This is a genomic window from Streptococcus troglodytae (assembly GCF_002355215.1).
GTDB classification, from domain to species: Bacteria; Bacillota; Bacilli; order Lactobacillales; family Streptococcaceae; genus Streptococcus; species Streptococcus troglodytae.
Genome location: NZ_AP014612.1, coordinates 1211097 through 1441782, shown reverse-complemented (window position 1 = coordinate 1441782; position 230686 = coordinate 1211097). Strand labels below are relative to the sequence as shown.

Below are 230686 nucleotides of genomic sequence, written 5' to 3'. Positions count from 1 at the left end.
AAACCTGCAGCTGATGCTATCACTTTTGACACAACGGGCATCGATATTGCAGGTGTCGTTAACTTTATTGAAAAAAAAGCACAAAATATTATTGACAGGTCTTAAAAATTTTGTTATTCTATTTTAAGTGAGAAAAGCAGAAGTGAGAACTTCTCGCCTTGCGACTTAAAGTTGTCTGGCCCAACATGTTAAAGTTCCTGTGGGATATTATGTGTATACGGGCTTGATTTATCAAGTCCGTTTTGTTTTCTCGAAAAAATAATGAAGGGGTGAAGACTATCGCTAAAAAAGATTTGTTCATTAACAATGAAATTCGTGTCCGCGAAGTTCGTCTTATTGGTCTTGATGGTGAACAATTAGGAATTAAACCATTAGCTCAAGCACAGGCTATTGCAGATGATGCTAATGTCGACTTAGTTTTAATTCAGCCGCAGGCTACACCGCCTGTTGCTCGTATTATGGACTATGGTAAGTTCAAATTTGAGTATCAAAAGAAACAAAAGAACAACGTAAGAAGCAAAGCGTTGTTACCATTAAAGAAGTCCGTTTAAGTCCAGTTATTGATAAGGGTGACTTTGAGACAAAGCTTCGTAATGGGCGTAAGTTCCTTGAAAAAGGAAATAAGGTTAAAGTTTCTATTCGTTTTAAGGGACGTATGATTACTCATAAGGAAATTGGAGCAAAAGTTTTAGCTGATTTTGCTGAGGCAACGCAAGATATTGCTATTATTGAGCAAAGAGCTAAGATGGATGGCCGTCAAATGTTCATGCAGCTTGCACCAATTCCAGATAAAAATAAATTAACCAGTAAATAAAAGTAGGAGAAATATTAAAATGCCAAAACAAAAAACACACCGCGCATCAGCTAAACGTTTTAAACGTACAGGTTCAGGTGGATTGAAACGCTTCCGTGCATACACCTCTCACCGCTTCCACGGTAAAACTAAGAAACAACGTCGTCATCTTCGTAAAGCATCAATGGTGCATTCAGGAGATTTCAAACGTATTAAGTCAATGCTTACTCGCTTAAAATAAGAGTAATTTAAAAGAATAGAAAGAATTATCGGAGGATTATATAAATGGCTCGTGTTAAAGGTGGCGTTGTTTCACGTAAACGTCGTAAACGTGTTTTAAAATTAGCTAAAGGATACTATGGCGCAAAACATATCTTGTTCCGTACTGCAAAAGAACAAGTAATGAATTCATACTATTATGCTTATCGTGACCGTCGTCAAAGAAAGCGTGATTTCCGTAAATTATGGATTACACGTATCAATGCAGCAGCGCGCATGAATGGATTGTCATATTCACAATTAATGCATGGTTTGAAGTTGGCTGAAATCGAAGTTAATCGCAAAATGCTTGCAGATTTAGCGGTTAACGATGCAGCGGCTTTTACAGCTCTTGCAGATGCGGCTAAAGAAAAACTTGGCAAATAATTTTTTTGCTGTTGACTGTCAAGTTTATGGTGTCCTCTACTTGATAGCTACTTTTGAAGGGAAAAGTTATACGAAAGTAAAACTTTTTGCAATAAAAAAACATCTGAAAACTAGTTTTCAGATGTTTTTTTATGATTGAGATTTTATGCTGCTCATAAATAGACAAAGAAAACGGCTTGCATTGGCCGCTTGATACTTAAGCTTTTGTTTATTTTACAATTCTTTTTTATAAGAGGTGTCATTCCACTTAAGGAGTTTAAACCGTTCAAAGTCTTTTGTTTCTAAAATGGTCACACTAGCATTATCAAGACCACCGTCACGTCGTAGTTGAGCAGGTTCACAGCCTAATAATGTTTGAATAGAGGCGGTCAAAGTTGCACCATGTCCGACTATTAAGATATTTTGAGCCTTTTTCTTTTGTAATGATTTGATAAAATCAGAAACACGATGTGTCACACGATAGACGGATTCAGCATCAAACATTGAATTGTTAAATTGTGCTAAATTATGACGGAAAGCTTTCATTTGTTTGGGATAAATAGAAGTGACAAGGCTGATTTTTTGACCTTCCAGACTACCTAAATTCCATTCTCGTAAGGTTTTGGTATATTTAATTTTCACAGGGTGCTTATTTTCCTGATTAATAATTTGACTGGTTAATTTAGCCCTTTTTAGATCACTGGAATAAATGTGATCAAATTGGATATCTTTGAGGTAGTGGCCCAATGCTTTGAGCTCTAGGATAGAAGTGTCTAAAAGTGGTGAATCACCGTTTGCCCCTTGGAAACGTCCTTCTAGATTCCACTCCGTTTTACCATGTCTTACAAAATACAATTTCATGTTTAGTTTATACCTCTTTTATAATTGTTATACCAAAAGGAAAAAGACTGATGCCAGCCATCTTGATAGACTGTAATGCAAAGGGAATTCCTATAATAGTAATACAAAGGAGGAAAGCAGACGCTAAGTGTATCACCGCCAATTCCCAACCAATGACTAAAATCCAGATGATATTTAAAATAAGGCTGGAAACATTACTGGAAGGGGAAATCGATTTTCCAAAAGGAAAGAGTCCAAAACCTGCAATCTTAAAACATTGAAGCCCAAAAGGAATGAGAATAACAGTCAGACAAAGAATAATTCCCGCTAGAGACCAACCGATAAAAGATAATAACCCAGCACATAAAAACCAAACAATATTTCCTAATAAACGCATGTTATCACTCCTTTAAATCAGCAAATTGAGCTTCAACAAAGTCAGCTAAAACTTGGCTGTTGATACGAATGGAACGTCCTATCTCACCTGCTGATACAATGATTTGTCCCTTTTCTAAAGCTATAGAATCAATAAAAATTGGGAAATGATGCTTTTGTCTAATACCAACAGGATTATTAGCACCATGAACATAGCCTGTTATTTTTTGGAGTTCTTTTTGGGGAATCATGGTAACTTTTTTATTTGCAGATACTTTGGCTAATTTCTTTTCAGAAAGATGCTCTGTTATGGGAATAATTCCAATAAGTGGTCCAGTTTTATCGCCAATTAGTGCCAGTGTTTTAAAAATATCCTCCTTTTGGATATCTTCTGGCAAATCGCCTTCCAAGGCATTGAGTGCTAAGCTATCGTGCCTAATCTTGGCCTTATCTAAAATTTGATCAACCAAGGTTTTCTTTAATTTCTTTTTCTTGCTCATTTGTATTTTTCCTCAAGTTTACTCATCCAAGCTCCAAGAGCAATACCTGCTATAAGGAACAGAGCAGCCATTAAAAAGGTTGTAAAACCCCTGCCAGCATAAGAGATACTTTCGGCATTTCTAGGATTTGGAATAATGATTAAGAGGGTACTCGAAAGAACAAGTCCCAGGATAAAGTGATAAACGCGTGAATGGTAGTGATTGAGAGCATAATCCATGGCCTTTGAAAAAAGTAGCATGGTAGCAGCACCACCCATAGCAATTGGCAGAAAAACTCCTACTAAATCAAGGTTCTTAAAGCCTGTTAACATAGGGGCATAAAGTCCCATAATTAAAAGGAGATTAGATGGGCTAAGTCCTGGAACCAACACACCTAAAGCAATCAAAGCACCAGCAAGAATAAAGCTAACAAAGTTAGCAGGAATTGTACCAACTAAATCATTTAAAAAGAAAAGCAGGAGACCGGAGATCATAAAGGTTCCCAGCAACCAAATCCAATCCTTACTATCACGTCTGGATTTTTGCGTTGATTCAGAAAATAAGGTTGGTAAGGTTCCGACGATTGTTCCTGTAAAAGCCCACAGAACAGGAACTTGGTAATGTTTCAGCAGATATTCCAAGGGAGCTGAAAAAAGAGCGATACCTAAAATACCACCAATTCCAACAGGAATAAAAAAGAGAACATTTTTAACAAAATCTTTTGACAAATGTGCTAAAAATGAAATAATGCGTTCATACAATCCTAAGATAGATGCTAAAACACCGCCTGATACACCGGGTAAAATAAATCCAAGAGCAATGATAACACCTTTGATCAATCTTGTTAACCAAGAAATCATGTTTTCCTCCAAAATAAATAATAAATCACTTTATTATATCATTTTAAAGTTGATTATAGTAGGCCTGAATTAAGTCTAAAAAATTTTTAATAGAATAAGAGCTAGCAAAAAAATCTGCTGCAGCCTGTGCCCAATAATCATCAGGATCTTGATGATTAGTTCCACCAAGATAAGAAGAAACCATTTGATGTGTCCAGACTGTTCCTGATGTATCTTTTTGCCCTAAAGTGACAGGCAATTTATATTTTTTAAGCATAAAAGCTGTATAGTAGGCTGCATTAGCTGTTTGTCTAGCAAAATCATCCTTATTGTGCTCATGTGTCATTTCAAATTGTAAATAATAAGGATTTCCCTTGGGACCAGCCCCCTGAGCCATATAACTGTCATCAGCAATTTGTAAAATATTATTTTTATCAAGGAAGCTATGAACAAATACCCCAGATGATTTATAATTTTTTTCCATATAGGTTACTTCACTTTGGATAGAAGAACTGTCATTTCCAGTATCATGAATAATAATACCCTTTGGTTTACCACTTGTTCCCAAATAAGATTTTTGGGCAAACTGATGATAGATATTTTTGGTTATTTCGGTATGAGGGTAGTTTAAACTGGCAATATACTGATTGATTGCATTTGTATGTTGAATCTGAAGATGTTTAGCATCAAGGTAGTAAGTGTGTCCCCTTAATTTTACCTTGGCTAAAGTCATTGTTTTTCCTCTTAGATGTGTTAAACGATAGCCTGTCACTTGCACTGTAGTAGTTTGTTTCAATTTATCTGTATTAAAATCAAATAAATGGCAATAGAGTGTTACTGGTGATGTTGGTATAATTGTAGCTGTTTGTGTTATTTCATAAGAATTGGAAACATGAAAACGATGTTGGTAAAGAAAGCCGCTGAATCCAAGTAGGAGAAGCAAAGAAACGATTATCATATGATAGTTAATTTGCTTTTTCTTTTTATAAGGGCGTCTTTGATGACTAGTCAGTTGCTTTTTATATTTTTCTTTTTAACCATATCTATATAATAGCATGATTAACTTAAAAAAACTGAATTATAAATTCTCGTTTAAGAAAGGGATACCAACATTTCTTGTTTTTCAAACGCATTCGTTTATATGTTCTTCTTTTCAGCTGGCAAAAAGAGTTGTGGCTGGCTTGGAACTAAAAACATAAGGATAAGAATAACAACTAAGAAAGTAAGCAAGCCAGCACTGCCATTAACAGTGAAAGAGTACCAAAAAGGGGACATTCCTTTGGGTGCATAACTTCCCCAAAAAAGGAAACCTGCAATATAATGACAGATATATCTGGTGAAGATAGCTATGAATGCACCTAGTGTGGCAAAGATCAAGGCTTTCGGCTTATTTCCGTTTTTCAAGGCCGCTTGAAAGGGTTGTTTAGTTATACCTGCCAGCCCCATACAGAAGAAAGCTAAGATGTATTCAAGAAACACTTGTGAAAGCGCTAGATAATAAACTTTTGCTAAAAGAAAATGCAGTAATCCCCAAAGGAAGCCTGCTAACACTCCAAATTTACTTCCTCTTCTTAAGGCGAATAAGACGAGAGGAATAGCTCCAAAAGAGGGTGTAAACCAACTTGCAAAGTCAGGTATCATTGAAAGAGCCATAGCTAAGGCGGCAATTAGAGCGGTTTCAACTAGGATAACAGCATTTTTAGACATAAAAAAGACCTCCTTGTACAATCCAAGGAGTCCATGTGTGTTCATTTAGTTCATTCATGAAACGAATCACATTCCCACGCTAGTATTAACTAGATCAGGTCCATAGGATTTTGCAAATGCAATCTCAGCTAAGGTTAGCACTCCTTGTGATAGTTTACTTATATTATAAAATGAAAGTGGCAATTGTGTCAAGGTTATTGGTTGCTTGATCCAAATAATTTTTCATAAGTGGATTTTGTATCTTTATTGACAGCGATCTGATTAAGATCAAGTGTATTCTTGAAGCCTTCAATATGGCCTTGAGAGGTGTATTGATGCAGATCATAATTCAGTTTGGTTTTAGGAACTGCTTCAAAGTAGCCCGAGTCAGTACCATAAGTTGGAATCCAGATAGCATCAAATCCTTTTGCTGAAATACTGTGCTCTTCCATAAAATAAGTCCCAATATAAATGCCAACTTTTTCAGCACCAAGGCGTTTTAATTCATCTCGAAAAGCTTTAACTCCCTTGTCCATATTAGGCATTGTCTTTTCTTCAACATCGAGCCAATAGAAAGTTGGATTATAGGGAGATGCATTTTTGTAAAAAGTCTTTGCTTCAGCTTTCATTTTCTTGACGCTGGAGCCACGGACATATGCATAGACAGCTACGGGTACGCCGCGTTTTTGGAACTCTTCAATATGAGTCTTAAACGATTTATCAATTCCGGAACTGTGAGCTGCATTATTTTTTTGGCGATGCCTGAGCCGCCTTGGACGCGGACAATGGCTCCTGAAATGTTTTTTGATAGGGTATCATAGTCAATTTCGCTAGGCAGCTGCCAACCCGAGATATCAACAATCGGATTAAGAGTAAAGGTGTCTCCATCTGAATTTGTTTTAGCTTTCTCTGAATTTTGTTCCGTGGCAGGAATGGCTGCTTGGGCAGCTCTTAATTCTTTTTGTCGGGCATTTTCAACTTGAATATTCCCTAAGATGATAATCAAGGCGAACAAACTAAAGAAAGCTAGAACAAAGACAGGCTTAATTCTTCTTCTCATCTCATTTATTGTAGCGTAAAGTTTTGAAAAAAGCAAAACATGTCTATCTGAGATGTTGAAATGTAGTTTTAAATTGCTATAGTCTTAGTATTGTTACTGTAAGTATGGTAAGGCGAGCTAATAATGTTATATGAAAGATAAACAAAAAGGTAATAGTGGGTCAGGTGATGGTCATCATTTACAGTTACATGAACTTAAAAACATTCAATCATTTAGCCTATTTTATCATCTTGACAGTTTTTGAGCTTTTCGGTAGACTGAAATTATGGAGAAGAAAACCTTAAAGCAAATTAGCCGTATTGCTATTTTATCAGCTTTAGCCATTGTTTTGCGACTTGCCTTTTCAGCTTTGCCCAATATTCAGCCTATCACTGCTATCTTTCTAGTATGTGCCGTTTTTTATGGTTTTTGGGAAAGTTTTTTAATCATGGCTGTAACCATGTTGATTACAAGTTTTTTGCTGGGGTTCGGTCCTTGGGTCTTGGGGCAACTTATCAGCTTTGGTCTAGTTATTTGCCTTTGGAAATTTTGCCTTTATCCTATGACAAAACTTTTTCGATTTGGTAATGTTAATGAGCTTGGTCTGCAGTCTGTTTTGGCAGGGTTAATGGGAATTGTATATGGTATCTTGATTGATACTTATTCTGCTCTCTTATTTTCTACTCCAATTTTAGCCTATATCATAGCAGGAATGACTTTTAATTTAGCTCATGCTATCTCGACTTTGTTCTTTTACCCAATTATATTATCAATCTTTAGGAGGTTATCGTCTCATGCGAAAAATAATTAATGTTATCGTCTTATCACTATCCGTTTTTTTCCTGGTAGCTTGCAGCAATAGCAGTACCGGTAAAAAACAAGTCAATCATCTGAAGAGACTAAGGTCCGATTAATTGTTAAAACGGATTCTAATAAAACCGATGAAAAAGTCGCTTTCAAAAAAGGTGCTACTGTTATGGATGTCTTAAAAAACAACTATAAAGTTAAAGAAAGCGGTGGTTTTATCACTGCTATTGACGGTGTCGCTCAGGATAAAAAAGCAGGCAGGTATTGGATGTTTGATGTTAATGATAAGCTGGCATCAAAAGCTGCTGATAAGGTTAAGGTCAAAAATGGGGATAAAATCGAATTTTATTTGAAAGTTTATAAAGGTAAGAACTAGGCTGCCTAGTTCTTTATTTTTTGTGTTAAATAAGATGCTTACAGTTGAATAAAGATTTACTTTTTTTCTAAAAGTGATATGATATAAAGTATCAAAAAAGAAGGGGAATTTGTTTCGTGACAATCAATAAACTAGAAAGTAGAAATGATAAAGAAGCAATTGCTGAGGAGATTACTATTCTTACCAAACTACTGGACGATGCTACCAAAACAATGGTTGGCAGTGCTAGCTTTGATAAGATTACTCTCTTTAAAAAATTATCAATTGAAGAGAAGCATCAAGAGTTAGAACGTGAAATTGAGCAGTTAACAAATGAAGAAATGGTCGTTGTTTCTCGTTATTTCTCCATTTTACCACTTCTTATCAATATTTCTGAAGATGTTAATTTAGCTTATGAAATCAACTATCAAAACAATAATGATATTGATTATTTAGGGAAATTATCATCCACTATTGAACTTGTTTCTAGTCAAAAAAATGCTCAAGAAATTCTGGAAAATGTTAATGTCGTCCCTGTTCTAACAGCGCATCCAACTCAAGTGCAACGAAAAACGATGCTGGATTTAACTAATCATATTCATGAACTTTTGCGTAAGTATCGTGATGTTAAAGCTGGTTCTATTAACAAGCAAAAATGGTATGACGATATGCGCCGTTATGTTGAGCTCATTATGCAAACAGATATTATTCGTGAAAAGAAATTAAAAGTCACTAATGAAATTACCAATGTCATGGAATACTATAATTCCTCTCTGATTAAGGGCGTTACTAAATTAATTACAGAATACAAGCACTTGGCTCAGCAAAAAGGATTTGATTTAGGAAATGCTAAACCAATTACGATGGGGATGTGGATTGGTGGTGACCGTGATGGGAATCCTTTCGTCACTGCTGAAACTCTGAAAATATCAGCTCTGGTGCAAAATGAAGTGATTTTAAATTATTATATTGACAAAGTTTCAGATCTTTATCGAACATTTTCTCTTTCAACCAGCCTTTCTACTATTAGTAATGCAGTCAAAGAGATGGCAGATCGATCAACAGATGTTTCGATTTACCGAGAAAAAGAACCCTATCGTAAGGCTTTTCATTATATTCAATCAAGATTGCAAGAAACTCTTATTTATTTAAAAAATAGCCGTTTGGAAGAGTTGGAGTCTGAAGGTAGTGCTCAAATCCTTCCTTATCAATCAGCGCAAGAGTTTAGAAATGATTTGCAACTCATCAAAGATTCTCTTTTAGAAAATAACGGTTCTGCTTTTGTTACGGGTGATTTAACAGAATTATTGCAAGCAGTTGATGTTTTTGGCTTCTTTTTAGCTTCTATTGATATGCGACAGGATTCTAGTGTTCACGAAACCTGTGTAGCAGAACTGTTAGCTTCAGCCAATATTGTTGCTAACTATAGCGACTTATCTGAAGAAGAAAAGATTGCTATTCTTCTCAAAGAATTGACTGAAGATCCTCGGATACTGTCTGCAACGCATGTTGAAAAATCGGAAGTATTGCAAAAAGAATTAGCTATTTTCAGAACAGCTAGAAAATTGAAGGATGCTCTGGGAGAAGATGTGATTAAACAACATATCATTTCACATACAGAAAGCATTTCTGATATGTTTGAATTAGCCATCATGCTCAAAGAAGTCGGCTTGGTTGATACAGATAAGGCGCGTGTGCAAATTGTTCCTTTATTTGAGACCATTGAAGACTTGGATAATTCTCGCGAAATCATGAGACAGTATCTCAATTATGATATTGTTAAAAAATGGATTGCAGCCAATCATAATTATCAGGAAATTATGTTGGGTTACTCAGATTCTAACAAGGATGGCGGTTATTTATCGTCTGGCTGGGCGCTCTACAAGGCCCAAAATGAATTGACAGAAATTGGTTCTGATAATGGTGTCAAAATCACCTTTTTCCATGGACGCGGCGGTACTGTTGGACGTGGCGGCGGGCCATCTTATGAAGCTATTACATCACAGCCATTTGGTTCCATCAAGGATCGGATTCGTTTAACGGAACAAGGTGAGGTTATTGGTAATAAATATGGCAATAAGGATGTTGCTTATTACAACCTAGAAATGCTGGTTTCAGCAACTCTTGATCGCATGGTGACAAGAAGGATTGTCAATTCAGATAACTTAGTCAATTATCGTTTAATCATGGATGAAATTGTTGCTGACAGCAATCTCATTTATCGTGATTTAGTTTTCGGAAACGAACATTTCTATGATTATTTCTTCGCAGCTAGTCCAATTCGCGAAGTTTCAAGCTTGAATATTGGCTCCCGTCCGGCAGCTCGTAAGACGATTACAGAGATCAGCGGTTTACGCGCCATTCCTTGGGTATTCTCATGGTCTCAAAATCGCATCATGCTTCCAGGATGGTACGGTGTCGGTTCAGCCTTTAAACATTTTATAGATAAGGATGAAAAGAATTTGGCTAAATTGCAGGAAATGTATCAATCATGGCCTTTCTTCCATTCGTTGTTATCAAATGTTGATATGGTTTTATCCAAATCAAATATGAATATTGCCTTTGAATATGCTAAATTATGTCAGGATGAAGAAACAAAAGAAGTCTTTGCAACTATTTTGGATGAATGGCAATTAACCAAAAATATTATTCTAGCAATTGAAAGTCACAAACAGCTTTTAGAAGATAATAGTTATTTGAAAGCTAGTCTTGATTATCGTTTACCTTACTTCAATGTTTTAAATTATATTCAAATTGAGTTAATTAAACGTCAGCGCCGTGGTGAATTAGGTGAGAATTTAGAAAACCTGATTCACATTACTATTAATGGTGTCGCAACTGGCTTACGAAATTCAGGTTAAACAGAAAAAAGCTCTATAATATCTGTAATGGATGAAATCTGCTTCGGAGATTATAGAGCTTTTTGATTGTACGAAAAATATTAATTTTATATGGGAATGACAGATTTTCTTAATTTTCAGATTTTTCACTTTAAGAGAATAAAAAGTTCATCAGATATATTAATCAGAGAGTGTTAAAAGCAAAGTTTAATAAGGTTTGTTAGAGCTTTCATCAGACTAAAAGTCTGATAGTGTTTTAGTAAAAGCGAACGATTGAGCATTAAACGATAGTCATCGTTTCAGCAGCTTAGAGACTTCAAAATCTAAATCAGTCAGGTATAAAGCGACTTACTCCAGTGATAGTTTAGAAATTCTGTCATATTAGGCAATAAGCAGAAGATACTGTTTATTGCCTAATATGATTCATCAGTTATTTTCTTTGTTTTAACTTTAAAAGATGATATAATGCTAATGTTAAACTTGTAAGATATTTGAGGAAATGTAATGAAAATTGATAAGCGGCATTTGCTAAATTATTCGATATTATTGCCCTATTTAATTTTATCAGTGTTAGGTTTGATTGTTGTTTATTCAACAACTAGTGCTAGCTTAATACAAAATGGTTTAAATCCTTTTCGTTCTGTCATAAATCAGGCTGCCTTTTGGGTTATTAGTTTATTGGCTATCCTTTTTATTTACCGCTTAAAATTAAATTTTTTGAAGAATAGTGGTGTTTTAACTATTATGATGATGATAGAAGTGGTGCTGCTTTTAATTGCGCGTTTTTGGACACAGGAAGTTAATGGTGCTCATGGTTGGATAGTTATTGGTCCCATCAGCTTTCAGCCAGCTGAGTATTTAAAAGTTATTATGGTTTGGTTTTTGGCCTTTACCTTTGCTAGGCGGCAGCAATCTATTGAAATTTATGATTATCAAGCTTTGACCAAACGTAAATGGTGGCCGAAGCAGTTGAGTGATCTAAAGGATTGGCGTTTTTATTCTTTAGTTTTGATTCTTTTAGTTGCAGCACAGCCCGATTTGGGAAATGCGACCATTATTGTTTTAACAGCTATTGTTATGTATTCAGTCAGTGGTGTTGGCTATCGTTGGTTTTCTGCTCTATTAACTGGAATTATTACGTTATCGGCAGTTTTCTTAGGTCTCATCAATATAGTTGGTGTTAAAACGATGAGTAAAGTTCCAGTTTTTGGCTATGTTGCTAAACGCTTTAGTGCTTTTTTCAACCCGTTTAAGGATGTGACAGACTCTGGACACCAGTTGGCTAATTCCTATTATGCTATGAGTAATGGTGGTTGGCTGGGACGTGGTTTGGGCAATTCTATTGAGAAGCGAGGCTATCTTCCGGAGGCACAAACGGATTTTGTCTTTTCAATTGTTATTGAAGAATTAGGACTGATTGGAGCAGGACTCATTTTAGCCTTGATTTTCTTTTTGATTTTGCGTATTCTGCTAGTGGGTGTTAAAGCTAAAAATCCTTTTAACTCCATGATTGCTTTGGGTATTGGTTCTATGATGCTGATGCAGGTATTTGTCAATATTGGTGGAATATCTGGTCTTATTCCTTCAACAGGTGTTACTTTTCCCTTTCTATCACAGGGGGAAACAGTCTTCTTGTTTTGTCAGTAGCTATTGGTTTTGTATTAAATATTGATGCTAATGAAAAACGAGAAGATATCTATCAAGAAGTGGAAGAAGCCGAGCGTGATGATACAGATGTTTTTATCGCCCCTCAATCGCAACAGGAGACTTATGGAGAATAAATCAATTGGATACTTTTTCCGATTTTTTAGTTATAATAAAAAAGCTTCTAATAAATGAAAGGCACTTCTTTAATGGAAATAATTGTTAAATAAGACAAGATAAAAAGTTATAAAATACTTGCATTTTTAACGTAATTTGTTAAAATAGTAAGGTAAAGTTAGACTGTATGCCTACTGTCTATCTATAAAATATATTTTATTGGAGGCTTTTCCTAAATGGCAAAAGAAAAATACGATCGTAGTAAACCACACGTTAACATTGGTACTATCGGACACGTTGACCATGGTAAAACTACCTTAACTGCAGCTATCACAACTGTACTTGCACGTCGTCTTCCAAGTGCAGTAAACCAACCAAAAGATTATTCATCTATTGATGCTGCTCCTGAAGAACGCGAACGCGGTATTACTATCAATACTGCGCACGTTGAGTATGAAACTGAAAAACGTCACTATGCTCACATTGACGCTCCAGGACACGCGGACTATGTTAAAAACATGATCACTGGTGCTGCTCAAATGGATGGTGCTATCCTTGTAGTAGCTTCAACTGATGGACCAATGCCACAAACTCGCGAACACATTCTTCTTTCACGTCAAGTTGGTGTTAAATACCTCATTGTCTTCATGAATAAAGTTGATTTGGTTGACGATGAAGAATTGCTTGAATTGGTTGAAATGGAAATCCGTGATCTTCTTTCAGAATATGATTTCCCAGGTGATGATATTCCAGTTATTCAAGGTTCAGCTCTTAAAGCTCTTGAAGGCGATACTGCTCAAGAAGATATCATCATGGAATTAATGCATACTGTTGATGACTACATTCCAGATCCAGAACGTGATACTGACAAGCCGCTCCTTCTTCCAGTCGAAGATGTTTTCTCAATCACTGGTCGTGGTACTGTTGCTTCAGGACGTATTGATCGTGGTACTGTTAAAGTTAACGATGAAGTTGAAATCGTTGGTATCCGTGATGACATTCAAAAAGCTGTTGTTACTGGTGTTGAAATGTTCCGTAAACAATTGGATGAAGGTATTGCAGGGGATAATGTTGGTGTTCTCCTTCGTGGTATCCAACGTGATGAAATCGAACGTGGTCAAGTTCTTGCTAAACCAGGTTCAATTCACCCACATACTAAATTCAAAGGTGAAGTTTATATCCTTACTAAAGAAGAAGGTGGACGTCATACACCATTCTTCAATAACTATCGTCCACAATTCTACTTCCGTACAACTGACGTAACTGGTTCAATTGAGTTGCCAGCAGGTACTGAAATGGTTATGCCTGGTGATAACGTGACTATTGACGTTGAATTGATCCATCCAATCGCTGTTGAACAAGGTACTACTTTCTCTATCCGTGAAGGTGGACGTACTGTTGGTTCAGGTATCGTTTCAGAAATCGAAGCTTAAGAAATTAAGTTCCCATCTAACAATTATTCGTCAGACAATAATTGTAAAAGAGTCTCGAAAGAGGCTTTTTTTCTATTTTTAATTATAGTATGATTGATAGGAAGAGATGAGGCTGTATTTTCAAACTCTTGATATGAGTGATTAGTATAGGTGTTTCCTAAGGTTTTATTTAACGAAAAGAGTAAAAAGCGCTGTAAATTTTATTAAAAGGGTTGTAGAGATTTTCTCATTATTATAATAGAATTCATAGATAAGTTGTGATATAATAGACAGGTAAAAAATTATAGAAGAGGTATGTGAAATGTCACGTAAACCATTTATCGCTGGTAACTGGAAAATGAATAAAAATCCGCAAGAAGCCCAAGCTTTTGTGGAAGCAGTTGCTTCAAAATTACCTTCAACTGATCTTGTTGAAGCTGGAATTGCTGTTCCTGCTGTTGATTTGACAACTGTTCTTGCAGCCGCTAAAGGTTCTGATTTAAAAATTGCAGCTCAAAATACTTATTTTGAAAATTCAGGAGCTTATACTGGTGAAACAAGTCCGCAAGTTCTTGCTGAAATTGGTACAGATTATGTTGTTATTGGTCACTCGGAACGACGTGACTATTTCCATGAAACAGATGAAGATATCAATAAAAAAGCAAAAGCGATCTTTGCAAATGGCCTTTTGCCAATTATTTGTTGTGGTGAATCGCTTGAAACATACGAATCTGGTAAAGCGGTAGACTTTGTTGGTGCACAGGTTTCAGCAGCGCTTGCTGGCTTGTCAGAAGAACAGGTTGCTTCACTTGTGATTGCCTATGAACCAATCTGGGCAATCGGTACTGGTAAATCAGCTACTCAAGATGATGCTCAAAAAATGTGTAAAGCTGTTCGTGATGTTGTAGCAGCAGATTTCGGTCAAGCAGTTGCTGATAAGGTTCGTGTTCAATATGGTGGCTCTGTTAAACCTGAAAACGTGGCAGCTTATATGGCTTGTCCTGATGTTGATGGCGCTCTTGTTGGTGGTGCTTCACTCGATCCAGAAAGCTTCTTAGCTCTTCTTGACTTTGTCAAATAAGCTGAACAGCTAATTAGAATTGATGATTTTCTGTTTGTATTTTAACTTTTAAACCTGCAAGAAATTCATTTCATATTTAAAAACACTGTTGATAAAAATCAGCAGTGTTTTTTGGTATAACTGTCCATCATATCAAAAAAGGCACCTGATTAAAGGTGCTTCTTTAAGACTGAAGATAAAACTTAGACTGTTTAATGAAAACAGGTTAGCGTCTTAGAATTTTTTTAATCGTATTTAAAAGTCTGTATTTTAAGGGATTTGGATAATAATGGAAGGTTCCCATTTTTCGAACAATATAGCCATTAAAGTTTTGTTTGAAACGAAGAACACCATCTGAACCATCAAAATGTCCTGTAACACCAAGAAGATTATAAAAAGGGATTCCTCTTTTAAGAGCTTCAAGCATCACATGTTCTTGTAAGAGAGCAGGAGCGTAGAATTTATTAAACTCTGGGTAGGAACCAGAAAAAGATAGACTGCTTCTTGAGGTGTATAGATAAATAAACTGCCTGCTAAAATAACATCTTTTTTTCCATATTTGGTGATAAATTCCTGAGCTTCATTTTGACGCGTTGTGAAAGTATCGAATTGGCTAGAAAATTCGCGTAATTGATTCTGTTTTTTTTCAGAATGCGGATTTTTTTCTAAATCAGCTTGCAGTTTAGCAATCTTATCGCCTAATTTACCTTGATCTTTTTGCAAATGTTCAAGATAGTCTTCAAAATTGAGACTAGCAATCATGAATTCAGCTTTGTCTCCAAAACTATCATAAAAATCTTGATAGTAGTCTAGACTTTTATCGCTATATTCTCGGCGATCAGAAGTAGCTGAAGTAATTTCCTTAAAGAGGTTAAGCTCATCACGATTAAGCCGACGAAGTTTAGTGCCAAAAGTTTTGGCTTTTTTTACCAAGGGACGTCCTTTTTTGCTAAAGGATTTTAGCAGTGTTTGTTCGCTAATATCCGATAAATCTTTAACATAGTGCCAATCAGGCTCACCATTAGGATAATCCCTTTGCAAGCCATCAAAACGATAACCGAGATTAGTTAATTGCGAGATAAGTTCTTTTTTTCAGCACTGGTTGCTTGGCCATCACTATCAAAGGTTTGATAGGTGTCATAAGGTTTGATTACTAATTCTAAAGCACCTTTTTCTTTGACATAGTCTTTTAGTTCTCTGTAAAAATCTGTTAGATGCTCATCTCGTGTGACAACTGGTCCACAATTAATTTCAAAGTAGAGACCACCTGTCATTGGCATGTTGTATAAAATAGCAGAAATTTCAATTTCTCCTTTTTCTAACCAAGCAATGTAATCAAGAGCAAATCCTCTTTTGGAAAGAAGCTTTGCCATTTCTAAGGTCTGCATGAAAGACTTTTGATTTGCTTTTTGAGCATGCTTAGCAAAGTCATTTTTAGAGATGTTCTGTAAGGCCATTATGAGTGCTTACTCCTTCGTTTTTTACGTATCGTATAGGCAACATTGGCTAATTTATAAAGCGGACTGACTGGTAAATTAAATTCACCAATAAATTCTTCAATTTCTGGTTTAAATTTTGATTTGAAATTGTAGAGCCCACCAGAGAGATCATTTTCAATACCTCCCATATTTTGCCAGCGATTGCCTCTTTCAAAGGCATGGTTAGCCGTTGCAAACCAAGTATAGATAGCAGCTTGATAACGGCGAAATTCGTCATCCATACCAGCATAGACATTTTCGGATGTTTTACCGAATTCAAGAGATAATGTTCCTGAAAGAGGAACGGTATCTTTACCTTGGGATAAATGCTCTTGCAGAAAGGTAATCTCGTCACTGAGACGTTCGATTTCCTTTTTAGTATTATCAATTTTACTTGGTTTAACATTATCACCAAATTTGGCAAGGTTATTTTGTGCTTTTTCCTTTGACTTTCTAGTTCGGTAAGTCTTTCTTTCAAATTGAGACTAGCTAAAGTAATGAAAGAGTGTTTGGGATAATTGTCTAAGAGTTTGCGGTAGTAATCAATGCCTCTGAGGTGAATGCTTTTGCGATCTTCTGTTTTTTTCATTAAATCGGAGAAGTCTGCCAAAAGTTCATAACCACCAAAGCGAAGGGTAACCCCTTTATTTTTAGCGGTACGAATGGATTGACGTATTTTCTTAGATAAATTAGCTTCAGAGAAATCCTCTGCATAGATATTGGCTTGGAAACGCGGCTGAATAGTTTCTCCCATGTCACTTGTTTGTCCCAGCCATTCACAGCCTAAATGCTTCAAAGTATCAATAATAGTTTGTGCTTGCGGGTTATTGATGGCTTCCTCATCAATTTGATGGTGGTTTAGCAAAATAAAAGGATCAAACTTAATAAATAGGGCTCTTTTTCTTTTGGCAAACTTTTTTAAGGAGGTCAATACAAAGTTCACCAAATCTTTATCTTGATAGTTCATGACGGGACCTCTTGGAATGTAAAACATTGTCATACCAAGAGGTAAAGGTCTGATTAAAATAGAGGCAGAGGCAACAAGTTTGCTGTCTTGATAAAAACCTATTCGCTCATTTCCCCACTCATCTTTAACTTTTGCCCAAGAACTGCTTTGTAGTAGATTGGTTTGACTGCTGTTTTTGATAAAGTTGTCATGTTCTTCTTTTGAAATTCCGATTTTATATGTGTACATTAGTTTAATACCCACTTTTTAATTGCATAGGCGACCCCACTGTTGTCGTTTGATTTTGTGATATACTTAGCCATTTTTTTGAGTTCAGGAATACCATTTTCCATCACAACAGGGCTTCCAACAGCTTCTAGCATAGCACGATCATTTTCCTCATCACCAATAGCCATTGTCTCATCTCTACTAAGTCCTAACTTTTCTGCTAAATGAATGATAGCAGTGCCCTTGCTGACTTTTTTATTCATGATTTCTAAATAAAAGGGTCTTGATTTAACAACTGTGTAGTGTTCATAAAGGCTGGCTGGCAGTTGAGCAATAGCAGTATCTAACACTTCAGGTTCGTCAATCATCATTATTTTCACAATCTCTTTACCAACCATTTCTTCAGGAGTACGATAATAGACTGGCATGTTAACCAGACTTGCTTCATGGACAGTGTATTTACCGATATCACGATTGGCAGTGTAAATACCTTCTTTAGAGATAGCATGCATGTGCACGCCTAATTTGCGACTGAGCAATTCAATATCTAAATAATCATCATAAGTTAACGTTTCTTTAATCAGATCTTCACCAGTTGCGGTATCTTGTACTAAAGCACCGTTAAAAGTAATCACGTAATCTCCTTGATCCTTGAGGTTTAATTTTTCCAGTAAATCGGTTACACCAGCAATGGGGCGTCCTGTTGCAATAACGACCTTGATACCGGCTTTTTTAGCATCTTGGATAGCAGTGTAAACTTCAGGTGTTACTTCACGCTTACTATTAAGTAATGTGCCGTCAATATCGACAGCAACTAATTTAATTGACATACTAGTTCCTAATTTCTAATTACAAATTTCTACAGACTATCTTACTAAAAATTAGCTTATTTGTCATGTTGTGTGGGGATTAATTGATAAAGCAAGCGGAGAAGGAAAGATGGAAAGCAAAATGTTATCAGAAAATTTCCTTCCTATCTTAATTTTATTTCTAAACGATTAGTCCATAAATGATTTTTCTCATATTGTTGCTTGCAATAGTTTTAAAGAAATAAGAGAGATTAGCTTAAGCCTCACTCTCTTGGATTGTAAAAATGCTTATTTTTGATGTAGTGAGAAAACTTTTCTTTAGCTTCGGCAAAAAGATCGTCTTTGATAAGCATCTCCTTGGGAAAGTAGAAGCGACGATCGCCATGTGTAGTGCCAGATAAGGTATGAACGAGAGGTGATAGTGTAGACAGCTCGGCAATGGAGCCATCTTCTTGCAACATTTCAATTTGGGTGCGGGGATTTTGAACATCTGGCTTGTAGACATCATAAGGAAGATCAAAATTAAGGTGAAGAGCAGTATAATAAGTTGGATCAAAACCAAGGTCTTTAACAATTTTTCTTAGTTTTTCTAAATTTGAGAGGTCTTTTTCATCAAAAGTGATTGATTTGAAGACTTTGCGATTGATAAAACGGCTAGCGAGGTCAGATAAGATTTTGTCTGCACTTTGCATCCAAGTTTGAAAATAGGTATTCATGACACCGTCATCCAGATTAAGATAGTCTTCTAGGGTAACCCTATTTTCAAAAAAAGGGATTAAATGGGGCGATGTAACAGTGAAAAATTCTTTTTCTTTGGGATAAAGGTATTTTGCACGTTTAAGTAGATTTTGCAAGAGAACTTCCATAGCACGGCTAGCTGGATGAAAATAAACCTGCATGTACATTTGATAGCGACTGATAATATAATCTTCGACAGCATGCATGCCATCTCTTGAAAAAGCAATACCATTTTCAATTGGACGAATGACGCGTAAGACGCGTGTTAAATCAAATTCGCCATAGCTGGCACCAGTAAAATAAGAATCTCGCAGGAGATAATCCATACGGTCAACATCAATTTGACTAGAAATGAGCTGTTCAACTTGTTTGTTAGCATAGGTATGATTAATAACACTAGCGACCTTGTCAGGAAAATCTGGTGAGACACGCCTTAAAATCGTATTAATCTCTGTTTCAGGACTTAAAATAATCTGCTGAGTAATGGTTTCGTGATTCGTCTCAAACAGCCTCTCAAAAGTATGCGAATAGGCTCCATGTCCGATATCATGCAAAAGAGCTGCGGACATGGTTAAGAGAGATTCGTTACTATCCCAAATGTCTGAGTATTTTTTATCAAAAATATTGGTGACACGTCTGGCAAGATAATAAACACCAAGGCAGTGTGAAAAACGGCTGTGTTCAGCACCATGAAAGGTAAAACTAGATGAACCTAACTGTTTAATGCGACGCAGTCGCTGAAATTCTTTGCTATTGATAAGATCATAAATGAGCTCATCTTCAACAGGTATATAATTGTGAACAGGATCTCGGAATACTTTTTCTTTCATAGCTTTATTATAACAAAATTTCCATGAGATACCGTTTTTTAGGAAGTTTGTAAATAGAAAAAATTTCTTTTATATTTACGGATTTCTAAATTTACATTATAATGAACTAATGGCAAATCATTTAATATTAAATATTATTCAGTTACTTTTGCTCAGTCTGATCACTTGGATAATGGGAACTGTTTTATTACATGCACGACGGCATCAAATTAATTTAAAAGAGAAATTTTTAACAGGGTTTTGGATTGGTTATGTGACAGATCTCTTGGATACTTTAGGAATTGGGACTTTTGCGACAACGACAACGCTTTTTAAAGCGACAAAATTAGTTGAAGATGATCGTAAAATACCTGCCACCATGTCAACTGCCCATGTTATTCCTGTTTTGGTTGAGGCACTTTGTTTTGTGACTATTGTCAAAGTAGATATTGCTACTCTGATTTGTATGGCAGCAGCTTCCTTTACAGGAGCCTTTGTTGGAACGCGGATAACTAAAAATTGGAATACTCAGCAGGTTCAACGTGTTTTGGGAATTTTGCTTATTATTGCTTCTTTAGTGATGGTTTACCGCATGCTGACTAATCCTGGAGCAGGTATTTCCTCGCAGATTCGCGGTCTAAAAGGTATTTGGCTTTTAGTGGGTGTTATTTTTGATTTTATAATTGGCATGTTAATGACTATGGGTTTAGGTAATTATGCGCCAGAATTAATTTTCTTTTCATTGATGGGCATCAATCCTTCCATTGCTCTGCCAGTTATGATGCTGGATGCAGCTATGATTTTAACAGCTAGTTCAATAGCATTTATTAAATCTGATCGTGTTCATTGGCCGGGAACCTTTGGTATCATTATTGGCGGTGTCTTTGGCGTTTTAACAGCAGCTTTCTTCCTCAGTCACTTAGACATTAACAATCTCAAGATTTTAGTTGTCTTTATTGCTCTATTTACAGGCGCGACACTGCTGCGCTCTTCTATCATAAAACGATAGTGTCAGCTAATGATTGGTACAACAGTCAGAATTTAGATATAAATTGTAGGAGAAACATGCAGATTCATTTGAGAAATGACATTGATTTAGATGGTCAAAAAGAAGTAATCGAACAAACCCATCCGGTTGATGTGATCGAGAAAAATGGCTTTTTTTACTTTATTTTTGTCAACGAAGAAAAAGAAAGAGTTGTGATTAAGTGTAATGATCAAGAATTAATTATGACACGCTTTTCAAGTCCAAAATCCGTCTTGCGTTTTCATAGAAAAGTACAAGCCTTGGTGACTATTCCAACGCCTATGGGCGTTCAACATTTTATGACAGAAACCAGTACATTTATTTTTGATAAAACAAATCACTCTATCAAGCTTGACTATGTTCTTAAACAGCCAGATTCAGAATCACAGGATATTTTCGCAAAATATCAATTAGAAGTCACTTGGTTTTAAAGACAGCAAAGGATTTCCATAGACAGTATTTTTTGAGAAAGAGTTCAGCAGCTGGTTATAAAAAAAAACACTTTTATGGGTGACCTTGCTATGGCTCTTAGCTATTGTTTTTCTGTCGAATCATTCTATAACAATACCGTTTGTAATCCAATTTCTGGGAAAATCTTAAAAAGCCAAGCATCGCTTTTTGAAAGGGTAACAGGCTTCTTCAAAATGAGGTATTTTATATTGAAAAGGCCTTTATTTATGGTATAATGAAGATTATCAAGGGAGTAGCTAGCGGTTTTGCCGTGATGTTGTCGTCAATCCGAAACTGTTTTCCGGCAACATATTAAATAGCGAGACTTGTTTAATTATTAAACAGGTCTTTTTCTTTTAAAGACCGAGAAGGAGAATTTATTTTGTTCAAAAAACAAAAAAGGGACAGTTTTTACGTCCAAGATGAAAAAACTGTCTTATCTGGCCTAGAATCTTCTAAGAAGGGATTGACCAGCACTCAAGCTAGACAGCGCTTAGCTGATTATGGCTACAATGAATTGGAAGAAGATGAAAAACGTACTATTTTTGCAAAATTCATTGATCAATTTAAGGATTTGATGATTATCATTTTGCTTGTTGCTGCAGCGCTTTCGGTTATCACTGAAGGAATGGGGGGGCTAACGGATGCCATCATTATTCTAGTTGTTGTTGTTTTAAATGCAGCTTTCGGTGTCTATCAGGAAGGACAGGCAGAAGCAGCCATTGAGGCTTTAAAATCTATGTCTAGTCCACATGCACGTGTTCGGCGTGATGGTCATGTTACTGAAATTGATTCCAAAGAATTAGTACCGGGTGATGTTGTTCTTCTTGAAGCTGGTGATGTGGTTCCGGCAGATATGCGTCTTTTGGAAGCAGCTTCGTTGAAAATTGAAGAGGCAGCCTTAACAGGTGAGTCTGTGCCAGTTGAAAAAAGTGTAACGGTTGCAATTGCATCAGATGCTGGTATTGGTGATCGTTTGAATATGGCCTATCAAAATTCAAATGTTACGTATGGCCGTGGTATGGGTGTTGTGACTAATACTGGTATGTACACAGAAGTCGGCCATATTGCTGGTATGTTGGCTAATGCAGATGAAACAGATACACCATTAAAACAGAGTTTGGATAATCTATCCAAGGTATTGACATATATTATCATTATTATTGCGATTATTACTTGCCTAGTTGGTATCTTTGTTCGTCATGAAGAGCCACTTGAAGGCTTGATGGTTGCTGTTGCTTTGGCTGTCGCTGCCATTCCTGAAGGACTTCCAGCTATTGTAACAGTCGTCCTTTCACTTGGTACGAAAACACTTGCCAAACGTCAGTCCATTGTTCGTAAATTACCAGCTGTGGAAACACTTGGGTCTACTGAAATCATTGCTTCAGATAAAACCGGTACGCTGACCATGAACCAAATGACTGTTGAGAAAGTCTATTATAGTGGTCGCTTAGTTGATGCTAATGATGACATTGACGTTAATAATATGGCTCTTCGTGTTATGAACTTTGCTAATGACAGTAAGGTTGATGCCAATGGTAAATTAATTGGTGATCCTACTGAAACAGCTCTTGTTCAATATGGTTTTGATCATAATTTCGATATTCGCGAAGTACTTAAAGCTGAACCACGTGTCGCTGAATTGCCATTTGATTCTGATCGTAAGCTCATGTCAACGATTCATAAACTTGATGGTGAGAAATATTTGATTGCTGTCAAGGGAGCACCGGATCAATTGCTCAAACGGATGACGCAAATTGAGATAGATGGCACTGTCCGTCCTATCACTGAGGACGATAAAAAAGTCATTCTTGATATGAACAAGTCGCTTGCCAAACAGGCGCTTCGTGTTCTCATGATGGCTTACAAATACGAGTCTGAAATTCCAAAATTAGAAACGGCAGTCGTTGAAAATGATTTAGTCTTTGCTGGTCTTGTGGGGATGATTGACCCAGAGCGTCCAGAAGCGGCCGAAGCTGTTCGTGTGGCTAAAGAAGCCGGTATTCGTCCAATCATGATTACGGGTGACCATCAAGATACGGCTGAAGCCATTGCCAAACGTTTGGGAATTATTGATGATGATGGGATTGATCATGTCTTCACTGGTGCTGAACTCAATGAACTTTCTGATGAAGAATTCCAAAAAGTTTTCAAACAATATTCGGTTTATGCGCGCGTGTCACCGGAGCATAAGGTTCGGATTGTCAAGGCTTGGCAAAATGATGGCAAGATTGTTGCTATGACAGGTGATGGGGTTAATGATGCGCCATCTCTTAAAACGGCTGATATTGGTATTGGTATGGGAATCACAGGTACTGAAGTATCTAAAGGTGCTTCTGATATGGTACTTGCCGATGATAACTTTGCAACTATTATTGTTGCGGTTGAAGAAGGACGTAAGGTTTTCTCCAATATCCAAAAATCAATTCAGTATCTGCTATCTGCCAACATGGCTGAAGTTTTCACGATCTTCTTTGCAACTCTCTTTGGTTGGGACGTGCTTCAACCCGTTCATTTGCTCTGGATTAATTTGGTAACAGACACTCTGCCAGCTATCGCTCTTGGTGTTGAACCTGCTGAGCCTGGTGTCATGACTCATAAACCTCGTGGACGCAAATCAAGCTTCTTCTCGGGTGGTGTTATGGGAGCTATCATTTATCAAGGTATTCTGCAAACCCTTCTTGTACTTGGTGTTTACGGCTGGGCAGTTTTCTTTCCTGAACATGCGACACGTACAGAAATTCATGCAGATGCACTTACCATGGCCTTTGCAACACTTGGTTTGATTCAATTGGTACATGCTTATAATGTCAAATCGGTTTACCAGTCCATTTTTAAGGTTGGCTTCTTTAAAAATAAAACATTTAACTGGGCTTTACCAACCGCTTTGATTATTATGCTTACTACCATTGTCATTCCTGGATTCAATAAATTTTTTCATGTATCTCACCTGTCAGTAACTCAGTGGAGTGTTGTTGTGGGAGGCAGTTTGGCTATGTTTGTTATTGTTGAAATTGTAAAAGCCATTCAACGGGTACTTGGTCAAGATCAAAAAGCAATTTAATAGAAAAAATGACTGGCCATTTTAATGCCAGTCAATTTTTTATGGTTTTGTTTTATGCTAAGCTTTTCATCTTATGGTAAAATATAATAAATTTTATGCTTAGAAAAGAGAGATATGACTCAGATTTTTGCTCATAGAGGAAGTAAGGTTGATTGTCCGGAAAACACACTTGCTGCTTTTAAAAAGGCGATTCAGGTGGGGTGTGATGGCATTGAGATAGATGTTCACCGAACAAAAGACAATCACCTTGTTGTTATTCATGATGAAGCAGTTGATCGAACCAGCAATGGCTATGGATTGGTCAGAAAACTGACATTAAAGCAAATAAGAATGCTTGATGCTGGTTCTTGGTTTCATCCAGCTTATTTTTGTGAGAAAATTCCAACCTTAGAAGAAGTCTTAGATTTTTTGGAGGAGCATGGTTTTCAGGGAACTCTCAATCTTGAAATCAAAACGAATAGATATCCTTATCCTAAAATTGAAAAGCAAATTGCACAAACTATGCAGGCTAAAAAACGTTCTTTTTCGCATATCTATTCTAGTTTTAATCTTTTTAGTTTATATGTCATGAGGAAACATGATCCTAAGGCTGAGTTAGCTTATTTAATGAAATGTCATCCTTTTCATTTTTGGTTGGCACAACAGTTAAAATTTGTTAAGACTGTCCATTCACACAGTTCTTTTTATGAAAATCAAGTGACTAAAAGAAAAATAAAAAACATTTCGGCTTTGGACGGTTAATAATGCTGATGACATGAAAAGATTCTTTTTGTCTGGGATAGAAGGAATTATAACAGATAAACCAGAAGAAGCTATTAAACTCAGAAAATCTTTACAAATTAAAAAGGAGTGAGGGAAGTACCTATAATCGTTATCTGATCATGGGTATCTTCCTCATTTTTTAACAGTCAAAAATCGTCATGGAATGGGAAAATTCCTTGGCTAGATGGTCCCTTTTATAAGTCTGATAATCAGATAAATGTTTAACAGCATTATAACGTTTACTGAGATTCCAGCTGCCTGAAGGATTGTATTGGGGATGCTGATTAACAAAATCAATGGTCAAATCCCATTCACGGATATAGCCTAGAGGCCTTGAGTGGTAAACAACACCGTCTAGTTTGACATCACCAAAACTTCTATGAGCATGGCCAAAGGTAACATCTTTAATTTGGTGCTGAACAAAAAGCGGATGAAATTTTTGGCTTCCTAAGAAAGCATTAAAAGGTGCAAATCGTGGATGAGTCATCAGGAACTCTTGATGGGGAACAAAATGCATAGCTACAATAAGTCTTTGGCTTGGTAAAGAATATAGAATTTGATTTAGTTTTATAAGTGACTCCTGTGTAATTGTCAGATCATCTTTGAGGCGTTGCAGGCGTCGATCAAACCAAAAGGTCTTTTTAAGACTGTCAATTTTTGTCCGTTTTTGATTGGAAAAAGAGTAGTCATACCAAGCATGGAAAGCTAATAGAAAGGCCGATCCAATTTGGTGAACTTGAAAATCAGAAGCTTGAATGGCTTCTTCATCTAGATCTAACATATCATGGTTTCCTAAATTATAGGTTACCTTGACGTCTTTTTCAAGTTCTTCAATAAAAGGAAGTGTAACATCGTAAAAATGATTAGAAATATCTCCTGCCAGATGAAGATGGTCAATCCTTTGTTGGTGCAGAACCTGTTTGAGCGTTTCAATTTCTAAAGTCCCAAAGTGATTAAGATCAATATGCAAATCACTCATAATTGCAAGTTTAGTCATAGCTTCATTGTAGCAGAAGTAAGTGAAAATTGCTTTAAAGAAGTTTTTGGCTATTGCCATATAAGAGACGATAGCAATATGGGGGTCTGGTCTCGCTTTGATGATACGTGTTATCATTTTACTTAAAATATAAGTGTAACAGAGCGAGACCATCAGGTTTTCTAGCAAATTAATAAAAAATAGATTTTTTCGTTGACCTTCACATCATGTTAAGCTGTATAATGACAGTACGAGGAGGAAAAGAAATGAGGATTGGAGAGGTTTCTAAATTGACGAATGTCAGTATGAGATCATTGCGCTATTATGAGGAAAAAGGATTAATCCATCCAGAAAGATTAGAGAACGGTTACCGTGATTATGATAAATTAACGCTAGAGCGAATTAAGACATTAAAATTATATTTTGATTTGGGATTAACAACAGCAGAAATGCAGCAGGTCATGGGTTGTGATCCCTTTGTTTTTCCATATAAGAACCTTATGTGTAAAGATGTTATTATGATTTATGAGGATAAGCTTAAAGAAGTTAGCCATCAAATTCAGATTTTACAACAGATTGAATCCCGCTTAAAAGAGCGATTGATGAAAATTTATCATTTAAAGGAGGATGGCATAAATGAAAGGTATTGAAATAGTGAATTATGGCGGACCGGAGGTTGCTAAGGTTCGAACATTTAGCAGTCCCGTTAGACGAGCAGGAGAAGTGATGATTCAAGTAGTTGCCTCTTCAATTAATCCAGTAGACATAAAGTATATGACGCCGGAAACGATTCAGAAAATTCCTTCTTTCCCAGCAATTCTAGGTTGGGATATTGCTGGGATTATAATAGAAGCTGATAAGAATTCAAATTTTTTTGCTGGTGAGCGTGTGGTGGCTTTTCATCCACAAGGGAGCTGGCAGCAATTAGTTGCTGCCTCTGAGAATCAGGTTGTAAAATTGCCTGATAATATTGATTTTATCAGTGGAGGCAGTATTCCTTTAGCCGCTTCAACGGCTTTGCAAGCTTTAAGAAGATTACGACTAGAGCCTAGCGAGCGTTTACTTGTTACCGGAGCAGCTGGCAGTGTCGGCTATTACGCACTTCAATTTGCTCTGAAAATGGGAGTTAAAGCATCTGGCTTAGTAAGAAATAAAAATCAAAAAATGAGCATAAATTTATTAGACACAGAAATTTATACAAATGATGATCCTATTCCTGAATTTGATGCTGTCTTTGATACGGCAGGTGTACTCAATCGTATTGATGTCATCCACAAGGGTGGAAGACTCGTGACTGTCAGCGATGAACAGATTGATCCACAAGTACTAAAACATACCTCTTTTGCTGAACATAATTACGTTAGAGTAAACAAGGAAGACTTGGAAGAAATTGTCCATCTTGTTTCGGAAGCAAAGATAGAAACCAGAGTTGCAAAGATATATTCTTTTAATAATGTTCAGGAAGCTCTAGCACAGGCTATGAAGTCTGGGAATAATGGAAAAATCATGCTCATTTTCTAGAAGAAGCTCTTATAGGCTTCTTTTTTGCTAGGTTTTTTAACAAAAACCTAGCAATTTGTCAACAAAACGTGCTTGAAAGTCGGATAAGAACGCTCTATAATAAGTTCAAGAAAAGAGGTAGGAAAAGTATGATGAGTGAAACAATTGCTTTGCTAAGGAAAAAGTCAGGCTATTCTCAAGAAAGATTAGCTGAAAAGGTAGGTGTGTCTCGTCAGACCCTCAGTAAGTGGGAATTGGGGGAGAGTTTACCGGATATTGTCTCGTCAAACCGTTTGGCAGAAATTTTTGATATTAGCTTAGATGAGCTGGTTAATAGTGACGTTTTTCCTTTTGCTGGTAAAGCTAAAAAAGGCAAGTATATCTTTGGAACGGTGACTGTTGGTGAAAGAGGCCAAATCGTTATCCCTGCACGAGCTAGGAAAATTTTTAATATCCAAAGAGGTGATACTCTGATGGTCTTAGGTGATGTTAATCAAGGCCTGGCTTTAATGCATAGCGATTTCTTTGTTCAAGCTTTTGAAGAAATGGGGTTAATGAAATGAAAAATTAACTGGTTTTGGGCTTGGTTTTGCAGTGTTCATACTCTTCCTGAATCTGATAGGTTGTTATGATTTTGTCATGGTGATGACGCGCAATCAGACTTATTTTGCAGAACATTATACTCCAGCTGTTAAAGCTTATTTTACCAACTATCCGATTTTCTTTGTGATCGTGTGGTTCGGTCATTTGTCAGGTGGCGTCTTGAGTCCAATTTTCTATCTTTTTAGAAGAAAATCAGCGTTTATTTTAGCTGGTCTTGCCTTTTGGGGAGATGTTATGCTGGTTCTATTGACTAGCCTTTTTAGGAATCGCATTCAAGTTTTTGGCTGGCAGTTCGCTTTTGACCTAGCTATTATGGGATTGCTTGGCCTTTATTATCTGTATTTGCGTAAAGGAAGAAAAGAGATTTAGGTACCAGTTAAAACGAGGTTAGTACAAGAAGTGCTAACCTCGTTTGATAAATAATGATATCAGTTTGACGCAGTAATTGGGGATGAGATGACACTATCGATTTCTAGGCAATCCGATTTTGTTCTCATTCCCGTTTTTAATTAATTACTTGTGTTTTTGGTATTATTTACAAAGGCTGTTGTTGTTTTAAAATAATTATCGAAGTCACTGCGGTCAATGTAACTGCTGCTGAGTTTGTTACTTGAGCTGGTTGTTACCTTTTGACTGTAAGTTCCTGTGACTGTTAGGCTATATTTGCTTTTACCTTTAACAAGTTTTTGTCCGCTTGAAGAGATGATGCTGACGGTTTTTCCGTCTTTATCAACAATTTTAGCACCTTTTTCAGCATTGAGATTGGTTACTGTCGAATGACCAGTTAGCACCCATTTGGAATTTTTAGAAATATTCATGGTAATAGGAGACGTGCTTGGAGATGTATTGGTACTGTTGGTTGATACAGTGGTTTTTCCAGTGTAAGTGGTTTTATCAAGTAAATACATATTTAAGGTCGAAATGCTATCTACATCAACATCTCCTTTAAGTATCTGCTTATGGCCAGTAAAGTTAACTGTTGCCCCATTACTACCGGGGGTTCCCCAATTATTGGCATCATTGCCTGCTACAGTCAAAAGTTTAGCCTTGTTTGCATCAAAATTCAAGGTGGATTGATTAAGGATAATGTTTGCAGAGGTATTCGTCAGGTAGAACATAGAACCTGAAGCAATGGAAGAAGTTAATTTAGACTTGCTGAGCTCGAAGTGAGCACTTTGCCCCGTTGTTGCTTCGGCATCACCAGATTGTGACTGATAGATGATAACGCCATTGGCAATCGGGTCACTGGCAGTTTTGTTTGTCATGGTACTAGTTAAATTAGAATTATGAATAAGAATGGTATTAAGACCTTCCATACCAGCAATTTGACTGTTACTAGATGTTCCTGTAACGTGATTAACTTGAATATTGCCTGTTGAATAAAGAAGAGGTGAGCCAGAGCCACTAGTATTTAAACTGGAATTAGTGGTGGAAATATTGCCGCCACCACGGTCAGTTGCAATAGCAGCGCTGTGAGCGCCTTTTGTAGAAATGGTCATCTTATTAGCAATAATATTGCCATTGTAAGTGGCATCAAGTCCCCGTGAATTATCAGCTGTAGTTGCAATGCTTGTTTTATTGGCGTAGATAGTTGCCTTATCAGTTGCAAAGATACCATTGCTGCCAGAACTGCTAGCTTTTAGTTTGGAATTCGAAACATAAGCTTTTGACCCTTTATTGACTGCTAGTAAAATAGAATTAATACCGTAAAAATTATCATTATCTCCATCATTATCATCACCGGACTTTGTTAAATTCGCTTTACGCAGTGTTAAACTACCACCGTTTTGAACAAGAGCTGTATTTTGGGCGGAAGTAGTGGATTTGGTTTTGGCACTGGAAGTGACCTTGCTGCCATTAGAAACGAGAACACCACTGTTGGTTCCGCTGTAATCATAAGTTGTGGTATTAGCACCACCTCCTGCAGGAGCTTGTCCATCTGGCATAGCAGGTGCTCCAGTATTATCATCAGCTAGAATATTTATACTAGGCAAGGTTGAGGCAGTTAGAATCATTCCTATAGCCAGCAAAGCCAAACTTTTACGATAAATTTGTGAATAGCGCATAATATTTCCTCTTCTATCATTATTTTTTCAGATTGTAACCAGAAGAACTTAATTTTAACTTAAGAAAAAGTTTGTCCTTGGACTAAAATCAGATTTTACAATCGTTTTGTAAGAAAGTTATATGAAAATTTTGACCTTAAAAAAGACAGTCATTGGTTGCCATTCACTGCATCAGTAATGCCCTGTTATTTTAAAGTGAATATGCTCCACTGACAAGGAAATGAAAACAGTGATTCTATTTAAGAATCTCGTTTTTTCTGTTGTCTCATTTCTTTTTGTTATAATAAGGTTTTGAAAGGAGAAAGTCTATGTGGCGCATTTTAGGAAACTCTTCATTTTCCCAAACGGGTCTGCGCAAACGTTATCAAGAAGCAAAGCAGCTGCTGTTATGGGAAAGTGTAGGATGGACTAGGGAAGATGTAAAGCAACTAGCTAAAAAGGGTTTGCAGCCATCGGACTTTCGCATTGGTTCACAGGCTTTTAATCTCTTATGGCAGGCTGCTTATGGTAATAAAGAGCCGCAAAAATTGCTATCGATTGTTCTAGATATGGCTGCTATGCCAGAAGAATTATCTGGTGATTTGCAAGAAAATCAAGAGTTAGTTCATCGTTTTTCTGACGATTTAGCACCAGACAATACTTTTTGGCATGAGTTTTCACTTCTGGTTCAAGAGATTTTTCCAAAAGACACACTCAGTGCTAAGACTAATTTTGCCAAACGTATCCATCAATTTCGCTATGTCATTTCCAGTCAGCAGGCGCAGTGGATCCGTGACCATTTGAGACATGACAAAATGACTGATGCTCAGGCTTTGGCGCGATTTTTAAGAAAGAAAAAGAGAAAAGTTTGGTATCATCCAACCTATGATTACACACTTTATGATTCTGCCCGTCTGCATAATAAGGTTGCTTTTAAGGATGGACAGACGATTTATCCAGATGACTCTTATCGCCTTAATTTTAAGGTGTTATTAAATTTTCATACGGAATTTATTCTTGATAATGAAGGTCATTTCTTGAATGAAATTGATGCTGAACACATCACACAAAATGGGATTATTAATGGTGCTAGTTTTAATTATGCTAACAATTGCAATCAATGTCATTGGGAATTAGATGTTAATCCGACCAAATCACATGATCCTCTCTTTAGAGATGCGATTATTGCTACTAAGGACTTGCATTTTACGGCTCCTAAATATATCTTAAAAAAAATCGAAGCAGCATCAGAAGAGGATTGGCAAAAAAGTTATTTTAATAAAAAAGGCCTCTATGCTAGTGGACGCAAGAGCAATTTTAAAGCAGTTAAGCATTTGATCCGACAATTTAAAAAAGAACTTTTTAAACTGAAGTGGACAAAAAATTGAAAGTAAGCTATTTTAGTCAATAATCCCCCAAAACTTAATAATTTTGATAAAATAGGAAGTAAGATGGTTACTAAAAGAAATTTCATGACAGAAAAAATACGTTTGATTGCAACAGATATGGACGGTACTTTTTTAGATGCTTCCGGTCAGTTTGATCATCAGCGCTTAGATGATTTGTTGAAAAAATTTGAAGCAAAAAATCTTATTTTCACTATTGCCAGTGGTCGTTCGCTGTTGACTTTAGAAAAATTATTTAAGGATTTTACAGATCGTATTGCAATTATAGCTGAAAATGGGAGTTTGATTCAATATAAAAATCAAGTGTTGTTTGAACAGTTAATGACTCCTTCTCAGTATCTTGATTTAACAGCTAAAATTTTGGAAAATCCATATAACCAAGGTGTTGAATTGCTCTTATCTGGTAAAAAAGCTGCCTATATTTTGGCGGAGAGTCCGCAGAGTTATATTGATTTCATGAAGGGGTATTATGAAAATATTCAGTTAGTTGAGAATTTTGAACAGTTGGATGATGATATTTTTAAAATCACAACTCAATTTCCAGCGGAATATGTCCGTAAGGGAGCTGCTTGGTTAAACGAAAGACTCCCGCATATTCAAGCTGTAACAACAGGATTCGAGTCTATTGATATTATTTTACGAGGAGCCAATAAGGGCTTTGGTCTTAGCCATCTCTGCCAAGTTCTAAAGTTAAAATCTGAACATGTTTTAGCTTTTGGTGATAATTTAAACGACTTTGAAATGATGGATTTTGCAGACGTTGCTATTGCACCTGAAAATGCGCGTGCTGAAATTAAAGAGCTTGCAGATGAAGTCATCCCTCATCATCAGGAACAATCAGTAATAACTTATATGGAAGGTATGATAAAGGAATGACTGAGATTAAATTATTGGCTTTGGATTTAGATGGCACTCTCTTTAATACCAAAAAAGAGGTTAGTTTAGAAAATAAAGAAGCTCTGAAGGCAGCTCGTGAAAAAGGCATTAAAGTAGTTATTACAACAGGCCGCCCTCTTAAAGCTATCGAACATTTACTTGGGGAGCTTGATTTGCTATCAAAAGATAATTACCTGATTACTTTTAACGGCGGACTCGTTCAAAAGACGACAGGTGAAATTTTAGAAAAGAGTGCTCTAAGCAGAAAACAGGTTGAAACGATTCAGACAGAAATGGAACACCTAGCCCTGCCAGTGGATATTCTCAGTGATGGTATCGTCTATAGTATTAGTAATCAAGATAACCATTCGCTCTATCCTATTGCTAATCCTATGCTGACATTTCGTGAAATTGATGGATTGCCGCAACTGCCTTTGGATACCATTTATAATAAGGTCGTTATTGTTTGCGATGCTGATTTTTTAGATCAGCAGATTGAAAAAATCCCTGCTTATTTTTACGAAAAATTTGAAGTCTTCAAATCGCGTGATATCATTTTAGAAATCATGCCTAAAGGGGTTCATAAGGCTGTAGGGCTTGATCTTCTCACCAAACATTTAGCTATTGACCAAAGTGAAGTTATGGCTATGGGAGATGAAGAAAATGACTTAAGTATGTTAGAGTGGGCCGGTTTGGGTGTTGCAATGGCAAATGGTGTACCTATTGTCAAGGAAACAGCTGATGCGGTAACAAAAAAGACTAATGATGAGTCTGGTGTTGCCGAAGCTATTAAAAAATATATATTGAACGAGGATTGAAATGGGTTTATTTAATCGCTTATTTGGTAAGAAAAGACAAGAAGAAAAGTCAACAACGGATTCTATTGAAGAAACCGCTGAACAAGAAGTCGCACAAGAAAAGCCAGCACTGCCGACAGAAACTGCTGAAACAGCAGAGAATCAGCAGTCTGTTTATGAAAATGATGTGACAGAAAGTCAAGCAGAACAAGTATCAGATGCACGAATAATTGAAGACGGACAGAATTCTAAAGAACCAGCAGCTAGTGGGCATTCCGTCCAAGAACATAACCAACAGCCTGTCCAACAAGGAGTGTTTCATTCTGAAAATTCTGTAGCCGCTGTACAAAATAATACTGAGACCATGCCTGCGCAGCAAAAAGAAGACGAAAAGACAAATCAATCAGCAGATTTGATGATAGATTATTATGCACGTAAGGCTGAATTGGCTCAAAAAGTGGAAAGTCAAAAACAAGCAGAGACTGCTAAGCAAGAAAGTCAAATAACCGTTCCAACTCAAGAGGAAGCTGATACAGCTGTCAATCAGTCTGAAGAAGAAACTTCTGAGCAACCGGCAGGATCTGCTGAAACTGAGGAAGAAAAGTACAATCGCAGTCTGAAAAAAACTCGCACTGGCTTTGGTGCGAGACTCAATGCTTTCTTGGCTAATTTTCGTAATGTTGATGAAGAATTCTTTGAAGACTTGGAAGAGATGCTCATTCTTTCTGATGTTGGCGTTCAAGTGGCTTCAACCTTGACAGAAGATTTGCGCTATGAAGCTAAATTAGAAAAGGCCAAGAAACCTGAATCTCTTCGCCGTGTCATTATTGAAAAACTGGTCGATATTTATGACAAAGATGGTCAGTTTAATGAAAAAATTAATTTTCAGAATGGTCTTACTGTTATGCTTTTTGTAGGAGTTAATGGTGTTGGTAAAACGACTTCCATTGGGAAATTGGCCTATAAATATAAACATCAAGGCAAGAAAGTTATGCTGGTTGCAGCCGATACTTTTCGTGCGGGAGCCGTTGCTCAGTTAGCTGAATGGGGTCGCCGTGTTGATGTTCCAGTTGTTACAGGCCCAAAAAAGGCTGATCCAGCTAGTGTTGTTTATGATGGTGTTGAAAAGGCAGTTGCAGCAGATGTTGATATTCTTATGATTGATACAGCAGGTCGCCTGCAAAATAAGGATAACCTCATGGCGGAATTGGAAAAGATTGGCCGTATTGTGAAACGTGTTATTCCAGATGCTCCTCATGAAACGTTGCTTACTCTTGATGCTTCAACGGGACAAAATGCCCTTGTTCAGGCTAAAGAGTTTTCAAAAATCACCCCTTTGACTGGTCTGATTTTAACAAAAATTGATGGAACTGCCAAAGGTGGTGTGGTGCTTGCTATTCGCCAAGAGCTTGCGATTCCTGTTAAATTTATTGGATTTGGTGAAAAAATTGATGATATTGGTGAATTTCATTCTGAAGATTTCATGAGAGGACTTTTAGAAGGATTGCTATGATCACAATATAAAAAACGCTCTGATATCAACTTGTATGCCACAAGTATAATATCAAGGCGTTTTTTTAATGGTTAATACTTTTTCAAAGAAGCAAAGAGCATTTTGAAACAAAAGAAAATAAGGATAACCAAGATAAATAAAGTTGAAAAGATAAATTTCACACCGCTGGCCATATTTGGGGCTAATTGGAGGGCAACTGATGATAGAGCTGTTCCTAAGGCACCGGCAAATTGCTGCATCATTTGGAAAACAGCAGTAGCATCTGCTGTCTTATTTTTGGGTAATTGTGAAATAGCAACTGCCATAGTGTTGTTAAAAGCCATATTACGTCCGAAAGTGAAAATGATGTAGACAAGGATCATTAATATAATGGTTAAAGAGTTTATCCATAAAGCGAAGATACCAAGGCTAGCTGCAAAAAGAATATTTCCCCAATAAAGAGATAATTTAGGGCCTTTTAAGTCATAAAGTTTTCCAAAAAATGGTGCTAAGATTCCGCCTAAAAGTGTTCCTGGCAGTAACACAAAACCGGCAATTGTAGTTGAGATGTGCTCTGCTTGAACAAGAAAATTAGGAATAACAAAGTTAGAGGCTAAATTTGAAAATTGATAGATGAAAAAAGGGATTAAGCCTAAAAGAACAGGAGCTTGTTTTAAGATTCGAATATCTAAAAAAGGTATCTGTGATTTAAGGCTTCTAAACACAAAGAAAATAAGGGCAAAGCCAAAAATGATTAAAGCCCACCAATTAAGGGAACCCGATTCAAGTCCGGAAATAAGGATTAAAAAGAAGGACAAAGCTATCGCTAATAAAAGAAAGCTGAGGATATCAAAAGGACGTTTATTAGTTTTAGGTGAATTTTCCAAAGAAAAATAACTGATAATTAAAGCAATTACAGGAACTGGCAGTGTTAGTAAAAAAATCCATTGCCAAGAAAAATGGGCAATCATGAAACCGCCATAAGTAGGTCCAAAAGCAGGAGCTAAACTCATGATAAGTCCGCCAATTCCCATATAGGTTCCAATCTTGTTGATAGGAATGCGCTCAATAATAAGGTTAAACATCAAAGGCATAGCAATTCCCGTACCAGCTCCCTGCAGAGCTCTGCCAATAATCATCAGGCCAAAATGAGCAGAGATGATACATGTTGCTGTCCCTAGAAGAAAAAGCAAGACTGCTATTGTGAATTGTAAACGCTCTTTAACATTTTGTTGCAATGTGGCGCTCAGTGTCATAGAAATAGCGACTGCCAAGAGATAAACGGTTGTAATCCATTGCAGACTACTTAAAGGCAAATGGAAAATAGTCATTAATTTGGTGAAAGTCACATTCATACTTGTTTCTGATAGAATACCAGAAAAACCGACCAAAGCAGTTGCTATGATAGAAAGCTGAGTTTTACGAGAGACTTTATCTGTCTGTTGTGTACTGATCATGTTTTCTCCTCTTCTTACTTCTCATTATTGTAACACAAAAAAGAAGTACAACAAAGCTGATTTTTTAGGAATGAACCTTGTTAGACTTCTTTTAATTGAGAGATTATTCTTAAAATACACGATAAACATAAGGATTTTTAGGTTGCATTGTCTGTGAACTCTGAGAAATATGAAGAACAGGCAGAGTTTGTTTCAGGTTTTGATTGTATTCAATAGCAAGTTTCCCACTGACCTTAACCCAAGTGTTGTTTTGATAATGCGTTTGTCCATCTGTCGTTAACAAACCATAGACACCTGAATCAGCAATACAGTGAATGATGCCAAAGCGAAAGAGAAATTGACTGTCCTTATCTTTGGGATCATTGTAAATAAAGCCGACATATTCAATTTGACGGTTTTTGAATTCATCAGGAAAGAGGTAGATAATCTCCATCACTTCCATGTAATTTTGCGTTGTAATTTGCAGTTTTCCAGATCCTTTATATTTTTTTAAAGTGGCTCGCATCTCTTTTTGATAAGCTGATTTTGTGAAATAAAGACTAGTATCAGGTTTTAAGTATTGAACGCGAGTTCCATCTGAGCTAGTTCCTGAAGTAGTTGATCCTGCAGCCAATGGGAAATGATAGCCTTTGGCAGAGACGGTTGTTGAATCAAGTGGCACTGTTGGAACTAAAAGTCCAACAAAAATGGGGATAGCTAGAATAATAGGACTAAAAAATTTAGCAGCTTTACCCGATAAGTGAGAGTGCATTTTTAACCTTTTCATCCAAATGGTTAACTGCACAAGGGCCAGAATAAAGGATAAGGCCATGGAAATGTAAGCTAAGTAAGAATAGTGACTATTAATATAGCGATCTAATTTCCCAGATAATTGCAAGTACATGCCCAATTCAAAGTAACCTGCTAAAATGAGAAATCGAATCATTGCATCACCCCCACAATCAAGCAATAAATGATAATGATAAGACTTGATGTGCCAACAAATTGCAGAATAAACTTCGTTTTAAAAGCATTTTTCATCATCATTAAATTTTTGATGTCAACCATAGGGCCAATAAGAAGAAATGCAACAACAGGAGCCACACCAAAGGTCGCCAACAAAGAAGTTCCAATAAAAGCATCAGCTTCACTGCACAGTGAAAGGATAAAAGCTAGGAGCATCATGATTAAGATAGCCGTCAGTGGATTATGACCAATAGAGATCAAAATACGTGTTGGTACATAAATTTGCATGCTAGCAGCCACAAAACTCCCAAAGATAAGGTAACGTCCTGTGTCAAAAAGTTCGTCTACTGCATGAGCTAATGCGTAAAAAATCTTTTGATATGCTTTTTTATGAGAATAATCGTGGAAATGACAAGGTTTGGCGCTTTCCTTGATGATATGTTCATCCACTATAAAGCCAAGTAAAATTCCTAGAGAAATAGCCACAATAATAGCTCCAAACAGCCTCAAAAAAACAAAGCGCCAAGAATTGCCAAAGGCTGAAAATGTTGCAAAAAGAACGATAGGATTGATAATAGGAGCTGTTGCTAAAAAAGGAATGGCAGTGTAGCTAGGTACCTTTTTTTCCAAAAAACGATTGACAATAGGGACAATCCCACATTCACAAGAAGGAAAGATAAAACCAACAAAAGTTCCAAAAAGAATACGGCCTATTTTATTTTTAGGAAGATATTTTTGAACAATATCAGGTGTCAGATAAACTTCAATAAAACCCGACAAAATAGCACCTAGCAGAATAAATGGCAGAGCTTCGATGATAATAGAAAGGAAGATTGCCAAGCATTGCAGAACACTGCTTGGTAAATGATTAAAAATCGCCATAAAATCTATTTCTTGACTTTCTTGTCAGCTTTCTTCTTTTTATCATCTGGGAATTCAACTTTTTCTAAGCCTTCAGGGAGTTTAGCAAAATTTTCCATCATTTTTTCCAATTCATCATTTTTCTTAAATGTAATTGCCACAAGAATACCTCATTTCTAAATAATAGATAAAATCAGATTGAAAAAAAGTCTTTTTTGAAACTTTTTAACCTTAAACAATCCTCAGACTGTTTGAGTCACCGATAGGTGAAATTATCAGTGGATGATTTTTACCCGATCTTAAAACAAAAGAGCGAGAGAAATCAATTTCTACGAAATCCCGACTTACTCTCATTCTCACTTTTATCATGGCGGGAAGCTTCGTTTAGAGCTCACTTCGCTCGCAAATAAAGGAAATAACCTTGAAATTTGCAGAGCTAATAAAATAGTTTTATATTGAAAAATAGAGTTGTCTACATTCTCAATAATATCATTATACTACCAAATAAGAAAATATGACAGTTTTAAACACAAAGAATCAATCCACATCTTTTCTTTTTTCGATAGTTACCTTAGCTGGTATCGCCGTTGAAACTTGGTTACGGTTACTTGTAAATTTCTTCTTTTGTCATCTATAGAGTAACCAAGAAAAACCAGAGTCAACTTAACACTTATTAATCTTCTAAGCTAGAATCTTAAGTCCCCTAAAGCGTGAGAATATTATCACGGTGGTGCCTATCGTTTGAACGCACTTTATTCGCAGTTCTCAGCAGCAAAAACTTTAAAACAGCCAAGGTAATAGTAAAAAAGTAAAATTGAGATGAGTAGGCTTTTACAACAGCAGTCTTTAATTAGTATAGAGCACAGAAATTTTAAGCACATATGTTGTAATTATTGCTAATTAGGAGATAGAAATTAAAAAGAGGAGAAAAAATGACCATTGAATTAGGAATGTCAATATTTGGTGAAATAACAAATCTTGAAAAAACATTGTCTCTCATGCTGATCGAACAGGCAAGATATCAGAAGAAATGGATTGAGTCATTTGAAAAAGCCAATGGCCGTAAATCTAAGTCAGAAGAACCTAAGGAAGCTTTAGAAGGCTTGTTTTTTTTTGTATAATATTTTCTTGTTTCCGCTTTATTATATCAAGTTCAAGATCGCTAAGGTTATTAAACAGTTTTTAAAGAGACAGAAAAAATTAAAATGAAACCTTTCTTTGCAATAGTGCAAGATCAAAAGAGTAAGAATGCACTTAATGGAATTTCTCACTTTTCCTTTGCTTTTATTAAAAAATTCTCATTTTTTACTGTTTGCGGCTAAATAACCACTGTTTAGGAAATGAATATTTTTTGAAAGGACTTTGAGTTATAATAAAGATTTACAAAGTATAATTAATCAGCTGCTTACATAAATTCGGTAATTATTTTTACTGATTCGTAAATTAATTTTTTAGTAATTATGTTATAATATTTTTTATGGAAATTATTGAAAAAATTGCTGAAGATTTGCACTTAAAAGAAAGTCAAATACAAAAAGTTTTGGATTTAACTGCTCAGGGAAATACGATTCCTTTCATTGCTCGTTACCGTAAAGAAATGACTGGCAATCTTGATGAAGTGGAAATTAAGTCTATTATTGATCTGGATAAAAATTTAACAGCATTAGCCGAACGTAAGGCGGCTGTTTTAGCGAAAATTGAAGGACAAGGCAAACTAACAGCTGAATTGCAAGAAGCGATTGAAGCGGCTTCAAAGTTAGCTGATGTTGAAGAACTTTATCTTCCATATAAAGAAAAGCGGCGAACAAAAGCCACCATTGCTCGTGAAAATGGACTTTTTCCATTGGCGCGCCTCATTTTACAAAATGTTTCGGATTTGGAAAAACAAGCAGAAACTTTTGTAAATGAAACCTTTCCTACAGCTGAAAAAGCTCTTACTGGAGCCATAGATATTTTGATTGAAGCCTTATCAGATGACACAAAGTTGCGCTCATGGACCTATAATGAAATTTGGACAAATAGTTTTATTTTGTCGAAAGTCAAAGATCAGGAACTTGATGAAAAAAAGGTTTTTCAAATTTATTATGATTTTTCCGAAAAAGTTGCAAAAATTCAAGGTTATCGTGTTTTAGCTCTTAATCGTGGTGAAAAACTAGGTGTTTTGAAGGTTTATTTTGAACACAATCTTGACAAGATGGCACGTTTTTTCGAAGCACGTTTTAAGGAAAAAAGCAGCAGGATTGAACAGGTGGTTCAAACAGCTTTAAAAAAGAAAATTTTACCCGCTATGGAACGGCGTATTCGAGCGGAACTCACTGAGGAAGCGGAAGATGGTGCTATTCAGTTGTTTTCTGATAATCTCAGAAATCTGCTTATGATTCCGCCTTTAAAAGGTAAAATGGTACTTGGCTTTGACCCTGCTTTTCGTACAGGAGCCAAGCTGGCTGTTGTTGATCAGACAGGTAAGCTGATTATGACTCAGGTTATTTATCCGGTGCCTCCAGCTAGTCAGTCCAAGATTAATCAGGCTAAAAGCGAACTTGTTGATCTTATTAAAAGATATGCCATTGAAATAATTGCTATTGGCAATGGTACTGCCAGTCGTGAGAGTGAAGCTTTTGTTGCAGAGATTTTAAAAGATTTCCCACAAGTTTCTTATGTGCTTGTCAATGAAAGCGGAGCCTCTGTCTATTCTGCATCGGAATTAGCTCGTCATGAATTTCCTGACTTAAGTGTAGAAAAACGTTCTGCTATTTCTATCGCTAGGCGTTTGCAAGATCCTTTGGCAGAATTGGTTAAAATTGATCCTAAATCCATTGGTGTCGGTCAGTACCAACATGATGTGGGTCAGAAAAAATTAGCTGAAAATCTTGATTTTGTCGTTGAAACAGTTGTTAATCAGGTTGGTGTTAATGTTAATACAGCTAGCCCTGCCCTTCTTTCTCATGTTTCAGGACTGAATAAAACGATCTCAGAAAATATTGTCAAGTACCGTGAAGAAAAAGGCCAAATTCAGTCGCGTCAAGAAATTAAAGAGGTACCTCGTTTAGGGGATAAGGCTTTTGAGCAGGCGGCTGGCTTCTTAAGAATCCCGAATGCAAAGAATATTTTAGATAATACAGGTGTTCACCCAGAGTCTTACGCAGCTGTTGAAAAACTCTTTGACCTTTTGGAAATAACGGAATTGGATGAGTCAGCTCGAGCAAAATTACGATCAGTAGCAATTGAAAAAATAGCTACTGAAGTTAACCTTGGACAGGAAACCCTAAAGGATATCATTGCTGATTTGCTAAAACCAGGTCGTGATTTACGAGATGATTTTGCAGCACCCCAATTACGTCAGGATGTTCTTGAATTGTCTGATCTTAAAATTGGACAGCAATTAGAAGGAACCATTCGTAATGTTGTTGATTTTGGTGCTTTTGTGGATATTGGTCTTCATGAAGATGGCTTGATACATATCTCACAAATGAGCAAAAATTTTGTCAAGCATCCCAGCCAAATTGTAGCCGTTGGGGATGTTGTTACTGTCTGGGTTTCAAAAATTGATATAGAACGGGAGAAAGTTAATCTTTCTTTGGTGGCCTTAAATGAATTTAACTGATTATGTAAAAGAGGTTTCTCGTCAAGATTTCGGTATAGAGTTCCAACATACTGCTTCTTGGAATTCACGTCTACAAACAACAGGTGGACGCTTTTTCCCCGAAGATGGACATTTGGATTTTAATCCCAAATTCTGTAAAAAGGGTGATGCAGCAACTTTTCGAAAAATTGTTCGTCATGAACTTTGTCATTACCATCTCTATTATGCAGGTAAAGGTTATCGACATGGTGACAAAGATTTTAAAGATTTGTTGCTGCAAGTCAATGGAGTGCGTTATGCGCCAAGTATACAAAGCAATACTTTTTATCATTATTACCAATGTGAATCGTGTGGTCAAGTTTATCAAAGAAAAAGGCGAATGAATACGGAAAAATATGCTTGTGGCAACTGCCATGGAAAATTAAGACATCAAAATCAGTCGTAAGGCTGATTTTATTTTTCTCTAAATAGTTTATACTAATAGTATATGAGATTTGTGATTCATTTTTTAAAAAAAGGAGAGTTGTTTGTATGTCTAAAGCCACTTTTTATAAGCAAAAAAAAAGTAGTATGATCTGTGGAGTTGTGGCAGGACTGTCGGATAAGTATGGTTGGGAATTGCCTTTAGCTAGAATATTAGCAGCTCTTTTTATGTATATTTTCCCGGGAGCTATTGTTCTCTATATTATTTTAGCAGTCTGCTTGCCTTATAAAGAAGATTTAGAAAAGGATGGTCAGCAAAAACACTATTATCATAGCTCTCAAGGTTCGCGTCGGCGTAAGGATGCTGAAGTTATTGATGAAGAAGGTGAAAGCAGGTGGTTTTGATAAAACTATATCTCTTTAATTGGAGTCTAAAGATAAACGATTACATTTAAGAGGGAACTTCTTAAGAACAGGAAAGAAGTTTTCTACAGCTTTTGCATAATGATTTAAATGACAAGTTGATAACACTTGTCTTTTTATTTTGTTAAGTATAACCCCCCCTTTTTATAAGGATTTATGTTATAATATTGTGCTAAGGAGGGTAGTATGTCAGTTACAGTACAGATGTTGGTTGATAAGGTAAAATTGGATGTCATTTATGGAACGAAAGAACTTTTACAAAAAGAAATTACAACAGCCGATATCTCGCGTCCAGGGCTTGAAATGACAGGCTATTTTGATTATTATGCCCCTGAACGTATTCAATTGCTGGGAATGAAAGAATGGTCTTATTTAACACAAATGACCTCTCATAACCGTTACTCAGTTTTAAAAGAAATGTTTAAAACTGAGACGCCAGCCATTATCGTTGCTAGAGATCTTGCTATTCCTGAAGAAATGCTGCAGGCGGCTAAAGAAGAAAGCATTGCGGTTTTGCAAAGTCATGTGCCAACTAGTAGGCTTTCAGGAGAAATGTCTTGGTATCTAGATTCTTGTTTGGCTGAAAGGACAAGTGTTCATGGTGTTTTGATGGATATCTATGGCATGGGTGTTCTGATCCAAGGAGATTCTGGTATTGGTAAAAGCGAAACGGGGCTAGAGTTGGTTAAGCGTGGGCATCGACTCGTTGCAGATGATCGTGTAGATGTCTTTGCTAAGGACGAAGAGACCCTATGGGGTGAGCCAGCTGAAATTTTACGACATCTGTTGGAAATTCGTGGTGTTGGCATTATTAATGTTATGAGCTTGTATGGAGCCAGTGCTGTTAAGGATTCTTCACAGGTTCAATTGTCTATTTTCCTTGAAAATTTTGAGAAAGATAAGATGTTTGATCGCTTGGGTAATGGCAATGAAGATATTGAATTATCTGGCGTTAAAATTCCGCGTATTCGCATTCCGGTCAAAACTGGGCGAAATGTTTCTGTCGTAATTGAAGCAGCAGCGATGAATTATCGTGCTAAGCAAATGGGTTATGATGCAACCGAAACCTTTGAAGAACGTTTAACCAATTTAATTGATCAAAATGAGGCGAGCCATGATTGATCCGATTGCGATAAAGTTAGGCCCTCTATCCATTCGCTGGTATTCGATTTGTATTGTAACTGGCTTAATTCTTGCGGTTTACCTAACTATACGTGAGGCACCTAAAAAGAACATTAAGTCAGATGATGTTTTAGATTTCATTTTAATTGCTTTTCCTTTAGCCATTGTCGGTGCACGACTTTATTATGTTATTTTTGACTGGAATTATTATCTTAAAAATCCTAGTGAAATACCTGTCATTTGGCATGGGGGGATCGCTATCTATGGAGGATTGCTCACAGGAGCACTCGTTTTATTCATCTTTTCCTATTATCGGATGATTAAGCCGATTAACTTTTTAGATATTGCTGCTCCAGGTGTGATGTTGGCTCAATCTATCGGCCGATGGGGAAACTTTGTTAATCAAGAAGCTTATGGTAAAATCGTTACTCAGTTAAATTATCTGCCTGATTTTATCAGAAAACAGATGTATATTGATGGTCACTACCGTACACCAACCTTTCTTTATGAGTCTTTTTGGAATTTACTTGGTTTTATTATTATTATGATTTTACGCCGTAAACCCAATTTTTTAAAAGAAGGAGAAGTGGCTTTCTTTTATCTTATCTGGTATGGTAGTGGTCGCTTTGTTATTGAGGGAATGCGGACAGACAGTCTCATGTTTGCAAGCATGCGGGTATCTCAGTGGCTTTCCGTTTTACTAGTGATTGTTGGAGTTGTTTTAATTGTTATGAGACGTCGTAATCATGCTATCCCCTATTACCAATGCTAGGTAAGAATATTTGAGTTAGGAGAAAAATATGTGGGAAATTGCTTTATTAATTGTTGCTATTGCCTTTGCTGTTCTAGTTATTTATTTGATTCTTTTATTAAGGAAAATTTCAGATACTGTTGATGAATCGCGTCAAACTCTTAAAATTTTAACCAGTGATGTTAACGTAACGCTTTACCAAACGAATGAACTCTTGGCTAAGGCTAATGTCTTGGTTGAAGATGTTAACGGCAAGGTAGAAACTATTGATCCTCTTTTTACAGCTATCGCTGATTTATCAGTAAGTGTGTCTGATCTTAATCAGCAGGCTCGTTATTTTGGAAAGAAAACTCGTAAGTCTACTGCTAATGCAGGAAAGGCAGGAGCTGCTTATACTTTTGGAAAAGTAGCGTCTAAATTATTTCGTAAGAAAGGAAAACAATAATGAGTAAATTTTTGAAAACAGCTATTATCGGAGCGGTATCAGGAGCTGCTGCAGCTTACTTTCTCTCAACAGATAAGGGAAAACAGTTTAAGAAGAAGGTCCACCAAACTTTTACGGATTACAAAGAGAACCCTAAAGAATATCATCAATACGCTGCCGATAAGGTGAATGAATATAAAGATGCAGCCGTTCATTCCTTTAAAGATTATAAGGACAAATTTGAAACAAGTGAGTTAACAAAAGATGATGTTATTTCTAGTGTTAAAGAAAAGGCCTCTCAAGCAGGAGAGTTTGCTAATAGCAAATTGTCTCAAGTGAAAAATCATTTAGCACAAACGGTTGAAAAAGCAGAGACAAGCGCTAATGATGCTGTTATTCCTCTTGGAGAAATGAAAGCTCAAGTAGATGATATCGTTATTGATTATCCAGCAGAAGAAGAAACTAAAAAAGATTAATAATTAAGAACAAGATTGCTGCACAGAAGTTAAGAGACTAATAGTTGCAGCTATCTTGTTTTTTTGGCAAGAAAAAAACTCCCTTAGGAGTTAATGGTCAATATTTAAGTCGTTTTAATCCTTTTTGAGCTAAAGCTGTGATTCCCCAGCTAATCAGCATAGCTAAGGGGAAAGCAAAAATGGGAGAAAACTTAGCGACTAATAGAATGAAACACACTAGAATAGTCGTTATGCAGAAAAAAGCTAATTTAGCAAAAAAGATGAGTTCATCTAGCTTTGTTCTATTATCATCAAAATCTTGAAATTCTTGATACTTAGGCGTTGATTCTTCTTGAAAATTAAGATCTTCAAAGTCTTCTGTCTGCCTATTCAGATTTGCTGACATAAGTTCCTCCTCTAAATATTCCTTAATATCTTATCACAAATTGAAAAGTTTGTCATTAGTTTTTGAAACTTTTTCTTTGATATTCTAATTTTGTAATATATTTTAGTTAAAAAATATCATTATACAGCAAAATATTCTTAGAAAATTGTCTTATTAAACGAATTTCACTCAGTTAATAGAAATAGATATGGTTTTTAAAATGAACATTTGTCAATGATGTGAGACCAAAAAAGATAAAACCTGACTAGCTTTTTGCTATCCTATCAGGAGCTAGCTCCTGATAGGACTTTTCGCATGTCGATAGGAGATTTCCAGCCCAGAGTCTGCATGGGTAGTCTGTTTGAAGTGTAGAGGTAGCGTTTCATCTGTTTGATGAGGTCGTCATAAGAATAAAATTGTAAGTGCTGGTAGAATCGTCTATTGTCGTTTCTGTGGCTTCGTTCAACCTTACCGTTATGTCTGGGAGTTCTAGGTCGGATGAGTTTGTGTTCAATGCTTAGTTCACGACAGAGAATATCCAGAGGGTGAATGTGTTTGTTTTCCTTGAAATGCGTAAACTCGAAGCCATTGTCCGTTTGTATGATTTTCGGCTTGTAGCCAAAGTGTCGGATGGCCATTTTGACAAATTGGATGGTGGAATGAGAAGATTGTTCCTTGAAAGGGAAGATGAAGCGTTCTCGACTGGCCTCGTCAATGATGGTGTATTGGTAGAATTTATCAGGCATTGCCCCAGTATAGCAGTCTTTTGGCACGTATTTGACAGCCATCTGCCACTTGATACCGAGTTTTGTTGGTGTATCGTAAGGCTTTGGAATATAGGGTTTGGTCTTTGCTTTAGCAGGTTTGAAGAAGTCTAGTTTTCTCAAGACCCGAAAGAGTGAGCAGGGATGCCTGTCATAGCCCTTATTTAATTTGAGCTTGTAGAAGATTTCGATGAGAGTGGCATGGGGGGTTTCTTCGGATACAGTTTTTAATCCAGGCTATTTCTTGTTCTGTATGAGCCTTGGGATGGGGTGTCAGAGGTTTGTGAGACTTGTCTTGAAGGGAGGCTTTGGTTCCGTCAAATCGCTTGTTCCACCTCATAAGGGAAGCTTTGGAGACCTTATAGCGTCGGCAGATGAAGGCAACAGAAGCGCCACCACGATAGGTTTTGACAGCATGGTAGCGAGTATCAAGGGTGTGTGGCAAATAACGAAGGGGTTGTGGTATACTAGTCATGAGAAGATTCCTTTTTGATGAGTGGGTGGTACTCTTATCATATCAAGGTTTCTTCTTTTTTGGGAGCTAGGTCTCACATCTATTGTAAGGCTACAATAGAAATAGATATGGTTTTTAAAAAAAGTAGCTTTTTATCTTAAATTTGATACAATAATAGGTATGGAAAAAATTGTTATCACTGCGACTGCAGAATCTATTGAACAAGTTAAAGAATTACTGGCAAGTGGTGTTGACCGTATTTATGTTGGTGAGAAAGATTATGCGCTTCGTTTACCGCATGCGTTTAGCTATGATGACTTAAGAGAAATTGCTAGCTTGGTTCATGGAGCTGGTAAAGAATTAACGGTTGCTGCTAATGCACTAATGCATCAAGAAATGATGGACAATATTAAACCATTTTTAGAATTAATGAAGGAAATTCAGGTAGATTACTTAGTGGTTGGTGATGCAGGTGTTTTTTATGTCAATAAGCGTGATGGTTATCATTTTAAACTCATTTATGATACCTCTGTTTTTGTCACTTCTAGTCGTCAAGTTAATTTTTGGGGTCAACACGGTGCGCTAGAAGCTGTTTTGGCACGTGAAATTCCTTCGGAAGAGCTGTTTGAAATGTCCAAAAATCTGGAAATTCCTGCTGAAGTCTTAGTTTACGGTGCCTCTGTCATTCATCATTCCAAGCGACCTTTAATACAGAATTATTATAATTTTACTCACATTGATGATGAGAAGACAAGAGAACGCGGTCTGTTCTTATCAGAACCAAATGATCCTAAATCACACTATTCTATATACGAAGATAAACACGGCACTCATATTTTTATCAATAATGATATTGATTTGATGTCCAAATTGCCTGAATTGATTAACCATCATTACAATCATTGGAAATTAGATGGTATCTATTGTCCAGGACATAATTTTGTTGAGATTGTTCAACTGTTTGTCAAGGCAAAAGATATGATCGAAGCTGGGACTTTTACGCAAGATCAGGCTTTTCTTTTCGATGAACAAGTCAGAAAATTTCATCCAGCTGGTCGTGGTTTAGATACAGGATTTTACGAACTTGATCCGCAAACAGTTAAGTAATTTGTCACTGTTTAGTTTTTGATTGTTGTGATAGCGTTTTTTTACAGGGCACAGCAATTTATTATAAGTTTTATAATCCTAAATTGGCAATCCCGACGGTAATTATCTACGTTTATAGGAGTTGCTGTACGGGAACTTCTTATAAGGTGTTTCTAGGACTTGACTTTGGAAATCTTCTTACAATCTTGAAAATTGGAGAATAAAATAATGACAAAACAATTAAAACGCCCAGAAGTGCTGTCGCCTGCTGGGACTTTAGAAAAATTAAAAGTTGCTGTTAACTATGGAGCAGATGCTGTTTTTGTTGGCGGACAAGCTTATGGTTTGCGCAGTCGTGCAGGTAACTTTTCAATGGAAGAAATGGCTGAAGGAATTAATTATGCTCATGATCATGGGGTCAAGGTTTATGTGGCTGCTAACATGGTAACTCATGAGGGCAATGAAATCGGAGCCGGCGCATGGTTTCGTGAATTACGCGACTTAGGTCTAGATGCAGTTATTGTATCGGATCCAGCCCTTATTGCGATTTGTGCGACAGATGCACCCGGTTTGGAAATTCATTTGTCAACACAAGCTTCATCTACTAACTATGAAACCTTTGAATTTTGGAAAGAACTGGGCTTGACACGTGTTGTTTTAGCGCGTGAAGTCACAATGGCAGAATTGGCTGAGATTCGTAAGCGTACGAGTGTTGAAATTGAAGCCTTTGTTCATGGGGCAATGTGTATTTCTTACTCAGGACGCTGTGTGCTTTCCAATCATATGAGTCATCGTGATGCTAATCGTGGCGGTTGTTCACAGTCTTGTCGTTGGAAATACAACCTTTACGATATGCCTTTTGGTCAAGAAAGACGGTCATTAAAAGGTGAAGTACCAGAGGAATTTTCAATGTCAGCTGTTGATATGTGCATGATTGAAAATATTCCAGACATGATTGAAAATGGTGTTGATAGCCTTAAAATTGAAGGACGTATGAAGTCCATTCACTATGTTTCAACGGTCACAAATTGTTACAAGGTGGCTGTCAATGCCTATCTGGAAAGCCCTCAAGCATTTGAAGCTATCAAACAAGATTTGATTGACGAATTGTGGAAAGTCGCTCAGCGTGAATTGGCTACAGGTTTCTATTACCAAATACCTACTGAAAAGGAACAGCTTTTTGGAGCTCGTCGTAAAATTCCCCAATATAAATTTGTCGGTGAAGTGGTTGATTTTGATGAGTCAAGCATGACAGCAACTATTCGTCAGCGTAATGTTATTAATGAGGGGGATCGGGTTGAATTCTACGGACCTGGCTTCCGTCATTTTGAAACTTTCATTAAAGATTTACATGATGCGGATGGTCAAAAAATTGAACGTGCTCCAAAACCGATGGAATTATTAACAATTACGGTACCGAAGAAAGTTAAAGCAGGTGATATGATTCGTGCCTGCAAGGAAGGCTTGGTCAATCTTTACAAAGAAGATGGCAGCAGCCTTACTGTTAGAGCTTAAGAGTATGGGAAACCATGCTCTTTTGTTTTATGCTTCAAATTTTATTTTTAGTTTAATTATTGGATTTTTTGAGAGACTTTTCATATAATGAAAATAATAATGAAAACAATGTAGAAGGAGGACAAGTGTATGTCTTTAGTCGGGAAGGAAATGGTTGAATTTTCATCCCAAGCTTATCATCAAGGAGAATTTGTTACGGTTAACAATGAGGATGTTAAGGGGAAATGGGCAGTCTTTTGTTTCTATCCAGCAGATTTTTCTTTTGTGTGTCCTACTGAGTTAGGTGATCTTCAAGAACAATATGCAACTTTGCAATCTTTAGGTGTGGAAGTTTACTCTGTTTCAACAGATACTCATTTTGTTCACAAGGCTTGGCATGATGATTCAGATGTTGTTGGAACAATTACTTATACTATGATTGGGGATCCCTCTCATGTTCTCTCACAAGGATTTGAGGTTTTAGGTGAAGATGGTTTAGCACAACGTGGAACCTTTATTGTAGATCCAGATGGTATCATTCAAATGATGGAAGTCAATGCAGATGGTATTGGTCGCGATGCTAGTACCTTGATTGATAAAGTTCGTGCAGCTCAATATATTCGCCAACATCCGGGCGAAGTTTGCCCTGCCAAATGGAAAGAGGGGGCTGAAACTTTAAAACCAAGTTTGGATCTTGTCGGTAAAATTTAAGGAGAAACTATGGCATTAGACGCAGAAATCAAAGAGCAGTTAGGACAGTATCTTCAATTACTTGAGTCTGAGATTGTTTTACAAGCTCAATTAAAAGATGATGCTAATTCTCAAAAAGTTAAGGCATTCCTCCAAGAAATCGTTGCAATGTCCCCTATGATTTCTTTGGAAGAAAAGGAACTTTCGCGAACACCTAGTTTTCGCATAGCTAAAAAGGGGCAAGAATCTGGTGTTGAATTTGCTGGCTTACCCCTTGGTCACGAATTTACTTCGTTTATCTTAGCTCTGTTACAAGTTTCAGGGCGTCCGCCTAAGGTAGAGGCTGATATTGTCAAACGCATTCAAGCTATTGATGAACCTATGCAGTTTGAAACCTATGTTAGTTTGACTTGTCATAATTGTCCAGATGTTGTTCAGGCATTCAATATCATGTCAGTTGTCAATCCCAACATTTCACATACAATGGTGGAAGGTGGCATGTTTAAAAATGAAGTTGAGTCTAAAGGCATTATGTCTGTGCCAACTGTCTATAAGGATGGAAAAGCATTTACCTCAGGGCGTGCTAGCATAGAGCAATTACTAGATTTGATAACAGGTCCTCTCAAAGAAGAAGCTTTTGATGATAAGGATATTTTTGATGTTCTTGTCATTGGTGGCGGTCCTGCTGGTAATAGCGCAGCTATTTATGCTGCAAGAAAAGGAGTTAAAACAGGACTTTTAGCTGAAACCATGGGTGGTCAAGTTATGGAAACCGTGGGTATTGAAAATATGATCGGTACCCCATATGTTGAAGGACCCCAATTAATGGCTCAGGTGGAAGAGCATACCAAGTCTTATTCTGTTGATATCATGAAGGCACAACGTGCTAAGTCTATTCAAAAAACAGACTTGGTTGAAGTTGAACTTGATAGTGGAGCTCATTTGAAAGCAAAGACAGCTGTTTTGGCCTTGGGTGCCAAGTGGCGTAAGATCAATGTACCAGGAGAAGAAGAATTCTTTAATAAAGGTGTCACTTACTGTCCACACTGTGATGGTCCTCTTTTTACTGACAAAAAAGTCGCTGTCATTGGCGGCGGGAACTCAGGCTTAGAAGCAGCTATTGATTTGGCTGGGTTAGCTAGTCATGTCTATGTTTTAGAATTTTTACCTGAGTTAAAAGCTGATAAGATTTTACAAGATCGTGTGGAAGCTCTTGATAATATCACCATTCTAACTAATGTTGCAACTAAAGAAATTATTGGCCATGATCACGTAGAAGGTCTTCGTTACAGTGATCGTACGACTAATGAAGAGCACTTGCTTGATTTAGAAGGTGTTTTTGTTCAAATTGGATTGGTACCTAGCACTGACTGGTTAAAGGATAGTGGACTGGCACTCAATGAAAAAGGTGAAATCATTGTTGCTAAAGATGGCGCAACTAATATTCCTGCTATTTTTGCAGCTGGTGATTGCACAGACAGTGCCTACAAACAAATTATCATTTCCATGGGTTCTGGAGCCACTGCGGCTTTAGGTGCCTTTGATTATTTGATTAGAAATTAAAACAAAGGATTTATCATCCTTTGTTTTGTTTTACTTTTCTAATCTTTGTGAATCACGAACGGTCTTAGGGACAAGGGTTAAACGCTTAATATCTGAGATACTAATAATAGCTGACATATTTTTTTGAAAATTCTTTAAAATGAGTTTATTAGCCTCTTTATCATATTTGACAATATCACCTGTAAAACTTTTGTCCAAATAGATGACATGGACAGCTTCGTTCTCTTTCTGTGCTTGTAAAATAGTATGTAATAATTGGTTCGTTTTTAAAACAATATCAGGAGATTTTTTACTTGGTTCAACAAATTCCCTAATATGCTCAAAAATAGTTCGTAGAAATTTTTTCATAGCATTTTCTCTAAAAAATTGTTAGAATGATTATACCTTATTTTAGATTAAATTGAAATAGCTAATTAAAAATTGTAGGCAAAACGATCAATTCTAAAATTTTTTTACGAATAGATAAATAGGAGGGATTTATATGGCAGAATTTACATTTGAAATTGAAGAAAAACTTTTGGTCTTATCCGAAAACGATAAGGGTTGGACTAAGGAGCTCAATCGCGTTAGTTTTAATGGCGCTCCAGCAAAATATGATATTCGCTCTTGGAGCCCCGATCATACCAAAATGGGTAAGGGTATTACACTGACGAATGAAGAATTTGATGTCTTAGTCAATGAATTTAAAAATAGTTGCAAACATTCATGATTGCTATTGTTATACAATCGTAAGCATACAAAAACAGGCTCTAAATATCTGTAGTGGGAAATTAAGTTCACTGCAAGGTTGATAGAGCTTTTTTCATCCATTCAATTAAAAACTATAATATCCTTCATAGATGAACTTACTGCAATTAACGCTGATTCATCAAAGCTGACTATTAAAAAATGGTATTGATGATTAATTGCAAGTTGAGGATTGTTAATACAGTAGCAACTCCATAAGCTAGATAAGTATTCCACTTGGCATTAACAAATTCTCCCATGATTTTCTTTTGTGATGTAAAATAAACCAGTGGAAAGATAGAAAATGGCAAAGCAACTGACAGGAAAACTTGTGAATAGACAATCAGCTGATCCAAAATCTTTTCCTGACTGCCATAAAGAATAGCTGCTATCAAAACAGGTAATAAGGCCAAGAGACGTGTTACTAAGCGAATGAGCCATTGAGGCATTTTGAGATGTAAGAACCCTTCCATAACAATTTGTCCAGTTAATGTACCAGTAATGGTTGAATTTTGTCCACTAGCTAAAAGAGCGATGGCAAAAAGAGTTGAAAGAAAAGAACTGGCAACTGCTCCAGCAATGTGATTATTGGCTAAAGCATTATACATTTGTGAAAAGGCACTGATTTCACTGGCATGTCCATAAAAAAGCGATGCCCCAAGAATTAAAAGAAGAGAATTAACAATAAAGGCGAGGCTTAATTGAAGATTGGAATCCCAAGTCATGAATTTAACGGCCTGAGCAATGGAAGATTTTTGCTTATAATCAACTTGACGTGTCTGAGAGATAGATGAGTGCAGGTATAAATTGTGAGGCATTACAGTTGCACCAATGATACCAAGTGCTAAGGTCAACCTACTGTTAGTAGCTGCTTGTGCTGAATCAAAGATAGCAAACTGAGGAATATAACCCTTAATAATACCCGAAAAACTTGGGTGAGAAATAACAACTAAGTAAACAAAATAACTAGAATGGTTAAAATAAGAGTTGAGACGATGGCCTCAATTTTTCTAAATCCCAGTTTCATAATAGATAGAAGTAAAAAAACATCTAAAATGGTAATAAAGATCGAAAAAAGCAAAGGCCAACCAAACAGGAGGTGTAAGGCAATCCCTGAGCCAATAACTTCGGCTAAATCTGTTGCCATAAGGGCTAGTTCAATAACAATAAACAAAAGATAACGCAATCCCTTAGGGAGATGGGCGGCGGTTGCCTGTGCTAAATCTTGTCGTGAGACAATACCCAGTTTGCCAGCCATTTGCTGCAGCTGCATGGCAATAAGTGAAGACAGCAAAACAACTGATAACAGCAAGTATTTATAACTTGCACCACCAACAACGCTAGTAATCCAATTTCCCGGATCCATATAACCAACAGCAACTAGTGCTCCGGGTCCTAAAAAAGCTCTCAAAGTTGTTAAAAAAGAGGCATTTTTAGGAACACGGACGCTCTGATTGACCTCGCTGAGTGATTGCTTTTTTGGATGAGCTTTCATTTTGAAAATCTCTTTTCTAATCTAATTTGGATTAATTGCATTATAGCATAAAAAGCAGCATATGTTAAGTATGCTTAAAAATTTAAAAGGTATACCTATCAATGCTGGATATAAAGCGCTTTGGAGTTAATAAAGAGTTTGTAAGGTTACTGACAGTATAAACACAAGAAAGAATTATGGAAAATTAATCAGAGATATCTAAACAATCAGATTGCTAAAAGAAAAATACTTGAATTTACAGTTAATTCCCCAAGTTCTTGATTTGAGTAGGTATGATAGAAGGAGCATACATATTAGCAGAAAATGATTATCATCTCATTGAATCAAATGGAAATTTTAAAATGCTGAAATGACTGTTAGAAGTACGTGAAGAAATCAAAGCAAGTAAAGACTATTAAGTATTGATAACAATGCTTGAACCTATTTTTGTCAAGATGGTGAAGTGCTCCATCAAAAATAAGTAAGAAGAAAGTGAAACTGTTGGACTAAAGCTCTTCATTCTCTTTTTGATTTAAACTTACTTTATTAGTAATGATGTTGGTTAGGTATTCTTTAAATCATTTGGAACGACTGTCTCTGAGACCGATAAGTAGAAAAACAAGTCCCAGCGCTGAAAAAATTAATTTTGAAGAAAAGAGACCATAGACAATAAAAATAGCAGCTGATAGGTAAGAAATATAATATCGTTTCATGTTGATTATGCTTTCATTAGCAGTTGATTTTTCTGAACTGTAATTATTGTTATTATAGCATAATGGACTGAAAAATATATTATCAAGATTACTGTACTCAAAAAAATAGATTCCGATTGAAGATAAAGCCCTCTTTTTTATCATGACGGAAAGACTCGTTTGGATCTTGCTCTTCGCTCATCAATAAACGAATGAGTCTTAAAGTTTGCAGAACTTAAAAAACTTTACTGAAAAAGAGATTTATCTATATTCCAATATTGAATTTTTAATAAATTAATAAGTTATCTATATCCTAAATACGCTAATTTTTGTTAACTTAATTTTTAACAATTTTAACATTGCTATTGTTTTTAGATTACAATGCTGGAACTTCCATAGTATTTCATTTTATAAAGTGTTAAACTTGATTAAAATAATGATAATATAGAAGGAGCTTCTTATGATATTTGAAAAGCAAAAACACTTTAGTTTACGTAAACTAAAGTTTGGTTTAGTTTCAGTTGCGATCATAGCTTTCTTATTTGCTGTAACAAAGACTGTAGAAGCTGACGTGATGGTGACAACTGAACAAAGGCAAACAAGTGAGATTAACTCCAGTTCCCAAGAAGTGGAGAATCAGACTTCAAATCAGGTGGAAGTAAAAACGGATAGTGTAAACAGGGATCCTCAAGAAAAGACAGAAAGTGTTGCAACTGATGCCCCTTCAATGAATTCAGCTAATAATACAAGTCAGTCTGACAAACAAAATACTGTTAATGAAATATCTTCAGATAGTCAGCAAACGAAAGCAGATGAACAAACTGATTTACCGCAAAATAGCTTTAAACAACAATCCACTCATGTTAAAATGACTACTGAAGCAGAAAAAAAACCGTCACATTCGACTAATACCTTTGTTAATGATGGTAATGGTAATTGGTATTATCTTGGTGCTGATGGTAAAAATGTTACAGGCCGTCAAACGATTGATGGCAAGGTTATGTACTTTGCTCAAGATGGTAAGCAAGTTAAGGGTGCTTTTGCTCAAGACTCGGATGGAAATAAACATTATTATGACAGAGATAGTGGTGAGATGTGGACTAATCGTTTTGTCAATGATCAAGGCAATTGGTATTATCTTGATAGTGATGGTGTCCCTGTCACCGGTAGTGTTACTGTCAATGGTCAGTCTCTGTATTTTAATTCGGATGGTAGTCAGGTTAAAGGGAATTTTGTTGAAGAAGATGGATCCTCGCATTATTATGATAAAAATTCTGGAGATTTACTGAGAAAGACAAGCCGGACCATTAATGGTGTTAACTACCAATTTGATAATGATGGAAATGCAAAGGCGATTGACAAAATTGAGGTTGTTAAGACCAGTCTTGTAGTTGATAGTTATGAATTTGGTCCTTCTGTTTCAAAGATTATTCTTGAGTTCAATCATAAGGTAACTCCTGCTGTTGTTCATGCTGGTGCAATGGTAACAACTGCTGGAGTTCAAAGAAAAATTCTTAATTCTTATGTCTCTAATGCTTCAGGACATGTGGTTTACTTTGATAGTAGCCATTATGTGACACTTGAATTAGATATTCCTTATGATCCAAATGATAGCAGCAAAAACGCATCACCCTTTATTTTTGACTCAGCAGCCTTTCGTAATAACTGGGTCAACAGTTATACTGTCAAAGTAGATAATTTGCAGGTGCAAGCAGATGGTTCTAATAGCAGTCAAATCATCAGTTCAGAGCAAGATGCTATCAATAATCGTTTCTTGCCTACAACGGATCGTTTTTCAGAACGTGGTAGTTATGGTAATTTTAATTATGCCGCCTACCAACCAGAAACAGCTATTGGCGGTGAGAAGAATCCATTGATTGTCTGGTTGCATGGTATAGGAGAAGTAGGCACTGATATTAATATTCCGCTTCTAGCCAGCAATGTGGCTCGTTTAACGGAAGATCCTATTCAAAGTCATTTCACTTCTACAGGTAGTGGTAGTCAAAAGGGAGCCTATGTGCTAGTTCCTCAAAGTTCAACTCCTTGGTCTCAAAATCAAACAGCTAGCTTAATGGCGCTCATTAAAGCCTATGTAGCAAGCCATCCAGATATTGATAGCCGACGCATTTATTTGGCAGGCGTTTCTAATGGTGGCGGTATGACTCTGGATATGGGAGTTGCCTATCCCAACTATTTTGCAGCCTTAGTTCCTATTGCTGCTTCCTATAGTAATCAATTAGCAGATAATCAGATTACCGCTGCTGCTTTGAAAGCTCTGAAAGGTCAACCAATGTGGTTGATTCATACACGGGCTGATAAAACAATATCTACAGATAGTAGTGTTCTACCATTCTATAAAGAGTTACTTCAAGCTGGCGCACAAAATAAATGGTTTTCCTATTATGAAACTAATGTTGGCAAACATCACTCTGGCGTCACTTATAACGGTCACTGGTCTTGGGTTTATTTCTTGAATGATCAAGTAACTGGCGTTCAAAATACTGATAACGCCAAGAATTGGTCTGGACTTTCTGGCATGGTTGCGACCAATCCAACCTATGGCGGTGATGCCAAAGCTACTGTCAATGGCAGAACTTATAGTAATGTCTTTGATTGGCTAAATGGTCAGCGAAGAAGGTAACGATAAACGAAAAGTACTAGAAGAAGTAAATCTAGTGCTTTTTTATGGAGTTAAAACGAGATATTTTTCAAATTATGATTGAAACAATAAGTAGAAAACTTCCAGATGAATTTAAACTTAATTATACATATCAAAAGCTCCTGCTGGAATTATCCAATAGGAGCTGATAACGATCTATAAGTTTGCTATTTTCTCTATGCTATCTCTTATTTCATCGTTGGGAAGAGTAAGACATCGCGAATGGTTGTTGTGTTTGTTAAGAGCATGACTAAGCGGTCAATACCAATGCCAAGTCCGCCTGTTGGTGGCATGCCGTACTCAAGGGCTTCAACATAGTCATAGTCAATGCCTGTAGCTTCGTCATCTCCCAATTCTTTGGCAGCTGCTTGAGCTTTAAAGCGTTCCAATTGATCAATTGGGTCGTTTAATTCAGTGAAGGCATTTCCGTATTCCTTAGTCATAATGAAAAGTTCAAAACGGTCTGTAAAACGAGGATCGTCTGCATTTTTCTTAGCTAGTGGTGAAACTTCAACAGGATGGCCATAAACAAAGATTGGTTGAATGAGTGTTTCTTCGACGAATTCTTCAAAGAAGGCATTGATAATGTGTCCAACAGAAGTATAGTGTTTTTCAAGTGGAACATTTTTTTCTTGAGCAAGGGCCTGTGCTTCCGCCAAGGTCATTTCTTTCCAAAAATCAACACCAGTCACTTCCTTGATTAAATCAACAATGTGAGCACGTTTGAAGGGTTCATTAATCTTAATTTCGGTACCTTGATAAGTAATAGGGCCATCACCCTTAACGGCTTTAGCAGCATGTTGCACAATACCTTCTGTTAAATCCATGATGTCTTCAAAGTCAGCATAGGCTTGGTAGACTTCAATTGAAGTGAATTCAGGATTATGAGTGGCATCCATTCCTTCATTACGGAAAATACGTCCCATTTCGTAAACTCTTTCCATACCACCAACAATCAGTCGTTTTAAATGCAGTTCCGTTGCAATACGAAGAACCATATCCATATCTTGAGCGTTATGATGGGTTGTGAATGGTTTAGCAGCAGCACCACCAGCTTCATTATGAAGGACAGGTGTTTCTACTTCTAAGAAACCAAGACCATCCAGATAGCGACGGATTTCTGAGATGATCTTTGAACGAGTGATAAAGCGTTCTAGACTCTCGCGGTTGGAAATTAAATCGAGATAACGCTTGCGGTAGATGGTTTCAACATCCGTTAAACCATGGAATTTTTCAGGCAGCGGACGCAGTGCCTTGGAAAGATGCGTTATATGCATAGCTTTGATGGAAAGCTCGCCCATATCTGTACGCATGATTTCACCTTCTACACCTAAAAAGTCTCCAATATCAGCCTTTTTAAAAATTTGATAATTATCATCGCCAACAGTATCTTTACGGACATAAATTTGAATTTGACCTTCGCGGTCTTGCAGATGGGCAAAGCCAACCTTGCCTTTACCTCGCTTGGTCATCAGACGCCCAGCAATGGTAGCTGTTTCATTGATGTCATGTAATTCTTCTTTTGATTTGTCAGCATATTTTTCTTTTAATTGACCAGAAGTAGCCGTACGTTCAAAACGCTTGCCAAATGGATCTATCCCTTGTTCAGCCAAGGCTGCCATTTTTTCGCGGCGGACAATTTGTTGGTCATTCAATTCTTCTGTATGTTGATGTGACATGTCTTCCTCCAATAAGTTTTCCTATCTATTTTATCATAAAATAAAAACATGTGATATAGGAAAATCTGCTAAAATGCTTTATTGCAGATAAAAACTAGGATTAGTTATCTTCGTCTTCAAAAGAACACTATCTATTCTAATTAAAAGTTATTGTTACAAAAGGTTTTTGCATCACATATTTTACTGTTATTTTGTCGTGTTAAAAGTCTTTTAATGGAGCATGAGAGCATGTAATTATAGTGAACTTGGGCTAAACCATGAACGATGATGAATAATTATTAAAAATTAGGATACCTGTTAGTGGTTGACAAACATTTTATTTAAACAAAGAGCATTAAAATGTATAAAGAATAAGAAAATCAGTTGACAATAAGGGCATAGAAATTGTACAATTAAGTAAATAATTTGTAATATTTACGAAATCTTACATTAATTATTTCCAATTTTTAATTTTAGTAAAATATTAATACTAAGATGAAAAGTAACTAATGGTAATTTAGGAGGATTATTGATGAAGAAAAACACCTTTGGACAAATGTTGTCATGTTGGGTGCTCTTGTGGTACCGATAATAGTGCAAACAAGGGCAGTAGCCAATAACTTTTATGCTGATCAAACTAACGCTCAACGTGCTGATATCACCAATTGGGTAGCTAGTACCCCAGAGCAAATCAACCACAACATCTTATCTCAAAACATTAATGTCAATCATTTAAATGGTGAACGTTATATTATACAGTGGGGTGATACTCTTTGGGGAATTTCACAAGCAACAGGTATCTCTATTCAAAAACTGGCCTATGATAATAATATTACCAATGTGGATTTGATCTATGCAGGAGATATTTTAATCCTTAACCGTGATGGTAAAGTTCCTACAAGTTATACTTATAAAGGTACAGGTTATTATTGTGCTCATACTTCAATTAATATTAATCATTTTTATGGAGATGATAATAGCGTTGTGATTATCAATAATACTTCTTATTATGCTGATAATCATATCGAACATAATTATCCTGTTGACAATAATGAAAATAGTGATTCTCAGAAAGATTCAACAATTTCTAAAGATGATTCATCATTTGCTAAGAAAAAGACTGAAGACAGTAGCAAAGCTTCTTCGAATAAAAAATCAGCAAACGCTAAAGAAAAACATTAGACGAAGATACCTACCAAGACGCTGTTCAAAAAGAGATTAATAAACTTATTCATAAAAAAGTTGAAGAAGGTGAGATTACTTTTCTCTCACATGATCCAGCAGATGCTGAAGCAATCACCACTAAAACAGAAGATTTAGAAGAAAAAGTCTTGTATGACCAACAACAGGTGCAGTTAGACAATGTCACCTATACTGAAAGATCCGCTAAAGAAGTTGCTAAAAAAATTTACAATCAATTAATAAAAGATGACTATCTAACAGAATTAACAGATGCTCAAGCCGTTCAATTAGATGTTGAAAAAGAAAATAACACAAGCCTCCTCTTTAACTTAAAAGTTTATAACAAATCTGAAACATCAACGACAGAGAGTTCATCAAAAGACAAAGACGGAGTAGCTACAGATAGTTCAGACAGCGATAATGATAAGAACAGTGATTCAACAATATCTAGTGAACAATCAATTGATTCAAATGATAATCAATCATCAAATGCAACGACCCAATCAATTGATGCTGCTTCTGATTATTAAAAATAGTGGGGGAAATGATGACAAAACGTAAATTAATAAAGATTATTATTGCAGTCTGTCTTGTCTTAGCTATTGCTGGAGGTAGTTTTTACTACTATGCCAGCCATCATGTTGCTAAAATGATTCCAGGTCATGCTTATCAATATTCTAGTGTTTTTGAGGGCAAAGAAAATAACCGTGTAATGTATGTCGCCTTTTCTAGAACTAGTGATAAAGTCATTGTGACACAGGATAAGACACTTGCCTTGAAGGCTGTTCAAGGTGAGAAACAGTTTGATAAGATCTATAAGTCTCAAAGTAAAAATGCGTCTTGGAAGTATAAAGCAAATGACAATAAAATGACCTTAGGTAAAGTAGAAGGCAAAAAGCTTTCTCAATGGCAATACAATAGCATATTGGCCTATGGAAAGCGATTCATTTCTTATAGTTTTACTTATCAGATTTCTGAAGCTGGTCAAGGACAAGTCAAACAAAAAATGTACTTTAAACAAATTGATTAGAAATAATAAAGGACTTGAAAACTAAGTCCTTTTTGAGTATCTTCAGGTATTAATTAAGATGATTGATTGTGACCGCAGCCAAAAAATGTTAATAATGTTTTTAATAAAAGGGAAATTTGATAATATGGTAAGGAAATTAGAAAAACTTTGAAAATTCTCTAAAAAATAGTATAATTTCCTAGAATTAAGATTTAGAAAGACAAACTTATGATTACTGCGATTGTTTTTGATGTTGATGATACGATCTATGATCAACAGGCACCATACAGAATTGCCGTGGAAAAATGTTTCCCCGATTTTGATATGGCAAATATAAATCAGGCTTATATCCGTTTCCGCCACTATTCTGATACAGGTTTTCCACGTGTTATGGCTAATGAATGGACAACTGAGTATTTTCGTTTCTGGCGCTGCCAAAAAACCTTGTTGGATTTTGATTATCGGCAGATTGGCAAAGAGGAAGGTCAGTATTTTCAAGAAGTCTATGAAAAAGAACTTGATCAGATTAGTATGTTGGATGAGATGCGCTTGACTTTGGATTTTCTTAAAGAAAAGAATATTCCCATGGGAGTCATTACAAATGGGCCGACTGAGCATCAATTAAAAAAAGTTAAGAAGTTAGGCCTTTATGATTATGTTGATCCCAAGCGTGTCTTGGTTAGTCAAGCAACAGGTTTTCAAAAACCTCAAAAGGAAATCTTTAATTTAGCTGCTGAGCAGTTTGAAATGAATCCAGATACCACTTTGTATGTGGGAGATTCTTATGATAATGATATCATGGGAGCCCATGATAGTGGCTGGCATTCTATGTGGTTTAATCACCGTGGCCGTCGTTTAAAGGCTGGAACGAAACCTGTTTTTGATTTGCAGATTGATTCTTTTGAACAGCTTTACGGTGCAGTCAAAGTTTTGTTTGATTTGCCTAGTCATAAATTTATTTTTGACGCCAATGATTATACTAATCCTATTTTGCAGCTGGGGATTAACAATGGTCTAATGATGGCGGCAGAACGTTTGCTTGAAAGTAATATTAGTATTGATAAGGTCGTTATTTTGCTTCGGCTAGATAAAAATCAAGAAAGAATACTGCGTTTAAAATATGCAAACTAATAAAGAACATTATTAATTGCAGGAGGTGGACAAGTCCAGCCCTTAGTGATAGAAGAAGATTTTACTGATTTGGGGTTGAAGGCTGAAGGTTATATAAATAGCTATTTGTGTTATGAGACAATAATAAGGCAATCGTGTGTGGCTTAGCAGAAAGCACATACGATTGCCTTTTTCGTTTCTCATAAAATCAGTGATAGAGTAAAAAATGTTTAAACACTATACCTTCAGTATTTTCTCAACCTATATTTATTGTAAACTGGAAAGTTAGATTAGGAATTTCCAGTTGCTTTTATTGGATAAACTTGTTATTTTGATGATGTAGTTGTTGAGGATTCCTTTGATGATTCTTCTGGATGTAGTTCTTTATAACTTGGTGCCTTGTATAGATCTTGAGTTGATTTGTTACCATTTCTACTATAAAGACTAGTTGAATTCTCGCCTAGTTTCTTTTCAATCTTCTTTAACTTCTTCAAGGAATCTTTTTTATATGAAATAGAACCGATATCAATTGGTTTTAGACCACTGTCCTTGTCAAAACGCAGTAGATCACCTGTTTGAATGTTATCGCTTGTATTTAGTTGTTTATCTGCTGCATCACGAAGTTCTTTCAGTTTAGCAGTTGTCGCTTCGTCTGGATTTGTAATTTCAACACCTGTTTTAGTGTCGTAAATACGGCCGCTGTAACTCGTATAATTAGGTGTAATATAATTACCCTCGGAACGGAAAGCAACAAGCTGCTTGTTGTTAGGAGATAGTAAATCTTGTCCTAGTTCAATATAATTTTTATTGTCAATACCTAAAAGGTGAAGCAGTGTTGGCAAAGCATCAACTTCTCCGCCATAGGTGTTACTGATAAATCCTTTATCTGTTCCGGGAACGTGAATCATATAAGGAACACGCTGTAACATAGCATTGTTGTATTCAGTCCAAGTTTGTGAATCCTTGCCTAAAAGCGGTGCAAGATCAGTATTTCTTGAATTAGCAATACCATAGTGGTCACCATACATGACAACAATGGAATTTTTGTATAAACCAGAGGCTTTTAAGTAATCAAAGAAATCTTTGATAGCAGCATCGAGATAGTTAGCTGTAGCAAAGTAGCCATTAATTGTTTTATCTTCTGTTTTAGCAAGAGGAAAGCCAGTATCATCACCATCTAAACTTTGATAAGGGTAGTGGTTCGAAACGGTAATAAATTTTGTGTAGAAAGGCTGTTGCATGTGTTCCAAGTATTTAATGGAATCTGCAAACATAACTTTATCATTAAGCCCATATTGGAAAGAGTTGTCCTTGGTCATTTTGGACATATAGGATTGATCAAAGAAATATTGATAGCCTAATTGTTTATAGGCGTTGTTACGGTTCCAGAAAGTACCGATATTACCGTGAAAGACAGCACTGCTGTAATTGTTGGTATCCTTTAGGATATGCGGTGCAGCCTGCTGTGTATTGTCACCTCCGTATTGAACGAAGAAGGAGCCTTGGTTTAAACCAAAGAGTGACGTTTCCATTAATGTTTCGGCATCAGAAGTTTTTCCGGCTTTAACCTGATGGAAAAAGTTTGAAAAAGCAAATGTTTCCTTAGAATGGTAAAGTGAATTCAAGAAAGGTGTTACTTCATATTGTTTGCCATCAACATTGAGCTTATAGTCAATCAGAAATTGCTGAAAACTTTCTAAATGAAGCACAATGACATTTTTACCCTTTGCAAGTCCGTAGTATTTAGCGTTGGGAGCGGCATAATGTTCTTTTACGTATTTTTTAACAGTATTGAATTCAGAAGCAGTTGCTTCTGAGCGTACTTTTTGTGTTTGGTAAGTTTGATTAGCACTATAGGCACTGAATGCTGGCAGCCCTAAAGCACGGACAACATAAATATTTGAAAAACCACGTGTTAGTAATTCAGGCCGATCAATTTCAGCCATGAAAAGATTGACAGAAAAAAGGAGACCTGAGAGAGCAGAAATAGCAACGCTAGCTCTTTTGTTGAAAGGCCTTTGGTCAAAAGAAAGTTTTCTAAAAGAAAAAAGAGTGATTAAGATGACATAATCCAGAATATAGACAGCGTCCCAAGGTCTCAATAAATTAAGAGCAGAGGCTCCTAAACCAGCAGAAGTCTTGCTGCTTGCCAATGCTGCACTAACTGTTAGAAAGTCTGAAAATTCTCGAAAGTAAATAGAATTAGCAATGAGAAGAATATTGAGTAGGGTATAAATAACAATCGCAGTGAGATAAAAGATGCGTGTGTTTTTGATATAAAGTGCCAGTCCTAACAGCAGCAAACTAATAGGAATGGGGTTTATTAGTGTCAGAAAAAATTGATATGATTTATCTAAATCTAAACTAAAATCAACATTATAAGCCCAAATTGTTTTTAGCCAATAAATGAATACAAGCGTTAAAATAAACCCTAAACGGGTATTAACAGCGCTTAAGAGAAATTTAGCGATTTTTTTCATTATATGATTTCCTTACCATTTTCAAGATAAAATCTTATTTTTTAATTATAACATAATTTTATTTTTGACAGATGACAGAAATGTTTTTTTAAGGAAGAAATTTTCTGAATTTTTTGTTATAATGTTTGATATGAATAAACTTATGGTGGGTTCTTTTGCGGAGAAAAAACTTAAACGAGGGGTGCAATTATTAAGTAGCAGAGATTATCCAAATTTACATTTGGACAATCAAGTTGTTCAGCTATATTCTGACGCAGATATTTTTTTAGGAACAGCCTATTTATCAAAGCAAAATAAAGGCGTTGGTTGGTTAATCTCATCTAAAAAAGTATCACTTAATGTGACTTATTTTATTAAATTATTTCAACAATCTAAAGATAAGCGGAAAAATTTTGCTCATTCTAAGCTAACAACAGCCTACCGTCTTTTTAATCAAGATGGTGATTTCTTTGGTGGTGTGACAATTGATTGTTATGGTGATTTTGTGCTTTTTTCTTGGTACAATTCTTTTGTTTATCAGATTAAAGATGAGATAGTAGCTGCTTTTTGCCAAGTGTATCCGAATTTTTTAGGTGCCTATGAGAAGATTCGATTCAAAGGGATTGATAATGTTTCTGCTCATCTTTATGGTCAAGAAGCACCAGAACAATTTCTTATTTTGGAAAATGGGATATCTTATAATGTCTTCTTAAACGATGGCCTCATGACAGGTATTTTTTTGGATCAGCGCCAAGTAAGAAATGGCTTGCTTAATGGACTAGTTGCGGGAAAAACTGTTTTAAATCTCTTTTCATACACGGCGGCTTTTTCGGTTGCTGCGGCTATGGGTGGTGCAATGGCAACAACTTCAGTGGATTTAGCTAAACGATCAAGAGCTCTATCTTTGGCTCATTTTGAAGCAAATCATTTGAGTATGGTAAATCATCAATTAGTGGTTATGGATGTTTTTGCCTATTTTAAATATGCTAGGCGTCATCACCTAAGCTATGATATTATTATTATTGATCCTCCGAGTTTTGCCAGAAATAAAAAAGAGGTTTTTTCTGTTTCCAAAGATTATCATAAGTTAATTAGTCAGGGATTGGAGATTTTATCTGAAAACGGTCTTATCATTGCTTCAACGAATGCAGCTAATATGACAGTTTCTCAGTTTAAAAAACAAATCGAAAAGGGTTTTGGAAAACAAAAACATACTTATCTTGATTTACAGCAATTGCCAAGTGATTTTGCAGTAAATGTTCAAGACGAAAGCAGCAATTATTTAAAAGTATTTACAATAAAGGTTTAGGTGTATATGAAAATAGTAGTTCCTGTTATGCCTCAAAATATTGAAGAGGCTAACCAACTTGATTTAACAAGGATTGATAGTACAGATATTATTGAATGGCGGGCAGATTATTTAGTTAAAGATGATATTTTAACGGTAGCACCGGCTATTTTTGAAAAGTTCTCAGGTCATGAAGTAATTTTTACTTTGCGTACAGAAAAAGAAGGAGGAAATATTTCTCTTTCTAATGAAGACTATCTTGCTATCATCCGTGATATTGCAGCTCTTTATCAACCTGATTATATTGACTTTGAATATTTTTCCTACCGTGATGTTTTGGAGGAAATGTATGATTTTTCAAATCTTATTTTGTCTTATCATAATTTTGAAGAAACACCAGAAAATCTAATGGAAGTCTTTTCAGAATTAACAGCTTTAGCTCCGCGTATTGTCAAGATTGCTGTCATGCCTAAAAATGAACAGGATGTTCTTGATTTGATGAACTATACGAGAGGCTTTAAAACGTTAAATCCCGATCAGGAATATGTGACCATGTCTATGTCGAAACTAGGGCGAATATCACGTTTATCAGCTGATTTAATAGGCAGCTCATGGACTTTTGCCAGCTTGGAGCAAGAAAGTGCTCCGGGACAGATTTCTTTGGCAGATATGCGTAAAATTAAGGAGGTTTTAGATGCAAATTGATGGTTATACACGTTTATCAGCTGTTGTCGCGACACCCATTAAACATTCTATCTCACCTTTTATTCACAACTACGCTTTTGAAAAAACTGGTGTCAATGGTGTTTATGTCGCTTGGGATATTCCAGAGTCAGAATTGCAAGTGACTTTAGAAAATATCATGCGTTATGATATGTTTGGCATTAACATTTCCATGCCTTATAAGCAGGCAGTTATTCCTTATCTTGATGAAGTAACGAAAGCAGCAGATTTAATTGGGGCTGTTAATACGATTGTTAATCGTGATGGTAAACTGGTTGGCTACAATACGGATGGCTTTGGTTTCTTTAAGAGTTTGGGAACCTTTGCAGATTTCGATATTGCAGATAAGGTCATGACTATACTTGGTGGCGGGGGAGCTGCAACTGCCATTATTGCGCAGGCAGCCATCAATGGTGCAAAGAAAATTAATATTTTTAATCAAACAGCCTTTCTTGAAGAAACAAAAGAAAAAGCTAAACAAATATCAGGTAAAACAGGCGCTGCTATTGAAGTGTTTCCTGTTGAGGACTTAAACATGATTCAAAAAAAAGTATCAGTATCTGATTTATTTGTTAATGCGACCAATGTTGGTATGGATGGCAAATCAATGATTATTAATGATAGTTTTGAATTTCCACCAAACCTTATGGTTGCAGATGTCATTTATCAACCTTTTGAAACACCATTTTTACGCTTAGTACGCAGTCGTGGGTTAAAGGCTGTGAATGGTTTGGGCATGCTTCTCTTTCAGGCAGCTGCAGCTTTTGAACTTTGGACTGGCAAAGAAATGCCGAGTCAGGAAATCTGGCAGGCTTTAGAAAAAAAGTACAAAACTAAATAATAGGTGATTTTATGAAATTAAATGTTAATCTTCCCCAGAAACCTTACGATATTATCATTGAGAAGGGCAGTCTCTCAAAGGTGGGACAATGGGTTAAGGAACTTTGGCAGCCGCAAAAAATTGCTTTAATAACAGATAACCGTGTAGGTAGTCTTTATGCTGAAAAGGTTAAACTTAGTCTTGAAGATGCCGGTTTTGAAATTGTTGTTTTTGACTTTTTGGAAGGTGAAGCCAGTAAAAATTTGACGATTGTCAATAAGGCCTATGAGTTTTTGCTCAAACAAGGTATGACAAGAAGTGATGGTATCATTGCTCTTGGCGGCGGTGTCGTTGGAGATTTGGCTGGATTTGTCGCTTCGACTTATATGCGTGGCATCCATTTTCTACAAATTCCAACTAGTCTGACAGCTCAGGTAGATTCGTCTATAGGTGGTAAAACAGGAGTTAATACGCCTCTTGCGAAAAATATGGTGGGCACTTTTACTCAGCCAGATGGTGTCTTAATTGATCCAGATACACTCAATACACTTGGTAAGCGTGAACTTATTGAAGGTATGGGAGAAGTGATTAAATATGGTTTGATTGCTGATGTTGAATTATGGGAAATTCTAAAAGATTTAGATGGTTCAACAGACTCTATTTTAGAAAATGCTGAAAAGATTATTTATCATTCTTGCAATGTGAAACGTCAGATTGTTGTTGAGGATGAATTGGATAATGGTGTTCGTCTTTACCTCAATTTTGGTCATACTATTGGTCATGCTATTGAAGCGACTGCAGGTTATGGCAAAGTTATGCATGGCGAAGCCGTGGCTATTGGGATGGTTCAGATTTCGCGTATTGCTGAGGCAAAAGGACTCATGCCGCAAGGAATAACAGAAAAAATCGAGGCCATGTGTTTGAAATTTGGCTTACCTATTGACTATAGTCCGTGGAATGTTGAGCCTATGTACCAAATATTAAAGCATGATAAAAAAGCGCGTGGTCAAATGATAAAAATGGTTGTTGTTCCCCAACTAGGACAGGCTGCTATCAATCAAATCAGTCTAGAAGAAATGAAAGAGTATTTGGAGAAGTGAGATGAGATATTTTACAGCTGGGGAATCGCATGGTCCTCGTCTGACAGCTATTATTGAAGGAGTGCCAGCAGGTCTTCCTCTAACAGCCGACTATATTAATGCTGAATTAAAGCGGCGGCAAGGAGGTTATGGTCGTGGCGGTCGTATGAAGATTGAATCTGATCAGGTGGAAATCACTTCAGGTGTTCGCCATGGTTTGACTATGGGAAGTCCGATTACACTCAATGTTACTAATCGTGATTTTAAAAATTGGACTGAAATCATGAGTGCCGCCGATATTGAAGATAAGAAAAAATCAATTCGAAAATTAACCAAACCTCGTCCGGGACATGCAGATTTGGTTGGCGGTATGAAATATCGTTTTTCTGATTTGCGCAACAGTTTGGAGCGCTCAAGTGCGCGTGAAACGACTATGCGTGTGGCAGTGGGATCAGTAGCTAAACGTCTTTTAGAAGAACTTGAGATAGCTATTGCTAGCCACGTTGTTGTTTTAGGCGGCATTGAAGTTGATGTTCCTGAAAATCTGACAGTAGCTGAGATTAAAGAACGGGCAAGTCGATCTGAAGTTTCTGTTGTTAACCAAGAACGTGAGCAAGAAATCAAGGATTATATTGATCAGATTAAAAAAGAAGGCAACACTATCGGCGGTATTATTGAAACTGTTGTTGGTGGTGTTCCGGTTGGTTTAGGCTCTTATGTTCAATGGGATCGCAAATTAGATGCCCAAATAGCTCAAGGAGTCGTTTCTATTAATGCTTTCAAGGGTGTTGAGTTTGGCTTGGGCTTTAAGGATGGTTATCTCAAAGGCAGCGATGTCATGGATGAGATTACTTGGTCTAAAGAAGATGGCTATAGGCGTAAATCCAACAATCTTGGTGGTTTTGAAGGTGGTATGACTAATGGACAGCCTATTGTTGTTCGTGGGGTTATGAAGCCTATTCCGACACTTTATAAGCCTTTGATGAGTGTTGATATTGAAACACACGAACCATATAAGGCCAGTGTTGAACGTTCGGACCCAACAGCTGTTCCTGCCGCTGCAGTCGTTATGGAAGGAGTCGTTGCGACAGTTTTAGCAACAGAAATTTTGAATAAGTTTTCTTCAGATAATATGGAAGAGCTAAAAGAAGCCGTGAAAAGCCATCAAAAATTTATCAAAGAATTTTAAAGACTTAGGAGTCCCATACGATAGTAGAAAAGGTCTCTTAAGCTTAGGCTCATAGTGGAGAAGGTATGGAAGAAAAAACAATTTATATTGCAGGACTAGGACTAATTGGTGCTTCGCTTGCTCTGGGAATAAAACGTGCTCATCCTCATTATAAGGTCGTTGGTTACAATCGTTCTGATAGGTCACGTGATATTGCACTTGAGCGCGGAATTGTTGATGAGGCGACAGCTGATTTTAAAGTATTTGCTCCTTTGGCAGATGTCATTATCTTGGCAGTACCGATTAAAAAAACAATTGATTTTATCAAAATTTTGGCAGATTTGGATTTAAAAGAAGATGTCATTATTACAGATGCCGGCTCTACTAAATATGAAATTGTTAGAGCTGCAGAATATTATTTTAAAGATAAGCCTGTGCAATTTGTAGGCAGCCATCCTATGGCTGGCAGTCATAAATCAGGAGCTATTGCGGCAAATGTCAATCTTTTTGAGAATGCTTATTATATCTTTTCACCATCATGTCTAACTAAACCTAATACTATTCCTGCCTTGCAGGACCTTTTGTCAGGCTTACATGCGAGGTATGTGGAAATTGATGCGGCAGAACATGACCGCGTTACGAGTCAAATTAGTCATTTTCCGCATATTATCGCCTCGAGTCTTATGAAGCAGGCCAGTGATTTTTCAGAAAGTCATGAAATGACCAAGCATTTTGCTGCGGGTGGTTTTCGTGATATGACCCGAATTGCTGAAAGTGAACCCGGTATGTGGACTAGTATTCTTTTGACCAATCAAGAGGCCGTTTTAGATCGTATTGAAAATTTTAAGCAGCGTCTAGATGAGATTTCTAATTTGATTAAGGCTAGAGATGAAAATGCTATTTGGGCGTTTTTTAATCAAGGCCGGCAAATCCGTAAAAATATGGAAATTCACAAACGTGCCGGTGTTGATAGCTTTTATGATATTTATGTTGATGTTCCTGATGAAGAAAACGTTATTTTGGAAATCCTCGAATTGCTGAGGGGAACCTCTCTGGTCAATGTTCATATCAATGAAGAGAACCGAGAAGATATTAATGGTATCTTACAGATTTCTTTCAAAAATGAGCGTGATTTAAAACGTGCTCAGGAGTTGATTAGTAAAAATACCAATTATCGTGTTTATTTAAATTAAAGGAGAAAATATGACAGTAAATGTATATGATTTAGCAAATGAATTGGAGCGCGGTATCCGCGCCTTACCAGAATATCAAGCCCTTGTCCAAGCAAAAGCTAAGATTGACGAAGACGAAGAGGCTAAGAAGTTGTGGGCTGAGTTCACAGAATTTCAAATGAAAATCCAGGGTTTCATGCAGTCAGGACAAACACCGACTCCTGAAATTCAAGAAGAAATGCAAAGTTTCGGTCAAAAAGTAGAAGCTAATCCACTATTAAAAGAATATGCTGAAGCTCAACAGGCTCTTGGAGTTTATGTCAATGATATCGAACGCATTATTTTTTCACCTTTACAAGATATTGCCAAATGATTGTGAGAACAGCAGAAGCTTTATAGCGTATAGGAAAATTCAGAGCTTAGAAAAACGTCCGTTTCGTTTTCTAAGCTCTTTTTGTAAGCAATGTTAAAGAATTTTCTAAAATTTCCTGCCATTTATGGTAAAATAGAGAAAATAAACAATGGAGAGAAAAATGAAATTACGAACAAATGCTTCAGGTCTGAGCGGAACATTGAAAATTCCCGGTGATAAGTCTATTAGTCATCGCTCGATTATGTTTGGCAGTCTGGCAAAGGGGATAACGAAGGTCTATGGTATTTTACGCGGTGAGGATGTTTTATCAACAATGCAGGTCTTTCGTGATTTAGGTGTTACAATTAAAGATAAGGATGATCTAATTGAAATACACGGCCGTGGCTTTGATGGTCTCAAAGCTCCTAAAAAAGCTCTTGATATGGGCAATTCAGGAACATCCATTCGTTTAATGTCAGGAGTTTTAGCTGGACAGGATTTTACAGTTGAAATGTTTGGGGATGACAGCCTGTCTAAACGTCCTATGGATAGGGTCACAATTCCTCTTCGCCAGATGGGAGTCCAAATTTCGGGACGGACAGAGCGCGATTTGCCTCCTTTGACAATGAAAGGTTCAAAAAGATTAAAACCAATCCGCTATCAACTTCCTGTTGCTTCGGCACAAGTTAAATCGGCTCTTATTTTTGCAGCTCTTCAGGCTGATGGTGAGAGCGTCATTATTGAAAAAGAGAAAACGCGGAATCATACAGAAGATATGATTAAACAATTTGGCGGTCATCTTGATGTGGATGGTAAAGAAATCCACATTTCAGGCGGACAGGAATTGACAGCACAGAATGTTATTGTTCCTGGTGATATTTCAAGTGCGGCTTTCTGGCTGGCTGCAGGACTTATTGTTCCAAATAGCAAGCTTATTCTAAAAAATGTCGGTATTAACGAAACGCGCACAGGTCTTTTAGAAGTCATTGAAGCTATGGGTGGTAAAGTTGAACTGAGCGATAGGGATGACTTAGCCAAAGCAGCGACGCTCACTGTTGAAAGTTCTAATCTTAAAGGAACAGAAATTGGCGGTGACATTATTCCACGGCTGATTGATGAATTGCCTATTATTGCTCTTTTAGCAACACAGGCAAATGGCCGAACTGTTATTTATGATGCCCAAGAGCTCAAGGTTAAAGAGACAGATCGTATTCAAGTAGTAGCAGATGCTTTAAATGCTATGGGGGCTAAGATAACCCCAACAGATGATGGCATGATTATTGAAGGTAAAACCAGTCTTCATGGTGCTAAGGTCAATACTTTTGGTGATCATCGAATTGGTATGATGACGGCTATTGCGGCACTTTTGGTTAAAGAGGGGGAGGTTGAATTAGAGCGTGCTGAAGCGATCAATACCAGCTACCCTACTTTTTTTAGTGATTTAGAAAGGATAACGAATGGCTAAAATTTTGATCGGTTTTATGGGGGCAGGAAAATCAACTATTTCGCGTTTATTAGACCCAGATTTTCAAGACATGGATGATATTATAACTGAGAAAATTGGAATGCCTATTGCAGCATTTTTTGAAAAAGAAGGTGAGGATGCCTTTCGGGAAATTGAGTCTGAAACTTTAGCCAATCTTGCTGATTCAGATAGCACTGTATCAACTGGAGGCGGTGTTGTTGAGAGTGCTCGCAATCGTGATATTCTGGCAAAAAATGGTGAAACAATTTATTTAAAAGCAGATTTTGAAACTCTCTGTAAGCGAATTGAAGCAGACAGTAATAACGTTCGACCGCTTTTTGTTAATAACAGCCGTCAGGAATTTAAAAAGGTTTTCGATCGCAGACAGGCTCTCTATGAGGAAGCTGCTAATATTATTATTGATGTTGCTGGTAAAACACCCCAAGAGATTATTGAGGAAATAAAATGAAAATTGCTTATTTAGGGCCTAGCGGATCTTTTACCCATAATGTCGCTTTGCACGCATTTCCTGCGGCAGATTTGCTTCCTTTTGAAAATATTACTGAAGTTATTAAGGCTTATGAGTCCAAACAGGTTTGTTTTGCCATTGTTCCGGTAGAAAATTCTATTGAAGGCAGTGTTCATGAGACCTTTGACTACCTTTTTCATCAAGCAAAAATAGAAGCAGTTGCTGAAATTATTCTTCCTATTAAGCAACAGCTAATGTCAACTTCTGCTGATAAAGTAATTGAGACAATTTTTTCGCATCCTCAAGCTATTGCTCAAGGCAAACAGTATATTCGTTCTCATTATCCAGATGTCAAAATTGAAATGACTGCTAGCACTGCCTATGCCGCTCGTTTTGTGGCCGAACATCCTGAAGAGAATTACGCAGCCATTGCACCGTATGCTGCTGCAGATGAATATCATTTATCCATTATCGCCAAAGATATTCAAGAAATTGATGAAAATTATACCCGATTTTGGGTTTTAGGAGATGAAACTCCCACTATTCATCTAAAAGCAGAGGATCAAAAAATTTCTTTAGCTTTAACACTTCCTGATAATCTACCCGGAGCGCTTTATAAAGCTCTTTCTACTTTTGCTTGGCGAGGGATTGATTTAACAAAAATTGAAAGCCGTCCCTTAAAAACTATTCTTGGAGAATACTTCTTTATTATTGATTTTGAGAATCATAATGAAAAATTAGTTTCTTTTGCACTAGAAGAGTTGACAAGTATTGGAATTCATTATAAAATTTTGGGTAAGTATGCCGTTTACAGGCTGTAAAAGAAGAGATAAGTATCAGAAGAAATAAGTTAGAGAATTAAAACATGAGCAGAAACAACAAGGGGAAAGTAAGCCGTCACGAGCAGTTACGCTATGAGTACCTCTTAAGAAATATAGCCTACCTCAGTCCTCGAGAGCAGGCTGAATTCGACTATCTTAAAAAGAAGGTTGAAATTCAAGAGACGCCTTCTTACTATTACGATGAACATGAGGATAATTATTATCAAGATTATGAGCAGTCTTATAATAATAACTATGAAGATGATTATCAGGATGCTGACCAGTGGGATGATTATTATGCAAATAGTCATTACACTGATCAAGGATTGCCTGTTTATCCTGAGCAACAATCCACACGCTCTCAAAGGAAAAACCATCAAGGAAAAAGAAGAGATTCCGTTTCGGCAACTAAACCTAAAAAGCGTCGCCGCTGGACTGTTAAGCGTACTTTGAAGGCTGTTTGCTTATTATTGCTCGTTATTTTTGCTGGTATGATTGTTATGTTTATCAAAGGCATGAATGATATTTCTGCGGGCAAAAATAAAAATTATAAACCAGCTGTTGTTGAAAAATTTAACGGAAAGAATACCAAAGATGGAACCAATATTCTAGTATTAGGAAGCGATCAGCGTATTACACAAGGGTCATCAGAAGCGCGGACGGATACCATTATGGTTTTAAATGTCGGTAATAAAGATAAGAAGATTAAAATGGTTAGTTTTATGCGTGATACACTGGTCAATATTAAAGGAGTCAGCGCAGATAATTACTCATATGACAATAAATTAAATTCAGCATTTAATATTGGTGAACAAGATAACAATCAAGGAGCTGAGCTTATGCGGCAGACCTTGAAACGTAATTTTGATATAGATATCAAATATTATGTCATGGTTGATTTCCAAACTTTTGCTGAGGCCATTGATACGCTTTTTCCTAATGGCGTTGAGATTAATGCAAAGTTTGCAACGGTCGGTGGTGAAGCCGTTGATTCAGTAGAGGTACCAGATGATCTTAATATGAAAGATGGTGTTGTTCCTAATCAAACGATTTCTGTTGGTAAGCAAAAGATGGACGGACGGACTTTGTTGAATTATGCCCGTTTTCGTAAGGATGATGAAGGCGACTTTGGACGAACGAAACGTCAGCAGCAGGTTATGTCGGCGATCATGTCTCAAATTAAAGATCCAACCAAACTCTTTACAGGTTCTGCTGCCTTAGGTAAGATCTATGCTTTGACATCAACCAATATTTCTTATGGTTTTCTCTTGAGTCATGGTTTATCCGTTTTGACCAATGGCAAGAAAGTCGAACAGGTCACTGTTCCTGATAATGGGGATTGGATTGATGACTATGATATTTATGGTGGTCAGGCTCTGTCTATTGACTTTGACAAGTATAAAAAGAAATTAGCTCATTTAGGCGTTCGTTAATATGATATAATAAAGGAGTTGAGTATTTCTCAGCTCCTTATTTTTGTGAAAATGTCAGTACTAAGGTAAATAGGTCTTATCTACTTAGGAATTAGGAAAATGAGAAAGCTAAAGAATGAGGTGCCATTATTTCCAAAATTCATGTGCACTTTTTATATAGGAGAACAATGTTAAAAAAGAATGATATTGTAGAAGTTGAGATTAGTGATCTCAGTCATGATGGTGCAGGTATTGCCAAGGTTGATGGCTTGGTCTTTTTTGTGGAGAATGCTCTGCCGACTGAGAAAATCCGCATGCGCGTACTCAAGGTCAAAAAGAACATTGCTTTCGGGAAAGTTGAAAGCTATTTAGCTAAGTCAGCCTACCGCAATGATGATCTAACTGTAGACTACCTACGGACAGGAATTGCTGACTTGGGACATTTGACTTACAGGCACCAGCTTAAGTTCAAGCGTAAGCAGGTCATCAATAGTCTCTCTAAAATCGCAGGCATTTCAGACATTGATGTTGCCGATACACTCGGTATGGACAATCCAACTGCCTATCGCAATAAGGCTCAGGTTCCTGTTCGCCGTGTCAATGGTCAGTTAGAAACGGGTTTCTTCCGCAAGAATTCTCATGATCTCATGCCTATTGAAGATTTCTACATTCAAGATAAAGAGATTGATCGGCTGATTAACTTCACACGTGATTTGCTGCGCCGCTTTGATCTTAAACCTTATGACGAAAAGGAACAGACTGGTCTTATTCGTAATCTTGTCGTTCGCCGCGGACATTATACAGGTCAAATAATGCTGGTTTTGGTGACGACACGGTCAAAAATCTTTCGTATTGAGCAAATGATTGAAAAGATTGTCTCTGAATTTCCAGCAGTCAAATCCATTATCCAAAACATCAATGATAGAAATACCAATGCTATCTTTGGTCCAGAATTTCGAACGCTTTATGGAGTAGACACCATTGAAGATACCATGCTAGGCAACCGCTATGCCATTTCCGCTCAATCTTTCTACCAAGTCAATACCGTTATGGCTGAGAAACTTTATCAGACAGCTATTGATTTTTCAGATCTGACACCAGATGATACCGTCATTGACGCTTACTCAGGAATTGGAACTATTGGCCTGTCCTTTGCTAAAAAAGTCAAGGTTGTTTACGGAGTAGAAGTCATTGAAGCTGCGGTGTGTGACACTGAGAAAAATGCTGCGCTCAATAGTATCACAAACGTCCACTATGTGGCAGACTCAGCAGAGAAGGCCATGGCCAGCTGGAGTAAGCGAGGCATCAAACCAGACGTTATTCTGGTTGACCCACCACGAAAAGGATTGACAGAAAGTTTCATCAAAGCAAGCACTGCCATGCAGCCCCGCAAAATCACCTACATTTCCTGCGACCCCGCCACCATGGCGCGTGACATTAAGCTATATGAAGAACTAGGTTACAAACTTGTCAAAGTCCAGCCAGTTGATCTATTTCCTCAAACACACCATGTGGAGTGCGTGAGTTTATTAGAGAAGAATGCAGCAAAATAGTCCGTCTCGCTTTCCTATTTCTAAGCGAGACGCTCCAAAGGTTCACTGAACCTTTGGAGTTCCGCAAACGCATCATGTGGAGTGTGTAGCTCTGCTCGTGAAAGCTTAGAAACCTTTGACAAATCGCAATAATGAAAAGCCTTGGTATCAAGGCTTTTGCAGTGTAAAAGTGAGTATTAAAACCGTATAACTATACGCCATACGGTTTTAATATGTTCTCCAAAGTGATTATTTTTGATAACTTGATAATTGAAATTTAGAAAAGTTGTGATTTCCTTATCCAGATTGTTAGTCAATTGGTGCTATCTCACATTCCGTTTTCGTTCTGCAAGGTGATTAGAGCTAATTTTAGGAAGTTACTGTTTAATTTTTATTGTTAATGTCACTCTCAAGTTATGTTGTTAGTATAGGATGCTGCAATATTGCTGAGCTTTGACTTTCGCTACATTATATAATAATCCCAACTTCTGCATAATATTTTATGCTATAATATAAGTAGGAACGATTAGTCTGTTGTTTTGGCAGCTGTCTTTTGAAGTGAGAAATAAAATGTAATAAGGTATGATTGTCTGTAAAATAAGATTATCTGGTTTGCTTTAAATTATTATTGAATGTTAGAGGAGGATATGAAATGGATTTACTTGTTTCAAAATTGATGGTGAGCGTTACGAATCTTGTCCTTCTTATTACTATTCCGTTTATTACTTGGATGGTTATTGGCAGGAAAACGGCTTCTTTCTTAAATTGGGTTGGGCTAAAAAAGATTCAACGTAAACTAAATCGCAGTGATTTGTTCATCATCTTAGGTGTTTTAGCCGTGATTTTATTAGGGGGGCTTTTTTGTATCAATTTACTGAAAAATATCAATGGTCTAATGCCTGAGGGAGCTTCAATGGGAACTTTTGAATTTTCAGGACGAGGTGTGAGTGCTCTTCCTGCTATATTGGTACAATCCCTCTTTAATACGTCTCTTCTCGAAGAAGTGTTCTTTAGGGGTTTCCTGTTAAAGCGTTTTTCAAACCGCTTGGGATTTGCATTAAGAAATACAACGCAAGCACTGCTCTTTGGACTCATGCATAGCATCTTTCTTTTCTTGGCTGGTAAAGTAATATTGGCAATTATAATCACTCTTTTTACAGGTCTTTTTGGATGGCTTTCAGGATATATTACTGAAAAAAAGTTTGCTGGTTCAATATTGCCAAGCTGGTGCATTCATGGAGTAGGAAATGTTATTTCTAACTCGTTAATAGCATTTTCTTTGCTTTAAGATAAGAATGATGCCTAATAGTATTAATCCTAAGTTATAATAAACAGTTAAGGCGCAAATCTATAGCAGAGATGCGCTTTTATTTTAATTTCATCTTGACTTTTGAAAAGAATAGATATAATCAGGTACAGGCTTTTAAATATTGTCATGAAAAAGCAGGGACCCTCCTAGATGCAAGTCCTGCAAATGGTCATTGACAATAGAATATTGTCAAACGATTGGACCTGACAGGAAAGATCCATATAGGAAAGAGACTTATCTTTTCCAGATATTAATTCTATTCCCAAATTAGCAGAAATATTTGAAGTGTCAGTAGATGATTTAATGCAAGTTAAGACAAATACAAAAGAAACTATTGGTAAGAATAAAATAACTGAAATTATTGATATTGCGCTGAAAGGAATTGGAACAGCTATGGGGATTGCAGTAGTGGTTTTATCTGTTTTGGGAAGATTAGATATAAAGTCTGCATTGATGATGCTTGGTATTGGATTAGCAAGTGTATCTGTTGTTTTGTTAAAAGGCAAAAAGGAAGAAAAATAAGTATTTTGGTTGGCTGGAGTCGTAATTTTAATTTTTAAAGTGAAAAATCATAAATAATTGCTAAAGGCGATAGAAAACAAGCAGATCATGTTAGCTAAGGAATTGAGATAGTTTGACAAGAGTAAATCTGATAAAGAGTGTCTGCCCATATTTTTAGCTATTATGTCAGCAAGCAAGAAGAATGCTTCCTCATTTTGGTTTGCTGATGCAGCTAGTCCTTTGTCGGAAAGTGGTATAATAGTAACAGATTTAAATAAGAGGGAGGAAAAGGGATGAGTGATAACCATTTACACGAAATTCGCGTGTTTGAAAATTTTGATATGGTTTCGTTTGAAAAGGGTCATGTGATTGTGACTACGGAGGTAGTAGATAAATCCTTGAATTATTATGGTTTTGCACACGGAGGGTATATCTTTACCTTATGTGACCAAATTAGCGGCTTGGTGTCAATTTCTACTGGTTTTGATGCGGTAACGCTTCAGTCCAGTATTAATTATCTAAAATCTGGCAAGCTAGGTGATACTTTACTAATTGATGGACGCTGTGTTCATGACGGTCGAACAACGAAAGTGGTTGATGTGACAGTAACCAATCAATTGAAACAAGAAGTGGCAAAGGCAACTTTTACTATGTTTGTGACAGGTAAACGTAAGGATGATTAAGTCTTTTATGTGAGAAGATAATATGGCTGTATCATTTTTACTTTATTCCTATAAAAAGCAAAAAATTGAAGCGGAGGTAGGTAATGTCTTTATTTAGTTGGTTTAAAAAACACAGGCTCCTCAAAATTTCGAACCTGGCTTATCTTTGACGAGTCAAAGGGGTGACCTCTTAAACCCTAGTTCAAAAGAAGTTGAGGAAGCTATTGTCTCACTCAGTAATGATCTAGAAGGTTTTGTCACCTTGTCTTGGACCAGTGTCAGTGGAGATTTTTCCTTTATTCAGGCACTTTGTTTTGATGGTTCTTACCTTATTGAATATCGAACGGCTGATTTAAAAAAGGGCTATGTCTATAGAAAGCCCAATGTCCCAATAGAAGAAACGTTACAGTTCTTTCGATCATTTTTGGAAAATCAGACACTGACTCTTGATGCTGACTGGCTACAAGTCAAAGCATACTAACAGAACACTTGTTATTTATGAAAGGAAGCTAACATGACAGCATATCACCATTTGGTTCAATATTATGAGACTGATCGTATGGGGATTACCCATCATTCTAATTATATTCGTTGGATGGAAGAAGCCCGCGTTCATTTCTTGGCAGAAATTGGCTGGCCTTACGATAAATTAGAGGAAGCAGGTATTATTTCACCAGTAACTGCAGTTCATTGTGCTTACTTAGCAACTTCAACCTTTGCTGATACAATTAGCATTAGCGTAGAAGTAGAAAAGATCAAGGCTGCCCGCCTTACTCTTAGCTATCAAATGATTAATCAAAAAGGGGAAACTGTCTGTCAAGCACAATCAGAGCACAGCTTTTTGAACTCAGAAAACCGCTTTGTTAATCTGAAAAAGACTTTTCCAGATTTCTATGATAAATTAGTAGTACTGAGTCAGTAAAAGCTGAAATAGCTAGAACCAACTGATATCGTCCATTAAGCATTCTCAGTGTTTTTAAAACTAAGTTAGATAAAAGAAAGGAAATAATAATGATAGGAATCACAGGCGTAACAGGGAAATTAGGCAGTAAAGTTGCCCAATTAATTTCAGAACAAGGCATCTCAGCAAGGCATCTGGCTAGAAACCCTCAAAGGGCAGTTTTCTATGATAATGCTGAACTTGTGAAAGCTACTTTTGAGAATTCTCTAGAGGCTGTTGAAGCTTTAAAAGGTATTGATGTTTTACTGATGGTATCCGCATCAGAAAGCCCCAATCGTTTGCAGCAGCATTTTGATTTTCTTGATGCAGCTCATGAGGCGGGTGTTAAGCATATTGTTTACACATCTTTTTATAATGCCACTACTGAAGCTACTTTTACTTTAGCGCGTGATCATGCTAAGACAGAAAAATATATCAAGGAAAGAGATTTTACTTACACCTTCTTGCGTGATAATTTTTATCTGGATTTCTTCTTAGATTTGTGTCTGCACAATGGTGAGATCCGCGGTCCAGCTGGCAATGGTAAAGTTTCTGCTGTAGCTCGTCAGGACGTCTCTGAAGTGGCGGCAGCTATTTTAGCCAAACCTGACAAATGGAAAAACCAGATGTTGAACATGACTGGTCCGAAAGATTTGTCAATGGCTGATATTGTTCATTTTGTCAGTGAGCAAAAGGGTGAAATCATTCCTTATATTGATGAGAGCATTGAGGAAGCTTATGCATCTCGTAAGGCTTGGCCAGCACAAGACTGGGAATATGATGCCTGGGTTAGTACCTATACAGCTATTAAAGAAGGAGCACAAACTGGGGTTTCTTCTGATATTGAGCGTGTTCTTGGACGTCCAGCAACTTCTTTGGAACAATTAATTAAAACAATGGGAATGGGACAAAAATCGTAATTTCGAAGAAATCAATTTTTCTTACTGTCACCGCCTTTATTCTAAATTGCCAAGGAATTTTTTAATGTCAATGGTAACGCGTGTGTGTTCACCCTTACCGATAAGTTTACCCCCTTCATAAACTTCTATTTGGAAATGGGTGTGGGATCCATCTTTTTCAACAGCTAAAATTTTGACTTCTACTGTTTGACCAATTTTAGTAGCAGCTAAATGCTGGACAGTAATTTGAGCACCGACAGTTGTTTTGGACACATCTAAATATTCTTCACAGTATAGAAAAGCTGCATTTTCTATAAAAGCAATCATACTGGGAGTTGATAAAACATTAAGACTGCCCGAACCCCAATTCATGGCTGAGTGTTGGGGGGTGGTGACATAAGATTTGCTGTAAATTGACATGGCTGCCTCCTTTTATTTTGTAGAGAAAAAACATTAATGTCTTGCTTACTTATTAGCTTAACTTTAACATATTTAATTTGAAATCACAATAATTTTGGAAGCGTTTCCTATAAATTTTATATTCCTATTAAAGATTACTGTTGAAGCTTTGGAATCACATGTTTTATTGTCCTTTAGTATATACAGATAGAGCTAGAACAGATAGTTGAATCGTGATAGCAGCGTCGTGACTTATATTTGTTATTTGCTTATTAGACTAATTCATGATAATATAAGTAAGATAAAATAAGCTATAAATATAAAAAAGAGGTAAGAAAATTGGCTTTTGGCGATAATGGTCCCCGTAAGAAAACACCGTTTGAAAAATTGACTTTGATTGTTGTTATCATCATGGTTTTAGTCACTGTTGGCGCGCTTGTTCTTAGTGCACTCAGTGCTGTTATTTAAAAAGGAACGCTTACGGGCGTTTTTTTAAGCGAATTTGAATAGGAAATAAAATATGAGTATGTTTTTAGATACTGCCAAAGTTTCAGTTAAGGCTGGTCGCGGCGGCGATGGAATGGTTGCCTTTCGACGTGAGAAATATGTTGCTAATGGCGGTCCTTGGGGTGGTGATGGCGGTCGCGGCGGCGATGTCATTTTTGTTGTTAATGAAGGTCTGCGCACCTTGATGGATTTTCGTTATAACCGTCATTTTAAAGCCAAAGCTGGCAAGAAAGGCATGACAAAGGGTATGAATGGCCGCGGTGCAGAAAATCTTTACGTATCGGTACCGCAGGGAACCACTGTTCGCGATGCTCAAACAGGTAAGGTTATCGCTGACTTGGTCAAAAATGGACAAGAGTTTATCGTGGCTCATGGTGGTCGTGGTGGTCGCGGTAATATTCGTTTTGCGACGCCTCGTAACCCTGCTCCAGAGATTTCCGAAAACGGAGAACCTGGTGAAGAGAGTGAATTGGCTTTAGAATTAAAAATTTTGGCTGATGTTGGTTTGGTTGGTTTTCCTTCAGTTGGGAAATCAACTCTTCTCAGTGTTATCACAGCTGCTAAACCTAAAATCGGAGCCTATCACTTCACAACCATTGTTCCCAATTTAGGCATGGTGCGTACCAAGTCAGGAGATTCTTTTGCCGTAGCTGATTTACCGGGATTGATAGAAGGTGCCAGTCAAGGTGTCGGTTTAGGGACACAATTTCTGCGACACATTGAGAGGACACGTGTTATCCTGCATGTCATTGATATGTCGGCTAGTGAAGGCCGCGATCCTTACGAAGATTATTTGGCTATCAATAAGGAATTGGAGACCTATAATCTGCGTTTACTGGAACGTCCGCAAATCATTGTTGCTAATAAGATGGACATGCCCCAAGCAGCAGAGAATCTTGAACAATTTAAGGAAAAATTGGCTGTCAACTATAATGAGTTTGATGACAAGCCTCAAATTTTTCCTATTTCAGGTATTGCTCATCAGGGATTAGACGCGCTTTTAGATGCTACGGCTCAGCTTCTGGATCAGACAGACGACTTTTTGCTTTACGATGAATCGGATATGCAAGAAGAAGCTTATTATGGTTTTGAGGAAGAAGAAAAAGCCTTTGACATTTCGCGCGCGGATGATGCTGCTTGGGTACTGTCTGGTGAGAAACTTGAAAAACTCTTTGTCATGACAAATATGGAACGTGATGAAGCTATTATGAAATTTTCACGCCAGCTGCGTGGCATGGGAGTTGATCAAGCCCTTCGTGAGCGTGGTGCCAAAGATGGTGATATTGTCCGCATTGGTAAATTTGAGTTTGAGTTTGTAGATTAACGTTGGAAGCATATCTAAGTACTAAAGTACTTGATATGCAAACGGCAGCCACTATGATGATCTGCCTGCCAATCTTACTAATTATGTCAAGTCAGTAATATCGACTGACTTGACTGCATGTCGTAACACTTTTAAGGTAATTACAAAGTTTAAATGAGTAAATAGCAAGTTCTATGAAAATTGCCTAGCGCACTTACTAGTTCGAAAAGTGATTATGATCGAATCACTTTTCTTACGTCGTGATATGAAGTGCAACAAGAATAGCGTGTCAGTTACTAAAATAGGAGGTTTACTATGGGAGATAAACCCATATCTTTTAAAGATAAAGATGGTAATTTTGTTTCGGCAGCCGATGTTTGGAATGCTGAAAAATTGGAGAAACTTTTCAATAAACTTAACCCCAACCGAAAATTGCGTTTAGAGCGCGAGAAATTGGCTAAGGAGAAAGAAAAGGTTGAACCATCTGAAACGACTTAGTCAAGAGAAGCTGGGACAGACCATGATTGCACAGTAATCATGGTCTGTCCCATTCTCTTTTTAGTCTAGTTTCACTAATTCTGTTTGATTTAATTTGTAGTGTTTATTAACGACTTCATCTATAAATTGTCTATCGTGCGATACGCTGATAATACAACCCGGAAAATCCTTGAAAAGCTGTCGAATAAGAGGTTGACTAGTTGGTGAAAAGTGACGAGTTGGCTCGTCCAGCAGCAGGACGTTGTTGCCTTTCAAAACAATTTTGGCTAAAAAGAGTTTAGCCTTCTGACCGCCCGATAAGCTTGCAACAGAGTGCGTGATTTCATCTCGTGTGAATTGGAGACTAGCTAGAAGATTACGGCAAGATTTTTCGCCCGCACTTTCTTTGAGAAATTGCAGAGCAGACAGCTTACCATCCAGCAGCTCTTCGTAGTTTTGTGGCATATAACCAATAGCTAAATTGGCTTTAGTAATCAGTTCGGCAAGAATTTCTTTCAGAAATCTGGTCTTACCAACACCGTTTTTTCCAGTGATAACCAGTTTATCTTGACCGCGAATGTCAAAATCAATTACTTGTCCTGTCGGCAAAGGACGATTTTCCCAATGCAGTAGAACTTTGTTGGCAGGCAAAGAATTAACTTTCGTGAAAAAGAGGTTAATAGCATCCATATCCTGCGGAATTTCCGTGAAGTTTTTGACCTCCTTGGCGTAGCGTTTTTCCTGAGACAGAACATTTTTCATTTTCTTGGCCAGTAGCCGACCTGCAACATCATTTTTGGTATTGCGAAGTTGATGTCCCACACTCTGGTGAATGCGGTGGTGGCGTGCCATTTTTTTGGCATGTTCCTCACGTTCTTTTTGCGCGATTTGACGCTGCTTATCAAAGCTATTCTTTCGCCAGTTTTTGTAGTCCTTATAGTTTCCTTGAAAATAGCTGGCGCGAGGCTTTTGACGTTTTTTGAGCAATTCCAAATGAAGGATAGCAGTAGCACATTTCCTAAGTAGCGCTTCATCATGAGAAATGAAAATAATGCTTTTGTCTGTCTGACTGATAAAATGCTCCAACCAAGTCATTGTGTCCAAATCCAAATCACTAGAAGGCTCATCAAAAAGAAGCAAGTCAGGATCGTAGGCAAGCATTTTCAGCAGCTGCAGTTTTAATTTCTCTCCGCCAGAAAGACTAGAAATGCTCTGGACATTGTCGTCAAATCGCTGACTGTCAAACTGAAAACGCTCTGCCATTTGATAAAAAAGATTAAAATCAAAATGATCAAAATCTATATCATGGTAAATATAGTCTTTAATGGTTAGGCTCAAATCTTTCTCTTCCATGTTTTGTGGCAAGTAACCGATTCGGTTAAAACTATTCTGAATAGTACCCGTCATATCAGCGTAGTTGCCAATCAGCTCAGGGCTGAGTATAGTCTTGAGGAGAGTAGACTTACCAGTCCCTTCCTCCCCGATAATAGCTAATTTCTCACCAGAATTGACGACTAAGGACAAATCTTTAACGAGTATTTGTAGATCTTTTTGGTGCGTAATGGTAAGATTTTGAATCTGTAACATAGAATCTGCCTTTCTTTTTCAAACAATAAAAACCGCTACTTTATCTAGTAGGGCTTCTTTTATGTCATCAAAAATAGCAGTAGTCTATACTTTTTGAAAATTAAGATAATAGGTCATTGACATCACTTTTAGTACTGCTCTGCGGTTTGTCGCCTAATCTCATTTTGATTTTCGTTAAGTATTAGTTGCAGTTTTTCAGATTTTGGTGCACACAAAAAATTCTTCTAGATAAAGCATATCCAAATATGAAGAATTTTAGTTTTTCAATGCACCTTACCTCCAAATGATTTGTTTTTAGTGTACCAATATTTAAAAGAAAGTGCAAGAAAAGAGTGAGTTTTCTGATTGATATTAGTAAAATTCTATAAAATTTCACATAATATATAGGAACACGGATTTTAGTTTATAAAAACAGTTACGACAGTTAAAAAGCAAGACATTATCGATCGGTCTTGCTTTTTAACTTAGTGAGGGAGTTAGTCAGTTCACAATAGTGGCTGACATCGACAGTTAGAGATATAAAGAATAGATTTAATAAAGTTCCGACGTAAAATCCCTCAGTTAGTATCGAACTGAGGGATTTTACTAGTAAGGTGTTTAGCAAAGTCTTATAGGACTTTGCGTAGTTTAGCTAGTGACTTTAGTCACAGATAAACTTAACACGTTAGACATTCAACACTTTATCCAGGAAATCTTTGAGACGTGGGTGCTGTGGGTTGTCAAAGATTTCTTCGGGTGAACCATCCTCAAGAAATTGACCGCCATCAGTGAAAATCACACGGTTGGCCACTTTGCGGGCAAAGCCCATTTCGTGTGTTACGATAAGCATAGTCATACCTTGTTCAGCTAGGTCCTTCATAACATTGAGAACATCGCCAACCATTTCAGGGTCAAGGGCAGAAGTTGGCTCATCGAAAAGCATGATATCTGGATTCATGGCTAAGCTGCGTGCAATGGCAACACGTTGTTTTTGGCCACCAGAAAGGCTGTCAGGATAGGCTTGTGCCTTATCAGAAAGACCAACTTTTTCTAGAAGTTCCATGCCATGTTTTTGTGCTTCTTCCTTGGATTCTCTGCCAAGTTCAATAGGAGCAAAAGTGATATTATCAAGAACAGTCATATGTGGAAAAAGATTAAAGTGTTGGAAGACCATACCGATATTCTCTCGTGCCTTGTCAACATTGGTCGATGGATCTGACAATTCATAACCATCTACAATGACCTTGCCGCTAGTGACTGTTTCAAGGAGATTCAAGGTCCGAAGGAAAGTTGACTTTCCTGATCCTGAAGGACCGATGATGCACACCACATCTCCCTCGTTAAATTGGACGTCAATCCCTTTGAGGACTTCATTTTTACCAAAGGATTTATGTAAATCCTGAACATCAATTTTTAAGTCAGTCATTATTTAATCCTCTTTTCTAAACGTTTTGCTAAGCGAGTTAAAAGTGTGATAATCACAAGATACATGATGGCTAAGATAGCGTACATACGGAAAGATTGGTAATTACGTGCAATAATGATCTTTCCTGCTTGGAAGAGCTCAATCAGTCCAATCGCTGAAATAATGGTTGTATCTTTCAATGAAATGACAAATTGGTTGATAAAGTTAGGCAGCATTAATTTAAAGGCTTGCGGCAAGATAATTCGTTTCATGGTTGTCTTATATGAAATCCCCAAACTGCGACTAGCTTCCATTTGTCCGTTAGGAACAGCTTCAATACCTCCGCGAACGATTTCGGCAATATAAGCACCGCCATTTAAAGTAAGGGCAATCGTACCAGCGACAAAGTCATTGATTGGACTTTGGTGACCAGTAATAGATTCAATGAGGTTAGGAATACCCCAGAAAATGAAGGCTGCAACAATCATCAATGGGATACCGCGAACCACATCAACAAAGATAGAAGCGATGACTCGGAGTGTCTTATAAGGGCTAACACTCATCATACCAAAGAGAATGCCAACAATCATGGCCAGAGCGAAAGATAAAATAGCTAAGCTTAGAGTTGTTCCTAATCCTGATAATAATTGCTTGTAGTTATTTGAAAGCAGTCCAAAGATGGTAGACTCATCAACACTTGATTCTGTTTTGGAATCTTTTTTGTCATTAGAGAGATATTTGTTGATTATCTTATCGTACTGACCGGATTTCTTAAGAGCTGCTAAACCATTATTGAACATTTGAATCAATTCAGGACTGCTGCCTTTTTTAACCGCAAAGCCATATTCACCAGATTTTTCCCCAGGAATTGGTGTTTCAAATTTGCGGCCTTGCTGAATAGCATATTTTAGAACTGCTTCATCATCCATGAGTGCATAGATAGAACCAGAATTTAAACTGTCATACATGGTTGATGCTTCATCAAACGACTTCAATGTGTAACCATATTTTGCTTTATTTTTTTCGAGGAAAGTATAAGAAGCAGTACCGTTTTTAGCGCCGACTTTTTTGCCTTTCAAATCTTTGTAGGATACGACATTACTTCCTTTACGGACAGCTAGTAAGGTATTTGACGTGTAGTAAGGATCGGAAAAATCAAAAATTTTTTTGCGGTCATCGGTAATAGACATCCCTGCCATAACGGCGTCAGCTTGGCTGGATTGGACAGTATTGAGAGCAGCGTCGAAACCTGGATTTTCAGTTTTGATTTTGAACCCTTGTTGTTTAGCGATGGCCTTAATCAATTCAACATCAATACCAACGTATTTGCCAGCATCATTTTGGAATTCAAAGGGTGCAAAAGAAGAGTCCATAACAACCTTATAGCTGCTTTTAGCAGGTTTGGCCTTAGCTTTAGCATCACCGGTCTCTTTGGTTTTGCTTTGCTCATCAGTTTTAGATTTAGCAGAGATCCATTTAGTCATGATTTCATCATAGCTGCCATCGGCCTTCATCTTTTTCAATGCTTTGTTGAAATCTTTGATGAGATATTCGTATTTGCTGCCTTTTTTAACTGCAAAAGCAAAGCTGCCGATAGACTCGCCATCCATTTCAATACGAAGATTTTGTCCTTGATTAATAGCGTATTGAGCGACAGCTTTATCATCCATAACGGCATCTACAGAGGCAGATTCTAAGCTGTTGTACATGGAATCGCCAGTGTCAAAGGATTTTATTTTATAACCATATTTATCTTGATGTTTTTCAAGAAAACTTTGAGCAGCAGTACCGTTCTTAACCCCAACCGTTTTTCCTTTTAATTGACTATATTTGGTAATCTTGCCTTGTTTACGAGTAGCGATAACGATTTTTGTATCATAGTAAGTGTGGGAAAAGGCAAAGACTTTTTTACGTTCCTTAGTGACAGTTGTCCCTGCCATAAGAGCATCTGCCTGTCCTGATTGAACGGCATTGACAGCTGCATCAAAACCCGGGAAAGTCATTTTGTAGTTCCAACCACTCATTTCAGCGACTTTTTTAATAATATCCACATCAATTCCTTTATAGACCTGATCACTGTCTTTAAATTCAAATGGAGCATAGGTTGAATCTGATACAATTTTAACCGTGTCAGCGGATACCTTGACACCAAACATAAAGATTACTGATAATATTCCCAGCATTAGAGCTTTAAATTTGTTCTTCATGTTAATCCCTTCTACAAACTTCTATTAAATATGATATAAAATTATAGCAGAATTCTATTATTTAAGCAAGAACAATATAGAATGTTATGTAAGGAAATATGACATGTATCATTAACTGTAAAGCGATTGCAGAAAGAAAAAGATTTGGTATAATTGTACTATTTTAATAAAACAATAAGGAGCGACAAATGCTTAAGAAAAGAATGTTAGAAAGTTACACTCACCGTTATGAACATTTCCCAGCTTGGCTGACCATCCTAATTGCCTGTGTCATGGTTATTCTATTTTTTCTTTTGGGGCAACTAGGAGGCGGATTTTTAGTTGGTTTGCTGAGTGTGCCTTTCATTGTTGTAAAACCGGAGATGGCTAATAGTTTTTTAATTCTATTTTTTTCAATTAGCTTTGTTTATTTTGTGGCGCTGATAAATTTTGCTTGGGTCAAATGGTATGAGAAGCGGTCAATTGCCAGTTTAGGATTTTTTAAGAAGCAATGGTTTCTTGAAATCCTCAAGGGATGGGGAGTTGGAATGGGAATTTTTCCTTTGCTTTTTGTTGACTTATCTGTTTGGTGGTGTGGAGTTGCAGGTTATTGATTTTTCTGTAACAGCTGTTCTTTATATCTTATCAATTATCCCATTTTGGTTTATTCAGGGAGGGACAGAAGAATTGCTGACACGTGGTTGGCTCTTGCCGATTATCAATAAACGCAGTAACTTGTCTGTAGCTATTGGAATTTCCAGCAGTCTGTTTGGACTCATGCATTTGGCTAATAGCCATGTCACAGTCTTTTCAATTATGAGCATTATTTTATCTGGAATTTTTATGGCACTTTACATGCTGAAAACAGATAATCTTTGGGGAGTAGCAGGTCTTCACGGAGCTTGGAATTTTACGCAAGGCAATATCTTTGGCGTTGCGGTTAGTGGGATGGATACAGGTAGATCACTGTTTCGTTTTGTGAATAAGGTTGATGCAGCAAAATGGATCTCAGGCGGCCAGTTTGGAACAGAAGGCAGTCTATTAACCAGTCTTGTTCTTCTTGTAGGAATTATCGTGCTTGTTCTTTTGCTCAAGAAAGACCTGACTGTCAAAAGACCTTAAACTGTCATGTGTCTAGCAATAGTGGAACTGTGAAAAATAATGGTTTGTTTTATTATCAGTCTTCATCATTGGTAGTATAACTAGTTGACTTGTATAGCAGAGCTGCACAGAACTCTCTTTCATAGTTCTGTGCAGCTCTCTTTTTTTCTTTTAGCTTTTTCTTGTGATAAAATAGAGAGTAGAAAACGAGGTAAATACATCATGATAGATAGGAAAGATAATAATCAGTTTCATCTGGTTTCAAAATATGAGCCGTCTGGTGATCAGCCTGAGGCCATTGAGGCTTTGGTTGACAATATTGAAGGTGGTGAGAAAGCGCAAATTCTCAAAGGGGCAACTGGGACGGGGAAAACCTACACCATGAGTCAAGTTATTCAAAAAGTCAATAAACCAACTTTAGTCATCGCTCATAATAAAACTCTAGCTGGTCAGCTTTATGGTGAATTTAAGGAATTTTTCCCAGATAATGCAGTTGAGTATTTTGTTTCTTACTATGATTATTATCAGCCTGAAGCCTATGTGCCATCAAGTGATACCTATATTGAAAAGGATAGTTCAGTTAATGATGAGATTGATAAGCTCCGACATTCGGCCACATCTGCCCTTTTGGAACGCAATGATGTCATTGTCGTAGCATCCGTCTCCTGTATTTATGGTTTAGGGTCGCCCAAGGAATATGCAGATAGCGTGGTTAGTCTGCGGCCCAGTCAGGAGATTTCTCGTGACCAACTCTTAAATGATTTGGTAGATATTCAGTTTGAGCGCAACGATATTGATTTCCAGCGGGGACGTTTTCGGGTGCGCGGTGATGTGGTGGAAATTTTTCCAGCATCACGTGATGAACATGCTTTTCGCGTGGAATTTTTCGGTGATGAGATTGATCGTATCAGAGAAATTGAGAGTTTGACTGGTCGTGTGCTGGGGGAAGTGGATCACTTGGCTATTTTTCCAGCGACTCACTTTATGACTAACGATGAGCACATGGAAGTGGCTATTGCCAAGATTCAAAAGGAAATGGAAGAGCAAGTCAAGCTTTTTGAAACAGAAGGAAAATTGATTGAAGCACAGCGCATTCGCCAAAGAACAGAGTATGATGTGGAAATGCTGCGGGAGATGGGCTATACTAGCGGCGTTGAAAACTATTCACGTCATATGGATGGTCGCAGTGAAGGCGAGCCGCCTTATACACTTCTTGACTTTTTTCCAGAGGATTTCCTCATCATGATCGATGAAAGTCACATGACTATGGGGCAGATTAAAGGTATGTATAATGGTGACCGATCGCGCAAGGAGATGTTGGTCAACTATGGTTTTCGTCTGCCAAGTGCACTGGATAATCGACCGCTGCGCCGAGAAGAATTTGAAAGCCATGTCCATCAGATTGTCTATGTTTCAGCAACACCGGGTGACTATGAGATGGAGCAGACGGACACGGTTATTGAGCAAATTATCCGTCCGACTGGTCTCTTGGACCCAGAAGTAGAAGTTCGGCCAACCATGGGACAAATGGATGACTTGCTGGGTGAAATCAATACGCGTGCTGATAAGGGCGAGCGGACCTTTATTACAACCTTAACCAAGAAAATGGCGGAAGATTTGACTGACTACCTCAAGGAAATGGGTGTCAAGGTCAAGTACATGCATTCTGACATCAAGACTCTGGAACGTACTGAAATTATCCGCGACCTGCGTTTAGGTGTCTTTGATGTTCTTATCGGAATCAATTTGCTGCGCGAAGGGATTGATGTGCCAGAGGTTAGTCTGGTTGCCATTCTCGATGCGGATAAGGAAGGTTTCCTTCGTAATGAGCGCGGTCTTATCCAAACCATTGGACGGGCTGCACGCAACAGTCAAGGACATGTTATTATGTATGCTGATACTGTGACACAGTCCATGCGTCGCGCTATTGATGAGACCCACCGCCGCCGCCAAATCCAAATGGCTTACAATGAAGAGCATGGTATCATTCCACAAACCATCAAAAAAGATATCCGCGATCTTATTGCGATTACAAAAGCAAATGACTCTGAAGTGGCTGAGGAGGCTGTGGATTATAATGCAATGACCAAATCTGAACGCCAAGAAGCCATCAAGAAACTGCAAAAACAAATGCAAGAAGCAGCTGAACTGCTTGATTTTGAACTGGCTGCCCAAATCCGCGATATGGTCTTAGAATTGAAAGCGATGGATTAAAAACAGCACTTTGTATCAACATCAAGCAAAGGAGTCAGATGCTGTGTTTTCTAAAACAGCGCCAAAAAGATTTGTTAAAATAATAGGTGTTAGTCTTGTCTGGTTGGTGTTTTTGGAGTTGACTGTTAATGTGGGCTGGTTTCACGATTTGTTTAACAGATATTTTGGTGAGAAAGGCATGATTATCGCAGGCAGTCAACTGAATATTGTGGGATTAGCAGTACTCGCTTATACACATCAGGATTGGACTAGGAAAATGTTTCAAGTTAGGCAAAAACAGATACTTTGGCTCTAGGTCATTTTAATTCTAGCTACTGTCAGCCTGTCTTGGCATTAGCATTGGACAGATTTACCAGTAACCTATTATTTGCTGTTTACAATAGTGTCAGTCATCTGACAGGATTACCTTACTTTCGGTCTTTTGCAGCGCTATTTACAGCAAGAGTTATCTTTTAAGTGGCGAATCGTTTTTTATCGCTCTTGTTTATATCGGGACATTTTCTTTATATTTCACATTTTGGAAACAGTCCTTTAATGGTCATCTTGCCCCTTTTTTATGGCTTTACTTTTTACTTGTCTCCAGAAAAAACCAAACCCTGCATTGGCTACTTTTTTCACTTAATGTTTTACTTTGTGACAGCTTAGAGAAACATTTGAACCTCAAAAAATGTTTTTGTAAATAGGTGAAAAAACACTGTAAAATGGGGCGACATTCAAAAATGCCACGCAAAGTAGCAGTAATTTTGGCAAATGTTATCAGTAGTTTCTTGTTTGCCATGTTTTTTTTGATTAGACTTAGCTTGTTCATTAATGACAAATAATTTTTAGGAGGCAAATGATTATGACATTTGAAACACGTTTACGTGATTATCGGAAACAATTAGGTTTATCGCAAGAGAAATTGGCGGAGGAGCTCCATATTTCCAGACAGGCCATTACCAAATGGGAGTCAGGTGCAGGAACACCAGATATTGTCAATTTAATGGCTCTTTCTGACTTTTTTCAGGTTTCAATAGACCAACTGCTCTTTGGCAAAGAAGCTAATCAACAATCAAAAGACTTTATTTATGAAAGTAGCACTGAATATGATATTGATGGGGAAAAAGATTTTGACATTCAGTTAGGCGGTGCCAATCAAGTTAGTCTGCAAGCTGTAGAGAGTGAAAAAGTTAAAGTTAAACTTCTCAGTAATACCTTAAATCAATTGGAAGAACACTTTAAAATTAAAATTGACGATGTTAAAAATAAAATTGATATTGATTTAAAGAAGTCAGGAGATATGACAGAAGCCATTGCTAAGGAGAATCTAAGGATTGCAGTTTTTCTGCCTGAAAAGTATCTTGGAAAAATTGAACTTGCAGTTAATTGCAGCGAATTAATACTCACTAATATCTGTTGTCATCGTTTTGAGTTGAGTGGAAAAGTTTCAACGATTACTGTTGATGGCGGTGTCGGAGAAATGGAATTTGATAGCAATTTAGATATGTTTATTGACATTCTATCTCATCAAGGTGAGATTGCCCTTAATCAGCTTTCAGCGACATCTAAGATTCAAGTGCCTAAAGATTATCTTTTCCAAGCTGTTAAAAAAGGCCTTGTCACAAAAATATCCTATGAAGAAAATGGGAAAGCGAGTGATGATTTTTCTCTCCAAGATTGTGAAAATGTCCTTGAATTAAATGGTTTTAAGAGCGAATTGGTTATTTCAAGAAATTTAAGTAATTAAGTGTTAACTATGTTATAATGGATTCCATCAATTAAAAGAATCATAAAGGAGAACCCCGTGTCCCGTACCTCTCAAGTCATCTTAACTAATATGTGTTTAATTGAAGATGGCAATGGAAATATTGTCATGCAAATTCGTGATCCTAAGCGTTATTCTTGGTCTGGTGCGGCTCTGCCTGGCGGGCACATTGAAGAACATGAAGGTTTAGTGGAATCTGTTATTCGCGAAGTCAAAGAAGAGACAGGCTTAACTATCCGTCATCCACAGTTGGTTGGGATGAAGCATTGGTATACTAAGGAAGATGTTCGTTATCTGGTTTTTCTTTATCGGACATCTGATTTTGAAGGTGAACTGCGTTCTTCTAAAGAAGGGAAAGTACGTTGGGTAGCAAGAAAAGAGTTGGCAGAGCTCAATTTGGCTTATGATATGCTTAATCTGCTGCGCGTGTTTGAAGAAAAAACTTATCTGAACTCTTTTATCGTGAACGCCTAGCAGATGATTTTGTAAAAGAGTTTTGGTAAGAAGCGCTATTTTAAGATATAATGGATTTTTATAAAAAAATACTTGACAAATGAATAAATATAAATTAAAATAGTTTTAGCTTACAAATAAGAATTGAGGGATATCATGAAAAACTAAAAAAATTTTGTTGGGAATCATTGCTGCTTTAACATTAGTCGCCCTTGCTGCCTGTAGTTCGTCATCTAAGGATGATTCCCTACAAAAATTAAGGATAAGGGCAAAATTGTTGTCGCCATGAATCCTGAGTTTGCACCATTTGAGTTTAAAACTTTGGTCAATGGTAAAGATACGATTGTTGGTGCCGATGTTGAAATCGCCAAGGCTATTGCCAAAGAATTGGGGGTCAAAGTTGAGTTTTCTGCTATGTCTTTCAATAATGTGTTGTCCAGTGTTCAATCTGGCAAAGCAGATCTTGGTATTTCAGGAATTTCTGCCACCAAAGAACGTCAAAAAGTTTATGACTTTTCAGATACTTATTATGAATCTGTCAATGTTGTTATTGTTAAAAAATCAGAATTAGCTAAATATAAGAAAACTAATTCCTTCAAAGGTTTATCAGTAGCCACTCAAAAAGGAACAATTCAAGAAACCGTTGCTAAGGAGCAATTAACAGGTGCTAAAATCGTTTCTCTTGTTCAAAATGGTGAAATGATTAATGAATTGAAATCAGGTCAAGTCAATGGTGTTGTTTTAGAAAAGCCAATTGCAGAAGGTTATGTTGCTAAAAATGATGATTTAGCTATTGCTCAAATTAAGTTAAAATCAAGTTCATCAGATGCTTATGCTGTAGCTATGCCTAAGGGAAGTAGTACACTTAAGAAGAAAGTAGATAAAGTTATCAAAAACTTAAAAAGCAAATAAGATTGATAAGTTCGTCAAAGATGCCTATAATTTATCTGTATCAGGTGGAAAATAAAATTTAGGTAAAACTTTTCACAATTTATAGTTGGAGTATGAAATAGTCAATCATCAGAAATAAGATGCTAAAGAGTTGGATGCTGGGATAGACAGGCAAGTTGCACAGCAATCATGCCTGTCTATCCCGCTTTTATTTATATCTGAAAGTCTGAAAGTCTCCTTAGAGATTGACAAGTTCCTGCTTATTAAGTATTATCAATATGAGAAAGAACGAAGGAGTCAAAATGAAGTTACCACGTTTTGGAGTGGAGGAGTGGCTTAATGTCCATGAAAAAGATGCCGCCTACGACATTGCTGGTGTGTCTGTTGCTGCCTTAACTTTGGAAGAATTATTTCAATTAACCCAGCAAGATTTAACTGCCTTTTTTCAAGAATTAGGGCAGAAGAAATTGGACTATGGCTGGATAGAAGGCTCACCTCAATTTAAAGCTGAGGTTTGTAAACTTTATAAGACTATTCAAGCGGAACAGGTTTTACAAACCAATGGTGCCACCGGAGCAAATATGTTGGCTCTCTATGCTTTGATTGAACCAGAAGATCATGTTATTTCAATGTATCCAACCTATCAACAGCTCTATGATATTCCTAAATCATTAGGCGCTCAGGTTGATTTGTGGCAGATTAAGGAAGAAAATAAGTGGCTGCCAGATTTAGATGAGTTACGGCAGCTCATTCGTCCCAATACTAAGATGATCTGTATCAATAATGCCAACAATCCAACAGGTGCTATTATGGATGAGTCCTATCTGAAAGAATTAGTTGCTATTGCCGAATCTTGCAATGCTTATATCTTGTCAGATGAGGTTTATAAATCTTTTGCATCTGATAGAGATATTCCTGCTATTGTTGATTTATATGATAAAGGCATTTCTGTAGATAGCTTGTCAAAAGCTTACTCTCTGCCGGGAATCCGCATTGGCTGGGTAGCCTCTAACAAAAAAATAACAGCTATTTTGAGAGATTACCGTGATTATACCATGATTTGTGCTGGTGTTTTTGCTGATATGTTGGCAAGTTTTGCTTTAAAACACCGTCAGGAAATTATTCAGAGAAATCAAAAGATTGTGGCCGATAATCTACAAATTCTGCAAGATTGGCTGGCTAAAGAACCGCATGCTCAGGCTATTTTACCGGATCATGTTTCGACTTCGCTTATTAAGCTTAATGTTCCGATGCCTATTGAAACCTTTTGCCTAAAGCTTTTATCAGATTATGGTGTGCTTTTGGTTCCTGGTAATCGTTTTGATATCGAGGGGCATGTTCGTCTGGGTTATTGTGGTGATAAAGAGATTTTAAAGGCTGGTTTAACAAGGTTATCTCAATGCTTGCGGCAATTTGACGAATAGGCAAAGATCACTTAAAATAGATTTAGGTTAATAGAAAAGAGGAAAGAATGACATTTAAAAAATTAGTTTTAGGTTTATTGAGTTTTACGGCTGTATTTACTTTAGTAGCTTGCAGTTCTTCCAATTCAAAAAATTTACAGGATGATATTAAAGAAAAGAAAAAGTTAGTTGTTGCTGTTAGTCCGGACTATGCACCTTTTGAGTTCAAGGCTCTTGTGAATGGTAAGGATACTGTTGTTGGTGCTGATATTGAGCTGGCAAAAGCAATTGCTAAAGAATTGGGAGTGAAATTGGAATTGTCTTCCATGAGTTTTGATAATGTCTTGTCCAGTTTAAAAACAGGAAAAGCAGACATAGCTATCTCTGGTTTATCTTATACCAAGGAACGTGCTCAAGCTTATGACTTTTCAGAAGCTTATTATAAAACGGAAAACGCTATTCTTATTAAAAAGTCTGATTTGAACAAATATACAACAATTTCTTCTTTCAATAAGACTAAAGTAGCTGTTCAAAAAGGAACGATTGAAGAAGGATTAGCCAAAAATCAATTAAAGCAATCAAACATTACCTCTTTGACTTCGATGGGTGAAGCTGTTAATGAGCTCAAATCTGGTCAGGTTGATGCTGTTGATCTTGAAAAACCAGTAGCAGAAGGCTATGTGTCTCAAAATAGTGATTTGGTTCTTGCCAAAGTTGCCTTAAAAACAGGCGAAGGAGATGCCAAAGCAGTTGCCTTGCCCAAAGACAGCGGTCAATTAGCTAAGACAGTGAATAAGGTTATTAAGAAACTCAAAAAAGAAGATAAATACAAGCAGTTTATCAGCGATGCTGTTAAATTAACTGGTCAGCAAGTGGATTGATTAATAAATCGAAAAGCAAGTTTAGATGCCTTGCTTTTTCTCTGCAGTTAAAAGATTAGCGCTATTAATACCATTTTCTATATGGGAAATCGTTTATTTATGAGAAATAGCAGAGCAATAACTTTTAATTGTTGCCTTATTTTTTGAAAATAGTTTTAAAATGGTTTGAAAACGTCTTGACATTTATCATCGTATTTTTGTATAATGTTTAAGAACGTGTAAATGTTACAATGAAATTGAGGGGAGTGAGATACATGTCAAAGACAGTAGTGCGCAAAAATGAATCACTTGACGATGCTCTTCGTCGTTTCAAACGTTCTGTAACTAAAGCTGGTACACTTCAAGAATCACGTAAACGTGAATTCTACGAAAAACCTTCTGTAAAGCGTAAACGCAAATCAGAAGCAGCTCGCAAACGTAAAAAATTCTAAAGTGATTAAATTAAAAACAGGTCTGACCTGTTTTTTGTTGCAAAATTCGAATAAACGATTTTCTGCATCAGTTTAATCTCATTAAGAATTCATAAAAAAACAAACCTCGACAAGAAGTTTGTTTTTGTTCTGCCAGCCTATTGAAGCAAGCTATGTTAGTTTTGTTTTTCAAGAAGTGCCTTAATATCAGCAAGCAATTCGACTTCAGTTGGGTTAGTTTCAGTTGCAGCTTCTTCCTCTTGTTTCTTGCCAAGCGATACTGCTTTGTTTGCAGCTTTAACAACGAAGAAAAGTGTTGTACCAACGATAAGAAAGTTGATAACTGCACTTAAGAAACTGCCATATGCAACACCGTTCCATGAAAGCTGAGCAATATTTTTAACATTGGCAGCTTTTAAAACTGGGTTGAGGAATAGGGGAGTAATAACATCCGAAACTAAGGAAGTGATAATGGCGTTAAAAGCAGCCCCCATAACAACAGCTACTGCAAGATCTAGGACGTTACCCTTAAATAAAAAATCTTTCAATTCTTTGATCATTTTAGATTTCCTTTCTTTTCATCAGATTCTTATTATACAGGAAGACACTAGGTTTTACAATACTTATGCTTCACTTTTTTCAAAATTGTGGTAAAATTGAAATGCTGCTAAAATGAAAGTATGCTACAATATTATCATTAATTTACTGAAAGGAAGAAAATGAAGAATAGAAAACGTCAGCGAAAAGGGCTGGTTCGAAAAAATGAAATCATTATCTTGACTCTTTTTGTCGCATCAGCCGTTTTACTCTTAGCATTTACCAATTCTTTTGGAGTACTTGCTAAGAGTCTTCATCTTGAAAAAATCAATAAATCGATAACTATTTCCTTTCCTTTTGGTAAGAAGATGGAACAAACAGCACGTTACTATTCAGGTGAAAAGGTTCAGATCAGTTCCTCAGCTAAAAAAGACAGTCTTGGAAAGGGGCTGTCTCATTACCAAAATTGGATTGGGACAGTTAAAAAAATAACATCACAAAGGGACAGTCGTCAAAAGCGTTATTATAGTTATGAAGTTACATTTGATAATGGTAAAGCTTTGAAATATGTTCAAGAAAAAGACCTAGTTAAAACGAAAAGATCAAAGTATAGTAAAGGTCAAATTGTCAAATTAAAATCCTCTGCGACAGCTGATTTGGATGGTAGCAGTTTAACGGATTATCGTGCTTCAGCTGGTAAAATCGACCATATTTCTTATAATCATAGCAATACCACAGGTGGCTATAAGTATGACATCACCTTTGATGAGGGCGGCAAGGTGACGAATATTCAAGAAAAAGATTTGGATAGGGTTTATGAAGTTCAGCTAAAATCAGAAAATACTGCAGCTCAAAATAATGAGATTCTTAAACAAGCTTTTGCATATGCTAAACAACATTCTGGTACTATCTTAAGTTTGCCAAACGGTGAATTTAAGATTGGCAGTCAGACACCAGACAAGGACTATATCACTTTAACATCTGATACTGAAATTCGTGGAGATAATACGACACTTTTGGTTGAAGGAACGGCTTATTGGTTTGCTTTTGCAACTGGGACATCAGCTAGTGATGGTGTAAAGAATTTCACCATGCGCAATATCAATATAAAAGCCAGTGATTTAGAAAAAGGAAATCAGTTTATGATTATGGCTGATCATGGTGATAATTGGAAAATTTGTAACAATAGTTTTACCATGGTGCATAAAAAAGGAAGCCACATTTTTGACTTAGGTTCCTTGCAAAATTCAACTTTTGAAGGAAATCAATTTACTGGCTATGCCCCTGAATTAACTAATGTCAGTAAGATTGATGATAATGCAGATCTTCATGATTTTTATGCAGAAGTTATTCAGCTGGATGCCGCTGAGTCTAGCGGTGTTTGGGATGGTGGGTTGATAAAGACTATTGATCCAAATTATGAAAATTATAATAAAGAGAAGCAGTTGTGCAATAACATCACGATTGCTAATAACTCTTTTGTTCCTTATATAGACAGTCATGGCAAGATAATAGCATACAGCGGAACTATCGGACAGCATTCTTCTGATGTTGGCCTTGTCAAAATTTATGATAATGTTTTTAGTAACTCTTTGGTCAGCCGTTTCAATCAAAATGGCAAAAGCGAGGCGTGGATTTTTAAAGCCATTCACCTAAAATCAAATTATAACAATGCTGTCTATGCCAATTCTATTAGTTAAGTAATGAAAAGTTGTTATAAAGCACTTTCAGGTTAAAGTCTAAACTTAACCCTGAAAGTGCTTTTTGCCTATCATTTATTTTACAAGAAACTTCTAAAATGTTATAATAAAAGGCAATGCTAAAAAGCACTTTTGAGGTGGAGGTGATGACTTCTGGTTGTTGATAAAGAAAAGATCAAAGAAATCAAAGACAGTATTAACATCGTTGATGTTATTGGTGAAGTTGTCAGTCTTTCACGCTCCGGTCGTAATTATTTAGGACTTTGTCCTTTTCACAAAGAAAAGACACCTTCTTTTAATGTTATTGAAGATCGTCAATTTTTTCATTGCTTTGGTTGTGGCCGCTCAGGAGATGTTTTTAAATTTATTGAGGATTATCGCAATATTAGCTTTCTGGAAAGCGTTCAGGTTTTAGCTGAGCGTTCAGGTATTAATGTTACTATTCAAGATAAGAGTCAAGAAGTTAAAAAGAAACATCCACATCAAAAACTTTTTAATATCAATGAAGATGCGAACAAGTTCTATCAAGCTGTTTTGAAGACGACGAAAGTTGGAGAAACTGCACGACAGTACCTTTATCAGAGAGGTTTGACAGATGAACTTATCACCTATTTCAAAATAGGTTTGGCTCCAAATGAGTATGATTATCTGTATCAAGCCATGCTCAAAAAATATGATGAAGATACAATTATTAATTCAGGTTTGTTTAATCTGTCAGATAACAATTCCATTTATGATGCTTTTCGTAATCGGATCATGTTTCCTTTGACTGATGAATTTGGACACATTATAGGTTTTTCAGGACGGATTTGGACAGAAGAAGATATTTCTAAAAAATTAGCAAAGTATAAGAATACGCGTTCAACAGTCATTTTTAATAAATCTTACGAACTTTATCATTTGGATAAGGCTAAGGCTGCAGCTAAAAAAGAATATGAGCTCTATCTCATGGAAGGCTTTATGGATGTTATTGCGGCCTATCGTGCGGGTATTCCTAATGCCGTTGCTTCTATGGGAACAGCGCTAACACCAGAACATGTTAAGCATTTAAGAAAATTTACTAAAAAAGTTATTTTGACCTATGATGGTGATAAAGCTGGACAAAATGCTATTGCTAAATCATTGGACTTGCTGTCTAATATGGCGGTGGAAATTGTTAGAATTCCCGGACAAATGGATCCAGATGAATTTATCAAGGAAAATTCAGAAGAGGAATTAAAAAAGCTGTTAAAACAAGCAAGGATTAGCAGTGCTGAGTTTTGGATTGAACATCTAAAACCTGAAAATATTGATAACTTGCAAGCGGAAATTGACTATGTCGAAAAGATAGCTAAGGTTATTGCTGCTTCGCCGTCTATAACAGCTCAGAATACCTATATTAATAAAGTAGCTGAGTTTCTACCAGATTTTGATTATTTACAGCTTGAACAAGCAGTTAATAATGAACGGCTGCAAATGCGTTCACAAATCAGCGAACAAGAGTCAGCCAAGCAGCAGGTTTTAGTAGATTTGCCGGTAACTAAACAGCTAACCGCTTTGACTAAAGCCGAGAGTCAATTATTCCACCGCTTACTTCACCACGATTACCTCTTGAATGAATTTCGTAATCGTGCTCATTTTAAATTTACAACGCCAGAATTACAAGAGCTTTATCAAATTCTCAAAACTAATGGTGAGATTAATGCTTATGATTTGTCTCAGCTTTCCAATCAGCTTCAGGAAACTTATTATCGTGTTTTAGAAGAAAATCTTCCTGAAGAAATTTCTGAAGGTGAAATTAGGCAGATTGAAGATCAAATTGATAAATGTTTGCAGCGACAAGAAATGCGCAAACAAAGCAAAGCCATTCGAGAGAGTAGTAATCATGGTGATGTAGATACTGCAGTTGAGGGGTTAGCAGCCCTGATCGCTCAAAAAAGAAATATGGAATAGAGGAAAAATGGTAAATAATAAGAAAAAAACATCAAGTACTTTTAATGTTCAAGTTGCAGATTTTATTCGCAACCATAAAAAAGAGGGAGTTGCTGTTGATGATGAAGTTACTGAAAAATTAGTTATCCCTTTTGAACTTGAAGCAGAGCAGATTGATGATTTGTTGGAACGTTTGACAGATGGTGGTATCTCAATTACTGACAGAGAAGGCAATCCTTCTACCAAATATGCTGTTGAAGAAATTAAACCAGAAGAATTAACCGATGAAGAATTATTGGGCAGTAACTCTGCCAAGGTTAATGATCCTGTCCGCATGTATTTAAAAGAAATTGGCGTTGTTCCTCTTTTGACTAATGAAGAAGAAAAAGAACTAGCTATTGCTGTTGAAAATGGCGATCTTGAAGCAAAGCAACGCTTGGCAGAAGCTAATTTGCGTTTGGTTGTTTCCATTGCAAAACGATACGTAGGACGCGGCATGCAGTTTCTTGATCTCATTCAAGAAGGTAATATGGGTTTGATGAAGGCAGTTGATAAATTTGATTATTCCAAAGGTTTCAAGTTTTCAACCTATGCAACTTGGTGGATTCGTCAAGCGATCACACGTGCCATTGCAGACCAAGCACGTACGATTCGTATTCCAGTGCATATGGTGGAAACGATCAATAAGCTGGTGCGTGAGCAGCGCAATCTTCTTCAAGAACTAGGTCAAGATCCAACACCGGAGCAAATTGCTGAGCGAATGGATATGACACCAGATAAAGTGCGTGAAATTTTAAAAATTGCTCAAGAACCAGTGTCTCTTGAAACACCAATTGGTGAAGAAGATGACAGCCATCTAGGTGATTTTATTGAAGATGAAGTGATCGAAAATCCCGTTGACTATACAACTCGTGTTGTCTTGCGTGAGCAGTTAGATGAAGTTTTGGATACTCTTACTGATCGTGAAGAAAATGTCCTTCGTCTGCGTTTTGGGCTTGATGATGGAAAAATGCGGACGCTTGAAGATGTCGGTAAAGTCTTTGATGTTACTCGTGAACGTATTCGTCAAATTGAGGCTAAAGCACTTCGCAAGCTGCGTCACCCTAGTCGCAGCAAGCAATTACGTGACTTTGTTGAAGATTAAGAGAGGTGGGCTATGGCAGATAAAAACTATACTCCCGAAGAAATTGCTAAGATTAAAGATAGAATCCTTGAAGCTTTGGAAATGGTTATTGATCCAGAATTGGGTATTGATATCGTTAATCTAGGTCTTATCTATGATATTCGTTTTGAAGATTCGGGCCGTACTGAAATTGATATGACATTAACAACGATGGGCTGCCCATTAGCAGATTTACTTACTGATCAAATCCACGATGCTCTCAAAGATGTTCCAGAGGTTTTGGATATTGATGTAAAACTTGTTTGGTCACCAGCTTGGACAGTGGATAAAATGAGTCGTTATGCCCGTATTGCTCTGGGTATCAGGTAATAGAAGAAAGAGGGAGGATCACATTTCCTTTTGTTGCTATTAGTATGAAAAAAAGATTATCAATTATTGTGCCTTGTTACAATGAAGAAAAACAATTATTCCTTTTTTAAAAGCGATACAAGCTATTGAGAAAAGTATGAGGGATGATTTAGTATTTGATTATTGCTTCATTAATGATGGATCCGAGGACAACACCTTGAAGCTTTTACGTCAGTTGAGTATTAAGTTTACTAATGTGCATTACATTTCTTTTTCACGTAATTTTGGGAAGGAAGCTGCACTTTTAGCTGGTTTGGAAGCATCAACGGGCGATTTGGTTACAGTGATGGATGTGGATTTGCAAGATCCACCAGAGCTTTTAGAAACCATGTATACTAAAATTAAAGAAGGTTATGATATGGTAGGGACTCGTCGGGCTAATCGTAAGGGAGAACCTGTTATTCGCTCTTTTTTCTCTAAAAGTTTTTATTGGCTTATCAATAAAATTTCTGATACAGAAATGGTTGATGGCGCTCGTGATTTCCGTTTGATGACTCGGCAGGTCGTCAACAGCATCTTAGAACTCGGAGAAGTGAATCGTTTTTCCAAAGGGCTTTTTTCTTGGGTAGGATATGATGTGATTTATATTTCTTATGAAAATCGTGAGCGTGTGGCAGGTCAAACGTCTTGGTCATTTTTAAAATTACTGCGCTATTCTATTGATGGATTCATCAACTTTTCAGAAGTCCCATTGAAATTGGCTACATGGGCAGGGAGTATTGCTTCTGTCTTTTCTATTTTTGTATCGCTTTTATTATTGTTCGCCGTTTAATTTTGGTGATGCCGTACAGGGATGGGCTTCAACTATTTCTATTATCCTCTTTATCGGCGGATTGCAGCTGCTCGCTTTGGGAATTATCGGCAATTATATCGCTAAGATTTTCTTAGAAACTAAAAAGCGCCCCATTTATATTGTTAAAGAAAAAGGGTGATATTCCACTCTTTTTTTGTTAGAATAAAGAAGATTACAATTAAAGGAGAAATCAAGATGATTCTTATAACTGGTGCCAATGGTCAACTCGGAACAGAGCTCCGCTATTTACTTGATGAACGTAATGAAGATTATGTGGCTGTTGATGTTGCAGAGATGGATATTACAAAAGCTGAAAAAGTGGACGAAGTCTTTTTACAGGTTAAACCGAGTCTTGTCTACCATTGCGCAGCCTATACAGCAGTTGATGCTGCAGAAGATGAAGGTAAAGAGCTGGATTATGCTATCAATGTGACAGGAACTGAAAACATTGCCAAGGCCTGTGAGAAATATAATGCAACTTTGGTTTACATTTCAACTGATTATGTGTTTGATGGTGAAAAGCCAGTTGGTCAAGAATGGGAAGTGGATGATAAGCCAGATCCCAAAACTGAGTATGGTCGGACAAAGCGTTTAGGTGAAGAAGCAGTTGAAAAATACGTTAAGAACTTTTACATCATTCGTACAGCTTGGGTATTTGGTAATTATGGTAAAAATTTTGTTTTTACCATGCAACATCTTGCTAAAAGTCATAACAGTTTAACGGTTGTTAATGATCAGCATGGTCGTCCGACTTGGACACGAACTTTAGCTGAATTTATGACTTATCTGGCTGAAAATCAAAAAGAATATGGTTATTATCATTTATCAAATGATGCAACCGAGGATACGACTTGGTATGATTTTGCACTTGAAATTTTAAAGGATACCGATGTTGTCGTGAAACCTGTTGACTCTAGTCAGTTCCCTGCTAAAGCCAAACGGCCGTTAAATTCAACTATGAGTTTAACAAAGGCTAAGGCGACAGGTTTTGTTATTCCGACTTGGCAAGAAGCTTTACAAGAATTTTATAAGCAAGATGTCAAAAAATAGCATTTTAGCAAAGAAAGGCAGGTTTAAACCTGTTTTTTTGAACATTTGTCAATGATGTGAGACCAAAAAAGATAAAACCTAACTAGCTTTTTGCTAGCCTATCAGGAGCTAGCTCCTGATAGGCTTTTTCGCATGTCGATAGGAGATTTCCAGCCCAGAGTCTGCATGGGTAGTCTGTTTGAAGTGTAGAGGTAGCGTTTCATCTGTTTGATGAGGTCGTCATAAGAATAAAATTGTAAGTGCTGGTAGAATCGTCTATTGTCGTTTCTGTGGCTTCGTTCAACCTTACCGTTGTGTCTGGGAGTTCTAGGTCGGATGAGTTTGTGTTCAATGCTTAGTTCACGACAGAGAATATCCAGAGGGTGAACGTGTTTGTTTTCCTTGAAATGGGTAAACTCGAAGCCATTGTCCGTTTGTATGATTTTCGGCTTGTAGCCAAAGTGTCGGATGGCCATTTTGACAAATTGGATGGTGGAATGAGAAGATTGTTCCTTGAAAGGGAAGATGAAGCGTTCTCGACTGGCCTCGTCAATGATGGTGTATTGGTAGAATTTATCAGGCATTGCCCCAGTATAGCAGTCTTTTGGCACATATTTGACAGCCATCTGCCACTTGATACCGAGTTTGGTTGGTGTATCGTAAGGCTTTGGAATATAGGGTTTGGTTTTGTTTTAGCAGGTTTGAAGAAGTCTAGTTTTCTCAAGACCCGAAAGAGTGAGCAGGGATGCCTGTCATAGCCCTTATTTAATTTGAGCTTGTAGAAGATTTCGATGAGAGTGGCATGGGGGTTTCTTCGGATACAGTTTTTAATCCAGGCTATTTCTTGTTCTGTATGAGCCTTGGGATGGGGTGTCAGAGGTTTGTGAGACTTGTCTTGAAGGGAGGCTTTGGTTCCGTCAAATCGCTTGTTCCACCTCATAAGGGAAGCTTTGGAGACCTTATAGCGTCGGCAGATGAAGGCAACAGAAGCGCCACCACGATAGGTTTTGACAGCATGGTAGCGAGTATCAAGGGTGTGTGGCAAATAACGAAGGGGTTGTGGTATACTAGTCATGAGAAGATTCCTTTTTGATGAGTGGGTGGTACTCTTATCATATCAAGGTTTCTTCTTTTTTGGGAGCTAGGTCTCACATCTATTGTAAGGCTACAAAGGGCAGGTTTAAACCTGTTTTTCTTTTCGCAAAATTCTTTAAAATATGCTATAATACAATGTATTGTATTATAAAATGGGGGAATAGAGTTTGCGTCATGTATTCATCATAGGAAGTCGTGGCTTACCAGCAAAATATGGTGGTTTTGAGACTTTCGTGGAAGAATTGGTTAAACATAAACAGTCGCAGCAGTTAACTTATCATGTGGCCTGTCTTAGTGAGACTGATCAGCATAAGCATTTTACCTATTTAGGTGTTGATTGTTTTACTATTAAGGCTCCTAAGCTGGGGCCTGCCAGAGTCATTGCTTATGATATGATGGCTATTCGCTATGCTTTAAAGTTGATCAAGGATCAAAAAATCAAACACCCTATTTTTTATATTTTAGGAAATACAATCGGTGCTTTTATGGGGCCTTTTGCTCGTAAGATTAAGCGCATAGGCGGACGATTTTACATTAATCCAGATGGTTTGGAATGGCAGCGTTCTAAATGGTCACATCCAGTACAAGCCTATCTTAAATATGCTGAAAAATGTATGACCAAAAAAGCTGATTTAGTTATTTCTGATAATACTGGAATTGAATGCTACATCAAACAAATGTATCCTTGGGCAAAGACGACTTTTATTGCCTATGGAACGGATTTATCACCGTCAGGGCTCTCAAAAAACGATTCCAAGGTTAAAGACTTTTATAAAAAATGGGCTATTAAAGATAAAGGATATTACCTTATTGTAGGGCGCTTTGTTCCTGAGAATAACTATGAAACAGCTATTCGTGAGTTCATGACGTCGTCAAGTGAGCGTGATTTGGTTATTATTTGCAATTATGAAGGTAATGTCTATTTTGAAGATTTACGACAAAAAACTGGATTTGATAAGGATAAGCGTATTAAATTTGTTGGAACAGTTTATGATCGTCCTCTTTTAACTTATATTCGTGAACAAGCTTTTGCTTATATTCACGGTCACGAGGTTGGAGGGACTAATCCCGGTTTGCTTGAGGCTTTAGCCCATACGGACTTGAATCTTGTCTTGATTACTGAATTCAATTATACAGTAGCATCGGACGCTGCACGGTATTGGACTCAGGATAATGGAAGTCTTGCTCAGTTGATCAATCAATTTGATAAGCAGGAAAATTTTGCAGAGTATGGACAAAGAGCTAAGGAAATTATTGTAAATTACTATACTTGGGAGAAAATTGTAGAAGAGTACGAGGACTTGTTCTTACATGAAAGTTAATATTTTAATGTCCACCTACAATGGTCAGGAATTCATCGCCCAACAAATTCAAAGCATTCAAAAACAAACCTTTGAAAATTGGAATTTGCTTATTCGCGACGATGGTTCTAGTGATGAAACTCCTAAAATTATTGCAGACTTTGCTAAGTCTGATGCGCGGATTCGTTTTATCAATGCTGATAAACGAGAAAATTTGGGCGTCATCAAAAATTTCTATACCTTACTAAAATATGAAAGGGCCGATTACTATTTTTTTAGCGATCAAGATGATGTTTGGCTGCCGCAAAAGCTGGAATTAACTCTGGCAAGTGCTGAAAAAGAAAACCATCAAATCCCTTTGATGGTTTATACAGATTTGAAAGTAGTAGATAGAGATTTGCAGGTTTTGCATGATAGCATGATCAAAACACAGTCTCATCATGCTAATACGCGTTTACTTGAGGAATTAACAGAAAATACAGTCACTGGTGGGACTATGATGGTTAATCATTGTCTAGCTAAACAGTGGAAGCAGTGTTATGATGATTTGATTATGCATGATTGGTATTTAGCGCTCCTTGCTGCCAGTCTAGGCAAATTGATTTATCTAAATGAGACCACAGAATTATACCGCCAGCATGAAAGCAATGTTTTGGGAGCTAGAACTTGGTCTAAACGTTTGAAAAATTGGCTGCGTCCCCATCGTTTGGTGAAAAAATACTGGTGGTTAATATCATCTAGTCAGCAGCAAGCCAGTCATTTATTGGAATTGGATTTACCGGCAGCTAATAAAGCTGTTATTCAAGCTTATGTGACTTTGTTGGACCAGTCATTTTTAAATCGGATTAAATGGCTCAAACAATATGGCTTTGCTAAGAATCGTGTCTTTCATACTTTTGTTTTTAAGACATTGATTATTACTAAATTTGGTTATAGGAGAAAATAATGGACTTCTTTAGTCGTAAAAATCGTATTCTATTAAAAGAACTTATCAAGACTGATTTTAAACTTCGTTATCAAGGAAGTGCTATTGGCTACCTTTGGTCAATTTTGAAGCCTTTGATGCTGTTTGCTATCATGTACATTGTCTTTGTGCGTTTCTTACCTTTAGGGGGCGATGTGCCTCACTGGCCAGTTGCCCTCCTGTTAGGAAACGTCATTTGGACATTTTTCCAAGAAACAACCATGATGGGTATGGTTTCTGTTGTAACGCGTGGCGATTTACTGCGTAAGCTTAATTTTTCGAAGCAGACGATTGTTTTTTCAGCAGTCTCTGGAGCTGCTATTAATTTTGGTATTAATGTAATTGTTGTTTTGATCTTTGCCCTTTTAAATGGTGTAACTTTTACTTTTAGATGGAATTTACTTTTGTTGATTCCGCTTTTCCTTGAGCTCTTGCTCTTCTCAACAGGGATTGCCTTTATTTTATCAACGCTTTATGTGAGATATCGTGACATTGGTCCTGTTTGGGAAGTTATTTTGCAAGGGGGGTTCTATGGAACACCGATTATTTATTCTTTGACTTATATTGCTACTCGCAGTGTTGTAGGTGCTAAGCTTCTTTTATTGAGTCCAATTGCTCAAATTATTCAGGATATGCGGCACATTTTGATTGATCCAGCTAATGTTACTATTTGGCAGATGATTAATCATAAATCTATTGCTGCCATTCCATATCTTGTGCCTATTTTCGTGTTTATTATCGGTTTTCTTGTTTTCAATTATAATGCTAAGAAATTTGCGGAGATTATCTAATGACAAAAAATAATATTGCAGTCAAAGTTGACCATGTCAGTAAGTATTTTAAGTTACCTGTTGAAAGTACTCAAAGTTTAAGAACTGCCTTAGTTAATCGTTTTAAAGGGATTAAAGGTTATAAGAAACAGCATGTTCTGCGAGATATTGATTTCGAAGTTGAAAAAGGAGACTTTTTTGGTATTGTAGGCCGAAATGGTTCTGGTAAATCAACACTTTTAAAAATCATTTCTCAAATTTATGTTCCTGAACAAGGGAAAGTTACTGTAGATGGGAAATTAGTTTCTTTTATTGAACTCGGTGTCGGTTTTAATCCAGAGCTGACTGGCCGTGAAAATGTTTATATGAATGGGGCTATGCTTGGTTTCACAACTGAAGAAGTAGATGCTATGTATCAGGATATTGTTGATTTCGCAGAACTTCAAGATTTCATGAATCAAAAGCTGAAAAACTATTCTAGTGGAATGCAGGTGCGTCTTGCCTTCTCTGTTGCCATAAAAGCGCAAGGGGATGTCCTCATTCTTGATGAAGTTTTGGCGGTTGGTGATGAGGCCTTTCAGCGTAAATGTAATGATTACTTTTTGGAAAGAAAGAATAGTGGCAAGACTACTATCTTGGTAACGCACGATATGGCCGCAGTCAAGAAATATTGTAATAAAGCTGTTTTAATAGATGATGGTTTGATAAAAGCAATTGGTGAGCCAGACGATGTTGCCAATCAATATAGTTTTGATAATGCAGTACCGATTGATAATGCTGACAGTGAAGCTGTAGAGGAAGAAAAAGAAGAAGTCATTAAAGTTGAGAATCTTGAAGTGAAGCTACTTTCTAAATCTCAAATGACTCCAAAAGAAGATATTGCCTTTGAAATTTCTTATGATGTTTTAGATGATACAGAGACTCATATTGTCTTCTCATTAACCGATATTGATAGAAATATCTGGATTTACAATGATAATGCTTGGGATATCCCAACAAAAGGCAGTGGTCATAAAAGTTATCGCTACACTTGTTTAATCCCAAATGTTAATGATATTAAGCTGAAACTTCAGGTTACTATTTTAGGGAAGTCCAAAGAAATGCTCGCATTTGCAAATACGGCAAATGCACCGATTATTGTCATTAATCGTGATGATATTTCTTTGGATGACTTATCTGCTGTGGATTCTGCTTCTGGAATTATCCAAAGAAATGGGAAATGGGATATTTTATCTGAATAGACTTGCTAAGAAAGGAATAAGATATGTCTTTTAAAAATTCTGCGACAGTTTCTATTGTTTGTACTGTTTATAATAAGGGGAAATGGCTGGCTCAAACGATTGACAGTCTCCTTGTACAAAAAGATACTGATTTTGAAGTTATTATTATTGATGATGCTTCGACAGACAATTCTAGGGAAATTATAGAGAATTTCGCAGAAGATCATCAGGATAAAATTATTCCTCTTTATAATGAAAAAAATTTAGGGGTTACTGAAACATGGAAAAAGGCGTGTTTAGCTGCTAGAGGTCAGTACATTGCTCGCTGCGATGGAGATGATTATTGGCTTGATGATCATAAGTTGATTAAACAAGTCAATCTTTTAGAAAAAGAGCAAACGTCAAAATGGTGTGGAACAGATATCAATTTTGTAGACAGTGATGGGTTCACAACTTCAACGGATGTTTTTTCTAACCATGTCATTGAAATTGCTGATTCCTATGAAAAAATGATTGCTACACGTGGTTTTACAGCACCTTCAACTTGGCTTGTTGAACGTAATCTTATGCTGATGGTCAATGATATGTTGGACGAAGATATTGATACAGCTGATGATACATTTAATATCCAACTAGACTTATTTAAGCATACTAACTTTACTTTCTTGCCTGAAACGACAGTGGCATACCGCGTCAATGAAGGCTCAGACTCACGTCCGCAAAGCTTTGAAGCTCTGCAAAGTCGTTTTGACCGCCTTTTAAAAACCCAATTTTATTATTTAGATAAATACCCCAATACAAATTACAAAGAAATTCTACGCATCCTATTGGAACGTGATAATAGTTTTGAAAAAAACTTATCTCAACAAGATGTTATCCATTCAAAAGTGGATTCACAACAGGTCACGATTTATTTTACCAGCGAGGGACAAGAATTTTCTCAAGAAAATACCCTTACTTTTCCTTTACATTACCAAGATGATATTCAGTTTGAGGTGCCGGATAGTACGGTGACCTTAAGAATTGATTTATCAGAATTACCAAGTTTCTATCGTAGAGTTGCCTTAACTGCTAATGAATTTGGAACGGAAATTTTACCGAACTTGTCAAATGGAGATTTAATTGGAACTTACGTCATGTTCAAAGATAAGGATCCCCAACTTATTTATGATATTTCCTCTATTAAAGATAAATCTTTTAACCTGTTTTATGTCATGTTTAATGTGGATGATATTGAGTCAGAAGATTACATTGCTAAAATTTTATCGCAAGACATTATAGGCTATAGAAAAGAATTATATACTTTAAAACCTTACAAGGCTGATTACCAACAAGCCCTACAGGAGCGTGACCACTATAAAACCGAGTTGGAGGAGATGGTTGTCCGTTATAATGCGGTCACCCATTCGCGCCGGTGGACAATTCCTACAAAAATTATTAACTTATTCAGGAGAAAGAAATGAAAAGACTGCTTTTGTATGTGCATTTTAATAAATATAATCGTGTGAGTTCCCATGTTTACTACCAACTAACACAAATGCGCCCCTTATTTTCAAGAGTAGTTTTCATCACAAATAGCCACCTATCTCAGGAGGATCAAGACAAGCTGCGTAATCAAAATTTGATGGATGATTTTGTACAGAGAGAAAATATCGGTTTTGATTTTGCGGCTTGGCGTGATGGGATGAATCACATTGGCTTTGACAATCTTGATTCTTATGATATTGTCACTGTTATGAACGATACTTGCTTTGGACCTTTGTGGGATGTTAAGGAGTATTACCTGTCTTATGAAAAGCAAGATGAGGTTGATTTTTGGGGATTGACCAATAATCGTGCAACTAAGCAGTTTAAGGAACATATTCAAAGTTACTTTATTACTTTTAAAAAAGCTGTTATTCAATCAAATGCCTTTCATGATTTTTGGGAGAATGTCCAAAATCATACAGATGTCCAGCGTGTCATTGATGATTATGAAACTCAGGTGACGACGGCACTTCTGGATGCAGGTTTTAAGTATAGTGTTATATTTGACACAACCAAAGAAGATGCTTCGCATATGCTGCATGCAGATTTCTCTTACTACAATCCAACAGCTATTTTGAATCATAGGGTGCCCTTTATCAAGGTTAAAGCGATTGACAATAATCAATCGATCACTCCATATTTGCTAAATGCCATTCAAAATAAATCAGTTTATCCAATTGACCTAATTGTTTCGCACATGTCAGAAATCAATTATCCTGACTTTCGTTATTTGTTGGGACATAAATACATTAAGGAAGAAGAAGCAGTTGATTTAAAGAATCAAAAGGTTGCGGTTCATCTCCATGTGTTTTATGTGGATCTGCTGGAAGAGTTCTTAACAGCATTTAAGCAATTTCATTTTTCTTATGATTTATTTATAACGACAGACAGTGATGATAAGAAAGCTGAAATTGAAGAAATCCTAGCAGCCAACAGTCAAGAAGCTCAAGTTTTCGTGACAGGCAATATTGGGCGTGATGTTCTTCCTATGTTAAAATTAAAGAATTATCTAGCTGCCTATGATGTTATTGGTCATTTTCACACTAAAAAGTCAAAAGAAGCGGATTTTTGGGCTGGCCAGTCTTGGCGGGAAGAATTAATTGACATGTTGGTTAAACCAGCAGACAATATTTTAGCGCAATTGCAGCAAAACCCGAAAATTGGCTTGGTTATTGCTGATATACCGACTTTCTTTCGCTATAATAAAATTGTTGATGCTTGGAATGAACATTTGATTGCACCTGAGATGAATACATTATGGCAAAAAATGGGAATGACCAAAGCGATTGATTTCAATGCTTTTCACACTTTTGTCATGAGTTATGGTACTTTTGTTTGGTTTAAATATGATGCCTTAAAACCGCTCTTTGATCTAAATCTGACAGATGATGATGTGCCTGAGGAACCTTTGCCGCAAAATTCTATTTTACATGCTATTGAGCGTTTACTGATCTATATTGCTTGGAATGAGCATTACGATTTTAGAATTTCTAAAAATCCAGTGGATTTAACACCCTTCATAGATAATAAACTATTGAATGAACGAGGAAATTCAGCACCGAATACCTTTGTTGATTTTAACCATATGGGAGGAATAAGAGGAGCTTTTAAATATATTTTCATTGGCCCAGCTAGAGCTGTCAAATATATCCTTAAACGTTCCTTGCAAAAAATAAAGTCATGAAACAATTGAAAAAATTATGGGATATGCTTGGAAAGCAAAAATTACTTATTTTCATTTTTATTTTTGCACTTAATATCACATTAAGAAATTATGATCTTTTAATAGGACGTAGAGCAAATTCATCTTTGTCTTTCAAAGTCATTTCGAAAAATTTTGATATTATGATAGGGCATTGGGAAGCATTGCCTAGCCATTTTAAAATTATCGGGGGAGTTTGTCTTGTTATTTATGTCCTCTCAATTTTAGGTCTGTCACTCTATGTATCTAAAAATTTAAAAAAATCATTTTTTATCAAACTGTTGTTAGGATACGGTATTTATATAGTGGTGTCTTATTTTTTGGCTGTTACCAGAGAGTTAAATAATGAAACATTTGAAATTTGGAATTTGACAAAAAATCATTTCTTTCAGCCTTATTTTTTACCGACTTTCGTTTTAATTATTGTTTGCACACTTGCTTTGAATTATCTTATAAGAGTAAAAATGAAGAGATCGCATTTGTCTCGGAAAATGACTCTACTTTTAGAGAACTTTTCTGAAACTGAATTTCTTCTAACTGGATTAATTGTTTCTTTTATTCTTAGTGATACGCTTTATGTTAAACTTTTACAGGAATCATTAAGGGCTTATTACCACAAACCTCTTGCCTATGAAAGCCTTTTATTTCTTTATACTCTGCTAACATTGATCTTGTTCAGTGTGATTGTAGAAGCTTGTTTTAACGCTTATCGTTCTATCAAATTGAATCGTCCCAATCTCTCTCTAGCCTTTGTTTCCAGTCTTTTATTTGCCACTATCTTTAACTATACTTTTCAATATGGCTTAAAAAATGATGCTGATTTATTAGGTAAGTATATTGTTCCGGGAGCGACTGCTTACCAGATATTGGTATTGACAGCAGCTGGTTTTTTCTTATACTTGATCATTAATCGCTATCTACTTGTAACTTTTCTAATTGTTATTTTAGGATCAATTGTTACTGTCGTTAATGTCCTTAAGGTAGGTATGCGTAATGAACCTCTGCTAGTGACAGATTTTGCATGGGTTACTAATATAAGATTGTTAGCACGTTCTGTTAATGCTAATATTATTTTTAGTACTCTATTAATTTTAGCTGCTTTGATTCTGTTATATTTGTTCCTTAGAAAACGTTTGCTGCAAGGAAAGATTACGGAAAATCATCGGTTAAAAGCAGGGCTTATCTCTTCTATTTGCCTTCTTGGGTTTAGTATTTTTATCATATTTAGAAATGAGAAAGGCAGCAAAATTGTAAATGGGATTCCTGTAGTATCTCAGGTTAATAATTGGGTTGATATAGGCTATCAAGGCTTTTATTCGAATGCTAGTTATAAATCTCTGATGTATGTTTGGACAAAGCAGGTAACCAAGTCTATTATGGATAAACCGTCAGATTACAGTAAAGAGCGTATTCTTAAATTAGCTAAGAAATATAATAATGTAGCTCATAAAATCAATAAGGTTCGAACAGAAAATATTTCAAATCAAACAGTTATCTATATTTTAAGTGAAAGTTTTTCGGATCCTGATCGTGTTCAAGGAGTTAGCCTTAGCCGTGATGTTATTCCTAATATTAAACAGATTAAAGAAAAAACAACTAGCGGATTGATGCATTCAGATGGTTATGGCGGCGGTACTGCCAATATGGAATTTCAATCATTAACTGGTTTGCCATACTATAATTTTAATTCTTCGGTTTCAACTCTCTATACCGAGGTTGTTCCTGATATGTCTGTTTTTCCTTCCATCAGCAATCAGTTTAAATCAAAAAATCGAGTTGTTATTCACCCATCTTCGGCTTCAAATTATTCTAGAAAATATGTTTATGATAAATTAAAATTTCCGACTTTTGTTGCTTCCAGTGGAACCAGTGACAAAATTACTCATTCTGAAAAAGTAGGACTTAATGTTAGTGATAAAACAACTTATCAGAATATTTTAGATAAGATTAATCCTTCTCAAAGTCAATTTTTCTCTGTAATGACAATGCAAAATCATGTGCCTTGGGCATCGGATGAGCCAAGTGATGTGGTTGCTACTGGTAAGGGTTATACAAAAGATGAAAATGGTTCTTTATCTAGTTATGCACGATTGCTGACCTATACAGATAAAGAAACGAAAGATTTTTTAGATCAGCTTTCGCAGTTGAAACACAAAGTAACAGTTGTTTTTTATGGGGATCATTTACCTGGTTTGTATCCTGAAAGTGCTTTTAAAAAAGATCCGGACAGCCAATATCAAACAGATTACTTTATTTGGAGTAATTATAAAACCAAGACTTTGAATCATTCTTATGTTAATTCTAGTGATTTTACAGCTGAACTTCTAGAACATACCAATTCAAAAGTTTCGCCTTATTATGCTCTATTAACAGAAGTTTTAAATAATACTACTGTTGGTCATGGAAAACTTACTAAAGAACAAAAAGAAATTGCTAACGATTTGAAACTTATACAATATGATATAACTGTAGGAAAGGGATATATCAGAGACTATAAAGGATTCTTTAACATTCGATAAATATTTCTTTATGAAAAATACTTATGAGAAATTTCAATGCTAATAATAGAAGGAGAGTATTTATGGAAAAAGTAATAAGTTTTATTAAGAATCATTACCGCCTATTGTTATTTTATTTTATTGTCAGTATTATTTTTACATTAGAGCTGATAGTATATATTAATGATGCAGGAGATCAAACGGCCTTTGCGCATGAATTAAGTAAACATGGTTTCTTTGAGTATGCCATTTATCGCTATCAAACTTGGTCAAGTAGGTTGCTTATTGAATCAGTAACGATGTTTATGTCAGGACATCATTATATCATTTTTGATCTTTCTTTATTAAGTTTAACCTTTCTCTTCTTATATGCTTTGAAGCAGATTATTCTTCCTGAAAAGGGCTATCTATATATAAATTATAGTCTTCCAATAATTTTTATCATTATTTTTCCCGGAGTGCTTTTTACGAGTGCTGGTTTAATTCCTACAGTAACGAATTACTTATTCCCTATGTTTGCCCTAGTAATTGGATGGTATTTATTAAATCAGAGAAATAACTTCTCTGTATTGTTAGCGTTTATTGCTATTAGTTTTGCTTTTATGCAAGAACAGTTCACTGTTTTAGGATTTCTTATTATAGGTTTTCTTCTTATATCAGAATTTGTTAGAAATCAAAAAATTAATATGAAATATTTAGGAGCATTTGGTGTTTCTTTATTAGGTTTCATATCAGCATTCTTTTCTCCAGGTTCTGACAGTCGTCTCTCGCAAGAGATTGCTACTTGGTATCCCAATTTTAATAAATTATCTCTAATAACGAAAATTCTAAAAGGTTATTTGGAAACAAACAGAATTCTTTTTGTAACAGCAGAATTAAATATTTTCTTTATGCTATTGCTTATAATTATTATTCTATCTCTTCTAAAAAAACAATTTTTCTCAACAGTTGCTATAAGCTTTATAGTGTATACACTCATTATAAATAAGCTAGGTATCAGTAATTTATTTACAGCAATACAAAAAATTATTGATACTCAAAATGCAAGGAAAAACCATCTTTATTTTAGTATTAAAGAAAACTTATATCCATTGATTATTTATACGGCTTTACTATTAATAATAGCTGTTGTTATCTTTTACTTATTTGAAGAAAAAATAAAGGGTTTGCTGGCCGTGATTATCTTGATCGCAGGATATGCTTCAAGGATGTTAGTCTCTTTGTCGCCAACTATTTATGCTTCTCAACTCAGAACTTATATTCCATTACTTTTTGCCGTCTTCATTGTAATTTTACTTCTTTGGAAAGAGGGGTATCCCTTACTTAAAGAAAAGGTGAAATGGCAAGAAGGAAAGTTTAATTCCAATTATTAATTTTCAAGGGGGAAAAATGAAAAAACTTTCAATAGTGATTCCTTGTTATAACGAGGGAGAAACCATTCACCCATTTTTAAAAGAAACACAAAAAGTGGAAAGACAAATGTCTGATGAGTTGCTTTTTGACTATTATTTTATTAATGATGGTTCAAGTGATAAGACTTTAACAGTTTTACGTGAAGCTGCAGCTCGGTTTAAAAATGTACATTATCTCTCTTTTTCCCGAAATTTTGGAAAAGAAGCTGCTCTTTTAGCAGGGTTGGAAGCAGCAGATGGTGATATTATTACTGTTATGGACGCTGATTTGCAGGATCCGCCAGAGCTGTTATTAGAAATGTATTCTAAATTAAAAGAAGGTTATGATGTGGTAGGTACTAGACGTGCTGACCGGAAGGGGGAGCCTTTCATTCGCTCTTTATTTGCGAAGACATTCTATTGGCTCATTAATAAAATTTCGAGTACAGAAATGGTAGATGGGGCGCGTGACTTTCGTTTAATGACACGTCAAGTAGTTGATAGTATTTTAAAATTAGGCGAAGTCAACCGATTTTCAAAGGGCCTTTTCTCTTGGGTAGGATTTGATGTCACTTATGTAGCTTATGAGAATCGAGAACGTGTTGCAGGAAAAACGTCATGGAGTTTTTGGACTCTTTTACGTTATTCTATGGATGGTTTCATTAACTTTTCTGAAGCACCGCTTAACTTGGCAACATGGACAGGGGCTATTTCGTTTTTACTTTCCATCATTAGTATTCTATTTATTATCATTCGAAAATTAACTGTTGGAGGCAGTGTTACGGGCTGGGCCAGTATGGTGTCTATTATACTTTTAATAGGTGGTTTACAACTTTTGTCACTTGGTATTATTGGAAAATACATTGCTAAAATCTTTTTGGAAACCAAGAAAAGACCAGTTTATATTGTTAAGGAGAAAGGATAGAGGCTATAGACATTTATTTAGAATCAATAACTTTATAAAACCAGAACTTAGCATTTACTAATGAGTCATGTTTAATTGTTGTTGATTCTAAATTTTGTTGCTTGATAATATTAACAGTGAGAATTTATACTATGACAGAGAAAATTGCAATATTACTTCCAGCTTACAATGAAGAGATTACTATTCAAAAAGTTATCACTGATTTTAAGCGAGTCTTACCGGAAGCTGATATTTATGTTTATGATAATAATTCTAAAGACAGAACAAATGAATTAGCTCGCCAAGCTGGTGCGATTGTTCGTTTTGAATCTCGCCAAGGAAAGGGAAATGTCGTTCGTTCAATGTTTCGTGAAATTAATGCAGATTACTATATCATGGTTGATGCAGATGATACATACCCAGCAGACGAGGTGCAAAAGCTTTTAGACCCTTTACGTTCTGGTGAAGCTGATATGACCATTGGAGATCGTCTATCTAATGGGACTTATGCTGAAGAAAATAAGCGTGGGTTTCATGGCTTCGGCAATAATTTAGTACGACTTTTAGTTAATCACCTTTACCAAGGAAATTATCAGGATATTATGACGGGATATCGTGGCTTTAATCGTCTCTTTGTTAAGAATTTTCCTGTTTTATCATCAGGATTTGAGATTGAGACTGAATTGTCAATCCATTCGCTTGACAAACGTTTTAAACTAGTCGAAGTGCCTATTACATATCATGATCGTCCCGAGGGTAGTGAGTCTAAACTGAATACCTTCTCAGATGGTTTTAAAGTACTTTGTATGATTTTTAATCTCTTTAAAGATTATAAGCCACTCATATTCTTTAGTCTTGTGACTTTATTTTTCTTTATTTTAGGTCTTATCGTAGGTGTTCCTGTTGTGACGGAATTTGCAGAGACAGGCTTTATTGCTAAAATGCCATCAGCTATTTTAGCAACAGGTTTTATGATTTTAGCAGCCTTGTCTTTTGCATTAGGTTTTATTTTAGATACTATTGTTCGTCAGAATCGTATGCAATATGAACTGAAAATTTATGACTATTATGAGCGTAATGGTCGTAAATAGTCTTTAGGGCTGGGTATTATTTGTGGCGATTATAAAATTGTTCAAATTTTTATCTAACTCAGTTTATTAGCCGCTATTTTAAATTTTTAGAATTTTATATAGATAAGAAAGAGGGAGATTGGTCTAATTGAAAAAGAATGTGACGATTAAAAAAAGTACTCTATTTTATATTATATTATGTTTTATTGGAATTTGTCGAATAGCCTTATTGAGAAGTGCTTCATGGGAGTTGGATGTTAATACGGGTTATGACGATCTACTGCAGCTTAAAAATGCTATTTCAATTGCTTCAGGAAACTGGTTGGGTAAAACTTATTCTTATATTGCAATGACTAAAAATGTAGGCTACCCTCTTTTTCTTGCTCTAACTCAACTGTTAAATATCCCTTATAGCGTACTTTATGGCTTGTTAATCAGTCTGTCTAGTTTTAGTTTTATAAAGGCCATTCAGCCTGTAGTAAAAAGTAAAAAATTACTGTTGCTTATCTTTTTTGTTATTATTTTTACGCCTATCAATCATGGTGCTTTTTATCGCATTTATCGTAATGCACTGGTTCCATGGGTTCTGTTACTCATTATATCTAGTTATATTGCTATCTTTATAAGACGTCGCGGTAAATTATCTTTGTTTTTACCGTGGACTATTTTAGCTTTCTTTTCTATCATGTATTTTTGGACATTGCGGGAAGATTCTATTTGGATTTTACCTTTTATATTAGTTGCTGCTATAACAATTATTATAACAATTGTTATTCTTTATAAAAGGGATCTACATGAAATTTTATTAAGGAGTGTCCTTGTATTATTACCTTTAGTTGGTATAGTTGTTAGTAATGTTTGGGTCTCAGCTATTAACTATAGCTATTATGGCATATGGGGCGTTAATGATCGCTCTGATACAGCTGCAGCAAAAGCTATGAGCCTCATTTATCAAATTGAAGATAATCAAACAACTGACAGTAATGTTTGGGCGTCACGAAAGGCTTTCGAATTAGCTATTAAAGCAAGTCCGAGTTTACGAACAATAGGAGATACAGTTTTATCTTCGTATGGTCTATGGGCTGGTAAAAATACTGATATTAAAGGAGACATTGCTCAATGGGCTTTTCGATTTGGAGTAGAAGAAGAGGGTTATTATCATGGTAATGGCAAAAAGACCAATGCTCTTTATAAAGCTATAGCAAATGAACTGAGGGAAGCTTTTCGAAAAGGAAAGTTAAAAAAACGCGATGGTATCTATCTCTCCACACAAACGGGTGCCTTCCATTGGAAAGATATTAGTCAATCTATAACCATGTCACTGGATCTGATGAATAAAATGTTTCATTTCTATAATACAAATTTATCATTAGGTTATATAGATTATCCTAATTTAACAGAGACTGAGCTTATTTCTTACGAAGACATGCTAAATATTTCCTTGCCTAGAACTAATGATCAATTAAGTGCAGTAGGGATCACAAAGATCTATAGTGATTATGATGTCAATTTAACTAGTCTTTCAAATCACTATCAGCAATTAAATGCTAGTATTTTTAGAAGAAGAAATTATTATATTAATTTCCAAGAAAAGCTTATCAAATGTTATCAGGCTGTATCCTATTTTATGTTTCCCTTATCTTTTCTTGCTTATTTAATCTTAATTGTTGATGGTTTTAGACATCAATTCACAGCTAATAATCTTAGTAAATTAATTATACTGTCTTCTCTATTACTAACAGGAATTTTAAATCTTTTCATCGTTAGTCTGTTTTCAAGATGGATTGATCCAAATACGGATTCTTTCATTTATGGTTTCTATGCTCCGTCAGCTTATCTGTTATTTAACCTCTTTATGTGTATGGGAGGAGTAGTACTTTTTGAAAAATTATGTTCGTCAAGAATGCTAAAAAACTTTTTGTCAACTATAGGCAATTATATGGGTAGGCACAGAGATTAACTATTATTTTACAACAATAGAGTTTGTTCAATGATTGCATCTTAGCATCACTGGCAAGCTCTATTTTATATTGAGATCAATTTGTAAAAGTCTTACTTAAGTCAAACTAAAAAACATATATAATAGATAGTTCCTTTTTCAAAATTTCACATCCTATTTTCGAATAATAAGATGTAAAAAAGAATAAAGGAGATTTCGATTGAGAATGAGAAAACTTAAAGTGGCACTTTTTGCAAGTAGTATTTTAGGAATGCTAGCTGTTAGTTCTTATACGGCAGCAGAGACAGAGGATGCTCAGGTGACGATTAGCCATTATGATGAACAGGCTGGGACTTTTGATGTTAACGCTGTACAGGCAGCTAATGGAAAAACTATTCAATCGATAGATATTGCGATTTGGTCTGAAGAAAATGGACAGGATGATTTGAAGTGGTATCATGCCAGTAATGATGGCAGCAATCAATTGACAGTTCATTTTAATGCTGAGAATCATGGCAGTAAGGTAGGTTCTTATATTACGCATGCTTATGTTACCTATACAGATGGTAATCGAGTCGGGGTTGATTTGGGAAAACGAAAATTATCCTTATCTGCACCGCAATTATCCTTAAAACAAGGCGGCCTTCAACTATTTTCTAAGCTGAAACCTAGTGCAGCGGATCAACTTTTTTCAGCGGTTTGGTCGGCTGAGAATGGTCAAGATGATCTTCATTGGTACACAGCAGATGCTGACGGGAATACTTTGGCTGGCTATGCTAATCATAAAGGTTATGGAACTTACCATGTTCATACTTACCTTAAGCAAAATGGTAAGATGATACCAATTAGTGCTCAAGATGTTGATGTTCCTAAACCGAAAGTCAAGACCCAGATTAATAAAATAAATGATACTAGTTATGATGTTGTTGTTAATAATGTTCCCCCTTATATCAGTTCAGTAGCCATTCCTGTGTGGAGTGAACAAAATGGCCAAGATGATTTGAAATGGTATCAGGCAACAAAAGTGGCTGATGGTATATTTAAAACAACTGTTTATTTAAAGGCACATCGTTTTGAATTAGGCAGCTATCAAGTTCATATTTATGGCGATAGTCAATTAAGCAAGAAACTGGATGGTTTAGGAAGCGCTCATTTTAATGTTCCGTCCATTATTAACTATGAAGATCCTCAGGTAACTATTGATCATTATAATATTAACAAAGGAACGTTTGATGTCACTGTAGCTGAAACAGTTAATTCAAAAGCGATACAGTCAATCAGTGCTGCTGTTTGGTCTGATGCTAATCAGGCTAATCTTTATTGGTATGAAGCTAAACAGCTAGCAAATGGAAGGGCTACAATTACTGCTGATGTTCAAAAGCATGGCAATCAAACAGGAAGCTATAATGTCCATGTTTATGTTCATTATAATGATGGCACGACTAGCGGACATGTTTTGGCTAATCAGCAGCTCAATCAGATTGTTCATTATCAGCCTTCTGTAGTAAGGATAACAGCCTATATGAATGAAAAAAATACTTATCCAGTTGGTCAGTGTACTTGGGGAGTGAAAGAATTGGCTCCTTGGATACCTAATTGGCTTGGCAATGGCGGGCAGTGGGCAAGTACTGCAGCTGTTAAAGGATTCAAAATAGGAACTGTTCCTAAAGTTGGTGCTATTGCTTGTTGGAGTGATGATGGTTATGGCCATGTCGCTTACGTCACCCACGTTGAGAGTAATAACCGTATTCAGGTGAAAGAAGCTAATTATAAGAATCAACAATATATTTCCAATTTTCGCGGATGGTTTGATCCCACGGCTTCCTACTGGGGAAGATTAACTTATATTTATCCTGACTAAGAGAACAAATCTAAGATGTGCGTTTGTGCATAGTAATTGTTGTCAGTTATATCTTGCTTTTTAAGATTCGATTTTCTATAATGAAAGTCGTAAGAGTAATCTTAGAGGAGGTATCAAAATGGAAGCGTACACTTTAATAAACGGCGTTCATATTCCTAAAATTGGTTTTGGAACTTGGAAATTGGCTGATGGGGATGAAGCTTATAAAAGCATTAGTTATGCTCTTGAGGTTGGCTATAGACATATTGATACAGCGCAGTATTATGGCAATGAAATGAGTGTCGGTCGTGCCATTGCTGATAGTCCTATAAAGAGAAAAGAGCTTTTTATAACAACTAAAATTTGGAATGATAAGCATAGCTACGATGAGGCAAAACAATCTGTTGAAGAATCTCTCGCTAAGTTAAAACTTAATTATCTGGATTTGTTGCTTATTCATTGGCCTAATCCTATAGCCTTGCGTGAAAATGATGCATGGAAGACAAGAAACGCTGACGTTTGGCGGGCAATGGAAGATTTATATCAGGCAGGGAAAGTCCGTGCTATCGGTGTCTCTAATTTTATGATTCATCATTTGGAGCCCTTGCTTGAAGTGGCTACTGTCAAGCCAATGGTCAATCAGGTTCTGTTGGCTCCCGGTTGTTCACAGGAGAATCTGGTTGCTTTCTGCAGACAAAATGAGATGCTCTTGGAAGCTTACAGTCCTCTAGGTACAGGAAGTATTTTCGATAATCAAACGGCTCAAGATTTAGCAAATAAGTATAATAAAACAGTAGCGCAAATTGCTTTACGTTGGTCATTGCAAAAGGGATTCTTACCTCTGCCTAAATCAGCAACACCTAAGAATATCCTATCGAATCTTGCTATTTTTGATTTTGATTTGACTGAAGACGATATCTTAAAGCTTGATAAAATTGAAAATGTCAAATCACAGGGCAATCCTGATGAAACTGCCTTTTAAGAAAACAGAACAGGCTTACCTTCTTGCTGAGCAATAGGTTAGCTTGCTCTGTTTTTCTTTCAGATTAAAAAATTGTCAGTCCAGATGTTTTGTGATAAAGTAAATTTATGTTTAATACAAGGAGTCTTTATTTTTATGACTAAACAATATGATTATATCGTTATTGGTGGTGGTTCAGGCGGGATTGCCTCTGCTAACCGTGCGGCTATGCATGGTGCTAAGGTGATTCTATTTGAAGGCAAGGAAGTCGGTGGAACCTGTGTTAATGTTGGCTGTGTCCCTAAGAAAGTCATGTGGTATGGATCTCAGGTAGCAGAAACTATTAACAATTATGCAGCTGACTATGGTTTTGATGTCACAACTCAGACCTTTCATTTCGATGTCTTGAAGCAAAATCGTCAGGCTTATATTGATCGTATCCATGATTCTTATGAACGTGGTTTTGATAGCAATGGTGTTGAACGTGTTTATGGCTATGCTACTTTTGTAGATGCTCATACAGTAGAAGTGGCTGGGGAACATTATACTGCACCGCATATTTTGATTGCGACGGGTGGTCATGCCTTACTGCCGGATATTCCTGGTAGTGAGTATGGTATTACTTCAGATGGCTTCTTTGAATTAGATGCCGTTCCTAAACGAACAGCAGTTGTTGGTGCTGGTTATATTGCTGTGGAAATTTCAGGTGTTCTGCATGCTCTTGGCAGTGAGACCCATCTTTTTGTCCGTCGGGATCGTCCCCTTCGCAAATTTGATAAGGAAATTGTTGGCACACTTGTGGACGAAATGAAAAAAGATGGCCCTCAGCTTCATACTTTTTCAGTCCCTAAAGAAGTGATTAAAAATACTGATGATAGTTTAACACTTATTTTAGAAAATGGTGAAGAGTATACTGTTGATACCTTGATTTGGGCAATTGGCCGTGCTGCCAATACAAAAGGCTTTAATCTGGAAGTGACTGGTGTCGCTCTAGATAGTAAAGGTTTTATTGCGACTGATGCATTTGAAAATACTAATGTTGAAGGTCTTTATGCTCTTGGAGATGTCAATGGGAAATTGGAATTAACACCAGTTGCTGTAAAGGCTGGTCGTCAACTGTCTGAACGTCTCTTTAACCATAAGCCTGAGGCTAAGATGGATTATAAGGATGTTGCTACCGTTATTTTCAGCCATCCAGTTATTGGTTCAATCGGTCTATCTGAAGAGGCAGCTTTAGATCAGTATGGTGAAGAAAATGTCACCATTTATCGTTCAACTTTTACTTCAATGTATACGGCAGTAACCAGTCACCGTCAAGTCTGCAAAATGAAGTTGGTAACAGTAGGTGAGGATGAAAAGATTGTTGGTCTACATGGTATTGGTTATGGTGTTGATGAGATGATTCAAGGTTTTGCGGTTGCTATCAAAATGGGAGCAACTAAGGCTGATTTTGACAATACCGTTGCCATTCACCCAACAGGCTCAGAAGAGTTTGTCACTATGCGCTGATATATATAAGACAAGGTTCATTGGAGTCTTGTCTTTTCGATAAGGTGATTACGAACTTGGGAAATGAAGTAGAAAGATCCTGTTACAACATAAAGATGATCTGAATGGGCTATTGCCTGAGTTATCCAATTTTTCCAATTGTCAACTCTTGGATAGCTAAGTGGGTAATTTTCTAAAGGCAGGGCTTCAAAAAAATCAAAGCTCGTAACACTAAGATCAAATTCGGCTAATTGTGCCAACATTTTTTCGATTGGTTTACGTTTGAGCCCGGCAAAGAGAATATGAATGGTTTTATCTCTAAAGTTGTCTTTTAGCATTTGGATGAGCTTTGTAATAGCATCTACATTGTGGGCGCCATCAAGTAGCAAATTAGCTTGTAATAATTCACAGCGTCCGGGCCAGATGGTGGATTGAAGACCAGTCCTTATTGTTTTGGAGTTAATATTTGGGAATACCTTAGCTAGAATTAAACTCGTCATAATGGCAAGACTGGCATTAGCTTTTTGATGTCGGCCTAGCATTTTTAGTTGAATAGCTGATATCAAAAAGTTTTGATAAGTAAAGTCAAAAGCTTTGCCATTTTCTTTAAAAGAAAAGTCTTTATTGCATTCAAAAGTTGGGCAGCCTAATAATTGGGGTTGTTTATAAAACACTTGTTTAACTGCAGAAGTCATTTGACCAAAAATAAAGGGGACCTTTTCATCTAAGACTCCTACCTTTTGCTGGGCGATTTGTGCTAAACTATTGCCCAGTTTTTCTTGGTGATCAAAACTTATTGAAGGACAGACAACCGCCAGTGCCTTGAAAACGTTTGTTGAGTCCTTAAGTCCGCCGATTCCTGCTTCAATGATGGCAATGTCTACAGGATTGATTTGGGCAAAATAGGTAAACATAAGAAGTGTGACGAGTTCAAATTCAGTAACCTTTTCATATTGGGTTTCAATGGTTACCGATTCAACAATGGGTTTGACAAGCGAAACGACCTTATTTAAGTCCTGAACAGAAATTTCCTGACCGTCAATGGCAATACGTTCGTTAAAGCGAGTAATATAAGGAGAAGTAAAAGTTCCTGTCTTGTAACCTGATGCTGTCAGAATATGTTGTAAATAGCTACATGTAGATCCTTTACCATTGGTGCCAACAATGTGAATAGCAGGAAATTTAGTTTGTGGCTTGTCCAATTTTTCCAGCATCCAATGCATACGTCTTAAATCAGCTTGTCGTCCTCTAGCTTTGAAAGAATGAATCCAATTGAGCATTTCTGTTTTATTCATTGTTTGTCCCTTGATACAATAGTGTCATCATTATAGCATATCTGAAAGTATTCAGAAAAGAAAATTTAAAAAGATAGTGAGGCAAAGTCAGTCAATCGGAATGAATTGGCGATTCGAGGTTGTCATTTTGTTTTCTGCCAAGTGGATTAAGTAAGTTCCAACAGTTTCCCAAATTATTACCTCGATAACTTACAGAGCAAGAGATACCTAAACAGTCCAATGGATTGTTTAGGTAGGTGTTGAGTTTGAAAAATAAGGGGTGATAATTCCATCAACCACTGCGCTAAGCTAACACTATACAATAAAAAGGTTAGGACACTTTTGTCTCAACCTTTTTAAAATTATTGACCAGCATTAGCATTGTTTTGATTTTGCTGATTATTTGCCTGTGATTGGCTATTGTCTTGATTTTGATTAGCCGAATTGCTGTTACTGTCATTTGCTGTTGTTGCAGTTTGATTTTGATTTGATTCTGCAGAATTGTTATTGTTATTGCTGTCATTTTCGGCTTGAGAATTACCAGCATTGTTGTTACTATTTGAGTCATCCACTTCTTTTTCTTTGATAATAGTGGTTTTAGATGTAGAATCCTTTTTATCATTGTGTGAACTATTGCGATAGTTATTAATAGTAATCAAAGCGGTAATAATCCCTAAGATACCAGCGATAATAGCAACAGTTTTTTGCAATGCTGAAAAGCCTGTTTTGATATGTTCAGTCGGACGTTTTCGACTTGTCCCCTTTGTTTTTTAGTGGGTTGTTGACGACGAGAATAATTATTTGCCATGTTTCCTCCTTTGATAATATTATACGCTTTTTCCCTAAAAAAGCCATAAAAATAATGCCATTCTCCAAAGAAGTTTTATGAAATATGGTATAATGTTGCTATTGTATTAAAAAGGTGATAAAGATGATTTATTTTGATAATTCAGCGACAACACTTCCTTATCCAGAAGTAATCAAGACCTATGAAGAGGTGGCAACTAAAATTTTTGGCAATCCTTCCAGCTTGCATCAGTTAGGCAGTCAGTCAAGCAGGATTTTGCAGGCATCTCGGCAGCAGATTGCAGAGCTTTTAGGAAAAAGGACAGATGAAGTCTTCTTTACTTCAGGCGGTACAGAAGGAGATAACTGGGTCATTAAAGGTCTGGCCTTTGAAAAGCAGCGCTACGGTAAACATATTATTGTATCTGACATTGAACATCCAGCAGTGAAAGAATCTGCTAAATGGTTGCAAACTCAGGGCTTTGAGGTTGATTTTGCCCCTGTTGATAAAAAGGGATTTGTCAAAGTTGATGTCTTAGAAGAATTATTGCGGCCTGATACTATTTTAGTTTCTATCATGGCCGTTAATAATGAGATTGGTTCTGTTCAACCGATTAAAGCAATTTCAAAGCTTTTAGCTGATAAGGCTAGTATTTCTTTTCATGTAGATGCTGTGCAGGCAATTGGCAAGATAGCAACGGACGCTTACTTGACTGATCGTGTGGATTTTGCGACTTTTTCTGGTCATAAATTTCATTCTGTTCGTGGCGTTGGCTTTATTTATAAGAAAATTGGGAAGAAGATCTCTCCTCTTTTGAACGGTGGCGGTCAAGAATTGGGCTTTCGAAGCACCACTGAAAATGTTGCGGGGATTGCGGCAACGGCCAAAGCCTTGAGAATCGTTCTTGATAAAGCCAAAATAGGACAGAAGAAGCTTTCAGCTATGAAAAAAGTTCTTTTTGACAGCTTGTCGCATTATGATGATGCCATTCTTTTTTCAGAATTGGCGCATTTTGCTCCTAATATTCTGACTTTTGGTATCAAGGGAGTGCGTGGTGAGGTATTGGTTCACGCCTTTGAAGAACATGATATTTACATTTCAACGACATCATCTTGTTCCTCCAAGGCTGGTAAACCTGCAGGAACCCTCATTTCAATGGGGATTCCCAGCAGGCTTGCACAGACAGCTGTCCGTATTAGTCTTGATGAGGATAATGACATGAGTCAGGTGGAGCAATTTTTAACCATTTTCAAACAAATTTATGAAAAAACAAAAAAAGTAAGGTAAGAAAGGAAGGTCATAAAATCTGAGAAATTTAGAAAAAAGATGAAGACTTTATCAGTTAGATAAATGCCTTCAATTTTCTCTGTTCTAGTTATTAATGGCTCTTATATTTTAATTATGCAGTATTCAGAAATTATGGTGCGTTATGGCGAATTGTCAACGAAAGGTAAAAATCGCATGCGCTTTATCAACCAATTGAAGCGCAATATGAAACATGTTTTGTCCATTTATCCCCAAGTCAGTATTCGTGCGGATCGCGATCGTGCCCATATCTATCTTAATGGAGCAAACTATGTTCTTGTAGCAGAATCCCTCAAACAAATTTTTGGGATTCAAGCCTTCTCTCCTTCCTATAAGATTGAAAAAAACGTCCCTGCTTTAGAAAAGGCTGTTCAAGCAATTATGATGGAACTTTATCATGAAGGTCTGACTTTTAAAATTTCAAGCAAAAGAAGTGATCATCAGTTTGAATTAGACAGTCGTGAACTTAATCAGGTTTTAGGCAGTGCAGTTTTTGCTGTTCTGCCTGATATCAAAGCGCAGATGAAGCATCCAGATGTCAATTTGAAAGTAGAGATTCGTGAGGAAGCAGCTTATCTTTCTTATGAAAATATTAAAGGAGCGGGTGGTTTGCCGGTTGGGACAGCTGGTAAAGGTATGCTGATGCTGTCAGGAGGAATTGATTCACCAGTGGCGGGCTATCTTGCTCTAAAAAGAGGCGTTAATATTGAAGCGGTCCATTTTGCCAGTCCGCCTTATACTAGTCCCGGTGCTCTGAAAAAAGCACAGGATTTGACACGTAAATTGACTAAATTTGGCGGCAGTATTCAATTTATTGAAGTGCCTTTTACAGAAATTCAGGAAGAAATTAAGGCAAAAGCTCCTGAAGCCTACCTGATGACCTTAACTCGGCGTTTCATGATGCGAATTACCGATCGAATTCGAGAAAAGCGCAGTGGTTTAGTCATTATCAATGGTGAGAGTCTGGGACAGGTTGCCAGTCAGACATTAGAGTCCATGCAAGCTATCAATGCTGTTACGACAACACCTGTTATTAGACCTGTGATCACCATGGATAAATTGGAAATTATTGATATTGCTGAGAAAATTGATACTTTTGCTATTTCGATTCAACCCTTTGAAGATTGTTGCACTATTTTTGCACCGGATCGGCCTAAAACCAATCCTAAAATCAAAAATGCCGAGCAATATGAGGCACGTATGGATGTCGAAAACCTGGTAGAACGTGCTGTGGCAGGCATTATGATTACAGAAATTACACCGGAAGCAGAGAACGACGAAGTGGATGAGCTGATTGAGGGGTTGTTGTAAGCAATAGAGAAAGTGATTTTCATGTCTGCTATTTTGCTTCTTTTTTTGGCTCATTTTAGTCAAAATGCTTTGTCGCGTACAGCTTATTTTGTACAGTTGAGAGAAAAGAAAAAATTGCTTATATGATATTTACCAGCTGAGTAATCTGGCCTTGTTCTTTGCTTTCTTTATTTCTGAAATATTTCGAAAAAATTTCTTCATGCGATTGGCGTGGCAGGAAATGAAAAAAACTTGTCAAAGTATAGGAAAAATGCTATACTGTAAAAGTTGACTATATGCACATCCTGTGCAACCGCACGAAAATCGCTTTTAAGCAGCTTTCGCAGCTCACGATTTAGGCGAGTCTTCACGGAGGAATTTCCTCAAGCAAAATCTTATAGGAGGTGCATCATGAGCACATACGCAATCATCAAAACTGGTGGAAAACAAGTTAAAGTTGAAGTCGATCAAGCAATCTATGTTGAAAAACTTGATGTTGAAGCTGGAGCAGAAGTAACATTTGATCAAGTTGTTCTTGTCGGTGGTGACAAAACTGTTGTTGGTACTCCAATTGTTAAAGGAGCTACTGTTGTTGGAACTGTTGAAAAACAAGGCAAACAAAAGAAAGTTGTTACTTACAAGTACAAACCTAAAAAAGGCAGTCACCGTAAACAAGGTCACCGTCAGCCTTATACCAAAGTTGTTATCAAAGCTATTAACGCTTAAGATAAACTGATATGATTCAAGCAACATTTATTCGCCGCAAAGGCATATTGGAAAGCGTTGAGCTGACTGGTCATGCTGGATCTGGTGAGTATGGCTTTGATATCGTATGCGCAGCTGTTTCAACTTTATCAATAAATTTGGTTAATGCTTTGGAAGTTTTAGCAGACTGTACAGTTAGTTTACAAATGAATGAGTTTGATGGCGGTTATATGAAGATTGATTTATCGTATATAACCAATAAATCAGATGAGAAAGTTCAATTGTTATTTGAAGCTTTTCTTCTAGGAATAACTAATCTTGCTGAAAATTCTCCGGAATTTGTAACAGCTAAGATAATGACCCAATAATTTAAGAGAGGACACAACATTATGTTAAAAATGAATCTTGCTAATTTGCAACTTTTCGCCCACAAAAAAGGTGGCGGTTCTACATCTAACGGACGTGATTCAGAAAGCAAACGTCTTGGTGCTAAGGCAGCTGATGGACAAACTGTTACAGGTGGTTCAATCCTTTACCGTCAACGCGGAACACATATCTACCCAGGTGCTAACGTAGGTCGCGGTGGAGATGATACCCTTTTTGCTAAAGTTGAAGGTGTTGTTCGTTTCGAACGTAAAGGTCGCGATAAAAAACAAGTATCTGTTTATCCAATCGCAAAATAAAAGTTAATACTTTTTGAGTATAAGAAAGCTTTTGAAGTTTTTCTTACAAGGAATAGAATAAGAAAAGTCTGTATTTTATAGGCTTCAGTCTAAAGGGAGTTGAAAAAATCATTTTCACTCCTTTTCTTTTTAGTTGTGGAAATCTTCTTGTAATTCCATTTTTGAATCTGGAGGTGAAGATTATCTGATCATCTTGTTTCATTTAATAGGTTTTCCTTTTAAGGTAGATAGATAATGTTCGTCAATTATCAATCAATCGTAAACGATTATTTTTAACCGTATGCTATAATGGTTAATAATCAATAGAAAAGAGGTTCTTTATGCCAGTTAACCAGTACCAGCAAGAAGTTGGAAAAACCTTGGAACATTTTGCAGTTGGCCAAATGCCTGATGTGAAGCTTTTAGAGGGTCGCTATTGCAGTGTGGAACATATTGATACCAGAAAACATCTAAATGACATTATTGATTTCTATTGGAAGAATGCAGTTCCGTCTGATTGGACCTACATGTTTGATCAGCCTTTTGAAACTGCTGAAGCTGTTCAAGAACGTCTCCAAGATTATGAAAAATCTAAAAATCCTTATTTTTTTGCCATTCGTGACAAAGAAACAGATAAAGTCTTAGGTACTTTTTCGCTTATGCGCATTGATCCTAAAAATCGTGTGCTTGAGATGGGGCGTGTCATTTATGCACCTGCCTTGCAGAAAACATCTGCTGCAACAGAAGCACAATACTTGGTTATGAATTATGTTTTTGAGGATCTGGGTTATCGCCGTTATGAATGGAAGTGCGATCATCTAAATCAGTCTTCTGGCAATGCTGCTAAGCGACTTGGCTTTACTTATGAAGGAACTTTCCGTAATCATGTCGTTTATAAGGGACGAACACGTAATACGGACTGGTTTTCTGTTATCGACCAAGACTGGCCTACACTGAAAAAGCGGTTTGAAAACTGGCTATCACCGAAGAATTTTGATGATAATGGTCAGCAAATAAAAGCATTGAAGGATTGTTAAATGGAATTTTGTCAGCATTGTGGGACACAATTAGTAGAAAAAATGTTAGAACACGAAGGGCAAGTACCTTACTGTAAAAATTGTCAGTCTTTTCGTTTTCCTCAGCATGATCTTGCAGTATCAATGATTGTCTATGATGAGCAAATGCAAAAGATTCTTCTGATTCAGCAGTACCATATGAGACAGTATATCTTAGTAGCAGGTTATGTTAATAAAGGCGAAAAATTAGAAGAGGCTGTCAAACGCGAGGTGTTAGAAGAGACTGGTTTGACAGTTGAGATAATAGCTTTTAATGCCAGCTCTTTTTATGAAAAAAATCAAGTTTTAATGGTGAACTTTGTCTGCCGTGCCAAGAAAGCCAGCGATTTAAAACTGAACCATGAAGTGGAAGCAGCTAACTGGTTTCATCCTGACCAAGCCAAGGAAGCTATTCTATCTCCTAGTCTAGCAAAGAATTTTCTTCTAAATTGGTTGGATAAAAAAGTTCATTAAACAAGTCAATAGTGCATTTTAACTATTCTAATTGGCTTCCTTTTAGGAAACTTTATCGGTCAAAGATTATTGACTAAGCACCAGCAGGAATGGGCAAGGAATTCTCTCCCCCCTTGTTTTGGCTTGCAAGAAATAATCAAGAATAAAAAGGAAGACTTTTTCTTCAATCTGAATCACGCGCAATGTGTGATTTTTTTGTATAATAGAAAGAGCAATTTAAAAAGAAAGTAATCATATGAATATTCAACAATTACGTTATGTGGTGGCTATTGCCAACAGCGGTACCTTTCGCGAAGCCGCTGCTAAGCTTTTTGTCAGTCAGCCCAGTTTGTCAGTCGCTGTCAAGGATCTGGAGCAAGAACTCGGTTTTCAAATTTTTACTCGAACAACAACAGGTGCAGTTTTAACTAGTCAAGGATTGGTTTTTTACGAAAAATCATTAGAAGTGGTTAAAAGTTTTGATTCTTTTGAGAAGCGTTATGCCCAGTCTGATAGTGAAAAAAATCAATTTTCCGTTGCCAGTCAGCACTATGATTTCTTACCGCCTTTGCTGACTGCCTTTTCCAAACAGTATCCCAAATATAAAGATTTTCGGATTTTTGAAACGACAACTGCTCAGATTTTGGATGAAGTTGCCCAAGGACACAGTGAAATCGGCATTATCTATATGAATCAGCAAAACCGTAAGGGTATTTTGCAAAAAATGGATAAGTTGGGGCTTGAATTTGTAGAGATGATTTCTTTTCAAACACATATTTATCTGCGTCAGGATCATCCTCTGGCAGAAAAAGAACGATTGACTATGGATGATTTAACTGGACTGGAAACGGTACGCTTTACTCAAGAAAAAGATGAGTACCTTTATTATTCAGAGAATTTGGTAGATACCAGCGAAAGTTCCCTCATTTACAATGTGACTGACCGAGCAACTCTAAATGGCATTTTAGAGCGCACAGATGCCTATGCGACTGGGTCTGGTTTTTTGGATAGTTGCAGTGTTAATGGTATTACGGTCATTCCTTTGGATGATAAATTGGACAATCGCATGGTTTATGTCAGACGCAATAGTACAAACTTATCAACATGTGCTCTCAAATTTATCAATGTCATGTTCAATTATTTTGAAACTTATAAACCTTAGGAGATTTTATGCGAAAAATAGTATTAGCTGTAACAGCACTGTTTTTGGTTGCCTTAGATCAACTAAGTAAGTTTCTTGTTGTCAAATATATTCACTTAGGAGCAATCGTTGACTTTATTCCTAATCTTGTCAGCCTAACTTATTTGCGAAATACAGGAGCAGCTTTCTCTATTTTAGAGAATCAGCAGTGGCTGTTTACGGTGACAACTCTTCTTGTTTTAGGGGCAGCTCTGTATTATTTAATTAAACGGATTCAGTCCGATAATTTTTGGTTATTGGTAAGTTTACTGTTAATTATTTCTGGTGGTTTAGGAAATTTCATTGACCGTCTGCGTTTAGGCTATGTGGTTGATATGATTCATCTTGACTTTGTTGATTTTGCCATCTTTAATGTAGCAGATTCTTATTTAAGTATTGGTGTGGCACTCTTAATCATTGCCTTATGGAAAGAAGAAAAAAATGGAAATTGAAATAAAAGAAGCAGGAGTGCGTTTAGATAAGGCCTTGGCTGATTTGACAGATTTGTCCCGTTCTCAGGCGAGTGAGCAAATTAAAGCTGGTCTTGTTTTAGTGAATGGCAAAAAGCAAAAAGCAAAATATGCTGTTAAAGAGGGAGATATCATTCATTATGAACGTTCTCAAGAAGAAGTCTTAGACTGTGAGGCTCAGAATATTCCCCTTGAAATTGTCTATGAAGATGAGGATGTTGCTGTTGTAAATAAACCACAAGGAATGGTTGTTCATCCCTCGGTAGGACATCCTTCAGGAACTTTGGTCAATGCTCTGCTTTTTCATATAAAAGATCTCTCATCCATAAATGGTGTCATCAGACCAGGTATTGTCCATCGGATTGATAAAGATACTTCAGGCCTACTGATGATTGCTAAAAATGATCAAGCACATCAGGCTTTGGCGAAGGAACTGAAAGAAAAAAAGTCACTGCGTCAGTATATAGCCCTTGTACATGGCAACTTGCCAAATGACCGTGGTGTTATTGAGGCACCGATTGGCCGTAGTGAGAAGGACCGTAAGAAACAGACAGTGACTGCCAAAGGAAAACCTGCGGTGACACATTTTAAAGTTTTAGAACGTTTTGGCCAGTATAGTTTGGTGGAGCTCACGTTAGAAACAGGCAGGACGCATCAAATTCGGGTTCATATGGCCTATATTGGTCACCCAGTTGCTGGAGATCCTCTCTATGCTCCCAAGAAAACATTGAAGGGCCAAGGCCAGTTTTTACATGCTAAAACCTTAGGATTTACGCATCCTAAAACCGGTGAATTGATGCAATTTACTACTGAAATACCAGCTATTTTTCAGGAGACATTAGACCATTTGCATCATTTATAAGTGTTAGATTAATAGGCTGTTTGGCTTTTGATATTTAGCAATTTATGAAATGATCCGCAGATTCTTATAACTGTGCTGGTAATTTTTTCTAAGCTTTTTTGATTTTACAATTTATTTCAGTATATTTTCTTAGTTTTTGCTACAATAAATTTATGAAGAATTCAAATCTTTTGAAGACAGAAAGAAAATTGAAATATGTCCGCATGTTTTTGCGCATTATTACTTGGCTGGTAATCTTAGCGACTATTCTTTTAACTGTCTACCTTTATCAAAAAGGTTACTTGACAGATGTCAAAAAATTGCGGGCTGTTATGCATCGTTATGGTAATTGGAGTCCTCTGATTTTTGTGTTATTGCAGATTATTCAAGTAGCTATTCCAATTTTACCGGGCGGTGTTTCAACTTTGGCAGGTGTTGTTATTTTTGGACCTTTTTTGGGCTTTATCTGGAATTATATTGGTATTTGTATCGGTTCTGTTTTGGGATTTCATATTGCCAGACGGTTTGGCCGTCCAGCTTTGGAGACATTTTTTAGCCCCAAGGCACTGGCTAGTTATGAACATTGGACAAATTCTGACAGTAAATTTGCTAAATATTTTGCTTGGGCTATCTTTTTGCCAATTGCCCCGGATGACTTGCTTTGTTATTTAGCAGGAACAACCAGTATGACCTATAGACAATTTACTTTAATTATTTTGCTTGGCAAACCAGCTTCAATTCTTGCCTATAGTTTGGGCTTGACGACTGTCCTGTCTAAATTATTTGGTATTGGATAATTATTTACTTTAGAGTATGTTTTTAAATCTAGAAAAAATGCACATAGCTAGAAAACAGTTACATGCATTCAGACTGAAGACAAACTTATTTTTCAACATAAAAAATTTTTAAGCTCTGCAGATTTCGTGATTATTTCTTTTTATTGGTGAGCAAAGCGATCATCAAACGAGATTTTCCGCTGTGATAAAAGTTCCTGAAACTTTAATGTTTCAGGAACTCGGAAGATTGGAGACCTTGGGATCAAATCTTAATTGAACACGGGCTGCGGACGGCAGCAAAAAGATAAACATACCCTAGACGCAAGCGTCGTCGGCTAGTTTCCTATTTTGCTCTTGTCCGCTTAACGCCCTTTGTATCTTGGTTTAACTGAACACGGGCTGCGGATTGTGGCAAAAAGATGAGTCCTCCTAGAATCTTAATGATTCCGCGTCGTACTCCCTATTTTGCCTTTATCCGCTTAACGCCCTTTGTATCTTGATTTAACTGAACACGGGCCGCGGATTGTGGCAAAAAGATGAGTCCTCCTAGAATCTTAATAATTCCGCGTCGTACTCCCTATTTTGCCTTTATCCGCTTAACGCCCTTTGTATCTTGGTTTAGGTTGGGACATAAGGAAACGAAAGTTTCCTCATCGCTACCGTCCGTATCACCTAAGGAAAGTCTCAAAAGAAGACTTTTTCTACATTCTCACATGCATTTTCTTCATGCGTACGGCGTGGAAAAAATGGTCGGCTCTTGAAAAATATAGGCAGTATGTTATAATAATAAAAATGAATATTCCTTTAACACTGTCCCGTGAGGCAGGCAAGGAGTAACAAAGAAAAAAGTGCCGAGAAACTGTACTTATATTTTGTGAAATCTCCTTGTATGAGGGGATTTTTTCTTATTCTTTACATTTACAGAAAGGCATTCTATGAAAACGAAAGAAATTGTTGACGGTGTCACCATGAAGCGTGCCATCACACGTATGACTTATGAGATTATTGAGAGAAATAAGAATCTTGATAATATTGTTCTGGCTGGTATTAAGACACGTGGTGTCTTCATTGCTCGTCGTATTCAGGAACGTTTCAAGCAAATTGAAGGTTTAGATATTCCACTTGGAGAACTTGATACCAAATCTTTCCGAGATGATGTCAAGGTCGAAGAAAATACAACTGAGATGCCTGTAGATATTACCAACCGTGATGTGATTTTGGTAGATGATGTTCTTTATACTGGTCGTACCATTCGTGCTGCTATTGATAATGTTGTCAGCCTTGGTCGTCCAGCTCGTGTCAGTTTAGCAGTTTTGGTTGATAGAGGTCACCGTGAATTGCCTATTCGTGCGGATTATGTTGGCAAAAATATTCCAACCAGCAGTTCAGAAGAAATTGTTGTTAATATGGTAGAAATTGATGATAAGGACAATGTTTTATTACTTGCTAAAGAGGATAGTCTATGAGTCAAGAATTGAAGCTTGATGTTCAAGAACGGCCTCGTTTTGGTATGTTGTTGGGCTTATCTTTTCAACACCTTTTTGCCATGTTTGGTTCGACTGTTTTAGTTCCAATCTTAGTTGGCATTGACCCAGCTGTTGCTCTCTTGTCATGTGGTCTAGGAACACTTGTTCATTTGAGTGTAACCAAGTATAAAATTCCTGCTTATATGGGATCTAGTTTTGCCTATATTGGTGCTATGCAAACGTTAATGAAGACAGATGGTATTGCAGCAGTAGCTCAAGGAGCCATTACTGGTGGTTTGGTTTACTTCATTGTTGCTTTGGTGATTAAATGGATTGGCAATTCTTGGATTAATAGAATATTGCCGCCAGTGGTAGTCGGCCCCATTGTTATGGTGATTGGTCTTAGTCTGGCAAGCAGTGCCGTTAGTGATGTCATGACCAAAGATGGTCATTATCATCTGACTTATGTGTTTATCGGTTTGATAACGCTGTTTGCTGTCGTCTTATTTAATGTTTATGGCAAGGGGATGTTTGGTTTAATGCCGATTCTCTTTGGTCTGATTTTTGGTTATTTATTTGCCCTTCTTATTGGGCTTTTAACAGGTCAAGAAATTGTTCATTTTACAGGTGTCTTTAAAGCTTCTTGGATACAAATTCCTACTATTCATCTTCCTATTTTGAATGATGGTTTTAAGCTTTATCCATCAGCTATTTTAACCATGGCACCGATTGCTTTTGTAACTATGACAGAACACTTTGGTCATATCATGGTACTCAATAGTTTAACCGGGCGTGACTTTTTCAAGGAACCAGGACTTGATAAAACTTTGACTGGTGATGGGTTAGCTCAGGTTGTAGCTGGTATTTTGGGAGCACCTCCTGTAACGTCTTATGGTGAAAATATTGGTGTCATGGCCCTTAATAAAATTTTCTCTGTTTATGTTATTGCTGGTGCAGCTCTGCTTGCTGTCTTGATGAGTTTTATTGGTAAAATATCGGCTTTGTTACAGTCCATTCCGACTCCAGTTATTGGCGGTATATCAATTGCTCTCTTTGGTGTGATTGCTTCTAGCGGTCTGAAAATTCTCATTGAGGACAAGACAGACTTTGATAATAAGAAAAATCTGCTGATTGCTAGTATCATCTTAGTTTCTGGTATTGGTGGTTTGACATTACAGATTCAGGGTTTACAGATTACAGGTGTCGCTTTTTCAACCTTACTTGGTATAATTCTTTATCAAATTCTCCCAGAAAAGGACTGATAATATGGTAGTTACAGATGGTGTCGTATCACTAAAGCATTTGGTTAGTATGGAAATCTTGTCCAATGAAGAAGTGCTTGGTTTAATTAAAAGAGGGCTAGCCTTCAAAGAAAAGAAAGTGACTTTTTCATTGGATAGGCAATATTTTGCAGCAAACTTATTCTTTGAATCATCAACACGGACACATAAATCTTTTGAGGTTGCAGAGAAAAAATTAGGACTGGATGTCATTGAATTTGATGCCAAAACCAGTTCAGTCAATAAAGGAGAAACACTTTATGATACGATTCTAACGATGAGTGCCTTAGGGGTTGATATTTGTGTTGTGCGACATTCACAGGATGATTATTATAAAGAATTAATTGATAGTCGTACCATTCAAACATCAATTGTTAATGGTGGTGATGGTTCTGGTCAGCATCCTAGTCAGTGTTTGCTGGATTTAATGACTATTTACGATGAATTTGCTTCCTTTGAGAATCTTCAGATTGCTATTGCGGGAGATATTACCCATTCTCGGGTAGCCAAATCCAATATGCAGATTCTGAAGCGCTTGGGAGCCCAAATTTATTTTGCAGGTCCCAAAGAATGGTATGCTTCAGAATTTGATGTTTATGGTAAATATGTTGCTATTGATGATATTATTGATCAGATAGATGTTATGATGCTTTTACGGGTGCAACATGAACGACACGATGGGAAAGAAAGTTTTTCTAAGGAAGCTTATCATCAGCATTATGGTTTAACTGAAGAACGCTACAAGCAATTAAAAAGCTCTGCTATTATCATGCATCCAGCTCCTGTCAATCGTGATGTGGAGATTGCTGATAGTTTGGTTGAAGCTCCTAAATCACGGATTGTTGCTCAAATGCAAAACGGTGTTTTTGTTAGAATGGCCATTCTTGAGGCAATCTTAAGAGGCAAAACCTAATTTCATAATCATTGTTTAATGACAAAACTAGTAGCTTCATTCAAAAAAGGATTTTCCTTAAAGAGCAATTGGTTACAAACCTTGTTTAGCGAGTGAAAATGCTTTATATCTTACTGAAAGGTAAAATTATGGGAAAAAGACTTTTAATATTAGAAGATGGAACAATTTTTGAGGGACAGGCTTTTGGAGCAGACCTTGATGTAACCGGTGAGATTGTCTTTAATACTGGTATGACAGGTTATCAGGAATCTATCACTGATCAGTCTTACAATGGTCAGATTTTGACATTTACCTATCCACTCGTTGGCAACTATGGAATTAATCGTGATGATTATGAAAGTATTAAACCCACTTGTAAAGGTGTGGTCGTATCAGAAAATGCACGTCGGGCGAATAACTGGCGCAAGCAGATGACCTTGGATGAATTTTTGAAATCAAAAAATATTCCAGGTATTTCTGGGATTGATACACGAGCACTGACCAAAATTATTCGTCATCATGGAACAATGAAGGCGACTCTGGCCAATGAGGGTGATTCTATTGAGCATCTACAAGATCAATTACGTGCGACTGTTCTTCCAACAAATAATATTGAACAGGTATCAACTAAAACCGCTTATCCAGCTCCAGGTATTGGGAAAAATATTGTTTTGGTTGATTTCGGACTGAAACATTCTATCTTACGTGAATTTTCAAAACGTAATTGTAATGTGACGGTTGTTCCTTACAATACAACAGCTCAAGAGATTTTAAATTTAAATCCAGATGGTATCATGCTGTCAAATGGACCGGGAAATCCAAAAGATGTTCCGGAAGCTTTAGAGATGATTCGCGGTGTACAAGGTAAAATTCCAATTTTTGGTATTTGTATGGGGCATCAACTTTTTAGTTTGGCAAATGGTGCCCGTACTTACAAGATGAAATTTGGTCATCGTGGTTTTAATCATGCGGTGCGTGAAATTGCAACAGGACGTATTGATTTTACCAGTCAAAATCATGGTTATGCTGTTTCGCGTGATGATTTGCCAGAGGAGCTTATTATTACGCACGAAGAAATCAATGATAAATCAATTGAAGGCGTACGTCATCGACACTATCCGGCTTTTTCTGTTCAGTATCATCCAGATGCTGCACCGGGACCACATGACGCTTCTTATCTCTTTGATGAATTTTTAGAATTAATTGATGCTTTTCAATTGGAAAAGCTAGCAAGTAATATTTAATGTTGTCCAGAGAGACGATGAATGAAAGAAAGGAGAAGGGCAAGTTCTCGTATTTGCTTAACTGAATACGGGCTGCGGACTTTGCAAAAAAGATAAACACATTCTAGACGCGAGCGTCGTCGGCTGGTTTCCTATTTTTGCTATGTCCGCTTAACGCCCTTAATATCTTATAAATGCCTAAACGTACTGATATTAAAAAAATTATGGTAATTGGTTCTGGTCCCATTATCATTGGACAGGCTGCTGAATTTGATTATGCAGGAACCCAAGCCTGTCTTGCTTTAAAAGAAGAAGGCTATAGTGTCGTTCTGGTCAATTCAAACCCAGCGACAATCATGACAGATAAAGAAATTGCAGATAAGGTCTATATTGAACCTATCACCATCGAATTTGTAACTCGAATTTTAAGAAAAGAACGTCCCGATGCAATACTGCCAACTCTTGGTGGACAGACAGGTCTTAATATGGCCATGGAATTATCAAGAGCTGGAGTTCTTAATGAGTTGGGGATTGAACTTTTAGGAACCAAGCTGTCTGCTATTGATCAGGCCGAAGATCGCGATCTTTTCAAGCAATTGATGGAAGATTTAGAACAGCCCATTCCAGAATCTGATATTGTTAATAGCGTTGACGAAGCTGTCGCATTTGCTGCTAAGATTGGCTATCCAGTCATTGTTCGTCCAGCATTTACGCTTGGCGGCACAGGCGGCGGTATGTGTGCAGATGAGAAAGAACTTCGTGAAATTGCCGAAAATGGTCTCAAATTGTCACCTGTAACGCAATGTCTAATTGAGCGTTCTATTGCTGGCTTTAAGGAAATCGAATATGAAGTGATGAGAGACAGTGCAGATAATGCTCTGGTTGTCTGTAACATGGAAAATTTTGATCCAGTTGGTATTCATACAGGGGATTCTATCGTTTTTGCACCAACGCAGACACTTTCAGATATCGAAAATCAAATGCTGCGTGATGCTAGCTTAAAAATTATTCGTGCCCTTAAGATTGAAGGTGGTTGTAATGTGCAGCTGGCTCTGGATCCGCATAGCTTTAAATACTATGTCATTGAGGTTAATCCACGTGTCTCACGTTCATCAGCTCTAGCTTCTAAGGCGACAGGGTACCCTATTGCTAAATTAGCCGCCAAAATTGCTGTTGGTTTAACTCTGGATGAGATGATTAATCCAGTTACAGGGACAACTTATGCCATGTTTGAACCAGCTTTGGACTATGTCGTGGCTAAGATTCCACGTTTTCCATTTGATAAATTTGAACATGGGGAGCGTCGTCTTGGAACACAGATGAAAGCAACTGGTGAAGTCATGGCTATTGGGCATAATATTGAAGAAAGTCTTCTCAAAGCTTGCCGTTCCCTTGAAATCGGTGTTTACCATAATGAGATGCTAGAGCTTGCCAATGTTAGTGACGACGCTTTGGTGGCCAAAATTGTTAAGGCTCAAGATGACCGCCTTTTCTATCTTTCTGAAGCCATTCGTCGCGGATATTCCATTGAGGAATTGTCAGATTTAACAAAAATTGATCTTTTCTTTCTTGATAAGCTCTTGCATATCTTTGAAATTGAGACAGAACTAGCAGCCAAGGTTGGTGATACTGCTATTCTCAAGGAAGCTAAACGCAATGGTTTTGCTGATCAAAAAATTGCTGATATCTGGCAAATGACGGTAAATGATGTTCGCAAGCTTCGTCTGGATAACAAGATAATTCCGGTTTATAAGATGGTTGATACTTGTGCGGCTGAATTTGAATCTGCAACACCTTATTTCTACTCGACTTACGAATGGGAAAATGAGTCCATCAAATCAGGAAAAGAATCCGTTATTGTTTTGGGTTCAGGTCCGATTCGTATCGGACAGGGAGTTGAGTTTGACTATGCGACAGTTCATTCTGTCAAAGCCATTCAAAACGCAGGTTATGAAGCTATTATCATGAATTCCAATCCTGAGACCGTTTCAACAGATTTTTCAGTTTCTGATAAACTTTATTTTGAACCGCTAACTTTTGAAGATGTTATGAATGTAATTGAGTTAGAGCAACCTAAAGGTGTCATTGTTCAGTTTGGCGGACAAACAGCTATCAACTTGGCAGAACCATTGTCGCATGCTGGTGTGACAATTCTGGGTACGCAAGTAGCTGATCTTGACCGTGCAGAAGACCGTGATCTTTTCGAGCAGGCTTTAAAAGATTTAAATATTCCTCAGCCGCCGGGACAAACAGCAACAAATGAAGAAGAAGCGGTCGCATCGGCTCGTAAAATTGGTTTTCCAGTGCTTGTTCGCCCGTCTTATGTTCTTGGAGGACGTGCTATGGAAATTGTTGAAAATGAAAACGATTTACGCTCTTACATGCGAACAGCTGTAAAGGCCAGTCCAGATCATCCTGTCTTGGTTGATTCTTATTTAGTCGGCAGTGAATGTGAGGTAGATGCCATTTCGGACGGTAAGGACGTTCTTATTCCCGGCATTATGGAACATATTGAGCGTGCGGGTGTCCACTCAGGAGATTCTATGGCTGTCTATCCACCGCAAACTCTTTCAAAAGAAGTTCAAGCAACCATTGCAGATTATACAAAACGCTTGGCTATTGGACTTAATTGTATCGGGATGATGAATATTCAGTTTGTCATCAAAGATGAAACCGTTTATGTTATTGAAGTTAATCCGCGTGCCAGTCGTACAGTACCGTTTTTATCTAAAGTGACAGATATACCAATGGCACAAATTGCTACTAAATTGATTTTAGGAAGCAGTCTGACTGAACTTGGCTATAAGGATGGCCTTTATCCAGAAAGTCAAAATGTCCATGTTAAGGCTCCTGTCTTTTCCTTCACCAAGTTAGCTAAGGTTGACAGTCTTTTAGGACCTGAGATGAAATCTACAGGCGAAGTCATGGGAACTGATTCAACTCTTGAAAAAGCGCTTTATAAAGCTTTTGAAGCATCTTATTTCCACCTTCCTGCTTTTGGTAATGTCATTTTTACCATTGCTGATGAGACTAAAGAAGAAGCATTAGCGTTAGCACGTCGCTTCTCAAATATTGGTTACAGTATTTTAGCCACGGAAGGTACCGCTAAATTCTTTGCAGAAAACAATTTAGAAGCAGTCCTTGTTAATAAATTGGGTGAAGATGATGACAATGACATTCCTGCCTATGTTCGATCTGGTAAAGTGCAGGCTATTATTAATACAGTTGGCAACAAACGTACCTTTGATGAAGATGGTGCGGCTATTCGCAGCTCTGCTATTGAACATGGTGTACCGCTTTTTACTGCGCTTGACACAGCAGATGCCATGGTAAAGGTTCTTGAAAGCCGAGGTTTCATTACACAGGCGATATAAGAAGAGTGAACAAGGGTTAAGAAAGCAGTCATTATGCTTTATTCTCTAATTTAAAGCTGGAGTAGCATCGTCATATATTGCTTAAGATTACCCAGCTCTCTCCATTATAATGAACTTGAAATGATCTGAACTTTGCTGCTTTTTTATCTCAAATAAAGAGTGGGATAAAAAGCTGGCAGAAGAAACCCATTGACCAACTTTACTTAGCAATATCTATATCTCACAACAAGTCTGGAAATGCTTTTTATTTCAGGCTTGTTTTTTTTGATTGATATGAAAAACTTGACAAAAAACGAAAAGGCTGTATATTTGTATTATAGCCTTAAGACAATAGGTATTGCTCTTTATTTTTAAAATTAAAACTTACAATTTTGTAAGTTTTAATTTTAAAAATGTAAGGCTTTTGACTTTACTTTGAGGTATGATAAAGAGAAAAATAGGAGGGAGAAGTTATGCCAAAAAGAAAAGAGAAAATGACCAGAAAGAAGAAGGGGTGGATTATTGGCGGTAGTTTTGCAGCTGTTTTGATAGTATTAGGCCTTATTTGGGCTAGATTGCAGCAAACAAGCCAAACAACATCAAATAATGTTGGTTATCAAACAGTTAAAGTCAAAGAAGGAACGATTGCCTCTTCAACTTTACTGTCAGGAACTGTTAAGTCTGAATCGGAACAGTATGTCTATTATGATAGTAACAAAGGAACCAATCCTAAGGTTATGGTGTCTGCAGGAGATCAAGTTACTGCTGGTCAACAATTGGTTCAGTATGATAATAGTACTGCGCAAGCAGCTTATGATCAAGCAGTCAGGAATCTAGATAAGGTTAACCGTCAGATTACAAATTATAAAACTTATGGTACGCTGCCATCACAAGATAGTTCTTATGACAGCGGATCCAACGCAGGAAATTCTAGCAGTAATTCTGGCAGTGGAAATAGCAATTCCTCTAATGGTGGCTATAATATGAATAATACGAATTCGCTAGGAAGTGCAAGTGCCGCTGCTATTACCCCAGTAAACTCTGCATCATCAGATCAGCAGCTGCAAGATTTGTATGATGCGCAAGCTAATGCACAAGATGACGTTAACAAGGCTCAAAAAGCTCTAGATGATACTTCGGTTAACAGTGAGGTGACAGGAACAGTTGCTGAAGTTAATAATGATGTTGACCCATCTGGTAAAACCAGCAAAGCTCTCGTTCATGTTACCAGTGAAGGTAAATTGCAAATCCAAGGTACCTTAACTGAATATGATTTGGCTAATATCAAAGTAGGCCAAGAAGTCAAAATTAAATCTAAGGTTTATGATAAGAAGGAGTGGACAGGAAAGATTTCTTACATTTCAAATTATCCCAACCAAGATCAAGGCAGTCAGTCTCAGGCAGCTGATTCATCTGGAAGCGGCTCTTCTTCAAATTCCGCTGCTTATGACTATAGAGTTGATTTGACAAGTGATATAGGAGACTTGAAACAAGGTTTTACGGTATCTGTAGAGGTGACCAATGCCAATAAGAGCTTGGTGATTCCTAATTCAGCACTGGTTACAAAAGACAATAAAAACTATGTCTGGGTTTATGATAAAACGAATTCTAAAGTTTTGAAAAAAGAGGTTGCTGTTGGAAATGCTGATGCTAAATCACAGGAAATTTCATCTGGTCTTGATAAAGGACAAACCATTATTTCTAATCCAGATAAGAATTTAAAAGACGGCCAGAAGATTGACAAACCTTCTAGTAAGGCTAGTGAAAAGAGGTGAGTGCAGTGAGTGATAAGAAAGAACTCATTCATCTTGAAGGGATAACAAAAAGTTATCATAATGGCAATCAAGAACTGCAGGTCCTCAAAGGGATTGATTTAACAGTTAATGAAGGAGATTTTCTGGCTATTATGGGACCGTCTGGTTCGGGAAAGTCAACTTTAATGAATATTATTGGCCTTTTAGATCGCCCTAGTTCAGGAACTTACCATCTGTCTCAACAAGCCGTTGAAAACCTAAGTGAAAGTAAATTAGCGCGTGTTCGCAATCAGGAAATTGGTTTTGTTTTCCAGCAATTTTTCCTTCTTTCTAAATTAGATGCGCTGCAAAATGTGGAATTGCCGCTCATTTATGCAGGTGTCAGTCCTTCTCAGCGCAAAAAAACAGCCAAAGAGTTTTTAGATAAGGTAGAACTAGCTGAACGGATGAAGCATTTGCCTTCAGAGCTATCAGGCGGACAAAAGCAAAGAGTCGCTATTGCCCGTGCTTTGGTCAATAATCCAACCATTATTCTTGCTGATGAACCAACAGGTGCTCTTGATACTAAGACCGGTAAACAAATCATGGATTTACTGACCGAACTCAATAATGAAGGCAAAACGATTATTATGGTAACGCATGAACCTGAGATTGCTGACTATGCTAAAAGAAAAATTGTCATCCGTGATGGTGAGATTACAGAAGACAGTCAGCAAACAGCTGAAATAGAATAGGAGGGATTTTATGGAAAATTGGAAATTTGCTCTTTCTTCTATTCTCAGCCATAAAATGCGTTCTTTTCTGACAATGCTGGGGATTATCATTGGAGTGGCTTCGGTTGTCATGATTATGGCTCTAGGACAAGGTCTTAAAAAAGGGATTAGTGCTCAAGTCAATAAAGAGCAAAAAAACTTAAACGTTTATTATAAAACGAAGGCTGAAAAAGAAGCTGAAAAGAACTCTTATTATCAAGTTGATACCTCTGATAGCGGTGCTAAAGCTCCGGATATTCAAGAAGCTTGGGTAGAAAAAATCGCTCAAGATACTAAAGGAGTGTCGGGTTATTATATTACGAATAGTAAAACAGCAACCGTTTCTTATAGGAAAAAGAGCTCCAAAAATGTTGATATAACAGGAATTAACAGGACTTATTTATCCATCAAGAAATTTAAAATAAGAGCAGGCCGCTCTTTTACTAGTAACGACTATGATAAATTTGGCCGTATTATTATGTTAGACACCAATCTAGCAAAAAAGCTCTTTGGAGATAATGAAATGGCTCTCAATAAGGTGATTACTTTATCTAATAAGAGTTATCTGGTTGTCGGTGTTTATGAAGATCCTGATGCTGGGACAGCTACTTATGGAACGACTTCGGGTGGAAATGCTATTATGACTAATACTCAAGTTGCCAGCGAATTTGGTGTGAAAGAAAATGATCAAATTTATTTCCATATTGATGATGTTAGTCAGGCCAATAAAATTGGTAAGGAAACAGGTGCGGCTCTCACCAAGATGTCTGGAGCTAAAGATGGGGTATATGAAAACTACAATATGAATAATATCGTGAAGCGAGCTAATCAGTTGGCTTCCATGTACACTGTTGCCTTTGGTATTATTGCAGGTATCTCCCTTCTAGTTGGTGGTATAGGTGTTATGAATATTATGCTGGTATCTGTTACTGAGCGTACGCGCGAAATTGGATTGCGCAAAGCCTTAGGTGCTACTCGTATTAAAATTTTGAATCAATTTTTGATTGAATCCATTGTTTTAACCATTTTGGGAGGACTAATTGGTCTTGGAATTGCCTATATGGGAGTAACAGCCATTACTCCAGCTTTAAAAGCTCAGCATATTGTTCCAGCAATTTCTCTGCAGGTTGTTTTCATTAGTATTGCTTTCTCTGCTTTTGTTGGTATAGTCTTTGGACTTCTGCCAGCCAATAAGGCAAGTAAGTTGGATCCAATTGATGCCTTAAGATATGAGTAAAAAAGAATAGGGAGTCATTGAGAATTTGCAGATTGGGCTCTTCATTCTTGCATGTTACATATAGCTTCAAAATGGCGTTTAGATTGTTTTTTCAGTCTAGACGTTATTTTTTGAGGCACTGTTAACTATGTCAGCTCATAGGAACAAAAAAGCTTCCCTTTTTCTTAGAGTTACTAAAATTTGAAAGGACAAAGTTTGTAGTTTAATATATAGCGAGCCGTCTAAATGCTTTTGTTAGGTGCTGAAAACATGGTAATAGTTAGAATTTAGCTTATTTTAACTGTCAAGAAAAAAACTTGACAGGCTGATTTTTTATGTTACAATAGAGGAGTAGTTCATAGTTTGGCTATGTTCAAATAAAAAAACAGAAAAGAGACTTATTAAAAAATGGCAGTAAAAATCCGTTTGACTCGTATGGGTTCTAAAAAGAAACCTTTCTATCGCATTAACGTTGCAGACTCACGTGCACCGCGTGATGGTCGTTTCATCGAAACAGTTGGAACATACAATCCGCTTGTAACTGAGAATCAAGTGACTCTCAAAGAAGAGCGTATTCTTGAGTGGTTAGGCAATGGTGCTCAACCATCAGATACTGTTCGTAATATCCTTTCAAAAGCTGGAATTATGCAAAAATTCCACGAAGCTAAATATTCAAAGAAGTAAAGTCTTGCCTATGGATACCATTGAAAATCTGATTATCGCTATTGTGAAACCCTTAATTTCACAACCAGATAATTTTACCATTAAAATTGAAGATACACCTGAGTTTTTGGAGTATCATCTTGATTTAGATTCTAGTGATATTGGCCGAATTATCGGTAAGAAAGGTCGCACCATCACAGCGATAAGATCGATTGTCTATTCGGTTCCAACTCAAGGTAAAAAAGTGAGACTTGTGATTGATGAAAAGCGGTAACAGCAGTTGCTGCTTTTTTCTATAGAATTGTGAATTGTGAGACAAGATGGTAAAATAAAAGCAGTAATTTTTATTGGAGAAGACATGAAGTATTTTAATGTTGGAAAGATTGTCAATACGCAGGGACTTCAAGGGGAAGTTCGTGTCTTATCTGTGACTGATTTTGCAGACGAACGCTTTAAAAAAGGAAGTCAGCTGGCTCTTTTTGATAAAAAGGATCACTTTGCTATGACTGTTGAGATTGCCAGCCACAGAAAACATAAAAATTTTGATATTGTCAAATTTAAGGGACTCTATCATATCAATGATGTTGAAAAATATCGTGATTTCACCCTCAAAGTTGCTGAAGATGATTTGACGGATTTGGAAGATGGCGAATTCTATTATCATGAAATCATTGGACTTGATGTTTATGAGAATGATACCTTGATTGGACAGGTCAAGGAAATTTTACAACCCGGTGCCAATGATGTTTGGGTTGTTAAACGCAAAGGAAAAAAGATCTGCTTTTGCCTTACATTCCTTCGGTTATTTTAAAGGTTGATGTACCAAATGGGCGTATTGATGTGACTATTTTAGAAGGATTGGACGATGAAAATTGATATTTTGACCCTCTTTTCAGAGATGTTTGCTCCTTTGGAACATTCGATTGTTGGTAAGGCACAGACAAAGGGGCTTTTAGAAATTAACTATCACAATTTTCGTGAAAATGCAGAGAAGGCTCGCCATGTAGATGATGAACCTTACGGTGGGGGTCAAGGGATGCTTTTGCGCGCTCAGCCTATTTTTGATACTTTTGATAAAATTGCTGCTAAAAAACCGCGTGTCATACTTTTAGATCCAGCAGGCCAGCAATTTAATCAGTCTTATGCAGAAGATCTGGCTCAAGAAGGTGAACTTATTTTTATCTGCGGTCACTATGAAGGATATGATGAGCGTATTAAAACTTTAGTGACTGATGAGATTTCTTTAGGGGATTTTATTTTAACAGGCGGCGAATTGGCTGCTATGACAATTATTGATGCGACAGTCAGGCTGATTCCAGAAGTTATCGGTAAAGAAGCGAGTCATCAAGATGATAGTTTTTCATCAGGTCTCTTAGAATATCCTCAGTATACACGTCCTTATGAATACAGGGGGATGCAAGTCCCCGATGTTCTCCTGTCTGGCCATCATGAAAATATTCGCTTATGGCGTCTAGAGCAAAGCTTACGTAAGACATGGGAACGTAGGCCTGATCTGCTAGAGTATTATCAGTTTACTCAGGAAGAAAAGCAACTTTTGGAAAAAATAAAGAGTGAAGGCGAGGGAACAAGCTAATCTTGCTGCGTACGTGCTAGCTTGTTTCCTGATCTTTTTTGTCTGCTTGCTTTTAATTGTGCTATAATGGTACTAATTTGTTTATGGAGGAAGAAAAATTGACATCTGAAAAAGAGGTTTATGATATAACCGTTATCGGTGGCGGACCAGTTGGTCTTTTTACAGCTTTTTATGCTGGTTTGCGTGGTATTTCTGTAAAAGTGATTGAAAGTTTATCTGAGCTTGGTGGCCAACCAGCCATTTTATATCCAGAAAAGGTGCTTTATGATATTCCAGCCTTTCCCGCTATTACTGGGGCAGATTTGGTAGATAATCTGATTAAACAATTAGAGCGTTTTAGAGACAAAACAACTATTTGTTTAAAAGAAGAAGTTAAAACATTTGAAAAAGAGAATGCTATTTTTACAATTACAACAAATAAAGGGAATCATTTTTCGAAAGCCATTATTATTGCTTGTGGAAATGGTGCCTTTGCGCCGCGTCGATTGGGCTTGGATGATGAGGAACGTTATGCAGACCATAATCTCTTTTACAATGTTCACAAACTAGACCAATTTGCTGGTAAAAAGGTTGTTATTTGTGGTGGCGGCGACTCTGCTGTTGACTGGGCTAATGCTCTGGATAAGATTGCTGAAAGTGTCACATTGGTACACCGTCGTGATGCCTTTCGCGCTCATGAACATAGTGTAGAAGTTTTGAAAGCTTCTCATGTTAATATCATGACACCTTATGTTCCGCTTGAATTAAAAGGAGAAGGTGACGAAGCAACCAGTCTTGTGATTCAAAAGGTCAAGTCAGAAGAAACCAAAGAGTTGTCACTTGATTCGCTTATTGTTAGTTTTGGATTTTCAACCTCCAACAAAAACCTCAAAAATTGGAATATTGATTATAAGCGTTCAAGCATTAATGTATCTCCTCTTTTTGAAACCAGTCAGACAGGTGTTTTTGCTATTGGAGATGCTGCAGAATATGAAGGCAAAATTGATTTGATTGCAACAGGATTTGGAGAGGCACCAACAGCAGTTAACCAAGCCATCAAATACATTTATCCTGAGCGTGATAATCGTGTCGTTCATTCTACATCATTGATAAAGTAAAGGAAGGACTTTCCTTTCTTTTTTGTTAACTTTTGGTAGAATTTGGTAGAAATTGCTTGACAGTTATTATAGGGGAGTATATAATAGCATGTGTAAACGATTTCAATAAGGAGGTGACTCTTATTTTAAAATCTGAACGTAAGCAGATTATCATGGAAAAATTAGCGCAAGAGAATTTTGTAACCCTAGAATTTCTTGTTGGTGCCCTTGATACATCTGAGTCAACCGTTCGCAGAGATTTAGATGAATTAGCAAGTGAGAAAAAACTTCATCGTGTACATGGTGGTGCTGAGAAAAACCATCCTTTGCAAGAAGAGGAAACCAATCTTCAAAAATCTATCAAAAACGTTCAAGCTAAAAAAGCTATTGTTACAAGAGCAGCGGAGCTGATTGATAATGGTGATGTGATTTTTGTTGATGCTGGGACAACAACTGCTCTTCTATTGGATCAATTACACGCAGAAGGCCTGACTGTAGTGACGAATTCGATTCATCATGCGGCCAAATTAGTTGAAAAAAATATCAATACGATAATTATTGGTGGTTATGTCAAAAACTCAACGGATGCGAGCATAGGTCAGTTGGCCATTATGCAGTTGAGTCAGCTGAATTTTGATAAAGCTTTTGTCGGTATGAATGGTATTGATCATCATTTTTTAACAACGCCTGATACTGAAGAGGCTGCTATCAAAAAGACTGTTATTGACAATGCGCAAGTAACTTATGCTTTGGCAGATGCTTCAAAATTGGGGCAAACATCATTTGTTAAAGTTGATCGGCTAGAAACGGTGACCATTATCACCAACCAATCCGATAATCGGCTGTTAAAGGAAGTAAGAAAAAAAGACGAAGGTGATTGAAGTATGATTTATACGGTAACCCTTAATCCTTCTATTGATTTTATCGTTCGTATTGATACTGTAAAAATCGGCAGTGTCAATCGTATGGATAGTGACGATAAATTTGTTGGAGGCAAAGGGATTAATGTTAGTCGTATTCTTAAGCGTTTAGGACAGGATAATACGGCGACAGGTTTTATTGGCGGTTTTACTGGTAGGTTTGTTGAGGAAGGATTGATTGCTGAAGGAATCAAGACTAACTTTGTCCATGTTAATCAAGATACCAGAATTAATGTCAAAATTAAGGCTGATCAAGAAACTGAAATTAATGGTACAGGCCCTGTCATTACAAAAGAACAAGTTTTAGCTTTAGAGAATATCTTACAGCAACTTTCACAAGACGATACAGTTGTTTTTGCAGGCAGTGCACCGTCCAATTTAGGAAATCAAATTTATGAACGCTTGATTCCGCTGGTGAGACAAACAGGAGCGCAAATTGTTTGCGATTTTGAAGGGCAAACTTTATTGGATGCTCTTGACTATCAACCGCTTTTGGTTAAACCAAATAATCATGAACTTGAAGCTATTTTCAAGGTAAACTTAAACGGTATTGCTGATGTTGAAAAGTATGCCCGCCAAATTCTTGATAAGGGTGCACAAAACGTCATTATTTCAATGGCAGGAGATGGCGCTTTATTAGTAACATCAGATGCGACTTATTTTGCCAAACCGATTAAGGGACAGGTTAGAAATTCTGTCGGTGCTGGTGATTCAATGGTTGCTGGTTTTACTGGTGAATTTGCTAAGTCAGCTAATCCTCTTGAAGCTCTCAAATGGGGAGTGGCTTGCGGTACAGCAACCGCTTTTTCAGATGATTTAGCCAGTATTGATTTTATAAAAGAAACATATGAAAAAGTAGAGGTAGAAAAATTATGAAAATTCAGGACTTACTGAACAAGGATGTCATGTTGCTTGACTTGCAAGCAACAACTAAAGAAGCTGCTATTGATGAGATGGTTTCTAAGTTAGTCGAACAAGGTATCGTTACTGATTTTGATACTTTTAAGGCTGGGATCATGAATCGTGAAGCTCAAACGTCAACTGGTCTTGGGGATGGTATTGCTATGCCTCACAGTAAGAATAAGGCTGTAAAGGAAGCAACGGTTCTTTTTGCCAAATCAAATAAAGGTGTTGATTACGAAGCTCTTGATGGTGCACCTGTTGATCTTTTCTTTATGATTGCGGCTCCTGATGGTGCTAATGACACACATTTAGCAGCTTTGGCTGAATTATCACAATACCTTTTAAAAGATGGTTTTGCTGATAAGCTGCGTCAGGTAACTAGTCCTGATGATGTTATCAATCTTTTTAATGCAACAGAAGAAGAAAAGAAAGAAGCGACACCTGTCTCTCCAGTAGCTGATAGTCACGATTTTCTTGTTGCTGTTACAGCCTGTACAACTGGGATTGCCCACACTTATATGGCAGAAGAAGCGCTTAAGAAGCAAGCCGCTGAAATGGGAGTTGGCATCAAGGTTGAAACCAACGGTGCTTCAGGTGTTGGCAATAAATTGACCGCTGATGATATTAAGCGTGCTAAAGGTGTTATCATCGCTGCTGACAAGGCAGTTGAAATGGATCGTTTTAATGGTAAGCCATTGATTTCGCGTCCAGTCGCTGAGGGAATTAAAAAACCTGAAGAATTAATTAATATCATTCTTGATGGTAAAGCTGAAGCCTATGTTGCTGACAACTCTGATCTTAGCAGTGAAGCATCAGCAACTGAAAAGACTGGTCTTGGAAGTGCTTTTTATAAGCATCTGATGAGCGGGGTTTCGCAAATGCTGCCTTTTGTTATTGGCGGCGGTATCATGATTGCTTTGTCATTCCTGATTGACCAATTTATGGGGGTTCCTAAGTCTTCTCTTAGTCATTTGGGGAATTACCATGAAATTGCAGCTATTTTCAATCAAGTCGGTAATGCTGCTTTTGGCTTTATGATTCCAGTCTTTGCTGCTTATATTGCTTATTCAATTGCTGAAAAGCCAGGGTTGGTAGCTGGTTTTGTAGCTGGCAGTATGGCAACAACAGGTCTCGCTTTCAATAAGGTTGCTTTCTTTGAATTTGGTGAAAAGGCTAGTCAAGCTAGTTTAACTGGTATACCTTCTGGCTTCCTTGGTGCTCTTGCAGGTGGTTTCCTTGCAGGCGGTGTCATTCTTGTCCTCAAGAAAGCCCTTGCCTTTGTACCTCGTTCTCTTGAGGGTATAAAATCCATCCTTCTCTATCCTTTGCTGGGTGTTTTGGTAACTGGCTTCCTCATGCTTTTTGTCAATATCCCAATGGCAGCTATCAATACAGCCTTGTATAATTTCCTTGGCAACTTATCTGGTGGTTCAGCAGTTCTCTTAGGACTTATTGTTGGTGGTATGATGGCGATTGATATGGGGGGACCTTTTAATAAAGCAGCCTATGTTTTTGGAACAAGTACTTTAACCGCAGCAGCTCTTACTAAGGGTGGTTCAGTTGTCATGGCCAGTGTCATGGCTGGTGGTATGGTACCGCCGCTTGCAGTTTTTGTTGCGACCCTTCTTTTTAAAAATAAATTCACTCAAGAAGAACATGATGCTGGTTTAACAAACATTGTTATGGGGCTTTCTTTCATCACTGAAGGTGCCATTCCATTTGGTGCAGGAGACCCAGCGCGTGCCATTCCAAGTTTCATTGTTGGTTCAGCAGTTACGGGTGCCTTAGTTGGTTTAAGCGGTATTAAGCTAATGGCACCTCACGGAGGTATCTTCGTTATTGCTTTGACAAGCAATCCTTTGCTTTACCTACTTTATATTGCTGTTGGAGCGGTGATTGCTGGTATTCTTTTTGGAAGTCTTCGTAAAGTAAGATAATCTTTTTTTAAATAATAAACCATAATATTAAAATAACTTAACAAAAGAAAAAAGCGCTCCTCTTATTAGTGGACAGTGACAGGCAATAGTCACTTAAAACGATAAGAGGAGTTTTCTTGTACTCAAAAATAGTTCAGCTTCTTTTTGTTATAGATGAAAACTATAACAGATACTACATATATAGTTCAAAACTATATATATACATAAAAACACAAAAACCCTTTAAACATTGATTTAATAGGGATTATCTAGTATTATTTTAATTACAATAAAAAAAGATGTTATAGTTATAAGATGAATATAGATTTTATCTTAAGGCTAAGAGGAGGACGAAATGACAAAAGTTTCAAGCTTGGGCTATCCACGCTTAGGAGAAAACCGTGAATGGAAAAATTAATCGAAGCTTATTGGGCAGGGGAAGTCAGCCAGAATGATTTATTTGCTGGTGCCAAGGAACTGCGTTTAGACTTTTTAAAAAAGCAATTGAATGCAGGGCTTGATCTGATTCCAGTGGGTGATTTTTCACTTTATGATCATATTTTGGACTTGTCAGTGCAGTTTAACATTATTCCTAAACGCTTTGCTAAAGAGCCAATAGATATCAACTTATATTTTGCTATTGCTCGTGGAAATAAAGAAAATGTTGCTTCTTCAATGAAAAAATGGTTTAACACTAATTATCACTATATTGTTCCCGAATGGTCGAGACAACGACCAAAACTCAATAATAATCGTTTATTGGATCTTTATTTGGAAGCTAGAGAAGTTGTTGGAGATAAGGCTAAGCCTGTTATTACTGGTCCTATTACTTATGTGGCTCTGTCAACAGGCGTTGAAGATTTTACAGCTGCTGTTAAGAGTTTGCTGCCGCTCTACAAGCAAGTTTTTACGGAATTAGTAAAAGCAGGGGCAAGCTATATTCAAGTAGATGAACCTATCTTTGTAACAGATGAAGGTAAAGATTACCTCCAAGCAGCTAAAGCAGTTTATGCTTACTTCGCTAAAGAAGTCCCTGATGCTAAATTTATTTTTCAGACCTATTTTGAAGGTTTGATTGATAGTCAGGTTTTGTCTCAACTTCCAGTAGATGCCTTTGGTCTTGATTTTGTTTATGGTTTGGAGGAAAATCTTGAGGCTATTAAGACAGGTGCTTTTAAAGGCAAAGAAATCTTTGCAGGCGTTATTGATGGACGTAATATCTGGAGTTCTGATTTTGTTAAAACGTCAGCATTGTTAGAGACGATTGAGGCACAATCTGCAGCCCTTACTGTTCAACCTTCTTGTTCACTCTTGCATGTGCCTGTAACAACTAAGAATGAAACAGATTTGGATCCTGTCTTGCGCAATGGGTTAGCTTTTGCAGATGAAAAATTAACAGAAGTCAAACGATTGGCTGAGCATTTAGATGGCAGAGAGGATCCAGCCTATGATTTACATATTGCACATTTTGATGATCTTCAGGCTGCTGATTTTAGAAACGTTAAACTTGAAGATCTAAGTCGTGTTGCGACAAAACGTCCTAGTGACTTTGCTAAACGCCGTGATATTCAGCAAGAGAAGCTGCATTTGCCTTTGCTGCCAACGACAACGATTGGTTCTTTCCCACAATCAAGAGAAATCAGACGGACACGTCTGGCTTGGAAGCGTGGTGATATCAGTGATGCAGAGTATAAACAATTTATTCAGGCTGAAATTGAACGCTGGATTCGTATTCAGGAAGATTTGGATCTTGATGTTTTGGTACATGGTGAATTTGAGCGAGTTGACATGGTTGAATTCTTTGGACAGAAATTAGCCGGTTTTACAACAACAAAATTTGGCTGGGTCCAATCTTATGGTTCTCGTGCTGTGAAGCCTCCAATTATTTACGGAGATGTTCAGCACCTTGAACCAATCACCGTTGAAGAAACAGTTTACGCTCAAAGTCTGACTGATCGTCCTGTAAAAGGTATGCTGACAGGTCCAATTACCATCACCAATTGGTCTTTTGAACGGACAGATATTCCACGCGATCAGTTATTTAATCAAATTGGCTTGGCTATTAAAGATGAAATTAAATTATTGGAAAATGCTGGGATTGCTATTATTCAAGTAGATGAAGCGGCTCTGCGCGAAGGTTTGCCGCTGCAAAAGAGCAAACAAAAAGCTTATTTGGATGATGCAGTCCATGCCTTTCACATCGCAACCTCTTCAGTTAAGGATGAAACACAGATTCATACACACATGTGTTATTCTAAATTTGATGAAATTATTGATGCTATTCGTGCCTTAGATGCTGATGTTATTTCAATTGAAACCAGCCGCAGCCATGGTGATATTATTGAGTCCTTCGAAACAGCTGTTTATCCACTGGGTATTGGTCTTGGTGTCTATGATATTCACTCTCCGCGTGTACCAACTAAAGAAGAAGTGGTGGCTAATATTGAAAGACCTTTGCGACAATTATCGCCAAAACAATTCTGGGTTAATCCTGATTGTGGTTTAAAAACGCGTCAAGAACCAGAAACCATTGCTGCTTTGAAGGTTTTAGTTGCTGCAACTAAGGAAGTTCGTCAAAAGTTAGGAAACTAAAGGAAGGGGGAGTGACCATGTCCAGATTGCTGGAGAAACTAAAGACAGATATTTTAGTGGCTGATGGAGCTATGGGGACTCTTCTCTATGCTGATGGCTTAGAATCTTGCCACGAATATTATAATATCAGTCATCCTGAGAGAATTTTGGCTATTCATCAAGCTTATATTGCAGCCGGAGCAGACATCATTCAGACCAATACTTATGGTGGGAAAAGACATCGTTTAAAAAGTTTTGGTCACGATAAAGAAGTTAAGACAATCAATCAGGCAGCTGTTCATCTGGCCCGTCAGGCAGCTGGTGACAACACCTTTGTTTTAGGAACAATAGGGGTTTCACATGGCCTTAAGCAATGTGAACTGTCCTTGGAAGACATTATTTCTCAGACTGTAGAACAGACTCGGTTTCTTTTGGAAACTAAGCAAATTGATGGTTTGCTCTTAGAAACTTACTATGATATAGAAGAACTTGAGGCTGCTTTAAAGGCTTTGAGGCCTTTAACAGACTTGCCGATCATTACTAATGTTGCCCTTCATGAACCGGGAATTACGGAAAATGGCCGACCTTTGGTGGAAGCTTTTAGTCACTTGGTGATGTTGGGAGCCGATATCGTTGGTTTGAACTGCCATTTGGGACCTTATCATATGATCCAATCTTTCAAGCAAGTACCACTGTTTGCGCAGAGTTATTTATCAGCTTATCCTAATGCCAGTCTTTTATCTTTTTCCAGCGATGATAATGAGACCCCTTACCACTTTAGCCAGAATGCGGATTATTTTGAATACTGTGCTAAACTTTTTGTTGAAGAAGGGGTCCGCCTCATTGGCGGCTGTTGCGGAACAACCCCTGAACATATCAAAGCTATAAAACGTGGTATTCGGGGACTTAAACCAATTGAGCGTAAAGTGACGACACCTTTGATCAGTCAAGAAGACTTGATTTATGAAGTGGAGAAAAAAGAAAATCTGGTTGATAAAGTTAAAAAAGAGATCACCATTATTGCTGAAATTGATCCTCCTAAAACCTTGGCCGTTGATAAATTTGTTGATGGTGTCAAAGCCTTAGACGAAAAAGGTATTGCGGCGATTACCTTAGCAGATAATTCTCTTGCTAGAACACGTATTTGTAATCTCAGCATGGCGTCAATGCTAAAGGATGAGATTGCAACACCTTTCTTGCTTCATTTGTCCTGTCGCGATCATAATATGATTGGACTGCAGTCACGCCTTTTGGGCATGGATCTTTTGGGATTTGATCATATTCTTGCCATCACAGGAGATCCCTCAAAAATTGGAGATTTCCCAGGAGCTACCAGTGTTTATGATGCTACCAGTTTCAAATTGCTGTCTTTGATTAAGCAACTCAATCAGGGTCATGGTTACAGCGGTGCAAGTCTTAAAAAAGCGACCCATTTTACCGTTGCTGCAGCTTTTAATCCTAATGTTAAAAACTTAAGCAGAACAGGAAGGTTAATTGAGAAGAAGATTGCAGCTGGAGCAGACTATTTTATCACACAGCCTGTTTTTAGCGAAGCAGTCATCCAAGAGTTAAGTGAAGTTACTAAACCTTATGAACAGCCTTTTTTTGTTGGTATTATGCCGATTACTTCTTATAATAATGCTGTTTTCTTACATAATGAAGTTCCGGGAATTAGTTTATCAGAATCTTTTCTGGCAAAATTAGAAGCGGTTAAGGATGATAAAGAAACCTGTAAGAAAGTGGCTTTAGCTGAAAGTAAAAAATTGATAGACGCAGCTTTGGCTCATTTTAATGGCATTTATCTCATTACTCCTTTTTTACGTTATGATTTGACCGTGGAATTAATTGATTATATTCAGGCAAGGACAGCGACTGCTGCTAAAAAGAGAGCTTAGTGAAAAGAACCACTTATAATGGACAGTATAAAAAAGTTATATACTGTTCTTATCAGGAGGTTCTTTTCACTTCACTCTCTTTTTTTGTTGATTAAAAGCTGCGTCTTAATGAAAGAAAAGGAGGGAGGGAAAAGTGATTTTTATAGTCATCATGCGTGTTTGTCTCAACTTCTGTTTGATGGGGCAGTTTGTTTATCAAACTGGTATCTGCCTAGTACTAAAAAGTAAACAGAATGGCTTTATTAGTATAGGAAAGCGCTTTACAAAATTGAAAATAGTGCTACAATAAATTGGTATCGCAAATGTTTGCAAATTTGTTCCTTTCTAGTAAAGAAGACCAATAGTTGTGCAAGACTCATTTGCTTAATTATTTTGGCCTTCTTTTCTAAATTTACTGGGACTTTTTCCAAAATACTTTTTAAAAGCTTTACTAAAAGCAAGTGAATCGCTAAAACCAACAGAATTGGATATTTCAGCAATACTTAATTTGGGATTTTCAAGCAAATACTGACTTCTTTCCATTCTGACTTGAAGTATATACTCTTTTATGGAAAGATTTGTACTTTTTCTAAAAATTTTATAGAGATAACTTCGACTAAGACTCAGCTTTTTAGCAATATCATTCACTCGAAGGGAACTACCATACTGCGAATGTATTATTTTTTTCACTTGGTTAACATAAGCTTTTGTTGAACTATTACTCTCTTCTAAATGAGATAGAGGAAATTCTTCAATGAGGGCAGCTAAAAGCTTATAAAGTTCACCTACCATCAGTAATTCATTAACAGAGGTTAAGGGGGTGTTGGCAAATTGAATAATGGTCATCATGTGTGAGAAGAGCTTGGAGCTGCGGCTAGAATGACAATAAAAATGTTTAAAAAGGCTTGACTGCTTAAGAATACTTTCGGCTTTTGAGCCGCTAAAGCCAATCCAGATATAGCTCCAGGGCGTTTGGAAATCTGCTTGATAAAAGGTTGAGATATCTTTGGGGAGAAGGAAGATATCACCTGCCGCTAAGTCAAGGGTGTGTTGATTTATGGTAAATTTTCCTTTACCTTCAAGGATGAAATGAATGACGTAATTATCTCGAATAGTTGGACCAAAGGAGTAGCCTCTGTCACATTTTTCTGAACCGTAGTGATCAACGCTTAAATCGAAATTATTAATGTCAAATTCATTATAGATATTTAGAATATTCATTTCCTTTACCTTTCTTTAGGAAACATTTTACCATATTTTAGCAACAAATACCTATTTTTTAAAGCGGTTGCAAAATGTATAATAAAGGTAATATGAAAGGAGAACAAATGGGTATTGTTATTAAAAATAATCTTTTTTATATACACACCAAAGATTCATCGTTAATCATTGAAGAAAGAGATGGTGATTTGCTTTTAAAACACCTAGGTAAAAAAATTGAAGCCTATCATTTTTCCAATACCGTTTTTGAAAAAGATCATGCCTTTTCGGCTAATCCAGTGGCGGACAATAGAAACTATAGTTATGATACACAAAGACAACTATTTGGTGTTCATGGTTTTGGTGATTTTAGAGTGCCTTCACTAATCCTTCAACATGATAATAATGATTTAACACGGTTTAAATTTAAGAAAGCTAAAATCATTAAAGGGGGAATCGAGGCAAGAGGTTTGCCCAATCCACATGGTGGTGAGAGTGCTCAAAGCTTAGCTCTTATCTTAGAAGATGATTTAGCAAAACTGCGCATGACTTTGTATTATACGGCTTATGATGATAATGCCACCATTTCAACCTTTATCAAATTTGAAAATTTATCTGATAAGCCTGTTATTCTTCATCGTGCTTTATCAACAATGTTTGATTTACCTGCCAGCCATTATGATGTGATAACTTTTCAAGGAGCTTATGCTCGCGAGAAGACAGTCCGACGACATCAAGTTGAACAAGGCTTGTTTAAGATAAGTTCTAATCGAGGAGCTTCAGGACATGCCCAAACCCCCTCTTTAATTTTAACAAATCATGACAGCAATGAATATTATGGGGAGGCTCTGGCTTTACAATTAATCTATAGTGGAAATTTTCAAGCTTTTGTTCAAAAAAATCAATTAAACGAGGTTCGCTTAGGTATCGGATTAAATGATGATAATTTTTCATGGGAACTGCAGGCTAATCAGAGTTTTGAGACACCTGTAGCTTTGATAACCTACACTGATAAGGGATTGACGGATCTGACACAAGAAAGTCATGATTTTGTTAAACGTCATATTATTCCTAAGAATTTTGCTAATAAGAAACGTCCCATTCTCATTAATAATTGGGAGGCGACTTATTTTGATTTTAATCGGAGCAAGTTGCTGGAGCTGGCAGATGAAGCCAGCAAACTTGGCATTGAACTCTTTGTGCTTGATGATGGTTGGTTTGGTCATCGTTTTGATGACAATAGAGCACTTGGCGATTGGTTTGTTAATGAGGAAAAACTTGGCGGTTCCCTTGATAGTTTTATCAAGGAAATTCATGATAGAGGATTACAGTTTGGCCTTTGGTTTGAACCAGAAATGGTATCAGTTGACAGCGAACTTTATAGAGCTCATCCTGATTGGGCTATTCAGACAGACAATAGAGAGCATACTTATTCTCGCAATCAATTGGTCTTAAATTTAGCTAATCCCGATGTTGTTGCTTACATCAAAACTGTTATTGATAAACTGCTGACAGAAAATACGATTGATTATGTAAAATGGGACTATAATCGCAATATAACCAATATTGGCAATGGCAGGACTTACTTGGAAACGCAAATGCAGTCACATGCTTATATACTAGGGTTGTATGATATTGTTTCTTACTTAACGACAAAACACGATAAGGTCTTGTTTGAATCTTGTTCAGGAGGTGGCGGCCGCAACGATTTGGGGATGATGTGTTATTTTCCTCAAGTGTGGTCAAGTGATAATACAGATGCTATTGCAAGACTGCCGATACAATATGGTTCCTCTTATCTTTACCCGACTATTTCTATGGGGGCTCATGTTTCAGCGGTCCCTAACCATCAAATGAACCGTCAGACTCCTCTTACAACACGAGGTCATGTTGCTATGATGGGAAATCTAGGCTATGAATTGGACTTAGCAATTTTAAACAAAAATGAAAAAAGATCTGTTGCCAATCAGATTGAACATTATAAAAAAATAAGGTCTGTTGTACAATTTGGCAAGCTTTACCGTCTAATTAATCCCGAAATTGGAATCAATGAAGTAGCAATGCAATATACCTATGACAATCAGGTACTGGTTACCTATGTCCGTATTCAATCAACCATAGAGATGATGGAGACAACTGTAAAGTTGAAAGGACTAGATGCAGATGCCATTTATGTTCTTATAGAAACTGGGCAAATCTTTTCAGGTGCAGAGTTAATGTATGCGGGATTGACCGTTGATATGCCGCAGGGTGATTATTTGAGTAAACAATACTATTTTATTAAAAAGTAGAAGGAGACACTTATGAAATGGTATAAAAAAATTGGATTACTAGGTATTGTCGGTCTGACGAGCGTCTTACTAGCTGCATGCAGCAAAAATAAGGCCTCGCAGTCAAAGGATGATAAAGTAACAATTGAGTATTTTAACCAGAAAAAAGAAATGGATGCTACCTTGAAAAAGATAATTAAGGACTTTGAAAGAGAAAATCCTAAAATTCATGTCAAGATGACTAGTGTTCCAGATGCTGGTACAGTTCTCAAAACACGTATCTTATCAGGAGATGTACCCGATGTCATCAATATTTATCCTCAAAATATGGACTTCCAAGAATGGGCCAAAGCAGGCTATTTTTATGATATGACGGGTAAAGCCTATCTTAACCATTTAAAGAATCATTACGCTAACGAATATAAAGTTAATCAAAAGGTTTATAGTGTCCCGTTAACAGCTAATGTTTCAGGAATTTATTATAACAAAACCAAATTTAAAGCATTAGGTTTGAAGGTTCCTGAAACTTGGGATGAGTTTGTTAGATTGGTTGAAGAAATCAAGGCAAAAAAGGAAACGCCGTTTGCTTTAGCGGGAACAGAAGGTTGGACCTTGAATGGTTATCATCAGTTATCCTTGATTTCAGTCACTGGCAGTGCTAATGCCGCTAATAAATATCTTCGCTTTTCAAAGCCAAATTCGATTAAACCTAGTGATAAAATCTTAAAAGAAGATATGATCCGGCTCAATCTTTTAGCAGATGATGGCAATCAGCAGAAAAATTGGAAAGGCGCTTCTTATAATGATGCTCTTGTGGCATTTGCTAATGGAAAAGCTCTTATGACACCTAACGGTTCGTGGGCCTTGCCAGCTATTAAACAACAAGATCCCAAATTTGAAATTGGAACCTTTGCTTTTCCGGGCAAAAAAACTGGAAATGGCATAACAGTTGGAGCCGGAGATTTAGCCCTATCGATTTCAGCTAAAACAAAGCATCTTAAAGAAGCTGAAAAATTTGTTAAATACATGACAACTGCTAAGGCGATGCAGAAATATTATGATGTTGATGGTTCACCAGTAGCAGTAAAAGGAGTCAGAGAAGATAAGAATTCACCTTTGCAACCTTTAACTAAATTAGCCTTTACTGATAAACACTATGTGTGGTTAGGTCAGCATTGGAACAGTGAAGATGATTTCTTCACAGCCACAACCAATTATCTAATGACAAAAAATGCTAAAGGTTTAGCTGATGGGCTTAACGCTTTCTTTAATCCAATGAAAGCAGATGTTGATTAGGAGGGATAAGGAATGACTATCAGAAAAGTTTTAAATAAATACTGGGGTTGGACATTTTTAATTGTACCGCTCATTTTACAAGTTGTCTTCTTTTATTTTCCTATGTTTCAGGGCGCTTTTTATAGCTTTACTAATTGGACAGGTCTGACCTATAATTTTGATTTTGTTGGTATCAATAATTATAAGATTTTGATGACTGACGGGAAATTTATGAAGGCTATTGGTTTTACTTTGGTTTTGACTCTGGCCTTGATTGTCGGTGAAATTGTTCTTGGTATTATCATTGCACGTGCTCTTAATGCTAAGATCAAAGGAAAAACTTTTTTCAGAGCTTGGTTCTTCTTTCCAGCTGTTTTATCTGGTTTGACAGTTTCCTTGATTTTTAAACAGGTTTTCAATTATGGTTTGCCAGCAGTTGGCAGTGCTTTGGGAATTAAATTTTTGGAAACAAGTATGTTGGGAACAGCGAACGGGGCGGTTATTGCTTCAATCTTTGTTCTTTTGTGGCAAGGTGTTGCTATGCCTATTATTCTTTTCCTTTCAGGATTACAGAGTATTCCATCAGAGATTGTCGAAGCAGCAGCTATTGATGGTGCTGACAGTAAACAGACCTTTTGGTCAGTCGAGTTGCCCTACTTACTGCCAAGTATTTCCATGGTTTTCATCATGGCTTTAAAAGCTGGTCTTACGGCCTTTGATCAAATCTTTGCCTTAACAGGTGGCGGTCCAAATAATTCAACAACATCATTAGGCCTTTTGGTTTATAACTATGCCTTTAAGAGTAATCAGTACGGTTATGCTAATGCCATTGCTTTGATTTTATTCATTATCATTGGAATTGTTTCTGTGCTGCAAATTAAACTCTCTAAGAAGTTTGAAGTTTAGAGGAGACTGATGCTATGAAAAAAGAAGAAAAATAAATTATTTTTGGAAATATGTACTTTTGACTGTTGGTGGCATCCTGATTTTGATCCCACTGATGGTTACTGTCTTTAGTTCTTTTAAGAAAACTAAGGATATTATGAATCATTTTTTTGCCTTTCCAAATCCTATCACTTTGGATAATTACAAACGTTTGTTAGCTGATGGTGTTGGCGGCTATTTTTGGAATTCAACGGTGATTACTGTTTTATCCGTTTTGGTGGTCATGCTCTTTATCCCTGCAGCGGCTTATTCCATTGCGCGTAACATGTCTAGAAGAAAAGCTTTCAATATCATGTATAGCCTGTTGATTCTGGGAATTTTCGTTCCCTTCCAAGTTATCATGATTCCTATTACGGTTATGATGAGTAAATTAGGCTTGGCTAATATGTGGGGATTAATTATTCTGTATTTAACTTATGCTATTCCGCAGACACTCTTCCTTTACGTGGGTTATATCAAACTAAGTGTACCTGATAGTTTAGATGAAGCAGCTGAAATTGATGGTGCGGATAAATTGACAACTTATCGTAAAATCATTTTCCCTATGTTAAAACCAATGCACGCAACAACTCTGATTATTAATGCACTTTGGTTCTGGAACGACTTTATGTTACCATTGCTGATTCTTAATAAGGATTCAAGTATGTGGACGCTTCCTCTTTTCCAATACAATTATAGCGGACAATATTTCAATGATTACGGTCCTAGTTTTGCTTCTTATATTGTTGGTATTATTACCATCACAATTGTTTATCTTATTTTCCAAAAACACATTATTGCTGGCATGAGCAATGGAGCTGTGAAGTGAGAGCTATAGATAATGGCCGCTTAAGCAGCTCTTCATCAACTAACGCCAGCCGCTATGGCGATCTGCCTAAGCTTCCCACTAGCTCGCCAACCGCAATAAGATCGATTGCTTCTGGCTCGCGTCGCAGGAGCTAAAGATGTGGCTGTTATTTTTAGGTTGAACTGGTATAAATCAAAATTAATTAGAGGAGATAAAATGCCGATTACAAATAAAACAATGTTGATTACTTACGCAGACAGTTTGGGTAAAAATTTGAAAGAATTGAATGAAAATATTGAGAATTATTTTGGAGATGCTGTTGGCGGTGTCCATTTGCTGCCATTCTTTCCTTCCACAGGTGATCGCGGCTTTGCACCGATTGATTACCATGAAGTTGACTCTGCTTTTGGCGATTGGGATGATGTCAAACAATTGGGTGAAAAATACTACCTCATGTTTGATTTCATGATTAATCATATTTCGCGTCAGTCTAAATATTATAAAGATTACCAAGAAAAGCATGAAGCAAGTGCTTATAAAGATCTATTTTTAAATTGGGATAAATTTTGGCCTAAAAATCGCCCGACACAAGAAGATGTGGATCTGATTTATAAGCGTAAGGATCGAGCACCTAAGCAGGAAATCCAATTTGCAGATGGCAGTGTTGAACATCTCTGGAACACTTTTGGGGAGGAACAGATTGATCTTGACGTGACTAAAGAAGTGACGATGGATTTTATTCGCTCTACCATTGAAAATTTAGCAGCCAACGGCTGTGATCTCATTCGTTTGGATGCTTTTGCCTATGCTGTTAAAAAACTAGATACGAATGATTTCTTTGTTGAGCCTGAAATCTGGACTCTGCTAGATAAAGTTCGTGATATAGCCGCTGTATCGGGTGCGGAAATCTTGCCGGAAATTCATGAACACTATACTATTCAATTTAAAATTGCAGACTATGATTACTATGTTTATGATTTTGCTCTGCCTATGGTGACGCTCTACAGCCTATATTCGGGTAAGGCTGACCGTCTTGCTAAATGGTTGAAAATGAGTCCGATGAAACAGTTCACCACCCTTGATACACATGACGGTATTGGTGTGGTTGATGTTAAGGATATCCTGACTGACGAAGAAATTACCTATACTTCTAATGAGCTTTATAAGGTCGGTGCCAATGTTAAGCGTAAGTATTCAACTGCTGAATATAATAACTTGGATATCTATCAAATCAATTCGACCTACTATTCTGCACTGGGTGATGATGATCAAAAATACTTTTTGGCTCGCTTGATACAAGCTTTTGCTCCCGGTATTCCACAGGTTTATTATGTTGGCTTTTTAGCTGGCAAGAATGATCTCGAATTACTGGAAAGCACTAAAGAAGGGCGCAATATCAACCGTCATTACTATAGTAGTGAAGAAATTGCTCAAGAAGTGAAGCGACCGGTTGTCAAGGCACTTTTAAATCTCTTTACTTACCGCAATCAATCAGCAGCTTTTGATTTGGATGGCCGTATTGAAGTGGAAATGCCAAACGAAGCAACCATTATCATTAAGCGTCAAAATAAAGATGGCAGTCATGTCGCAAAAGCAGAGATTAATCTCCAAGATATGACATACAGAGTAACAGAAAATGATCAAACAATAAGTTTTGAATAATTAGGAGAGAGACTATGGTTGAACTAAATTTAAATCACATTTATAAAAAATACCCTAACAGCAGTCATTACTCTGTTGAAGATTTTGACTTAGATATCAAGAACAAAGAATTCATCGTTTTGTTGGTCCTTCAGGTTGCGGGAAATCAACAACCCTTCGGATGGTTGCTGGTTTGGAGGATATTACCAAGGGCGAACTTAAAATTGACGGTGAAGTGGTCAATGATAAGGCGCCCAAAGATCGGGACATTGCTATGGTTTTCCAAAACTATGCGCTTTATCCTCATATGAGCGTTTATGATAATATGGCTTTTGGTCTAAAATTGCGTAAGTATTCCAAAGAAGCCATTGATAAGCGTGTCAAAGAGGCTGCGCAAATTCTTGGTCTGACCGAATTTTTAGAACGTAAGCCAGCTGATTTGTCAGGTGGGCAACGTCAACGTGTGGCTATGGGACGGGCGATTGTTCGTGATGCCAAGGTCTTTTTAATGGATGAACCCTTATCAAATTTAGATGCTAAATTGCGGGTATCTATGCGGGCAGAGATTGCGAAACTTCATCGTCGTATCGGCGCAACGACCATTTATGTTACCCATGACCAAACGGAAGCCATGACCTTGGCTGACCGTATTGTTATTATGAGTTCAACAAAAAATGAGGATGGCTCAGGTACAATTGGCCGTGTGGAACAGGTAGGAACTCCTCAAGAACTTTATAACCAGCCTGCTAATAAATTTGTTGCTGGTTTTATCGGCAGTCCATCCATGAACTTCTTTGATGTTATTATCAAAGATGGGCATCTGGTCAGCAAGGATGGTTTAACAATTGCTGTTACAGAAGGGCAGCTTAAAATGCTTGAGTCTAAAGGTTTTAAGAATAAGAAATTAATTTTTGGTATTCGTCCGGAGGATATTTCCAGCAGTCTTTTAGTTCAGGAAACTTATCCAGATGCTACAGTTGATGCAGAAGTGGTTGTCTCAGAATTGCTTGGCAGTGAAACCATGCTTTATCTTAAACTTGGGCAAACAGAATTTGCAGCACGTGTCGATGCTAGAGATTTCCATGAACCGGGTGAAAAGGTCTCTCTCACTTTTAATGTTGCCAAGGGGCATTTCTTTGATGCAGAAACGGAAGCAGCCATTCGATAAAAACGGCTTAAATTGTTTTGGATTTTCTCATTCTCTTGATTAGAACTGAAATAGAATAACACGTCATAATAAATTAAAGGTGGTGATAACATGCAAAAGCATTGGTGGCATAAGGCAACCATTTATCAAATTTATCCTAAATCTTTTATGGACGCAAATGGTGACGGGATTGGTGACCTTAAAGGAATCACTAGTAAGCTTGCTTATCTGCAAAAGTTAGGAATTACAGCTATTTGGCTATCTCCAGTTTATGATAGTCCCATGGATGACAATGGCTATGATATTGCGAACTATGAAGCGATTGCTGACATTTTTGGCAATATGGCAGACATGGATGACTTGCTGGCGCAGGCAAAAGTACGAGGCATTAAAATCATTATGGATCTAGTGGTTAATCACACCTCGGATGAACATGCTTGGTTTATTGAAGCGCGTGAGCATCCAGACAGTTCTGAGCGCGATTATTATATTTGGCGTGACCAGCCGAACGATTTGGAATCTATTTTTAGTGGTTCTGCTTGGCAGTATGATGAGAAATCTGGTCAGTATTATTTACATTTCTTTAGTAAAAAGCAACCCGATCTTAATTGGGAAAATGTAGAGCTGCGTCAGAAGATTTATGAGATGATGAATTTTTGGATTGCCAAAGGTATTGGTGGCTTTCGGATGGATGTCATTGATATGATTGGGAAAATTCCTGATCAACATATTGTCAATAATGGCCCAAAATTACATGATTATCTTAAGGAAATGAATGCCGCTAGTTTTGGTCAACATGACTTGTTGACTGTGGGAGAAACTTGGGGAGCAACGCCTGAGATTGCAAAGCAATATTCAAATCCAGCCAATCACGAACTCTCTATGGTTTTCCAATTTGAACATATTGGTCTTCAGCATAAACCAGAAGCCCCTAAATGGGATTATGTGAAAGAACTTGATGTTCCTGCTTTAAAAACAATCTTTAATAAATGGCAGACTGAATTGGAATTAGGACAAGGGTGGAATTCGTTGTTCTGGAATAATCATGACTTGCCTCGTGTTTTATCAATCTGGGGAAATACGGGCAAATACCGTGAAAAATCTGCTAAAGCACTGGCTATTCTTCTTCACCTTATGCGTGGGACACCCTATATTTATCAAGGTGAAGAAATTGGGATGATCAATTATCCTTTTAAAGATTTAAATGAAATTGATGATATTGAATCCCTTAATTATGCTAAGGAGGCTTTAACGGATGGCAAGTCTATAGAAACTATCATGGACAGTATTCGTATGATTGGCCGTGATAATGCTAGAACACCTATGCAATGGGATGCTTCTCAAAATGCTGGATTTTCAACAGCGAATAAAACATGGCTGCCAGTTAATCCAAACTATAAAGATATCAATGCAGCAGCAGCATTGGCTAATGCAGATTCTATTTTTTACACGTATCAAAAGCTTATTCAGCTGCGTAAGGACTGTGACTGGATTATTGATGCAAATTTTGAATTGCTGGAGACAGCAGACAAGGTATTTGCCTATTTACGAAAGGTAAGAAAGGAAAGGTATCTTATAGTGGTCAATATTTCGGATCAGGAACAAGCCCTAGAGATTGATGTGGACAACCAAGAAACTCTCATTAGCAATACCAATGAAAGCGCAGCTCTTGCCAATCATAAACTACAACCTTGGGATGCTTTTTGTATGAAGATAAGCTAGGATAAAATAAGAAAACAACAGTTGAATACCACTCAAAAGGTGACAGCCTGTTGTTTTTAATGCTTATATCAAATAACAAAACGATTCTGATTTGCTATGACAGTTTGAAGTTTTGACAATGTCAATGTTTCTATTCTGAATCAATATGTCTTGTTTACTAAACGCTGCTTTCTCTTAATGTCAGCTGAGTGGCTAATCTGGTCATGCTTGGAATAATATCAGGGTTAAGGATTTGTCTGTTGAGGATATCAACAGCGGTACGTCCCATTTCTTTGGTATAGACAGTGACGCTGGAAAGCGCTGGGAAAACCTGTTTAGTCAAGGCCGTATCATTAAAAGAAATCAGACTGACACGATTGGGGACAGGAATGTTTGCTTCTTGTAAAGCACGAAGCACTCCAATGGCTAAGCTATCATTAGCAATAAAAAATGCATGTGGTAAGTCTTCTTTGAGTTCTTTGATGGCCTTTTTCATCAAACGATAACCAGTTTGCGCTGAAAAGTCTCCAATGAAGATATAGTTTGGATTGTAGATGTTTTGCTCATAGGCATAATTTCGAAAAGTGCGAAACCGTTGATCAATGAGTAGTTCTCTGCCATCTGTCGTTTTTTCTTCGCCAGCAATCATACCAATTTTGGTTAAGCCATGGTCTAAAAAATAATCTAAAACTTTAACGACAGCATTATCAAAGTCAGTCATTACGCAAGGATAGCCAGCGTTGAGAGTGTCACTGTCAACAAAAACCAGTTTATCAGATAATTTTTCCAGCTCTGCAATTTGATAAGTACTGAATTTACCGATGGCAATGAGACCGACGACATCTGCAGACACTTTACTGATGTCGTTATCAAAATAACGGACAATATCATAGTCCAATTCCTGAGCACGCTTTTCAATACCGATACGAATAGAATAGTAATAAAGATCGTTAAGTTCTTCCTGTTGACTGTACCATTGCATAATAGCAATCTTTTGTCTAAGTTGAGGAGAATTAGTGGTTTTTAAATGTTTCTGATAACCAAGATCGTCAGCAATCGTTAAAATACGATGCTTGGTCTTTTGGCTGACAGATAAGCTTTCATCTTTGTTCAATACTCTGGAAACCGTTGCCTGAGAAACTTTTGCTAATTTCGCAATGTCTTTTAATGTAGCCATTATTACCCTTCTTTCTTATTTCAGTATATCAAAAGAAAGGAAAAGAAATAAATTTAGTAAATTTTAGTAAAATATTGACCTCAGATTTTTAAGATTATAAAATAGACTTGTAAAATCAGAAGTTAGAAAGGATTCTTATGAAAAGACAAGAATTAAACCAAGCTTTTACTCACGTTTTTGGAAGAGAAGCAGACGCTACTTTTTTCTCACCGGGACGTATTAACCTTATTGGAGAGCATACCGATTATAATGGCGGTCATGTCTTTCCAGCAGCAATCACCTTGGGAACTTACGGTGCAGCTCGTAAACGTGATGATAAATTGCTCCGCTTTTACTCCGCTAACTTTGAAGAACTCGGTATTATTGAAATAAGCCTTGATCATCTTATATTTGACAAGAAGGATAGTTGGACCAATTATCCTAAAGGCGTCATCAAATACTTGCAAGAAGCAGGGCACTCTATTGACAATGGTATGGATGTCTATGTTTTTGGAAATATTCCAAATGGTTCTGGGCTATCTTCATCTTCATCTCTTGAATTGTTGATTGGGATTATGGCTGAAGAGCTGTTTGATCTTAAACTTGACCGTCTTGATTTAGTAAAAACTGGGAAAAGAACGGAAAATGATTTTATCGGTGTTAATTCAGGAATCATGGACCAATTTGCTATTGGTATGGGGGCTGAAAAGAAGGCTATTTATCTTGATACGAAGACTTTGAAATATGATCTTGTACCGCTTGACCTTGGTGACAATGTCATTGTTATTATGAATACCAACAAGCGCCGTGAACTTGCTGACTCTAAATATAATGAGCGCCGTACGGAATGTGAAAAAGCAGTCGAAGAATTGAATGTTCTTCTTGACATCAAAACTCTTGGTGAATTGGATGAAGAAACATTTGACGAATATGCCTATCTCATCAAGGATGCTAAGCGTATCAGACGCGCTCGCCATGCAGTTTCTGAAAATCAAAGAACTCTGAAAGCTAAGAAAGCCCTTGCAGCTGGTGATTTGGAGAAATTTGGACGGTTGGTCAATGCCTCGCATGTTTCTCTAGAACACGACTATGAAGTAACAGGACTTGAACTTGACACGCTGGCTCATACCGCTTGGGAACAAGAAGGTGTTCTGGGTGCTCGTATGACAGGAGCTGGTTTTGGCGGCTGCGGCATTGCTATTGTTGCCAAAGATAAGGTTGCAGCCTTTAAAGAAAATGTCGGTCGCATTTACACTGAAACAGTAGGTTACGCGCCAGCCTTTTATATCGCAGAAATCGCAGGCGGTAGCTGTGTTCTCTCAAGGAAATAAAACGATGACAGCATTACTAGATACTTTTGTTAGTAAAATTATTGAAAACAGTGACTATACTGAATTGGATGCTATCTACCTTAGAAATCGGATTCTTGCTTTGGTTGGTGAAGATAATGCTCAGCAGGATACAAAACAAAGCAATCTCATCGCTCTCAAGGATGAATTGGTTGACTTGGCTCTTGCAAACGGTAAAGTTGGCGACTTAGTTGAAGAGAAAGATTGCTTGGGAGCGGAGTTAATGAACTTCATCACGCCAATTCCGAGTCAGGTCAATAAAGATTTCTGGGATACTTATGCAAAGTCTCCTCAGAGAGCTATCGCAGATTTCTATGAACTCAGTAAGCATAACGACTATATTAAAGTGGCGGCTGTCGCAAAAAATATTGCTTTTTCAACACTGTCAGAGTATGGAAATATTGATATTACCATTAATTTGTCAAAGCCTGAAAAAGATCCTAAAGCTATTGCAGCAGCTAAGTTAGCTAAGACTTCCAGTTATCCCAAGTGCCAGCTTTGCATGGAAAATGAAGGCTATCAGGGTAGAATTAATTATCCTGCTCGTGCCAATCACCGTATTATCCGCATGGACTTAGGTGATGAAAAATGGGGCTTCCAATACTCACCTTACGCTTATTTCAATGAGCACTGCATTTTTTTCAACACTGAGCATGTACCTATGGTGATTAGTTGGGACACTTTTAGACAGCTCCTTGACATTGTAGACATCTTTCCCGGCTATTTCGCAGGATCCAACTCTGACCTGCCAATTGTCGGCGGTTCTATCTTAAGCCACAATCATTATCAAGGCGGTCGTCACGTTTTTCCCATGGAAATAGCAGAGCTGGATAGAGTGTTTCACTTCAAAGACTTTCCAGATGTGACAGCAGGTATTGTCAAGTGGCCAATGTCTGTTATCAGACTACGTGGAGCAAACAAGTCTCGCTTGGCGGAATTGGCTGAAATCATTCGTCTGGCTTGGCGTAACTATTCTGATGATACGATGGACATTCTTGCATTTACAGGTGATACACCGCATCACACTGTGACACCGATTGCTCGAAAACGCGATGGACAATTTGAGCTGGATATTGTTTTACGTGACAACCACACGACAGCAGAGTATCCTGACGGAGTTTACCATCCTCATGTTGATGTGCAGCATATTAAGAAAGAAAATATTGGGCTAATTGAGGTTATGGGCTTAGCCATTTTACCGCCAAGACTGAAAAATGAGCTGGCAGAAGTTGAAAAATACGTGTTAAACCAGTATAATGAAATGGCTGATTACCACAAAGACTGGGCTGATGCCATTAAGGCCAGTCATCCAGAAACGAGTGCAGCAACTGTTTCAGAAGTTGTCAAACAAGCCGTTGGGAGAACCTTTGTCCGTGTCTTGGAAGACGCAGGCGTCTACAAACGCAATAGACAAGGGCAAGCAGCTTTCATGCGGTTTGTAGAGAGTATTGGAGTGAAGTAAAAAAGAAAGGAAAGGGTTGGTTCTGGCTTTGTTGGTTAGGATTGAACCCGCCCTAACGACTGTGCAGAAAAGATAACTCTTTCTAGATGCAGGTGTCTGCGTCAAATTTCTGTTTTTGCTCTGTCGTTTACGGGCTTGGTATCTGAATTATGGCTATTTTAGTTTTAGGTGGGGCTGGTTATATTGGTTCACATATGGTTGACCGTCTCATTGAAAAAGGTGAGGAAGAGGTTGTTGTCGTTGATAGTTTGGTGACGGGTCACCGTGCAGCGGTACACCCATCTGCTAAGTTTTATCAAGGTGATTTAGCAGACCGAAAATTTATGAGTATGGTTTTTAGAGAAAATCCTGATGTGGATGCCGTTATTCACTTTGCAGCTTATTCTTTGGTTGCAGAGTCCATGAAAAAGCCCCTCAAGTATTTTGACAACAACACCGCAGGCATGATTAAGCTCCTAGAAGTCATGAGTGAATTTGGTGTCAAATACATTGTCTTTTCATCAACAGCAGCAACCTATGGTATTCCTGATGAGATTCCAATCAAGGAAACAACACCGCAGCGTCCGATTAATCCATACGGTGAGAGTAAACTCATGATGGAAACCATTATGAAATGGTCTGACCGGGCCTATGGTATCAAGTTTGTGCCGCTTCGCTATTTCAATGTGGCTGGTGCAAAACCAGATGGCTCAATCGGTGAAGACCACGGTCCTGAAACACATCTACTGCCAATCATTTTGCAGGTTGCTCAAGGTATGCGTGAGAAAATCATGATTTTTGGTGATGATTATAATACGCCAGATGGTACCAATGTACGCGATTATGTACACCCCTTTGATTTGGCGGATGCTCACTTGCTTGCTCTTAACTATCTGCGCCAAGGAAATCCCTCGACAGCCTTTAACTTGGGCTCATCAACAGGATTTTCAAATCTTCAAATTTTAGAAGCCGCTCGCAAGGTCACAGGACAGAAAATTCCTGCAGAAAAGGCAGAACGCCGTCTGGGAGATCCAGATACTTTGATTGCATCTTCAGAAAAAGCACGTGAGGTGCTTGGCTGGAAACCGCAATTTGACGACATTGAAAAAATCATTGCTTCCGCTTGGGCATGGCATTCCAGCCATCCAAAGGGTTATGATGACAGAGACTGAGTCTTAATGGCAGAAGTTGCATTGAAAAAGTAATAGGAATAATTGAAAACAAGTTTATAAATAATGGTTCTTGGAATTTGCAACTTTTAATTGAAATGGCTAAATCATACAGGAACAGCTATAACTTCATTAAGGAGATCTAATTTTTAAAAACCTTGCCTATAAAAAATGTCTATCTAGACTTTATTTATTCTGAATACTTATTTTTTATGAAATTAAAGCAGAAATGAGGTATAATAGAGAGTACTTATAGGAATAGGAGGGTATTTTGTGAGAGAAAGAAAATTTAGCATGCGATTTCTTGTCTTTCTCATCGCATTTTTTGCTGTTTTCTATAAATCTATTGAGACTGAACGGATTGATTCCAATACGGTTGCTGTCAACCCTGATTCACTCATTTTAAAGCGATTTTTAAAAACAAATCAGTTAAATGGGATCATGATTGTGACAGGACCAGATGGTAAGGCTCAAGTATTTTCAAATCAAAGTAAGGTAGATGGTAGTCCTGTTTCAATTAATGATTATTTTCCTCTTGCTTCCTTACAAAAATTGATAACAGGGGTGGCTATCCAACAATTAATTGATAAAGGAAAACTGTCTTTAAACACACCTTTAAGCAAATATTATCCTCAAGTTGAAAATAGTGAAAATATCACGATACAAAATTTACTTACCCACACCAGCGGTTTGGCAGATCGAAAAGAAGTTCCTCAACAAGTACTGACAACTCAAGAGCAGCAATTGGATTTTTCATTGACCAATTATCGCGTCACCTATCGAAAGAAATGGAAGTATGCTAACATTAATTATGCTTTGCTAGCTGGCATTATCAGTCAAATTAGCGGTCAAAATTATGCGACTTATGTTCGTCAACACTTCTTAACAGCTGGTAAGGGTTGGCATTTTAAAAAATATATTCAAATAAAAGATAAGTCTAAGTTAGCTGCCTTGTCAGTGATGGATCAAAGCACGACTTGGGATAAGCTGTCAAAAGAAGTGACGTCTACCTTTGGAGCTGGTGATTATGCTTCTAGGCCAGTGGATTATTGGAAATTTATGATGGCTTTTATTAACGACCAATTTGTTCCTGTCAGCGAATACCAACGTTCGATGAAAATGACTTCTAAGAGCTATTATGGCGGCCTCTATATCAGCCAAAAGATGCTGCATGCAAATGGTGGCGGCTTTGATACTTATTCTTGTTTTGCTTATTCAAATCCTAAAACCAAACAGGTCATGGTTTTGTTTATCACAAACGGTAAGTATAAGCGGGTCAAATCCTTAGCAGCTAAAGCCTTTAAATTATATGCAGATTCGTATGCGCTGAGGAAAAATGAAACGTCAAAATAAAAAGATAAGGGGCAGCACCATTTAAAAAGCGGTGCTGTTTTTATTAGTTTCAAAGCTGAAACTGCTTGCTTTTCATTGCTATTATTTTCTCATCACTTACCATCAGAAAATCTAAACACCCTTTTTTAACTTTGAGAGACAGTTGCTTTGTCTCTTACAAGCTTAGAAATGCTATAATAACTATAACTGATTCAATCAAAAAACAAATAAGTTTTAAAATCCATGAAAGATTTGTGCTTTAAGAAGGTACATAGAGATAAGATGAAAAATTACGCAGAGTTTTATGAGAAACTGACAAAGCCAGTCAGAACAAGAAGTAAATGGCTTTATTTTGTGAAAACAGTCAATTCTTTAATAACCAGAATAATGCCTTTTATTTATCTGATGCTTTTACTTTACCTTTTTTGGACTCAGAAGAGATGGACTGCCTTAATGCCTTTTGTTTTAGTTCCGAGCTTGTCCTTTGTTTTATTGTCATTGGTCAGAAAGTATCTGAATCAGCCAAGACCTTATGAAAGGTGGACGATCAGTCCATTAATAATAAAGGATGCTAAGGGACAGTCCATGCCCAGCCGTCATGTTTTTTCGGCAGTGGTGATTAGTGTTTGTGTTTTGCGCGTGACTGTTTGGGGCGGAATCATGTTATTGATTTTATCTGCTTTGCTGGCCTGCTGCCGCGTTCTAGGCGGTGTTCATTATCCCAAAGATGTTATTATAGGCTATCTTATCGGTCTTCTAGCGGGAAGCCTGTTGTTTTGGGTTTAAGTGATTTTAGTAAACTAAATTTTAAAGAATTCGTTGAAAAATGTGGGATTTTTAGAGATTAAAATAAAGTTATGTTCTCATATTATTTTATGATAAAATATTAATAGTTTTTATTAGCAAAGGAATCGAATATGTCGTTCAATAAAGAAAGTCAGCAAAGACAAGAATTGCATCAAAAAATATGGGCTATTGCTGATAATGTGCGTGGTGCTGTAGATGGTTGGGATTTTAAGCAATATATCTTAGGGATTCTTTTTTATCGTTTTATTTCTGAAAATATGTCTGATTATTTTGATCGTGCTGAACATGAGGCCGGTGATCCAGACTTTCGTTATGCTGATCTCAGTGATGAAGAAGCTGAAGAAGATTTCAAACCCGATACAGTAGAAGAAAAAGGCTTTTTTATTTTGCCTTCACAACTCTTTGAAAATATAGTCAAAACAGCCTCAACAAATGAAAATTTAAATACGGACTTAGCAAAGATTTTCAAGAAAATTGAAGAATCCGCAATTGGTAAAGATTCAGAACATGCGATTAAGGGACTCTTTGATGATGTGGATACAACCTCAAATCGTTTGGGAGGTTCTGTTAAAGAAAAGAACAAACGCTTATCAGATATTTTGACAGGAATAGCTGGGCTTGATTTTGGCACTTTTGAAGAAAATGATATTGATGCATTTGGTGATGCCTATGAATATCTGATTTCTAACTATGCCTCTAATGCAGGTAAAAGTGGCGGAGAGTTTTTTACACCGCAAACTGTTTCGAAACTTCTTGCTCAACTTGTTATGGTTGGAAAAGAGCATATTAATAAAGTATATGATCCAACTTGTGGTTCAGGCTCACTATTGCTTCAAATGAAGAAACAATTTGAAACCCATATTTTGGAAGAAGGTTTTTTTGGTCAAGAGATTAATATGACTAATTATAACTTGGCACGGATGAATATGTTTCTTCATAATATCAACTATAATAATTTTGATATTCGCCGTGGCGATACCTTGTTAAACCCTCAGCATCTATACGAACGACCTTTTGATGCCATTGTTTCTAATCCTCCTTATTCTATCAAGTGGATTGGGGATGCTGATCCAACCTTAATTAATGATGAGCGCTTTGCACCAGCTGGTAAATTAGCTCCTAAATCAAAAGCTGATTTTGCCTTTATTATGCACAGTCTTAGCCATTTATCCAATAAAGGTCGTGCAGCAATTGTTTGCTTTCCTGGAATTTTTTATCGCGGAGGAGCTGAGAAGACAATCCGTCAATACTTGATTGATAATAATTTTGTTGAAGCTGTTATTGCCTTGCCTGATAATCTTTTTTATGGAACAAGCATTGCAACCTATATTTTAGTTTTGGCAAAAAATAAACCTGAGGATAAAACACTCTTTATTGATGCTTCTTCAGATGAAAAATCTACGGTTTCTGGTAAGAATAAATTTTATGAGGCAGTAACCAATGGCAAGATATTAAACTCAAAAAATATCGAAGCTATTGTTGAATTATTTAAAAATAAAGAAGATGTTGATTATGAGGCTAAACTTGTTGATAATAATCTGATTGCTGAGGAAAATGATTACAATTTATCTGTATCAACCTATGTTGAAAAGCGTGACACACGCGAGATTATCAATATTGATGAACTCAACAAAGAAATCGCCGAAACGGTCAAGAAGATTGATCACCTACGCAGTGAGATTGATAAAATCGTGGAGGAGCTGAGCCATGACTAAAATTGAAGACATGATCAAAGAACTCTGTCCAGATGGCGTAGAGTGGAAAGAGTTATGGGAAGTAACAATTTGGGATAAAAATTTAATAGTGTTTCAAAATTTAAACAACAATTAGTTGATAAATATGAATATTTGCTAGCTAAAGACCTCTCTCAAATGGTGGTCTCAGATGGGGATATTAAAATATTGACAACCAGTCCAAGTAATTTATGGACAACGGAGTATGTTGCAGGAGGGGAGTTTTTGATAAAGAAATAGTTGCAATACCATGGGGAGGTAATCCCATTGTTCAGTATTACAAAGGTAAATTTATTACAGGCGATAACAGAATTGCCAGAGTAAAAAATGATGACGAATTGTTAACCAAATACTTATATTATTATTTACAAAATAATTTGAAATTAATTTCTAGTTTTTATAGAGGCTCTGGGATTCAACATCCAGATATGTCGAAAGTTTTAGATACAAAGATCCCCATCCCACCTCTAAAAATTCAAGAAAAAATCGTGCAAATACTTGACAAATTCACGGATTATGTCACAGAATTGACCTCAGAATTGACCTCAGAATTGACCTTACGCCAAAAGCAATATTCTTTTTATCGCGATAAACTGCTTTCTTTTGAAGATGAGGCTTATCAGGTCGAGTGGAAGACGCTGGGGGAAATAGCTGAATGTTTAGCTGGTGCAACTCCTAAAACTTCTAATTCGTCATATTGGGGAAATGGCACTATTCCGTGGATGAGTTCAGGAGAAGTAAATAAAGGTTTTGTTTACGACACGGAGAAAAAAATTACCCAAGAAGGTTATGATAGTTGCAGCACTAAAATTGTTCCAAAAGAGACAGTTGTCATTGCATTAGCAGGACAAGGTAAGACACGTGGAACGGTAGCTATTACAAAGATTGAATTGTGTACAAATCAATCACTGTGTTCGATTGTTCCAAAAGATGATGTGAACAGCCATTATTTGTATTATTACCTTAAAGGGCAATACCAAAAATTTCGTGACATTTCTTCTGGTGAAGGGACTAGAGGAGGATTAAACTTAAAAATGGTAAGGGATTTCAGAATCCCTGTTCCACCCCTTGATATTCAATCCCGTATTGTCCAAGTCCTTGATAATTTTGATACGGTTTGTAATGACCTTAACATCGGACTTCCCAAAGAAATCGAACTTCGTCAAAAACAGTATGAATATTTTAGAGATAAACTCTTGATCTTCACCGCCGAAGGCGTGTACACTGACAGTACAGTACAGTACAGACAAGACCTGATTAGGCTCTTGCAGTGGGTCTTTGGACCAATTAAGGTTAGTCTGGGGAGTATTTGTAGTATTTCACGAGGTAAGCGACTTATTAAAAGTCAGCTAAATAAAAATGGCAAATATCCTGTTTATCAAAATAGTCTTATTCCTTTGGGTTACTTCAATGAAACGAATGAGGAAGCTAATACTACATTTGTTATTAGTGCAGGTGCTGCTGGTGAAATTGGATTTAGTAAACAACCTTTTTGGAAAGCTGATGATGTATGGACAATGAGTTCTGAATTTATCAATCAAAGATTTTTATATTATATGCTTTTGAGCAATCAACCTAAGATTAAAGGCCAAGTAAGAAAGGCTAGTATACCGAGATTATCTAAAAATGTAATTGAAAACTTAATCATTTGTCTACCTGAAAGTGAAGGACAATCCCGCATTGTTTCCGTTTTAGACAAATTTGACACTTTGACCAATTCTATCTCTGAGGGATTACCCAAGGAAATCAATCAGAGACAAAAGCAGTATGAGTATTTTAGGGATAAATTGTTAACATTTTAGGAGTGAAGCAAATGAGATTTGCTAATTTAACAGAGGTTGCAGTTGAGCTAAAAAATCTAATAAAAAGGTTCAATTGCTTTATGCCTTTAATGGCACAGGGAAAACACGACTGTCCATGGCTTTTAAAGAATTAGTACAACCAAAGAATATAGAGGATGAAACAGATGATTTATCTAAAAAGATTATTTACTTTAATGCCTTTACGGAAGATTTATTTTATTGGGACAATGATTTAGAATTTGATAGGGATAGAAAACTGAATATCAATTCCCAGTCTAGTTTTATGAACTTTATTTTCTCAGAAGAAGGCCGAGAAAAAGATATAATTGATAATTTTCACCGTTATACCTCATCACATTTAGAACCCGTATTTAATCCAAGCGGGACAGAAGTGGCTTTTAATTTACTGACTGATAATGAAGAACTTCAGCATATTAAAATCTCTCGTGGAGAAGAGAGTAATTTTATTTGGTCTATTTTTTATACTTTGATAGAGGCTGTTGTAGAAGTCCTTGCTGATGAAGAAGGGGATCGTACGACAGCTATGTTTGACAATCTTGAATATATTTTTATAGACGATCCTATTTCTTCCCTAGATGATAATCATATTATTGATGTGGCACTTGATTTGGCATTTTTAATCAAGAAGAGTAATGAGGAACAAACGGAATTAAAATTTATTCTAACCACTCATCACCCTTTATTTTATAATGTCTTATTTAATGAACTAGGAGGTGCTGTTAAGCATACATTGTCAAAAGTTGACCAAAACTATGAGTTGACGACCAATCCACCTGAAAAAGATGCTCCCTTTGCTTATCATCTAGTTGTCAAAAAAGAACTTCAAGAGGCAATCAGTCAGGGTCGTGTTAAAAAGTATCATTTTAATTTACTGAGAAATTTACTTGAAAAGACTTCGACTTTTTTGGGATACACGAACTGGGGTGAATGCATAGATTCTGAAGAGAGACAGGCCTATATCAGAAGGATTAACCTGTATAGTCATAGTGGGCACTCAGAACATGAGTATGGGGAGCTTGAACCGCAAGAACAAAAGCTTCTGGAGTATGTCTTTAATCAGTTTATAGAAGATTTTAAATGGAAATAAAACAATGAAAGCAAGAAATTATATTACTTTTTCTTGCTTTTTTGATATAATAGTAATAAAAGGAGTTGATAATATGGTTGTAAAAAATAAGGCGAATATCAATATCAAAATTGATTTAGAGGATAAAGCAACAGCAGATGCTATTTTTGCCCACATGGGTCTAACAACAAGTGCTGCTGTCAATATGTTTATTAAACGTGTCATTGATGATCAAGCTCTGCCATTTACTCCAAGAGTAAAAAATACTTTGGACATTGCTTTAGAGCAGGCTAAAAATGATGATGTTGAAACTTTTGATAGTTTTGATGATTGGAAATCAGAGATGAGTGCCTATGCTAAAGATTAAGCAAACCAAACAATTTAAGAAATCCTTAAAAAAGGTAGTAAAGCAAGGAAAAGATATTAACAAGCTTTTTGCTATCGTAGAATTATTATGTCAAAAATCAGAACTTCCCTTAGCATTGAGAGATCATGAGTTAAAAGGAAAATGGAAAGGCATTAGAGAACTTCATATTGAATCAGACTGGCTGTTGGCTTATCAAGTTTTAGATAACGAACTTGTCTTACTCTTGATTGATACAGGAAGTCATGCACAGATGTTAGGAATGTAAAAATGAAATCAGGAGATTATTCAAAAGTAACAATGCCCGTTGCGGAAATGTCCAACGGGATTATTTTAGAAGAATTTGTAAAAACAGAGCGTTATAATCGAGATGTTTATCAGACTGAAAATGAGATGGAAAAGAAACTGTTAGAGGATCTGGTTCAAGGTCAGCATTACGAATTATTAACCATTCACACAGCAGAAGAATTAATGAGTAATTTGCGTAAGCAAATAGAAAAACTTAATAATGTAACGTTTACAAATGATGAGTGGCAGCGTTTTTTAGATGAATATTTGGATCGTCCTAATGATGGGATGATTGAAAAAACTCGTAAAATTCAAGAGAATCATATTTATGATTTTATTTTTGATGATGGGCATATTAAAAATATGATACTGATTGATAAGAAAAACATTCATCAGAATCATTTACAAGTTGTAAGTCAAATTAGGCAAAAAGGAAGTCATTCTAACCGTTATGATGTGACAATTTTAGTCAATGGTCTGCCCCTAGTACAGATTGAATTAAAAAAACGCGGTATTCCAATGAAGGAAGCCTTTGAACAGATTCATCGTTATAGCAAAGAATCCTTTAACACACAACATTCACTTTTTCAGTATATTCAAATTTTTGTTGTTTCAAATGGGACGCGTACACGTTATTTTGCCAATACAACTGCTCAAAATAAAAATCATTTTGAATTTACCTGTGAATGGGCAGATAAAAAGAATAAAATTATTTATGATTTAGAAGATTTTGCACAAACTTTTTTAAATAAGCAAGTTCTTTTATCCGTTTTGACAAAGTATTGTGTTTTTGATACTAGTGATACTCTTTTGATCATGCGTCCCTATCAAATTGCAGCAACAGAAGCCATTATGCGTCAGATCCATGTTGCGCATGAAAATAAACTCTACGGTACAACTGATGCAGGAGGATTTATTTGGCATACTACTGGTTCTGGTAAAACTCTGACAAGTTTTAAAGCTGCACGTTTAGCAACAGAATTAGATTATATTGACAAGGTTTTCTTTGTTGTTGACCGTAAAGATTTAGATTATCAGACCATGAAGGAATATCAGAAATTTCAAAAGGATTCTGTTAATGGTAGTAAGAATACTAAAGAATTAAAAAGAGCTATTGAGAAGGATGATAGTAAAATTGTTGTGACAACAATTCAGAAATTAAATGAATTCGTCAAGAAAAATCCTGAACATCCTATCTTTGAAAAGCAATGTGTTTTAATTTATGATGAGTGCCATCGCTCTCAATTTGGAGATGCTCAAAGAAAGGTTAGGTCCAGTTTTAGAGCACATTATCAGTTCGGTTTTACAGGTACACCAATCTTTGAAGATAATACTTTAACAGGTATGTTGACAAGTACTATTTTTGGTAAACAGCTTCATTCCTATATTATCACAGATGCTATTCGTGATAACAAAGTGTTGAAATTTAAAGTGGATTATAATTATATTAAACCAGAACTGAATAAATTTAGAGAAGCCGAAGTAATATCTGGACAAGAAAACGATGAAAAGAAACTTAAAAAAATTGAAAAAGAATTACTTTTACATCCAGAGCGTATTTCAACAATCTCAAAATATTTACTTAAAGTATTTGATGATAAAACCCATCGAAATATGCACTATACTCACAAACAAAAACAACTTAAAGGCTTTAATGCTATGTTTGCGGTACAAAATGTTAAAGCGGCGAAAGCTTATTATGAAGAGCTCAATAAGCAACAAAGACAATTGCCAGTAGATAAAAGAATCAAAATTGCTACTATTTATAGTTATGTGCCTAATGAAGAACAGTTAGCATATGGGGCTATAGATTCAGAAAACTTTGAACCAACGAAAATGGATCTTTCTTCAAAAGAATTCTTAGATTTGGCTATATCTGACTACAATAAACACTTTAAAACAAATTTCTCAACAGAAGGAAAGGATTTCCAAAATTATTATAAAGATTTAACCAAACGTGTAAAATCCAAAGAAGTAGATCTTTTGATTGTGGTAGGAATGTTTTTAACAGGCTTTGATGCTCCTACTTTGAATACACTCTTTGTAGATAAAAATTTACGATATCATGGGCTTATTCAAGCATTTTCTCGTACAAATCGTATTTTAAATAAAGAAAAGCCATTTGGGAATATTGTTTGCTTCCGTGATTTAGAAAAAGCTACTAATGATGCTTTGACACTTTATGGTGAATCACACAGTATTTCGGTAGTACTTGAGAAGAGTTACGAAGAGTATATGACTGGTTTTACAGATAAAGAAGCTGGTATTACAGTAAAAGGTTATCAAGAGGTTTGTCAGGAAATACTTGAAAAATTTCCTGATCCAACAGAAATTGCTCTAGAATCTGAAAAACGAGAATTTGTTAAATTATTTGGGGAAGTCCTTAAGCTAGAGAATGTTTTAAGAAATTATGATGAATTTACGCCAGAAGAGCATCTCATTACACCAGGTCAAATGCAGGACATGAGAAGTGTATATGTAGATATTCGAGAAGAAGCATATGGAAATGGTCGAACTGGTAAAAATGAAGAAACTGGTATTGATTTATCCGATATAGAATTTGAAATTGAACTTTTAAAAACGGATGAGATTAACCTTGATTATATTATTAGTCTTATCTCTGCAAAAGCACAAGATAATGATTCTAAGGAAACATTGAAACGGGATATTAGTCGTGTTATTCGTTCAAGCATTGATATGCGAGCTAAAGAAGAACTAGTGATTGGATTTATTAATGAAACACACTTAGAACAATTAAAAGATAATCAGACAATATTAGAAGCTTTTTATGCTTATGGTAATCAGAAGAAAAAGAAAGCTATAGAGGATTTAGCTGAAGAGCTTACATTAAAGGGAGACTATCGTCGATTTATTAATCGTTCTATTGCTCAGGGATATGTATCGTCTTCTGGCACTGACATTAATAATCTAATGCCAGCTACCTCGCGTCGAAAGGGTGCCCGTGAACGTAAGAAACACGAAATTTTAGCAAAATTACAAAAATTAGTGGAGACTTATACAGGGATTTAAAAAGGTGTCTACTTTTAATTTTTTGTAAATTAACTTGATTATGCCCAGATAATTAAGAGATGTCTAACATATTGCCTGTAATTCAATAATTTTCTAATGTCTGTTTTCTTATCAATTATACTCTTAAATTGTTTGTTAACGACCTTGGGCTTCTTTAATTTTAGGCTTAATTATGCTATAATGAGTGGTAATGTAAAACAAGGAGATAACAATGGAAATTGTACGTCAAAAAGAATTTGTTAATCAATATCATTATGATGCCAGAAATTTAGAATGGGAAAAGGAAAATGGGACACCTGAAACAGATGTCGAAGTGACTTTTCAATTAGTTGAAAAAAATGAAGAGTTAAATGAAACGACTGTTGTGGCCGTTTTGCAATTCATGATTGTCCGTGATGAGTTTGTTCTAAGCGGTGTTCTTTCACAAATGGTTAAGATTAAGGACCGCTTGATTAATCAGCCGAGTGAATTTTCACAAGAGGAAGTGGCGACTTTAGCGGCACCTTTGCTTGATATTTTAAAACGCATGACCTATGAAGTGACTGAAATTGCACTTGATAAAGAAGGCGTTAGCTTGGAGTTCTAAAAAAGATGAAATTAGCTGTAATCACTGATTCATCAGTCTACCTTCCTCAAGGCTTTGCTCAAAGAGAAGATCTGTTTATCCTTGATATTGCTATTACTATTGATGGAAAGACTTATATTGAAGGTAAAAATCTATCTCTTGATGAATTCTATACTAAGATGGCTGCTTCCAAGGCATTACCCCAAACGAGCCAGCCTAATTTGGCTGAGTTAGATGATTTACTGACCAACTTGGAAGAAGAAGCCTATACCCATGTTATCGGTCTTTTTCTGTCTGGTGGCATTTCAGGATTTCACCAAAATATTCAATATCTAATTGCTGAACATGATAAGCTTGAAATTGCCTTTCCTGATACTAAAATCACTTCCAGTCCCATGGGATTAATGGTAATGGAGGCTTTGAAGTGGGGCAGGGAAGAATTAGCGTTTGAGCAGATTTTGGTCAATCTTCAAGTGATGATTGATAAAACAAATGCTTTTATTATGGTTGATGATCTTAATCATTTGGTCAAGGGCGGCCGTTTGTCGAATGGTTCAGCTCTCTTAGGTAATCTTTTGAGTATCAAACCTATCCTTTATTTTACGGATGGCAGGATTGAAGTTTTTGAAAAAGTTAGAACTGAGAAAAAGGCTATCAAGCGTTTGATTTCTATCATAGATGAGGTTACTGCTGATGGGTCTTATATGGTCTATATTATTCATGCCAATGCTAGAGGTAAGGCGGAAGATTTGCAAAAGCGTTTAATTGATCATGGTTATACCAAAAATCTTGCCATTGTTCCTTTCAATGGTGTTATTGCAACCCATCTGGGTGAGGGAGCTATTGCACTTGGTGCTATACCGATTATTTAAGGAGATAGGAAATGAGTATTAAAGTTATTGTTGCAGGTTTTAAAGGCAGAATGGGGTCAACAGCTGTTGATATGATTAAAAATGATAGCGAGCTTGAATTAGCAGCACTTTTGGATCCTTTTGCAGCTGAAAAAGAAATTGATGGAGTGCCTGTCTTTACGGATAAGAATGACCTTGTTGGCCTTGATGCTGAGGTTTGGGTTGATTTTACCATCCCTAAAGTCGCTTATGAAAATACACATTTTGCCCTTGAAAACGGTTTTCGTCCAGTTGTGGGAACAACAGGTTTTACGCAAGAGCAGATTGCAGAGTTAATAACTTTGTCTGCTGATAAAAAATTGGGCGGCTTGATTGCACCAAACTTTGCTATTGGAGCTGTCTTGCTGATGGAATTTGCTGCTAAGGCTTCTAAGTATTTCCCTGATCTTGAAATCATTGAATTGCATCATGATAAGAAAAAAGATGCTCCAAGCGGAACAGCAGTTAAAACAGCTGAGCTGATTCGAGAAGCACGTGCTTATAAAAAACAGGGAGCAGCAGATGAAGAAGAAACGCTAGCTGGTGCACGCGGTGCTGAATTTGATGGTTTTAGAATTCATAGTGTTCGTTTGCCGGGGCTTGTTGCTCACCAAGAGGTCATTTTTGGAGCTCAAGGAGAGGGTTTGACACTGCGTCATGATTCTTATGATCGGATTTCTTTTATGAGTGGCGTTAATTTAGGAATCAAAGAAGTGGTACAGCGAGAGCAGCTCGTTTATGGTTTGGAACAGTTACTATGAGATTAAAACATTTGCCTTCTGAATTTCAGGAGGCTTTACCAGTATTAGAGAAAATTAAGGCAGCAGGATTTGAAGCTTATTTTGTTGGCGGCAGTGTTCGTGATGTTCTTTTAGGGCATCCTATTCATGATGTGGACATTGCCAGCAGTTCTTATCCTGAAGAGACGAAAAGGATTTTTCCTCGGACGGTTGATATTGGCATTGAACACGGAACTGTTTTGGTTTTAGAGAATGGTCATGACTATGAAGTGACAACTTTTCGTACCGAAGATGTTTATGTCGATTATCGCAGGCCCAGTCAGGTCTCTTTTGTGCGTTCTTTAGAAGAGGATCTCAAGCGCCGTGACTTTACCATCAATGCCTTTGCGCTTGATGAAAAGGCTAATATCATTGATAAATTTAATGGTCTAGCAGATTTAGAACAAAAAATACTGCGGGCAGTCGGCAATGCTGCTGAACGTTTCAATGAAGATGCCTTGCGCATTATGCGTGGTTTGCGCTTTGCTGCTCATTTGAATTTCGATATTGAGAAAAAAACGTTCATAGCTATGAGAGAACATGCGCCCTTGCTGGAAAAAATTTCTGTAGAGCGCTCTTTTATTGAGTTCGACAAGCTCTTGCAGGCTCCTTATTGGCGTAAAGGAATAAACTGTTTAATTGCCAGTCAAGCTTATGATTATCTGCCTTTTTTGCAAAGTACTGCGGCTAAGTGGCAGCAGCTGCTGATGGACTTGCCAGAGGATTTCATTTTTTCAGCCTCTGAACAAGCTTGGGCAGCAGTACTGTTGTATTTGAATGTTGAAAATCCTAAAATCTTCTTAAAAAGTTGGAAGACCTCTAATGATTTTCAAAAAACAGTGGAAAAACTACTAGCTATTTACAGATTACGCGAGGATAGGCAAATCAAAAAAGCTGATGTTTACCATTATAGTGCACCTTTGTTAATCCTTGTCGAAGAGTTACGTCAAGCTCAAGGCTTAACAGTTGATTTTGAACGCATTAAGGAGCTGGATGAAGCTTTAACCATTCATGACAAGCATGAAATTGTGGTTAAGGGTGGCGATTTAATGGCGGCCTTTGATGTGAAACCGGGACCAGACTTGGGAAGGCTCTTGCACCAAATAGAAAGTCTTATTGTTGCTGGAAATTTAGCCAATGAACGACAAGCAATTTTGGATTTTGTCAGAAAGGAAATCGACTAAGAATGAGTGATTTTATTGTTGAAGGGTTAAGTAAAACAGTTGGCGATAAGACTGTCTTTCAGGATATTTCTTTTATTATTCATGAGAAAGACCGCATTGGCATCATTGGTGTCAATGGGACTGGAAAGACCACCCTTCTTGATGTTATCTCTGGCAGATTAGGATTTGATGGTGACAACTCGCCTTTTTCTGCTAAAAACGACTATAAGATGGCTTATCTGACGCAAGAACCTGTTTTTGATGAGACGAAGACAATTCTTGATACCGTCTTATCATCAGATTTGCGAGAAATGCAGCTCATTCACACTTATGAATCGTTCATGGCCAATTATGATGAAGCTAATCAGGAGCAATTGGAAAGGGTTATGGCAGAAATGGATGCTCTAGATGTCTGGTCTATTGAAAGTGAAATCAAAACTGTTTTGTCTAAATTAGGGATTTCTGATTTATCTCAAAAGGTTGGCAACCTGTCAGGCGGTTTGAAGCGGCGTGTGCAATTAGCTCAGGTTTTACTAAATGATGCAGACTTGCTTTTGCTGGACGAGCCGACCAATCACCTTGATATTGATACCATTGCTTGGCTAGCTAATTTTTTAAAAAACAGTAAAAAAACGGTTCTTTTATTACGCATGATCGCTATTTTTTGGACAATATTGCCAGCCGTATTTTTGAATTGGATAGGGCGCATTTGATTGAATATCAGGGCAATTATCAAGATTATGTGCGCCTGCGTGCAGAACAGGATGAACGCGACGCGGCAGCCCTACATAAGAAAAAGCAGCTCTACAAACAAGAATTGGCTTGGATGCGTAGACAACCACAGGCGCGTGCGACAAAACAAGAAGCGCGTATCAATCGTTTTAAGAATTTAAAATCAGACTTATCTGGTATGAGTACTTCTTCTGATCTTGAAATCAATTTTCAAACCAGTCGTATTGGGAAAAAGGTTATCAATTTTGAACAGGTAGACTTTGCTTATCCCGACAAAACGATTTTGACACATTTTAATTTACTCATTCAAAACAAAGACCGAATTGGCATTGTTGGTGAAAATGGGGTTGGAAAATCAACTCTTTTACATTTAATGAATGGCGACTTGCAGCCCAGTTCTGGAAAGCTGGATATTGGTGAGACGGTTCGTATTGGCTATTTCTCCCAGCAAATCAAAGATATGGATGAAAGCAAGCGCGTGATTAACTATTTGCAGGAAGCGGCAGATGAGGTTACCACAGCTGTCGGGGCAAGCAGTGTGACTAGTTTCTTAGAGCAATTTCTCTTTCCGCGCTCAACACATGGGACAGTTATTTCTAAATTATCAGGTGGTGAGAAGAAGCGTCTTTATTTACTCAAAATCCTGATTGAAAAGCCCAATGTCTTGCTCTTAGATGAGCCGACCAACGACCTTGATATTGCGACTTTGACAGTTCTTGAGAGTTTCTTGCAGGATTTTTCTGGTCCTGTCATTACGGTTAGTCATGACCGTTATTTCCTAGACAAAGTAGCCAATAAAATCCTCGCTTTTGAACATAATACCATTCGTAAATTTTTTGGCAATTATACCGATTATCTAGATGAGAAAGCGTTTGAAAAAGACAGCTCTGCCATGCTAGTCAAAAAAGAAGCAGCAAAGGTTGAGAAAGAAAAATCAGAGCGCAAACGCATGTCTTATTTTGAAAGGCAAGAATGGGCGACGATTGAGGATGATATAACAGCTTTAGAGGAAAGTATCGAAAACATCGAAGCAGCCATGCAGGAACATGCTTCAGATTATGGTCAACTGGCTAGTCTGCAGCATGATTTAGATACTGCCAATGAGCAGCTTTTTGAAAAATATGAGCGCTATGAATACTTGAGCGAACTGGAGCAATAATGCAGTTACGATCTATTGAGAAAACAGACAATGCAGCAGTAGCTGCGCTTATTCGTCATTCTTTGGAAAAGGAGCATTTAGCTATTCCGGGAACGGCTTATTACGATCCCTACTTAGATGATTTAGCTGGCTATTATCAATCCGTTCCTAGAGCAGCTTATTTTGTCTTGGAAAACTGTGGTCAGATTGTTGGAGCTGGCGGTTTTGCTCCCATTTCTTCAACTATTGCTGAGCTGCAAAAATTATATGTAGCAACTCAATGTCAAGGACAAGGTCTATCCAGCATGCTCTTAAGGTCTATCTTTGAAGAAGCCAAGAAAAGAGATTTCGCACAAATTTATCTAGAGAGTTCCAGCCAGCTGGCACAGGCTGTTAAGGTTTATAAACATTTTGGGTTTATACCCTTAGAAAAGCCATTGGCAAATGATGCTGGTCATACAGCCATGAATGTGTGGATGATAAAGGATTTGTAAAGGAAAGGAAATAAGATGACATATATTTGGTCTCATTTAAAAAAATATCCCAAATGGTTACTATTGGACATTCTTGGTGCTCTTTTATTTGTTGTTGTCAATTTGGGCTTACCGACAGCTTTAGCACGAATGATTGATCAAGGAATCACACCGGCTGATAAACAAGCTCTTTATTTTTGGGCTTTTATTATGTTTATCATTGTTCTCTCAGGAATAGTCGGGCGTATTACTTTAGCCTATGCTTCGGGCAGATTAACTACGACCATGATTCGCGATATGCGCAATGATATGTATGATAAATTGCAAGAGTACTCCCATCACGAATATAAGAAAATTGGTGTCTCTTCCTTGGTCACACGTATGACTAGTGACGCCTTTGTGCTTATGCAATTTGCAGAAATGTCCTTGCGGATGGGAATTGTTACTCCCTTGATGATGGTTTCAAGCGTTATTATGGTTTTGGTGACTAGCCCATCTTTGGCTTGGATTGTAGTATTTGCTATTCCTTTTTTGATACTGGTGATTTATTATGTTGCTGCAAAAACACGCCCCTTATCTGAAAAGCAGCAAAATACGCTTGATAAGATTAATCAGTATGTTCGTGAGAACTTAACGGGTCTACGTGTTATTCGTGCCTTTGCGCGTGAAAATTTTCAAGAAGAACGCTTTGACTTAAAAAACAGAAGTTATGAAAAGACTTCCAACAGACTATTTAAATTAACCGGACTCACAGAAGCCCTGTTTGTTCAGATTATCATTATCATGATAGTAGCTATTGTCTGGTTCTCATTAGATCCGCTTAAACAAGGGACTATCAAGATTGGTGATTTGGTTGCCTTTATTGAATATAGTTTTCATGCTCTTTTTTCTTTTTTAATATTTGCTAATATTTTCACCATGTATCCGCGAATGGCCGTATCTAGTAAACGTATCCAAGAGGTAATGGCTATGCCTATTTCCATTGATCCCAATATAAATGGCATTAAGGAGACTAACTCTAAAGGCTATTTGGAATTTGACAATGTGACCTTTGCCTATCCTGGGGAAACCGAAAGTCCTGTCTTGCATGATATTTCTTTTAAGGCTAGACCGGGAGAAACGATTGCTTTTATTGGCAGTACAGGTTCAGGAAAGTCGTCGCTTGTTAATTTGATTCCTCGGTTTTATGATGTGACTTTGGGTCGGATTCTGGTTGATGGTGTGGATGTCCGTGATTATAATCTTAAGGCTCTGCGTCAGAAAATTGGCTTTATTCCGCAAAAAGCGCTGCTATTTACCGGAACCATTGGAGAAAATCTTAAGTATGGGAAAAAGGATGCTAGTCTGGCTGAACTGCATTCAGCTGCTGATATTGCACAGGCTAAAGAATTTATCGAAAGTCGAGCTGAGAAGTTTGATACCCATCTAGCAGAAGGCGGCAGCAATCTTTCAGGAGGACAGAAGCAGCGCTTGTCTATTGCGCGTGCAGTTGTTAAAAAACCAGATATTTATATTTTTGATGATTCCTTTTCAGCCTTAGATTATAAGACAGATAGTCTCCTGCGTCAGCGTTTGAAAGAAGTGACAGGCAATTCAACAGTGCTCATTGTGGCCCAACGTGTCGGAACTATCATGAATGCTGACCAGATTATTGTACTGGATGAAGGAGAAATTGTTGGTCGCGGCAGCCATGATGAACTCATGAAGTCCAATGCCATTTATCGTGAAATTGCTAACTCACAACTCAATCAGCAAAGTTTAACGCAAGAGTAAAGGAGGTCTCATGAAAAAGAAAACTGTCTTTTTCCGCTTATGGTATTATTTGAAAACCTATAAAGGTTCACTCTTTTTGGCTATTTTTTTAAAAATACTTAGCAGTGTCATGAATGTCCTTGAGCCTTTTATTTTAGGACTGGTAATGACAGAATTAACGGCTAACTTAATTGATATGGCTCGCGGAGTTCAAGGCGCTCATCTCAATATCAGCTATATTACCATGATTTTATTTCTTTATTTTTTACGTGGCTTGCTGTATAGTATTGGCTCTTACGGTTCTAATTACTTTATGACTAATGCAGTGCAAAAAAGCATTTACGATTTGCGTCATGATTTGAGTGAAAAGATTAATAAGATTCCCGTTTCTTATTTTGATAAACATCAATTTGGCGATATGTTAGGACGTTTCACTAATGACGTTGAAACAGTCTCCAACGCTTTGCAGCAGAGCTTCCTGCAGATTATTAATGCTTTTTTGACAATTATCCTTGTTGTGGCTATGGTGCTTTACCTCAATTTGACTCTGGCGGTGGTTATTCTTATTTGTGTTCCGCTGACTTATGTCAGTTCTCGTTTTATTTTAAGGAAATCGCAGCCTTATTTTAAACAACAGGCTAATGCTTTAGGGGATATGAACAGTTTCGTTCAAGAAAACTTAACGGGCTTTAATGTCATAAAACTCTATGGACGTGAAGAAATATCTGCTGAAACCTTTCGAGCTATCACAGAGAATCTACGAGATGTCGGCTTTAAAGCCAGTTTTATTTCTGGAATAATGATGCCAGTTCTTAATGCTATCTCAGACTTGGCCTATTTGATAGTCGCATTGGTTGGCGGCCTGCAGGTCTTAGCGGGTAGACTGACTATTGGTAATATGCAGGCCTTTGTTCAATATATTTGGCAAATCAATCAGCCTATTCAGACCATCACACAATTATCAAGTGTTCTTCAAAGTGCTAAATCTTCTCTAGAACGTATTTTTGAGGTTTTGGATGAAACAGACGAAGTCAATCAAGTCAAGGAAAAGCTAGAGCATGATTTGACAGGGCAAGTGACTTTTCATAATGTCGCCTTTCAATATACTAAAGATAAGCCTTTAATCCGACATTTTAATTTAGATGTTAAACCGGGTCAGATGATTGCTGTTGTTGGTCCGACCGGGGCGGGTAAAACAACTCTTATCAATCTTTTAATGCGTTTTTATGATGTCACCCAAGGAGCGATTACAGTAGATAATCATGATATCCGTAACCTTTCTCGTCAGGAATATCGGAAACAATTTGGGATGGTTCTGCAAGATGCTTGGTTATATGAAGGTACGATCAAAGACAATTTACGCTTTGGAAATTTGCAGGCAAGTGATGAGGAAATTGTCGAAGCGGCCAAGGCAGCTAATGTCGATCATTTTATCCGAACCCTTCCAGACGGTTATAATATGGAAGTCAATCAAGAGTCTAATAATATTTCTTTGGGGCAAAAGCAATTATTAACTATCGCACGAGCGCTTCTGGCTGATCCTAAAATTCTGATTCTGGATGAAGCAACTTCTTCAGTTGATACCCGTCTGGAACTTCTCATTCAAAAAGCTATGAGTAAGCTTATGGAAGGCCGCACGAGCTTTGTTATTGCTCATCGTCTATCAACTATCCAAGAGGCGGATAAGATCCTTGTTCTTAAGGAAGGACAAATTATTGAACAAGGGAACCATCAAAGTCTCTTAGCTGACAAAGGCTTCTATTATGATTTGTATATGAGTCAGTTTAGCGGTAAAACCAATTAGTATTTTTCAAGCTTATTGACTTTCGTAGACTATGGGCACTAAAAACAAGTAAGAATCCCTTGCTTGTTTTTTGCTTTCTCGTGTATAATAGCAGAAAGTAGAAAGGAAATCATTATGGCAATTGCAGGTTTAGTTTTTCAAAAATTACTCGTTTTATTTTTGCTGATGCTAGCAGGATTATTTTTAGCGCAGCGGCAGATTTTAACAAAGGAGGTTACTTTACAGCTATCTAAACTGTTGACGCGTTTTGTTGCGCCCAGCCTTTTTATTTCGTCTTTTATTTATCAAGCATTTACTTGGAAAAAAATGATTTTATTGCTTAGCATGATTGCAGCTGCTTTCTTTCTTCTCATTACTCGGATTGTCATTGTTTCAGTTTTGCTTCCTAAAGAAAGGGCAACGGATAAATATGCCGTTCTTTTTGCTAACGTTGGTTTCATGGGAACTCCTTTGGCTTTTGCAGTTGGCGGCAAAGAAGCTGTTTTCTTTATTTCAGGATTCGTTGTTGCCAATCAAATCATGCAATGGACTTATGGTTTATACCTTATTGCTCAAGACAAAACTGTGATCAACTGGCGATCTATTTTAGTCAATCCGGCTATGATAGCAACAATCATCGGCCTCTTTCTTTTTATCCAGCCTTTTAAACTGCCTATAGTAGCAAGAGATGCTATTGATGCTTTTGCTGATTTAAATACACCTCTGTCCACCATTGTCTTGGGTTCTTATTTCTACAAAGTAAAGTTCAAAGAAATTTTTCTTTATTGGCCTGCATATTATACTGCCTTTTTACGCTTGCTTCTTACGGCCTTAATCAGTATTTTAACGATCTGGCTGCTGCCAATTCATTCCTATCCTGTAAAATTAGCTTTATCAATTGCTGTTATTTCACCTGCTGCACTAAACACAGCTCTTCTTAGTCAGGTTTATGGCGGAGAATATGAATATGGTTCGCGTCTGGTCTTGTTGACAACTGTCTTGTCGCTCTTGACTATTCCTTTAAATATGACTTTTGCAAGTCTATTGTACCTATGAATTGTATTAATAGATTGCCTAAGAAGTCTCATATCTGAAAAAAGCAATATATTTTATTGACAGATAGAAATAGTGTTCTTTTAACAGGATCGGCCTGCTTATGAGAGAGAGTTAGAATAAAAAATCATCTGAGTTTTAAAGAAAGCTGCGGGGTCATTGAACAGCCTATTTATGCAAAAGATAGAGTGAATAATCGTTTTGATGCTTTGATCCCGTTTAAAAAAGCAGCTGACTCAAAAACCAAACAGGCTGTTTGACCAAGACTGAATAATAAATCAGCGACATCAGCCATTTTAGATTAAAATAGAAATTGGAGAAAAATATGACAGAATTAAGTAAAATCCCCGTACGTGACCGTGCAGAGCACAATGCCTACTTTCCATCAGATTACTCGCTGAGTGTCTATACAAGTCCTGTCACACCCTTTGATGGCTACAAGTTCAGCCGAGCCTATACAGGCGGGGATTTGAAGGTTCTCATGGTAGCATCTGATGAACGCTATGTTCAAATGAAAAATGGCAAACTATTCTCAACAGGGAACCACCCCGTGGAAACACTGCTTCCCATGATGCACATGGCTGCAGCGGGATTTGCTATTGACGTTGCGACACTTTCAGGAAATTCAGTCAAGCTTGAAATGTGGGCCATGCCCGAAGAAGACAAGGCGGTCATGGACTTTTATCATGAATACTTACCCAAGTTAGAGCATCCTTTGAAGCTCAGTGACGTCCTGCCTCAGGTGACAGCAGAGAGTTCACCTTATGCAGCCGTTTTCTTTCCGGGCGGGCATGGCGCCCTCCTCAATCTGCCCCAAAGTCAAGAAGTTAAAGAAGTTCTTAACTGGGCTATGGCTAATGATAAGAAAATTATCACTCTTTGTCATGGACCGGCAGCCTTGTTGGCAGCAGCCCTCAATAATGGCGACTTCCTTTTTGACGGATATGAAATGACGGTCTTTCCAGATAGCTTGGATGAAGGCGCCAATCAAGAAATTGGTTATATGCCGGGACTTCTCAAATGGCGTTTGCAGGAATCCCTTGAAAAGCACGGCGTTAAGATCCTTAATGAAGGTATCACAGGGCAGGTTCATAAGGATCGAAATGTCTTAACTGGTGATAGTCCGCTGGCTGCCAATGCCTTAGGAATTCTGGCAGCAGATGAATTGCTCGCCATGGTAAAAAATAAATAGAAGAGAGAAAATATGTCAGATAAAAAAGTATTATTGGTAACAGGTGCCTCAAAAGGAATCGGTCTCGAGATTGTTCTTCGTGGCTTGGAAGAAGGTTATCAGGTCATTGGGACTTCTCGTGATGCTGAGAAGCTGCAGGATGCAGTGGCCAAAACCCATCCAGATTCGCTAGAAGCATTCACTGGTTTGACCATGAACTTTGACCAAGCTAGCATTCAAGCAACAGTAGTTAGTGTCATTGAGCGTTTTGGTCGCATTGATGTCTTGGTTAACAATGCAGGTTTTGCTGTACTTGGTGCCTTAGAAGAATTTAGTTTAGAAGAAATCAAGGCCAATTTTGATGTTAATGTCTTTGGGCTCTTTGCTGTCATGCAGGCCGTTTTACCGCAAATGCGAGCGCAAAAGAGCGGTCATATTATTAATTTAGCTTCCATTTCTGGAACGGTGACGGGCCCCAGTCAGTCTATCTATTCGGCGACTAAGGCTTCTGTTATTATGATGAGTGAAGCCCTTGCAGATGAGGTGGCGCCTTTTAATATTCAGGTGACAGCCATCTGCCCCGGCGGTGTACGAACCGATTTTTTGGACAGCTCTTCTATGCGCCGGCCTGAAAAGCATATTGCTGACTATGAAATGGTTAACAAGACTATGGCGGGTTTGAATCGGCTCAATCATAATCAGAGCGGGGATCCTAAGCTGATAGCCAAGGCCATCTTAGCAGTAGCCGCAATGGATCAGGCACCTCACCGTCTTTATCTGAATTCGGGTGCTATTAAGGGACTTCAAGATAAAATGGAAGCAGTGGCTGCCGAAACCAATCAATTTATGGATCTGAGTTTGAGCACAGATGGTCAAGCTTAAATAACCGACATTTTGAGATACAAGTCAAAGAGAAATCATAATCCAGCAGAAAAAGTCAGAGAACTTCTGGAAACAGGTTATATCCCATCATTCAAGCATCTATGAACTGGGTAACTGATGCAAAGCTGGTTACTGCTGTGTCAAATGCTGGAGGTTTTGGCATTCTTGGTTTTAGGGAACCTTGACTAAAGTCCCTGCTAGTTCGCCTACCAAAGTATTATCGCCTTTTCCGGCTTGCGTCGCTCAGTCCAATAATCTATTGCTTTAAATTTTAAAAAATATAAAAAAGGAAGCTGACTTGTACTGTGCACCCCAAAAGTTAGATTTTTTCTGTCTAACTTTTGGGGTCAGTACAACTTGGCTTCCTTTTGTTTATGAAAAATCTCTGAGATTCTGATTAGGATCAGGATGGGGAACTTGATTGCGCTCACGCTGCTGCCTGCGGTAGGCCATGCCTGATCGCATAATGAGATAATTCATGATGATGAGACTAACTCCGACCAGAATTAAATTATTGCGAAAGAAATAGAAAGCCAGGCTTCCGACCGCCAGAAATCCAGCATATTTAGAGAGAATTGTCTTATTAACCCGATAGATTTCTTGATTGTAGACAGAAGTGAACAAAACGCCGATATAAAAAGCGATCACTGAAATGATGAAGAAGGTGATTCCCAGATTGTGATGGTGGTGGTCAGCCATAAATTCCAAACCAACAGTGAAAAAGAGTAAACTGACAATAATGATGGCATGAGAATAAAAGAGACCATAAATAGAGGTGTGCTGGTGATGATCAATATTGATGAAAGTTTGAATAATATAGAACATAAAAAGACCAGCCATACCAAAGAAGAGCAGAGCTCCTTCAAGAGGAGCGGTCATGAGCGGATAGGTCTTAATTGTGGCAATAACGCTTTCTCCAAAGGTCACAATAGTTAAGAGTTGATTGCGTTCAAGAGCGTGAGGAAAGTTGATGGGCTGCCAAAAAATTTCCCGTGCAGTTCTCTTAAAGAAAGACAGATGCAAGATTAGGGGCAAGATTAAAGGTAGGAAATAAAGGACTACTACCCAGTTGCTATAGGATATAATGCCAGTTGCTACCGGAAGCAAAAGCAACATATAGGCAATCAAGAGACCAATGCTAGTCTTAATATCTTGATTAAATCCTAGTTTTCGACCCTTGAGATAATACTGCAGAGCAATAGTTCCATAACAAAGAATGAGCATACTGTTAAAAACAAGGACATTGCTGTAATGATTTCGGAGATAAGCTACATCAAAGTTAAAGGACAGAGCTAGATTTCCAACCCAAAGCATGAGGACGATGACGCTGTAAATATCAATCCGTCTAGAATCTCCATATTTATTGTAATAAAAGGCTTCATTGTTCCAGATATTGAGCATGATAATACAGGCTGCAAAAAAAGATAACATTTCTGAAAAACCAATGTGTTGGACATGGAAGGCTGAGGTTAACTGGCTGATGGCGAGAACTACGGCCAGATCGAAGAAAAGTTCATAATTAGAAACGCGTTTTGCTTTATGTTTGGACATAATAGCTCCTTTATCATAAATTGTTTAACTTCATTAGTGTATCAAAAAAGTGCAGTCATTCTCTATGTTTTTTCAAACATATGTGATGTGTTTTGCCCAACACTTGATAAATTTTCATACATTCCATAGAGTTTAAAAAATGGGCAACTATAAAGTAGCTGAAGACAGCAAAGTATTAAGGACTTGCAGCTGGTATCTGTAGAATCAATCTGATTTTTGAACTTCTATTATTCAATAGAAACACGAATACGAATGAGCTGTTTATCATCATCAAAAAAGAGAAATCCTGTTAAGGGATAATCTTCATAAATTGAGCCTATCGGTTTCAACCCTTTTCTTTAAGCAGACTTTGAACTTTCTGATAGATAGCTGATAAATTGCTGCCATCACTGTAATCGTAGTAGATGAAGTAGTTACCGGCTGACATCTCATATTCTCCTTCCATATTTTCAAAGTAAAGGTAAGAAGGTTCATAAAAATTAGAAGTCTGAATCTTGTCTTTTAGAAAGAGTCTTCCTAAATATCCATGGTAATCAATATCATTCTCCTTACAGTAACGGAAAAAATCATACATGCTCTGTGTTTTTTCTCTAATGTTCTGATAAGGAGGGCTTAGGGTTAAATATTTTGCAGACAGTTTTTGAATTTGATAGGCGGGAAATTTCAGCTGGGCCAGCTCTGATAAATTTTTTTGAAAGGTATCAAGATGAGCCTGAAGTTGTTTTAGCTCTGAAATTTGTTTTTGAATCAGACGATTCTGCTGTTCAGCCATATTGGCAGCTTCTTCTAAACTATTATTCTGGTAAAATTTCTTAATTGCCTTTAGAGATAGTCCTATTTTTCGAAGATGGTTAATGGTAAAGGCTTGATTTAATTGTTGGAAGGAATAGTAGCGATAGCCGTTGCCTTGGCTGCGAAAAGTAGGAGTGAGGATGTTTTCCTTATCGTAAAAAATCAAATTTGCCCTAGTAATATCAGCCATTTTGGCAAATTGACTAATAGATAGAAGTTCTTTTTGATGCATTGAAAAGATTCCTTTTTTATGATTTTTTAAAAATTTTATCAAAATAAGGCTTGACTGTAAAGTAACTTTATAGTTTAAACTGTAAAATATAGTCAAAGGACTAAATTTATTTACAGAGGTAAAAATGATGAAAAAAACAGTAATGATTAAACATGGCTATTACAACTTGACGGGTCTCCTCTTTCTTCCAGAAAATGTTGATGACAGTCAAACGTATCCGGCTATTGTGATTTCTGCTCCAGCAGGTGCTGTCAAGGAACAGTCACCATCTTTCTATGCTGAAAGATTAGCTGCCAGAGGGCTCATTTCTCTCGTATTTGACACTTCCTTCCAAGGGGAAAGTGGCGGTGAGCCTCGTTATGTGGAAAATCCCTATGTTCGTGTTGAAGATGTCAAATGTGCTGTTGACTATTTGACCAGTCTTTCTTATATTGATTCTGAGCGTATCGGAGCTTTGGGAATCTGTTCTGGTGGTGGCTATGTCATCAATGCTGCCATGACAGACCGTCGTATTAAAGCAGTCGCTGGAGTCAGCATCTCTGATCCTGGTTCATGGATTCGTGACGGTTTAGAGCATGAGATAACACTGGAAGCACAGTTGGCTCTATTAGAGGAAGCTAGCAAACAAAGAACAGCTGAAGCAAATGGTTCTGCTGCTCTTTATGGTCCTTATGTGCCGGAAGAAACTAGTCCGGAAATGCCACGTACACTTATTGAGGCTCATGATTACTACCGTACCCCCAGAGGAGCCCATCCACGCTCAGTTAATAAAGTCTCTCTTCTATCAGTTGATAAACTTTTAACTTTTGATACATTTCGTTTTATTGATAGCTTTTTGACCCAACCAATTCTTCTAGTAGCAGGTACAAAAGCAGATACTATTAATTATTCAAAAGAAGTAATAGAAAAAGCAGCTTCACGTGATAAAGAGCTTTACAAAATTTCGGGTGCCAGCCATGTTGATTTGTATGATAAAAAGGTTATGTTGATCCAGCGGTTGATAAAATTTTTGCTTTCTTTTCAAAAAATTATAAAACTGACAACCCATTTTAATTTTCTTAAAAAATCAAAACGATAGGTGTTATTGAACTGATGAGGTTAATTTCGCTGCTTCTATTTCTATCTCAAAAGGTCTCCCAGACCTTTTACTTGCTGTACACCAGTATTGTCTTCAGGCAATTAGGCAGATCGCTGGCAGCGGCTGCTCTTAGTTACAGAGGTGCTAAACGCCCATTAACTTTGCTACCTTGTGACGTGATCCAAAAAGCCGATACTGCTTTGACAGGCGAGCTAGTAGGGGCTTTAGCCAAGGTCCTCTAGGACTTGGCGTAGAAAAAACAGTGTCATCAGCGATTTTTCTTAAGTCCTTACCTCGTTTGTTTTTGATTTTGTTTGACTATAAGAACACCTCCCTCACAGTTTCATTAACTCAAGAGGGAGGTGTTCTTATGTTAAAAAACTCATCATTAAAGCAGTTTTTCCTATTATAACTAAAAAGAATGGCTGACTATGTTTTTAAAGTATTTTACTTTTTGTTTACTGAGGATTATACTGTTTTTATTTCAGTTGAAAGGAGAGATAAATCATGAACAAGTTATTATATGGAGGTTTTTCTATATGTAAGAAAGTAGAGTTCTTACCATTCTAATCATGAATGATAAGCCGACTTCTTGGTGAATGACGTGACTGACTGAGCGAACTGCTAGAAGTTTTTAAGGAATTTGCTATACTTAGGACAGTCATTTAAAGAATAAAAATCTTGCATGAGAAAAACTGCACTTACTTTCTTAAAAAGGAGGTTAAGATGTGAAATACGGTTATGCAAGAGTTTCAACTAAGGAGCAAAATACAGACCGTCAGATTCATTCCCTCATCAAAGAGGGGGTGGACAAAAAGAACATATATGTAGACAAATTATCAGGTAAGAATTTTAAGCGTCCGCAGTATCGGCGTATGTTAAGAAAATTAAAAAAAGGAGATGAGCTGTATCTTAAATCAATTGATCGGCTCGGCCGCAATTACGAAGAAATCATTGAGCAGTGGAACTATCTATCTAAAGGAAGGGAAGTAGAACTTATTGTTCTGGACTTTCCGCTTTTAAATACTAAAAATACGGTACACGGACTGACAGGGCGGTTTTTAACCGATTTGGTTCTGCAAATTTTATCTTATGTGGCTCAGAAAAAAGGGGTACGATTCGGTCGTCCGCCCATGAAAAAACCGTCTAACTTTGAAGAGGTCCTTCAGCTGAGGCGCGAGGAAAAAATCAGTATACGTGAAGGAGCAAGCTTATTGCAGGTATCACCGGCAACTTTTTACCGCTGGCTGCAAGAATCATGAAACTTCAAATACTATACATTTTGATACAGGTCATTATTGTTCAAAAAAGAATAAAAATCAAGGCATTCAATAGTTTAACACACTTGTTTCTGATTGTATACATTACGAAATAGTGCTAAATTTCTAAAATTTAAAAGGATAAAAATCAGGGTATTTCGTCAGGAATATCTTATATAGAAAGGAATTGTCCAATGTTTTTAATTAATATCACTATCAAAGATGATCTGGTTCCTAAAGAGGAGGCAGAGAGCCGTTTAGCTGGCCATCGTGCTTGGTTCACAAAACAGTTTGAGAAAGGCAGTTTTCTCATTGTGGGTCCTTATAAAGATAAGGGTATGGCAGGTCTTATTATCGCTCAAGCAGATAGTAGGGCAGCTATTGAGTCTATTATTACTCAAGATGCCTACTATCCAGATTATGCCAGCTATGACATCAGTGAATTTACTGCTAATATGGTTGCAAATAATATCACTGCATTTAAAGGAAAATAAAGGAGAAAACAAATGACAAACACAACCCACTCAAAAATCGCTCTTGGAACTTGGTCATGGGGATCAGGCATGTTCGGCGGTAATGCTGTTTTTGGCAACTCACTGGATACAGCAGATCTTAAGGCTGTTGTAGATGAAGCTATGAATTCTGGTCTTAATGTTTTTGATACAGCCTATGCTTATGCAGCCGGAGAGTCCGAACGTATTCTTGGAGAGCTTATTGCCCCTTACAAGCGTCAAGATGTGGTTATCTCTACTAAGTTTACTCCAGGTATGCAAGATGATAAGGCAGAAAATCCTGTAGAGGACATGCTAGATGGCAGTATGAAACGTCTTGGCACAGATTATATTGATATTTACTGGATTCATAATTCAGCAGATGTGGAGCGCTGGACGCCGTATTTGGCTGGTCTTATCAAATCCGGCAAAGTTAAGCGTGTTGGGGTATCTAATCACAGCCTTGAACAAGTCAAACGTGTGCAAGAGATTCTGGCGCCGTCCGGTGTAAAAATTTCTGCTGTCCAAAATCATTTCAGCCTGCTTTACCGCAGCTCTATTGAAGACGGACTTCTTGACTACTGTAAAGAAAACGCTATTCAATTTTTCTCTTACATGGTCTTAGAACAAGGGGCTCTGTCTGGTAAATATGATGAGAATCATCTGCTGCCAGCAGACTCTCAGCGCGGTCAAACCTATAATCCGCTTTTCCCTGCTCTTTCTGATTTACTTGCAGAACTCCGTAGCTTGGCTGCTAAATATGATGCTTCTCCAGCCCAAATCGCAACTGCCTGGGCTATTGGACGCGGCACAACTCCTATTCTCGGTGTAACCAAGGTTGAACAGGTTGAAGATGCTGCTAAAGTCGCTTCAATTGCTTTAAGTGCTGAAGAAGTGGCACAGCTTGAAAACTTGGCGACAGCTTCAGGTGTGCATACACGCGGTGGCTGGGAAGGCAAGGCCTAAGCATTAGGCTAACCAATTTTAAAAGACAAGCTATTGAAAGCCATCCTTGTTATAATCAAAATAATCTGGTAGCTTACTGCTTGGAGTGTCATGTTATTCCCCAGTTCTGGGCTTATTTGGCTGAAGGCAAAGGGGGAATCTTTACCAATCCGGTCTTGCTTGCTCTTGCGGATAATATGGCAAATCAGTTGCTCAGATTATTTTGTGTTGGGAAGTAAGTGGACCGCGGTTTGATTTCTCTGGCTAAATCATCAACACCAAGTCGAATGGCTGAAAACTTTGCCATTTGGGATTTTAAACTCAGCTGGGAAGATATTGATCAAATCAATGCTTTGGATACAAGCAGGAACCTTTATCTGCAATATTAAAACAGAGCATATCCCTAAAGTAATCTAAATTTAATGCAAAATAGTTGACTTATCCCCCACTCTAAGTGATACAATGGTCAACGTTTGCAATTAAAAACAAACAAATCAAAAGAAAGAGGAATGATATGTACACAGAGTTATCAGGAAAAACTGCCGTTGTAACAGGCGGTTCTAAAGGAATCGGAACAGCCATTGCCAAACGCTTTGGTGCTGAAAAAATGAATGTTGTCGTGAATTATTTTTCAGACAGCAAAGGTGCCCAAGCGGCAGTAGACATTATTGAAGAAGCCGGTGGTAAAGGACTGGCTGTTCAAGCTAATGTCGGTGAAGAAGCTGGGGCCCAAAAACTTTTGGATGCGGCTATCAATGCTTTTGGAAGTGTTGATATTTGGGTCAATAATGCAGGTGTTGAAAACCGCAGTGCAACACATGAACTCAGCCTTGAAGATTGGAACCGTGTGATCACAACTAACTTGACTGGCGTTTTCTTAGGATCAAAAGTGGCACTTAAATATTTTGTAGACAATGATAAAAAAGGTAATATCATCAATATGTCATCTGTCCACGAACAAATCCCATGGCCAGGTTTTGCTCACTATGCAGCTTCTAAAGGCGGTGTTAAACTCTTTACAGAAACCACTGCTATGGAATATGCCAAACAAAATATCCGTGTCAACAACATCGGACCAGGAGCTATCAATACACCAATCAATGCTAAAAAATTTGCCGATCCGATACAGTATGAAGAAACAGCTGGTATGGTACCTATGCATCGTATCGGAGACCCTGAAGAGGTAGCTGCAGCTGCGGCTTGGTTAGCTTCAGATGAGTCAAGCTATGTTACAGGTGTGACACTTTTTGTGGACGGCGGTATGACCTTATATCCTGCTTTCCAAGATGGGAAAGGATAAGGTAACATGTCAATCACAAGTCTTTTACTCGCGCTTGTTCCAGCTCTTGGCTGGGGAATCCAGCCAATCTTCCTTCGTAAAATCGGAGGAGATACGACCAATGAAGTTCTGGGATTTGGAATAGGCTCAGTAGTCGTTGGTCTCCTAGTTCAGCTCGTCTTTCATCCAGCTGCTATCAGTTGGGAAACTTTTTTGATTAGTTTTGTTTCTGGTGCCTTTTGGATTTTTGGACAGTCTGGTCAGGTTCGTTCTTATGATATCATTGGGGTCTCTAAGACCATGCCTTTATCAACCGGTCTTCAGCTGATCGGGACTTCACTCATAGGTGTTTTTGCCTTTGGTGAATGGGCTGGTATCTGGAATAAGTTTTTGGTTTTCTTGCCATTGCTATCTTGATTCTTGGTGCTTATCTGACTTCAGTTGATCCAGAAGGTACAGACAGTACTGAAGGCCAAGATCTTCCCCGAGGGGTCCGTGTTTTGCTTATGACCAGTATTGGTTACTGGGTTTACAGTGCAGCACCACGTTTGGTAAATGCTAATGGCTTATCTATCTTTTTGCCGCAGATGCTGGGTATTTTAACAGGTGCTGTTGTTTTTGCTCTCGTAACCCGTCGTGAAGCTCTCAGAGAGAAAGAAAGCTGGGTATCCGGTCTGGTTGGCTTGATCTTTGGTGTCGCATCGCTTGCTTATATCTTTTCAGCCAGAGCCAACGGTGTGACCATCGCTTACATTCTCACTCAGCTTAATGTTGTCATTGCGACACTTGGAGCAGTCTTTATCCTTCGTGAGAAAAAGAGCTCAACACAGATGCGCTTGACTTACATCGGCTTAGCCTTGATTGTCGGAGCAAGTGTCATCACAGTCTTCTTATAAAATAAAGAAACAAATTAAAGAAACTATTATGATTTGGAGGAAATACGAATTATGAAATCAGCAGTCTATGTAAAATCTGGTGAAGTTGGCATTGCTAATGTTGACCGTCCGCAAATCGTTGAACAAGATGATGCCATTATTCGCATCGTGCGTACGTGTGTCTGTGGATCTGATTTATGGAGCTACCGCAGTGAAGATACCGCACCAGATACACCAAACAGTGGGCACGAAGCTATTGGTATTGTTGAAGAAGTTGGCAGCAGCGTGACAACCGTCAAGCCCGGTGATTTCGTTATTGCACCCTTTACTCATGGATGTGGTGAATGTGATGCCTGCCGTGCTGGATTTGACGGCTCATGTGATCGTCATGTGAGTGATAACTGGTCAAGCGGTGTTCAGGCTGAGTACATCCGTTTCCAATATGCCGATTGGGCTTTGGTTAAAATCCCTGGTCAGCCATCTGACTACTCAGAAGGGATGCTTAAGTCTCTTCTTGCATTGGCTGATGTTATGCCGACTGGTTACCATGCAGCCCGCGTAGCACATGTTAAGCCTGGTGATAAGGTTGTTGTTATTGGCGATGGAGCTGTTGGACAATGTGCAGTCATCGCAGCTAAAATGCGCGGTGCCTCACAAATCGTTCTCATGAGCCGCCACGAGGACCGTCAAAAGATGGCCTTAGAATCAGGCGCGACAGCTGTTGTTGCTGAACGCGGCGAAGAAGGTATTGCCAAAGTTCGTGATATTCTCGGCGGCGGAGCAGACGCAGCCCTTGAATGTGTGGGATCTGAAGCTTCTATTGATCAAGCACTTGGTGTTCTTCATAATGGCGGACGTATTGGCTTTGTAGGCTTACCGCACTATGATAAACACCCTCTTGGATCAACCTTTGCTCAAAATACCATAATCGGTGGAGGATCTGCCTCTGTTACGACTTATGACAAGCAAATCTTGCTCAAAGCTGTTCTTGACGGAGATATCAATCCAGGACGTGTCTTCACAGATACCTATAGCTTGGATGACATTAATCAAGCTTATAAAGACATGGACGAACGTAAGGCTATTAAGTCTATGATTGTTGTTTAATTTTCTGTTCTAAAAAGGAACAGAAAAAAAGAGGCAGAGGACGGGACAGAATTTAAATTTATCGTCCTGTTCCCTTTTTGTAAAATTATCTTTTTAAAAAATCAAAGCGAGACCATTTCGCTGACAAACTAATCAAGTGACAAAGTTCGGTCTATTTTTGATTTTTATGGACTGTCATTAGAAAGTGTGAATCATATGGTAAAAATTTCAGTTTTTGGCCGTGGAAATATGGGGAAGGCCGTAGGCAGCGTCTTTGACTATGAAGGCAATCAAGTGGAGTATTTTGGACACGATAGTCAAATCCCTGATGAATTGGGTGAAGTGGTTATCCTTGGGACTCAGTACAAGGACATGGCAGGCATCATAGAGGCTAATAAGGATAAGTTGAAGGGTAAGATTGTCGTTGACATCTCAAATCCCGTTAATTTCCAGACCATGGATGACTTCTACGTCCCTATGGACAGCTCAGCAGCCCAGCTTTTTCAGGACATGCTGCCAGAATCAACAGTGATTAAGGCCTTTAATACCAATTTCTTTGACAATTTGCTCAAGAAAACGGTAGCTGGTCAAGTCAAGACAACGGTTCAGATGGCTGGTGATGATGAGGCTGCAAAAGCTCGTCTGCGCCAATTAATTGAAGCTGGCGGTATCAATGTCGTTGATGCAGGTCCGCTGCGTCGCTCCCGTGAGCTGGAAGCAATGGGTTATCTGCAAATCGTTCTTGCTGTGCGTGAGCAGGTAAGTTTTGAAGGCGGCTATGCCATTTTGAAATAAGAGAAATAGAATGCTGGAGCAAAAAGAACTGTTCCAGCATTTTTTAGGCAGGGAAACTTCACTCAATTGGCGTATCCAATTTTGACAGTCATCATTTGCAGGCGGTCATGGAGCAGTTTGATATCATCTTTGCTGTCTATTAAGTCGAGACCAATATTTATACGCAAAATAAAGACTCAATTCAATTTATGGAAAGCCCATAGTATTGTCATGAAAGCTTATGCGCCGCTAGGGGAAGGACTAAATTCTATGTTTCATGACCCTTATCTGAACCAATTAATTGGCGGAAAAAATACCAGAAAATGGCAGCACAAATCATGTTAAAATTTTTGCTGCAGTCCGGCTTTATGGTTATTTCAGGCTCTCAAAATTCTCTGCATACCAAAGAAAACATTGAGATTTTTGATTGTGATTTTAGGGATGAAGAGATGGAAAATTTCAGAAATATCAATCGGGATACTTCTAATTGGCTGGGCTATCAGGGGTAAATATGATAGCAAAATTGTCCAGTCGGGCGACTTTGTATATCTTAGCATGTGTGATACAATAAGAGCCTATCTTGTCCAAAGGAGTTTTTATGTATTTACGTGTCTTGCAGTATTTTTAGTGGTAGCCGAGGAGAAAAATGTGACCCGGACGGGCGGAGCGTTTGCTCATGCTCAGCCTACTCTGTCTCGTCATCTCAAAGCTCTGGAAGAGGAGCTGGGAGTGGATTTGTTTAAATGTTCTAACCATCGTATCTACCTGACAGAAAATAGGGTTTGCGCTTCCGCCAGCGGGCACGAGATATCGTGGATTTAACTGAGCGGGCCAAAGAGGAGGTGCAAGAGCAGGTCGATTTGTCTGGAAGCTTGGTAATGGGCAGTGGTGAGTTAGCGGCTATGAATGAGTTGGCTCAGGCGTTGGCATATTTCCAAAACCTGCATCCTCAGGTCAAGGCAGTTCTTAAAGCATGATACCGCAATATTGATACGGCTGAGATTTATGGCAATGAAGAAGCAGTTGGTGTCATGCTAAAAGTTAATCAGCATAATCAGCAAGCACAATGCCTTTGAAGGCAAAGCCCCTCTTAATTCTAATTGGTCTATGGCTTATTCAATATGATATCCTGCCAGCTAGTTCTCATCAGAACTAGTTTTTATACTCTTTGAAAATTAAATGTTGTTGGGTTTCCTTGCCGTACTCTAATACTGTCTGCGGCTCGTCCTAGTTCTGATTTTGATATTTTTGAGTATTATTTTGTCAGTCTGGCGTAAAGTATCAAATTTTTGTCATAAACTATCATTAAAATTTGGTGTGCCTAGGATTATAATAAATCTCATCAAATAAAGAAATGAGGAATTTACTATGACACTCACAGCACAAGAAGCAATGGACCGCTTGGATCCGCAAGCATGGACTAAGGTTTCATTGGAAGAACGGCTTCAAGTTTTGGCAGACATCCAAGCTAATATGCGTCTCTACGGCGAAGAATTGGGTCAGGCAGAAGCACAGATGAAAAATCACTTGGTGGGAGCAACTCTCTATTCACAAACAGATGGGATGCTTCAAACTTTGGTGGCTGTTGCTAATGTTATCAATGCCAGCATCTATGTCTACCAAACTCTGGCCGAAACAGGTAAAATGCCAGCGCCCAAATCTGTCCGTGAGCTCGGTGATGGCACTTACGAAATTGAAGTCTTCCCAGTAGCACCTATGGACCAAGCAGCGTCAGTTAGCCAACAAGGGTATCTTCGCGTTGAAGGCAAACCTGAGCAAGTCAGCCCTTTTGACAAAGAAGCAGGTGTTATTGCTGTATCAGGTGCTGGAAACTACAGCTCTTCTATCGAAACCATCAAGGCTATCTTTTTTGATAATAAAACGGTTATTCATAAAGCACACCGACTCAATGAAAAGACAGATAAGGTTTGGGAAAAAATTTTTGCACCATTGGTGGAACGCAAGGCCCTATCTTTTGCAGGCGTTGAATACAGCCGTGATTTGATACAATTAAACGGTCTTGATGCGATCTACTTTACAGGATCAACAGCTGTGGCTAAACAGATCATGGCTTCTACGGATACTCCATTAATTTCAGAACGCGGCGGCAACAATCCAGCTATCATCGTGCCAGGCGATCGTCCTTGGACTGCTGAAGAAATCAAAAATCAAGCAGAGCTCATTGTCTCCATTTCTAAAGGAAATGGCGGAGCAGCTTGCGGCCGTCCGCAAACCTTTATTACATCTAAACATTGGAAACAACGTAACGCCTTCCTTGATGCTGTCCGTGCGGCTGCAGCCGATACTTTTGCCGTAGGAACTTACTATCCAAAGAGTGCAGCTGTGCGTGAAGCTTTTCTTGCCAACCACCCACAAGCTGAAATCATTACGACTGAAGACAATCAATACCCACATTCGGACTTTGTTTTATCCCTGATATGGATCAAGATGCCTATGGTGTCCATCACGAAGCTTTCTGCCAAATTATGGGTGAAGTAGCCTTGGATATCCCTGCAACTGCTGCAGATTTTCTCCCAGCAGCTACTGAATTTGCTAATGAGAAGCTCTTGGGAACACTGGGCTGCATGATTCTCATTGATGATGAAACGCGTGCTGCTCATGAGGACAGTCTTCAAACAGCACTGACTGAGCTAAACTATGGCGGAATCACTGTCAATACCACACCTCCTATGGTTTGGTTTAATGCATATCTTACTTGGGGCGGCTGTAAAGAAACGAAAGAAAGCTTTGTTTCAGGTTTTGGCAATTTCGGAAACGCACTTAACTTTAAAAATGTTGAAAAATCTATCCTTGTAGATCATTTTGCAGCGACTGGTTTCTTATATAATAACCGTCAAGCAACAGATGAGATGAATCAGCAAATCGTTAACTATTCAATTGGAAATGTCTAAAAAATCTCTGGCTTCTGGTCTTGTTGAGAATAAGGCAAAAAGACTGGGACAAAAGCAAATTTCTAGATATTGACGTAAACTGTTAAAAAATAGCAGTTAAAATGATGTCAGTGTCTCAAAAAGCCGGGTATAATGGATTCATAAAGCTAATCCTCAAAGAAAATCATTGTTCTGTCAGGATTATTGAGATACGGCGAAAGTGCAGAAAATACCATAACTTTTGAGGTCACGATCAATATGCAATATGGAATACAGCATTGGGTCAGTATATAGAGCAAAAAAACGATTGGAAGTTCCAGTCGTTTTTGTATCAGTCTAGATAAAAATGAATAAGCCAAAATGGCAGAAAGTGTATCGTTAGCTACTTGACTCTTTTAGACTTAAATGCTTTTTAGATAATGCGCTACTGTTTAAACTTATTTTTCATCTCTACTGAGATTTTGCACCCTCTCCAAAAACTCTTCGGCTAGGCTGGACATGGCTTGATCTTTCTTCCAAATGAGCCGGAGACTGGGGTTAGCAGTTGGATCCAAGGGGCGAAAGGTCAGGTCATCGGGCAGAGGAATCCCCTTGAGGCAAAAAGCTAATCCCAGTCCTGCTTGTGTCATCTGAATTCCGATAGATGGTACATTAAAGGAACCCACAAATTGAATCTTACCAAGACCAGCTCCCATCCAATTGCTGAGATCGGTATAGGAATACTCCTGTCCAAAGGCGATGATGGGATAGTTTTCTAAATCTTGTTCTGTGATGGTTTTCTTCTTTGACAAAGGGTGTTCTAGAGGCATAAGGAGGCCGCCTGTATCTGTCCAAGGAAGGCGGATCTGTTCGTATTTATCCGCATTGACAAGACCAACTGATACGACAAAATCTAACAATCCTTTGTCTAGCTTTTCAAAGGCCAGGTCTGTAGTCATGCCGTGCAAATGGAACTGGGTGTCGGGATTTTCTGTCTGAATGTCCGTAAAGAGATGGGCTAAATGTTTCAGCTGCGGCGATTCATTGGCTCCGATATGGAGCTGTCCGCTGAGCTGTTCGCGGGTATGGATATTGGCAACGGTGGTATCAACCAGAGAGAGAATTTCCCGCGTTTTATGCAGAAAGTATTCGCCATCTTCTGTTAGGGTGATTTCACGATTTCCCCGCATAAAAAGAGTGAGATCCAGTTCATCTTCAAGATCCATGAGTTGTTTAGAAAGTGTAGGCTGTGAAACGTGAAGGCTTTGCGCTGCGCGTGTGATATTGCGTTCATTGGCTACAGCGACAAAGTAGCGAAGGACACGTAATTCCATAAAATTCCTTTCTCTAAGATATTAATCACTGGGTATTAGCTCAGGCTCAAAGATTTAAAAAATGTCATTTTGAATCCCTGAGCGTCAAAAAAGCAGAGTGTGTCCAGAAAGGGCATCTTCATCCGTAAGCAAGCAAACTTGCAGCGACTGCATCCCTTTTTGATACCGCTCTTAGGGTGTGCTCAATTCCATAATTAAAAAGAATAGTTGAACATAATTTTTAAGTATTTTACTTTTATAGTATAGGAGAATATAATAAAAACATCAAGTGATAAAGCTGAAATAAGAGAAAGAGTGTTCTTAACGACTTGCTTTTATCTTTTATTTGTCTAGAATTAAACAGACATTCTAAAAAAGAATAGGAAGGAAGAGATAAAAATGAAAACACTTGTTATTTATTTTTCAAAGACAGGAACAACGAAAGCAGTGGCAGAGATGATAGCTGATCGTTTAGGAGCAGATACTTATCAGATTGAGGAAGCTCAGCCTTATACCTCGGCCGATTTGGACTGGAATGTGCCGACAAGCCGTGCTAATCTGGAACAAGGGGATGATGATAGCCGTCCTGCTTATAAAGGAAAACTGCCTGATCTTTCATCTTATGATCAAGTCATTATTGGACATCCTACTTGGTGGGGACAGCCGCCGCGCCTTATTCAAACCGTAATAGAGCATCTGGATCTGTCAGGCAAGCGTCTTGCGACTTTTGCGACATCTGGAGGTTCAACTTATGTACAAGCACAGACTGTTATGGATAGGATTTTGGATCATCCAGCGCCGGGCTGTGTCTTAAACAATGAAAGAGATATCGTTTCTTGGCTGACAGCCATTGATTTTTAGAAAACTAACTTCACCTAAAAAACATTTACAAAAAAGTTAAGTAAAAAGGAGACAAACACATGGACTACGTTACATTAAATACAGGAGCTAAAATGCCTATTTTGGGATTTGGAGTCTATCAGATTCCTCCAGCGGCTACTGAACAAGCGGTAAGCGAGGCTATCGCTGCGGGTTACCGTCACATTGATACAGCGCAGTATTACCGCAATGAAGCGGGTGTTGGACGTGCCGTTAAGGCTTCTGGTCTGCCGCGTAAAGAGTTCTTCATTACCACTAAGGTAGGAACTTCGGGTTATCGTGAGACTAAACGCCAAATTGATACGGCTCTGCGCAATCTACAGACTGACTATATCGATCTCATGCTGGTTCACTGGGTCATGTCTGATTATCAAGGAACTTATCAAGCCTTGGAAGAGGCTTACAAAGAGGGCAAACTCCATGCTATCGGTCTCTCAAACTTTAATCAGCGTCAGATTCAAGGGATTCTTGAACGCTTTGATACAGTGCCTGCTGTTTTACAAAATGAAATGCATATTTTCCATCAGCAAAGAGAGATGAGAGCATTTACTAAAGAAAAGAGGATTCAGTTTGAGTCTTGGGCACCATTTGGCGAAGGGGCACGTGATATTTTCAACCATCCTGTCATTAGTCAAATCGGCGCTAAATATGGTAAGACAGCTGCCCAAACCATTCTGCGCTTTATTATTCAAGAAGGAGTTGTTGCTATTCCCAAATCGATCAGAAAAGAACGTATGGCTGAAAATTTTGATATCTTTGATTTTGAACTGAGTTCAGTAGATATGACAGCACTTCGAAATCTCAATGAAGATCGCGGCCTATTTGGCTGGAATAATTAATCCTTTTTGACAAACATAATCAACCATCGTTGACTTTGCCTTATCGCATTCCAGTGTTGTTTTTTCGGCTTGTCGCGACGTGAGCCGGAAAAGCCGATCATGCTTTGACAGGCGAGCTAGTAGTGGCTTTAGCCAAGGTCCCTAGGACTTGGCGTAGAAAAACCGGCACTTCCCATTAGCGGTTATTCTTAAGCCAGCTGCGACGTGATCCGGAAAAAGCCGATACTGCTTTGAGCGGCAAATTAGGAGAGTTTTTAGAGACTGGGTAAAAATCGGTAAATCGTAGTGAATTGCGGTTTCGATTTTGTTGTCTCGCCTTCGCACAGGTAATGATAAGAGCTGCTGTCACTTGCAAAGTAAGTGACTCTAACAATCCACTGACTGTTAAGGGGTTGAGGCTGAAAAGCAAGACGCGCAAATGACAATAACCACTGTGCCTTAAATTGAAACCACGGTACAATAAAAAGATTGAAATACTTTTGTCCCAGACTCATAAGACATTCAGTACCAGTGGATTTTCTTTGAGTATAGAAAGCTTGTTAGGCTGTCAGTTTATTCCTTAATAGAGCTGACCTTATAAGCCAAAATTGTTATAATGATACTATTAATATTTTTAGAAAGATTGAGTATGACACAAGAAATAGATGTTTTTGCCCATGTATTGTTGCCAGATTTTTATAAAGAAATGCTGAACATTGAGCCCACGCTGCCCCAATTATTTCCTTTTATCCAGCATCCTCATTTGACCGATTTAACAAAACGCCGTGCTGCCTGGGATGGAAAGACCAAACAGATCATCTCTTATGTTAATGTGAATCCAGAAGATTATCTTGCTCCTGAAAGAGCACCTCTGCTGTGTCAAGCGGCTAATAAAGAATTGGTGCAAACAATCCGTGCCAATCGTGATATGTTTGCGGCTGGTGTGGCTATGATTCCAATGAATAACTTAGAAGCGGCGGTACAGATTTTGGAGGAAACGAAAGCTTGTGATGAACTTGTTGGCGTTCAGCTTTTCACGCGTGCCTTGGGCAAATCGATCGCTGACCCAGCTTTTCATGCCGTCTTTGAAACCTGTGCCCGCCTGCATTTGCCAATTTGGCTTCATCCTATCTTTGATGGCCGTAAGCCTGATAACAACATTATTTTCTCATGGGAATACGAATTGACTCAGGCTATGTTGCAGATTGTGCAGGCAGGGCTCTATCAGGAATTTCCGGATCTCAAGATTATTGTTCACCATGCTGGAGCTATGGTGCCCTTCTTTGGTGAACGGATTCACTACATTCTTCCTGAGGAGCAGGTGGCAGATTTTCATAAATTTTATGTAGATACAGCTATTTTGGGCAATTCTAAGGCACTTGAGCTAACTGTAAACTACTTTGGTATTGACCATGTTCTTTTTGGGACAGATGCGCCGCTTGGTATTGCTCCTTCAGGAGCGGCTCAGGTGATTGCAGAAGCAATCTGGAAACTGCCGTTTTCTGAGAGCGACAAGCAGGCGATTTTCTCTGATAATATTGAAAAAATGATTGGAAAGAGGATGAGATAATGAAAAAACCAGTTGTTCATTTATTTCATTTAGGAGTAGATCAGGCAAATCTTGCAACCTTCCACCAAGCAGGTGTGCATAATTTAACCACTTCTTACCAAAAAGAGGCGGGTACTTTAGCTATGTATGCCAGCAGTCTCAAAGACAATCCCACAGAATTTATCGTCTTTGAAGTTTATGCAGACGAGGAAGCTTATCAAATCCATCGGAATTCTTCTCAATATCAGGCCTATATCCGTCAAGTTGGAGCTCAGCTGACCAAACGAGATGCTTATGAAACGCATGCTATGTTTCTAAAGGAAAAACTGCCATCTGGACAATGGATCGGTTCCCAATATTATTTCTTAAAATTTGCTCAGATAGAAGTCAAAGAGGACGCTCAAACAGCTTTTGAAAAGAGCGTCTTAACCAACATGCGGGTCTCAATGGCAGAAGAAGCAGGTATTTTGGCTATGTATGCCCTTAAAGACAGCAAGAATCCAAATACTTACTATTTCTACGAAGTTTATGAGAGTGCTGCAGCCTATGCCCTCCATCGTGAAACAGCACACTTTCAAACCTATATTGCTGAGACAAATGATTTGTTGCTGAATAAGCGTTTGCTGGATCTAGAAAATGATATCGCAGTGACTAAAGGTGGCTTAGCATATTCTTAAAAGATCTCATGGTTGTACAAAGAAGACTGGGACAAAGGTGTTTCGGTCTTCTTTCCTAAAGTCTTGCTTAAGGTAGAAATTGAGAGCTTTTTGATTTTTAGCATAGACAACAAGGACTAGCTGCTCTTTTAGGCTCTTAGCATGAGACATTAGTCTCTGACCTTGCCTGTTAGGTTTAACAAATAGACCTTAAATATACTGCCCATCAAGGCCGATAAAACTAGCGATAGAAGTAGTCCCGTCCTCGCAGACAGACAGCTCAGTTTGTGGCAGAACGTCCGCACTAAATTTAAATTTTCTTAGCCAATAATTGGATGCAATAACATCATGGGCTTGCAGATTGGCTTCCAGCCAGATGTCTAAGATTCCTTCTAAATCTTTGCTTTCAAATGGACGTATCATAAAGACTCCTCTCATGTTTTGATAATATAATACTCTATTTTGGGGGAAGTTATTTTTTCTTTGACTGTAACCTAACGTTATAGTTTATAATAGGTAGAAAGACAGAATATAAGGAGTGTCTGATGCTCAAGATTTCAGAATTTGCCAAGCTGGCTAAAACCACGCGCCGTACCTTGATTTTCTATGATGAAAAGGGAATTTTTTCGCCACTCGAGACTACTGAAAATGGCTACCGCTACTACAAGCCAGACCAGCTTTACCAATTTGAATTTATCTCTGGTTTGCGGCAGTTGGGGCTATCACTGGAGGAAATCCAGCAGGTTCTTTATGAATCTGACTCTGAAAAACTGGACCAAACCTTGCAAGAATACCAAGTCAAAATCCGTGAAGATATCCAGCATTTGAAGACCATTGATCAACTCTTGGAAGTCAGGCGATCCTACCAACCCTCTTTTCAGGATTTAGCCCTCTATCAGCCTTGCTTGCGCAGGGAGCTTGGTCAGGAATTTTGGTGTTCGGAGCGATCCGTGGATTGCCAGCCTGAGGATATCGCAAAACTCTATGCTAATTTTACGGCAGAGTTGGGTCAACTCCAGCGTCAAGTAACCAGTCAAACAGGGTTTTTGACAGAGCTAGCTTTGGATAACGCTTCTCATTATATGAGCGCAGCCTTTCGCTTTATCAAGGCTAAAAATTGTCTAGGCAGTCAAGTCCTCACCAAATTGGAGAAACCAGCGGGCAACTATGTCACTGTAAAAGTTGACAATACCCTTGAAGGCATCCTTAAAGGTCTTAAGCTCATGCAAGAACTAGTCAAAGAGCAGAAGCTAAGGATTTGCGACTTTCTTTGGCAGCTCAATGCTGATGAAGACTTGATTAAGAATGCTTCTTCCCAATATGGTATATTGCAATATCAAATAATAGAAGGAGAATATGATGACGTCTCTCTTTGATGACATTTCAGATTATAACCGTCCTTTGGCGGCTCGGGTTCGACCAAGGAACTTAGATGAATTTTTCGGCCAGACTCATTTGATTGGTCAGGGAAAAGTCCTGCGGAAGATGATTGAACAAGGACAGATGTCTTCCATGATTTTTTGGGGTCCTCCTGGGGTCGGTAAAACAACACTGGCCAATATCATTGCCAAGCAAACCCAGGCTCAATTTATCACCTTTTCAGCTGTAACCTCTGGTATTAAGGAAATACGTGCCATCATGCAGGAAGCCGAAGCCAATCGTCAGTATGGAGAGCGAACCTTGGTTTTCATTGATGAAATTCATCGCTTTAACAAGGCTCAACAGGATGCCTTCCTTCCCTTTGTGGAGAAAGGAAGTATTGTCCTGATTGGCGCAACGACTGAAAATCCCTCCTTTGAAGTCAATAGTGCCCTCTTATCCAGAAGCAAGGTCTTTGTCCTTAACAAGCTTTCGGTTGAAGAAATGGTAGCTCTCATGACACGAATACTCAAGGACGAACGTGCCTTCCCTAATCAAACGATTGCTATTAGTCACGACAATTTGACCAAGATTGCTCTCTATGCTGACGGTGATGCCAGGATCGCTCTAAATACCCTGGAAATGGCTGTGCTCAACAGTAAAGAACAAGATGGTAGGGTGGAGGTGTCAGAGGCCATTATGGAAGAGCTTCTGGACAAGAAAATGCTCTTTTACGATAAGACAGGTGAGGAGCATTACAATATCATCTCCGCTCTTCACAAGTCTATGCGCAACAGCGATCCGGATGCAGCCATCTACTGGATGACTCGAATGCTAGATGGTGGCGAAGATCCGCTCTATATCGCCCGTCGCCTTATTCGTTTTGCCTCAGAAGACATAGGACTAGCTGACACTCGAGCTTTATCCCTTACAGTTGAGACTTTTCAGGCTTGTCAAATGCTAGGCTTGCCAGAGTGTGATGTGCATTTGACAGAAGCGGTGATTTATCTGTCTTTAGCACCTAAGTCCAATGCCGTCTACAAGGCACGCTTACGGGCAGCCAAGGATGTTAAGGATACGCAGAATGAACCGGTGCCCTTACATTTACGTAATGCAACAACTAAATTCATGAAGGAAGTCGGTTATGGTAAGGGTTACCAGTTGGCACATTTCTATGAAGATAAACTAACCACCATGCAGACCATACCAGATAATCTAGTGGGTCATACCTATTATCACCCAACGGAAGAAGGCAATGAGCGACGCTTCAAGGAACGCCTCAACTATATCAGAGACTGGCACCGAAAACATGATGGCAGTACTCAAGAGCCAAAACCAAGCGAAAACTAAGAAACTCAAAGAGCAAGAAGTTCATGTCACAAGGTTAGCTCGTTTGCTCCCCTATTAACTTCCTAACCAATTGGGACGCTCTAGCATTGATCATTTTATTTAAGGAGAAGTGATGAAACAATATATCGTTGATGCTTTTACAAATGAGGTCTTTAAAGGCAATCCAGCAGCTGTTTGTCTGGTGGACCGGTCATTAACGGAAGAGCAGATACTTGCTATTGCCAGAGAAAACAACTTATCTGAAACAGCCTTTATTGAACAAAAGCAACGGGATACAGTCTACGTTGGTTCACACCAGGAGGAGAGATTGATCTCTGTGGTCACGCAACCCTAGCTAGTGCCTTTGTTCTTTTACATTTGATTGATCCCCAAGCACAGGAAGTCACCTTTGATACCTTATCAGGCCCTCTAAAGGTCCTAAAAAAAGGAGACCTCTATGAACTGACCTTCCCAAGTTACAAATTATTGAAAACTCCTGTTACTAAGGCCATGACAGAGGCATTTGGGACCCAACCTAGCGCAGCCTACCTTGGGCGTGATCTGGTCTGCATCTTTGACCATGAAGACACTGTGAGAAACTACCAACCTAAGCAGGAGCAATTGGCACAGCTTCCGGGACTATTGCAACATATGACTAGTCAAGGGGAGGCTTATGATTGTCTTTCACGTAGCTTTGCGCCTAAACTTCTCATTAAGGAAGATCCTGTCTGCGGCTCAGGTCACTGTCACATTGTTCCATATTGGGCTAAGCAATTAGGGAAAAAAGATATTCTGGCATTTCAGGCCTCTGAACGCACAGGCATATTACATTGTCAGTATCAGGGAGAACAGACCAAACTGGCTGGTCAAGCTGTACTCTTTTCACAAGGAGAGATTTTCTTTTAACAGTCTATTTCCGTCAAAGGAAGTTATTGCAATAGTTAAGTCAATGTGCTTTTATGAATCATACAAGTGGGCTGAAGTAAACTGCTCCAGTTTTTTAACAATCACAAAAGAAGAAACTGATGACAAAAGCATTACTTGTGCTAACCAAGAATGACGGTTACACTGCTACAGATGAGGCAAGAGGAAGAGGGTTAGTAGAAGCAGTGGATCTGATCGTCAGTAAAAAGAGCTTTTTTCTAGTTTTGTCCAATGACTAGCACATAATCACCGGCCGAAGTCCCATATTTAATGGACAAGAGGCATAACTTTTAGTCCAAATTTAAAAAAATTCATTTTAGCCTTGACTGTAACCTAACGTTATAGTTTAAGCTAGGGATATCTTAAAAAAGGAAAGAAACGAAAATGAAAACACTCATCATACTCGCCCATCCCAACCTCGCTCAATCCAAGGTCAATCGCGCTTTGGCTCATGCTGCGTCACAAGTTGAAGAGGTTACTGTTCGTGACCTCTATGCCCTCTATCCCCATGGAAACATTGATGTCTTGGTTGAGCAGGCAGCTTTGCTTGATGCAGACCACATCGTTTTGCAATTTCCTATGTACTGGTATAGCACGCCAGCCCTTCTTAAGGAGTGGCAGGATCAGGTCTTAACCCACGGCTGGGCCTATGGAAGCAAAGGGAAAGCTTTAGTTGGTAAAACCATCAGCTTTGCGGTTTCAGTCGGTAGCCCAGAGACGGATTACCAGTCAGGACAATGTCAAGAACACTCAGTGGAAGACCTTCTCTTACCTCTTAAAATGACAGCCAAATATACCAACCTGATCTACACGGATACCTTTGTCACAGGAGGAGCCTTTACCATGACAGAGGAAGAAGTGGGTGAACAAGCTCACATTTATAAAGACTATTTACAAAATAAAGGAGCAAATCATGACCGATAAAGACATTCTCATTGAAACCCCGCATAACGCTAGAGACCGCTTCGCCCATGCTTTAGATGATGTAACTGCAGCAGAAGTGAATGCTTTTCCTGTTGAAAAGCTGGCTCTTGGTCTCAAATCTTTGTTCTGGTTGACTTGACATACCGTTCTGGTCATCAATGACCAGATTTTCCAGCTAGCTAGGAATCAGTCTGGACTGCTCAAGGCTGGCGGGACCGCTTTGACTTTGAGGAACCAGAGGGAACAGATATTTGGATGCTCAGCCTCGAAAAGGCAAAGGAAATTCAGGTGGCAGACGCTTAGGTCCTGCTGGATTATCTGAATGCTGCGGTGCAGATCTTTGATGTCTATCTGGCAGCCTTGGATGAAGCAGACTTGGCGGACATCATCGACACTTCCTATGTACCTGCTGTCACTTGTGGTATCCGGATTGCTTCAACTGTGGTCGATGCAGTCATGCACTTAGGTTAGTTGGGCTACGCCAGACGCTTGTTGGATAAGGAGGGAGAAGGATAGTATAGTCTTTTAGTACGGGACAGCGAGCGCAGGCTATTCTGGCGTATGGCAAGACGAGCTAACAAAGTAATAAGAGATAAACCAAACGACCATAACATTATAGAAAATACCGAGAGTTACTCAATTGACAGAGCTCTGGTATTTTTTCATTTTGCCATCTATTATCATTATACTTAAACAGCATCAAAAACTAACCAATGCCACATAGGAAGAAACTGGAAGAAAGAGATGCTTTCGCCTTGATGAAGTTCAAATAACTATTATTAAAAGTGATGCCAGAAATATAATAGTGAAGTAACAGGAACAAAAGTTTGCTTGGTGAAATTCATACAACACGGTAATAAAAGCGAGCCACTTTTCTCTATAAGAGGTTAATTTAAAAGAATAGGATGCTAAAGGCAAAAAATTAAAATCTTTTTTCTTGATGTTTTACCTATCAATAGGTAGAATATACTTATCAAAACGAAAGAGGTATAACAAAATGGAATTTTCACAAGTACTAAGCAATCGCGTATCTATCCGTGATTTTAAAGATCAAGCTGTTTCGGTTGAAGACTTGACCGCTATTATATCTGATGCCAAACAGGCTCCTTCTTGGGCCAATACGCAGCCTTGGAAGGTCTATATTGCTACGGATGATACTATGAAAGCTATCCAGAAAGCTCATTTAGCGTCTGCACAAGCAGGTGAAAAAGGTTATTCAGACCTACCTACCAAATCTCGCAAGGACTGGGGTGAACGTTCACTAGAGCATATGAATGCTTGGTTAGAGGCAATTGGAGAAGACGACACTATGGCCGGCTTTACCGAAGCGAACCAAGCCCTTTGGAATGCGCCAAGTATGGCCTATATCACCCTTCCTAAATCTGCTCCTGTTTGGTCTGTTTATGATGCTGGAGCCTTTGCTAATACCCTGATGCTTTCGGCTGCAAGCCGTGGTATTGATAGTATGGTGGCTTATGAAAATGTACGCTTTCCTCAGGAAATCCGGGATTATTTGCCTATTTCTGATGATGAAATCATAGTAGAAGGTATTGCACTTGGCTACCGTTCGAATGATAAGATTAACAGCCATACATCAGGTCGTGTTGATACGAATGAGATTCTCGTGATTAAATAAGGAGAAGGATTATGTCACGTCAAAAAGAAATCATGGACTTGGCCTTAACCTATATTCAGACACGTGGTGTCAATGGCTTTAGTTTTGCGGATCTAGCTGACGATATCGGGATTAAAAAAGCCAGTATTCATTATTATTTCAAAAGCAAGGCGAACCTGATTGAAGCAGTGCTGGAAGCCTATTATACAGCTTATTTTGACCGTTTAAAGACTGGAGAAACGGGACAGAGACTGGATGATTTGCGTTTCTTTACATCCATTTACCGTGAGAATCTTCCGCAAGACAAGGTTTGTCTGTGTACAGATCTGAGTATGGAGACTCGACATTTGGATGATGAGGTTAATGAGATGGTTGGTCAATTTTTCAGGGATAATGTGAGCTGGTTAAGTCGCTACATGAAGAATGATGAAGCTGAACGATTTTATGCAACTATACAGGGGGCCCAAGTAATGGCTAGAAGTCTAGGTGTAGATTATTTTGATGCCGTGGTCGAGCAGGAGTTGAATAAGATCTAAGAGGTTTTTCCGAGGTTTTTCCTATGAAGTATATTATTGTAAGTGGGGCTTAGCTGAATTATATGCTGCTCACCGTTTATCTAAACAGGAGCATGATTATATTCTTTTGGAGGCTAATAATCACGGGGGCGGTCGTGCTTCTGGCTGAACAATCAAATCACTTGGAAACTTTAATTTTAAATAGAAAAGAACAGGGAAACAACATAAATACAACTGAACTGACACCCCATCTCCAATTGAAAGAACGCGTTGATACTTTCTCAACACTGGCAGATACCAAGGACGTTGACCAACAACTTCAACTCTTTACAGAAGATGCAGTGGTGGCCTCATATGTCAATGGGGAAGCAGTAGCCAGTTTTGAAGAGCGTGAAGCCATTGGTCAAGCCTTTTTAACTACCTTGACCTCTTCCACACGGTTTACCATATCAATGGTAAACAAACTCTAGATTTTAAAGATGAGGAGCATGCCACAGGCATCTCTTATTGCCGGGTCGTCTTGATTAGAGAGGAAGAGGGTAAGGATAATGTGTTGACACAAGGGGGACGTTATTATGATAGCTATGTCAAAGAGGACGATCAGTGGTTGATTGCAGATCGTAAATCCTATTTCATGTGATCTAAGACAGACAATATTGACAAATAAAATAAGAAAGCGTGACCTTATGACAGATACAGAAAATATTATTGCCCTTCAAGCAGAGATTTGGGATAACATACTCGCTCGAAATACCAAGCGCTTGAGAGAAATTTATCCACAAGACCATCTCTTTCGCCATGTAGACGGTTATTATCAGATCCTGGACGAATATCTATCCACTCTAGCTAGTGGAACTTTCCGTTACTACACTTATGAACCCGTCAAGGAAACAGTTACCTTTGTTGATGATAGCCATGCTATTCTCCATAGCCGGGCTAAGAGTGATGCCCGTATCTACGGCATGCATAAGGTTTGGCGCATAGACTTCAAGCTAGGTTTTAAAAAAGTAGGCGGCCGCTGGGTGCCAGCCAATGAGGATGAAGTCGGTCTGTAAGATATGGAAAATAGATGACAAAACTACTGAATGTTTACAACCTAATTGGTCCTTTGGTTTTATGTTGATTTCAAACCTTTTCAGGAGTAAAATAGAAGACAAATAAAGCTAGAAAAGGGATAGGTTATGACAGATAAACACTACACTCCAAATCTCGATCATTTATTTAAAACAGATTCTGAGCTTAAGACGATCATTGAGCAATTTGCCTTTGCTGAGGTGCCAGCGGATACCCCTAACCTAGATAATCGCAGACGCTACTTGTCTCATTTGGCTGTGCTTTTGGGCAGTCAGGCAGTGGATCTCTTCTCAGTGGTCCTGCCTGCAGCATTGAAAAATGATGTAACCCCACGTGAAGCTAAGGAAGTTATTTATCAAGCGGTAGCTTATCTGGGCCTTGGTCGTGTTTATCCCTTCATTGAAGCCAGCAATGCTGTCTTTAAGGCTATGGGGATTGACTTGCCACTTGATCCAGCTGGTGAGATTGAGCTTGGGACGCGTTTGGAAAAAGGTGAAGCCGCACAAGTGGCTATTTTTGGTGAAGGGATGCGAGAGTTTGCTGACCATGGCGATGAAGCGAGTCCGCACATTAATAAGTGGCTGGTGGATAATTGCTTTGGCGATTATTACACCCGGACCGGATTGTCTTATGCAGCGCGTGAGCTCATGACCTTCTGTTACCTCTATGCCCAAGGAGGCTGTGAAAATCAATTGCGAGCACACACCGCAGCTAATTTCAAAAACGGCAACAACGCTGCCCTCTTGATTGATGTGGTCTCCGCCAATGTCCCTTACATGGGTTACCCACGCAGTCTAAATGCGCTAGCGATTATCAAGGAAGTAGTTGAAAATCAAGGAGAATAAATCATGAAATATAGAGACAAAGAAACATTTGACAAGGCCAATCACTTTGGCACAGGGGATTTTAACGAAGCCTATGCCCAATATTTTAGTGGGGATTCCTTCCTAAATAATCTTGGTGCTACCGAAGACGGTAGTCTCGTCTTTCACAATGTGACCTTTGAACCTGGTTGCCGTAATGACTGGCACATCCACCACGCCAGCAAGGGCGGGGGACAAATCCTCATCTGTACCGCTGGTGAGGGCTGGTACCAAGCAGAAGGAGAAGAAGCGGTTCCCCTTAAAGAAGGCTCTCTCATTATCATCCCGGCCAATGTCAAACACTGGCATGGTGCTAAGAAGGATTCTTGGTTCAGCCATATTGCTCTTGGTGTGCCTGGACAAGATCTTTCCAATGAATGGTGTGAGCCTGTTAGTGATGAAGAGTATGGACGATTGGCAGATTAATCTTAAGAGTTCCGTAGAACTCTTTTATTTGTGTTGTGATAATGAATTTTTTAGATGGGTTGCTATATGGTGAAATTTGCTATAATAATGATTAAAGAAAGGAAAATATCGTGAATAAAAATAATATTGTCATGGACAAGGAACGCCTAGGAGCCTTTATTGATGCAGTTTTGGCCATTATCATGACCATTTTGATTTTGGAGTTGGAAAAGCCAAAAAGCTTTGACTGGCAGGGGCTTTGGGAATTGCGCATGAATTTTTTTGCCTACGGTCTTTCTTTTTTCTGGCTGGGAGCCATGTGGGTCAATCTGCATGCTTCTTCGCATTTGATTAAAAAAGTCAGTCAAAAGACGGTTTGGTCGGCCATAGTCATGCTCTTTTTCTCTTCTTTTTTCCCTTATACGACACAATTGATTGCCACACATTTTAATAATGGAGTGATGCAGGCTTTTTATGGGATTATCGTTCTGCTGATTTCTCTGTCCGTCATCTGCTATTACAGAACACTTGAGGAAGCCAATCCGACAGAAGCCATTAGGGCACTTAATCTAGGGAGGATCAGCTGGATGAAGTGGGATATGGGCATTAAGCTTATCGGACTTTTCTTATCTCTCACTATTTTTCCAGCCGGTGTCGGTTTATCTGTTCTTATAACCCTTTTAGTGATTGTAATCCCTAATCAATTTCGTTGATATAAAACAATACTTGGGAATCAATTTTGTTTGAAAAAAACAGCCTGTTGTTGTGCCAGTTAGTGAATGAAAAGGAGTCAAAATGAAAAAAACGATTAAGCTGGTTGCCGTTGATATAGACGGAACCTTTGTGCGTTCGGACTACACTTATGATATTCCCCGTTTTAAGCGGATTCTTGCTGCCATGACAAAAGCAGGTTGTCAGTTTGTAGTGGCAAGCGGTAATCAATATTATCAGCTGAGGGATTTGTTTCTGGATTATGATGAGGCATTGTCTTTTGTAGCTGAAAATGGCGCCTTTGTCAAAGACCATAAGGACGTGATTTTTACAGCTAATATGCCTAAAAAAACGGTTGATGCTGTTATTGATGTCTGCCGCCAATACCCTGAGATTAAAAATGTCCTGTGTGGTCTCGAGAGTGCCTACTGCGAGCGGGGAACGGTCAGCCAGAACTTTTATGAACTGACCAATCATTACTACCATCGTCTCCAGTGGGTGGATGATTTTAAGGCTGTTGAGGACACCATTTTAAAGTTTGCTCCGACTGTCCCAGCTGATAAAACTGATGATTATTATGACCTGTTTCAAGAAAAGCTGGCTGGGGAAATTGTCCCAACCACCAGCGGTCATGGCTCAATTGACTTAATCGTTCCGGGCTGTCACAAGGCATCTGGTCTGAAACGTTTGGCTGAGCGCTGGGAGATAACACCAGCTGAATGTATGGCCTTTGGCGATGGCGGCAATGATATTGAGATGCTGACATACTGTGCTGAAAGCTATGCCATGGCTAATGCGGCTGAAAATGTCAAACAGGCAGCAAAATATACCTGCCCGTCTAATGAAGATGACGGTGTGCTGGTGACTTTAGAAAAGCTCTTTTTGTAATTTGAAGAGAGCATTAGGAATAAGACATTAAAAAACAGGATTCATCTGACTATTGGGACTAGCTCAAAAAAGAAATCCTGTTTTTTTAAGGAAAAGCGCTGCATTGCTGACAAGCTGAAAGGCTCAAGAAAATATAAAACGCTGTTAAAAAAATCCTTGTTTTGCCTGATTTGGTAGATTTATTTAAGAGAGGTCTGAACTTTTTCAATCAGATTTTGCCATTTATAAAGATTGGCTTTTTTTAGCAGAAAATAAAATTGAGCAGTTGCCAGTCTTTCAGATAAGGGTATAATCTTGTAACTAGGGTCTTTTGGCGGTGCTGCAACGGTGGAAATAAAAGTGGGAAAAGTTCCCATGTTAGCAACATCCGTAAAAGCAGCAGTGTTTTCCATATAGAGAAAATTAGCTGACGGAATCTGACTTTTGACCATTTCCGTCCAAAAACCAATGTCACTTAGCAAGAGGATATTCTGTCCTGCTAGATCGGCAAAGGTCAGCTGACTGCGATTGGCTAACGGATGACTCTTGGGCAGCCTCATAGACAGCGTTTCAGAAAAATAAGTCTGATAGGTCAATTGGTCATTTCTGTTTGGCTGATGGGTAATGACCAGATCATACTGATCAGCCAGCAGTCCAGCTAGTAGCTTTTCTTCACTGTTTACCAGTTCGGAAGTAATTTCAAGCTTTGGAAACTTTTCTTTTAACTTTGGCAGCAGCAAGTAAAAGGGACCGGGAGCTATAGAGGCTAGATGAAGACTGGTCTGATGGTTGGCCTGCTCTCTAACGGCTGATACCATTTCTTTTTGCAGAGCCAAGATTTTCTGAGCATATTCTGCCAGCAGGCGCCCGTTTTCGTTAAAGTCTGTTTTATTTTTTTGACGGATAAAAAGCGGCACTCCGACCATTTCTTCTAATTTTTGCATGGATTGACTAAGAGCCGGCTGGGAAATAAAAAGTTCTTCAGCAGCAGCTGACAGAGTGCCGGTTCTATAAAAAGTTAGCAGCTGTTCCAGTAAGTAGGGATTGATCATAATAGTCTCCAATCTGACTGATTTACTATAAGATTTCATTATACCATAATAAGCAGATTCTATTGTACTTTTAATCGGTTTAGCTGTAAAATACTACCATCAATGAATAAGGAGACTTAATATGCAAACAATTACTTTAAATAATGGGATTCAAATTCCTCAACTTGGTTTTGGTGTCTTCCAAGTTCCCGATTTGAAACAGGCTGAAGATGTCATTTCGATCGCTCTTAAAGCAGGCTACCGCCATATTGATACAGCGGCCGCTTATATGAATGAAGAAGCAGTCGGAGGAGCTGTCCGTAAGTCTGGTCTTCCTCGTGAGGAAGTCTTTATCACCAGTAAGCTCTGGGTTCAGGATTTTGGCTATGAGAAAGCGAAAAAAGCTATCCAAACTTCCTTGGACAAGCTAAACCTAGACTATATTGACCTTTACCTGCTTCACCAGCCAGTTGGGGATTATATCGGTGCTTGGCGGGCTTTGGAAGAAGCTTATAAGGCTGGAAAGATAAAAGCTATCGGTGTGTCCAACTTTTATCCAGAACGTCTGGCTGATTTTTGTGAGACAGTTGCTATTCAGCCGACAGTTAATCAGGTTGAAACCCATCCTTTCTTCCAAAGAGAGGACTTGTTGGCAGTAGCCAAGGAATATGATGTGGCTATCGAAGCTTGGGGGCCTTTTGCTGAAGGAAAATTTGGTATTTTTTCACATCCCGTGCTGACTAAGATCGGTGAAAAATACGGCAAGACAGCAGCCCAAGTTGCTCTTCGCTGGAATTTGGATCGCGGTGTCATTGTCCTGCCTAAGTCTGTAACCCCAGAGCGCATTGAAGCCAACATTGATGTCTTTGATTTCAGCTTAGACGAAAAAGACAAGCAGGAGATCGCAGCTCTGGACATGGGCCACAGCGAAATTGTCAATCATTACGATCCAGCCTTCATCAAGATGCTGCATAGCTT

Annotated in this window: 196 protein-coding genes, 27 pseudogenes, 1 riboswitch and 2 other annotated features (2 of these 226 only partly in view); of the genes and pseudogenes, 184 read left to right on the top strand and 39 right to left on the bottom strand. The window is 37.6% G+C overall.

All coding sequences use genetic code 11. The annotated features are described in order from the left end of the window. From cmk to rplT, 4 genes and pseudogenes are all read left to right on the top strand, one after another. Window positions 1-105: pseudogene (gene cmk / locus SRT_RS06955) on the top strand ((d)CMP kinase); it begins 578 nt to the left of the window's first position. A 23-nt stretch (window positions 106-128) separates the two neighbouring features. Next, window positions 129-255, top strand: a sequence feature (ribosomal protein L20 leader region). 14 nt (window positions 256-269) lie between these two features. Beyond that, window positions 270-814 (top strand): annotated as a pseudogene (gene infC / locus SRT_RS06950) (translation initiation factor IF-3). 19 nt (window positions 815-833) lie between these two features. Beyond that, complete coding sequence (gene rpmI / locus SRT_RS06945) at window positions 834-1034, top strand: 50S ribosomal protein L35 (protein WP_002263327.1); 201 nt, start codon at window positions 834-836, stop codon at window positions 1032-1034. A gap of 44 nt (window positions 1035-1078) precedes the next feature. Continuing rightward, entirely contained in the window at window positions 1079-1438 is a 360-nt protein-coding gene (gene rplT / locus SRT_RS06940; protein ID WP_128833548.1) for a 50S ribosomal protein L20, read from the top strand. A gap of 213 nt (window positions 1439-1651) precedes the next feature. Here the strand turns inward: rplT and SRT_RS06935 are convergent, their stop codons facing one another. The 7 genes and pseudogenes from SRT_RS06935 to SRT_RS06905 form a co-directional block, all read right to left on the bottom strand. After that, on the bottom strand, window positions 1652-2278 hold the full coding sequence (locus SRT_RS06935; protein WP_128833547.1) for a histidine phosphatase family protein: 627 nt from the start codon (window positions 2276-2278) through the stop codon (window positions 1652-1654). Window positions 2279-2285: 7 nt separating this feature from the next. Then, window positions 2286-2654, bottom strand: a complete 369-nt coding sequence (locus SRT_RS06930) for a YccF domain-containing protein (RefSeq protein WP_128833546.1) — start codon at window positions 2652-2654, stop codon at window positions 2286-2288. Between the two features lie 4 nt (window positions 2655-2658). Continuing rightward, on the bottom strand, window positions 2659-3132 hold the full coding sequence (locus SRT_RS06925; protein WP_128833545.1) for an aminoacyl-tRNA deacylase: 474 nt from the start codon (window positions 3130-3132) through the stop codon (window positions 2659-2661). Next, window positions 3129-3971: a DUF368 domain-containing protein gene (locus SRT_RS06920; protein WP_128833544.1), complete on the bottom strand. Its 843-nt coding sequence runs from the start codon at window positions 3969-3971 to the stop codon at window positions 3129-3131. The genes SRT_RS06925 and SRT_RS06920 overlap by 4 nt, the downstream gene beginning before the upstream one ends. A 43-nt stretch (window positions 3972-4014) precedes the next feature. Beyond that, complete coding sequence (locus tag SRT_RS06915) at window positions 4015-4908, bottom strand: peptidoglycan recognition protein family protein (protein WP_373276250.1); 894 nt, start codon at window positions 4906-4908, stop codon at window positions 4015-4017. 179 nt (window positions 4909-5087) lie between these two features. Beyond that, complete coding sequence (thiT, locus tag SRT_RS06910) at window positions 5088-5657, bottom strand: energy-coupled thiamine transporter ThiT (RefSeq protein WP_161940038.1); 570 nt, start codon at window positions 5655-5657, stop codon at window positions 5088-5090. A gap of 54 nt (window positions 5658-5711) precedes the next feature. After that, a riboswitch (TPP riboswitch) is annotated at window positions 5712-5812 on the bottom strand. 39 nt (window positions 5813-5851) lie between these two features. Further along, a pseudogene (locus SRT_RS06905) lies at window positions 5852-6696 on the bottom strand (glycoside hydrolase family 25 protein). Between the two features lie 265 nt (window positions 6697-6961). Between SRT_RS06905 and SRT_RS06900 the strand changes: the two are divergent. From SRT_RS06900 to tpiA, 6 genes and pseudogenes are all read left to right on the top strand, one after another. Further along, window positions 6962-7486, top strand: a complete 525-nt coding sequence (locus SRT_RS06900; RefSeq protein ID WP_128833541.1) for an ECF transporter S component — start codon at window positions 6962-6964, stop codon at window positions 7484-7486. Continuing rightward, window positions 7470-7858, top strand: a pseudogene (locus SRT_RS06895) (DUF4430 domain-containing protein). The gene SRT_RS06900 and the pseudogene SRT_RS06895 overlap by 17 nt, the downstream one beginning before the upstream one ends. Before the next feature lie 116 nt (window positions 7859-7974). Continuing rightward, window positions 7975-10698, top strand: a complete 2724-nt coding sequence (gene ppc, locus SRT_RS06890; RefSeq protein WP_128833540.1) for a phosphoenolpyruvate carboxylase — start codon at window positions 7975-7977, stop codon at window positions 10696-10698. Window positions 10699-11181: 483 nt separating this feature from the next. Continuing rightward, a pseudogene (gene ftsW, locus SRT_RS06885) lies at window positions 11182-12458 on the top strand (cell division peptidoglycan polymerase FtsW). 216 nt (window positions 12459-12674) lie between these two features. Beyond that, a complete protein-coding gene (gene tuf / locus SRT_RS06880; RefSeq protein ID WP_002263314.1) occupies window positions 12675-13871 on the top strand; it encodes an elongation factor Tu in 1197 nt (398 codons plus the stop codon). A gap of 301 nt (window positions 13872-14172) precedes the next feature. After that, entirely contained in the window at window positions 14173-14931 is a 759-nt protein-coding gene (gene tpiA, locus SRT_RS06875; protein ID WP_128833539.1) for a triose-phosphate isomerase, read from the top strand. Between the two features lie 205 nt (window positions 14932-15136). Here the strand turns inward: tpiA and SRT_RS06870 are convergent. The 4 genes and pseudogenes from SRT_RS06870 to SRT_RS06855 all read right to left on the bottom strand — a co-directional run bounded on the left by SRT_RS06870 (window position 15137) and on the right by SRT_RS06855 (window position 19939). Continuing rightward, a pseudogene (locus SRT_RS06870) lies at window positions 15137-16367 on the bottom strand (aminoacyltransferase). After that, window positions 16367-17583: pseudogene (locus SRT_RS06865) on the bottom strand (aminoacyltransferase). Before SRT_RS06865 ends, SRT_RS06870 begins: the two co-directional pseudogenes overlap by 1 nt. Then, on the bottom strand, window positions 17583-18392 hold the full coding sequence (yidA, locus tag SRT_RS06860) for a sugar-phosphatase (RefSeq protein WP_128833538.1): 810 nt from the start codon (window positions 18390-18392) through the stop codon (window positions 17583-17585). The pseudogene SRT_RS06865 and the gene yidA overlap by 1 nt, the downstream one beginning before the upstream one ends. A 242-nt stretch (window positions 18393-18634) precedes the next feature. Further along, window positions 18635-19939, bottom strand: a complete 1305-nt coding sequence (locus tag SRT_RS06855; RefSeq protein ID WP_128833537.1) for an HD domain-containing protein — start codon at window positions 19937-19939, stop codon at window positions 18635-18637. A gap of 109 nt (window positions 19940-20048) precedes the next feature. On the opposite strand from SRT_RS06855, the gene SRT_RS06850 reads away from it, so the two are divergent. The 4 genes and pseudogenes from SRT_RS06850 to SRT_RS06830 all read left to right on the top strand — a co-directional run bounded on the left by SRT_RS06850 (window position 20049) and on the right by SRT_RS06830 (window position 25312). Next, a complete protein-coding gene (locus SRT_RS06850; protein WP_128833536.1) occupies window positions 20049-20927 on the top strand; it encodes a sulfite exporter TauE/SafE family protein in 879 nt (292 codons plus the stop codon). Between the two features lie 56 nt (window positions 20928-20983). Further along, a complete protein-coding gene (locus SRT_RS06845) occupies window positions 20984-21376 on the top strand; it encodes a YwiB family protein (protein WP_128833535.1) in 393 nt (130 codons plus the stop codon). A 401-nt stretch (window positions 21377-21777) separates the two neighbouring features. Next, on the top strand, window positions 21778-24459 hold the full coding sequence (locus SRT_RS06835; protein ID WP_128833533.1) for a cation-translocating P-type ATPase: 2682 nt from the start codon (window positions 21778-21780) through the stop codon (window positions 24457-24459). A 114-nt stretch (window positions 24460-24573) separates the two neighbouring features. Further along, window positions 24574-25312 (top strand): annotated as a pseudogene (locus SRT_RS06830) (glycerophosphodiester phosphodiesterase). A 48-nt stretch (window positions 25313-25360) separates the two neighbouring features. On the opposite strand, the gene SRT_RS06825 reads toward SRT_RS06830, so the two are convergent. After that, window positions 25361-26218 (bottom strand): metallophosphoesterase, encoded by an 858-nt coding sequence (locus SRT_RS06825; RefSeq protein WP_161940037.1) that lies wholly within the window; start codon window positions 26216-26218, stop codon window positions 25361-25363. 245 nt (window positions 26219-26463) lie between these two features. On the opposite strand from SRT_RS06825, the gene SRT_RS06820 reads away from it, so the two are divergent. The 4 genes from SRT_RS06820 to SRT_RS10325 all read left to right on the top strand — a co-directional run bounded on the left by SRT_RS06820 (window position 26464) and on the right by SRT_RS10325 (window position 28669). Beyond that, complete coding sequence (locus SRT_RS06820) at window positions 26464-26847, top strand: MerR family transcriptional regulator (RefSeq protein WP_002266067.1); 384 nt, start codon at window positions 26464-26466, stop codon at window positions 26845-26847. Further along, complete coding sequence (locus SRT_RS06815; RefSeq protein ID WP_128833532.1) at window positions 26834-27718, top strand: NADP-dependent oxidoreductase; 885 nt, start codon at window positions 26834-26836, stop codon at window positions 27716-27718. The genes SRT_RS06820 and SRT_RS06815 overlap by 14 nt, the downstream gene beginning before the upstream one ends. Window positions 27719-27846: 128 nt before the next feature. Beyond that, on the top strand, window positions 27847-28260 hold the full coding sequence (locus tag SRT_RS06810; protein WP_128833531.1) for a helix-turn-helix domain-containing protein: 414 nt from the start codon (window positions 27847-27849) through the stop codon (window positions 28258-28260). 31 nt (window positions 28261-28291) lie between these two features. Further along, window positions 28292-28669, top strand: a complete 378-nt coding sequence (locus SRT_RS10325; RefSeq protein WP_161940036.1) for a hypothetical protein — start codon at window positions 28292-28294, stop codon at window positions 28667-28669. 140 nt (window positions 28670-28809) lie between these two features. Here the strand turns inward: SRT_RS10325 and SRT_RS06800 are convergent, their stop codons facing one another. Next, window positions 28810-30366, bottom strand: a complete 1557-nt coding sequence (locus SRT_RS06800) for an autotransporter outer membrane beta-barrel domain-containing protein (RefSeq protein ID WP_128833530.1) — start codon at window positions 30364-30366, stop codon at window positions 28810-28812. A gap of 308 nt (window positions 30367-30674) precedes the next feature. Between SRT_RS06800 and SRT_RS06795 the strand changes: the two genes are divergently transcribed. From SRT_RS06795 to ftsY, 4 genes are all read left to right on the top strand, one after another. Continuing rightward, entirely contained in the window at window positions 30675-31733 is a 1059-nt protein-coding gene (locus SRT_RS06795; RefSeq protein ID WP_128833529.1) for a DUF3114 domain-containing protein, read from the top strand. An 84-nt stretch (window positions 31734-31817) separates the two neighbouring features. Next, window positions 31818-32627: a Cof-type HAD-IIB family hydrolase gene (locus tag SRT_RS06790; RefSeq protein WP_277612633.1), complete on the top strand. Its 810-nt coding sequence runs from the start codon at window positions 31818-31820 to the stop codon at window positions 32625-32627. Next, window positions 32624-33445, top strand: a complete 822-nt coding sequence (locus tag SRT_RS06785; RefSeq protein WP_128833527.1) for a Cof-type HAD-IIB family hydrolase — start codon at window positions 32624-32626, stop codon at window positions 33443-33445. The genes SRT_RS06790 and SRT_RS06785 overlap by 4 nt, the downstream gene beginning before the upstream one ends. A gap of 1 nt (window position 33446) precedes the next feature. Beyond that, window positions 33447-34937: a signal recognition particle-docking protein FtsY gene (gene ftsY / locus SRT_RS06780; protein WP_128833526.1), complete on the top strand. Its 1491-nt coding sequence runs from the start codon at window positions 33447-33449 to the stop codon at window positions 34935-34937. Window positions 34938-35008: 71 nt separating this feature from the next. Here the strand turns inward: ftsY and SRT_RS06775 are convergent, their stop codons facing one another. The 4 genes from SRT_RS06775 to SRT_RS11125 all read right to left on the bottom strand — a co-directional run bounded on the left by SRT_RS06775 (window position 35009) and on the right by SRT_RS11125 (window position 38340). Then, a complete protein-coding gene (locus tag SRT_RS06775) occupies window positions 35009-36373 on the bottom strand; it encodes an MFS transporter (RefSeq protein ID WP_128833525.1) in 1365 nt (454 codons plus the stop codon). Between the two features lie 109 nt (window positions 36374-36482). After that, entirely contained in the window at window positions 36483-37298 is an 816-nt protein-coding gene (locus SRT_RS06770; protein ID WP_128833524.1) for a TIGR03943 family putative permease subunit, read from the bottom strand. Beyond that, window positions 37295-38200, bottom strand: coding sequence for a permease (locus SRT_RS06765; RefSeq protein WP_128833523.1), 906 nt, complete (start codon window positions 38198-38200; stop codon window positions 37295-37297). The genes SRT_RS06770 and SRT_RS06765 overlap by 4 nt, the downstream gene beginning before the upstream one ends. Before the next feature lie 5 nt (window positions 38201-38205). Then, entirely contained in the window at window positions 38206-38340 is a 135-nt protein-coding gene (locus SRT_RS11125) for an SPJ_0845 family protein (RefSeq protein WP_252120205.1), read from the bottom strand. 771 nt (window positions 38341-39111) lie between these two features. Here SRT_RS11125 and SRT_RS06755 point away from each other — a divergent pair. From SRT_RS06755 to SRT_RS06720, 8 genes are all read left to right on the top strand, one after another. After that, the gene (locus tag SRT_RS06755; RefSeq protein ID WP_128833521.1) at window positions 39112-39300 is read left to right on the top strand and encodes a hypothetical protein; all 189 of its coding nucleotides are present in this window, start codon (window positions 39112-39114) and stop codon (window positions 39298-39300) included. 356 nt (window positions 39301-39656) lie between these two features. Then, window positions 39657-41783 (top strand): Tex family protein, encoded by a 2127-nt coding sequence (locus SRT_RS06750; protein ID WP_128833520.1) that lies wholly within the window; start codon window positions 39657-39659, stop codon window positions 41781-41783. Continuing rightward, a complete protein-coding gene (locus tag SRT_RS06745; RefSeq protein WP_128833519.1) occupies window positions 41770-42207 on the top strand; it encodes a SprT family protein in 438 nt (145 codons plus the stop codon). The genes SRT_RS06750 and SRT_RS06745 overlap by 14 nt, the downstream gene beginning before the upstream one ends. An 86-nt stretch (window positions 42208-42293) precedes the next feature. Beyond that, window positions 42294-42590 (top strand): PspC domain-containing protein, encoded by a 297-nt coding sequence (locus SRT_RS06740; RefSeq protein ID WP_128833518.1) that lies wholly within the window; start codon window positions 42294-42296, stop codon window positions 42588-42590. A gap of 204 nt (window positions 42591-42794) precedes the next feature. Next, on the top strand, window positions 42795-43730 hold the full coding sequence (hprK, locus tag SRT_RS06735) for an HPr(Ser) kinase/phosphatase (protein WP_128833517.1): 936 nt from the start codon (window positions 42795-42797) through the stop codon (window positions 43728-43730). Further along, window positions 43723-44502 carry a prolipoprotein diacylglyceryl transferase gene (gene lgt / locus SRT_RS06730; protein ID WP_128833516.1) on the top strand — a complete coding sequence of 260 codons (780 nt, stop codon included), beginning with the start codon at window positions 43723-43725 and terminating at the stop codon, window positions 44500-44502. Before hprK ends, lgt begins: the two co-directional genes overlap by 8 nt. Before the next feature lie 28 nt (window positions 44503-44530). After that, window positions 44531-44926 carry a DUF948 domain-containing protein gene (locus tag SRT_RS06725; RefSeq protein ID WP_128833515.1) on the top strand — a complete coding sequence of 132 codons (396 nt, stop codon included), beginning with the start codon at window positions 44531-44533 and terminating at the stop codon, window positions 44924-44926. Beyond that, entirely contained in the window at window positions 44926-45381 is a 456-nt protein-coding gene (locus tag SRT_RS06720) for a YtxH domain-containing protein (RefSeq protein WP_128833514.1), read from the top strand. Before SRT_RS06725 ends, SRT_RS06720 begins: the two co-directional genes overlap by 1 nt. Before the next feature lie 97 nt (window positions 45382-45478). Here SRT_RS06720 and SRT_RS06715 read toward each other — a convergent pair whose 3' ends face one another. Together SRT_RS06715 and SRT_RS06710 are read right to left on the bottom strand one after the other, a co-directional pair. After that, window positions 45479-45766, bottom strand: a complete 288-nt coding sequence (locus tag SRT_RS06715; RefSeq protein WP_128833513.1) for a DUF3270 domain-containing protein — start codon at window positions 45764-45766, stop codon at window positions 45479-45481. A gap of 263 nt (window positions 45767-46029) precedes the next feature. Continuing rightward, window positions 46030-46984, bottom strand: a pseudogene (locus SRT_RS06710) (DDE-type integrase/transposase/recombinase). Between the two features lie 159 nt (window positions 46985-47143). On the opposite strand from SRT_RS06710, the gene SRT_RS06705 reads away from it, so the two are divergent. The 4 genes from SRT_RS06705 (at window position 47144) to ahpF (ending at window position 51796) form a co-directional block, all read left to right on the top strand. Continuing rightward, window positions 47144-48070 (top strand): peptidase U32 family protein, encoded by a 927-nt coding sequence (locus SRT_RS06705; protein ID WP_128833512.1) that lies wholly within the window; start codon window positions 47144-47146, stop codon window positions 48068-48070. A 207-nt stretch (window positions 48071-48277) separates the two neighbouring features. Next, complete coding sequence (locus tag SRT_RS06700) at window positions 48278-49564, top strand: peptidase U32 family protein (RefSeq protein ID WP_128833511.1); 1287 nt, start codon at window positions 48278-48280, stop codon at window positions 49562-49564. Window positions 49565-49693: 129 nt separating this feature from the next. Further along, window positions 49694-50254 carry an alkyl hydroperoxide reductase subunit C gene (gene ahpC, locus SRT_RS06695; RefSeq protein ID WP_128833510.1) on the top strand — a complete coding sequence of 187 codons (561 nt, stop codon included), beginning with the start codon at window positions 49694-49696 and terminating at the stop codon, window positions 50252-50254. Between the two features lie 9 nt (window positions 50255-50263). Then, window positions 50264-51796 carry an alkyl hydroperoxide reductase subunit F gene (gene ahpF / locus SRT_RS06690; RefSeq protein ID WP_128833509.1) on the top strand — a complete coding sequence of 511 codons (1533 nt, stop codon included), beginning with the start codon at window positions 50264-50266 and terminating at the stop codon, window positions 51794-51796. Window positions 51797-51826: 30 nt separating this feature from the next. Here ahpF and SRT_RS06685 read toward each other — a convergent pair whose 3' ends face one another. Next, on the bottom strand, window positions 51827-52144 hold the full coding sequence (locus SRT_RS06685) for a hypothetical protein (RefSeq protein WP_128833508.1): 318 nt from the start codon (window positions 52142-52144) through the stop codon (window positions 51827-51829). 133 nt (window positions 52145-52277) lie between these two features. Here SRT_RS06685 and SRT_RS06680 point away from each other — a divergent pair, with 133 nt between their 5' ends. Continuing rightward, window positions 52278-52505, top strand: coding sequence for a YdbC family protein (locus tag SRT_RS06680; RefSeq protein WP_128833507.1), 228 nt, complete (start codon window positions 52278-52280; stop codon window positions 52503-52505). 172 nt (window positions 52506-52677) lie between these two features. Here the strand turns inward: SRT_RS06680 and SRT_RS06675 are convergent. After that, window positions 52678-54017: pseudogene (locus SRT_RS06675) on the bottom strand (Nramp family divalent metal transporter). Between the two features lie 557 nt (window positions 54018-54574). Then, window positions 54575-54709, bottom strand: coding sequence for a hypothetical protein (locus SRT_RS11170; RefSeq protein WP_128833506.1), 135 nt, complete (start codon window positions 54707-54709; stop codon window positions 54575-54577). A gap of 439 nt (window positions 54710-55148) precedes the next feature. Between SRT_RS11170 and SRT_RS06665 the strand changes: the two genes are divergently transcribed. Next, a complete protein-coding gene (locus SRT_RS06665) occupies window positions 55149-57329 on the top strand; it encodes a YSIRK-type signal peptide-containing protein (protein WP_128833505.1) in 2181 nt (726 codons plus the stop codon). A 206-nt stretch (window positions 57330-57535) separates the two neighbouring features. Here the strand turns inward: SRT_RS06665 and lysS are convergent, their stop codons facing one another. Next, on the bottom strand, window positions 57536-59026 hold the full coding sequence (gene lysS / locus SRT_RS06660; protein ID WP_128833504.1) for a lysine--tRNA ligase: 1491 nt from the start codon (window positions 59024-59026) through the stop codon (window positions 57536-57538). A 543-nt stretch (window positions 59027-59569) separates the two neighbouring features. Here lysS and SRT_RS06655 point away from each other — a divergent pair. The 3 genes and pseudogenes from SRT_RS06655 to SRT_RS06645 all read left to right on the top strand — a co-directional run bounded on the left by SRT_RS06655 (window position 59570) and on the right by SRT_RS06645 (window position 62327). Beyond that, window positions 59570-60717: pseudogene (locus tag SRT_RS06655) on the top strand (LysM peptidoglycan-binding domain-containing protein). Between the two features lie 17 nt (window positions 60718-60734). Continuing rightward, window positions 60735-61217: a Valyl-tRNA synthetase gene (locus tag SRT_RS06650; RefSeq protein WP_128834052.1), complete on the top strand. Its 483-nt coding sequence runs from the start codon at window positions 60735-60737 to the stop codon at window positions 61215-61217. 207 nt (window positions 61218-61424) lie between these two features. Further along, window positions 61425-62327, top strand: coding sequence for an HAD family hydrolase (locus SRT_RS06645; RefSeq protein WP_128833503.1), 903 nt, complete (start codon window positions 61425-61427; stop codon window positions 62325-62327). 305 nt (window positions 62328-62632) lie between these two features. On the opposite strand, the gene SRT_RS06640 is transcribed toward SRT_RS06645, so the two are convergent. Then, window positions 62633-64786, bottom strand: coding sequence for an LTA synthase family protein (locus tag SRT_RS06640; protein WP_128833502.1), 2154 nt, complete (start codon window positions 64784-64786; stop codon window positions 62633-62635). Window positions 64787-64916: 130 nt separating this feature from the next. Between SRT_RS06640 and SRT_RS06635 the strand changes: the two genes are divergently transcribed. The 18 genes and pseudogenes from SRT_RS06635 (at window position 64917) to SRT_RS06550 (ending at window position 81398) form a co-directional block, all read left to right on the top strand. Then, window positions 64917-66074, top strand: coding sequence for a class I SAM-dependent rRNA methyltransferase (locus SRT_RS06635; protein ID WP_128833501.1), 1158 nt, complete (start codon window positions 64917-64919; stop codon window positions 66072-66074). A gap of 6 nt (window positions 66075-66080) precedes the next feature. Continuing rightward, window positions 66081-66758, top strand: a complete 678-nt coding sequence (gene aroD, locus SRT_RS06630) for a type I 3-dehydroquinate dehydratase (RefSeq protein ID WP_128833500.1) — start codon at window positions 66081-66083, stop codon at window positions 66756-66758. Continuing rightward, on the top strand, window positions 66748-67617 hold the full coding sequence (locus SRT_RS06625) for a shikimate dehydrogenase (protein WP_128833499.1): 870 nt from the start codon (window positions 66748-66750) through the stop codon (window positions 67615-67617). Before aroD ends, SRT_RS06625 begins: the two co-directional genes overlap by 11 nt. An 11-nt stretch (window positions 67618-67628) precedes the next feature. Then, window positions 67629-68696, top strand: coding sequence for a 3-dehydroquinate synthase (aroB, locus tag SRT_RS06620; RefSeq protein WP_128833498.1), 1068 nt, complete (start codon window positions 67629-67631; stop codon window positions 68694-68696). 1 nt (window position 68697) lies between these two features. Beyond that, on the top strand, window positions 68698-69864 hold the full coding sequence (gene aroC, locus SRT_RS06615) for a chorismate synthase (RefSeq protein ID WP_128833497.1): 1167 nt from the start codon (window positions 68698-68700) through the stop codon (window positions 69862-69864). Window positions 69865-69929: 65 nt separating this feature from the next. After that, window positions 69930-71036 carry a prephenate dehydrogenase gene (locus SRT_RS06610; RefSeq protein WP_128833496.1) on the top strand — a complete coding sequence of 369 codons (1107 nt, stop codon included), beginning with the start codon at window positions 69930-69932 and terminating at the stop codon, window positions 71034-71036. 10 nt (window positions 71037-71046) lie between these two features. Further along, on the top strand, window positions 71047-71388 hold the full coding sequence (locus SRT_RS06605) for a YlbF/YmcA family competence regulator (RefSeq protein ID WP_128833495.1): 342 nt from the start codon (window positions 71047-71049) through the stop codon (window positions 71386-71388). A 160-nt stretch (window positions 71389-71548) separates the two neighbouring features. Beyond that, window positions 71549-72832: a 3-phosphoshikimate 1-carboxyvinyltransferase gene (gene aroA, locus SRT_RS06600; protein ID WP_128833494.1), complete on the top strand. Its 1284-nt coding sequence runs from the start codon at window positions 71549-71551 to the stop codon at window positions 72830-72832. Further along, window positions 72825-73301, top strand: coding sequence for a shikimate kinase (locus SRT_RS06595; protein ID WP_128833493.1), 477 nt, complete (start codon window positions 72825-72827; stop codon window positions 73299-73301). Before aroA ends, SRT_RS06595 begins: the two co-directional genes overlap by 8 nt. After that, window positions 73298-74122, top strand: coding sequence for a prephenate dehydratase (pheA, locus tag SRT_RS06590; RefSeq protein WP_128833492.1), 825 nt, complete (start codon window positions 73298-73300; stop codon window positions 74120-74122). The genes SRT_RS06595 and pheA overlap by 4 nt, the downstream gene beginning before the upstream one ends. Before the next feature lie 44 nt (window positions 74123-74166). Further along, window positions 74167-75555 (top strand): LCP family protein, encoded by a 1389-nt coding sequence (locus SRT_RS06585; protein ID WP_128833491.1) that lies wholly within the window; start codon window positions 74167-74169, stop codon window positions 75553-75555. A 167-nt stretch (window positions 75556-75722) separates the two neighbouring features. Further along, a complete protein-coding gene (gene rlmD, locus SRT_RS06580; RefSeq protein WP_128833490.1) occupies window positions 75723-77087 on the top strand; it encodes a 23S rRNA (uracil(1939)-C(5))-methyltransferase RlmD in 1365 nt (454 codons plus the stop codon). Window positions 77088-77718: 631 nt separating this feature from the next. Beyond that, window positions 77719-78354: a CPBP family intramembrane glutamic endopeptidase gene (locus SRT_RS06575; RefSeq protein WP_128833489.1), complete on the top strand. Its 636-nt coding sequence runs from the start codon at window positions 77719-77721 to the stop codon at window positions 78352-78354. A gap of 306 nt (window positions 78355-78660) precedes the next feature. Further along, a complete protein-coding gene (locus SRT_RS10850; RefSeq protein ID WP_223214008.1) occupies window positions 78661-78897 on the top strand; it encodes a hypothetical protein in 237 nt (78 codons plus the stop codon). A 272-nt stretch (window positions 78898-79169) separates the two neighbouring features. Next, entirely contained in the window at window positions 79170-79559 is a 390-nt protein-coding gene (locus SRT_RS06565; RefSeq protein ID WP_002261947.1) for a PaaI family thioesterase, read from the top strand. Window positions 79560-79642: 83 nt separating this feature from the next. After that, window positions 79643-80019: pseudogene (locus SRT_RS06560) on the top strand (hypothetical protein). Window positions 80020-80052: 33 nt separating this feature from the next. Then, entirely contained in the window at window positions 80053-80460 is a 408-nt protein-coding gene (locus SRT_RS06555; RefSeq protein ID WP_128833488.1) for an acyl-CoA thioesterase, read from the top strand. An 89-nt stretch (window positions 80461-80549) separates the two neighbouring features. Continuing rightward, entirely contained in the window at window positions 80550-81398 is an 849-nt protein-coding gene (locus SRT_RS06550) for an SDR family oxidoreductase (RefSeq protein ID WP_128833487.1), read from the top strand. A 36-nt stretch (window positions 81399-81434) separates the two neighbouring features. On the opposite strand, the gene SRT_RS06545 is transcribed toward SRT_RS06550, so the two are convergent. Continuing rightward, window positions 81435-81797 carry a thioesterase family protein gene (locus SRT_RS06545; protein ID WP_128833486.1) on the bottom strand — a complete coding sequence of 121 codons (363 nt, stop codon included), beginning with the start codon at window positions 81795-81797 and terminating at the stop codon, window positions 81435-81437. Between the two features lie 318 nt (window positions 81798-82115). Here SRT_RS06545 and SRT_RS06540 point away from each other — a divergent pair, with 318 nt between their 5' ends. The 3 genes from SRT_RS06540 (at window position 82116) to SRT_RS06530 (ending at window position 84084) form a co-directional block, all read left to right on the top strand. Continuing rightward, a complete protein-coding gene (locus tag SRT_RS06540; protein ID WP_002261953.1) occupies window positions 82116-82244 on the top strand; it encodes a DUF4044 domain-containing protein in 129 nt (42 codons plus the stop codon). A gap of 52 nt (window positions 82245-82296) precedes the next feature. Next, complete coding sequence (obgE, locus tag SRT_RS06535) at window positions 82297-83607, top strand: GTPase ObgE (RefSeq protein WP_128833485.1); 1311 nt, start codon at window positions 82297-82299, stop codon at window positions 83605-83607. 294 nt (window positions 83608-83901) lie between these two features. Further along, window positions 83902-84084, top strand: a complete 183-nt coding sequence (locus SRT_RS06530) for a hypothetical protein (protein WP_128833484.1) — start codon at window positions 83902-83904, stop codon at window positions 84082-84084. 60 nt (window positions 84085-84144) lie between these two features. Here the strand turns inward: SRT_RS06530 and SRT_RS06525 are convergent, their stop codons facing one another. The 3 genes from SRT_RS06525 to SRT_RS06510 form a co-directional block, all read right to left on the bottom strand. Beyond that, window positions 84145-85650, bottom strand: a complete 1506-nt coding sequence (locus tag SRT_RS06525; protein WP_128833483.1) for an ATP-binding cassette domain-containing protein — start codon at window positions 85648-85650, stop codon at window positions 84145-84147. A gap of 664 nt (window positions 85651-86314) precedes the next feature. Beyond that, entirely contained in the window at window positions 86315-87055 is a 741-nt protein-coding gene (locus SRT_RS06515; protein WP_128833482.1) for an amino acid ABC transporter ATP-binding protein, read from the bottom strand. Continuing rightward, on the bottom strand, window positions 87055-89241 hold the full coding sequence (locus SRT_RS06510; protein WP_128833481.1) for an ABC transporter substrate-binding protein/permease: 2187 nt from the start codon (window positions 89239-89241) through the stop codon (window positions 87055-87057). The genes SRT_RS06515 and SRT_RS06510 overlap by 1 nt, the downstream gene beginning before the upstream one ends. A 188-nt stretch (window positions 89242-89429) precedes the next feature. On the opposite strand from SRT_RS06510, the pseudogene SRT_RS06505 reads away from it, so the two are divergent. The 10 genes and pseudogenes from SRT_RS06505 to rpsU all read left to right on the top strand — a co-directional run bounded on the left by SRT_RS06505 (window position 89430) and on the right by rpsU (window position 98338). Next, window positions 89430-90342, top strand: a pseudogene (locus SRT_RS06505) (CPBP family intramembrane glutamic endopeptidase). Window positions 90343-90543: 201 nt separating this feature from the next. After that, entirely contained in the window at window positions 90544-92535 is a 1992-nt protein-coding gene (uvrB, locus tag SRT_RS06500) for an excinuclease ABC subunit UvrB (RefSeq protein ID WP_128833480.1), read from the top strand. Window positions 92536-92545: 10 nt separating this feature from the next. Beyond that, on the top strand, window positions 92546-92830 hold the full coding sequence (locus SRT_RS10845) for a hypothetical protein (RefSeq protein ID WP_223213930.1): 285 nt from the start codon (window positions 92546-92548) through the stop codon (window positions 92828-92830). 3 nt (window positions 92831-92833) lie between these two features. Beyond that, window positions 92834-93070 (top strand): annotated as a pseudogene (locus SRT_RS06495) (hypothetical protein). Window positions 93071-93370: 300 nt separating this feature from the next. Beyond that, window positions 93371-94261, top strand: a complete 891-nt coding sequence (locus SRT_RS06490; protein WP_128833479.1) for a helix-turn-helix transcriptional regulator — start codon at window positions 93371-93373, stop codon at window positions 94259-94261. Window positions 94262-94318: 57 nt separating this feature from the next. Then, a pseudogene (locus SRT_RS06485) lies at window positions 94319-94782 on the top strand (8-oxo-dGTP diphosphatase). 122 nt (window positions 94783-94904) lie between these two features. Continuing rightward, window positions 94905-95699 (top strand): annotated as a pseudogene (locus tag SRT_RS06480) (transporter substrate-binding domain-containing protein). Between the two features lie 226 nt (window positions 95700-95925). Further along, window positions 95926-97047, top strand: coding sequence for an aminotransferase (locus tag SRT_RS06475; RefSeq protein ID WP_128833478.1), 1122 nt, complete (start codon window positions 95926-95928; stop codon window positions 97045-97047). Window positions 97048-97094: 47 nt separating this feature from the next. Continuing rightward, window positions 97095-97907 carry a transporter substrate-binding domain-containing protein gene (locus SRT_RS06470; protein WP_128833477.1) on the top strand — a complete coding sequence of 271 codons (813 nt, stop codon included), beginning with the start codon at window positions 97095-97097 and terminating at the stop codon, window positions 97905-97907. A 254-nt stretch (window positions 97908-98161) separates the two neighbouring features. Then, window positions 98162-98338, top strand: coding sequence for a 30S ribosomal protein S21 (rpsU, locus tag SRT_RS06465; RefSeq protein WP_000048058.1), 177 nt, complete (start codon window positions 98162-98164; stop codon window positions 98336-98338). A gap of 155 nt (window positions 98339-98493) precedes the next feature. Here the strand turns inward: rpsU and mscL are convergent, their stop codons facing one another. Next, window positions 98494-98877, bottom strand: a complete 384-nt coding sequence (mscL, locus tag SRT_RS06460; RefSeq protein ID WP_128833476.1) for a large conductance mechanosensitive channel protein MscL — start codon at window positions 98875-98877, stop codon at window positions 98494-98496. A 159-nt stretch (window positions 98878-99036) separates the two neighbouring features. Here mscL and SRT_RS06455 point away from each other — a divergent pair, with 159 nt between their 5' ends. The 6 genes and pseudogenes from SRT_RS06455 (at window position 99037) to rfbD (ending at window position 105839) form a co-directional block, all read left to right on the top strand. Continuing rightward, window positions 99037-100554: an HlyD family secretion protein gene (locus tag SRT_RS06455; RefSeq protein WP_128833475.1), complete on the top strand. Its 1518-nt coding sequence runs from the start codon at window positions 99037-99039 to the stop codon at window positions 100552-100554. 153 nt (window positions 100555-100707) lie between these two features. After that, window positions 100708-102486, top strand: a complete 1779-nt coding sequence (gene dnaG / locus SRT_RS06450) for a DNA primase (RefSeq protein WP_128833474.1) — start codon at window positions 100708-100710, stop codon at window positions 102484-102486. Window positions 102487-102493: 7 nt separating this feature from the next. Then, window positions 102494-103609, top strand: coding sequence for an RNA polymerase sigma factor RpoD (gene rpoD / locus SRT_RS06445; protein WP_002261972.1), 1116 nt, complete (start codon window positions 102494-102496; stop codon window positions 103607-103609). Between the two features lie 12 nt (window positions 103610-103621). Then, window positions 103622-103957, top strand: a complete 336-nt coding sequence (locus SRT_RS06440; RefSeq protein WP_002261973.1) for a metal-sulfur cluster assembly factor — start codon at window positions 103622-103624, stop codon at window positions 103955-103957. Window positions 103958-104001: 44 nt separating this feature from the next. Further along, a pseudogene (locus SRT_RS06435) lies at window positions 104002-104928 on the top strand (glycosyltransferase family 2 protein). Between the two features lie 56 nt (window positions 104929-104984). Beyond that, window positions 104985-105839 (top strand): dTDP-4-dehydrorhamnose reductase, encoded by an 855-nt coding sequence (gene rfbD / locus SRT_RS06430; RefSeq protein ID WP_002284381.1) that lies wholly within the window; start codon window positions 104985-104987, stop codon window positions 105837-105839. Window positions 105840-105940: 101 nt separating this feature from the next. Here the strand turns inward: rfbD and SRT_RS06425 are convergent. After that, a pseudogene (locus SRT_RS06425) lies at window positions 105941-106893 on the bottom strand (DDE-type integrase/transposase/recombinase). 187 nt (window positions 106894-107080) lie between these two features. Between SRT_RS06425 and cps2T the strand changes: the two are divergent. From cps2T to gorA, 14 genes are all read left to right on the top strand, one after another. Next, on the top strand, window positions 107081-108235 hold the full coding sequence (gene cps2T / locus SRT_RS06420; RefSeq protein ID WP_128833473.1) for a beta 1-4 rhamnosyltransferase Cps2T: 1155 nt from the start codon (window positions 107081-107083) through the stop codon (window positions 108233-108235). Beyond that, window positions 108225-109160, top strand: a complete 936-nt coding sequence (locus SRT_RS06415; RefSeq protein ID WP_128833472.1) for a glycosyltransferase family 2 protein — start codon at window positions 108225-108227, stop codon at window positions 109158-109160. The genes cps2T and SRT_RS06415 overlap by 11 nt, the downstream gene beginning before the upstream one ends. Then, a complete protein-coding gene (locus tag SRT_RS06410) occupies window positions 109160-109969 on the top strand; it encodes an ABC transporter permease (RefSeq protein WP_128833471.1) in 810 nt (269 codons plus the stop codon). Before SRT_RS06415 ends, SRT_RS06410 begins: the two co-directional genes overlap by 1 nt. After that, window positions 109969-111189, top strand: a complete 1221-nt coding sequence (locus tag SRT_RS06405) for an ABC transporter ATP-binding protein (RefSeq protein WP_128833470.1) — start codon at window positions 109969-109971, stop codon at window positions 111187-111189. The genes SRT_RS06410 and SRT_RS06405 overlap by 1 nt, the downstream gene beginning before the upstream one ends. A 23-nt stretch (window positions 111190-111212) precedes the next feature. Further along, window positions 111213-112631: a glycosyltransferase gene (locus SRT_RS06400; protein WP_128833469.1), complete on the top strand. Its 1419-nt coding sequence runs from the start codon at window positions 111213-111215 to the stop codon at window positions 112629-112631. Next, a complete protein-coding gene (locus SRT_RS06395; RefSeq protein WP_128833468.1) occupies window positions 112628-114379 on the top strand; it encodes a rhamnan synthesis F family protein in 1752 nt (583 codons plus the stop codon). Before SRT_RS06400 ends, SRT_RS06395 begins: the two co-directional genes overlap by 4 nt. Then, window positions 114376-116916 carry an LTA synthase family protein gene (locus SRT_RS06390; protein WP_128833467.1) on the top strand — a complete coding sequence of 847 codons (2541 nt, stop codon included), beginning with the start codon at window positions 114376-114378 and terminating at the stop codon, window positions 116914-116916. Before SRT_RS06395 ends, SRT_RS06390 begins: the two co-directional genes overlap by 4 nt. Before the next feature lie 62 nt (window positions 116917-116978). Continuing rightward, window positions 116979-118268 carry a hypothetical protein gene (locus SRT_RS06385; RefSeq protein ID WP_161940034.1) on the top strand — a complete coding sequence of 430 codons (1290 nt, stop codon included), beginning with the start codon at window positions 116979-116981 and terminating at the stop codon, window positions 118266-118268. Between the two features lie 16 nt (window positions 118269-118284). Further along, the gene (locus SRT_RS06380) at window positions 118285-119211 is read left to right on the top strand and encodes a glycosyltransferase family 2 protein (protein ID WP_128833465.1); all 927 of its coding nucleotides are present in this window, start codon (window positions 118285-118287) and stop codon (window positions 119209-119211) included. A 131-nt stretch (window positions 119212-119342) separates the two neighbouring features. Then, window positions 119343-120281 (top strand): glycosyltransferase family 2 protein, encoded by a 939-nt coding sequence (locus tag SRT_RS06375; RefSeq protein ID WP_128833464.1) that lies wholly within the window; start codon window positions 119343-119345, stop codon window positions 120279-120281. 127 nt (window positions 120282-120408) lie between these two features. After that, window positions 120409-122220 carry a hypothetical protein gene (locus tag SRT_RS06370; RefSeq protein ID WP_128833463.1) on the top strand — a complete coding sequence of 604 codons (1812 nt, stop codon included), beginning with the start codon at window positions 120409-120411 and terminating at the stop codon, window positions 122218-122220. Between the two features lie 205 nt (window positions 122221-122425). After that, entirely contained in the window at window positions 122426-124060 is a 1635-nt protein-coding gene (locus tag SRT_RS06365) for a GBS Bsp-like repeat-containing protein (RefSeq protein WP_128833462.1), read from the top strand. A 118-nt stretch (window positions 124061-124178) separates the two neighbouring features. Next, window positions 124179-125021 (top strand): aldo/keto reductase, encoded by an 843-nt coding sequence (locus tag SRT_RS06360; protein WP_128833461.1) that lies wholly within the window; start codon window positions 124179-124181, stop codon window positions 125019-125021. A 135-nt stretch (window positions 125022-125156) separates the two neighbouring features. After that, window positions 125157-126509 carry a glutathione-disulfide reductase gene (gorA, locus tag SRT_RS06355; RefSeq protein ID WP_128833460.1) on the top strand — a complete coding sequence of 451 codons (1353 nt, stop codon included), beginning with the start codon at window positions 125157-125159 and terminating at the stop codon, window positions 126507-126509. Between the two features lie 17 nt (window positions 126510-126526). Here the strand turns inward: gorA and SRT_RS06350 are convergent, their stop codons facing one another. Further along, entirely contained in the window at window positions 126527-127783 is a 1257-nt protein-coding gene (locus SRT_RS06350) for a bifunctional folylpolyglutamate synthase/dihydrofolate synthase (protein ID WP_128833459.1), read from the bottom strand. 341 nt (window positions 127784-128124) lie between these two features. Then, a pseudogene (locus tag SRT_RS06345) lies at window positions 128125-128570 on the bottom strand (DUF6556 family protein). A gap of 123 nt (window positions 128571-128693) precedes the next feature. Here SRT_RS06345 and SRT_RS06340 point away from each other — a divergent pair. The 29 genes and pseudogenes from SRT_RS06340 to SRT_RS06200 all read left to right on the top strand — a co-directional run bounded on the left by SRT_RS06340 (window position 128694) and on the right by SRT_RS06200 (window position 160760). Further along, complete coding sequence (locus SRT_RS06340) at window positions 128694-129836, top strand: cysteine desulfurase family protein (protein WP_128833458.1); 1143 nt, start codon at window positions 128694-128696, stop codon at window positions 129834-129836. Window positions 129837-129950: 114 nt separating this feature from the next. Next, a complete protein-coding gene (thiI, locus tag SRT_RS06335; RefSeq protein WP_128834050.1) occupies window positions 129951-131165 on the top strand; it encodes a tRNA uracil 4-sulfurtransferase ThiI in 1215 nt (404 codons plus the stop codon). Window positions 131166-131445: 280 nt separating this feature from the next. Continuing rightward, window positions 131446-131521: a sequence feature (ribosomal protein L21 leader region), on the top strand. 34 nt (window positions 131522-131555) lie between these two features. Next, a complete protein-coding gene (rplU, locus tag SRT_RS06330; protein WP_128833457.1) occupies window positions 131556-131870 on the top strand; it encodes a 50S ribosomal protein L21 in 315 nt (104 codons plus the stop codon). Between the two features lie 11 nt (window positions 131871-131881). After that, on the top strand, window positions 131882-132217 hold the full coding sequence (locus SRT_RS06325) for a ribosomal-processing cysteine protease Prp (RefSeq protein WP_128833456.1): 336 nt from the start codon (window positions 131882-131884) through the stop codon (window positions 132215-132217). Window positions 132218-132238: 21 nt separating this feature from the next. Beyond that, window positions 132239-132532, top strand: coding sequence for a 50S ribosomal protein L27 (gene rpmA, locus SRT_RS06320; RefSeq protein WP_002261998.1), 294 nt, complete (start codon window positions 132239-132241; stop codon window positions 132530-132532). Window positions 132533-132852: 320 nt separating this feature from the next. Next, entirely contained in the window at window positions 132853-133548 is a 696-nt protein-coding gene (locus SRT_RS06315; protein ID WP_128833455.1) for a GNAT family N-acetyltransferase, read from the top strand. Continuing rightward, the gene (locus tag SRT_RS06310; RefSeq protein ID WP_128833454.1) at window positions 133549-134040 is read left to right on the top strand and encodes an NAD(+) diphosphatase; all 492 of its coding nucleotides are present in this window, start codon (window positions 133549-133551) and stop codon (window positions 134038-134040) included. 235 nt (window positions 134041-134275) lie between these two features. After that, window positions 134276-135181 carry a LysR family transcriptional regulator gene (locus tag SRT_RS06305; protein WP_128833453.1) on the top strand — a complete coding sequence of 302 codons (906 nt, stop codon included), beginning with the start codon at window positions 134276-134278 and terminating at the stop codon, window positions 135179-135181. An 8-nt stretch (window positions 135182-135189) separates the two neighbouring features. Then, on the top strand, window positions 135190-135651 hold the full coding sequence (gene lspA, locus SRT_RS06300) for a signal peptidase II (RefSeq protein WP_128833452.1): 462 nt from the start codon (window positions 135190-135192) through the stop codon (window positions 135649-135651). Further along, window positions 135641-136531, top strand: coding sequence for an RluA family pseudouridine synthase (locus tag SRT_RS06295; RefSeq protein WP_128833451.1), 891 nt, complete (start codon window positions 135641-135643; stop codon window positions 136529-136531). Before lspA ends, SRT_RS06295 begins: the two co-directional genes overlap by 11 nt. A gap of 203 nt (window positions 136532-136734) precedes the next feature. Further along, window positions 136735-137307: a TVP38/TMEM64 family protein gene (locus tag SRT_RS06290; RefSeq protein WP_128834049.1), complete on the top strand. Its 573-nt coding sequence runs from the start codon at window positions 136735-136737 to the stop codon at window positions 137305-137307. A 914-nt stretch (window positions 137308-138221) separates the two neighbouring features. After that, complete coding sequence (gene pyrR / locus SRT_RS06285) at window positions 138222-138752, top strand: bifunctional pyr operon transcriptional regulator/uracil phosphoribosyltransferase PyrR (protein WP_128833450.1); 531 nt, start codon at window positions 138222-138224, stop codon at window positions 138750-138752. Further along, window positions 138749-140014, top strand: coding sequence for a uracil-xanthine permease family protein (locus SRT_RS06280; RefSeq protein ID WP_128833449.1), 1266 nt, complete (start codon window positions 138749-138751; stop codon window positions 140012-140014). Before pyrR ends, SRT_RS06280 begins: the two co-directional genes overlap by 4 nt. Window positions 140015-140018: 4 nt before the next feature. Next, window positions 140019-140945 (top strand): aspartate carbamoyltransferase catalytic subunit, encoded by a 927-nt coding sequence (locus tag SRT_RS06275; protein WP_128833448.1) that lies wholly within the window; start codon window positions 140019-140021, stop codon window positions 140943-140945. 128 nt (window positions 140946-141073) lie between these two features. Continuing rightward, window positions 141074-142168: a carbamoyl phosphate synthase small subunit gene (locus SRT_RS06270; RefSeq protein WP_128833447.1), complete on the top strand. Its 1095-nt coding sequence runs from the start codon at window positions 141074-141076 to the stop codon at window positions 142166-142168. Between the two features lie 173 nt (window positions 142169-142341). Then, window positions 142342-145521, top strand: a complete 3180-nt coding sequence (carB, locus tag SRT_RS06265) for a carbamoyl-phosphate synthase large subunit (RefSeq protein ID WP_128833446.1) — start codon at window positions 142342-142344, stop codon at window positions 145519-145521. 452 nt (window positions 145522-145973) lie between these two features. Continuing rightward, window positions 145974-147275, top strand: a complete 1302-nt coding sequence (locus tag SRT_RS06260) for an efflux RND transporter periplasmic adaptor subunit (RefSeq protein ID WP_128833445.1) — start codon at window positions 145974-145976, stop codon at window positions 147273-147275. Between the two features lie 5 nt (window positions 147276-147280). After that, window positions 147281-147988 (top strand): ABC transporter ATP-binding protein, encoded by a 708-nt coding sequence (locus SRT_RS06255; RefSeq protein WP_128833444.1) that lies wholly within the window; start codon window positions 147281-147283, stop codon window positions 147986-147988. A 10-nt stretch (window positions 147989-147998) separates the two neighbouring features. After that, entirely contained in the window at window positions 147999-149243 is a 1245-nt protein-coding gene (locus SRT_RS06250; protein ID WP_128833443.1) for an ABC transporter permease, read from the top strand. A 387-nt stretch (window positions 149244-149630) separates the two neighbouring features. Beyond that, complete coding sequence (gene rpsP / locus SRT_RS06245) at window positions 149631-149906, top strand: 30S ribosomal protein S16 (protein WP_128833442.1); 276 nt, start codon at window positions 149631-149633, stop codon at window positions 149904-149906. A gap of 10 nt (window positions 149907-149916) precedes the next feature. Continuing rightward, entirely contained in the window at window positions 149917-150159 is a 243-nt protein-coding gene (locus SRT_RS06240; RefSeq protein ID WP_128833441.1) for a KH domain-containing protein, read from the top strand. An 84-nt stretch (window positions 150160-150243) separates the two neighbouring features. Further along, window positions 150244-150761: pseudogene (gene rimM, locus SRT_RS06235) on the top strand (ribosome maturation factor RimM). Continuing rightward, the gene (trmD, locus tag SRT_RS06230; protein WP_128833440.1) at window positions 150751-151479 is read left to right on the top strand and encodes a tRNA (guanosine(37)-N1)-methyltransferase TrmD; all 729 of its coding nucleotides are present in this window, start codon (window positions 150751-150753) and stop codon (window positions 151477-151479) included. Before rimM ends, trmD begins: the two are co-directional and overlap by 11 nt. Before the next feature lie 83 nt (window positions 151480-151562). After that, window positions 151563-152576 (top strand): NAD(P)/FAD-dependent oxidoreductase, encoded by a 1014-nt coding sequence (locus tag SRT_RS06225; RefSeq protein ID WP_128833439.1) that lies wholly within the window; start codon window positions 151563-151565, stop codon window positions 152574-152576. A 122-nt stretch (window positions 152577-152698) separates the two neighbouring features. Next, a pseudogene (locus SRT_RS06220) lies at window positions 152699-153443 on the top strand (DeoR/GlpR family DNA-binding transcription regulator). After that, window positions 153440-154351, top strand: a complete 912-nt coding sequence (gene pfkB, locus SRT_RS06215; protein ID WP_128833438.1) for a 1-phosphofructokinase — start codon at window positions 153440-153442, stop codon at window positions 154349-154351. Before SRT_RS06220 ends, pfkB begins: the two are co-directional and overlap by 4 nt. Further along, entirely contained in the window at window positions 154348-156315 is a 1968-nt protein-coding gene (locus tag SRT_RS06210) for a PTS fructose transporter subunit IIABC (RefSeq protein WP_128833437.1), read from the top strand. The genes pfkB and SRT_RS06210 overlap by 4 nt, the downstream gene beginning before the upstream one ends. A gap of 334 nt (window positions 156316-156649) precedes the next feature. Beyond that, a pseudogene (gene metE / locus SRT_RS06205) lies at window positions 156650-158886 on the top strand (5-methyltetrahydropteroyltriglutamate--homocysteine S-methyltransferase). Between the two features lie 17 nt (window positions 158887-158903). Beyond that, window positions 158904-160760 (top strand): bifunctional homocysteine S-methyltransferase/methylenetetrahydrofolate reductase, encoded by a 1857-nt coding sequence (locus SRT_RS06200; RefSeq protein ID WP_128833436.1) that lies wholly within the window; start codon window positions 158904-158906, stop codon window positions 160758-160760. A 363-nt stretch (window positions 160761-161123) separates the two neighbouring features. On the opposite strand, the gene SRT_RS06195 is transcribed toward SRT_RS06200, so the two are convergent. After that, window positions 161124-161960 (bottom strand): AraC family transcriptional regulator, encoded by an 837-nt coding sequence (locus SRT_RS06195; RefSeq protein WP_128833435.1) that lies wholly within the window; start codon window positions 161958-161960, stop codon window positions 161124-161126. 107 nt (window positions 161961-162067) lie between these two features. Between SRT_RS06195 and SRT_RS06190 the strand changes: the two genes are divergently transcribed. The 7 genes and pseudogenes from SRT_RS06190 to dexB all read left to right on the top strand — a co-directional run bounded on the left by SRT_RS06190 (window position 162068) and on the right by dexB (window position 171726). Continuing rightward, entirely contained in the window at window positions 162068-164230 is a 2163-nt protein-coding gene (locus SRT_RS06190; protein WP_128833434.1) for an alpha-galactosidase, read from the top strand. A gap of 12 nt (window positions 164231-164242) precedes the next feature. After that, entirely contained in the window at window positions 164243-165505 is a 1263-nt protein-coding gene (gene msmE / locus SRT_RS06185) for a sugar-binding protein MsmE (RefSeq protein WP_128833433.1), read from the top strand. Between the two features lie 12 nt (window positions 165506-165517). Next, window positions 165518-166390 (top strand): carbohydrate ABC transporter permease, encoded by an 873-nt coding sequence (locus SRT_RS06180; RefSeq protein ID WP_002262873.1) that lies wholly within the window; start codon window positions 165518-165520, stop codon window positions 166388-166390. Window positions 166391-166421: 31 nt separating this feature from the next. Further along, the gene (locus tag SRT_RS06175) at window positions 166422-167237 is read left to right on the top strand and encodes a carbohydrate ABC transporter permease (RefSeq protein WP_128833432.1); all 816 of its coding nucleotides are present in this window, start codon (window positions 166422-166424) and stop codon (window positions 167235-167237) included. Between the two features lie 195 nt (window positions 167238-167432). Then, a complete protein-coding gene (gtfA, locus tag SRT_RS06170) occupies window positions 167433-168878 on the top strand; it encodes a sucrose phosphorylase (protein WP_128833431.1) in 1446 nt (481 codons plus the stop codon). Between the two features lie 14 nt (window positions 168879-168892). After that, window positions 168893-170025 (top strand): annotated as a pseudogene (locus SRT_RS06165) (ABC transporter ATP-binding protein). Between the two features lie 90 nt (window positions 170026-170115). Continuing rightward, window positions 170116-171726, top strand: coding sequence for a glucan 1,6-alpha-glucosidase DexB (gene dexB / locus SRT_RS06160; protein ID WP_128833430.1), 1611 nt, complete (start codon window positions 170116-170118; stop codon window positions 171724-171726). A gap of 157 nt (window positions 171727-171883) precedes the next feature. Here the strand turns inward: dexB and SRT_RS06155 are convergent, their stop codons facing one another. Continuing rightward, entirely contained in the window at window positions 171884-172882 is a 999-nt protein-coding gene (locus SRT_RS06155) for a LacI family DNA-binding transcriptional regulator (RefSeq protein WP_128833429.1), read from the bottom strand. Window positions 172883-173019: 137 nt separating this feature from the next. Here SRT_RS06155 and SRT_RS06150 point away from each other — a divergent pair, with 137 nt between their 5' ends. The 24 genes and pseudogenes from SRT_RS06150 to SRT_RS11255 all read left to right on the top strand — a co-directional run bounded on the left by SRT_RS06150 (window position 173020) and on the right by SRT_RS11255 (window position 199829). Further along, the gene (locus SRT_RS06150; RefSeq protein ID WP_128833428.1) at window positions 173020-174192 is read left to right on the top strand and encodes a galactokinase; all 1173 of its coding nucleotides are present in this window, start codon (window positions 173020-173022) and stop codon (window positions 174190-174192) included. 4 nt (window positions 174193-174196) lie between these two features. Next, window positions 174197-175672 (top strand): UDP-glucose--hexose-1-phosphate uridylyltransferase, encoded by a 1476-nt coding sequence (galT, locus tag SRT_RS06145; protein WP_128833427.1) that lies wholly within the window; start codon window positions 174197-174199, stop codon window positions 175670-175672. Window positions 175673-175821: 149 nt separating this feature from the next. Continuing rightward, window positions 175822-176823: a UDP-glucose 4-epimerase GalE gene (gene galE, locus SRT_RS06140; protein WP_128833426.1), complete on the top strand. Its 1002-nt coding sequence runs from the start codon at window positions 175822-175824 to the stop codon at window positions 176821-176823. Window positions 176824-177093: 270 nt separating this feature from the next. Beyond that, entirely contained in the window at window positions 177094-178173 is a 1080-nt protein-coding gene (locus SRT_RS06135; RefSeq protein ID WP_161940033.1) for a serine hydrolase domain-containing protein, read from the top strand. A 261-nt stretch (window positions 178174-178434) separates the two neighbouring features. Then, on the top strand, window positions 178435-178938 hold the full coding sequence (locus SRT_RS06130; protein ID WP_161940032.1) for a phosphatase PAP2 family protein: 504 nt from the start codon (window positions 178435-178437) through the stop codon (window positions 178936-178938). 131 nt (window positions 178939-179069) lie between these two features. After that, window positions 179070-180674, top strand: a complete 1605-nt coding sequence (locus SRT_RS06125) for a type I restriction-modification system subunit M (RefSeq protein ID WP_128833424.1) — start codon at window positions 179070-179072, stop codon at window positions 180672-180674. After that, window positions 180667-180789, top strand: coding sequence for a hypothetical protein (locus SRT_RS11165; RefSeq protein ID WP_256376008.1), 123 nt, complete (start codon window positions 180667-180669; stop codon window positions 180787-180789). Before SRT_RS06125 ends, SRT_RS11165 begins: the two co-directional genes overlap by 8 nt. Before the next feature lie 94 nt (window positions 180790-180883). Then, window positions 180884-182494 carry a restriction endonuclease subunit S gene (locus tag SRT_RS11380; RefSeq protein ID WP_223213929.1) on the top strand — a complete coding sequence of 537 codons (1611 nt, stop codon included), beginning with the start codon at window positions 180884-180886 and terminating at the stop codon, window positions 182492-182494. An 11-nt stretch (window positions 182495-182505) separates the two neighbouring features. Beyond that, window positions 182506-183602, top strand: a pseudogene (locus SRT_RS06115) (anticodon nuclease). A gap of 73 nt (window positions 183603-183675) precedes the next feature. Further along, on the top strand, window positions 183676-183948 hold the full coding sequence (locus SRT_RS06110; protein ID WP_128833423.1) for a type II toxin-antitoxin system RelB/DinJ family antitoxin: 273 nt from the start codon (window positions 183676-183678) through the stop codon (window positions 183946-183948). After that, entirely contained in the window at window positions 183935-184213 is a 279-nt protein-coding gene (locus SRT_RS06105; RefSeq protein ID WP_128833422.1) for a type II toxin-antitoxin system RelE/ParE family toxin, read from the top strand. Before SRT_RS06110 ends, SRT_RS06105 begins: the two co-directional genes overlap by 14 nt. Window positions 184214-184215: 2 nt before the next feature. Beyond that, window positions 184216-187263: a type I restriction endonuclease subunit R gene (locus tag SRT_RS06100; RefSeq protein WP_128833421.1), complete on the top strand. Its 3048-nt coding sequence runs from the start codon at window positions 184216-184218 to the stop codon at window positions 187261-187263. A 211-nt stretch (window positions 187264-187474) separates the two neighbouring features. After that, entirely contained in the window at window positions 187475-187849 is a 375-nt protein-coding gene (locus tag SRT_RS06095) for a DUF1149 family protein (protein WP_003088020.1), read from the top strand. 5 nt (window positions 187850-187854) lie between these two features. Further along, window positions 187855-188700 carry a DegV family protein gene (locus SRT_RS06090; RefSeq protein ID WP_128833420.1) on the top strand — a complete coding sequence of 282 codons (846 nt, stop codon included), beginning with the start codon at window positions 187855-187857 and terminating at the stop codon, window positions 188698-188700. A gap of 11 nt (window positions 188701-188711) precedes the next feature. Beyond that, on the top strand, window positions 188712-189479 hold the full coding sequence (gene dapB, locus SRT_RS06085) for a 4-hydroxy-tetrahydrodipicolinate reductase (RefSeq protein WP_128833419.1): 768 nt from the start codon (window positions 188712-188714) through the stop codon (window positions 189477-189479). Further along, window positions 189476-190681 carry a CCA tRNA nucleotidyltransferase gene (locus SRT_RS06080; protein WP_128833418.1) on the top strand — a complete coding sequence of 402 codons (1206 nt, stop codon included), beginning with the start codon at window positions 189476-189478 and terminating at the stop codon, window positions 190679-190681. The genes dapB and SRT_RS06080 overlap by 4 nt, the downstream gene beginning before the upstream one ends. Before the next feature lie 2 nt (window positions 190682-190683). Further along, a pseudogene (locus SRT_RS06075) lies at window positions 190684-192551 on the top strand (ABC-F family ATP-binding cassette domain-containing protein). Further along, window positions 192551-193024 (top strand): GNAT family N-acetyltransferase, encoded by a 474-nt coding sequence (locus SRT_RS06070; protein ID WP_128833417.1) that lies wholly within the window; start codon window positions 192551-192553, stop codon window positions 193022-193024. Before SRT_RS06075 ends, SRT_RS06070 begins: the two are co-directional and overlap by 1 nt. A 15-nt stretch (window positions 193025-193039) precedes the next feature. Then, entirely contained in the window at window positions 193040-194776 is a 1737-nt protein-coding gene (locus SRT_RS06065; protein ID WP_128833416.1) for an ABC transporter ATP-binding protein, read from the top strand. Between the two features lie 10 nt (window positions 194777-194786). Next, a complete protein-coding gene (locus SRT_RS06060; protein WP_128833415.1) occupies window positions 194787-196559 on the top strand; it encodes an ABC transporter ATP-binding protein in 1773 nt (590 codons plus the stop codon). 114 nt (window positions 196560-196673) lie between these two features. After that, window positions 196674-197594: an AEC family transporter gene (locus SRT_RS06055; RefSeq protein WP_128833414.1), complete on the top strand. Its 921-nt coding sequence runs from the start codon at window positions 196674-196676 to the stop codon at window positions 197592-197594. Between the two features lie 322 nt (window positions 197595-197916). After that, on the top strand, window positions 197917-198783 hold the full coding sequence (hchA, locus tag SRT_RS06050) for a glyoxalase III HchA (protein ID WP_128833413.1): 867 nt from the start codon (window positions 197917-197919) through the stop codon (window positions 198781-198783). 12 nt (window positions 198784-198795) lie between these two features. Next, window positions 198796-199644 carry an SDR family NAD(P)-dependent oxidoreductase gene (locus SRT_RS06045; RefSeq protein ID WP_128833412.1) on the top strand — a complete coding sequence of 283 codons (849 nt, stop codon included), beginning with the start codon at window positions 198796-198798 and terminating at the stop codon, window positions 199642-199644. An 86-nt stretch (window positions 199645-199730) separates the two neighbouring features. Continuing rightward, entirely contained in the window at window positions 199731-199829 is a 99-nt protein-coding gene (locus SRT_RS11255) for a nitronate monooxygenase (RefSeq protein ID WP_373276261.1), read from the top strand. 187 nt (window positions 199830-200016) lie between these two features. Here the strand turns inward: SRT_RS11255 and SRT_RS06035 are convergent, their stop codons facing one another. Continuing rightward, window positions 200017-201195 carry a low temperature requirement protein A gene (locus tag SRT_RS06035; protein ID WP_128833411.1) on the bottom strand — a complete coding sequence of 393 codons (1179 nt, stop codon included), beginning with the start codon at window positions 201193-201195 and terminating at the stop codon, window positions 200017-200019. A gap of 325 nt (window positions 201196-201520) precedes the next feature. Continuing rightward, entirely contained in the window at window positions 201521-202219 is a 699-nt protein-coding gene (locus tag SRT_RS06030) for a MerR family transcriptional regulator (protein WP_128833410.1), read from the bottom strand. 124 nt (window positions 202220-202343) lie between these two features. On the opposite strand from SRT_RS06030, the gene SRT_RS06025 reads away from it, so the two are divergent. The 13 genes and pseudogenes from SRT_RS06025 (at window position 202344) to SRT_RS10830 (ending at window position 212918) form a co-directional block, all read left to right on the top strand. Then, a complete protein-coding gene (locus tag SRT_RS06025) occupies window positions 202344-203297 on the top strand; it encodes an alpha/beta hydrolase (RefSeq protein WP_223213928.1) in 954 nt (317 codons plus the stop codon). Window positions 203298-204025: 728 nt separating this feature from the next. Next, entirely contained in the window at window positions 204026-204559 is a 534-nt protein-coding gene (locus SRT_RS06020) for a recombinase family protein (RefSeq protein WP_128833409.1), read from the top strand. A gap of 191 nt (window positions 204560-204750) precedes the next feature. Continuing rightward, window positions 204751-205050 (top strand): YciI family protein, encoded by a 300-nt coding sequence (locus tag SRT_RS06015; RefSeq protein ID WP_128833408.1) that lies wholly within the window; start codon window positions 204751-204753, stop codon window positions 205048-205050. Between the two features lie 12 nt (window positions 205051-205062). Beyond that, the gene (locus tag SRT_RS06010) at window positions 205063-206013 is read left to right on the top strand and encodes an aldo/keto reductase (protein ID WP_128833407.1); all 951 of its coding nucleotides are present in this window, start codon (window positions 205063-205065) and stop codon (window positions 206011-206013) included. Between the two features lie 218 nt (window positions 206014-206231). After that, window positions 206232-206381 carry a hypothetical protein gene (locus SRT_RS10290; RefSeq protein ID WP_154662702.1) on the top strand — a complete coding sequence of 50 codons (150 nt, stop codon included), beginning with the start codon at window positions 206232-206234 and terminating at the stop codon, window positions 206379-206381. A 125-nt stretch (window positions 206382-206506) separates the two neighbouring features. Then, complete coding sequence (locus SRT_RS06005) at window positions 206507-207292, top strand: glucose-1-dehydrogenase (RefSeq protein ID WP_128833406.1); 786 nt, start codon at window positions 206507-206509, stop codon at window positions 207290-207292. A 6-nt stretch (window positions 207293-207298) separates the two neighbouring features. Next, window positions 207299-208167 (top strand): annotated as a pseudogene (locus SRT_RS06000) (GRP family sugar transporter). A 51-nt stretch (window positions 208168-208218) separates the two neighbouring features. Continuing rightward, complete coding sequence (locus tag SRT_RS05995) at window positions 208219-209253, top strand: zinc-binding dehydrogenase (protein WP_128833405.1); 1035 nt, start codon at window positions 208219-208221, stop codon at window positions 209251-209253. Window positions 209254-209448: 195 nt separating this feature from the next. Further along, window positions 209449-210027: an NADPH-dependent F420 reductase gene (locus SRT_RS05990; RefSeq protein ID WP_128833404.1), complete on the top strand. Its 579-nt coding sequence runs from the start codon at window positions 209449-209451 to the stop codon at window positions 210025-210027. A 302-nt stretch (window positions 210028-210329) separates the two neighbouring features. Then, on the top strand, window positions 210330-210515 hold the full coding sequence (locus tag SRT_RS10355) for an aldo/keto reductase (protein WP_128833403.1): 186 nt from the start codon (window positions 210330-210332) through the stop codon (window positions 210513-210515). After that, window positions 210448-210828, top strand: coding sequence for a helix-turn-helix domain-containing protein (locus SRT_RS10835; RefSeq protein ID WP_308417630.1), 381 nt, complete (start codon window positions 210448-210450; stop codon window positions 210826-210828). Before SRT_RS10355 ends, SRT_RS10835 begins: the two co-directional genes overlap by 68 nt. 546 nt (window positions 210829-211374) lie before the next feature. Beyond that, a complete protein-coding gene (locus tag SRT_RS05975) occupies window positions 211375-212505 on the top strand; it encodes an aldehyde dehydrogenase family protein (RefSeq protein WP_223213927.1) in 1131 nt (376 codons plus the stop codon). After that, the gene (locus SRT_RS10830; RefSeq protein WP_223213926.1) at window positions 212493-212918 is read left to right on the top strand and encodes a hypothetical protein; all 426 of its coding nucleotides are present in this window, start codon (window positions 212493-212495) and stop codon (window positions 212916-212918) included. Before SRT_RS05975 ends, SRT_RS10830 begins: the two co-directional genes overlap by 13 nt. Window positions 212919-213334: 416 nt before the next feature. Here SRT_RS10830 and SRT_RS05970 read toward each other — a convergent pair whose 3' ends face one another. Beyond that, entirely contained in the window at window positions 213335-214210 is an 876-nt protein-coding gene (locus SRT_RS05970; protein WP_128833402.1) for a LysR family transcriptional regulator, read from the bottom strand. 378 nt (window positions 214211-214588) lie between these two features. Between SRT_RS05970 and SRT_RS05965 the strand changes: the two genes are divergently transcribed. The 4 genes from SRT_RS05965 (at window position 214589) to SRT_RS05950 (ending at window position 218112) form a co-directional block, all read left to right on the top strand. Further along, entirely contained in the window at window positions 214589-215050 is a 462-nt protein-coding gene (locus SRT_RS05965; RefSeq protein ID WP_128833401.1) for a flavodoxin, read from the top strand. Window positions 215051-215109: 59 nt separating this feature from the next. Beyond that, a complete protein-coding gene (locus tag SRT_RS05960) occupies window positions 215110-215907 on the top strand; it encodes an aldo/keto reductase (RefSeq protein ID WP_128833400.1) in 798 nt (265 codons plus the stop codon). A gap of 628 nt (window positions 215908-216535) precedes the next feature. Continuing rightward, entirely contained in the window at window positions 216536-217456 is a 921-nt protein-coding gene (locus SRT_RS05955; RefSeq protein WP_128833399.1) for an amidohydrolase family protein, read from the top strand. Beyond that, a complete protein-coding gene (locus SRT_RS05950) occupies window positions 217456-218112 on the top strand; it encodes a putative quinol monooxygenase (RefSeq protein WP_128833398.1) in 657 nt (218 codons plus the stop codon). The genes SRT_RS05955 and SRT_RS05950 overlap by 1 nt, the downstream gene beginning before the upstream one ends. Before the next feature lie 189 nt (window positions 218113-218301). Here the strand turns inward: SRT_RS05950 and SRT_RS05945 are convergent, their stop codons facing one another. Then, complete coding sequence (locus SRT_RS05945) at window positions 218302-218514, bottom strand: GNAT family protein (protein WP_128833397.1); 213 nt, start codon at window positions 218512-218514, stop codon at window positions 218302-218304. A 122-nt stretch (window positions 218515-218636) separates the two neighbouring features. Here SRT_RS05945 and SRT_RS05940 point away from each other — a divergent pair, with 122 nt between their 5' ends. The 16 genes and pseudogenes from SRT_RS05940 (at window position 218637) to SRT_RS05885 (ending at window position 228698) form a co-directional block, all read left to right on the top strand. Beyond that, window positions 218637-219467, top strand: a complete 831-nt coding sequence (locus tag SRT_RS05940) for a MerR family transcriptional regulator (RefSeq protein WP_128833396.1) — start codon at window positions 218637-218639, stop codon at window positions 219465-219467. After that, window positions 219451-220800 (top strand): replication-associated recombination protein A, encoded by a 1350-nt coding sequence (locus SRT_RS05935; RefSeq protein WP_128834047.1) that lies wholly within the window; start codon window positions 219451-219453, stop codon window positions 220798-220800. The genes SRT_RS05940 and SRT_RS05935 overlap by 17 nt, the downstream gene beginning before the upstream one ends. Before the next feature lie 112 nt (window positions 220801-220912). After that, window positions 220913-221685: pseudogene (locus SRT_RS05930) on the top strand (PhzF family protein). Between the two features lie 119 nt (window positions 221686-221804). Further along, entirely contained in the window at window positions 221805-221942 is a 138-nt protein-coding gene (locus tag SRT_RS10285) for a hypothetical protein (protein ID WP_154662701.1), read from the top strand. A 145-nt stretch (window positions 221943-222087) separates the two neighbouring features. Then, window positions 222088-222627, top strand: coding sequence for an NAD(P)H-dependent oxidoreductase (locus tag SRT_RS05925; protein ID WP_128833395.1), 540 nt, complete (start codon window positions 222088-222090; stop codon window positions 222625-222627). Then, window positions 222617-222766 carry a hypothetical protein gene (locus SRT_RS10280; protein WP_154662700.1) on the top strand — a complete coding sequence of 50 codons (150 nt, stop codon included), beginning with the start codon at window positions 222617-222619 and terminating at the stop codon, window positions 222764-222766. The genes SRT_RS05925 and SRT_RS10280 overlap by 11 nt, the downstream gene beginning before the upstream one ends. An 858-nt stretch (window positions 222767-223624) precedes the next feature. Beyond that, window positions 223625-224263 (top strand): nitroreductase, encoded by a 639-nt coding sequence (locus tag SRT_RS05920; protein ID WP_128833394.1) that lies wholly within the window; start codon window positions 223625-223627, stop codon window positions 224261-224263. Between the two features lie 11 nt (window positions 224264-224274). Continuing rightward, the gene (locus tag SRT_RS05915) at window positions 224275-224778 is read left to right on the top strand and encodes a TetR/AcrR family transcriptional regulator (protein WP_128833393.1); all 504 of its coding nucleotides are present in this window, start codon (window positions 224275-224277) and stop codon (window positions 224776-224778) included. Beyond that, window positions 224768-224926: an NAD(P)-binding protein gene (locus SRT_RS11350; protein WP_353511577.1), complete on the top strand. Its 159-nt coding sequence runs from the start codon at window positions 224768-224770 to the stop codon at window positions 224924-224926. Before SRT_RS05915 ends, SRT_RS11350 begins: the two co-directional genes overlap by 11 nt. 13 nt (window positions 224927-224939) lie before the next feature. Continuing rightward, window positions 224940-225227, top strand: coding sequence for a nuclear transport factor 2 family protein (locus SRT_RS10825; protein WP_223213925.1), 288 nt, complete (start codon window positions 224940-224942; stop codon window positions 225225-225227). After that, a complete protein-coding gene (locus SRT_RS10820) occupies window positions 225206-225397 on the top strand; it encodes a nuclear transport factor 2 family protein (RefSeq protein ID WP_223214001.1) in 192 nt (63 codons plus the stop codon). The genes SRT_RS10825 and SRT_RS10820 overlap by 22 nt, the downstream gene beginning before the upstream one ends. A 16-nt stretch (window positions 225398-225413) precedes the next feature. Beyond that, entirely contained in the window at window positions 225414-225812 is a 399-nt protein-coding gene (locus SRT_RS05905; protein WP_223213924.1) for a nuclear transport factor 2 family protein, read from the top strand. A gap of 126 nt (window positions 225813-225938) precedes the next feature. After that, complete coding sequence (locus tag SRT_RS05900; RefSeq protein WP_128833392.1) at window positions 225939-226676, top strand: carboxymuconolactone decarboxylase family protein; 738 nt, start codon at window positions 225939-225941, stop codon at window positions 226674-226676. Between the two features lie 3 nt (window positions 226677-226679). Then, a complete protein-coding gene (locus SRT_RS05895) occupies window positions 226680-227120 on the top strand; it encodes a cupin domain-containing protein (protein WP_128833391.1) in 441 nt (146 codons plus the stop codon). A 131-nt stretch (window positions 227121-227251) separates the two neighbouring features. Beyond that, window positions 227252-227812, top strand: a complete 561-nt coding sequence (locus SRT_RS05890; protein WP_128834045.1) for a TMEM175 family protein — start codon at window positions 227252-227254, stop codon at window positions 227810-227812. An 82-nt stretch (window positions 227813-227894) separates the two neighbouring features. Continuing rightward, a complete protein-coding gene (locus tag SRT_RS05885; protein ID WP_128833390.1) occupies window positions 227895-228698 on the top strand; it encodes a Cof-type HAD-IIB family hydrolase in 804 nt (267 codons plus the stop codon). A 179-nt stretch (window positions 228699-228877) separates the two neighbouring features. Here SRT_RS05885 and SRT_RS05880 read toward each other — a convergent pair whose 3' ends face one another. Next, the gene (locus tag SRT_RS05880; RefSeq protein ID WP_161940031.1) at window positions 228878-229729 is read right to left on the bottom strand and encodes a LysR substrate-binding domain-containing protein; all 852 of its coding nucleotides are present in this window, start codon (window positions 229727-229729) and stop codon (window positions 228878-228880) included. A 121-nt stretch (window positions 229730-229850) separates the two neighbouring features. Here SRT_RS05880 and SRT_RS05875 point away from each other — a divergent pair, with 121 nt between their 5' ends. Next, window positions 229851-230686 carry the 5' portion of an aldo/keto reductase gene (locus tag SRT_RS05875; protein WP_128833388.1) on the top strand. Its footprint extends 16 nt past the window's final position, so only the first 836 of its 852 coding nucleotides appear in the window; its start codon is at window positions 229851-229853; its stop codon lies off the right edge, out of view.

What these genes read in the sequence shown, in the direction of transcription:
- SRT_RS06595 (WP_128833493.1), top strand. Translation starts at nt 72,825, where the DNA reads ATGGCTAAAATTTTGATCGGTTTTATGGGGGCAGGAAAATCAACTATT.
- SRT_RS05890 (WP_128834045.1), top strand. Translation starts at nt 227,252, where the DNA reads ATGGACAAGGAACGCCTAGGAGCCTTTATTGATGCAGTTTTGGCCATT.
- SRT_RS10355 (WP_128833403.1), top strand. Translation starts at nt 210,330, where the DNA reads ATGGCAGCACAAATCATGTTAAAATTTTTGCTGCAGTCCGGCTTTATG.
- SRT_RS06015 (WP_128833408.1), top strand. Translation starts at nt 204,751, where the DNA reads ATGTTTTTAATTAATATCACTATCAAAGATGATCTGGTTCCTAAAGAG.
- SRT_RS06065 (WP_128833416.1), top strand. Translation starts at nt 193,040, where the DNA reads ATGACATATATTTGGTCTCATTTAAAAAAATATCCCAAATGGTTACTA.
- SRT_RS05970 (WP_128833402.1), bottom strand. Translation starts at nt 214,210, where the DNA reads ATGGAATTACGTGTCCTTCGCTACTTTGTCGCTGTAGCCAATGAACGC.
- hchA (WP_128833413.1), top strand. Translation starts at nt 197,917, where the DNA reads ATGACAGAATTAAGTAAAATCCCCGTACGTGACCGTGCAGAGCACAAT.
- SRT_RS06855 (WP_128833537.1), bottom strand. Translation starts at nt 19,939, where the DNA reads ATGAAAGAAAAAGTATTCCGAGATCCTGTTCACAATTATATACCTGTT.
- SRT_RS05965 (WP_128833401.1), top strand. Translation starts at nt 214,589, where the DNA reads ATGAAAACACTTGTTATTTATTTTTCAAAGACAGGAACAACGAAAGCA.
- SRT_RS06850 (WP_128833536.1), top strand. Translation starts at nt 20,049, where the DNA reads ATGGCAAATCATTTAATATTAAATATTATTCAGTTACTTTTGCTCAGT.
- lgt (WP_128833516.1), top strand. Translation starts at nt 43,723, where the DNA reads ATGATTGATCCGATTGCGATAAAGTTAGGCCCTCTATCCATTCGCTGG.
- SRT_RS06275 (WP_128833448.1), top strand. Translation starts at nt 140,019, where the DNA reads ATGGTAGTTACAGATGGTGTCGTATCACTAAAGCATTTGGTTAGTATG.
- SRT_RS06650 (WP_128834052.1), top strand. Translation starts at nt 60,735, where the DNA reads ATGACAAAACGTAAATTAATAAAGATTATTATTGCAGTCTGTCTTGTC.
- aroC (WP_128833497.1), top strand. Translation starts at nt 68,698, where the DNA reads ATGAGATATTTTACAGCTGGGGAATCGCATGGTCCTCGTCTGACAGCT.
- rpsU (WP_000048058.1), top strand. Translation starts at nt 98,162, where the DNA reads ATGTCAAAGACAGTAGTGCGCAAAAATGAATCACTTGACGATGCTCTT.
- SRT_RS06240 (WP_128833441.1), top strand. Translation starts at nt 149,917, where the DNA reads ATGGATACCATTGAAAATCTGATTATCGCTATTGTGAAACCCTTAATT.
- SRT_RS10835 (WP_308417630.1), top strand. Translation starts at nt 210,448, where the DNA reads ATGAAGAGATGGAAAATTTCAGAAATATCAATCGGGATACTTCTAATT.
- SRT_RS06110 (WP_128833423.1), top strand. Translation starts at nt 183,676, where the DNA reads ATGGTTGTAAAAAATAAGGCGAATATCAATATCAAAATTGATTTAGAG.
- SRT_RS06635 (WP_128833501.1), top strand. Translation starts at nt 64,917, where the DNA reads ATGAATAAACTTATGGTGGGTTCTTTTGCGGAGAAAAAACTTAAACGA.
- SRT_RS06845 (WP_128833535.1), top strand. Translation starts at nt 20,984, where the DNA reads ATGCAGATTCATTTGAGAAATGACATTGATTTAGATGGTCAAAAAGAA.
- SRT_RS11380 (WP_223213929.1), top strand. Translation starts at nt 180,884, where the DNA reads ATGGACAACGGAGTATGTTGCAGGAGGGGAGTTTTTGATAAAGAAATA.
- SRT_RS06180 (WP_002262873.1), top strand. Translation starts at nt 165,518, where the DNA reads ATGACTATCAGAAAAGTTTTAAATAAATACTGGGGTTGGACATTTTTA.
- SRT_RS05990 (WP_128833404.1), top strand. Translation starts at nt 209,449, where the DNA reads ATGGTAAAAATTTCAGTTTTTGGCCGTGGAAATATGGGGAAGGCCGTA.
- SRT_RS06095 (WP_003088020.1), top strand. Translation starts at nt 187,475, where the DNA reads ATGGAAATTGTACGTCAAAAAGAATTTGTTAATCAATATCATTATGAT.
- SRT_RS06200 (WP_128833436.1), top strand. Translation starts at nt 158,904, where the DNA reads ATGTCCAGATTGCTGGAGAAACTAAAGACAGATATTTTAGTGGCTGAT.
- SRT_RS05885 (WP_128833390.1), top strand. Translation starts at nt 227,895, where the DNA reads ATGAAAAAAACGATTAAGCTGGTTGCCGTTGATATAGACGGAACCTTT.
- SRT_RS06005 (WP_128833406.1), top strand. Translation starts at nt 206,507, where the DNA reads ATGTACACAGAGTTATCAGGAAAAACTGCCGTTGTAACAGGCGGTTCT.
- SRT_RS06060 (WP_128833415.1), top strand. Translation starts at nt 194,787, where the DNA reads ATGAAAAAGAAAACTGTCTTTTTCCGCTTATGGTATTATTTGAAAACC.
- SRT_RS06105 (WP_128833422.1), top strand. Translation starts at nt 183,935, where the DNA reads ATGCTAAAGATTAAGCAAACCAAACAATTTAAGAAATCCTTAAAAAAG.
- SRT_RS06640 (WP_128833502.1), bottom strand. Translation starts at nt 64,786, where the DNA reads ATGAAAAAAATCGCTAAATTTCTCTTAAGCGCTGTTAATACCCGTTTA.
- uvrB (WP_128833480.1), top strand. Translation starts at nt 90,544, where the DNA reads ATGATAGATAGGAAAGATAATAATCAGTTTCATCTGGTTTCAAAATAT.
- SRT_RS06270 (WP_128833447.1), top strand. Translation starts at nt 141,074, where the DNA reads ATGGGAAAAAGACTTTTAATATTAGAAGATGGAACAATTTTTGAGGGA.
- SRT_RS05940 (WP_128833396.1), top strand. Translation starts at nt 218,637, where the DNA reads ATGCTCAAGATTTCAGAATTTGCCAAGCTGGCTAAAACCACGCGCCGT.
- aroB (WP_128833498.1), top strand. Translation starts at nt 67,629, where the DNA reads ATGAAATTAAATGTTAATCTTCCCCAGAAACCTTACGATATTATCATT.
- SRT_RS06555 (WP_128833488.1), top strand. Translation starts at nt 80,053, where the DNA reads ATGACAGCATATCACCATTTGGTTCAATATTATGAGACTGATCGTATG.
- SRT_RS06280 (WP_128833449.1), top strand. Translation starts at nt 138,749, where the DNA reads ATGAGTCAAGAATTGAAGCTTGATGTTCAAGAACGGCCTCGTTTTGGT.
- ahpC (WP_128833510.1), top strand. Translation starts at nt 49,694, where the DNA reads ATGTCTTTAGTCGGGAAGGAAATGGTTGAATTTTCATCCCAAGCTTAT.
- SRT_RS06825 (WP_161940037.1), bottom strand. Translation starts at nt 26,218, where the DNA reads ATGACTAAACTTGCAATTATGAGTGATTTGCATATTGATCTTAATCAC.
- SRT_RS06545 (WP_128833486.1), bottom strand. Translation starts at nt 81,797, where the DNA reads ATGTCAATTTACAGCAAATCTTATGTCACCACCCCCCAACACTCAGCC.
- dexB (WP_128833430.1), top strand. Translation starts at nt 170,116, where the DNA reads ATGCAAAAGCATTGGTGGCATAAGGCAACCATTTATCAAATTTATCCT.
- SRT_RS06815 (WP_128833532.1), top strand. Translation starts at nt 26,834, where the DNA reads ATGAAAGGTATTGAAATAGTGAATTATGGCGGACCGGAGGTTGCTAAG.
- SRT_RS05925 (WP_128833395.1), top strand. Translation starts at nt 222,088, where the DNA reads ATGAAAACACTCATCATACTCGCCCATCCCAACCTCGCTCAATCCAAG.
- rfbD (WP_002284381.1), top strand. Translation starts at nt 104,985, where the DNA reads ATGATTCTTATAACTGGTGCCAATGGTCAACTCGGAACAGAGCTCCGC.
- SRT_RS06440 (WP_002261973.1), top strand. Translation starts at nt 103,622, where the DNA reads ATGGCAGATAAAAACTATACTCCCGAAGAAATTGCTAAGATTAAAGAT.
- SRT_RS06150 (WP_128833428.1), top strand. Translation starts at nt 173,020, where the DNA reads ATGAAAAGACAAGAATTAAACCAAGCTTTTACTCACGTTTTTGGAAGA.
- rpsP (WP_128833442.1), top strand. Translation starts at nt 149,631, where the DNA reads ATGGCAGTAAAAATCCGTTTGACTCGTATGGGTTCTAAAAAGAAACCT.
- SRT_RS06765 (WP_128833523.1), bottom strand. Translation starts at nt 38,200, where the DNA reads ATGGCGATTTTTAATCATTTACCAAGCAGTGTTCTGCAATGCTTGGCA.
- SRT_RS06900 (WP_128833541.1), top strand. Translation starts at nt 6,962, where the DNA reads ATGGAGAAGAAAACCTTAAAGCAAATTAGCCGTATTGCTATTTTATCA.
- SRT_RS06565 (WP_002261947.1), top strand. Translation starts at nt 79,170, where the DNA reads ATGAGTGATAACCATTTACACGAAATTCGCGTGTTTGAAAATTTTGAT.
- SRT_RS06490 (WP_128833479.1), top strand. Translation starts at nt 93,371, where the DNA reads ATGATTATGACATTTGAAACACGTTTACGTGATTATCGGAAACAATTA.
- SRT_RS10830 (WP_223213926.1), top strand. Translation starts at nt 212,493, where the DNA reads ATGGGTGAAGTAGCCTTGGATATCCCTGCAACTGCTGCAGATTTTCTC.
- ftsY (WP_128833526.1), top strand. Translation starts at nt 33,447, where the DNA reads ATGGGTTTATTTAATCGCTTATTTGGTAAGAAAAGACAAGAAGAAAAG.
- SRT_RS06800 (WP_128833530.1), bottom strand. Translation starts at nt 30,366, where the DNA reads ATGCGCTATTCACAAATTTATCGTAAAAGTTTGGCTTTGCTGGCTATA.
- SRT_RS05920 (WP_128833394.1), top strand. Translation starts at nt 223,625, where the DNA reads ATGGAATTTTCACAAGTACTAAGCAATCGCGTATCTATCCGTGATTTT.
- thiT (WP_161940038.1), bottom strand. Translation starts at nt 5,657, where the DNA reads ATGTCTAAAAATGCTGTTATCCTAGTTGAAACCGCTCTAATTGCCGCC.
- tpiA (WP_128833539.1), top strand. Translation starts at nt 14,173, where the DNA reads ATGTCACGTAAACCATTTATCGCTGGTAACTGGAAAATGAATAAAAAT.
- rplU (WP_128833457.1), top strand. Translation starts at nt 131,556, where the DNA reads ATGAGCACATACGCAATCATCAAAACTGGTGGAAAACAAGTTAAAGTT.
- aroD (WP_128833500.1), top strand. Translation starts at nt 66,081, where the DNA reads ATGAAAATAGTAGTTCCTGTTATGCCTCAAAATATTGAAGAGGCTAAC.
- galT (WP_128833427.1), top strand. Translation starts at nt 174,197, where the DNA reads ATGACAGCATTACTAGATACTTTTGTTAGTAAAATTATTGAAAACAGT.
- SRT_RS06080 (WP_128833418.1), top strand. Translation starts at nt 189,476, where the DNA reads ATGAGATTAAAACATTTGCCTTCTGAATTTCAGGAGGCTTTACCAGTA.
- SRT_RS06035 (WP_128833411.1), bottom strand. Translation starts at nt 201,195, where the DNA reads ATGTCCAAACATAAAGCAAAACGCGTTTCTAATTATGAACTTTTCTTC.
- SRT_RS06470 (WP_128833477.1), top strand. Translation starts at nt 97,095, where the DNA reads ATGACATTTAAAAAATTAGTTTTAGGTTTATTGAGTTTTACGGCTGTA.
- SRT_RS06125 (WP_128833424.1), top strand. Translation starts at nt 179,070, where the DNA reads ATGTCGTTCAATAAAGAAAGTCAGCAAAGACAAGAATTGCATCAAAAA.
- SRT_RS06705 (WP_128833512.1), top strand. Translation starts at nt 47,144, where the DNA reads ATGGAAAAAATTGTTATCACTGCGACTGCAGAATCTATTGAACAAGTT.
- SRT_RS06625 (WP_128833499.1), top strand. Translation starts at nt 66,748, where the DNA reads ATGCAAATTGATGGTTATACACGTTTATCAGCTGTTGTCGCGACACCC.
- SRT_RS05960 (WP_128833400.1), top strand. Translation starts at nt 215,110, where the DNA reads ATGGACTACGTTACATTAAATACAGGAGCTAAAATGCCTATTTTGGGA.
- SRT_RS06915 (WP_373276250.1), bottom strand. Translation starts at nt 4,908, where the DNA reads ATGATAATCGTTTCTTTGCTTCTCCTACTTGGATTCAGCGGCTTTCTT.
- SRT_RS06715 (WP_128833513.1), bottom strand. Translation starts at nt 45,766, where the DNA reads ATGTCAGCAAATCTGAATAGGCAGACAGAAGACTTTGAAGATCTTAAT.
- SRT_RS06295 (WP_128833451.1), top strand. Translation starts at nt 135,641, where the DNA reads ATGGAAATTGAAATAAAAGAAGCAGGAGTGCGTTTAGATAAGGCCTTG.
- SRT_RS06405 (WP_128833470.1), top strand. Translation starts at nt 109,969, where the DNA reads ATGACAAAAAATAATATTGCAGTCAAAGTTGACCATGTCAGTAAGTAT.
- gtfA (WP_128833431.1), top strand. Translation starts at nt 167,433, where the DNA reads ATGCCGATTACAAATAAAACAATGTTGATTACTTACGCAGACAGTTTG.
- hprK (WP_128833517.1), top strand. Translation starts at nt 42,795, where the DNA reads ATGTCAGTTACAGTACAGATGTTGGTTGATAAGGTAAAATTGGATGTC.
- rplT (WP_128833548.1), top strand. Translation starts at nt 1,079, where the DNA reads ATGGCTCGTGTTAAAGGTGGCGTTGTTTCACGTAAACGTCGTAAACGT.
- SRT_RS06680 (WP_128833507.1), top strand. Translation starts at nt 52,278, where the DNA reads ATGGCAGAATTTACATTTGAAATTGAAGAAAAACTTTTGGTCTTATCC.
- SRT_RS06210 (WP_128833437.1), top strand. Translation starts at nt 154,348, where the DNA reads ATGAAAATTCAGGACTTACTGAACAAGGATGTCATGTTGCTTGACTTG.
- SRT_RS05955 (WP_128833399.1), top strand. Translation starts at nt 216,536, where the DNA reads ATGACACAAGAAATAGATGTTTTTGCCCATGTATTGTTGCCAGATTTT.
- SRT_RS10280 (WP_154662700.1), top strand. Translation starts at nt 222,617, where the DNA reads ATGACCGATAAAGACATTCTCATTGAAACCCCGCATAACGCTAGAGAC.
- yidA (WP_128833538.1), bottom strand. Translation starts at nt 18,392, where the DNA reads ATGTCAATTAAATTAGTTGCTGTCGATATTGACGGCACATTACTTAAT.
- msmE (WP_128833433.1), top strand. Translation starts at nt 164,243, where the DNA reads ATGAAATGGTATAAAAAAATTGGATTACTAGGTATTGTCGGTCTGACG.
- SRT_RS06350 (WP_128833459.1), bottom strand. Translation starts at nt 127,783, where the DNA reads ATGAATAAAACAGAAATGCTCAATTGGATTCATTCTTTCAAAGCTAGA.
- rpmA (WP_002261998.1), top strand. Translation starts at nt 132,239, where the DNA reads ATGTTAAAAATGAATCTTGCTAATTTGCAACTTTTCGCCCACAAAAAA.
- aroA (WP_128833494.1), top strand. Translation starts at nt 71,549, where the DNA reads ATGAAATTACGAACAAATGCTTCAGGTCTGAGCGGAACATTGAAAATT.
- SRT_RS06510 (WP_128833481.1), bottom strand. Translation starts at nt 89,241, where the DNA reads ATGAAGAACAAATTTAAAGCTCTAATGCTGGGAATATTATCAGTAATC.
- ahpF (WP_128833509.1), top strand. Translation starts at nt 50,264, where the DNA reads ATGGCATTAGACGCAGAAATCAAAGAGCAGTTAGGACAGTATCTTCAA.
- SRT_RS06725 (WP_128833515.1), top strand. Translation starts at nt 44,531, where the DNA reads ATGTGGGAAATTGCTTTATTAATTGTTGCTATTGCCTTTGCTGTTCTA.
- SRT_RS06645 (WP_128833503.1), top strand. Translation starts at nt 61,425, where the DNA reads ATGATTACTGCGATTGTTTTTGATGTTGATGATACGATCTATGATCAA.
- SRT_RS06225 (WP_128833439.1), top strand. Translation starts at nt 151,563, where the DNA reads ATGGAGGAAGAAAAATTGACATCTGAAAAAGAGGTTTATGATATAACC.
- SRT_RS06685 (WP_128833508.1), bottom strand. Translation starts at nt 52,144, where the DNA reads ATGAAAAAATTTCTACGAACTATTTTTGAGCATATTAGGGAATTTGTT.
- SRT_RS06390 (WP_128833467.1), top strand. Translation starts at nt 114,376, where the DNA reads ATGAAACAATTGAAAAAATTATGGGATATGCTTGGAAAGCAAAAATTA.
- rpmI (WP_002263327.1), top strand. Translation starts at nt 834, where the DNA reads ATGCCAAAACAAAAAACACACCGCGCATCAGCTAAACGTTTTAAACGT.
- dapB (WP_128833419.1), top strand. Translation starts at nt 188,712, where the DNA reads ATGAGTATTAAAGTTATTGTTGCAGGTTTTAAAGGCAGAATGGGGTCA.
- SRT_RS05900 (WP_128833392.1), top strand. Translation starts at nt 225,939, where the DNA reads ATGACAGATAAACACTACACTCCAAATCTCGATCATTTATTTAAAACA.
- SRT_RS05935 (WP_128834047.1), top strand. Translation starts at nt 219,451, where the DNA reads ATGACGTCTCTCTTTGATGACATTTCAGATTATAACCGTCCTTTGGCG.
- SRT_RS06410 (WP_128833471.1), top strand. Translation starts at nt 109,160, where the DNA reads ATGGACTTCTTTAGTCGTAAAAATCGTATTCTATTAAAAGAACTTATC.
- thiI (WP_128834050.1), top strand. Translation starts at nt 129,951, where the DNA reads ATGCAGTATTCAGAAATTATGGTGCGTTATGGCGAATTGTCAACGAAA.
- SRT_RS06395 (WP_128833468.1), top strand. Translation starts at nt 112,628, where the DNA reads ATGAAAAGACTGCTTTTGTATGTGCATTTTAATAAATATAATCGTGTG.
- SRT_RS06605 (WP_128833495.1), top strand. Translation starts at nt 71,047, where the DNA reads ATGACAGTAAATGTATATGATTTAGCAAATGAATTGGAGCGCGGTATC.
- SRT_RS06770 (WP_128833524.1), bottom strand. Translation starts at nt 37,298, where the DNA reads ATGATTCGATTTCTCATTTTAGCAGGTTACTTTGAATTGGGCATGTAC.
- carB (WP_128833446.1), top strand. Translation starts at nt 142,342, where the DNA reads ATGCCTAAACGTACTGATATTAAAAAAATTATGGTAATTGGTTCTGGT.
- SRT_RS06310 (WP_128833454.1), top strand. Translation starts at nt 133,549, where the DNA reads ATGGAATTTTGTCAGCATTGTGGGACACAATTAGTAGAAAAAATGTTA.
- SRT_RS06750 (WP_128833520.1), top strand. Translation starts at nt 39,657, where the DNA reads ATGGAAATTATTGAAAAAATTGCTGAAGATTTGCACTTAAAAGAAAGT.
- SRT_RS06195 (WP_128833435.1), bottom strand. Translation starts at nt 161,960, where the DNA reads ATGAATATTCTAAATATCTATAATGAATTTGACATTAATAATTTCGAT.
- rpoD (WP_002261972.1), top strand. Translation starts at nt 102,494, where the DNA reads ATGGTAAATAATAAGAAAAAAACATCAAGTACTTTTAATGTTCAAGTT.
- SRT_RS06700 (WP_128833511.1), top strand. Translation starts at nt 48,278, where the DNA reads ATGACAAAACAATTAAAACGCCCAGAAGTGCTGTCGCCTGCTGGGACT.
- mscL (WP_128833476.1), bottom strand. Translation starts at nt 98,877, where the DNA reads ATGATCAAAGAATTGAAAGATTTTTTATTTAAGGGTAACGTCCTAGAT.
- SRT_RS06920 (WP_128833544.1), bottom strand. Translation starts at nt 3,971, where the DNA reads ATGATTTCTTGGTTAACAAGATTGATCAAAGGTGTTATCATTGCTCTT.
- SRT_RS06455 (WP_128833475.1), top strand. Translation starts at nt 99,037, where the DNA reads ATGAAGAATAGAAAACGTCAGCGAAAAGGGCTGGTTCGAAAAAATGAA.
- SRT_RS06810 (WP_128833531.1), top strand. Translation starts at nt 27,847, where the DNA reads ATGATGAGTGAAACAATTGCTTTGCTAAGGAAAAAGTCAGGCTATTCT.
- SRT_RS06290 (WP_128834049.1), top strand. Translation starts at nt 136,735, where the DNA reads ATGTTTTTGCGCATTATTACTTGGCTGGTAATCTTAGCGACTATTCTT.
- SRT_RS06365 (WP_128833462.1), top strand. Translation starts at nt 122,426, where the DNA reads ATGAGAAAACTTAAAGTGGCACTTTTTGCAAGTAGTATTTTAGGAATG.
- SRT_RS06010 (WP_128833407.1), top strand. Translation starts at nt 205,063, where the DNA reads ATGACAAACACAACCCACTCAAAAATCGCTCTTGGAACTTGGTCATGG.
- SRT_RS06400 (WP_128833469.1), top strand. Translation starts at nt 111,213, where the DNA reads ATGTCTTTTAAAAATTCTGCGACAGTTTCTATTGTTTGTACTGTTTAT.
- SRT_RS06250 (WP_128833443.1), top strand. Translation starts at nt 147,999, where the DNA reads ATGGAAAATTGGAAATTTGCTCTTTCTTCTATTCTCAGCCATAAAATG.
- SRT_RS05945 (WP_128833397.1), bottom strand. Translation starts at nt 218,514, where the DNA reads ATGATACGTCCATTTGAAAGCAAAGATTTAGAAGGAATCTTAGACATC.
- SRT_RS11165 (WP_256376008.1), top strand. Translation starts at nt 180,667, where the DNA reads ATGACTAAAATTGAAGACATGATCAAAGAACTCTGTCCAGATGGCGTA.
- SRT_RS06665 (WP_128833505.1), top strand. Translation starts at nt 55,149, where the DNA reads ATGATATTTGAAAAGCAAAAACACTTTAGTTTACGTAAACTAAAGTTT.
- SRT_RS06740 (WP_128833518.1), top strand. Translation starts at nt 42,294, where the DNA reads ATGTCTAAAGCCACTTTTTATAAGCAAAAAAAAAGTAGTATGATCTGT.
- SRT_RS06475 (WP_128833478.1), top strand. Translation starts at nt 95,926, where the DNA reads ATGAAGTTACCACGTTTTGGAGTGGAGGAGTGGCTTAATGTCCATGAA.
- SRT_RS06325 (WP_128833456.1), top strand. Translation starts at nt 131,882, where the DNA reads ATGATTCAAGCAACATTTATTCGCCGCAAAGGCATATTGGAAAGCGTT.
- SRT_RS06585 (WP_128833491.1), top strand. Translation starts at nt 74,167, where the DNA reads ATGAGCAGAAACAACAAGGGGAAAGTAAGCCGTCACGAGCAGTTACGC.
- pyrR (WP_128833450.1), top strand. Translation starts at nt 138,222, where the DNA reads ATGAAAACGAAAGAAATTGTTGACGGTGTCACCATGAAGCGTGCCATC.
- rlmD (WP_128833490.1), top strand. Translation starts at nt 75,723, where the DNA reads ATGTTAAAAAAGAATGATATTGTAGAAGTTGAGATTAGTGATCTCAGT.
- SRT_RS05915 (WP_128833393.1), top strand. Translation starts at nt 224,275, where the DNA reads ATGTCACGTCAAAAAGAAATCATGGACTTGGCCTTAACCTATATTCAG.
- SRT_RS05880 (WP_161940031.1), bottom strand. Translation starts at nt 229,729, where the DNA reads ATGATCAATCCCTACTTACTGGAACAGCTGCTAACTTTTTATAGAACC.
- SRT_RS06090 (WP_128833420.1), top strand. Translation starts at nt 187,855, where the DNA reads ATGAAATTAGCTGTAATCACTGATTCATCAGTCTACCTTCCTCAAGGC.
- pfkB (WP_128833438.1), top strand. Translation starts at nt 153,440, where the DNA reads ATGATTTATACGGTAACCCTTAATCCTTCTATTGATTTTATCGTTCGT.
- SRT_RS06820 (WP_002266067.1), top strand. Translation starts at nt 26,464, where the DNA reads ATGAGGATTGGAGAGGTTTCTAAATTGACGAATGTCAGTATGAGATCA.
- SRT_RS06070 (WP_128833417.1), top strand. Translation starts at nt 192,551, where the DNA reads ATGCAGTTACGATCTATTGAGAAAACAGACAATGCAGCAGTAGCTGCG.
- SRT_RS05895 (WP_128833391.1), top strand. Translation starts at nt 226,680, where the DNA reads ATGAAATATAGAGACAAAGAAACATTTGACAAGGCCAATCACTTTGGC.
- tuf (WP_002263314.1), top strand. Translation starts at nt 12,675, where the DNA reads ATGGCAAAAGAAAAATACGATCGTAGTAAACCACACGTTAACATTGGT.
- SRT_RS06755 (WP_128833521.1), top strand. Translation starts at nt 39,112, where the DNA reads ATGACCATTGAATTAGGAATGTCAATATTTGGTGAAATAACAAATCTT.
- SRT_RS06055 (WP_128833414.1), top strand. Translation starts at nt 196,674, where the DNA reads ATGGCAATTGCAGGTTTAGTTTTTCAAAAATTACTCGTTTTATTTTTG.
- SRT_RS06025 (WP_223213928.1), top strand. Translation starts at nt 202,344, where the DNA reads ATGATGAAAAAAACAGTAATGATTAAACATGGCTATTACAACTTGACG.
- SRT_RS06260 (WP_128833445.1), top strand. Translation starts at nt 145,974, where the DNA reads ATGCCAAAAAGAAAAGAGAAAATGACCAGAAAGAAGAAGGGGTGGATT.
- SRT_RS06415 (WP_128833472.1), top strand. Translation starts at nt 108,225, where the DNA reads ATGAAAGTTAATATTTTAATGTCCACCTACAATGGTCAGGAATTCATC.
- SRT_RS06385 (WP_161940034.1), top strand. Translation starts at nt 116,979, where the DNA reads ATGGAAAAAGTAATAAGTTTTATTAAGAATCATTACCGCCTATTGTTA.
- lspA (WP_128833452.1), top strand. Translation starts at nt 135,190, where the DNA reads ATGCGAAAAATAGTATTAGCTGTAACAGCACTGTTTTTGGTTGCCTTA.
- SRT_RS06130 (WP_161940032.1), top strand. Translation starts at nt 178,435, where the DNA reads ATGAAAAATTACGCAGAGTTTTATGAGAAACTGACAAAGCCAGTCAGA.
- SRT_RS11170 (WP_128833506.1), bottom strand. Translation starts at nt 54,709, where the DNA reads ATGAAACGATATTATATTTCTTACCTATCAGCTGCTATTTTTATTGTC.
- SRT_RS06030 (WP_128833410.1), bottom strand. Translation starts at nt 202,219, where the DNA reads ATGCATCAAAAAGAACTTCTATCTATTAGTCAATTTGCCAAAATGGCT.
- SRT_RS06775 (WP_128833525.1), bottom strand. Translation starts at nt 36,373, where the DNA reads ATGATCAGTACACAACAGACAGATAAAGTCTCTCGTAAAACTCAGCTT.
- SRT_RS06930 (WP_128833546.1), bottom strand. Translation starts at nt 2,654, where the DNA reads ATGCGTTTATTAGGAAATATTGTTTGGTTTTTATGTGCTGGGTTATTA.
- SRT_RS10285 (WP_154662701.1), top strand. Translation starts at nt 221,805, where the DNA reads ATGACAAAAGCATTACTTGTGCTAACCAAGAATGACGGTTACACTGCT.
- gorA (WP_128833460.1), top strand. Translation starts at nt 125,157, where the DNA reads ATGACTAAACAATATGATTATATCGTTATTGGTGGTGGTTCAGGCGGG.
- SRT_RS06795 (WP_128833529.1), top strand. Translation starts at nt 30,675, where the DNA reads ATGTGGCGCATTTTAGGAAACTCTTCATTTTCCCAAACGGGTCTGCGC.
- SRT_RS05995 (WP_128833405.1), top strand. Translation starts at nt 208,219, where the DNA reads ATGAAATCAGCAGTCTATGTAAAATCTGGTGAAGTTGGCATTGCTAAT.
- SRT_RS06610 (WP_128833496.1), top strand. Translation starts at nt 69,930, where the DNA reads ATGGAAGAAAAAACAATTTATATTGCAGGACTAGGACTAATTGGTGCT.
- SRT_RS06720 (WP_128833514.1), top strand. Translation starts at nt 44,926, where the DNA reads ATGAGTAAATTTTTGAAAACAGCTATTATCGGAGCGGTATCAGGAGCT.
- obgE (WP_128833485.1), top strand. Translation starts at nt 82,297, where the DNA reads ATGAGTATGTTTTTAGATACTGCCAAAGTTTCAGTTAAGGCTGGTCGC.
- SRT_RS06525 (WP_128833483.1), bottom strand. Translation starts at nt 85,650, where the DNA reads ATGTTACAGATTCAAAATCTTACCATTACGCACCAAAAAGATCTACAA.
- pheA (WP_128833492.1), top strand. Translation starts at nt 73,298, where the DNA reads ATGAAAATTGCTTATTTAGGGCCTAGCGGATCTTTTACCCATAATGTC.
- SRT_RS06045 (WP_128833412.1), top strand. Translation starts at nt 198,796, where the DNA reads ATGTCAGATAAAAAAGTATTATTGGTAACAGGTGCCTCAAAAGGAATC.
- SRT_RS06340 (WP_128833458.1), top strand. Translation starts at nt 128,694, where the DNA reads ATGATTTATTTTGATAATTCAGCGACAACACTTCCTTATCCAGAAGTA.
- SRT_RS05975 (WP_223213927.1), top strand. Translation starts at nt 211,375, where the DNA reads ATGACACTCACAGCACAAGAAGCAATGGACCGCTTGGATCCGCAAGCA.
- lysS (WP_128833504.1), bottom strand. Translation starts at nt 59,026, where the DNA reads ATGTCACATCAACATACAGAAGAATTGAATGACCAACAAATTGTCCGC.
- SRT_RS06305 (WP_128833453.1), top strand. Translation starts at nt 134,276, where the DNA reads ATGAATATTCAACAATTACGTTATGTGGTGGCTATTGCCAACAGCGGT.
- SRT_RS06360 (WP_128833461.1), top strand. Translation starts at nt 124,179, where the DNA reads ATGGAAGCGTACACTTTAATAAACGGCGTTCATATTCCTAAAATTGGT.
- SRT_RS06515 (WP_128833482.1), bottom strand. Translation starts at nt 87,055, where the DNA reads ATGACTGACTTAAAAATTGATGTTCAGGATTTACATAAATCCTTTGGT.
- galE (WP_128833426.1), top strand. Translation starts at nt 175,822, where the DNA reads ATGGCTATTTTAGTTTTAGGTGGGGCTGGTTATATTGGTTCACATATG.
- SRT_RS06375 (WP_128833464.1), top strand. Translation starts at nt 119,343, where the DNA reads ATGACAGAGAAAATTGCAATATTACTTCCAGCTTACAATGAAGAGATT.
- SRT_RS06935 (WP_128833547.1), bottom strand. Translation starts at nt 2,278, where the DNA reads ATGAAATTGTATTTTGTAAGACATGGTAAAACGGAGTGGAATCTAGAA.
- SRT_RS06530 (WP_128833484.1), top strand. Translation starts at nt 83,902, where the DNA reads ATGGGAGATAAACCCATATCTTTTAAAGATAAAGATGGTAATTTTGTT.
- SRT_RS05950 (WP_128833398.1), top strand. Translation starts at nt 217,456, where the DNA reads ATGAAAAAACCAGTTGTTCATTTATTTCATTTAGGAGTAGATCAGGCA.
- SRT_RS06575 (WP_128833489.1), top strand. Translation starts at nt 77,719, where the DNA reads ATGGATTTACTTGTTTCAAAATTGATGGTGAGCGTTACGAATCTTGTC.
- SRT_RS06155 (WP_128833429.1), bottom strand. Translation starts at nt 172,882, where the DNA reads ATGGCTACATTAAAAGACATTGCGAAATTAGCAAAAGTTTCTCAGGCA.
- trmD (WP_128833440.1), top strand. Translation starts at nt 150,751, where the DNA reads ATGAAAATTGATATTTTGACCCTCTTTTCAGAGATGTTTGCTCCTTTG.
- SRT_RS06790 (WP_277612633.1), top strand. Translation starts at nt 31,818, where the DNA reads ATGACAGAAAAAATACGTTTGATTGCAACAGATATGGACGGTACTTTT.
- SRT_RS06745 (WP_128833519.1), top strand. Translation starts at nt 41,770, where the DNA reads ATGAATTTAACTGATTATGTAAAAGAGGTTTCTCGTCAAGATTTCGGT.
- SRT_RS06550 (WP_128833487.1), top strand. Translation starts at nt 80,550, where the DNA reads ATGATAGGAATCACAGGCGTAACAGGGAAATTAGGCAGTAAAGTTGCC.
- SRT_RS06190 (WP_128833434.1), top strand. Translation starts at nt 162,068, where the DNA reads ATGGGTATTGTTATTAAAAATAATCTTTTTTATATACACACCAAAGAT.
- SRT_RS06315 (WP_128833455.1), top strand. Translation starts at nt 132,853, where the DNA reads ATGCCAGTTAACCAGTACCAGCAAGAAGTTGGAAAAACCTTGGAACAT.
- SRT_RS06785 (WP_128833527.1), top strand. Translation starts at nt 32,624, where the DNA reads ATGACTGAGATTAAATTATTGGCTTTGGATTTAGATGGCACTCTCTTT.
- SRT_RS06925 (WP_128833545.1), bottom strand. Translation starts at nt 3,132, where the DNA reads ATGAGCAAGAAAAAGAAATTAAAGAAAACCTTGGTTGATCAAATTTTA.
- SRT_RS06100 (WP_128833421.1), top strand. Translation starts at nt 184,216, where the DNA reads ATGAAATCAGGAGATTATTCAAAAGTAACAATGCCCGTTGCGGAAATG.
- SRT_RS06380 (WP_128833465.1), top strand. Translation starts at nt 118,285, where the DNA reads ATGAAAAAACTTTCAATAGTGATTCCTTGTTATAACGAGGGAGAAACC.